Source organism: Parasphingomonas frigoris, assembly GCF_036663815.1.
In the GTDB taxonomy this organism is placed as follows: domain Bacteria; phylum Pseudomonadota; class Alphaproteobacteria; order Sphingomonadales; family Sphingomonadaceae; genus Sphingomonas.
Map to the genome: position 1 here is coordinate 455509 of NZ_JAXOJQ010000001.1, position 230686 is coordinate 686194.

Annotated in this window: 207 protein-coding genes, 3 tRNA genes and 1 pseudogene (2 of these 211 running past the window's edge); 111 read left to right on the plus strand and 100 right to left on the minus strand. The window is 67.5% G+C overall.

Annotated features, from left to right (window positions below; translation table 11 throughout):
* From gspJ to U1872_RS02175, 8 genes are all read left to right on the plus strand, one after another.
* Positions 1–606, plus strand: partial view of a type II secretion system minor pseudopilin GspJ gene (gspJ, locus tag U1872_RS02140; RefSeq protein ID WP_332791219.1) — the 3' portion only. Its footprint begins 15 nt before the window's first position; the window shows 606 of its 621 coding nt (coding positions 16–621); its start codon lies off the left edge, out of view; it ends in the stop codon at positions 604–606.
* A complete protein-coding gene (gene gspK, locus U1872_RS02145; RefSeq protein ID WP_332791220.1) occupies positions 596–1585 on the plus strand; it encodes a type II secretion system minor pseudopilin GspK in 990 nt (329 codons plus the stop codon). Before gspJ ends, gspK begins: the two co-directional genes overlap by 11 nt.
* Positions 1582–2679, plus strand: a complete 1098-nt coding sequence (gene gspL / locus U1872_RS02150; protein ID WP_332791221.1) for a type II secretion system protein GspL — start codon at positions 1582–1584, stop codon at positions 2677–2679. Before gspK ends, gspL begins: the two co-directional genes overlap by 4 nt.
* Complete coding sequence (gene gspM / locus U1872_RS02155; RefSeq protein WP_332791222.1) at positions 2676–3152, plus strand: type II secretion system protein GspM; 477 nt, start codon at positions 2676–2678, stop codon at positions 3150–3152. Before gspL ends, gspM begins: the two co-directional genes overlap by 4 nt.
* Positions 3149–3871, plus strand: a complete 723-nt coding sequence (locus U1872_RS02160) for a type II secretion system protein N (protein ID WP_332791223.1) — start codon at positions 3149–3151, stop codon at positions 3869–3871. Before gspM ends, U1872_RS02160 begins: the two co-directional genes overlap by 4 nt.
* Positions 3872–3925: 54 nt before the next feature.
* A tRNA-His gene (locus tag U1872_RS02165) sits at positions 3926–4002 on the plus strand.
* A gap of 27 nt (positions 4003–4029) precedes the next feature.
* Positions 4030–5082 carry a Glu/Leu/Phe/Val family dehydrogenase gene (locus tag U1872_RS02170; protein WP_332791224.1) on the plus strand — a complete coding sequence of 351 codons (1053 nt, stop codon included), beginning with the start codon at positions 4030–4032 and terminating at the stop codon, positions 5080–5082.
* Between the two features lie 76 nt (positions 5083–5158).
* Entirely contained in the window at positions 5159–5782 is a 624-nt protein-coding gene (locus U1872_RS02175) for a tetratricopeptide repeat protein (protein WP_332791225.1), read from the plus strand.
* A gap of 75 nt (positions 5783–5857) precedes the next feature.
* Here U1872_RS02175 and U1872_RS02180 read toward each other — a convergent pair whose 3' ends face one another.
* The 4 genes from U1872_RS02180 to U1872_RS02195 form a co-directional block, all read right to left on the minus strand.
* Positions 5858–6127 carry a hypothetical protein gene (locus U1872_RS02180; protein WP_332791226.1) on the minus strand — a complete coding sequence of 90 codons (270 nt, stop codon included), beginning with the start codon at positions 6125–6127 and terminating at the stop codon, positions 5858–5860.
* 157 nt (positions 6128–6284) lie between these two features.
* Complete coding sequence (locus U1872_RS02185) at positions 6285–7688, minus strand: M20/M25/M40 family metallo-hydrolase (protein WP_332791227.1); 1404 nt, start codon at positions 7686–7688, stop codon at positions 6285–6287.
* Complete coding sequence (locus U1872_RS02190; protein ID WP_332791228.1) at positions 7685–8128, minus strand: type II toxin-antitoxin system VapC family toxin; 444 nt, start codon at positions 8126–8128, stop codon at positions 7685–7687. The genes U1872_RS02185 and U1872_RS02190 overlap by 4 nt, the downstream gene beginning before the upstream one ends.
* Positions 8125–8385 (minus strand): hypothetical protein, encoded by a 261-nt coding sequence (locus tag U1872_RS02195; protein ID WP_332791229.1) that lies wholly within the window; start codon positions 8383–8385, stop codon positions 8125–8127. Before U1872_RS02195 ends, U1872_RS02190 begins: the two co-directional genes overlap by 4 nt.
* A gap of 101 nt (positions 8386–8486) precedes the next feature.
* On the opposite strand from U1872_RS02195, the gene ettA reads away from it, so the two are divergent.
* On the plus strand, positions 8487–10166 hold the full coding sequence (gene ettA / locus U1872_RS02200) for an energy-dependent translational throttle protein EttA (RefSeq protein ID WP_332791230.1): 1680 nt from the start codon (positions 8487–8489) through the stop codon (positions 10164–10166).
* Positions 10167–10196: 30 nt separating this feature from the next.
* On the opposite strand, the gene U1872_RS02205 is transcribed toward ettA, so the two are convergent.
* From U1872_RS02205 to U1872_RS02225, 5 genes are all read right to left on the minus strand, one after another.
* Positions 10197–10769: a Uma2 family endonuclease gene (locus U1872_RS02205; RefSeq protein ID WP_332791231.1), complete on the minus strand. Its 573-nt coding sequence runs from the start codon at positions 10767–10769 to the stop codon at positions 10197–10199.
* A 67-nt stretch (positions 10770–10836) separates the two neighbouring features.
* On the minus strand, positions 10837–11112 hold the full coding sequence (locus U1872_RS02210; protein WP_332791232.1) for an acylphosphatase: 276 nt from the start codon (positions 11110–11112) through the stop codon (positions 10837–10839).
* 128 nt (positions 11113–11240) lie between these two features.
* Positions 11241–11621 carry a DoxX family protein gene (locus U1872_RS02215; protein ID WP_332791233.1) on the minus strand — a complete coding sequence of 127 codons (381 nt, stop codon included), beginning with the start codon at positions 11619–11621 and terminating at the stop codon, positions 11241–11243.
* Between the two features lie 57 nt (positions 11622–11678).
* Positions 11679–12197 carry a GreA/GreB family elongation factor gene (locus U1872_RS02220; RefSeq protein WP_332791234.1) on the minus strand — a complete coding sequence of 173 codons (519 nt, stop codon included), beginning with the start codon at positions 12195–12197 and terminating at the stop codon, positions 11679–11681.
* Positions 12198–12225: 28 nt separating this feature from the next.
* Positions 12226–14232: a lytic transglycosylase domain-containing protein gene (locus U1872_RS02225; RefSeq protein WP_332791235.1), complete on the minus strand. Its 2007-nt coding sequence runs from the start codon at positions 14230–14232 to the stop codon at positions 12226–12228.
* Between the two features lie 87 nt (positions 14233–14319).
* Between U1872_RS02225 and dapA the strand changes: the two genes are divergently transcribed.
* Both dapA and U1872_RS02235 read left to right on the plus strand, forming a co-directional pair.
* Complete coding sequence (dapA, locus tag U1872_RS02230) at positions 14320–15201, plus strand: 4-hydroxy-tetrahydrodipicolinate synthase (protein WP_332791805.1); 882 nt, start codon at positions 14320–14322, stop codon at positions 15199–15201.
* A gap of 70 nt (positions 15202–15271) precedes the next feature.
* A complete protein-coding gene (locus U1872_RS02235; RefSeq protein WP_332791236.1) occupies positions 15272–15586 on the plus strand; it encodes a GIY-YIG nuclease family protein in 315 nt (104 codons plus the stop codon).
* 87 nt (positions 15587–15673) lie between these two features.
* Here U1872_RS02235 and U1872_RS02240 read toward each other — a convergent pair whose 3' ends face one another.
* Positions 15674–16090: an acyl-CoA thioesterase gene (locus U1872_RS02240; protein ID WP_332791237.1), complete on the minus strand. Its 417-nt coding sequence runs from the start codon at positions 16088–16090 to the stop codon at positions 15674–15676.
* A gap of 162 nt (positions 16091–16252) precedes the next feature.
* Between U1872_RS02240 and smpB the strand changes: the two genes are divergently transcribed.
* The 8 genes from smpB (at position 16253) to U1872_RS02280 (ending at position 25615) form a co-directional block, all read left to right on the plus strand.
* Positions 16253–16735 (plus strand): SsrA-binding protein SmpB, encoded by a 483-nt coding sequence (gene smpB, locus U1872_RS02245; RefSeq protein WP_332791238.1) that lies wholly within the window; start codon positions 16253–16255, stop codon positions 16733–16735.
* A gap of 46 nt (positions 16736–16781) precedes the next feature.
* Positions 16782–17324, plus strand: a complete 543-nt coding sequence (locus tag U1872_RS02250) for a DUF2062 domain-containing protein (protein ID WP_332791239.1) — start codon at positions 16782–16784, stop codon at positions 17322–17324.
* A 58-nt stretch (positions 17325–17382) separates the two neighbouring features.
* On the plus strand, positions 17383–19437 hold the full coding sequence (locus tag U1872_RS02255) for a M13 family metallopeptidase (protein WP_332791240.1): 2055 nt from the start codon (positions 17383–17385) through the stop codon (positions 19435–19437).
* A 154-nt stretch (positions 19438–19591) separates the two neighbouring features.
* Positions 19592–21997 carry a hybrid sensor histidine kinase/response regulator gene (locus U1872_RS02260; protein ID WP_332791241.1) on the plus strand — a complete coding sequence of 802 codons (2406 nt, stop codon included), beginning with the start codon at positions 19592–19594 and terminating at the stop codon, positions 21995–21997.
* Positions 21998–22034: 37 nt separating this feature from the next.
* The gene (locus U1872_RS02265) at positions 22035–22400 is read left to right on the plus strand and encodes a response regulator (protein WP_332791242.1); all 366 of its coding nucleotides are present in this window, start codon (positions 22035–22037) and stop codon (positions 22398–22400) included.
* 94 nt (positions 22401–22494) lie between these two features.
* Positions 22495–23505 (plus strand): SDR family oxidoreductase, encoded by a 1011-nt coding sequence (locus U1872_RS02270; protein ID WP_332791243.1) that lies wholly within the window; start codon positions 22495–22497, stop codon positions 23503–23505.
* 120 nt (positions 23506–23625) lie between these two features.
* A complete protein-coding gene (gene recA, locus U1872_RS02275) occupies positions 23626–24735 on the plus strand; it encodes a recombinase RecA (RefSeq protein WP_029625358.1) in 1110 nt (369 codons plus the stop codon).
* A 247-nt stretch (positions 24736–24982) separates the two neighbouring features.
* The gene (locus tag U1872_RS02280; protein ID WP_332791244.1) at positions 24983–25615 is read left to right on the plus strand and encodes a glutathione S-transferase family protein; all 633 of its coding nucleotides are present in this window, start codon (positions 24983–24985) and stop codon (positions 25613–25615) included.
* Positions 25616–25675: 60 nt separating this feature from the next.
* Here U1872_RS02280 and U1872_RS02285 read toward each other — a convergent pair whose 3' ends face one another.
* Positions 25676–26986: a dicarboxylate/amino acid:cation symporter gene (locus U1872_RS02285; RefSeq protein ID WP_332791245.1), complete on the minus strand. Its 1311-nt coding sequence runs from the start codon at positions 26984–26986 to the stop codon at positions 25676–25678.
* 174 nt (positions 26987–27160) lie between these two features.
* On the opposite strand from U1872_RS02285, the gene U1872_RS02290 reads away from it, so the two are divergent.
* The 3 genes from U1872_RS02290 to alaS all read left to right on the plus strand — a co-directional run bounded on the left by U1872_RS02290 (position 27161) and on the right by alaS (position 31889).
* Positions 27161–28405 (plus strand): M24 family metallopeptidase, encoded by a 1245-nt coding sequence (locus tag U1872_RS02290; RefSeq protein ID WP_443025328.1) that lies wholly within the window; start codon positions 27161–27163, stop codon positions 28403–28405.
* A 316-nt stretch (positions 28406–28721) separates the two neighbouring features.
* Positions 28722–29132 carry a cupin domain-containing protein gene (locus U1872_RS02295; protein ID WP_332791247.1) on the plus strand — a complete coding sequence of 137 codons (411 nt, stop codon included), beginning with the start codon at positions 28722–28724 and terminating at the stop codon, positions 29130–29132.
* Between the two features lie 75 nt (positions 29133–29207).
* Complete coding sequence (gene alaS, locus U1872_RS02300; protein ID WP_332791248.1) at positions 29208–31889, plus strand: alanine--tRNA ligase; 2682 nt, start codon at positions 29208–29210, stop codon at positions 31887–31889.
* A 27-nt stretch (positions 31890–31916) separates the two neighbouring features.
* Here alaS and U1872_RS02305 read toward each other — a convergent pair whose 3' ends face one another.
* The 4 genes from U1872_RS02305 to U1872_RS02320 all read right to left on the minus strand — a co-directional run bounded on the left by U1872_RS02305 (position 31917) and on the right by U1872_RS02320 (position 36843).
* Positions 31917–32189 (minus strand): hypothetical protein, encoded by a 273-nt coding sequence (locus U1872_RS02305; RefSeq protein ID WP_332791249.1) that lies wholly within the window; start codon positions 32187–32189, stop codon positions 31917–31919.
* A 40-nt stretch (positions 32190–32229) separates the two neighbouring features.
* Positions 32230–33276 (minus strand): M4 family metallopeptidase, encoded by a 1047-nt coding sequence (locus U1872_RS02310; RefSeq protein WP_332791250.1) that lies wholly within the window; start codon positions 33274–33276, stop codon positions 32230–32232.
* Positions 33277–33561: 285 nt separating this feature from the next.
* On the minus strand, positions 33562–35352 hold the full coding sequence (locus U1872_RS02315) for a cation:proton antiporter domain-containing protein (RefSeq protein ID WP_332791251.1): 1791 nt from the start codon (positions 35350–35352) through the stop codon (positions 33562–33564).
* A 267-nt stretch (positions 35353–35619) separates the two neighbouring features.
* Complete coding sequence (locus U1872_RS02320) at positions 35620–36843, minus strand: NADP-dependent isocitrate dehydrogenase (protein WP_133188514.1); 1224 nt, start codon at positions 36841–36843, stop codon at positions 35620–35622.
* A 162-nt stretch (positions 36844–37005) separates the two neighbouring features.
* On the opposite strand from U1872_RS02320, the gene U1872_RS02325 reads away from it, so the two are divergent.
* The 18 genes from U1872_RS02325 to U1872_RS02410 all read left to right on the plus strand — a co-directional run bounded on the left by U1872_RS02325 (position 37006) and on the right by U1872_RS02410 (position 53950).
* Entirely contained in the window at positions 37006–37734 is a 729-nt protein-coding gene (locus U1872_RS02325) for a phosphatidylserine decarboxylase (RefSeq protein ID WP_332791252.1), read from the plus strand.
* A 136-nt stretch (positions 37735–37870) separates the two neighbouring features.
* Entirely contained in the window at positions 37871–38686 is an 816-nt protein-coding gene (locus tag U1872_RS02330; RefSeq protein ID WP_332791253.1) for a CDP-alcohol phosphatidyltransferase family protein, read from the plus strand.
* Between the two features lie 417 nt (positions 38687–39103).
* Positions 39104–39952, plus strand: coding sequence for a 30S ribosomal protein S2 (gene rpsB, locus U1872_RS02335; RefSeq protein WP_332791254.1), 849 nt, complete (start codon positions 39104–39106; stop codon positions 39950–39952).
* A 164-nt stretch (positions 39953–40116) separates the two neighbouring features.
* Positions 40117–41055, plus strand: a complete 939-nt coding sequence (gene tsf / locus U1872_RS02340) for a translation elongation factor Ts (protein WP_332791255.1) — start codon at positions 40117–40119, stop codon at positions 41053–41055.
* Positions 41056–41369: 314 nt separating this feature from the next.
* A complete protein-coding gene (gene pyrH / locus U1872_RS02345) occupies positions 41370–42044 on the plus strand; it encodes a UMP kinase (RefSeq protein ID WP_332791806.1) in 675 nt (224 codons plus the stop codon).
* 3 nt (positions 42045–42047) lie between these two features.
* The gene (gene frr, locus U1872_RS02350) at positions 42048–42605 is read left to right on the plus strand and encodes a ribosome recycling factor (protein ID WP_133188501.1); all 558 of its coding nucleotides are present in this window, start codon (positions 42048–42050) and stop codon (positions 42603–42605) included.
* 32 nt (positions 42606–42637) lie between these two features.
* Positions 42638–43351, plus strand: coding sequence for an isoprenyl transferase (locus U1872_RS02355; protein WP_332791807.1), 714 nt, complete (start codon positions 42638–42640; stop codon positions 43349–43351).
* A complete protein-coding gene (locus U1872_RS02360) occupies positions 43348–44148 on the plus strand; it encodes a phosphatidate cytidylyltransferase (protein ID WP_332791256.1) in 801 nt (266 codons plus the stop codon). The genes U1872_RS02355 and U1872_RS02360 overlap by 4 nt, the downstream gene beginning before the upstream one ends.
* Complete coding sequence (locus U1872_RS02365) at positions 44145–45338, plus strand: 1-deoxy-D-xylulose-5-phosphate reductoisomerase (protein WP_332791257.1); 1194 nt, start codon at positions 44145–44147, stop codon at positions 45336–45338. The genes U1872_RS02360 and U1872_RS02365 overlap by 4 nt, the downstream gene beginning before the upstream one ends.
* On the plus strand, positions 45335–46468 hold the full coding sequence (locus tag U1872_RS02370; protein WP_332791258.1) for a M50 family metallopeptidase: 1134 nt from the start codon (positions 45335–45337) through the stop codon (positions 46466–46468). The genes U1872_RS02365 and U1872_RS02370 overlap by 4 nt, the downstream gene beginning before the upstream one ends.
* A gap of 68 nt (positions 46469–46536) precedes the next feature.
* Positions 46537–49323 (plus strand): outer membrane protein assembly factor BamA, encoded by a 2787-nt coding sequence (bamA, locus tag U1872_RS02375; protein WP_443025302.1) that lies wholly within the window; start codon positions 46537–46539, stop codon positions 49321–49323.
* On the plus strand, positions 49323–50051 hold the full coding sequence (locus U1872_RS02380) for an OmpH/Skp family outer membrane protein (RefSeq protein WP_332791259.1): 729 nt from the start codon (positions 49323–49325) through the stop codon (positions 50049–50051). The genes bamA and U1872_RS02380 overlap by 1 nt, the downstream gene beginning before the upstream one ends.
* A gap of 11 nt (positions 50052–50062) precedes the next feature.
* A complete protein-coding gene (gene fabZ, locus U1872_RS02385) occupies positions 50063–50539 on the plus strand; it encodes a 3-hydroxyacyl-ACP dehydratase FabZ (RefSeq protein ID WP_332791260.1) in 477 nt (158 codons plus the stop codon).
* Positions 50540–50697: 158 nt separating this feature from the next.
* Entirely contained in the window at positions 50698–50931 is a 234-nt protein-coding gene (rpmE, locus tag U1872_RS02390; protein ID WP_332791261.1) for a 50S ribosomal protein L31, read from the plus strand.
* Between the two features lie 171 nt (positions 50932–51102).
* Positions 51103–51429 carry a PilZ domain-containing protein gene (locus tag U1872_RS02395; protein ID WP_332791262.1) on the plus strand — a complete coding sequence of 109 codons (327 nt, stop codon included), beginning with the start codon at positions 51103–51105 and terminating at the stop codon, positions 51427–51429.
* Positions 51430–51558: 129 nt separating this feature from the next.
* On the plus strand, positions 51559–52419 hold the full coding sequence (locus U1872_RS02400; RefSeq protein ID WP_332791263.1) for an SMP-30/gluconolactonase/LRE family protein: 861 nt from the start codon (positions 51559–51561) through the stop codon (positions 52417–52419).
* Positions 52416–53318, plus strand: coding sequence for a 2-dehydro-3-deoxygalactonokinase (locus U1872_RS02405; RefSeq protein ID WP_332791264.1), 903 nt, complete (start codon positions 52416–52418; stop codon positions 53316–53318). Before U1872_RS02400 ends, U1872_RS02405 begins: the two co-directional genes overlap by 4 nt.
* On the plus strand, positions 53315–53950 hold the full coding sequence (locus tag U1872_RS02410; RefSeq protein WP_332791265.1) for a 2-dehydro-3-deoxy-6-phosphogalactonate aldolase: 636 nt from the start codon (positions 53315–53317) through the stop codon (positions 53948–53950). Before U1872_RS02405 ends, U1872_RS02410 begins: the two co-directional genes overlap by 4 nt.
* An 18-nt stretch (positions 53951–53968) precedes the next feature.
* On the opposite strand, the gene U1872_RS02415 is transcribed toward U1872_RS02410, so the two are convergent.
* On the minus strand, positions 53969–54403 hold the full coding sequence (locus U1872_RS02415; RefSeq protein ID WP_332791266.1) for a MerR family transcriptional regulator: 435 nt from the start codon (positions 54401–54403) through the stop codon (positions 53969–53971).
* Positions 54404–54793: 390 nt separating this feature from the next.
* On the opposite strand from U1872_RS02415, the gene U1872_RS02420 reads away from it, so the two are divergent.
* The 5 genes from U1872_RS02420 to U1872_RS02440 all read left to right on the plus strand — a co-directional run bounded on the left by U1872_RS02420 (position 54794) and on the right by U1872_RS02440 (position 58325).
* Positions 54794–55204 carry a DUF2147 domain-containing protein gene (locus tag U1872_RS02420; protein WP_332791267.1) on the plus strand — a complete coding sequence of 137 codons (411 nt, stop codon included), beginning with the start codon at positions 54794–54796 and terminating at the stop codon, positions 55202–55204.
* A gap of 43 nt (positions 55205–55247) precedes the next feature.
* Positions 55248–56552, plus strand: a complete 1305-nt coding sequence (locus tag U1872_RS02425; RefSeq protein ID WP_332791268.1) for an OmpP1/FadL family transporter — start codon at positions 55248–55250, stop codon at positions 56550–56552.
* Between the two features lie 288 nt (positions 56553–56840).
* Positions 56841–57419: an alpha-ketoglutarate-dependent dioxygenase AlkB gene (locus tag U1872_RS02430; protein WP_332791269.1), complete on the plus strand. Its 579-nt coding sequence runs from the start codon at positions 56841–56843 to the stop codon at positions 57417–57419.
* Between the two features lie 64 nt (positions 57420–57483).
* Positions 57484–57747, plus strand: coding sequence for an exonuclease domain-containing protein (locus tag U1872_RS02435; protein WP_332791270.1), 264 nt, complete (start codon positions 57484–57486; stop codon positions 57745–57747).
* On the plus strand, positions 57720–58325 hold the full coding sequence (locus U1872_RS02440) for a transposase (RefSeq protein WP_332791271.1): 606 nt from the start codon (positions 57720–57722) through the stop codon (positions 58323–58325). The genes U1872_RS02435 and U1872_RS02440 overlap by 28 nt, the downstream gene beginning before the upstream one ends.
* Positions 58326–58329: 4 nt before the next feature.
* On the opposite strand, the gene U1872_RS02445 is transcribed toward U1872_RS02440, so the two are convergent.
* The 12 genes from U1872_RS02445 to U1872_RS02500 all read right to left on the minus strand — a co-directional run bounded on the left by U1872_RS02445 (position 58330) and on the right by U1872_RS02500 (position 73791).
* Positions 58330–59160, minus strand: a complete 831-nt coding sequence (locus tag U1872_RS02445) for an aldo/keto reductase (protein WP_332791272.1) — start codon at positions 59158–59160, stop codon at positions 58330–58332.
* 17 nt (positions 59161–59177) lie between these two features.
* A complete protein-coding gene (locus tag U1872_RS02450; protein WP_332791273.1) occupies positions 59178–60581 on the minus strand; it encodes an efflux transporter outer membrane subunit in 1404 nt (467 codons plus the stop codon).
* Complete coding sequence (locus U1872_RS02455) at positions 60578–61462, minus strand: efflux RND transporter periplasmic adaptor subunit (RefSeq protein ID WP_332791274.1); 885 nt, start codon at positions 61460–61462, stop codon at positions 60578–60580. The genes U1872_RS02450 and U1872_RS02455 overlap by 4 nt, the downstream gene beginning before the upstream one ends.
* Positions 61459–61665, minus strand: coding sequence for a DUF1656 domain-containing protein (locus U1872_RS02460; protein WP_332791275.1), 207 nt, complete (start codon positions 61663–61665; stop codon positions 61459–61461). The genes U1872_RS02455 and U1872_RS02460 overlap by 4 nt, the downstream gene beginning before the upstream one ends.
* Complete coding sequence (locus U1872_RS02465) at positions 61662–63710, minus strand: FUSC family protein (protein WP_332791276.1); 2049 nt, start codon at positions 63708–63710, stop codon at positions 61662–61664. Before U1872_RS02465 ends, U1872_RS02460 begins: the two co-directional genes overlap by 4 nt.
* On the minus strand, positions 63707–64159 hold the full coding sequence (locus U1872_RS02470; protein WP_332791277.1) for a MarR family winged helix-turn-helix transcriptional regulator: 453 nt from the start codon (positions 64157–64159) through the stop codon (positions 63707–63709). The genes U1872_RS02465 and U1872_RS02470 overlap by 4 nt, the downstream gene beginning before the upstream one ends.
* Before the next feature lie 111 nt (positions 64160–64270).
* Positions 64271–65674, minus strand: a complete 1404-nt coding sequence (locus U1872_RS02475; protein WP_332791278.1) for an efflux transporter outer membrane subunit — start codon at positions 65672–65674, stop codon at positions 64271–64273.
* Between the two features lie 8 nt (positions 65675–65682).
* The gene (locus U1872_RS02480) at positions 65683–68880 is read right to left on the minus strand and encodes an efflux RND transporter permease subunit (RefSeq protein ID WP_332791279.1); all 3198 of its coding nucleotides are present in this window, start codon (positions 68878–68880) and stop codon (positions 65683–65685) included.
* Between the two features lie 135 nt (positions 68881–69015).
* Entirely contained in the window at positions 69016–70302 is a 1287-nt protein-coding gene (locus U1872_RS02485; RefSeq protein ID WP_332791280.1) for an efflux RND transporter periplasmic adaptor subunit, read from the minus strand.
* Positions 70299–70694: a hypothetical protein gene (locus U1872_RS02490; protein WP_332791281.1), complete on the minus strand. Its 396-nt coding sequence runs from the start codon at positions 70692–70694 to the stop codon at positions 70299–70301. The genes U1872_RS02485 and U1872_RS02490 overlap by 4 nt, the downstream gene beginning before the upstream one ends.
* 330 nt (positions 70695–71024) lie before the next feature.
* Complete coding sequence (locus U1872_RS02495) at positions 71025–71639, minus strand: TetR/AcrR family transcriptional regulator (RefSeq protein WP_332791282.1); 615 nt, start codon at positions 71637–71639, stop codon at positions 71025–71027.
* A 73-nt stretch (positions 71640–71712) separates the two neighbouring features.
* Positions 71713–73791 (minus strand): hybrid sensor histidine kinase/response regulator, encoded by a 2079-nt coding sequence (locus tag U1872_RS02500; protein ID WP_332791283.1) that lies wholly within the window; start codon positions 73789–73791, stop codon positions 71713–71715.
* 402 nt (positions 73792–74193) lie between these two features.
* Here U1872_RS02500 and U1872_RS02505 point away from each other — a divergent pair, with 402 nt between their 5' ends.
* Positions 74194–76839, plus strand: a complete 2646-nt coding sequence (locus tag U1872_RS02505) for a PAS domain-containing sensor histidine kinase (protein ID WP_332791284.1) — start codon at positions 74194–74196, stop codon at positions 76837–76839.
* Between the two features lie 16 nt (positions 76840–76855).
* Positions 76856–77476 (plus strand): response regulator transcription factor, encoded by a 621-nt coding sequence (locus U1872_RS02510; RefSeq protein WP_332791285.1) that lies wholly within the window; start codon positions 76856–76858, stop codon positions 77474–77476.
* Positions 77477–77478: 2 nt separating this feature from the next.
* Here U1872_RS02510 and U1872_RS02515 read toward each other — a convergent pair whose 3' ends face one another.
* Positions 77479–77844, minus strand: a complete 366-nt coding sequence (locus U1872_RS02515) for a hypothetical protein (protein ID WP_332791286.1) — start codon at positions 77842–77844, stop codon at positions 77479–77481.
* Between the two features lie 500 nt (positions 77845–78344).
* Between U1872_RS02515 and U1872_RS02520 the strand changes: the two genes are divergently transcribed.
* The 3 genes from U1872_RS02520 to U1872_RS02530 are packed head-to-tail and all read left to right on the plus strand — an operon-like array spanning position 78345 to position 81527.
* Positions 78345–79883, plus strand: coding sequence for a methyl-accepting chemotaxis protein (locus U1872_RS02520; protein WP_332791287.1), 1539 nt, complete (start codon positions 78345–78347; stop codon positions 79881–79883).
* A 58-nt stretch (positions 79884–79941) separates the two neighbouring features.
* The gene (locus tag U1872_RS02525; protein WP_332791288.1) at positions 79942–80247 is read left to right on the plus strand and encodes a hypothetical protein; all 306 of its coding nucleotides are present in this window, start codon (positions 79942–79944) and stop codon (positions 80245–80247) included.
* Positions 80217–81527, plus strand: a complete 1311-nt coding sequence (locus U1872_RS02530) for a methyl-accepting chemotaxis protein (RefSeq protein ID WP_332791289.1) — start codon at positions 80217–80219, stop codon at positions 81525–81527. The genes U1872_RS02525 and U1872_RS02530 overlap by 31 nt, the downstream gene beginning before the upstream one ends.
* A gap of 27 nt (positions 81528–81554) precedes the next feature.
* Here U1872_RS02530 and U1872_RS02535 read toward each other — a convergent pair whose 3' ends face one another.
* Positions 81555–81914 carry a flagellar biosynthesis regulator FlaF gene (locus U1872_RS02535; protein WP_332791290.1) on the minus strand — a complete coding sequence of 120 codons (360 nt, stop codon included), beginning with the start codon at positions 81912–81914 and terminating at the stop codon, positions 81555–81557.
* A 129-nt stretch (positions 81915–82043) separates the two neighbouring features.
* Here U1872_RS02535 and U1872_RS02540 point away from each other — a divergent pair, with 129 nt between their 5' ends.
* The 4 genes and pseudogenes from U1872_RS02540 (at position 82044) to U1872_RS02555 (ending at position 88022) form a co-directional block, all read left to right on the plus strand.
* Positions 82044–84497, plus strand: a complete 2454-nt coding sequence (locus U1872_RS02540) for an HAD family hydrolase (RefSeq protein WP_332791291.1) — start codon at positions 82044–82046, stop codon at positions 84495–84497.
* Complete coding sequence (locus U1872_RS02545) at positions 84494–85330, plus strand: class I SAM-dependent methyltransferase (RefSeq protein ID WP_332791292.1); 837 nt, start codon at positions 84494–84496, stop codon at positions 85328–85330. The genes U1872_RS02540 and U1872_RS02545 overlap by 4 nt, the downstream gene beginning before the upstream one ends.
* 78 nt (positions 85331–85408) lie before the next feature.
* Positions 85409–86443: pseudogene (locus U1872_RS02550) on the plus strand (motility-associated protein); the annotation flags it as partial.
* Positions 86444–86789: 346 nt separating this feature from the next.
* Entirely contained in the window at positions 86790–88022 is a 1233-nt protein-coding gene (locus U1872_RS02555; RefSeq protein WP_332791293.1) for a helix-turn-helix domain-containing protein, read from the plus strand.
* Positions 88023–88027: 5 nt separating this feature from the next.
* On the opposite strand, the gene U1872_RS02560 is transcribed toward U1872_RS02555, so the two are convergent.
* The 3 genes from U1872_RS02560 to U1872_RS02570 all read right to left on the minus strand — a co-directional run bounded on the left by U1872_RS02560 (position 88028) and on the right by U1872_RS02570 (position 90442).
* A complete protein-coding gene (locus tag U1872_RS02560) occupies positions 88028–88714 on the minus strand; it encodes a prolyl hydroxylase family protein (RefSeq protein WP_332791294.1) in 687 nt (228 codons plus the stop codon).
* Between the two features lie 80 nt (positions 88715–88794).
* Positions 88795–89790, minus strand: coding sequence for an RcnB family protein (locus U1872_RS02565; RefSeq protein ID WP_332791295.1), 996 nt, complete (start codon positions 89788–89790; stop codon positions 88795–88797).
* Positions 89791–89902: 112 nt separating this feature from the next.
* Positions 89903–90442 carry a (2Fe-2S)-binding protein gene (locus tag U1872_RS02570; RefSeq protein WP_332791296.1) on the minus strand — a complete coding sequence of 180 codons (540 nt, stop codon included), beginning with the start codon at positions 90440–90442 and terminating at the stop codon, positions 89903–89905.
* Positions 90443–90605: 163 nt separating this feature from the next.
* Here U1872_RS02570 and U1872_RS02575 point away from each other — a divergent pair, with 163 nt between their 5' ends.
* Positions 90606–91403 (plus strand): DODA-type extradiol aromatic ring-opening family dioxygenase, encoded by a 798-nt coding sequence (locus tag U1872_RS02575; RefSeq protein ID WP_332791297.1) that lies wholly within the window; start codon positions 90606–90608, stop codon positions 91401–91403.
* Positions 91404–91437: 34 nt separating this feature from the next.
* On the opposite strand, the gene U1872_RS02580 is transcribed toward U1872_RS02575, so the two are convergent.
* The gene (locus U1872_RS02580; protein WP_332791298.1) at positions 91438–91620 is read right to left on the minus strand and encodes a hypothetical protein; all 183 of its coding nucleotides are present in this window, start codon (positions 91618–91620) and stop codon (positions 91438–91440) included.
* A 122-nt stretch (positions 91621–91742) separates the two neighbouring features.
* Positions 91743–92504, minus strand: a complete 762-nt coding sequence (locus U1872_RS02585; protein WP_332791299.1) for a class II aldolase/adducin family protein — start codon at positions 92502–92504, stop codon at positions 91743–91745.
* Between the two features lie 96 nt (positions 92505–92600).
* Here U1872_RS02585 and U1872_RS02590 point away from each other — a divergent pair, with 96 nt between their 5' ends.
* A complete protein-coding gene (locus U1872_RS02590) occupies positions 92601–94022 on the plus strand; it encodes a sugar MFS transporter (RefSeq protein ID WP_332791300.1) in 1422 nt (473 codons plus the stop codon).
* A 2-nt stretch (positions 94023–94024) separates the two neighbouring features.
* Here the strand turns inward: U1872_RS02590 and U1872_RS02595 are convergent, their stop codons facing one another.
* The 3 genes from U1872_RS02595 to U1872_RS02605 all read right to left on the minus strand — a co-directional run bounded on the left by U1872_RS02595 (position 94025) and on the right by U1872_RS02605 (position 97752).
* Entirely contained in the window at positions 94025–95143 is a 1119-nt protein-coding gene (locus U1872_RS02595) for a CaiB/BaiF CoA transferase family protein (protein WP_332791301.1), read from the minus strand.
* 62 nt (positions 95144–95205) lie between these two features.
* Positions 95206–96390 carry an acyl-CoA dehydrogenase gene (locus U1872_RS02600; RefSeq protein WP_332791302.1) on the minus strand — a complete coding sequence of 395 codons (1185 nt, stop codon included), beginning with the start codon at positions 96388–96390 and terminating at the stop codon, positions 95206–95208.
* 105 nt (positions 96391–96495) lie between these two features.
* Positions 96496–97752 carry a TetR/AcrR family transcriptional regulator gene (locus U1872_RS02605; protein ID WP_332791303.1) on the minus strand — a complete coding sequence of 419 codons (1257 nt, stop codon included), beginning with the start codon at positions 97750–97752 and terminating at the stop codon, positions 96496–96498.
* Positions 97753–97896: 144 nt separating this feature from the next.
* Here U1872_RS02605 and U1872_RS02610 point away from each other — a divergent pair, with 144 nt between their 5' ends.
* The 5 genes from U1872_RS02610 (at position 97897) to U1872_RS02630 (ending at position 103099) form a co-directional block, all read left to right on the plus strand.
* Positions 97897–99174, plus strand: a complete 1278-nt coding sequence (locus tag U1872_RS02610; protein WP_332791304.1) for an acyl-CoA dehydrogenase family protein — start codon at positions 97897–97899, stop codon at positions 99172–99174.
* Between the two features lie 100 nt (positions 99175–99274).
* Positions 99275–100360 (plus strand): Zn-dependent alcohol dehydrogenase, encoded by a 1086-nt coding sequence (locus U1872_RS02615; protein WP_332791305.1) that lies wholly within the window; start codon positions 99275–99277, stop codon positions 100358–100360.
* Positions 100360–101415: a phosphotransferase family protein gene (locus U1872_RS02620; protein ID WP_332791306.1), complete on the plus strand. Its 1056-nt coding sequence runs from the start codon at positions 100360–100362 to the stop codon at positions 101413–101415. The genes U1872_RS02615 and U1872_RS02620 overlap by 1 nt, the downstream gene beginning before the upstream one ends.
* A gap of 107 nt (positions 101416–101522) precedes the next feature.
* Positions 101523–102287 (plus strand): SDR family NAD(P)-dependent oxidoreductase, encoded by a 765-nt coding sequence (locus U1872_RS02625; protein WP_332791307.1) that lies wholly within the window; start codon positions 101523–101525, stop codon positions 102285–102287.
* Positions 102288–102298: 11 nt separating this feature from the next.
* Positions 102299–103099, plus strand: coding sequence for an SDR family NAD(P)-dependent oxidoreductase (locus U1872_RS02630; RefSeq protein WP_332791308.1), 801 nt, complete (start codon positions 102299–102301; stop codon positions 103097–103099).
* On the opposite strand, the gene U1872_RS02635 is transcribed toward U1872_RS02630, so the two are convergent.
* The 7 genes from U1872_RS02635 to U1872_RS02665 all read right to left on the minus strand — a co-directional run bounded on the left by U1872_RS02635 (position 103100) and on the right by U1872_RS02665 (position 112550).
* Positions 103100–104200, minus strand: coding sequence for a catalase family protein (locus tag U1872_RS02635; RefSeq protein WP_332791309.1), 1101 nt, complete (start codon positions 104198–104200; stop codon positions 103100–103102).
* Positions 104201–104261: 61 nt separating this feature from the next.
* Positions 104262–105143 carry an acyl-CoA thioesterase gene (locus U1872_RS02640; RefSeq protein ID WP_332791310.1) on the minus strand — a complete coding sequence of 294 codons (882 nt, stop codon included), beginning with the start codon at positions 105141–105143 and terminating at the stop codon, positions 104262–104264.
* Between the two features lie 140 nt (positions 105144–105283).
* The gene (locus tag U1872_RS02645) at positions 105284–106411 is read right to left on the minus strand and encodes an acyl-CoA dehydrogenase family protein (RefSeq protein ID WP_332791311.1); all 1128 of its coding nucleotides are present in this window, start codon (positions 106409–106411) and stop codon (positions 105284–105286) included.
* Positions 106412–106580: 169 nt separating this feature from the next.
* Positions 106581–107762, minus strand: coding sequence for an acyl-CoA dehydrogenase family protein (locus U1872_RS02650; protein WP_332791312.1), 1182 nt, complete (start codon positions 107760–107762; stop codon positions 106581–106583).
* Positions 107763–109172, minus strand: a complete 1410-nt coding sequence (locus tag U1872_RS02655; RefSeq protein WP_443025303.1) for an amidase family protein — start codon at positions 109170–109172, stop codon at positions 107763–107765.
* Positions 109165–111198, minus strand: coding sequence for a 3-hydroxyacyl-CoA dehydrogenase NAD-binding domain-containing protein (locus U1872_RS02660; RefSeq protein WP_332791313.1), 2034 nt, complete (start codon positions 111196–111198; stop codon positions 109165–109167). Before U1872_RS02660 ends, U1872_RS02655 begins: the two co-directional genes overlap by 8 nt.
* Before the next feature lie 128 nt (positions 111199–111326).
* Positions 111327–112550, minus strand: a complete 1224-nt coding sequence (locus tag U1872_RS02665) for a serine hydrolase domain-containing protein (protein ID WP_332791314.1) — start codon at positions 112548–112550, stop codon at positions 111327–111329.
* Between the two features lie 194 nt (positions 112551–112744).
* Between U1872_RS02665 and U1872_RS02670 the strand changes: the two genes are divergently transcribed.
* Both U1872_RS02670 and U1872_RS02675 read left to right on the plus strand, forming a co-directional pair.
* Positions 112745–114451: a class I adenylate-forming enzyme family protein gene (locus U1872_RS02670; RefSeq protein WP_332791810.1), complete on the plus strand. Its 1707-nt coding sequence runs from the start codon at positions 112745–112747 to the stop codon at positions 114449–114451.
* A gap of 158 nt (positions 114452–114609) precedes the next feature.
* A complete protein-coding gene (locus U1872_RS02675) occupies positions 114610–115929 on the plus strand; it encodes a glycosyltransferase family 39 protein (protein ID WP_332791315.1) in 1320 nt (439 codons plus the stop codon).
* A gap of 17 nt (positions 115930–115946) precedes the next feature.
* On the opposite strand, the gene U1872_RS02680 is transcribed toward U1872_RS02675, so the two are convergent.
* Positions 115947–116906, minus strand: coding sequence for a CPBP family intramembrane glutamic endopeptidase (locus tag U1872_RS02680; RefSeq protein ID WP_332791316.1), 960 nt, complete (start codon positions 116904–116906; stop codon positions 115947–115949).
* Positions 116907–116955: 49 nt separating this feature from the next.
* Complete coding sequence (locus U1872_RS02685) at positions 116956–118422, minus strand: FGGY family carbohydrate kinase (RefSeq protein ID WP_332791317.1); 1467 nt, start codon at positions 118420–118422, stop codon at positions 116956–116958.
* 54 nt (positions 118423–118476) lie between these two features.
* On the opposite strand from U1872_RS02685, the gene U1872_RS02690 reads away from it, so the two are divergent.
* Together U1872_RS02690 and U1872_RS02695 are read left to right on the plus strand one after the other, a co-directional pair.
* Entirely contained in the window at positions 118477–119691 is a 1215-nt protein-coding gene (locus U1872_RS02690) for an AI-2E family transporter (RefSeq protein ID WP_332791318.1), read from the plus strand.
* A 44-nt stretch (positions 119692–119735) separates the two neighbouring features.
* Positions 119736–119812, plus strand: a tRNA-Asp gene (locus tag U1872_RS02695).
* A gap of 78 nt (positions 119813–119890) precedes the next feature.
* On the opposite strand, the gene U1872_RS02700 is transcribed toward U1872_RS02695, so the two are convergent.
* From U1872_RS02700 to cysD, 3 genes are read right to left on the minus strand one after another with little or no spacing between them, the layout of a single operon-like run.
* Positions 119891–120667 (minus strand): 3'(2'),5'-bisphosphate nucleotidase CysQ, encoded by a 777-nt coding sequence (locus U1872_RS02700; protein ID WP_332791319.1) that lies wholly within the window; start codon positions 120665–120667, stop codon positions 119891–119893.
* Positions 120664–122586: a sulfate adenylyltransferase subunit CysN gene (gene cysN / locus U1872_RS02705; protein WP_332791320.1), complete on the minus strand. Its 1923-nt coding sequence runs from the start codon at positions 122584–122586 to the stop codon at positions 120664–120666. The genes U1872_RS02700 and cysN overlap by 4 nt, the downstream gene beginning before the upstream one ends.
* Positions 122586–123491 (minus strand): sulfate adenylyltransferase subunit CysD, encoded by a 906-nt coding sequence (gene cysD, locus U1872_RS02710; RefSeq protein ID WP_332791321.1) that lies wholly within the window; start codon positions 123489–123491, stop codon positions 122586–122588. The genes cysN and cysD overlap by 1 nt, the downstream gene beginning before the upstream one ends.
* Before the next feature lie 188 nt (positions 123492–123679).
* Between cysD and U1872_RS02715 the strand changes: the two genes are divergently transcribed.
* From U1872_RS02715 to U1872_RS02740, 6 genes are read left to right on the plus strand one after another with little or no spacing between them, the layout of a single operon-like run.
* Positions 123680–124564: an HpcH/HpaI aldolase/citrate lyase family protein gene (locus tag U1872_RS02715; RefSeq protein WP_332791322.1), complete on the plus strand. Its 885-nt coding sequence runs from the start codon at positions 123680–123682 to the stop codon at positions 124562–124564.
* A gap of 43 nt (positions 124565–124607) precedes the next feature.
* Positions 124608–125753, plus strand: coding sequence for an alpha/beta fold hydrolase (locus U1872_RS02720; RefSeq protein WP_332791323.1), 1146 nt, complete (start codon positions 124608–124610; stop codon positions 125751–125753).
* Complete coding sequence (locus U1872_RS02725) at positions 125753–129343, plus strand: hydantoinase B/oxoprolinase family protein (protein WP_332791811.1); 3591 nt, start codon at positions 125753–125755, stop codon at positions 129341–129343. The genes U1872_RS02720 and U1872_RS02725 overlap by 1 nt, the downstream gene beginning before the upstream one ends.
* A complete protein-coding gene (locus U1872_RS02730) occupies positions 129343–129990 on the plus strand; it encodes a DUF969 domain-containing protein (RefSeq protein WP_332791324.1) in 648 nt (215 codons plus the stop codon). Before U1872_RS02725 ends, U1872_RS02730 begins: the two co-directional genes overlap by 1 nt.
* Positions 129987–130892 (plus strand): DUF979 domain-containing protein, encoded by a 906-nt coding sequence (locus U1872_RS02735; RefSeq protein ID WP_332791325.1) that lies wholly within the window; start codon positions 129987–129989, stop codon positions 130890–130892. The genes U1872_RS02730 and U1872_RS02735 overlap by 4 nt, the downstream gene beginning before the upstream one ends.
* Positions 130889–131881, plus strand: a complete 993-nt coding sequence (locus U1872_RS02740) for a DUF2891 domain-containing protein (protein WP_332791326.1) — start codon at positions 130889–130891, stop codon at positions 131879–131881. The genes U1872_RS02735 and U1872_RS02740 overlap by 4 nt, the downstream gene beginning before the upstream one ends.
* A gap of 13 nt (positions 131882–131894) precedes the next feature.
* On the opposite strand, the gene U1872_RS02745 is transcribed toward U1872_RS02740, so the two are convergent.
* The 8 genes from U1872_RS02745 to U1872_RS02780 all read right to left on the minus strand — a co-directional run bounded on the left by U1872_RS02745 (position 131895) and on the right by U1872_RS02780 (position 146981).
* Positions 131895–133556 carry a M28 family metallopeptidase gene (locus U1872_RS02745; RefSeq protein WP_332791327.1) on the minus strand — a complete coding sequence of 554 codons (1662 nt, stop codon included), beginning with the start codon at positions 133554–133556 and terminating at the stop codon, positions 131895–131897.
* A gap of 49 nt (positions 133557–133605) precedes the next feature.
* On the minus strand, positions 133606–134895 hold the full coding sequence (locus tag U1872_RS02750; RefSeq protein WP_332791328.1) for an MFS transporter: 1290 nt from the start codon (positions 134893–134895) through the stop codon (positions 133606–133608).
* Positions 134896–134961: 66 nt separating this feature from the next.
* The gene (locus U1872_RS02755; protein WP_332791329.1) at positions 134962–137460 is read right to left on the minus strand and encodes a glycoside hydrolase family 31 protein; all 2499 of its coding nucleotides are present in this window, start codon (positions 137458–137460) and stop codon (positions 134962–134964) included.
* An 18-nt stretch (positions 137461–137478) separates the two neighbouring features.
* Positions 137479–138999 carry a tryptophan halogenase family protein gene (locus U1872_RS02760; protein WP_332791330.1) on the minus strand — a complete coding sequence of 507 codons (1521 nt, stop codon included), beginning with the start codon at positions 138997–138999 and terminating at the stop codon, positions 137479–137481.
* A complete protein-coding gene (locus tag U1872_RS02765) occupies positions 138996–140615 on the minus strand; it encodes an alpha-amylase family glycosyl hydrolase (RefSeq protein WP_332791331.1) in 1620 nt (539 codons plus the stop codon). The genes U1872_RS02760 and U1872_RS02765 overlap by 4 nt, the downstream gene beginning before the upstream one ends.
* A gap of 5 nt (positions 140616–140620) precedes the next feature.
* Positions 140621–142435 carry an alpha-amylase family glycosyl hydrolase gene (locus tag U1872_RS02770; protein WP_332791332.1) on the minus strand — a complete coding sequence of 605 codons (1815 nt, stop codon included), beginning with the start codon at positions 142433–142435 and terminating at the stop codon, positions 140621–140623.
* Entirely contained in the window at positions 142432–143961 is a 1530-nt protein-coding gene (locus U1872_RS02775) for a tryptophan halogenase family protein (RefSeq protein ID WP_332791333.1), read from the minus strand. Before U1872_RS02775 ends, U1872_RS02770 begins: the two co-directional genes overlap by 4 nt.
* An 80-nt stretch (positions 143962–144041) precedes the next feature.
* A complete protein-coding gene (locus U1872_RS02780) occupies positions 144042–146981 on the minus strand; it encodes a TonB-dependent receptor (RefSeq protein ID WP_443025304.1) in 2940 nt (979 codons plus the stop codon).
* A 234-nt stretch (positions 146982–147215) separates the two neighbouring features.
* On the opposite strand from U1872_RS02780, the gene U1872_RS02785 reads away from it, so the two are divergent.
* Positions 147216–148238 (plus strand): substrate-binding domain-containing protein, encoded by a 1023-nt coding sequence (locus U1872_RS02785; RefSeq protein ID WP_332791334.1) that lies wholly within the window; start codon positions 147216–147218, stop codon positions 148236–148238.
* A 16-nt stretch (positions 148239–148254) separates the two neighbouring features.
* On the opposite strand, the gene U1872_RS02790 is transcribed toward U1872_RS02785, so the two are convergent.
* Complete coding sequence (locus U1872_RS02790) at positions 148255–148926, minus strand: DUF6445 family protein (RefSeq protein ID WP_332791335.1); 672 nt, start codon at positions 148924–148926, stop codon at positions 148255–148257.
* A gap of 167 nt (positions 148927–149093) precedes the next feature.
* On the opposite strand from U1872_RS02790, the gene U1872_RS02795 reads away from it, so the two are divergent.
* From U1872_RS02795 to trxC, 3 genes are all read left to right on the plus strand, one after another.
* Complete coding sequence (locus tag U1872_RS02795; RefSeq protein WP_332791336.1) at positions 149094–150587, plus strand: MFS transporter; 1494 nt, start codon at positions 149094–149096, stop codon at positions 150585–150587.
* Between the two features lie 69 nt (positions 150588–150656).
* Positions 150657–151034 carry a response regulator gene (locus U1872_RS02800; RefSeq protein WP_332791337.1) on the plus strand — a complete coding sequence of 126 codons (378 nt, stop codon included), beginning with the start codon at positions 150657–150659 and terminating at the stop codon, positions 151032–151034.
* 33 nt (positions 151035–151067) lie between these two features.
* The gene (trxC, locus tag U1872_RS02805) at positions 151068–151508 is read left to right on the plus strand and encodes a thioredoxin TrxC (RefSeq protein ID WP_332791338.1); all 441 of its coding nucleotides are present in this window, start codon (positions 151068–151070) and stop codon (positions 151506–151508) included.
* 51 nt (positions 151509–151559) lie between these two features.
* Here the strand turns inward: trxC and paoC are convergent, their stop codons facing one another.
* From paoC to U1872_RS02825, 4 genes are all read right to left on the minus strand, one after another.
* Entirely contained in the window at positions 151560–153767 is a 2208-nt protein-coding gene (paoC, locus tag U1872_RS02810; RefSeq protein ID WP_332791339.1) for an aldehyde oxidoreductase molybdenum-binding subunit PaoC, read from the minus strand.
* On the minus strand, positions 153764–154732 hold the full coding sequence (locus U1872_RS02815) for an FAD binding domain-containing protein (RefSeq protein WP_332791340.1): 969 nt from the start codon (positions 154730–154732) through the stop codon (positions 153764–153766). The genes paoC and U1872_RS02815 overlap by 4 nt, the downstream gene beginning before the upstream one ends.
* Positions 154729–155364 (minus strand): aldehyde dehydrogenase iron-sulfur subunit PaoA, encoded by a 636-nt coding sequence (gene paoA, locus U1872_RS02820; protein WP_332791341.1) that lies wholly within the window; start codon positions 155362–155364, stop codon positions 154729–154731. Before paoA ends, U1872_RS02815 begins: the two co-directional genes overlap by 4 nt.
* Positions 155365–155621: 257 nt before the next feature.
* Complete coding sequence (locus U1872_RS02825; protein ID WP_332791342.1) at positions 155622–156266, minus strand: YoaK family protein; 645 nt, start codon at positions 156264–156266, stop codon at positions 155622–155624.
* 180 nt (positions 156267–156446) lie between these two features.
* Here U1872_RS02825 and U1872_RS02830 point away from each other — a divergent pair, with 180 nt between their 5' ends.
* The 7 genes from U1872_RS02830 to U1872_RS02860 all read left to right on the plus strand — a co-directional run bounded on the left by U1872_RS02830 (position 156447) and on the right by U1872_RS02860 (position 164335).
* A complete protein-coding gene (locus tag U1872_RS02830) occupies positions 156447–156845 on the plus strand; it encodes a DUF2946 family protein (protein WP_332791343.1) in 399 nt (132 codons plus the stop codon).
* A gap of 119 nt (positions 156846–156964) precedes the next feature.
* Positions 156965–159331, plus strand: coding sequence for a TonB-dependent receptor family protein (locus tag U1872_RS02835; RefSeq protein ID WP_332791344.1), 2367 nt, complete (start codon positions 156965–156967; stop codon positions 159329–159331).
* A gap of 14 nt (positions 159332–159345) precedes the next feature.
* The gene (locus tag U1872_RS02840; RefSeq protein WP_332791345.1) at positions 159346–160689 is read left to right on the plus strand and encodes a PepSY-associated TM helix domain-containing protein; all 1344 of its coding nucleotides are present in this window, start codon (positions 159346–159348) and stop codon (positions 160687–160689) included.
* Between the two features lie 72 nt (positions 160690–160761).
* A complete protein-coding gene (locus U1872_RS02845; protein ID WP_332791346.1) occupies positions 160762–161112 on the plus strand; it encodes a thiol-disulfide oxidoreductase DCC family protein in 351 nt (116 codons plus the stop codon).
* Positions 161109–161603: a DUF427 domain-containing protein gene (locus tag U1872_RS02850; protein WP_332791347.1), complete on the plus strand. Its 495-nt coding sequence runs from the start codon at positions 161109–161111 to the stop codon at positions 161601–161603. Before U1872_RS02845 ends, U1872_RS02850 begins: the two co-directional genes overlap by 4 nt.
* 4 nt (positions 161604–161607) lie before the next feature.
* On the plus strand, positions 161608–162951 hold the full coding sequence (locus tag U1872_RS02855; RefSeq protein WP_332791348.1) for an ABC1 kinase family protein: 1344 nt from the start codon (positions 161608–161610) through the stop codon (positions 162949–162951).
* Positions 162952–163048: 97 nt separating this feature from the next.
* Complete coding sequence (locus U1872_RS02860; RefSeq protein ID WP_332791349.1) at positions 163049–164335, plus strand: glycosyltransferase; 1287 nt, start codon at positions 163049–163051, stop codon at positions 164333–164335.
* Positions 164336–164400: 65 nt separating this feature from the next.
* On the opposite strand, the gene U1872_RS02865 is transcribed toward U1872_RS02860, so the two are convergent.
* A complete protein-coding gene (locus U1872_RS02865; RefSeq protein ID WP_332791350.1) occupies positions 164401–164928 on the minus strand; it encodes a phosphoribosyltransferase in 528 nt (175 codons plus the stop codon).
* Between the two features lie 382 nt (positions 164929–165310).
* On the opposite strand from U1872_RS02865, the gene U1872_RS02870 reads away from it, so the two are divergent.
* Complete coding sequence (locus tag U1872_RS02870) at positions 165311–165835, plus strand: class I SAM-dependent methyltransferase (RefSeq protein ID WP_332791351.1); 525 nt, start codon at positions 165311–165313, stop codon at positions 165833–165835.
* Complete coding sequence (locus U1872_RS02875; RefSeq protein ID WP_332791352.1) at positions 165832–166092, plus strand: hypothetical protein; 261 nt, start codon at positions 165832–165834, stop codon at positions 166090–166092. Before U1872_RS02870 ends, U1872_RS02875 begins: the two co-directional genes overlap by 4 nt.
* Positions 166093–166106: 14 nt before the next feature.
* Here the strand turns inward: U1872_RS02875 and U1872_RS02880 are convergent, their stop codons facing one another.
* The 3 genes from U1872_RS02880 to U1872_RS02890 are packed head-to-tail and all read right to left on the minus strand — an operon-like array spanning position 166107 to position 169176.
* Positions 166107–167213 carry an NADH:flavin oxidoreductase/NADH oxidase gene (locus U1872_RS02880; RefSeq protein WP_332791353.1) on the minus strand — a complete coding sequence of 369 codons (1107 nt, stop codon included), beginning with the start codon at positions 167211–167213 and terminating at the stop codon, positions 166107–166109.
* Positions 167214–167233: 20 nt separating this feature from the next.
* The gene (locus U1872_RS02885) at positions 167234–167536 is read right to left on the minus strand and encodes a UBP-type zinc finger domain-containing protein (protein WP_332791354.1); all 303 of its coding nucleotides are present in this window, start codon (positions 167534–167536) and stop codon (positions 167234–167236) included.
* Positions 167533–169176, minus strand: a complete 1644-nt coding sequence (locus U1872_RS02890) for an FAD-dependent oxidoreductase (protein WP_332791355.1) — start codon at positions 169174–169176, stop codon at positions 167533–167535. The genes U1872_RS02885 and U1872_RS02890 overlap by 4 nt, the downstream gene beginning before the upstream one ends.
* Positions 169177–169558: 382 nt before the next feature.
* Here U1872_RS02890 and U1872_RS02895 point away from each other — a divergent pair, with 382 nt between their 5' ends.
* The 6 genes from U1872_RS02895 (at position 169559) to U1872_RS02920 (ending at position 178250) form a co-directional block, all read left to right on the plus strand.
* Entirely contained in the window at positions 169559–172444 is a 2886-nt protein-coding gene (locus tag U1872_RS02895) for a TonB-dependent receptor domain-containing protein (RefSeq protein WP_332791356.1), read from the plus strand.
* Between the two features lie 153 nt (positions 172445–172597).
* Positions 172598–173449 (plus strand): hypothetical protein, encoded by an 852-nt coding sequence (locus U1872_RS02900; RefSeq protein WP_332791357.1) that lies wholly within the window; start codon positions 172598–172600, stop codon positions 173447–173449.
* On the plus strand, positions 173442–174425 hold the full coding sequence (locus U1872_RS02905; RefSeq protein WP_332791358.1) for a hypothetical protein: 984 nt from the start codon (positions 173442–173444) through the stop codon (positions 174423–174425). The genes U1872_RS02900 and U1872_RS02905 overlap by 8 nt, the downstream gene beginning before the upstream one ends.
* The gene (locus U1872_RS02910; RefSeq protein ID WP_332791359.1) at positions 174422–176101 is read left to right on the plus strand and encodes a Dyp-type peroxidase; all 1680 of its coding nucleotides are present in this window, start codon (positions 174422–174424) and stop codon (positions 176099–176101) included. The genes U1872_RS02905 and U1872_RS02910 overlap by 4 nt, the downstream gene beginning before the upstream one ends.
* Before the next feature lie 11 nt (positions 176102–176112).
* Entirely contained in the window at positions 176113–177483 is a 1371-nt protein-coding gene (locus U1872_RS02915) for a cytochrome P450 (RefSeq protein ID WP_332791360.1), read from the plus strand.
* Complete coding sequence (locus U1872_RS02920; protein ID WP_332791361.1) at positions 177480–178250, plus strand: glutathione S-transferase C-terminal domain-containing protein; 771 nt, start codon at positions 177480–177482, stop codon at positions 178248–178250. The genes U1872_RS02915 and U1872_RS02920 overlap by 4 nt, the downstream gene beginning before the upstream one ends.
* Here U1872_RS02920 and U1872_RS02925 read toward each other — a convergent pair.
* Genes U1872_RS02925 through cyoA form a run of 7 tightly spaced genes read right to left on the minus strand, consistent with a single transcriptional unit; the run spans position 178243 to position 184928 of the window.
* Positions 178243–178785 carry a response regulator transcription factor gene (locus U1872_RS02925; RefSeq protein WP_332791362.1) on the minus strand — a complete coding sequence of 181 codons (543 nt, stop codon included), beginning with the start codon at positions 178783–178785 and terminating at the stop codon, positions 178243–178245. The genes U1872_RS02920 and U1872_RS02925 overlap by 8 nt on opposite strands.
* Entirely contained in the window at positions 178782–180068 is a 1287-nt protein-coding gene (locus U1872_RS02930) for an ATP-binding protein (protein ID WP_332791363.1), read from the minus strand. Before U1872_RS02930 ends, U1872_RS02925 begins: the two co-directional genes overlap by 4 nt.
* Complete coding sequence (locus U1872_RS02935) at positions 180065–180757, minus strand: SURF1 family protein (RefSeq protein WP_332791364.1); 693 nt, start codon at positions 180755–180757, stop codon at positions 180065–180067. Before U1872_RS02935 ends, U1872_RS02930 begins: the two co-directional genes overlap by 4 nt.
* On the minus strand, positions 180754–181152 hold the full coding sequence (gene cyoD / locus U1872_RS02940; protein ID WP_332791365.1) for a cytochrome o ubiquinol oxidase subunit IV: 399 nt from the start codon (positions 181150–181152) through the stop codon (positions 180754–180756). Before cyoD ends, U1872_RS02935 begins: the two co-directional genes overlap by 4 nt.
* Positions 181149–181787, minus strand: a complete 639-nt coding sequence (gene cyoC / locus U1872_RS02945) for a cytochrome o ubiquinol oxidase subunit III (protein ID WP_332791366.1) — start codon at positions 181785–181787, stop codon at positions 181149–181151. Before cyoC ends, cyoD begins: the two co-directional genes overlap by 4 nt.
* Positions 181784–183802, minus strand: coding sequence for a cytochrome o ubiquinol oxidase subunit I (gene cyoB / locus U1872_RS02950; RefSeq protein WP_332791367.1), 2019 nt, complete (start codon positions 183800–183802; stop codon positions 181784–181786). The genes cyoC and cyoB overlap by 4 nt, the downstream gene beginning before the upstream one ends.
* Before the next feature lie 13 nt (positions 183803–183815).
* Positions 183816–184928: a ubiquinol oxidase subunit II gene (cyoA, locus tag U1872_RS02955; RefSeq protein WP_332791368.1), complete on the minus strand. Its 1113-nt coding sequence runs from the start codon at positions 184926–184928 to the stop codon at positions 183816–183818.
* 120 nt (positions 184929–185048) lie between these two features.
* Here cyoA and U1872_RS02960 point away from each other — a divergent pair, with 120 nt between their 5' ends.
* Entirely contained in the window at positions 185049–186368 is a 1320-nt protein-coding gene (locus U1872_RS02960; RefSeq protein ID WP_332791369.1) for an MFS transporter, read from the plus strand.
* 126 nt (positions 186369–186494) lie between these two features.
* On the opposite strand, the gene U1872_RS02965 is transcribed toward U1872_RS02960, so the two are convergent.
* From U1872_RS02965 to U1872_RS02985, 5 genes are all read right to left on the minus strand, one after another.
* Entirely contained in the window at positions 186495–186767 is a 273-nt protein-coding gene (locus U1872_RS02965; protein ID WP_332791370.1) for a DUF1488 family protein, read from the minus strand.
* Between the two features lie 82 nt (positions 186768–186849).
* Entirely contained in the window at positions 186850–187893 is a 1044-nt protein-coding gene (locus U1872_RS02970) for a rod shape-determining protein (protein WP_332791371.1), read from the minus strand.
* Positions 187894–188080: 187 nt separating this feature from the next.
* Positions 188081–189349, minus strand: coding sequence for an MFS transporter (locus tag U1872_RS02975; RefSeq protein ID WP_332791372.1), 1269 nt, complete (start codon positions 189347–189349; stop codon positions 188081–188083).
* 43 nt (positions 189350–189392) lie between these two features.
* Positions 189393–190205, minus strand: coding sequence for an exodeoxyribonuclease III (gene xth / locus U1872_RS02980; protein ID WP_332791373.1), 813 nt, complete (start codon positions 190203–190205; stop codon positions 189393–189395).
* A 76-nt stretch (positions 190206–190281) separates the two neighbouring features.
* Positions 190282–190371: transfer RNA gene (locus U1872_RS02985), tRNA-Ser, on the minus strand.
* Positions 190372–190475: 104 nt separating this feature from the next.
* On the opposite strand from U1872_RS02985, the gene U1872_RS02990 reads away from it, so the two are divergent.
* From U1872_RS02990 to U1872_RS03035, 10 genes are all read left to right on the plus strand, one after another.
* Positions 190476–191531: a lytic murein transglycosylase gene (locus U1872_RS02990; RefSeq protein WP_332791374.1), complete on the plus strand. Its 1056-nt coding sequence runs from the start codon at positions 190476–190478 to the stop codon at positions 191529–191531.
* A gap of 2 nt (positions 191532–191533) precedes the next feature.
* A complete protein-coding gene (locus U1872_RS02995; protein WP_332791375.1) occupies positions 191534–192391 on the plus strand; it encodes an SPOR domain-containing protein in 858 nt (285 codons plus the stop codon).
* 17 nt (positions 192392–192408) lie between these two features.
* Positions 192409–193578 (plus strand): D-alanyl-D-alanine carboxypeptidase family protein, encoded by a 1170-nt coding sequence (locus U1872_RS03000; RefSeq protein ID WP_332791376.1) that lies wholly within the window; start codon positions 192409–192411, stop codon positions 193576–193578.
* An 88-nt stretch (positions 193579–193666) separates the two neighbouring features.
* Entirely contained in the window at positions 193667–194644 is a 978-nt protein-coding gene (locus U1872_RS03005) for a DNA polymerase III delta subunit-related protein (RefSeq protein WP_332791377.1), read from the plus strand.
* A gap of 50 nt (positions 194645–194694) precedes the next feature.
* Positions 194695–196233, plus strand: a complete 1539-nt coding sequence (gene metG, locus U1872_RS03010; protein WP_332791378.1) for a methionine--tRNA ligase — start codon at positions 194695–194697, stop codon at positions 196231–196233.
* On the plus strand, positions 196233–197009 hold the full coding sequence (locus U1872_RS03015) for a TatD family hydrolase (RefSeq protein ID WP_332791379.1): 777 nt from the start codon (positions 196233–196235) through the stop codon (positions 197007–197009). Before metG ends, U1872_RS03015 begins: the two co-directional genes overlap by 1 nt.
* Complete coding sequence (locus U1872_RS03020; RefSeq protein ID WP_332791380.1) at positions 197006–197770, plus strand: MBL fold metallo-hydrolase; 765 nt, start codon at positions 197006–197008, stop codon at positions 197768–197770. The genes U1872_RS03015 and U1872_RS03020 overlap by 4 nt, the downstream gene beginning before the upstream one ends.
* 11 nt (positions 197771–197781) lie before the next feature.
* Entirely contained in the window at positions 197782–197973 is a 192-nt protein-coding gene (locus tag U1872_RS03025) for a hypothetical protein (protein ID WP_332791381.1), read from the plus strand.
* Positions 197974–198049: 76 nt separating this feature from the next.
* Positions 198050–198793: a nucleoside triphosphate pyrophosphohydrolase gene (gene mazG / locus U1872_RS03030; RefSeq protein ID WP_332791382.1), complete on the plus strand. Its 744-nt coding sequence runs from the start codon at positions 198050–198052 to the stop codon at positions 198791–198793.
* Positions 198760–199146, plus strand: coding sequence for a low molecular weight protein tyrosine phosphatase family protein (locus tag U1872_RS03035; protein ID WP_332791383.1), 387 nt, complete (start codon positions 198760–198762; stop codon positions 199144–199146). The genes mazG and U1872_RS03035 overlap by 34 nt, the downstream gene beginning before the upstream one ends.
* On the opposite strand, the gene hflX is transcribed toward U1872_RS03035, so the two are convergent.
* From hflX to dusB, 7 genes are all read right to left on the minus strand, one after another.
* On the minus strand, positions 199127–200419 hold the full coding sequence (gene hflX / locus U1872_RS03040; protein WP_332791384.1) for a GTPase HflX: 1293 nt from the start codon (positions 200417–200419) through the stop codon (positions 199127–199129). The two genes, U1872_RS03035 and hflX, sit on opposite strands and share 20 nt — an antisense overlap.
* Entirely contained in the window at positions 200416–200907 is a 492-nt protein-coding gene (hfq, locus tag U1872_RS03045; RefSeq protein WP_010186442.1) for an RNA chaperone Hfq, read from the minus strand. The genes hflX and hfq overlap by 4 nt, the downstream gene beginning before the upstream one ends.
* A 486-nt stretch (positions 200908–201393) precedes the next feature.
* The gene (gene ntrX, locus U1872_RS03050) at positions 201394–202767 is read right to left on the minus strand and encodes a nitrogen assimilation response regulator NtrX (RefSeq protein ID WP_332791385.1); all 1374 of its coding nucleotides are present in this window, start codon (positions 202765–202767) and stop codon (positions 201394–201396) included.
* A 3-nt stretch (positions 202768–202770) separates the two neighbouring features.
* Positions 202771–204999, minus strand: coding sequence for a sensor histidine kinase NtrY-like (locus U1872_RS03055; protein ID WP_332791386.1), 2229 nt, complete (start codon positions 204997–204999; stop codon positions 202771–202773).
* 94 nt (positions 205000–205093) lie between these two features.
* Positions 205094–206512, minus strand: a complete 1419-nt coding sequence (ntrC, locus tag U1872_RS03060; protein ID WP_332791387.1) for a nitrogen regulation protein NR(I) — start codon at positions 206510–206512, stop codon at positions 205094–205096.
* A complete protein-coding gene (locus tag U1872_RS03065) occupies positions 206509–207603 on the minus strand; it encodes a two-component system sensor histidine kinase NtrB (RefSeq protein ID WP_332791813.1) in 1095 nt (364 codons plus the stop codon). The genes ntrC and U1872_RS03065 overlap by 4 nt, the downstream gene beginning before the upstream one ends.
* Positions 207579–208580 (minus strand): tRNA dihydrouridine synthase DusB, encoded by a 1002-nt coding sequence (gene dusB / locus U1872_RS03070; protein ID WP_332791388.1) that lies wholly within the window; start codon positions 208578–208580, stop codon positions 207579–207581. Before dusB ends, U1872_RS03065 begins: the two co-directional genes overlap by 25 nt.
* A 111-nt stretch (positions 208581–208691) precedes the next feature.
* On the opposite strand from dusB, the gene ispF reads away from it, so the two are divergent.
* Genes ispF through U1872_RS03085 form a run of 3 tightly spaced genes read left to right on the plus strand, consistent with a single transcriptional unit; the run spans position 208692 to position 210962 of the window.
* Positions 208692–209927 carry a 2-C-methyl-D-erythritol 2,4-cyclodiphosphate synthase gene (gene ispF, locus U1872_RS03075; protein WP_332791389.1) on the plus strand — a complete coding sequence of 412 codons (1236 nt, stop codon included), beginning with the start codon at positions 208692–208694 and terminating at the stop codon, positions 209925–209927.
* Entirely contained in the window at positions 209924–210445 is a 522-nt protein-coding gene (locus U1872_RS03080; protein WP_332791390.1) for a hypothetical protein, read from the plus strand. Before ispF ends, U1872_RS03080 begins: the two co-directional genes overlap by 4 nt.
* Positions 210438–210962, plus strand: coding sequence for a CinA family protein (locus tag U1872_RS03085; protein ID WP_332791391.1), 525 nt, complete (start codon positions 210438–210440; stop codon positions 210960–210962). Before U1872_RS03080 ends, U1872_RS03085 begins: the two co-directional genes overlap by 8 nt.
* Here U1872_RS03085 and U1872_RS03090 read toward each other — a convergent pair.
* Both U1872_RS03090 and lipA read right to left on the minus strand, forming a co-directional pair.
* Positions 210908–211381, minus strand: a complete 474-nt coding sequence (locus tag U1872_RS03090; RefSeq protein WP_332791392.1) for a type II toxin-antitoxin system RatA family toxin — start codon at positions 211379–211381, stop codon at positions 210908–210910. The genes U1872_RS03085 and U1872_RS03090 overlap by 55 nt on opposite strands.
* Positions 211381–212301, minus strand: coding sequence for a lipoyl synthase (lipA, locus tag U1872_RS03095; protein WP_332791814.1), 921 nt, complete (start codon positions 212299–212301; stop codon positions 211381–211383). Before lipA ends, U1872_RS03090 begins: the two co-directional genes overlap by 1 nt.
* 65 nt (positions 212302–212366) lie before the next feature.
* Here lipA and U1872_RS03100 point away from each other — a divergent pair, with 65 nt between their 5' ends.
* Both U1872_RS03100 and U1872_RS03105 read left to right on the plus strand, forming a co-directional pair.
* On the plus strand, positions 212367–212996 hold the full coding sequence (locus tag U1872_RS03100) for a carbonic anhydrase (RefSeq protein ID WP_332791393.1): 630 nt from the start codon (positions 212367–212369) through the stop codon (positions 212994–212996).
* A gap of 43 nt (positions 212997–213039) precedes the next feature.
* A complete protein-coding gene (locus tag U1872_RS03105; protein WP_332791394.1) occupies positions 213040–213486 on the plus strand; it encodes a hypothetical protein in 447 nt (148 codons plus the stop codon).
* An 18-nt stretch (positions 213487–213504) separates the two neighbouring features.
* On the opposite strand, the gene U1872_RS03110 is transcribed toward U1872_RS03105, so the two are convergent.
* Both U1872_RS03110 and aspS read right to left on the minus strand, forming a co-directional pair.
* Positions 213505–214278, minus strand: a complete 774-nt coding sequence (locus U1872_RS03110; RefSeq protein ID WP_332791395.1) for a polyphosphate kinase 2 family protein — start codon at positions 214276–214278, stop codon at positions 213505–213507.
* 141 nt (positions 214279–214419) lie between these two features.
* On the minus strand, positions 214420–216216 hold the full coding sequence (aspS, locus tag U1872_RS03115; protein ID WP_332791396.1) for an aspartate--tRNA ligase: 1797 nt from the start codon (positions 216214–216216) through the stop codon (positions 214420–214422).
* Positions 216217–216389: 173 nt separating this feature from the next.
* Here aspS and rnd point away from each other — a divergent pair, with 173 nt between their 5' ends.
* Positions 216390–217568 (plus strand): ribonuclease D, encoded by a 1179-nt coding sequence (gene rnd / locus U1872_RS03120; RefSeq protein WP_332791397.1) that lies wholly within the window; start codon positions 216390–216392, stop codon positions 217566–217568.
* Here rnd and U1872_RS03125 read toward each other — a convergent pair.
* The 6 genes from U1872_RS03125 to U1872_RS03150 all read right to left on the minus strand — a co-directional run bounded on the left by U1872_RS03125 (position 217565) and on the right by U1872_RS03150 (position 225161).
* Entirely contained in the window at positions 217565–218917 is a 1353-nt protein-coding gene (locus U1872_RS03125) for a DUF3443 family protein (RefSeq protein WP_332791398.1), read from the minus strand. The genes rnd and U1872_RS03125 overlap by 4 nt on opposite strands.
* Entirely contained in the window at positions 218914–219402 is a 489-nt protein-coding gene (locus tag U1872_RS03130) for a DUF2844 domain-containing protein (RefSeq protein WP_332791399.1), read from the minus strand. The genes U1872_RS03125 and U1872_RS03130 overlap by 4 nt, the downstream gene beginning before the upstream one ends.
* Positions 219403–219529: 127 nt before the next feature.
* Positions 219530–221056, minus strand: a complete 1527-nt coding sequence (locus tag U1872_RS03135; RefSeq protein ID WP_332791400.1) for a Ppx/GppA phosphatase family protein — start codon at positions 221054–221056, stop codon at positions 219530–219532.
* A gap of 4 nt (positions 221057–221060) precedes the next feature.
* Positions 221061–223238: an RNA degradosome polyphosphate kinase gene (locus U1872_RS03140; RefSeq protein ID WP_332791401.1), complete on the minus strand. Its 2178-nt coding sequence runs from the start codon at positions 223236–223238 to the stop codon at positions 221061–221063.
* The gene (locus U1872_RS03145; RefSeq protein WP_332791402.1) at positions 223235–223870 is read right to left on the minus strand and encodes an HdaA/DnaA family protein; all 636 of its coding nucleotides are present in this window, start codon (positions 223868–223870) and stop codon (positions 223235–223237) included. The genes U1872_RS03140 and U1872_RS03145 overlap by 4 nt, the downstream gene beginning before the upstream one ends.
* 19 nt (positions 223871–223889) lie before the next feature.
* Positions 223890–225161 carry a heavy-metal-associated domain-containing protein gene (locus U1872_RS03150; protein ID WP_332791403.1) on the minus strand — a complete coding sequence of 424 codons (1272 nt, stop codon included), beginning with the start codon at positions 225159–225161 and terminating at the stop codon, positions 223890–223892.
* A 62-nt stretch (positions 225162–225223) separates the two neighbouring features.
* On the opposite strand from U1872_RS03150, the gene purM reads away from it, so the two are divergent.
* The 4 genes from purM to U1872_RS03170 all read left to right on the plus strand — a co-directional run bounded on the left by purM (position 225224) and on the right by U1872_RS03170 (position 228035).
* Complete coding sequence (gene purM / locus U1872_RS03155; RefSeq protein ID WP_332791404.1) at positions 225224–226333, plus strand: phosphoribosylformylglycinamidine cyclo-ligase; 1110 nt, start codon at positions 225224–225226, stop codon at positions 226331–226333.
* Positions 226334–226501: 168 nt separating this feature from the next.
* Positions 226502–227011 carry a phosphoribosylglycinamide formyltransferase gene (gene purN, locus U1872_RS03160; RefSeq protein ID WP_332791815.1) on the plus strand — a complete coding sequence of 170 codons (510 nt, stop codon included), beginning with the start codon at positions 226502–226504 and terminating at the stop codon, positions 227009–227011.
* Positions 227008–227385, plus strand: coding sequence for an MmcQ/YjbR family DNA-binding protein (locus U1872_RS03165; RefSeq protein WP_332791405.1), 378 nt, complete (start codon positions 227008–227010; stop codon positions 227383–227385). Before purN ends, U1872_RS03165 begins: the two co-directional genes overlap by 4 nt.
* Positions 227382–228035 (plus strand): hypothetical protein, encoded by a 654-nt coding sequence (locus U1872_RS03170; protein ID WP_332791406.1) that lies wholly within the window; start codon positions 227382–227384, stop codon positions 228033–228035. Before U1872_RS03165 ends, U1872_RS03170 begins: the two co-directional genes overlap by 4 nt.
* Positions 228036–228214: 179 nt before the next feature.
* Here the strand turns inward: U1872_RS03170 and U1872_RS03175 are convergent, their stop codons facing one another.
* The 4 genes from U1872_RS03175 to U1872_RS03190 form a co-directional block, all read right to left on the minus strand.
* Entirely contained in the window at positions 228215–228736 is a 522-nt protein-coding gene (locus U1872_RS03175) for a GNAT family N-acetyltransferase (protein WP_332791407.1), read from the minus strand.
* A complete protein-coding gene (gene ndk, locus U1872_RS03180) occupies positions 228736–229158 on the minus strand; it encodes a nucleoside-diphosphate kinase (protein WP_332791408.1) in 423 nt (140 codons plus the stop codon). Before ndk ends, U1872_RS03175 begins: the two co-directional genes overlap by 1 nt.
* 92 nt (positions 229159–229250) lie before the next feature.
* Positions 229251–229691, minus strand: a complete 441-nt coding sequence (locus U1872_RS03185; RefSeq protein WP_332791409.1) for a DNA polymerase III subunit chi — start codon at positions 229689–229691, stop codon at positions 229251–229253.
* Between the two features lie 150 nt (positions 229692–229841).
* Positions 229842–230686: the 3' portion of a leucyl aminopeptidase gene (locus U1872_RS03190; protein WP_332791410.1), read on the minus strand. Its footprint extends 631 nt past the window's final position; the window shows 845 of its 1476 coding nt (coding positions 632–1476); its start codon lies beyond the right edge, outside the window — the gene reads right to left on this strand; the stop codon is at positions 229842–229844.

Here is a 230686-nt window from a genome sequence, read left to right on the forward strand (position 1 = left end):
GGCGAGGCGGGTTTCACGCTGGTCGAGGTGATGATCTCGCTGCTGATCTTCGGGCTGCTCGCCGCCGCCGGGGTCGCCTTGCTGTCCTTCTCGGTCCGCGCGCAGACGCTGACGGCGGCCAAGCTCGACGACGTCTCGGCGATGAATCGCGTCATCGCGATCCTCACCGCCGATCTCGCGCAGGCCGACAATCGCACCACGCGCGGTGAGGGCGGCGAGACGCTGCCCGCCTTCACCGGCGAGGCCGATGCGCGCGGGCTGGCGCCGCTGCGCTTCGTGCGGGGTGGCTGGAGCAATCTCGACGGGGCGCCGCGCGCGGCCGCGCAGAAGGTCGAATATGGCATGGTCGACGGCGCCTTCGCGCGGACCGCTTATCCGATGCTCGACGGTGCGCAGCCGCTGCCGCCGACCGCTTTGCTGATCAAGGTCCGCCAGATCACCTTCCGCTATCGCACCAAGGGCGCGTGGAGCGACCGCTGGACCGGCACGCCGCAGGCCCCGCTGCCCGACGCGCTCGAGCTGCGGCTGGTGCGCGACTCAGGGGTCGAGACCCGCGCGCTGTTCCTCGTCGGCACCGGCTATGGCAAGCGCCCCGATGGCAGTTGAGCGCAAGCCCTCCGAACGCGGCGCGGCGTTGCTGACGGTGCTGCTGCTCGTCGCGCTGATCGCGGTGCTCGCCGGTACCGCGCTCGAGAAATTGCGCCTCGCGACGCGGCTCGGCGGCAACGCCGTCGCGCTCGACCAGGCGCGCGGCTATGCGCTCGCCGCCGAGACGCTTGGCGTGGTCAAGATCACCGATCTGCTGCGCAAGAGCCCGACCAAGGTCACACTGCAGGGCGATTGGAGCAATACGCCGTTCGCGCTGCCGATCCCCAATGGCACCGCGACCGCGCGCGTCGTCGATGGCGGCAATTGCTTCAACCTCAACAGCCTGGTGACCGAGACGGCGAATGGCAGCGGGATCTACGCGGCCTTCACCCCGGCGCGGCTGCAATTCGCGCGGCTGATCCGGCTGGTCGATCCCGCCGCGCGCTCGCCCGACGCGATTGCAGCGGCGGCGTCGGACTGGATCGACAGCGACGGCGATCCGCTCGCGGGCGGCGCCGAGGACAGCGCCTATCGCGGCGGCCAGCAACCGTTTCGCACCGCCAACACGCTGATGACCGATCCGAGCGAGCTGCGCGCGGTCGCGGGCGTCACCCGTGCCGACTATGACAAGCTGCGTCCGTGGCTGTGCACGCTGCCCAAAGCCGAGATCTCGAGGATCAACGTCAACACGCTGCTGCCCGAACAGGCGCCGCTTATCGCGATGCTGCGCCCCAGCCTCTCGCCCGAGGCGGTACGGCAGGTGCTGCTGCGGCGCCCGCCGCTCGGCTTTGCCGATACCGCTGCGTTCTGGTCGCAATCGGCGCTTAGCGGCGGCTCGGGCGACGACGCGACCGGGCAGACGAGCATCACGACGATGTGGTTCACGCTGCGCGTCGATGTGACGCTCGGCGGCGCGAGCTTGCAACAAAGCGGGCTGGTCGATGCAACGGCTCTTCCCGCGCGGCTCGTATCGCGGCAATGGGGCGAGGCATCATGACCGACACGCTCGTCCTCTTCCTTCCGACGCACGCCGTGCCGTGGCGCTGGCTGCGCATCGTCGGCGACGCCGTGTCGGCGCGGGGCGAGGGCTTTCCCGAGATTGGGGTCGAGGAGCAGGGCGCACAGGTCGCGGTCGTGCCGGCCGACGCGGTCTCGCTGCACTGGGCCGAGCTGCCCGATCGCTCGCTCGCGCAATCGGTGACGGCGGCGCGGCTGCTCGCCGCCGATGCCAGCGCGACGCCGATCGCCGATCTCCACGTCGCGGTCGGGCGCGAAGGCGCCAATGTCGAGCGACCGATCGGCGTCGTCGCGGCGGCGCAGATGCAGGCGTGGCTCGACCTCCTGGCAGGGCAGGGGATCGACCCCGACATGCTGCTTCCGGCGCCGATGCTGCTGCCACGCCCCGAGACGGGGTATATGCGCGCCGATCTCGGCGGCGACGGCGTGGTGCGCGGGCCGACCAGCGGTTTTGCCGACGAGGCGCGGCTGACCGAGCTGGTGACCGGCGGGGTCGCCCCCGCGGTGATGGGCCGCGACGACGTCGAACACGCGATCATCGCGGCGGTCGCCGCGCCGGCGCTCGACCTGCGGCAGGGGCCGTTCGCGCGGCGCACGCGGATCGGGATCGACTGGGCGCTGGTCCGGCGGCTCGGCTGGCTGAGCGCGGCGATCGTGGCGGTGACGCTGCTGATCACGATCGTCCAGCTGTTCAAATATTCGATCGCGGCGGATGATCTCGAGCGGCGCACGGATCTGCTTGCGCGCAGCGGGTTGGCGCGCGGCGAGGCGGTGAGCGATGCCGATCGCCAGCTTAGCGCACGGCTCGACCGGCTGCGCGGCGGCGGGCTCGGCTTCAGCCGCACCGCCGCGGCGCTCTTCGCAGCGCTCCAGGCGACGCCGGGCAGCGAAGTGCAGATGCTTTCCTTCGACCCCAACGGCACGCTGCGCGCGACGATCGCGGTGCAGAACGAAGGCCAGATCCTCGATCTCCAGCGCCGCCTCGAGGCGAGCGGCGTGGTCGCGACGCCGGCCGGGCAGTTCGTGGCGGCGAACGGACGCTTGACGGGGGATTTGCTGGTGAAACCGCGATGACCGACCGCCTGCTCCCCTGGTTCCGCACGCGCACCCGGCGCGAGCAATATCTGCTGCTCACCGGAGCGGGGATGACCCTGCTTGCGCTCTGTTTCTTCCTGGTCGTCCCGCTCGGCGACGCGCTCGATTCGGCCAGGGCGCGCCATGCCGACGCGGTGATTGCGCTCGGCGAGACGCAGGCGCGGGTCGATGCGGTCAAGGCCGCGCAGGCGGCTCGCGTGGCGCCGCTCGATGCGCCGCTCGAATCGGTGATCCGTGCGCGCGCCAACGATGCCGGCTTCGCGCTCGCGTCGGTCGTGCCCGAGGGCAGCGATCGCGTGCAACTGTCGATCGCCTCGGCCCGGCCCGGCGCGCTGGTCGGCTGGATCGCCGAGCTCGAGGCTGCGGGGATTCTGGTCGATCGGCTCGCCACGACCGACAATGGCGACCGCACCGTGACGGTCCAGCTCACGCTGAAGGCGCGCGGGCAATGACGCGGTTTCGGCTCAGGACCGGTCCGGTCGCCTTGTTCGGCGCGATTTTCGTCGTGGCCTTGCTGGTGCTCCTGCCGCTGCGACTCGTGCTCGGCTGGTTCGATCTAGAACGGACCAAGCTCGCGGCGCGCGAGGTTACCGGCAGCGTGTGGTTCGGCGGCGTGCGCGAGGCGCAGGTCGGCGGCATCGCGCTCGGCGACCTCGCGGCGCACCTCTCGCCCTGGCCGCTGCTCGTCGGCCGCGCGCGAATCGAACTCGATACGCCGACCGACGCGAATCGCGCGCTCCACGGCGCGATCAGCGCGTCGCGCCACAGCGTCGGGCTCGACGACATGACTGCGCGGCTGCCGACCGGCGACGTGTTCGCGCCGCTGCCGGTCAGCGGGCTCGACCTCGACGCGGTCAGCGTGCGCTTCGACGACGGCAATTGCACCAAGGCGGAGGGCCGCGTGAAGGCGACGCTCAGCGGCGATATTGGCGGAATCACGCTGGGGCAGGGGCTTTCGGGCGCCGCGCGCTGCGATGCCGGCGCGCTGCTGCTGCCGCTCGCCAGCCAGGCGGGAACCGAGCAGGTTGCGCTGCGGCTGTGGAATACGGGCCGCTTCCGCGCGGACCTGACGATCAAGCCGACCGACCCGGCCGCGGCGCAAAAACTCGAGCTGAGCGGTTTCCAGCCGACCCCGTCGGGCCATCGTCTGTCGATTGATGGCAGATTCTGACCGATCCATTCTTGACGCTGGCCCCTTGGTCCCGCTAGGGGCGCTTCCTCTGCGGCGATCGTAGTTCAATTGGTTAGAGCGTCGGCTTGTGATGCCGGATGTTGCGGGTTCAAGTCCCGTCGGTCGCCCCACTCCTTTCTGCATCCAGGAATTCATCCGTGACCATCGGCTGGGGCTTCCCCGATTTCGACGATCATGAGGGCGTGCACCTCTTCACCGACCCCGCCTCCGGGCTGCGCGCGGTTATCGCGATCCACTCGACCAAGCTCGGCCCGGCGGCCGGCGGCGTGCGCTTCTGGCACTATGCCGACAGCAATGGCGCGATCAAGGATGCGCTGCGCCTGTCGCGCGGGATGAGCTTCAAGAATGCGATGGCGGGCCTGCCGATGGGCGGCGGCAAGGGCGTCGTGCTCGCGGCCAAGCCCGGCGACACGATCACGCCGGCACAGCTCGAGGCGTTCGGCCGCGCGGTCGAATCGCTCGGCGGGCGCTATGTGACGGCCGAAGACGTCGGCATGTCCGAAGCGAGCATGAAGACGATCGCGACGATGACCAAGCACGTCTCGGGCCTCCCCGTCGCGGCCGGCAGCGCCGGCGGCGATCCGGGGCCGTCGACCGCGATGGGAGTCTATCTCGGCGTCAAGGCCGCCGCCAAGCGGGGCCTGGGTGCATCTGACATGAAGGGCGTCCATGTGGCGATCCAGGGCGTCGGCAGCGTCGGCGGCGGGCTCGCCCGCTTGCTCGCCAAGGACGGCGCGCGGCTCACGCTGGCCGACGTCAACGCCGATCGCGCTGCGGCGCTCGCCGCGGAGCTCGGTGGCCAGACCGCGACTGCCGACGCTATTCTCGGTATCGAGGCCGACATTGTCAGCCCGAACGCGCTCGGCGCGATCCTGACGCCGGCATCGATTGCCGCGCTGCGCACCACGGTGATCGCGGGTGGCGCGAACAACCAGCTCGAGACGCAGGCCGAAGGCGCTGCGCTCCAGGCGCGCGGGATCCTCTACGCCCCGGATTACGTCATCAACGCCGGCGGCATCATCAACGTCGGGCTCGAATATCTCGGCCAGGGCGATCGCGCCGAAGTCGATGCGCGGATCGCGCGCATTCCCGACCGGCTGATCGAAGTGTGGGACGAGAGCGACCGCACCGGCGCACCGGCGTCGGACGTCGCCGATGCGATCGCCCGCCGCCTGATCGGGCGCGGCTGACCCGCAAGGCCGCGGTTGCGCTTCGCGATCGCGGCAAAACCCCGTAGGGCGGGAGCATGATAGGAATGCTCTCGCAATGAACGGCTGGATCGCGCTGGCGCTGATCGGCGGGCTCGCCACCTTCGCACTGTGGGTCAGCGGCGTTTCGCGCACGCTGTGGAGCCTCGTCGGCGCGGTGCTGATGCTCGGCGCGACCGGCTATGCGCTCCAGCAGCATGCCGGCCTGGGCGAACGGCGCGCCAGTTCGGGCACCAATGCCATTCCGGTCGCCGCGGAAATCACCGATCTGCGCGGGGCGATGCTCGGCCGCTTCACCGGTGACGGCGCCTATCTCATTGCCTCGGACGCATTGATGCGCGCCGGCAGCGTCCGCAGCGGCGCCAATGTCGTCCTGCTCGGCCTCAACCACTATCCGCGCAGCCTGACGCTGTGGACCGGCCTGGGGACCGCGCTCGCGCAGCATGACGGCACCGTGTCGCCCGCCGCCAAGCTGGCGTTCGACCAGGCGACGCGGCTTGCGCCCGAGCATCCGGCGCCGCCCTTCTTCGAAGGTCTCGCTTACGTCCAGGCGGGTCAGTACCGCGTCGCACGCCGCTTTTGGGCGCGTGCGCTGGCGCTGGCGCCGCGCGGGACGGCGTATCGCGGCGCCATCGCGCTACGGCTCGCCGCGCTCGATACGGTCCTCGCCCAGCTCCACTGAGCGGACACGAAAAAGGGCGCCGTCCGCAGGGGAGGCGCCCTCTTTTGGTCAGAGCCGGGCCGAAGCCCGAACATCTTACTTGGTGACGTTGTCAGCCTTGGCTTCGCCCGCGTCGCGGACGTTGTCGGCGGCGTCATGCAGTTCGTCGGCCTTGTTCGACAGCACGTCCGAAGCGACTGCGTTCGAGGTGTTCGAAGCCATGTCGTCGATCATCGAGGCATTGTTGTCGATGCCGTCAGCGATGACGTCGGCGTTGTTCTCGATTGCGGCAGCTTCAGGGTTCTTGTTGCAAGCGGCGAGCGAAACCAGGCCGGCGGCGACGAGAACAAGGGCGATCTTCTTCATGCAATTGCTCCCAAGCAAATTAGCGCTTCGCAACCGGCCCTATGCCGCCGCGAAGACCGGAGGCATAGCGCCCCGCTGCGGTGCGTCAATCGCAAATTAGCCTTATATCGGCGGCCTTGCCACGTTTCAGCCATATTTGCGACGAGCCGAGCCCCGCTCATTTCTTGGGCGTGACCGGGCCCATGGCTTCGGGCGCATCGGCGACGATCGCCAGAACGCTCGTCCAAGCCGCCACATTCTGGCGCAATTGTTGCGGATCGATCCGCTCGAGCGTGTCCTCGGGCGTGTGGTGGAAATCGAAATAGCGGGTGCCGTCCTGGTTGAGATCGACCGCCGGCACCCCGGTGGCGAGCGTCGGCCCGACATCGGTGCCGTCCCCCGCGATCCCGCTGCCATGCACGATGCCGAGTGGCGCCAAAGCGGCGGCGAGGCGATCCGCGACGGGCTTTGCCGTGTCGGGGAAATTGGTCTCGAAGCGCCACACCCGGTCCGCGCCGAAATCGGATTCGGCCGCCATCGCGTGCGATTCGCCAGCATGCGCCTTCGCATAGGCCGCGCCGCCGAAGCCGCCCGTCTCTTCGTCGCCGAACCACACGACGCGGATCGTGCGACGGTGCCGACCGGCATCCATCATCCGCTTGGCGGCGGCGGTGGTGATCGCGATCCCCGAGGCGTCGTCGATCGCTCCGGTGCCGAGATCCCAGCTGTCGAGATGCCCGCCGATCAGGATGGTGCCGGCCTTGGGGTCGGTGCCGGGCACTTCGGCGACGACGTTGCCTGACATACGGCTCGGCACGAAGGTCGGCGTCAGCGTCAGGTGGAGCGTGACGGTCTTGCCGCGCTTGATCATCCGCTCGAGATTGGCGGCGTCCGCCACCGACAGCGCGGCCGCCGGGATCGGGGCCACGCCCGCCTCGAAATTGGTCACGCCGGCGTGTGGCCCACGGCCGTGATCGCTGCCGATCGAGCGGATCACGATCGCGCTCGCGCCCTTCTGCGCGGCGATATTGGGGCCGACCCGCCGCGCCTGGCCTTCGGGGCCATAAGCCGACCCGTCCTGATTAGCCTGCATCGCGTTCGAGACGAAGGCGATCTTGCCGGTGAGGCTCCCCGCCGGCGCCTGGCGCAGATCGGCGAGCGAGGCGAAAAACACGACCGGCAGCGTCAGCCCCGCGGCCGGCGTAGCGCCCGAATTGCCGAGTGCGGTCAGCCGCAGCGGCTGCTCGAACGGCGCGACGACTTCGGCGGTCTCGGCGCCGCGGATCCAGACGTCCTTGAGTTCATACGGTTCGATCCGCACGTTCTTGAAGCCGAGGTTCTTCAGCTTGGCGACCGCCCACTGCCGCGCGCGCTCTTCCTTCGGCGAGCCGTCGGGGCGCGGCCCGACTTCGGTGGTGAGCCCCTCGACGATATCAAAGGCGATGTCGTCGCCCAGCGCCTTGTCGCGCAGCGCCGCGACCGAAGGATCGACCAGCGGGGCAGGGCGCTGGGCGAGCGCTGGCCCCGCGAGCAGGGTCGAGGCGAGCAGCAGCGAAGGGGCGAGGGCGCGAAGCTTGGTCAAGAAGGAGTCCCGTCTATGTGCAAGGGGTTGATGGCGGCGACACCGAGCGAGACGGCGGCGCGGACTTGGCGGATGTCGGTCGAAACGAGTGTAAGCCCGAGGCGTTCGGCGGTGGCAATATGAATCGCGTCGGGAAAGCGCAGTCCGAGTTCGAAGTTCAGCATATAGTCCGTGGCAACGGCAATATCCGATGGCTCTATCGTGCTGCGGGCCCAACCGGGAAGACGCGTGGGGAAATCGCGCAGCAGCGTTTGCGCTGTGCTGGCATCCAGTTGCTGCATCCGGACCCGCCGACCGACCGCCGAGGCAAGCTCCCCAACGCCGAAGTCACTATAGGCAAGGCTTGGCTCAGTCGTCTCAATCCAGCGACGCACGTCGATCCAGTCGGTATCGCGAAACACCAGCGTGCCAATCACGCTGGCATCGCAATAGTGGCTCAATGATCGTCCTCGTCACGCATCTCGCTGACCAGATCGCCCCAACTCTGTTCGAAGTGCGGCATCGGGTATTCCGAGTGCAAACGCTCAAGCGCCGCTATGTCGAAGGTCCTGGGTGCGACAGCGGCCGGTGCAGGCTCTGGCGCCGCAACGGTCGCCACCACCACGCCATCGCGTAATATCTCCACCGCGTCGCCGCGCTCGACCGCTTCGACCAAGTCCGCCACGCGGCGTCCGTCCGAGATGTCGATCCGTTCCATTCCAGGAAGCTACCGCAGACCGCCCACGTTGCCAACGCCCCCGCGCATCGCTATCTGCCACGCCAACAATCCACCCATCTCTACCCCGGAGTCCGCAGCCGATGGCCGTGCAGTACAGCTATGTGATGAAGGGCCTGACCAAGACCTTCCCCGGTGCCCCCAAGCCGGTGCTCAACAACATCTCGCTCCAGTTCCTGCCCGACGCGAAGATCGCGATCATCGGGCCGAACGGTTCGGGCAAGTCGACGCTGATGAAGATCATGGGCGGGATCGACCCCGAATTCACCGGCGAGGCGTGGGCCGCCGAGGGCATCAAGGTCGGCTATCTGCCGCAGGAGCCCAAGCTCGACGAGACCAAGGACGTGATCGGCAACGTCCGCGCCGGCGCCGGCCCGATCGGCGGGATGGTCGATCGCTACAACGAGATCGTCGCGATCATGGGCGATCCGCCCGAGGATTGCGATTTCGACGCGCTGCTCGCCGAAATGGGTGACCTGCAGGAGAAGATCGACGCGGTCGATGGCTGGAGCCTCGACAACCAGCTCGAGATCGCGATGGAGGCTCTGCGCTGCCCCCCCGGCGACAGCCCCGTCACCAATCTCTCGGGTGGTGAGAAGCGTCGCGTCGCTCTGTGCAAGCTGCTGCTCGAAAAGCCCAACATCCTGCTGCTCGACGAGCCGACCAACCACCTCGACGCCGAGAGCGTCGCCTGGCTCGAGAATTACCTGCGCGACTATGTCGGTAACGTCATCCTTGTCACCCACGATCGCTACTTCCTCGATAACGTGGTGAACTGGGTGCTCGAGCTCGATCGCGGGCGCTATTACACCTATGAGTCCAACTATTCGGGCTACCTCGAAAAGAAGGTCAAGCGGCTTGAGCAGGAGGATCGCGAGGAGCAGGGCAAGGCCAAGGCGATCTCCGACGAGCTCGCCTGGATGCGCCAGACCCCGAAGGCGCGCCAGACCAAGTCCAAGGCGCGTATCCGCGCGTTCGACGAGCTGATGGAGAAGCAGGAGAACCGCTCGGTCGGCAAGGCGCAGATCCTGATCCAGCTGCCCGAGCGTCTCGGCGGCAAGGTGATCGAGGCCAAGGGCCTGACCAAGGCTTACGGCGACAAGCTGTTGTTCGACAATCTCGACTTCGTGCTGCCGCCGGGCGGGATCGTCGGCGTGATCGGGCCGAACGGCGCGGGCAAGTCGACCCTGTTCAAGCTGATCACCGGCCAGGAGCAACCCGACGGCGGCTCGATCGACGTCGGCCAGACCGTCAAGCTCGGCTATGTCGACCAGTCGCGCGATGACCTGACGCCGTCGAACACGGTGTGGGAAGAAGTGTCGGACAAGCTCGAAGTGTTCCGCTTCGGCAAGCAGGAGCTCGGCACGCGCGCCTATGTCGGCGCGTTCAACTTCAAGGGCCAGGACCAGCAGAAGAAGGTCGGTCAGCTGTCGGGCGGCGAGCGCAACCGCGTTCATCTCGCCAAGATGCTCAAGGAGGGTGGCAACGTCCTCCTGCTCGACGAGCCGACCAACGATCTCGACGTCGAGACGCTGCGCGCTCTTGAGGAAGCGCTCGAGAGCTTTGCAGGCTGCGCGGTGGTGATCAGCCACGATCGCTTCTTCCTCGATCGCCTCGCCACGCACATCCTCGCGTTTGAGGGTGACAGCCACGTCGAATGGTTCGAGGGCAATTTCGAATCGTATGAGGAAGACAAGCGCCGTCGCCTCGGCGATGCGGCGGATCGTCCGACGCGTCTGGCCTACAAGAAGCTGACGCGCTGAGCCGCATGCGCTGACGGCGCGCGGCGAACCTCAGAGGTTCGTCGTGTCGACCGTCAGCGCGGCGACCGTCTTCGCAGCGATCGGATCGCCGAACGGCGTGGTATGGCGCTCGCCATAGCCATCGCCCGACGGCGCCCACATCTGGTGGATCGCGCGGGCCTTGACGTCGACCACCCAATATTCGGGCATCCCAGCGCGCCCATAGCTGACGACCTTGCGCCGGATATCGCTGCGCACCGTCGAGTCGGATACCTCGATCACGAGATGCACCGAATGGAGCGGGACCAGTCCTTCGCCGCGCGGCTCGCTGGTCAGTACGATGTCGGGCTCGGGCGCGTCGTGCTGCGACAGCGCGATGCTCGCCTCGACCATCGGCCGCAGCGAGGACCCGATCGAGCGCAGCGCATCGCGGATCGCGTCATACAGTTCGATCTTGGCAAGCGCATGCGGTCGATGCTGTGCGTTCACGAAATACACCCCCCCGTCGATCAACTCGGTGCGGTTGTAGGCCGTGAACGCTCCTGCAGCGTGAAGCCGCAGATAATCCTCGATCCGCAACCTGACGGGAAGCGGCGTGGTGTTGAGGGGCGGCGTGTCCGTCATGACGCCAGAATAACACTGCTGCAGGTTAAGCGCAGGGGTGAAATTGGCATCGCCGGCCGCGGCGCGGCTAGGCCGTAAAACGCTTGGTGAAGCCCTTTGGCGCGCGCTCGTCCGCGGCGAGCGCCTCGACATGGTCGACGCGCGCATGGTCGGGGCCGTGTCGGCAGGCGTCGGTCATCTCGGCAACCGCGCGATCGTCGCCGACGACGAGCAGCTCGACGCGCCCGTCGTTCAGATTGCGCACCCAGCCGGTCACGCCGAGGTCGTGCGCCTTGCGCACCGCCCAGTCGCGATACCCCGTCCGCTGCACCTTGCCACTCACGAACACGCGCTGCATCGTCATTGCCCTGATTTGCTCCCGACCCGGCGTGCCGGAATGGCGCACGCCGCGGGCGCTATAGCGGCGTCGGCCACGCAACGCACGGGAGATTGACCGCGCGCCAGGCAGAATTCATCGCACCGCGGGTGGAATCAGGCCGCCGAGCGGCGCGCATCGACGCTGATCGGACCGGCACCCGCGGCCGCGAGGAACAGGAACACGAAGCAATAGAGCATCGCCGCCTCGCCGCCATTCTCCGCCGGGAAGACGCTCTTGGGGAAATGCGCGATGAAATAAGCGACGGCCGACATGCCCGACAGCACGAACGCGACGGGGCGGGTGAACAGGCCGATCAGGACGAGCGCGCCGCCGCCGAGCTCGAGCACGCCAGCGACGGTCAGCAACGGGTTGAGCGGCATCGGAAAGGGCGGGATGCCGAAGAATTTCGAGCAACCATGCTGGAGAAAGCCGAGCCCGACGATGATCCGGAGCAGGCTGAGCAGGCGCGGCGACCAGGAAGCGGGGATCGGCATCGGGCAGGGGTCCTTTTGGTGGTCGGTACCCGCGCCCTACCGGTGCAGCGCGCGGCGTCAACCGTTGGGCGTGAAACGCTCGGTTGCCGGGTACGCGATCGCGACGACCTCATATTCGCGCTCGCCCGCCGGCAGTACCACGCGCCGCACGTCGCCGACCGCAGCACCGCGCAGCGCGCGCGCGATCGGCGCATGCCAGCCGATCTTGCCTGCCGCCGCATCGGTCTCGTCGTCGCCGACCAGCGTCAGCACGCGCTCGACGTCATCCCCAAGGTCATTGGCGTCGGCGATCGTCACCGTCGCACCGAACCAGACGCGCGCGCGGTCGGGCTGCTGGGCCGGGTCGATCACCTTGGCGGCCTTCATCCGTCGCGCGAGGAAGCCCAGCCGGCGGTCGATCTCGCGCAGCCGCTTGCGGCCATAGATATAGTCGCCATTTTCCGAACGATCGCCATTGCCCGCCGCCCAAGAGATGACGTCGACCAGCTTGGGCCGCTCCTCGCCGAGCAGCTGACGATATTCGGCGCTGAGCACGGCGTAGCCGGCGGGCGTGATGTAATTGGGGCGGTCTTCCATCGAACTCTCGTCATCGCGGCGATGCGCGTCAGCCGGGCGTGCGCTTGCCGAGATACCAGCTGATCCGGTTCGTCCCCGACGAGCGCGACCGCGCCGGGTTCATCAGATCGTAGACCACCGCATTTTCGAGCACGCGCTGCACGTAGTTCTTGGTCTCGTAGATCGGGATCGCCTCGATCCAGTCGACGATGTCGACGCCCGGGGTGCGCGGATCGCCATTCGCGCGCAGCCACTTGTTCACGTTGCCGGGGCCGGCATTGTAAGCGGCGACGGCGAGCGGATAGCTGCCATACTGCCCATAGATCCGCCGGAAATAGGCCGATCCGACCATGATGTTGTAATCGGTATCGGTGGTCAGCGCGGCGGGATTGTAGGACAGGCCGATCTTGGTCGACTGTTCGCGCGCGGTGCCGGGCATCAGCTGCATCAGCCCGCGCGCGCCGGCATGGCTGACCGCGGCGCGGTCGAACTGGCTCTCCTGGCGCGCGATCGCGTGGATCATCGTCCAGTCGGCTTCGCTGCCAACCGGCACCCGCACGTTGGGGAAGCCGACGGTCGAATAATCGCTCAAGCCGTTCTGCAACGCGCTGCGGCCGACCATCACGCCGAGATCGGGGCGACCGAGCGAGCGCGACAATTCGCTCGACAGCACATGGTCGCTGTCGCTCTTGGCGTCGATCGCGATCTGCCGGACGAAGGCGGTCTGGTCCTCCCACGCGCCGACCGTGCCGAGATACTGCGCCGCGCGCACCGTCTCGCGGGCATAGAAGGCGCTGCGCGTCGCCGGGTCGACCGGGCGCATAACCGGCTCGCCCGGGGCGACGAGCGGCTGTCCGATCCGCTCGGCGGCGAGCTGGCCGTAGAAAAGATCGCGGAAGCCCGCGGCGCGGGCGTAATAGCCGTTCGCCTCGTCGCGGCGCCCGGCGGCCTCGGCCGCGCGTCCCGCCCAGTACAGCCCCTTGGACTGCGTCGTCGGCGTCTTGGATGCGGCGGCATAGCGCAGGAACAGCGGCACCGCGTCGGCCGGACGCAGCAATTGCTTCATCGCGGTCTGCCCGGCTAGCCAGGCGAGGCTCGTATAATCGTCGCGCTCGCCATACGGGCGCGTGCTGACGTCGGTGCCGACCGGATAGGCATCGCCGATCTGCCGCGCGATGTCATAGGCGATCGAATTCTGGCCATCATTGGCCGCGCCCTTGGCATTGGTCAGCAGCACTTCGAACCATTGCTCCGCGCTGCCCGGCACGACCGCGAGCGCGGGGCGCTGCGCCAGCGTGCTGCGCGCGCTGGCGGTCGCGCCGGTCGCGCGATACCAGGTCGCGCGATCGGCCAGCCAGCCGGGATCGCTGGTGCCATACGCCTGCGTCGCGATCAGCCGGTCGCCCGCGTCGGGGGCGTTGGTGCGGAAGGCGAGACGCGCGGCGAACACCGCCTGGCGCGCTGGGCTGGTCAAGGCGAGCTGGCGTTGCGCCGCGGCGGTCGCGCCCTGCCACAACAGCATGTCCATCCGCGCGTCGTGATCGGCCGGGGACAGGGCGCCGGGGAAGGCGGTGAGCAGCTTGCTCTCGTCGAGGCTCGACAGCGTGCCCGACACCCAGGCGGTGCGTGCGGCGGCGGTGGCCTCGCCTTGCAGGCCAGTTGCGGCGAGCGCCTCGGCGAAGCGCGTCTTGCCCGCGCCGGTCAGCGCGGGGAAACGGCGGAAGAACGCGACGACGGTTGATGGCGACCCAGCGCCGCCATCGAGCGCCCGCTCCGCCATCCGCCGCATCGCGGTCTCGCCCGGCCAGCCGGGATGCGCGAGCAGGAAGCGGGCATAGCTGTCGAAGCTGTAGCTCGAACTCTGCTGGAGCGATTTCCATTCGGCGATCGATGCCGCCAGCGCGCTGTTGGCGGGGGTCGACCCCGTCAGCACCTGCGTCGCGCGACCCCAGCCAAGCTGGTCCTGCGCATCTCCCGACGTTACGGCGCCCGACGTTACGGCGAGGGTCGAAACCCCGGCCAGCAGCAACCCTGTTTTGAACACCCAAGCAATCATGTGGACAGACTATGCCTCCCGTCCGTATTTGTCCCCCGGAATAATCCACAAATGCGACGGAATTCCGTCTGCAGGAGTACATTGACTATGTTTTCGGGATCGATCCCGGCGTTGGTGACGCCGTTTGCCGCTGACGGCAGCTTCGACGAGGCGGCGTATCGCGATCTGATCGAGTGGCAGATCGCCGAAGGATCTGCCGGACTGGTGCCATGCGGCACCACCGGCGAGGCCGCGACGCTGAGCGCGGACGAGCATTTCGCGATCGTCGCGGTGTGCGTCGACCAGACGCGCGGGCGCGTTCCGGTGCTGGCCGGCGCCGGATCGAACGACACGCGCGTCGCGATCCACAACATCGCGGCCGCCAAGGCGGCGGGCGCCGATGCCGCGCTGATGGTCCCGCCGTATTACAATCGCCCCAACCAGGAAGGCATCTTCCGCCACTTCGAGGCGGTCGCGCAGTCGTGCGACCTGCCGATCGTGCTCTACAACGTCCCCGGTCGCACGGTGACCGACATCGCGGTCGAGACGGTCGGGCGGATCGCGCACGCCTTCCCGAGCGTGATCGGCATCAAGGATGCGACCGGTGTGATCCAGCGCGTCTCGGCGCAGCGGGCGGCATGCCCGCCGGGGTTCGTGCAATTGTCGGGTAATGACGATCTGGCGCTGGCGTTCAACGCGACCGGCGGGATCGGCTGCATCTCGGTGACCGCGAACGTCGCACCGCGGCTGTGCGCAGAGTTCCAGGCGGCATGCGCGGCGGGGGATTATGTCCAGGCGCTGGCGCTCCACGATCGGCTGTTCGCGCTGCACGTCGCGCTCTTCACCGACGCTTCGCCGGGGCCGGTGAAGTATGCGCTCAACAAGCTGCGCCCGGCGTTCCCGAAGGCGCTGCGCCTGCCGATGACCTGGCCGGGCGAGGCGAGCCAGCGTGCCGTCGATGCCGGTCTGGCGGCGGCGGGGCTGCTGTAAGGCGCGCGCAACACCCGCAATCGTCACCCCGGCCTTGTGCCGGGGTCCACCGTGCGGCAAGTATTGCGGCATGACGATCGAGCGGATCCCGTGCGTCTATATTCTGGCGGCCCGGTATAACGGGTCGGTCTATGTTGGCGTGACGTCTAATTTGATTGGACGAACTCTGCAGCATCGCGCGGGTATGTTCGACGGGTACACCAAGAAGTATCGAATCCACCGGCTCGTTTACTTCGAGGTGGCCGATAGTATGGAAGCCGCGATCGCGCGCGAGAAGCAGCTGAAACGCTATCGGCGAGACTGGAAGCGGAACTTGATCGAAGCGGATAACCCGGCCTGGAACGATCTCGCCGTTGGCCTCGGGCTGGACCCACTGCCGTCATGACGGCTTTCGAGGTGGACCCCGGCACGAGGCCGGGGTGACGGCGGGGCCTGCTCAGTCGCAAGGCAGGCTCGCCTCTTCCCGAAGCCCTCAATCCTTCGCGAAGAACCGGTCGATAACGCCCTGCGCCAGGCGCGCCGGACGCATCGTCTCGACATTCAGGCAGCACCAGCTCGACTTGACCTCGGCCAGCACGTCCTCGCCGCGCTTGATCACCGTCTCGTAGAACGCCCGCGCGCCCTGGACCTTTTCGAGCAGCACGGTGGCGATCACCTCGTCGTCGAGGAAGGTCGGCTTGCGATAGGTGATCTCGTGCTTGAGCGCGACCCAGGCGTGAGTCGCGAGCGCCTCGCTCGGCGCGAAGCGCTGCCAGTGGCTGACCACCGCATCCTGTACCCATTTGAGATAGGAGGCGTTGTTGACGTGCCCCATGAAATCGATGTCGGCGGCATCGATCGCGATCGCAAAACTGTGGCTCGCATATTTGGGGGCAGCGCAATCGGACATGGAGCAACTCTACAATGAAACGGGCGTCGGCGCGAGGGGACAATGCGCCTATGATATAGATAGGAAGCTTCGGCGCGGTTTGCGCGGGCGCGCGGCAGACAATCGGCTAATTTCCCGCGATGGCTTTCGTTTCGTCGCGGCAACGCCTACATCGCGCGTCCCATGGCACGTCCCAAGCCCCCGCTCTTCGAAAAGACCAAGATCGTCGCCGAGAACCGGCGCGCGCGGTACGATTATTACATCGAGACCGTCTATGAGGCCGGCATCGCGCTGACCGGCACCGAGGTGAAGTCCTTGCGCTCGGGCACCGGGTCGATCGCCGAAAGCTATGCCGAGGTGAAGGATGGCGAGGTCTGGCTGATCAACTCGAACGTTCCCGAGTTCAGCCACGGCAATCGCTACAATCACGAGCCCAAGCGCCCGCGCAAACTGCTCCTGAAGGAGCGCGAGATCAACAAGATGCACGGCGCGGTCAATCGCGACGGCATGACGCTCGTGCCGCTGATGGTCTATTTCAACTCGAAGGGCCGGGCGAAGGTCGAGCTCGCGCTGGCCAAGGGCAAGAAGGACCATGACAAGCGCGATTCGATCAAGGAGCGCGACTGGAAGCGCGAGCAGGGCCGGATCATGCGCGACCGTGGATGACGTGATCGCGCCCCGACGTGGCTTCGCGCGGGGCGTCGCGCGTTCCGTGCACTGGGTCCGCGGGCACGTGCCGACGCGCGACCGGATCGAGGCCAATCGCTATCTGCGCCCCGTCGCACATCGTATCCTCGCGCCGTCACTGTGGCGCTTCACCCGCCGCTCGGTGCCGCGCGGCGTCGCACTCGGGCTGTTCACCGGCGTTCTGTTCCCGTTCGCGCACATGCCGCTCGCCGCGGTGACGGCGCTGCCGTTCCGCGCCAACGTGCCCGTCGCGGTCGCCACCACCTTGCTGCACAATCCGCTGACCACGGTGCCGTTGTTCTGGAGCGCCTACGAGCTCGGCCACTGGATGCTGCGCTTCGATCGCGCCGTGCCGGGCACGCCGATCCGCTCGAATGTCGAGGCGCATGCCGGGGTGCTGCACTGGCTGGTGTCGCAGGGCGGCCCGTCGATGATCGTCGGCCTGGTGATGATCGCGATCGTGCTGTCGGGCGTCGGCTATTTTGCGGCAGCGCTCGTCTGGCGGCTGCGGATGGCGCGCAAGTGGCGCAACCGCGCGCATCGCCTGGGATCGACACGAACCGATTGACGCGACGTGTCTTAGGGTTACACCACGCGACAGTTTGTTGTCGGTTAGGATTTTTTTGATGCGTCGTTCGCTGATCGCCCTTTCGCTGCTGGCATCCGCCGCGATGGTCGGGACCACTTATGCCCAGACCGCTTCGCCCAGCCCCAAGCCGGCAAAGGCCAGCACTCCGACCGGCGCCGAGATTGGCAGCTTCGGGCTCGATCTTGCGGGCATGGACCCGGCGGTGAAGCCGGGCGACGATTTCGGCAAATATGCCGGCGGCACGTGGGAGGCGAAGACCGAGATCCCCGCCGACAAGTCGACCTACGGCATGTTCAACATCCTCGCCGACCGCTCGCTCGAGCAGACGCGCACGATCCTCGACCAGGCGACCAAGTCGCCGGGCAACAAGGCGGGCGATTTCTACGCCAGCTTCATGGACGAGGCCGCGGTCGATGCGAAGGGCATCGCGCCCGTTCAGCCGTGGATCGCGCAGATCAAGGCGGCAGCGACCAAGCCGGCGCTGGCGGTCGAGATCGCCAAGCTCCAGCAGGCGGGCGTCGCCGGTCTGTTCGGCCTCTATGTCGGCCAGGACGACAAGGCGCCTGAAAATTACATCGTCGCGCTCAGCCAGGGCGGGCTGGGGCTCCCGGATCGTGATTACTATCTGAAGGACGACCCCAAGCTCGCCGACACGCGCGCGAAATATCAGGCCTATCAGGCGCAGATGCTCGGCCTCGCGGGAGTCGACAATGCCGCTGCCCGCGCCGCCGCAGTGTTCGCCTTCGAGAAGACGCTCGCCGAGGCGCATTGGGACCGGGTCAAGTCGCGCGATGCCGATGCGACCTACAACAAATATAGCGCTGCCGATTTCGACGCCAAGGCGCCGGGCTTCCCGTGGGCGGCGTACATGCAGGCGAACGGCACCGCCGGCCAGCCGAGCTATCTCGTCGGCATGCCGAGCGCGCTCGCCGGTGAAGCCAAGGCGTTTGCCGACGCGCCGGTGCAGGTCGTGCAGGATTTCATGATCCTCAAGGTGCTGCGCTCCTACGCCGGTTATCTCGCCAAGCCGATCAACGACGCCAACTTCGCCTTCTACGGCACCGTGCTGAGCGGCGCGCCGCAGCAGCCGCTGCGCTGGAAGCGCGCGGTCGGAACCGTGTCGGGTGCGCTCGGCGAGGATGTCGGCCAGCAATATGTCGCGCAATATTTCCCGCCCGCGTCGAAGGCGGCGGCCGACCAGCTTGTCCAGAACATCATCGCGGCGATGGGCTCGCGGCTCGACAAGCTGACCTGGATGGCGCCGCAGACCAAGGTCAAGGCGCACGCCAAGCTCGCCGCCTTCACCCCCAAGATCGGCTATCCGACCAAGTGGCGCGATTATAGTGCGCTGACGATCAAGCGCGACGATCTCGTCGGCAACGTCGCCGCCGCCAACCGCTTCGAGTTCCAGCGCGACCTCCACAAGCTCGGCCAGCCGATCGACCGGACGGAGTGGGGCATGACGCCGATGACGGTGAACGCCTATGCCAACCCGCCGATGAACGAGATCGTCTTCCCGGCGGCGATCCTCCAGCCGCCGTTCTTCGATGCGAAGGCCGATCCGGCGGTCAATTACGGCGGCATCGGCGTGGTGATCGGGCACGAGCTCAGCCATCATTTCGACGACCAGGGCCGCAAATATGATCCGACCGGCAAGCTCGCCGACTGGTGGACCGCCGAGGACGTCAAGCGCTTCACCGCGATGACCGACCAATTGGTCAAGCAGTATGACGCCTATGAGCCGCTGCCCGGCCTGCACATCAAGGGCGGCCTGACGCTCGGCGAAAACATGGCCGATCTCGCCGGTCTCGCGCTCGCCTACGACGCCTATCATCGTTCGCTCGGCGGCAAGCCGGCGCCGGTGATCGACGGGCTGACCGGCGACCAGCGCTTCTACCTCGGCTACGCACAGGTCTGGCGGATCAAGTTCCGCGAGCCGGCGCTGCGCTCGCAGGTGATTTCGAACGAGCATTCGCCAGGGCCGTTCCGCACGATGGAAGTGCGCAACGTCGATCAGTGGTACAAGGCGTTCGACGTGAAGCCGGGCGACAAGATGTATCTTGCGCCGACGCAGCGCGTGAAGGTCTGGTAAGGCCCGCGCCGGTCGCCCCCGCGTGCGCGGCACGTCGGGGCGACCGGCACGCTTGCGCCGCGGGCGGTACGACTTGCCGCGAACCACGCCCGGTCCGCGCCGCCCCGCCGCTTAGGTCTTGACGTCGGCGCAACAGCGCCCACAGCATGACGTGATGGCAACGCTCCCCGCGCCCCCCCAAATCCCAGCCACGCGCGGTGCCGCGCTGATCGCGATCGGCTGCGGCGTCGCGGCGGCACTGCTGATCCTGGCTGTGGTCGGCAACCTGTCGGTTGCGGCCGCCTTCCTTGCCGCCGCGCTGGTGATCGTCGGCGCGCTGGCCGCGTTCCGCCGGCTGTTCCCGCCGAGCTCGGCGATCGCGCCGGAGCCCGACTGGAGCGTCGCGCACACGATTGCCGAGGCCAGTTCCGATGCGATCGCGGTGACCGATCGCGCCGGACGCCTGGTCTGCGCCAATTCGCGCTACGAGGCGCTGTGCGACGGTTTTCCGACCCCGCCGGGCCTGCCGTTCGGCGCGGCCGGGGTCGAGCGGCTCGGCAATGCCGGGCGCGCGGCGTGGCGCGACGGCAGCGCCACGGTCGACCGGCTGTCGATCAAGGGCGCCGGGCTGTCGGCGCACGTGTCGCGCGCGGGCGAAGACGACAATCTGCTCGTCTGGCGCCTCTATGCCGCGCAGGGACTCGATCTTGCGCAGACGATGGAAAATCTGATCGCGGGGGCGACCGGAGACCGGCTCGGCAGCGCCGGCATCATGGCCGCGCTGATCAACCCCGACGGCCGTATCCGCGCCGCCAACCGCGTACTGCGCGCGCGCGCGATGGGGCATGACGAAGGCGCGATCGTCGGGCGCGATTTCGCGCGCTTCCTGATCACCGACGCGCAGGGCATGGCGCGCTTCGAGCGCGAGGGGCTGACGCAGAACCCGCTGCGCGTGCTGCAGATCCCGTTCCTCGACGGTGAGGATGCGCCGATGCTGGTCGCGCTGATCGACGAGGAAGAGGGCCATGCCGCAATCGGCGAGAGCGCCAGCGCGCACATCAAGAGCCTGGTCGCGCTGATGCCGTTCGGCGTCGCGCTGATCGGTGCCGACGGTCGCTTCCTGCAGATGAACGACGCCTTTGCGCGCGCCGCGGCGGTCGATCCGACGAGCCCGCCTATCTATCCGGGCGATCTGCTGGTGCGCGAGGACAAGGGCGTGGTGGCCGACGCGATCCGCCGTTTCGCCGGCGGCGCGACGCATTCGACCGATCTCGCGGTGCGCTTGAAGGACCATCCCGACGAACCGGTCGCTTTGTCGATCGCGGGCGCGCGGGGCCTCGGCGATTCGGCTGTGCTGCTTAGTCTCAAGGACAATAGCGAGGAAACGCGGCTCAAGCGCGAGGTGGCGCAGGCGACCAAGATGCAGGCGGTCGGCCAGCTCGCCGGCGGCGTCGCGCATGATTTCAACAACATCCTGACCGCGATCATCGGGCATTGCGACCTGATGCTGATGCGCCATTCGCCCGGCGACAGCGACTATGACGACATCCAGCAGATCCGCGCCAATTCGAACCGCGCCGCCAGCCTGACGCGGCAGTTGCTCGCTTTCTCGCGCCAGCAGACGCTGCGCCCGCAGGTGCTGCAGCTCCCCGACGTCATTTCCGAAGTGTCGAACCTGCTCAAGCGGTTGCTTGGCGAGACCGTTACGCTGACCGTCAAGCACGGCCGCAACCTGTCGCCGGTGCGCGCCGATCCGGGGCAGCTCGAACAGGTCGTCGTCAACCTCGCGGTCAATGCGCGCGACGCGATGATCGCCAAGGATCCGCGCGGGGTCGGCACGCTGACGATCCAGACCTATGCCGTCACCGCGGCACAGGTGCGCAAGCTCGGGTCGGACATCCTGCCCGCGGCCGATTATGTCGTGCTCGAGGTTTCCGACACCGGCGGCGGCATCCCGCCCGACATCCTGCCCAAGATCTTCGAGCCCTTCTTCACCACCAAGGAAGTCGGCAAGGGCACCGGGCTCGGCCTGTCGACCGTCTATGGCATCGTCAAGCAGTCGGGTGGCTGGATCTTCGCCGATACGGTGAAGGCCGGCCCGCACGGCGGGGCAGGGGCGGTGTTCACGATCTACCTCCCGGTCCACACCGCCGGCGCGCTGGTCGAACCGACCCCGGCACGCGTGCTGCCGCGCGAAAAGTCGGCGGACCTGTGGGGTACCGGCACGATCCTGCTGGTCGAGGATGAGGACATGGTCCGCGCGGTCGCCGAGCGCGCGCTCACCCGGCAGGGTTACACCGTGCTCACCGCCGAGCATGGCGAGGCCGCGCTCGAGCTGCTCGCGTCGAGTGCCAAGCCCGACCTGCTGATCTCCGACGTCATGATGCCGCTGATGGACGGCCCGACGATGGTCCGCCGCGCGCGCGCGCGCTATCCTGACCTGCCGATCCTGTTCATGTCGGGCTATGCCGAAGAGACGCTGCGCAATTCGATCGATCTCGACAATGTTGCGTTTCTTGCCAAGCCCTTCTCGGTGCAGCAGCTCGCCGAAGCGGCGCGCGCGGTGCTCGGCGCGAAATGACTTGGCGGATGGCCGCGCGCAGCGCTAAAGGCGCACAATGAGCGTGCAGACTATTCTGGTCGTCGAAGACGAGCCCCTGATTGCAATGATGATCGAGGACTTTCTCGAGATACTCGGCAAGGCGTTGGCTGGCACGGCCGATACGGTAGAGGCCGCCCTCGCGATCATCGCGCGGGGCGGTGTCGACGCTGCGATCCTCGACGTCAACCTGCGCGGCGGCGAGAAGAGCTTCGCGATCGCCGACGCGTTGGCAGCAGCGGGGATTCCCTTTGTGTTCGCGACCGGCGGGTCGCAGGATATGGTCGACGAACGCTATCGCGACCGCCCGACCTTGCCCAAGCCGTTCACGATGGACGGGATCGCCAAGGCGCTCGACGCACTGGGCGCAGCAAGCCCGGCTTGATTGAGATCAGCCGAATAAACCCGGCTGGCCCGTGAACCGCGTGCAGAAGCCGTGAGTTACCCGCTCGACCTTTGATAGCGAGCGAGATCGAGCCATGAGCACCCACGACGAATCTTCCGTTTCCCGCCGCGCCGTCGTCGGCGGGGCCGCACTCGGCGTGGCGACCGCCGCGACCGGCTCGGCCTTTGCCAAGGCGCCGGAGGCGGCCGCCGGTGTCGCGCCCGCCGCCGGGCTCAAGGATCCGCGCGTAGGACCCAAGCCGCCGTTCGAGAAGCAGTCGCAGCCATGGCCCGGCCTGTCGTCGAAGATGAACCCCCGGCCCGACAATGGCGAGCAGAGCTATCGCGGCTCGGGTCGGCTGCTGGGCCGCAAGGCGCTGATCACCGGCGGCGATTCGGGCATGGGGGCCGCCGCGGCGATCGCCTATGCGCGCGAAGGCGCCGATGTCGCGATCAACTATCTGCCCGCCGAGGAAGAGGATGCGCGCGCGATCGTCGCGTTGATCCGCCAGGCCGGTCGCAAGGCGGTCGCCATCCCTGGCGACCTGCGCAGCGAAGCCTTCTGCCAGAAGCTGGTCGAGACCGCGGTCAAGGAACTCGGCGGACTCGACATCCTCGTCAGCAACGCCGCGCGCCAGCAGACGCGCGCCTCGATCCTCGACGTGTCGAGCGAGGATTTCGACGCGACGATGAAGACCAACATCTATGCGCCGTTCTGGATCATCAAGGCCGCGCTGCCGCATCTCCAGCCCGGCTCGGCGATCATCGGCACCACCTCCGAGCAGGCGACCGATCCGTCGAAGGATCTCTACGACTATGCGATGACCAAGGCCGCGACGACCAACTACGTCCGCAGCCTCGCCAAGCAGCTCGCTCCGCGCGGCATCCGCGTCAACGGCGTCGCGCCGGGGCCGATCTGGACGCCGTTGCAGGTGTCGGGTGGCGCGACGATGGAGAAGCTCGAATCGTTTGGCAGCATGACGCCGCTCGGTCGGCCAGGGCAGCCCGGCGAACTGGCCGGCATCTATGTCCTGCTCGCGGAAAATGGCGCGAGCTACACCACGGGTCACGTCTATGGCGCGGCGGGCGGCGGCGGGATGCCGTAATCGTTTCGCATCTTTTGCGAAAATCGTGCGTTCCACACTTGTTCCAGGAGAACAAACGCGATACATGCTGCCTCACGCATTGAACGTGACGGGCGTTCCGTCTAGCGGTGGAGGCTACCAATGGCGGTATCTTTGAAGGTCATCGACAGCAAAATGGCAGCATCCACGGACAAGGCCGCCGAAAAGGCCAAGGACGAACGCGCGAAGGCGCTCGAGGCAGCGCTCGCGCAGATCGATCGCGCGTTCGGCAAGGGCTCGGCGATGAAGCTCGGGTCGAAGCAGACGATGCAGGTCGAGGTGATCTCGACCGGCTCGCTCGGCCTCGACATCGCGCTCGGCGTCGGCGGCTTGCCGCGCGGTCGCGTGATCGAGATTTACGGTCCTGAATCGTCGGGCAAGACGACGCTGGCACTCCATGTCATCGCCGAGGCGCAAAAGACCGGCGGCACGGCGGCGTTCGTCGACGCCGAGCATGCGCTCGACCCGGTCTATGCCAAGAAGCTTGGCGTCAACATCGACGAGCTGATCGTCTCGCAGCCCGACACCGGCGAGCAGGCGCTCGAGATCGTCGACACGCTCGTTCGCTCGAACGCGATCGACGTGCTTGTGGTCGATTCGGTCGCTGCACTCGTGCCGCGTGCTGAAATCGAGGGCGAGATGGGCGACAGCCATGTCGGCCTGCAGGCGCGTCTTATGTCGCAGTCGCTTCGGAAACTGACCGGCTCGATCAGCCGCTCGCGCTGCATGGTGATCTTCATCAACCAGCTGCGCATGAAGATCGGCGTGATGTACGGCAATCCCGAGACGACGACCGGCGGCAACGCGCTGAAATTCTACGCTTCGGTCCGCCTCGACATCCGCCGCACCGGGCAGATCAAGGATCGCGACGAGATCATCGGCAACACGACCCGGGTGAAGGTCGTCAAGAACAAGGTCGCGCCGCCGTTCAAGCAGGTGGAGTTCGACATCATGTACGGGCAGGGCGTGTCGAAGATCGGCGAGATCCTCGATCTCGGCGTCAAGGCCGGCCTGGTCGAGAAGTCGGGCGCGTGGTTCTCCTACGACAGCGTCCGCATCGGCCAGGGCCGCGAGAATTCGAAGACGTTCCTCAAGGAGCATCCCGAAATGTCCGACCGGCTCGAAGCCTCGATCCGCGCGCGTACCGACAAGGTCGCCGAGGAAATGATGGTCGGCGGCGAGCCCGACGACGGTGACGAACCCGAAATGTGAGGTTCGCCTGCGGGCCCTGGCGGGTCGTGCAGGCACGGAGCGGGCAGGGCTCGGCCACGCTCTCGATACAGGCGGCACGATCACGCCGTCGCAAAACCGGGAAGGCCCGCCAGCAATGGCGGGCCTTTCATATGGGGATCGCGGGATGATTTGGGTCGCGATGGTGCGACTTTAGTGTGACTTTCCGCGTTGGTGGCTAAGAAAACTCGATGCTCGAGTCCGACTCGATCGAACGCGGAGTGCGCCTGTGACCCTCATCGTCCACCATCTCAACAACTCGCGCTCGCAGCGCATCCTGTGGATGCTCGAGGAACTCGCGCTCCCCTATGACATCAAGCGCTACGAGCGTGACGCCAAGACGATGCTCGCCCCGCCCGAATTGAAGCGCGTCCATCCGCTCGGCAAGTCGCCGATCCTGCAGGATACGGCAGCCGGCCACACCCTGGTCGAGACCGGCGCGATCATCGACTATCTCGTCGAATATGCCGACGGCAAGCTCGGGCCCCCCGCGCACCGCGACGACGTGCTGCGCTATCGCCAGTTCCTGCATTATGCCGAAGGGTCGATGATGCCGCCGCTGTTGCTGCTGCTCGTGCTCAACCGCATCCCGGTGATCGGCGCATCGGCGGCGAAGCGCGTCCAGCCGATGATCGACGTCCATCTCGATTATGTCGAATCAGAGCTGGCAAAACGCCCGTGGTTCGCCGGTGACGCGCTGACCGGCGCCGACATCATGATGAGCTTCCCGCTCGAGGCCGCGCGCAGCCGCGCCGGGCTCGACGCCTCGCGTCCGGCGACGATCGCCTGGCTCGACAAGATCCATGCGCGCCCGGCCTATCAGGCGGCGCTGGCGAAGGGCGGACCCTACGCCTACGCCTGACCCGATGCGGCCTGCCGCTTCCCCGGCGCACGCCGGGGACGTTGCAACAGGCTGAAAAGCTCAGCCCGCCGCATGTGGCGCGTGCGGCGGCTCGATCTCCGCCGGCATCGGCTCACCGAGCGTACCCTCCCACTTCGCCACAACCGTCGTCGCCACCGCATTGCCGACGACGTTGGTCGCCGATCGCCCCATGTCGAGGAACTGGTCGACCGGCAGGATCAGCAGCAGCCCCGCCTCGGGAATGCCGAACTGCCCCATCACCGCCGCGATCACGACCAGCGAGGCGCGCGGCACGCCGGCAATCCCCTTCGACGTGATCATCAGCACCAGCAGCATGACGATCTGCGTACCGAGCGGCAGGTCGATGCCGTAGACCCGCGCGATGAACAGCGTCGCGAAGGTCATGTACATCATCGAGCCGTCGAGGTTGAACGAGTAGCCGAGCGGCAGCACGAAGCTCGAGATCCGCCGCGGCACGCCGAAGCGGTCGAGCGCCTCGAGCGTGCGCGGATACGCCGCTTCCGACGAGGCGGTCGAGAAAGCGAGCAGGATCGGCTCGCGAATATAGCGCGCAAGGCCAAAGGCGCGCGGGCCGATGAAGAGGAATGCCGCGCCGAACAGCAGCAGCCACAGCGTCGCCAGCCCGAGATAGAAACCCCCGACGAACAGCCCGAGCGACCACAGGATGCCAAGGCCATTCACCGTGATCGTCGCGGTGATCGCCGCGAACACCGCGAGCGGCGCCACCCGCATCACGTAATCGGTGATCTGCAGCATCATCGCCGCCAGCGCCTCGGCGCCGCGCACGATCGGCGCGCCTTTCTCGCCGATCGCGGTCAGCGCGACGCCGGCGAAGACCGAGAACAAGACGATCTGGATGATCTCGTTGGTCGCCATCGCCTCGACGACCGACGACGGCACGATGTGCGTGATGAAGTTGGTGAGGTTGAACGCCTTCTCGTCGAGTCCGACCGCCGCATCGGGCGGGGGCAGCTTGAAGCCGAAGCCGGTGCCCGGCGCGACCAGGTCGATCACCGCCTCGATCCCGTGGAACAGCAACAGCCCGAGCGCGAGCGAGACGAGCGAGGCGGTGACGAACCACGCCATCGTCCGGCCGCCGACGCGGCCGAGCGCGGTGATGTCGCCCATATGCGCGATCCCGACGACGAGCGTCGAGAAGACCAACGGCGCGATGATCATCTTGATCAGCCGCAGGAAGATCGTCGTGACGATCGAGAAGCCTGCGCCGATCTCCTTCAGCCGCGCGGTCGCCTCGGGCGTGCCGTCGGCGATCTGGAAGTTGATCGCCCATCCGACGATCAGGCCGAGCACGAGCCCGATCAGGATATAGCTAGTCAGCCGTTTCGCCACGTGTCGCCCCAATTGCGTCTTTGGGGTCATCAAGGGGAGATTGCGCGCCCGGTCAAGCGCGCACCGCCGGTCGGGGCGTTGCGGGCCGCGCGCGGGACTGGCAGAGACGGGGCCGAATTGGGGAGTGCGCGCATGGCCGATCAGAACCGAACCGCGTCGACGTCAGGCCGCATGATGACGCGCCGCACGCTCGTCGGGGCGGCCGCCGCGATCCCGCTGCTGTCGGCGGCCGTCGTTCGCGCCGCCACGCCGGACCTTTCGGCCCTGCGCCCGCTGACGACCGCCACCACGCCGATCGGCCCGGCGGAGCGCCGCGCCCGGATCGAGCGCGCGCAAGCGCTGATGCGCGCTACCGGCATCGGCGCGGTGCTGATCGAATCGGGCTCGAGCCTGGTCTATTTCACCGGCGTCACCTGGCACCGCAGCGAACGCCTCACCGCGGCGATCCTGCCGGTCGAGGGCGAGCCGTGCATCGTCACGCCGTTTTTCGAGGAGCCCTCGGTCCGCCAGACGCTCGGCATCCCCGCCGAGGTCCGCGTCTGGCAGGAGGATGAGGATCCGGCCAAGCTCGTCGCGGGCTTCCTGCGCGACCGCAAGCTCGCCGGACGCCCGATCGGGATCGAGGAGACGGTGCGCTATTTCGCGGTCGACGGCCTCGCGCATGCGCTGCCGGGCACGACGATCGTCAGCGCCAATCCGGTCGTGCGCGGCGTGCGGATGCGCAAGACCGCGGCCGAGATCGCGCTGATGCAGGCCGCCACCGACGTGACGATCGCGGCGTATCGCTGGACCTGGCCGCGCGTCGAAAAGGGCATGAAGCCCGCCGACATCGCCGCTTTGATGAACGCCGCGACGGTGCAGCTCGGCGGCGACCCCGAATTCGCGCTCGTCCTGATCGGCCCCGCCGCCGCCTTCCCGCATGGCAGCCGCGATCCGCAGATCGTCGCCGACGGGCAGGTCGTGCTGATGGATTGCGGCTGCACCGTGCAAGGCTATCAATCCGACGTCTCGCGCACCTTCGTCTACGGCGCGGCGAGCAAGGAACAGCGCACGGTGTGGGACCAGGTCCGCACCGGCCAGGCGAAAGGCTTCGCCGCGGCGCAGCTCGGCACGCCGGCGGGCGCAGTCGACGATGCGGTCCGCGCCTATTACACCTCGCTCGGCTACGGCCCGCGCTATGCGCTCCCCGGTCTGTCGCACCGCACTGGCCACGGCATCGGGCTCGACGGTCACGAGCCGGTCAACCTCGTCCACGGCGAGACGACCAGGCTCGCCGAGGGGATGTGCTTCTCCGACGAACCCGGCCTCTATCTGCCGGGCAAGTTCGGCGTCCGGCTCGAGGATTGCTTCCATATGACCGCGGCCGGCCCAAAATGGTTCAGCGTCCCGCCGACCTCGCTCGAAGCGCCGCTCGGGTGACGCGGCGCCTTTTCTCACCCGCGACCTCCACTCTTCCCGGCACCGGCTAAACTTGACACGCAGGCTGCTTGGCTGTTTCTTGCTGCGATCGAGGCAGAGCTGAGTTTCCACTGAACGCCAACATGTTGGGGGATGTATGGACCGTCGATCGCTCTTGGCTTTCCCCGTCGCAACCCTGGTCGGCGCTGTCGCGGCCAGAGCGGCGCCCGGCCAAACCTCTGTGCCGCCGCCGTCCGGACCGGGCGCGCGTCCCGGGCTCCCCGTCGCTGCCGTTGAGGCCGGCGGCGATCGCGAAGGGCGTCGGCGCCAGATCGGCGTGAGCGCGACGACCTACAAGGTCATGACCAGCGACACGAAGGGCGACCTCTTCGTGATCGAGCAAGCCAATCAGCGCCGCGGCGGGCCGCCGCTCCATGTGCATCACGGCGAGGACGAGCTTTTCTACGTACTCGAGGGCGAATATCTCGTTCAGGTCGGCGACAAGCGCGTAACGCTCAAGACGGGCGATTGCATTCTGGGCCCACGCGGCATCCCGCACGCTTGGGCGTTCGTCGGCGCGACCACCGGGCGTATGCTGCTGAGCTATGCGCCCGCGGGAAAGATGGAGGCGTTTTTCAACGCGTGGGAGCAACTCGGCTTCAGCCCCGGCGGCTATTCCAAGGAAAAGGACGCGGCCTTGCTGCGCTCTTATGGAATGGATCGGATCGGGCCGCCGCTTCAGCTTTGAACCCGAGCGACGCCGCAGGATCGCCGCCGATGCGCGCGCTTGAGCTAAGCCGCGCGCTCGCCTAAGCCACCGCGCATGACCCAGCCTTCGCCCTCGACGCCCGTCTCGACCAACGACATCCGTCGCAGCTTCCTCGACTATTTCGCTGCCCACGGCCACGCCAAGGTCGCCTCAGCGCCGCTGGTGCCGCAGAACGATCCGACGCTGATGTTCGTCAATGCCGGGATGGTTCCGTTCAAGAACGTCTTCACCGGGCTCGAATCGCGCGCTTATGTCACCGCCACCTCGTCGCAGAAGTGCGTGCGCGCCGGCGGCAAGCATAACGATCTCGACAATGTCGGCTACACCGCCCGCCACCATACCTTCTTCGAGATGCTCGGCAATTTCTCGTTCGGCGATTATTTCAAGGAGCGCGCGATCACGCTCGCCTGGAATTTGCTGACCAAGGAATGGGGGATCGACCCCAACCGGCTGACCGTCACCGTCTATCACACCGACGACGAGGCGTTCGACCTGTGGCGCAAGATCGCCGGGCTCCCCGAAGAGCGCATCATCCGCATCGCGACCAACGACAATTTCTGGTCGATGGGCGATACCGGGCCATGCGGTCCGTGCTCGGAGATCTTCTTTGACCATGGCGATCACATCCCCGGCGGCCCTCCGGGCAGCCCCGACGAGGATGGCGACCGCTTCGTCGAGATCTGGAACCTCGTCTTCATGCAGTTCGAGCAATCGGCCGACGGCACGCGCACCGCGCTGCCCAAGCCGTCGATCGACACCGGCATGGGGCTCGAGCGCGTCGCGGCGGTGCTGCAGGGCGTTCACGACAATTATGACACCGACACCTTCAAGGCGCTGATCGGCGCGTCGGTCGCGCAGTCCGGCGCGGCGTTGACGCCCGATACGCAAGCGAGCCACCGCGTCATCGCCGATCACCTGCGCTCGTCGGGCTTCCTCGTCGCCGATGGCGTGCTGCCGTCGAACGAGGGCCGCGGCTATGTGCTGCGCCGGATCATGCGGCGCGCGATGCGCCATGCGCATCTGCTCGGCGCGAAGGAGCCGTTGATGCACCGGCTCGTGCCCGCGCTCGTCGCGGAGATGGGCGCGGCCTATCCCGAGCTCGTCCGCGCGCAGGCGTCGATCGAATCGACGCTGCTGCAGGAAGAAACGCAGTTCCGCCGCACGCTCGTCAACGGCCTGCGCCTGCTCGACGAAGCGACCGCGAGCATGGCGCCGGGCGCGACGCTGCCCGGCGAGACCGCGTTCAAGCTCTACGACACGTTCGGCTTCCCCTACGATCTGACCGAGGACGCTCTCCGCGCCCAGGGCTTCGGCATCGATCGTGCCGGCTTCGACACCGCGATGGCCGAGCAGAAGCGCGCCGCGCGGGCCGCCTGGAAAGGCTCGGGCCAGCGCGCCTCCGACGACGTCTGGTTCGACATCGCCGAGGCGACCGGCAGCACCGAATTCATCGGCTACACCGCCGAGGAAGGCGAGGGGCAGGTCGTCGCGATCGTCAAGGACGGCGCGCGCGTCGAGCGCGCCGGTGCGGGCGAAAGCGTCGAGATCCTGTTCAACCAGACGCCGTTCTACGCCGAGAGCGGTGGGCAGGTCGGCGACACCGGCACGCTCACCGCGCCGGGTGTGCTCGGCCAGGTCGAGGATACGCGGAAATATCTCGGCCGCCTGTTCGCGCACGCCACCACGATCGCCGAGGGCGAGATCGCGGTCGGCGACGCGCTCCACCTGACCATTGACCGCGCGCGCCGCGACCGCATCCGCGCCAACCACAGCGCAACGCATCTGTTGCACGAGGCACTGCGCCAGCGGCTCGGCCTCCACGTCGCGCAGAAGGGCAGCCTCGTCGCGCCCGAACGGCTGCGCTTCGATTTCTCGCAGCCCAGCGCGATCGATCCGGCGGCGCTCGCCTTGGTCGAGGCAGACGTGAACCATCACATCCGCGGCAACTCGCCCGTCGCGACGCGGCTGATGACGCCCGACGAAGCGATCGAGGAAGGCGCGATGGCGCTGTTCGGCGAAAAGTATGGCGATGAAGTGCGCGTCGTCTCGATGGGGACCGCCAAGGAAGACGGGGTCGACAAAACCTATTCGCTCGAGCTGTGCGGCGGCACGCACGTCCGCGCGCTCGGCGATATCGGCCTGTTCGCGGTGATCGGCGAGGGTGCGGTGTCCTCGGGCATTCGCCGTGTCGAGGCGCTCACCGGCGAAGCGGCGCGCGCCTATTTCACCGGCCGCGACGAGAAACTCCGCGAAGCCGCGACCGCGCTGAAATCCTCGCCCGACGAAGTGCCGGCGCGTGTCGCCGCACTGGTCGAAGACCGTCGTCGCCTCGAGCGCGAACTCGCCGAAGCCAAGAAGGCGCTCGCGCTCGGCGGCGGGGCAGGGGCGGCGCCTGCTGGTCCCGAGACGATCGGCAACGTCGCCTTCCTCGGCCAGGTGGTCGAGGGGCTCGACCCCAAGGGCCTGCGCGGCACGGTCGATGAAATGAAGCAGCGGCTCGGTTCGGGCATCGCGATGATCGTCGCGGTCAACGACGGCCGCGCCTCGGTAGCGGTCGGCGTCACCGCCGATCTGGTCGCCACACGCAGCGCGGTCGATCTGCTCAAGATCGCGGTCGCCACGCTCGGCGGGCAGGGCGGCGGCGGTCGCCCCGACATGGCGCAGGGCGGCGGGCCCGACGGTGCCAAGGGCGGCGAAGCGGTCGACGCGGTCAAGGCAGCGCTGGCGGCGGCGTAACGCCGGCCGCCAACCGCCCGCCGCGGGTCAGTCGAGCGTGGTCTGCACGCTCGCCAGCAACGCTGCGGGGACCTGGTCGGCCCGCGCATCGACCGTCTCGGTCCCGTTCGGCCCGTTCCGCGCGAGCCGGTAATAGAGATTGGCATCGACCGCGACCCGCGCGGCGAACAGCTGGTCGAGCGCGGCCTGGTCGGCACTGGACAAGGCCGACCAGGCCAGACGGCCCCGCTGATGCACATGGCTGCCCGGTCCGCCCGGGCCGACCACGCCGCCAAATGCTTCGATGCTAATCTCGCTCATCGCGACCGCCTTGGTTGGCAAGGCCACCGACTGCCCGGAACTACAGGCCGACAGCAGTCCAAGCGTTGTGAACAGCAGTATGGACCGAAGGATCATTGGGGAACAAGCTCGTCGAGAGGGTGCGGGTACGCTGGGCGAACTGCGCCATCGTCATCTTGGGGACGGGCGGCGCCTTGGTCAGTGCCTTGTACCAGACCTTGCCGGCCTTCTCCCACGATTTCCCGCCGATCGCCATCGCCGCCTTGTAGAAAGCGAGGTTGGGCGGTCCGCTCGAATAATGCGGATCGAGATTGCCGAGTCCGGGATAATAATGGTCGGGCTGCGGTGCCATCGCGTGCGCATTCTTGGGCGCGGCCATGTCACGTAGGCAGGTATAGCCTTTCTGCTTGGACAGCGGCCCCATGATATCGGCGCCGATCTTCCAGTCGGCCTGGGTCACGTCCTGCTGCTTTTCCCACTGGCGGAACATCGAGCCGAACACATCCGACATGCTCTCGTTGAGCCCGCCCGATTCGCCCGAATAGCTGAGCCCCAGGCTATGCTCGGTCACGCCATGGGTCAGTTCGTGCGCGATCACGTCGTCGCCGAGCGTGAAGTCGAGAAAGACCTGCCCGTCGCCGTCGCCATAGGTCATCTGCGCGCCGTTCCAGAAGGCGTTGTTATATTTCACGCCGTAATGGACCGACGAGACCAGGCTCATGTGGTGGTTGTCGATCGAGTCGCGCTTGAACGCCTCCCAATAGAATTTGGCGACGCCTTCGGATTCGACATAGGCGCGCTTGACCGATCCATCGGGCGAACTGCCGGGCATGGCGATCTGGACGCCGGGCAGCGTGGTCGTGTGATGGCAATCGAACACATAGCCAGCGGGCAGGGCGTGCCGCGGCGGACGCGGGTTCGGGCTTGGGGCCAGTGGCAGCTGGAGCGCGGTCAGCGTGAGCGCGGCATTCTGCGTCCGCAGCGCGCGGAGCTGCGCGCTGATCGCGGCGCTATGGTGCAATGCCTGGCGTGTTTCGTCCGGGATTTCGGGATCGGCCGCAAAGCGCAGCAAGACGTCGTCCGGAATGATGGTGCAGCCGCATGTCATGGTCTTCTCCCCTGTGCGATGAAGTGCGCGACGCGCTTACTCGCGCAGGGGAGCCGGCCGGAGACTGAGCCCGCTGCGGTCCGGCACTGGCGGCTAGCCCACGCTAGCGGCTGGACGGGGTGCGGGCGTGTCGGCACTGGCACCGGTGGCGCCGCGCTTCATCGCATTGCGGACCATCGCCGTCAAAGCAAATCGTTACGAAGCCGGTCCAATTCGACGCGAAGATGGCGGCATTTCGGAGCATCGCGCGCAACGGCGCTTCTGCCGTCGGTGCCGCCCCGCCGGTCAGGCCTGGCTGGCCTCGGCTCGGCCAACGCCGCGCACGCGCTTGAGGCGCGGCAGCACTTCCATGTCGGCAGCGGCCTTGATCTCCTGGCGCAGTTCGTCGCGCTTCTGGTGGATCGAGGCGATCACCGGGCCGACCGCGACGCCGAGATCGGTCAGCACCGCCTCGGCCAGTTGCAGCGAGCTTTCGAGCGTCTCGGGCACCGCGTCGCTCGCCCCGGCCTTGTAGAGCAAGGCGGCATGCGCGGTGTCGCGTGCGCGCGCGATGATCGTCAGATCGGGGACCCAGCCGCGCACCCGCCGCGTCATCGAGACGCTGAGCACGGGATCGTTCATCGTCAGGATCAGCGCGCGCGCACGTCCGAGATTGAGCCGGTCGACCAGTTCGGGGCGCACCACGTCGCCGAAGATCACCGGATAGCCTTCCGCCCGGCCCAGCGTCACCGCATCGATGTCGGCCTCGACAGCGACATAGGGCTGGTTGTGCACCGCCAGCATGTCGCAGACCATGCGGCCGACGCGGCCGAAGCCGATCACCACGGTCCCCGGGCCCTCGGCCGAAATCTCCGCCTCGGGCAGTGCCGCGCCTTGCCGCTCGATCCGCTTGGCGGCGCGCCTGCCGAGCATCGCCAGCAGCGGCGTGATCGTCAGCCCGATCGCGGTCACCGTCTGCCAGAAGCTGGCGAGGCCGGGCGCCAGCAGCTGCGCCTGGCCGGCGGCGCCGAGCACGATCAGCGTCGTCTCGGACGGGCTGCCCATCAGCACGCTGGTCTCGGCGGCGACCCCGCCCCGAATCCCGGCGAGCCGGAGCAAGCCGAACGTGACGACGACCTTGATCGCCACCACCGCCGCAATCCCGAGCAGATAGCTGCCCCAATCGGCCAGGATCGCGCCGAGATCCACGCTCATCCCGACGGTGATCAGGAACACGCCGAGCGCAAGCCCCTTGAACGGCGCGGTCATCACCTCGACTTCGCTGTGATAGTCGGTCTCGGCGATCAGCAGCCCGGCGATCAGCGCCCCGACGATCGGCGACAGCCCCGCCGCGGTGGTGGCCAGACTCGCAGCGATGACGACGAGCAACGAGGCGGCGAGGAACAGCTCGGGGCTCTTGGTCCGCGCCGCCTGCGCGAACAGCCTGGGCAGCAGCAAGCGCCCGCCGACGAACAGGATCGCGATCGTCATCACCGCCAGCCCGCCGACCTTGGCAAAGCCGAGCCAGCCGGCCGCCGCCGCCATCGGCCCGAGCGCGCCGAGCACGAAGATGATCGGCACCAAAGCGAGATCCTCGAACAGCAGCATCGCGAACGCCGTCCGCCCGACCGGGCTCGCGGTCCCGGCGATCGGCAGCACCAGCGCGGTGGAGGACAAAGCGAGTGCGATGCCGAGCGCCATCGACCCGGTCCACGCCAGCCCCATCAGCAGATGCAGCCCGGTGCCGAGGATCAGCCCGGAGACGATCAGCTGCGCGGCGCCCGTGCCGAACACCAATTGCCGCATCGACCAGAGCCGCTTGAACGACAGCTCGAGCCCGATCGAGAAGAGCAACAGCACGATGCCGAAGTCGGCAAACGGCTCGATCGCGTGCGGATCCGAGATCGTGATGTGGTACAGCCAGGGGACATCCTTGACGAGCGCGCCAAGCCCGGACGGCCCGACCAGCAGTCCGACCAGGATGAAACCGATCACAGGGCTTATCTTGGCGCGCGCAAATGCCGGAATGACCAACCCCGCGGCGCCGAGGATAACGAGCGCGTCGCTGAAACCGGAAGAGAGAAGGGGAGCTGCCATGCACCCGTTAGACCAGCTTGCGGCCGGTTTGTCAGCTTATGCCTGACACAGATGTGCTGATTGTCGGGGGTGAACCGGCCGATGGCATCATCCGGCTGTTGGTTACGGGCCGCTGAGTGCGGCCGGTTGTGTTCTGAAGGCAGCGCGATTTACTGCGCGATCGTCTTCGTCGGGCCGTCCAATATCCAACGACCGTGCGGAGCAAGAGCTCGGAGTTGCAAGCAGGACGCTTGCAACCCCGGGCTCCTGATCTCGTAGAAAGCCGGATCAGCCGGTGATCTCGCCCATCTTGGCTTCGAGGTTGACGCGGACCTGCTCGAAGAACTGCTCGGTCGTCATCCACGGCTGCTCCGGGCCGATCAGCAGCGCGAGATCCTTGGTCATGTGACCGTCCTCGACCGTCTGGATGCAGACCTGCTCGAGCGTCTCGGCGAACTTGGTCACCTCGGGCGTACCGTCGAACTTGCCGCGATACTTGAGGCCACCGGTCCACGCGAAGATCGACGCGATCGGGTTGGTCGACGTCGCCTTGCCCTGCTCGTGCTGGCGGAAGTGGCGCGTGACGGTGCCGTGTGCGGCCTCCGCCTCGACCGTCTTGCCGTCGGGCGTGAGCAGCACCGAGGTCATCAGGCCGAGCGAGCCGAAGCCCTGTGCGACCTGGTCCGACTGCACGTCGCCGTCATAGTTCTTGCACGCCCAGACGAACTCGCCGTGCCACTTGAGCGCGGATGCGACCATGTCGTCGATCAGGCGGTGCTCGTAGGAGATGCCCGCTTCCTTGAACTTGTCCTTGAACTCGGTCTCGAAGACCTCGGCGAACAGGTCCTTGAAGCGGCCGTCGTAATATTTGAGGATCGTGTTCTTGGTCGAGAGGTAAACCGGCCACTTCAGGTTGAGGCCGTAATGCATCGAGGCGCGTGCGAAGTCGCGGATCGAGTCATCGAGGTTGTACATCGCCTGCGCCACGCCCGACGACGGGAATTGGAACACTTCGCGGTCGATGACCTTGCCGTCGTCGCCCTCGAACACGAGCCGCAGCTTGCCGGGGCCGGGGACGAGGAAATCGGTCGCGCGATACTGGTCGCCGAACGCGTGACGGCCGACGACGATCGGGTGCGTCCAGCCCGGGATCAGGCGGGGGACGTTCTTGATCACGATCGGCTCGCGGAAGATCGTGCCGCCGAGGATGTTGCGGATCGTGCCGTTGGGCGACTTCCACATCTTCTTGAGGCCGAATTCCTCGACGCGCTGCTCGTCGGGGGTGATGGTCGCGCACTTCACGCCGACGCCGTACTTCTGGATCGCCTTGGCGCTGTCGACGGTGATCTTGTCGTCGGTATTGTCGCGGCTCATCATGCCGAGGTCGTAATATTCGAGATCGATGTCGAGATAGGGGAGGATCAGGCGTTCGCGGATCCACTGCCAGATGATCCGCGTCATCTCGTCGCCATCGATTTCCACGACGGGCGTCTTTACCTTGATCTTGGCCATTTCCGCTCTTTCCTGAAGGGAGGTTTGGGGAGCGTCTAGGAGCAAGCCGCGCGGTGATCAACCCGGTTGGCCGCTGCGGCCCGCGCGCGCCACCCCGCCCGATGGTGCGTCGGGACGGGTTGCCGATTGTCGCAGCGCGAGGGCTGGGGTAGGGATTGGCGCATGATCCCAACCGACAAGCCCGCCGTCCCCGCCGAAGCCGTCAAATGGCGCGTTCCCGATCTGCATCCCGAAGGCCGCAAATATGTCGCGATCGCCGCGGCGATCGTCCTGCTGGCCTGGGTGTTCGTGCCGATCCTGACCTGGCCGCTGATCGGGGTGACCTTGTGGGTCGCCTTGTTCTTCCGCGATCCGGTCCGCGTCACGCCGGTTGGCGAAGGGCTGGTCATTTCCCCCGCCGACGGTCTCGTCTCGATGATCCAGCGCGTTCCCGTCCCCCGTGAGCTGGCCGGGCCGAACGGGCTGGGCGACGCGCCGCTGATCCGCGTGTCGGTGTTCATGTCGGTGTTCGATGTCCACATCAACCGCACGCCGATCGCCGGCACGGTCAAGCAGGTCGTCTATATTTCGGGCAAGTTCGTGAATGCCGAGCTCGACAAGGCGAGCGAGGATAATGAGCGCCAGCATCTCGTGGTCGAGGGGCGCGACGGACGCCGGATCGGCTTCACGCAGATCGCCGGCTTGCTCGCGCGGCGCATCGTGCCGTTCGTCAAGCCGGGCGACATGGTCGCCGCCGGGCAGCGGATCGGGCTGATTCGCTTCGGCAGCCGGCTCGACGTGTTCCTGCCCGACGATTGCGCCTGCCAGGTCGTCCTCGGCCAGCGCAGCGTCGCCGGCGAGACGATTCTCGGGCGCGTCGGTGGCACCGTGACGAGCGGGATCGCGCAGTGATTGCGCGTGTGTATGTGCCCGTTATCGCGCGCTGCCGACCGTCCGTACGCGCTGGGCTTCGACAGGCTCAGCCCGAACGGGCTGGGGATTCGTTCGCCAGCGTCGGGACCATTTCGGCCCGGGCGAGCATCGCCGCATGAGGCCAGCGTCGCGGCGGATGCCGACCCGTGGATTGCCGCTGCGCGCGGTCGCGCCCAACGCCGTCACGGCGCTCGCGCTGTGTTCGGGGCTGACCGGGATCCGCTTCGCGATCTCGGGCCAGTGGGAAACCGCGGTACTGATGGTGATGATCGCCAGCGTGCTCGACGGGATCGACGGCCGGATCGCGCGGATGGTGCGCGGCGAGAGCCGTTTCGGCGCCGAACTCGATTCGCTGTCGGATGCGATCTCGTTCGGCGTGTCGCCGGCATTGATCCTATATCTCTGGTCGCTCAAGGATGTGCCGCGCTTCGGCTGGCTCGTCGCCCTGGTGTTCGCGGTGTTCTGTGCGCTGCGCCTCGCGCGCTTCAACGCCGGGATCGACGTGGCCGAGCAGCCGCATAAATCGGCGGGCTTCCTCACCGGTGCGCCGTCGCCGGTCGGGGCCGGGCTGGCGATGCTGCCGCTCTATCTGTCCTTCTGGACCGGACTCGACATCTGGCGTTCGCCGATGATCGTCGGCCCGTGGGTCGCGCTGATGGCGGTGCTGATGGTCTCGAGCGTCGCGACCTTCAGCTGGTCGTCGCTCAAGCTGCGCAACAACATTCGCTTCGAGGCGATCGCGGTGGTCGTCCTGCTCGGCGCCGCGCTAATCTCCGCGCCATGGCACACGCTGACCTTCCTGTGCGTGGCCTATCTGGCATCGGTGCCGTTCAGCATCATCGCCTATGCCCGGGTCAAGCGGCTGCGCGCAGCTTCGGCCGGGCCACTGCCGACACCGTCCGCACCCGCGCCCGAAGACGCGGTTCGCTGACCGTCCATGCGGCACGCGCCGTGCTCGGATCGACACCAGTGCGCAACAGCGCGACGATCCGCGGCATGGCCGGCGCCAGCGTGAGCCAAAATACCGCGATGCTTGCCGCAAACGCGCTAGCGAAAACCAGGAACCCGACAACAGCCATTGTTCAACTCCGTCCCTCACGTTGGAGAGTCACAATGGTGCAACTTCTCCGCGGCGCCCCGGTTCCCCGTTCCGCTCACGAGCATGGTATGTTCCGTTTCCGTTCCACCTGTCAAGCGCTGTTCCGGCTTGATTGTTGGGGCGGGCTCGGCTAACGGGGCCGCGTTCACACCGCATGGGAAGCACATATTGCCGGTGTCCGTCCGGGGTTTCACCCTGGATCAACGGATTACTCGCTTCCCAGAGGCACAACCGGAAAGGAACTATCTTATGGCGGCACCAGTCGTCTCCATGCAGCAATTGCTCGAAACGGGCGCGCACTTCGGCCACCAGACGCATCGCTGGAACCCGAAGATGAAGCCCTACATCTTTGGCGACCGCAACGGCGTCCACATCCTCGATCTGTCGCAGACCGTTCCGCTCTTCGCGCGTGCGCTCGAGTTCGTCTCGGCGTCGACCGCCGCTGGCGGCAAGGTCCTGTTCGTCGGCACCAAGCGCCAGGCGCAGGAGCCCGTCGCGGACGCAGCACGTCGCTCGGGCCAGCATTTCGTCAACCATCGCTGGTTGGGCGGCATGCTCACCAACTGGAAGACCATCTCGGGTTCGATCAAGCGCCTCAAGACGCTCGAAGAGCAGCTCTCGGGCGACACGCACGGCCTCACCAAGAAGGAAGTCCTTCAGCTGACGCGCGAGCGCGACAAGCTCGAGCTCAGCCTCGGCGGCATCCGCGACATGGGCGGCATTCCCGACGTGATGTTCGTGATCGACGCGAACAAGGAAGAGCTGGCGATCAAGGAAGCCAACACGCTCGGCATCCCCGTCGTCGCGATCCTCGATTCGAACGTCTCGCCCGACGGCATCGCGTTCCCGGTTCCGGCGAACGATGACGCCAGCCGTGCGATCCGCCTGTATTGCGAAGCGATCGCGATCGCCGCGACGCGCGGTGGCAACGAGCAGATGGCCCGCAAGCAGGACATCGGTTCGATGGAAGCGCCGCCCGCTGAGGAAGCGCTGACCGTGGCACCGGAGGCAGCACCTGCCGCCGAGATCACCCCGGCATCGGACGCTGCGCTGCAGGCCGAAATGGTTGCGGAAGCCGAGCGCCAGATCGACGCGTAAGCGTTAGCTTCGACTCGCCCTTTCACCGTTCGTGCTGAGCCTGTCGAAGCACTGTCTTTCTCCTGTCACGGAAGAAGGGCAGCCCTTCGACAAGCTCAGGGCGAACGGTTTGTTTTTGACTGGCGCCCGCGCGACACGCGGGCCACACATTAGAGGATTTTCACATGGCCGAGATCACTGCAGCAGCGGTTAAGGACCTGCGCGAAAAGAGCGGCGCGGGCATGATGGACTGCAAGAAGGCGCTGACCGAAGCGGCTGGCGACATGACCGCGGCGATGGATTGGCTGCGCGCCAAGGGCCTCGCAGCAGCCGCCAAGAAGTCGAGCCGCACCGCGGCGGAAGGCCTGATCGGCGTCGAAGTCAACGGCACCACGGGTGCTGCGGTCGAAGTCAATTCCGAGACCGATTTCGTCGCGAAGAACGACCAGTTCCAGACCTTCGTGCGTGACGTCACCGCGGTCGCGCTCGCGCTCGGCGACGATATCGAGACGATCAAGAAGGCTTCGATCGGCGAGAAGACCGTCGAAGAGACGCTGACCAGCAACATCGCGACGATCGGCGAGAACCAGAACCTGCGGCGCGCCAAGCGCCTCGAAGTGACCTCGGGCGCAGTCGTGCCGTACATCCACAACGCAGCGGCCCCCGGCCTCGGCAAGATCGGCGTGCTCGTCGCGCTCGAGAGCGAAGCTGGCGAGGACGTGCTCCTCCCGCTCGGCAAGCAGATCGCGATGCACATCGCGGCAGCCTTCCCGCTGGCGCTCAACGAGGACGGCCTCGACCCCGAGATCGTCGCGCGCGAGCGTGCGATCGCGACTGAGAAGGCGTCCGAGAGCGGCAAGCCCGCCGACATCGTCGCCAAGATGGTCGACGGCGCGATCGCGAAGTACTGCAAGGAAAACGCGCTCGTCAGCCAGCTGCTGGTGATGGACGGCAAGACCAAGATCTCGGACGTCGTCGCCAACGCTGCCAAGGCAGCCGGCAAGCCGATCGAGCTCAAGGACTATGTCCGCTTCCAGCTCGGCGAAGGCATCGAGAAGGAGTCGAGCGACTTCGCAGCCGAAGTCGCTGCCGCTTCGGGCGTTCCGCAGCAGCCGGCCGCTTAAGCGATTCGCTTTCGCCTCCGGGCGGGACAATAAAGGGCAGGGGCCGCGCCGCTGGTGCGGCCCTTGCTGTGTCGGGAAGCGGTAGATCGTGGGCAAGCCCCTCCCCTTCAGGGGAGGGGCGACCTTGTTGCTTCAGCCCACCCACATCCGCGCCCACCCGTGCGCCCTGCACGGTTTCCGCGCTTCCAATCGCCGGGCGTCGCCGATAAGGTCCGCGCCGCACCGCCTGGCGGTCCACTCCGTCTTTTACAGTCTGGATATTCGTGACAGTCGCCCACAAACGTATCTTGCTCAAATTGTCGGGCGAAGTCCTGATGGGTTCGGGTGGCCTGTCGATCGATCCCGACGTGATCGCCCGTGTCGCGGCTGAAATCGCCGATGTGAAGCACCAGGGCTATGAACTTTGCGTCGTCGTCGGCGGCGGCAACATCTTCCGCGGCATTTCGGGTGCGGCACGCGGCATGGACCGGGCGACCGGCGATTACATGGGGATGCTCGCGACCGTGATGAACGCGCTCGCCGTCCAGAACGCGCTCGAGCAGATCGGCGTCGAGACGCGCGTCCAGTCCGCCATCCCGATGTCGTCGGTGTGCGAGCCGTTCATCCGCCGCCGCGCCGAGCGCCACCTCGAAAAGGGGCGGATCGTGATCTTCGCAGCCGGCGTCGGCAGCCCGTTCTTCACCACCGACAGCGGTGCCGCACTCCGCGCTGCCGAGATGAAGTGCGACGCGCTGTTCAAGGGCACTTCGGTCGACGGCGTCTATGATGCCGACCCGAAGCTCGTGCCGACCGCCAAGCGCTACGACACGGTCAGCTACGGCACCGTGCTCGCGCAGGACCTCAAGGTGATGGACGCCAGCGCGATCGCCTTGTGCCGCGACAACAACATCCCGATCGTCGTCTTCAACATCCGTCAGTCGGGCAATCTTGCTGCCGTCCTGCGCGGCGAGGGCATCTCGACGATCGTCCAGCACACACAAGGAGACTGAGTCATGGCCGCTTACGACAAGGCCGATCTGGAACGCCGCATGGCGGGTAGCGTCGAATCGCTGAAGGGCGATCTCAGCGGCCTGCGCACTGGCCGCGCCTCGACGTCACTGCTCGATCCGGTGACGGTCGAAGTCTACGGCGCGCAGATGCCGCTCAACCAGGTCGCGACCGTCTCGGTGCCCGAGCCGCGGATGATCTCGGTGCAGGTGTGGGATAAGATGAACGTCGGCCCGTGCGACAAGGCGATCCGCTCGGCCGGGCTCGGGCTCAACCCGATTGTCGACGGCACCACGCTGCGCCTGCCGATCCCCGACCTGACCGAGGAACGCCGCAAGGAGCTCGCCAAGCTCGCCGGCAAATATGCCGAGGACGCGCGCATCGCCGCGCGCAACGTGCGCCGCGACGGGATGGACTCGCTCAAGGTCGACGAGAAGAAGGGCCTGTTCGGCGAGGATGATCGCAAGAAGCTCGAGACCGAGGTCCAGAAGCTGACCGACAAGACGATCGCCGACATCGACGCCGCGGCCTCCGCCAAGGAAAAGGAAATCCTGGGCAAGTGAGGCCGTTCGCTGCCCGGGCGGCCGATCCGGCAATGGTCGCGGGGGAGGGGACCCTCCCGCGCCATGTCGCGATCATCATGGACGGCAATGGTCGCTGGGCCAAGAACCGCCATCTGCCGCGGATCGCCGGGCATCGCCAGGGTGTCGAGGCGGTGCGCCGCGTCGCGCGTGCCGCGCGCGCGATGGGCATCGAGGCGCTGACGCTCTACGCTTTCTCGAGCGAGAATTGGCGCCGCCCGGAGGAGGAGGTCAGCGACCTGATGGGGCTGCTGCGCGTCTTCATCCGCAGCGATCTCGACGAGATGGTGCGCGACAACGTGCGCCTCCGGATCATCGGCGACTATCGCCGCTTCACGCCAGACCTGGTCGAGCTGATCGACAATGCGATCGCGCGCACCTCGGTCAACACCGGTCCGTTGCTGGTGATCGCGCTCAATTACGGCGCGCAGGCCGAGATCGTCGAAGTCGCGCGCCGCATGGCCGAGCGCGCCCGGGACGGCACGCTCGACCCCGCGTCGATCGACGCCGACATGTTCGAAGACGAGCTCGAGACGCGCGACCTGCCGCCGCTCGACCTGCTGATCCGCACCTCGGGCGAAGTTCGGCTTTCCAATTTCCTGCTGTGGCAGGCGGCCTATGCCGAGCTGCTGTTCGTCGACACGCTGTGGCCCGAATTCAACGGCGAGACTCTGGCCGCGGCGGTCGCCACCTTCGGGCAGCGGCAACGTCGGTTCGGGGGCCTGTGACGTCCGATACGGCTAAGACCGGCCCGTCCAATCTCACGCTGCGGATCATCGTCGGCGCGGCGCTGATCGTCGTCGCGCTGGGTGGCGTGCTGGCGGGCGGTATCCCGTTCTGGCTGCTGTGCGTCGTGCTCGGCCTGTTCATGATGGCCGAATGGTCGGATCTGCAGGGCGTGCCCGTGCAGACCAAGCGGCTCGCGCAATATGCGCTGTCGGTGCCGCTGGCGATCATGATGCCGGGGATCGGCGCGGGTGCCGGTTTCCTCGCGCTCGGGTTGCTGATCGGCGCGGCGTTCTTCGTCGTGATCGTGACGCGCCTGCCGGGCCTCGCGCGCGGGATTTTCTACGTCGGCCTGCCGATCATGGCGCTCCAGCTGATCCGCCGCCAGGACGAAGGCATCGTCTTCGCGCTCTGGGCGCTGGCGCTGGTGTGGGCGTGCGACATCGGCGCCTATGCGGCCGGCCGCATGATCGGCGGCCCTCGGCTCGCGCCGACGATCAGCCCGAACAAGACCTGGGCTGGGCTTGGCGGCGGTGTGCTGGCCGCCAGCCTGTTCGCCGCACTCCTCCACGCCCGCTACGGCCTGCCGCTGCGGCTCACGCTTGCCACGCCACTGCTCGCGGTGCTCGCACAGGCGGGCGATCTCTATGAAAGCTGGCTCAAGCGGCAAGCTGGCGTCAAGGACAGCGGCACGTTGCTGCCCGGCCATGGCGGCGTGCTCGATCGGCTCGACGGCCTCGTTCCGGTGGCGCCGGTCGCCGCGCTGCTGATCCTGTTACCGAAAGTCTATTGGTGGTGAAGACGATTACGATTCTCGGCGCAACCGGCTCGATCGGGACGTCGACGCTCGATCTGGTCGAGCGCGAGCCCGAGCGGTTCGAGGTGCTGGCGCTGACCGCCAATTGCGATGTCGCGCGCCTTGCGGCCGCCGCGATCCGGACGAACGCAAAGCTCGCCGTGGTGGCCGACGAAAGCTGCCTGCCCGAATTGCGCGCGGCGCTGGCGGGCACGAACATCGGCTGTGCCGGCGGGCGGGCGGCCGTCATCGAAGCGGCCGGCATGGGCGCCGACGTGACGATGGGTGCGATCGTCGGTTGCACCGGGCTCGAGCCGGTTATGGCGGCGATCGCCGGTGGCAAGACCGTGATCCTCGCCAACAAGGAGCCGCTCGTCTCGGCCGGCGAGGTCGTGCTCGCCGCCGCCGCCAAGCATGGCGCCACGCTGCTTCCCGCCGATTCCGAGCATAATGCCATCTTCCAATGCTTCGACGCGGCGCGCCCCGAGCGCGTTCGGCGGATCATCCTGACGTGCAGCGGCGGCCCGTTCCGCAGCTGGACGACCGAGCAGATGCGCAGCGTCACGCCCGAACAGGCGGTCGCGCACCCCAATTGGTCGATGGGCGCGAAGATCTCGGTCGATTCGGCCACCTTGTTCAACAAGGGCCTCGAGCTGATTGAGGCGGCGCGGCTGTTCCCGGTGCCGCACGACGCGATCGAGATCGTGATCCATCCGCAGTCGGTGATCCATTCGCTGGTCGATTATGTCGACGGGTCGGTGCTCGCGCAGATGGGCCCGCCCGACATGCGCGTGCCGATCGCGTCGTGCCTCGCCTGGCCCGACCGGATGCCGACGCCGATGGCGCCGCTCGATCTGGTCGCGATCGGCCGGCTCGATTTCGAGGCGCCCGATCCGGTGCGGTTCCCCGCGCTGCGGCTGACGCGAGAGGCGCTCGACGCGGGCGGGGCGCGCCCGGCGATCCTCAACGCCGCCAACGAGATCGCGGTCGCGGCTTTTCTTGCACGCGAGATCGGATTCCTCGAAATTGCCGCAATCGTCGCCGATACGCTGGCGGGTTATGATCCGGCCGCGCCGACATCGCTCGACGATGTGCTCGCGGTCGATGCCGAAGCGCGCATGATGGCACGCCGGCAGATCGCGGCACGGGGCGGTGCGACAAGAGGGGCGAATGTGAAGGATACGCTGGTTTGAGCCAATCCCCGGGCCTGTTGCTGACCATCCTCGCGTTCGCGCTCGTGATCGGGCCGCTCGTTTTCCTGCACGAACTTGGCCATTATCTCGCCGGACGGCTGTTCGGGGTGAAGATCGACGCCTTCTCGATCGGCTTCGGTCCCGAGCTGTTCGGCTGGACCGACCGGCTGAGCACACGCTGGAAGGTCAGCGCGTTGCCGCTCGGCGGCTATGTGAAGTTCGCCGGCGACCTCAATGCGGCGAGCGAACCCGATCCGGCGTGGCTCGAACTGCCCGCCGAGGAACGGGCGAAGACGTTGCAGGCGCGGCCCGTGTGGCAGCGCGCGATCGTCGTCGCGGCGGGACCGGTGACCAATTTCGTCATCGCGATCCTCATCCTTGCCGGCTTCGCGATGACCTATGGCGTCGATCGCACGCCCTCGGTCGTCGGCATCGTCAGCCCGGGCAGCGCGGCCGCGTCGATCGGCCTTCAGCCGGGCGACCGCATCACCGCGCTCGGCGGGCGGTCGATCACGACCTTCAACGACGTGTTCCAATATGCCGTGCTGCGGCCGGGCGAGCGCGTCGGCGTCGTCTTCACGCACAATGGCGCCGCGATCGAGCGGACCGCCACGCTCGGCACCGCCACGCAGCGCGATCGCTTCGGCAACGAATATAAGAAGGGCCTGCTCGGCATCGGCCCGATCGCGCCGGTTGCCGTGCCCGTCGGACTGCTTGAAGCGCCGGTGGTCGGGGTTCAGATGACCGGCAAGATCCTGCGCACGACGCTCGATGGGCTCGGCCAGATCATCAGCGGGCGGCGCTCGGTCGACGAACTGGGCGGGCCGCTGCGCATCGCCAAGGTGTCGGGCGAACAGCTGTCGCTCGGCTGGGCCGATCTGATCTTCCTGATCGCGGGCGTGTCGATTAATCTGGGATTCATCAACTTGTTGCCAGTCCCGTTGCTCGACGGCGGGCATCTGTTCTTTTATGCGATCGAGGCGATCCGGCGCAGGCCGGTAACCCCGGCGATCCAGGAATGGGCGTTCCGCGGCGGATTGGTGGCGATTTTGGCGCTGATGCTGATGGTCACGTTCAACGACCTCGGCGCTTTCGGCCTGTGGAAGTCGCTGACCGGCTTGATCGGTTGACGCAGGTAAGGCAGGGCGGGCCGACAGTTTTTCGGCCACGCGGAATTTTCTCCGATTTGGGGTGGGATGTGACAGCGATCAAGGTTTCCAATTTCGGCGCACGGGCCACCACCGTGTTGCTCGCCGGCACGATGCTGACCGGCCTGCCGGCGGTGGCATCGGCGCAGCAGACCGGCGCGGGCAAGCCGGCCGTCGCACCGCTTCAGGCGGCGCCCGTCGCCGCGCCGGCGCCAGTGGTGACTCGCACCATCAAGGGGATTCGCGTCGAAGGCGCGCAGCGGCTCGAGCCCGAGACGGTGCTGTCCTACACCAAGCTGCGCGTCGGGCAGGCGTTCACCAACGAGACGCTCGATCAGGCGATCAAGGATCTCTACGCAAGCGAACTGTTCGCCGACGTGATCATCGCCGGCGCCGACACCGGCGATCTGGTGCTGCGCGTGCGCGAGAATCCGGTGATCAACCGCGTCATCTTCGAGGGCAACAAGCGCTTGAAGGAAGACAAGATCAAGAAGGAGGTGAAACTCGCCCCCCGCCAGATCTTCACGCGCACCGCGGTCCGCCAGGATGTCGCACGGATCGTCGAGCTGTATCGCCGCCAGGGTCGCTTCGCCGCGGTCGTCGAGCCCAAGATGGTGTCGCTCGACCAGAACCGCGTCGACGTGATTTTCGAAGTGTCCGAGGGGCCGAAGTCGAAGGTCCGCCAGATCAACATCCTCGGCAACGAGGTCTATTCGGATTCGAAGCTGCGCGAGCAGATGGCGACCAAGCAGGCGCGCCTGACGACGCTGCTCAGCTCGAACACCAGCTACGACCAGGATCGCCTCGCCTACGACCAGCAGAAGCTGCGGCAATTCTACCTGACCGAGGGCTATGCCGACTTCCGCGTGACCTCGGCGGTGGCCGAGCTGACGCCGGACAAGAAGGACTTCATCATCACCTACGTGGTGGAGGAGGGCAAGCGCTACAAGTTCGGCGACATCACCGTCGACAGCGACATCCGCGACTTCGACAACAAGAAGCTCGCTGCCAACCTCGGGATCAACAAGGGCGATTGGTACAACGCGAAGAAGGTCGAGACTGCGATCGATTCGCTGAGCGAGGCGGCCGGCCTGTTCGGCTATGCCTTCACCGAAGTGAACCCCGACTACGCGCGTGACAAGGACACGCTGACGATGGGGCTCAACTTCCACATCGCCGAGGCGAAGCGGTCGTACGTCGAGCGGATCGACATCAACGGCAACACGCAGACGCAGGACAAGGTGATCCGCCGCGAGATCCGCCTGTCGGAAGGCGACGCGTTCAACAGCTTCCAGGTCAAGCGTTCGCAGGACCGCATCAACTCGCTGGGTTATTTCCAGGACAAGTTCGAGATCAAGCAGACGCAGGGCTCCTCGCCCGACCGCGTCGTGCTGACCGCGAATCTCGAGGAGAAGTCGACCGGCGAGCTGTCGCTGTCGGCGGGCTATTCGAGCCTCGAGCGCTTCATCATCCAGGCCTCGATCCGCCAGCGCAACTTCCGCGGCAAGGGCCAGGAGCTGCGCGCCAGCGTCAACTATTCGACCTATTCCAAGTCGGTCGAGCTGGGCTTCACCGAGCCGTATCTGTTCAACAAGAACATCGCGATCGGCGGCGACATCTTCCGGCGCGATTACAATGCGTTCAACTATGTCGGCGACCAGCGGCAGACGACCTACACGCAGGTGTCGACCGGCTTCCAGATCCGCTCGGGCGTGCCGCTGACCGAATATTGGCAGCTCGCCGCCCGCTACGGCCTGTCCTACGATCAGGTCGGGCTCGACAAGGCGACCTATTACAACGATTCGAACACCGACGGCATTCGCGGCAACTCGCCCAACGACGTTTGCGATCCGCTCCAGGCGGGCCGCTATCTGTGCGACGCGATCGGCAATCGCTGGACCTCGTCGGTCGGCTATTCGCTGATCTACGACAGCCTCAACAGCCGCCTGCGCCCGACCGCGGGGCATCGCTTCATCTTCAGCCAGGATTTCGCCGGGCTGGGCGGTGACGTGAAATATATCCGCACCAAGTTCGAAGGATCGAAATTCTTCAACATCGGCAGCGGCTTCATCGCGTCAGCAAACCTCGAGGGCGGCTATATCAAGTCGCTGGAGAAGAGCCGTGGCGCCGGGATCGACAATGTCCGCATCACCGACCGCTTCTATCTCGGCGAACCGGATTTCCGCGGCTTCCAGATCCGCGGTGTCGGCCCGCGCGTGCAGCGTCAGAGCTACACGACCGATGCATCGGGCAACCAGACGCTGGTCACCGACCGGACGCAGCTGCTCGCCGACGACGCGCTCGGTGGCCGCGCGTATTATCTCGGCAAGCTCGAGCTCGAGATTCCGCTCGGCGCGGGTGCGCGTGAACTCGGTCTGCGGCCGTCGATCTACGTCCAGGCGGGTGCGCTGTTCGGCATCACCTCGCCGGTGATCAACGCGACGACCTTCCCGACGACGATCGATCCGGTCACCGGTCGCGTCACCGTCCAGCCGCTCATCTCGAGCGTGTTCGCGACCAATGGCCAGCCGTATTACACCGTGCCGACCAGCGACGCAGTGTCCCCGGGCAGCCTGACGACCTGTCAGGTCGGCTACTCCGCGACGATCGGCGGTCCGTGCGTCGGCACGTCGGTCAATACCGCCTACACGACCAGCACTGCGCCATACAAAGAAGTGTTCGGCGGCGATTCGCCGCGGCCGCGCATCTCGGTCGGCGCCGGCGTCAACTGGAACTCGCCATTCGGCCCGCTCCGTATCGATCTCGCCTATGCCCTGCTCAAGGACAAGGCCGATGACACCAAACTTGTTACTTTCAACGTAGGGACTCAGTTCTGATGAAGACGTACCAGAAGCTCATGTTCGGCTGTGCAGCCGTTCTTCCCGCCTTTGTGCTGGCGGGTTCGGCGCAGGCGCAGGTCGGCGGCGTGGCGATCTCGGATCCCGAGACGGTCATCCTGACCGCCAAGGCGCTCGATGCCGCGAACCAGTCGATCAGCACGACCTACAAGGCGCAGCTCGACCAGGCGAGCGCCCGCCAGGCCGCGCTGCAGACCGAGATGGCGACGCTCGGCGCGCCGCTCGACACCAACAAGGACAAGCGCATTTCCGACGAGGAAATCGCCGCAGCGCAGGCTGCCCGCAACCCGATCCTCGCCAAGATGGAAGCCGCGCAGAAGACCGCGCAGGCCGATTCGGCTCGCCTCAGCCAGCCCGCGACGCGCGCGCAGGCCTATGCGATCGAGCAGATCTCGCAGAAATATTCGGCTGCGGTGAAGTCGGTGGTCGATGCCAAGAAGATCGGCCTGCTGCTCTCGGCCGGCTCGGTCCAGTACAGCACGCCTGCCGTCGACGTGACCGACGACATCAAGGCCGCGCTCGACGCCGCTGCGCCGACCGTGCCGATCACGCCGCCCGCCAACTGGCAGCCGAGCCAGCAGACGGTGCAGCTGCAGCAGCAGTTCCAGCAGCTCGTCTACATGTCGGCGATTCGCCGTGCACAGGCGCAGGGTGGCGCTGCTCCGGCCGCTCCGGCAGCCGGCGCCAAGTCGCCGTCGGGCCGCTGAGCCGCGACGCGATGAGCGACGGGGAAAGTCGCGGCGCGCTGGGCCCGCTCGATATCGGGCGGGTCATGGCGGCGCTGCCGCATCGCTATCCGATGCTGCTGGTCGACCGTGTCGAGGAGCTGATCCTCGACCGGTCGATCACGGCGATCAAGGCGGTGACGATCAACGAGCAGTTCTTCCAGGGGCATTTCCCCGGGCGTCCGATCATGCCCGGCGTGCTTATCGTCGAGGCGATGGCGCAGGCGGCGGGGATTCTCGCGGTCGAATCGCTCGGCCTCGCCGGCTCGGGCAAGCTCGTCTATTTCATGGCGATCGACGGGGCGAAGTTCCGTAAACCCGTCGAGCCGGGCGTGCTGCTCAAGCTCGACGTCGAGTTCGTCCAGAAGCGCTCGAGCGTCTGCAAGTTCGCAGGCCGCGCGACGATCGACGGGCAACTCGCCGCGGAGGCCAATTTCACCGCGATGATCGCCGATCCGCCCAAGGCCTGAGGGACAGGCTGACCGGGTTCGGCGTGGTCGAGGCGATCTGATCGCTGCGCCGCTGCGTCGGATTACGGCAGACACAGGTTTGCAACCGCTGGCATGTGCTGCTATGGGCGGCGGCTTCGCTGCTGGTCGGTAACCAGCGGCCTTTCGGAGATTTAGACGTGAAGCAAGGCATTCATCCCGATTATCACACCATCACGGTGCAGATGACCGACGGCACGCAGTTCCAGACCCGCTCGACCTGGGGCAAGGAAGGCGATCTCATGACGCTCGACATCGATCCGCTGGCGCATCCGGCATGGACCGGCGGCCGTGGCACGATGCTCGACGCAGGCGGCCAGGTCGCCCGCTTCAACAAGCGTTTCGGCGCGATGTCGTCGATCGGCAAGAAGTAAGCCGCTGGGGGCGCATCGCTCCCCCGCATGCTACGTCAACGGTCCGTTCCCCCACGGGGAGCGGGCCGTTTGCGTGTCGGACGCAGACGGCGCGGCGGCAGCGTTAACCCGGCCTTTACGATACAAGGATAGGTTTTTCGTCTCGCGAGGACGCGGGGAGGATGACCGCCGATGATCGCCGCCGAATTCGAACCCGCGCTCAAATCGGAACGCCGCCGCAGCCCGCGCGCGCCGATCTCGCTCGATGCCAAGCTCGGGCGCGGTGGTCTCGATCGCGCCTTGTGCAAGGTGACCGACCTGTCGCTGCACGGTGCCAAGCTTCACACCTATTCGCCGATGAACAAGGGCGCGATGATCTGGCTGACGCTGCCGCGCCTCGGCCAAGTCATCGCGACGATCGTCTGGGCCGACGACTATGAAGCCGGCTGCCAGTTTGCCGATCCGCTCGATGATATCGCGTTCGCGGCGCTGATGCAGAGCCAGCTCAGCCGCGCCTGATCGGGTCGGATCCTCCTGCCGCCGCCGATCGCGGCGGACACGCCGATCGCCAATTGCTTGACAGCATTCGCCTTCTTATAGGCTTGCCCTCGTGATGCAGCGTGCACAGCGCCCGCTGCGGGGAGGACGATGTTGAAAAGTCGATTGATCTGGCCGGTCGCAGCGACGCTCGGCGAGGGGCCTGCCTGGATTGCGGACGTCCTGTGGTTCGTCGACATCAAGGGCGGCGCGCTGCACCGCTATGATCCCGCGACCGACATGCGCCAGAGTTTCGAGGTCGGCGGTGCGCCGAGCTTCATCGTGCCGACCAGCGATGGCGGCCTGCTCGTCGGCAATCGCGGCACGCTGCACCTGGTCGAGGAGGAGACGCTCGGCGCGCCGATCGCGACGATCGCGATGCCGGCGCACAATCGCACCAACGACGCGACCGTCGATTCCGCCGGGCGCTTGTGGTTCGGCACGATGGACGACGAGGAATCCAGTCCGAGCGGCGCAGTGCATCTGTTCGATGGCGAAACGGTGCGCGTCGTCGGCGGCGAATGCACGATCACCAACGGTCCGGCGATCAGCCCAGACGGGCGCCACCTCTATCATGTCGATACGCTTGCCGGGACGATCGTGCGCTTCGACATCGCGACCGACGAGACACTGTCCGATGCCGTGTCGTTTGCGACGATCGCGCCCGAGGACGGCAATCCCGATGGCGTGACGGTCGATTCCGAAGGGTGCGTATGGGTCGGCCTGTGGGGCGGCTGGGAAGCGCGCCGCTATGCGCCCGACGGGACGCTGCTGGCACGCGTCGCGCTGCCATGCGCCAATGTCACCAAGGTGGCGTTCGGCGGTCCGGACCTGCGCACCGGCTACGTCACCACCGCGCGCGCCGGCCTGTCGGAGGCCGATCTGGCCGAGCAGCCGCACGCCGGCGGCCTGTTCGCCTTCGACGCGCCTGCACCGGGGCTGCCGCTGCACGCCGTCAGGCTGCAACGATGAGCTATCGCATCGTCGGCGACTGGGGGACCAGCCGGTTGCGCCTGTTCCGGATCGAGGACGACCGGATCGTGGCGCGCGGCGACGGCCCCGGCATCGGCACGCTCGACGGCACGCCGGAGGCCGCGCTGCGGGCTGCCGTCGCGCCGTGGCGTGCTGCCGGCGACCCGCAGTCGATCGCGCTGTGCGGCATGGTCGGCTCGCGTAACGGCTGGGCCGAGGTACCCTATGTGGCGTGCCCGGCGGACGCGGCGACGTGGCTGGCGGGGGCGACCCAGCTTTCGCTCGATGCCGTGCCCGTCACGATCATGGCGGGGCTCGTCTGCACCGCGCCGTCGGGCGGGCCCGACGTGATGCGCGGCGAGGAGACGCAGCTGTTCGGTGCGATCGCGCTCGACCCTGTGCTCGCGCGCGGGCGGCACCGCATCGGCTTGCCCGGTACGCACAGCAAATGGGCAACGATCGAGGACGGCCGGATCGTCGCGTTCCAGACGTTCTTCACCGGCGAACTGTTCGCGCTGCTGCGCGATGGCTCGACCCTGCTGCGCGCTGCTGCCAGCGGTGCGATCGACGACGCGGACGAAGCCGCCGGGTTCGCGCATGGCCTCGCGCGGGCGAGCGAGGGTGAGCGGCTGATCGGCGCTTTGTTCGAGGCGCGCAGTGCGCAGTTGATCGACGCACGCTCGCCGAGCTGGGCGACGGGCTACCTTTCGGGGTTGCTGATCGGTCGCGAGATCGCCGAACTGGCACCGGCCCCCGGCGAGACCGTCTCGCTGATCGGCGATCCGCGGCTTGCCGCACGCTATGATCGCGCGCTGGCGGCGCGGGGCATTGCCGCCACCTTGCTCGACGGCGATGCGTGCGCGCTCGCCGGCCTTGCGCTCCTGGAGACTGTTGCATGACGATCGACCAACTGCTCGCCGCCGGCGCCCCGCCGGTCGTCGCGATCCTGCGTGGGATCCGCCCAGACGAGGCGTTGCCCGTCGCCGAGGCGCTGGTCGAGGCCGGCATCCGCATCATCGAGGTGCCGCTCAACTCGCCCGACCCGTTTACCAGCATCGCCGCGATCCAGGCGCGCTTCGGCGATGTCGCTGCGATCGGCGCGGGCACGGTGCTCGATCTCGAGGGGGTCGCGGCGTTGGCGGCGACCGGCGCGACCGTGATGGTCACGCCCAACACCGATCCGGCGGTGATCGCGCGCGCGGTCGAGCTCGGGCTCGAGCCGATGCCGGGCTTCGTCGCGCCGAGCGAGGCGTTCCGCGCAATCGCCGCGGGCGCGCGCCGCATCAAGCTGTTCCCGGCGGTGGCGCTCGGCCCGAACTATCTCAAGGCGATCCGCGAAGTCCTGCCGCGCGACGTCGCGGTGTGGGGCGTCGGCGGAACGGGCGCCGACAATTTCGCCGAATGGCTCGCGGCGGGTGCCGAGGGGATTGGCGTTGGCGGCGCGCTTTACCGTCCGGGCGACGATGCCGCCGGGGTTGGCGCAAAGGCGCGCGCGCTGGTCGCGGCCTGGCAGGCGGCACGGCAGAAATAAGCGCGGGCGGACCCGTGGTCAGGCGACCGCGGGCGATGCCGGGCGCGGCGGTGTTCGCGGTTTGCGCCGCGTCGCCAGCACGCGGTCGAGCGCCTGGCGTTCGATCTTCTCGAGCTCCGCGAGCGTTTCGGCGATCGCTTCCTGCTGTGCGGCGAGGCTGACGATCCGCTGGCGACAGCGTTCGGCGAGCGCGCGCATCTGTTCGACATGCTGCGGATCGGCGTCATACAGGTCGAGAAATTCGACGATGTCGCGCAGCGAGAAGCCAAGCCGCTTGCCGCGCAGGATCAGCCGCATGCGGGCGATCTCGCGCTTGGTATAGACGCGGATCGCGCCGACCCGGCACGGCGTGATCAGCCCCTTGTCCTCGTAGAAACGCAAGGTGCGGGGCGTGATGTCGAGCATCCGCGCCACGTCGTTGATTCCCGTCAGGTCCGCCTGCGATACGTTCAAACCAAATCCCCACCCGCACGCTCGGACCCTTGCCGATGTTCGGCAAACCTTGAGCAAAGCTCCTTTGCGGAATCGATGCCGGCCGAGACGGTGGAGGGACTGTCGCGGATTTTCCGAGCGGGGGGAAGGACGATCTTCGCCGCTGCGCCCGCGCTGGTGCGGCGGCGGCGCAGAGGGAGGCGGCGGCCTCGGATCGTCGCACATCCGCGCCCGGCGCGGCGAGAGCGCTTGACTTGTGCCGCGACGAATCTACTGCGAGCGCATTGCCGCATACGTCAACGGGCTCGCGATTAGGGCCGAAATGGTGCGACCCAGAACAGATCGTGCAGGAGCCATCCCAGCACGGCACCATCGGTTTCCGCTCGTCCGCGGAACAAGGAGAGGAAGATCATGTCGCTGTTGCTCATCGCCGCCCTGTTGGCCGGAACCCCCGCCACCGAGGACACCGTGATCGGTCGCTGGAAGACCGAGACACTCAACGCGATCGTCGAGATCAGCCGGTGCGGCCCGTCGATCTGCGGCAAGATCGTCACCTCCGACGCGTTGCGTGCCAACCCCGCGCTCAAGGACAGCAACAATTCCAGCGCGGCGCTGCGCACGCGGCCGGTGCAGGGCATGCTCATGCTGAGCGGCTTTGCGGCCGACAAGGACGGCGTCTGGTCGAACGGCCAGGTCTACAATGCGCAGGACGGCAAGACCTACAGCGGCCGGATCACCCCGCTCGGCGCCAACCAGCTGAAGTTGCGCGGCTGCGTGTTCTTCCCGCTCTGCAAGACGCAGACCTGGACGCGCGTCCGCTAACCCCTTCTTTCTCCCCTCCAATAGTATAGTTCAGGATTACATCATGGTTCTTCGTTTCAAGGCCCCGTTGTTGGCCGCCTCGGCGCTCGTCTCGACCGTCGGCTTCTCCGGCGTCGCGCATGCCGATGCCTTCTACCTCCAGTCGCAGACCACGGTCGGCGCCGGCCGCTCCTTCTCGGGCGAAGTCGCCGACACCGGCCCGTCGTCGCTGTGGTGGAACCCGGCCGCGATCGCCGGGCTGAGCGACACCGAAGTGCAGATCAGCGCGACCGCGATCCTCCCCAAGGGCGACGTCGTCGACAACGGCACCTTGATCTCGCGTCCGGGCCAGCCGTTCGCGCCGATCGGCGGAACGACGCGCTCGCGCGACCCGATCAACAACGGCGTGCTGCCGAGCGGCTCGGTCGCCTTCCCGATCAACGACCGCGTCACGGTCGGCCTCGCGGTAACCTCGCCGTTCAGCTTCACCACCGATTATGATGCGAACAGCTGGACGCGCTACAGCGCCGACAAGACGCGCCTGCGCACGATCGACATCCAGCCGTCGATCGGCGTGGTGCTGACCGACTGGCTGCGCGTCGGTGGTGCGCTCAACGTCGAATATACCGACGCCTATCTCAGCAACGCGCTGCCCAACGTCGTGGCAGCGCTGCCCGACGGCAGCCAGACGCTCAAGGGCGACGGCTGGGACTTCGGCTGGACCGCAGGCGTGCAGCTTCACAACAAGCTCGTCACCGTCGGCATCAGCTACAAGTCGAGCATCAAGCACACGCTCAAGGGCGATCTCACCGTCGCCGGGCTGGTCGGCCCGCTCGCCGCGCAGAACCGCGCGCTGTCGAACGTGACCGCGCAGTTCAACACGCCGGGCCAGGTGATCGTCGGTGGTCGCCTGCGCGCGACCGAGGCGCTGACGCTCAACGCGCAGGTCGTCGCGTACAACTGGAGCAAGTTCGACGCGATCCGCCTCGGCGCGCCGCTCAACGTCGCGCTGCCCGAGAATTATCGCGACAGCTGGAGCCTCGCTGGCGGGTTCGACTATGCGGTCAGCCCCAAGGCGACGGTCCGTGCCGGCGTGCAGCGCGCGGTGACGCCGACGCAGGATGGCCTGCGTGATGCGCGCGTGCCCGACTCGAACCGCTGGACCTACTCGGCGGGTGGCAGCTATCGCCTGACTCCGCGCATGACGCTCGACGCCGCGGCAAGCTATGTCGACTTCAAGGACACCACGATCGACCGCGCGACTGCCGCCTATGCCGGCACGGCTGCGCAGACGGTGATCCTGACCAAGGGCCTGCTGCAGAACGCGCATGCCGTCGTCCTGTCGCTGGGCGGTCGCTTCAGCTTCTGAGGTTGGGGAGAGCGCCCTGAACCGGCACAACTCGGCCCGTCGTATCCACGCGATACGGCGGGCCTTGTTGTGTCCAAGCATCTTGCAATCGTGAGACCCGACCCCATCTTCCGGCTATCGTTCAACAATTGAAAGGAGGTGGTCGAATGTCTCATTGTCTCATGCCGCAGTCGGCACAGGTTTCGAGCATGACCTTCCTCGTGAAGGGCGCGCGCGCCTGAAATTTGCCGGCCCAGGCCGACAATGGAAAGGCCGTCCCGCAAGGGGCGGCCTTTTGTCTGTGGATCGATGATGCTGGATCTTTTCGATACCCCGATCCTGCCCGGGCTGCGCGCGGTCGAGGATTTCGTGACCGCCGCCGAGGCGCGCGCGCTGGTCGCGGCGATCGACGCGGCCGAGCTGACGCCGTTCCGCTTCCAGGGCTGGACCGGCAAGCGGCTGACGCACAGCTTCGGCTGGCATTATGATTTCGATGATGGGCGCTTTGCGCAGGCAGCGCCGATCCCGGAGTGGCTCGAGCCCTTGCGCGGACGCGCGGAGGCGATGGCCGGGCTGGATGCCGGCGTGCTCGTCCAGGCGCTGGTGATCCGCTACGATGTCGGGGCAGGGATCGGCTGGCACCGCGATCGCCCGCATTTCGAGCATGTCGTCGGGATCTCGCTCGGCGCGCCCGCGACGATGCGCTTCCGGCGCCGGGTCGGCGAGCGCTTCGAGCGCGCAACCGCGCCGCTGACGCCGCGCGGCGCCTATCATCTCAGCGGCGAGGCGCGGTATCTGTGGGAGCACAGCATCAGCGAGATGGACGCGCCGCGCTGGTCGATCACCTTCCGCAGCCTGTCGGACAAGGGGCGGGCGCTGGTGCGATGACCGCTCTCCCGCCGCGCGCGAAAACCTGGACAGAAACTCCCCGACATCTGCTATGCGCGACCGCGTGACGTTCCCGTTCTCCCCCGCATCGCCGCCGCCCGATTTCGTCGTGATCGACGTCGAGACGGCGTGTTCGCGCGTGAGCAGCATCTGCCAGATCGGCATCGTCGGCTTTCGCGACGGGCGCGAGATCTTCGACTATGAGACGCTGCTCGACCCGCGCGACGAGTTCAACCCGTTCAACACGCGGATCCACGGCATCGCCGCGCACCACGTCGTCGGCCAGCCGTGCTTCGGCACGTGCACGCCACGGTCGACGGCCATCTGACCGGCCGCACGACGGTGGCGCATTCCTATTTCGACAAGGGCGCGCTCGCCGCGGCATGCCGGGTGCACGCGCGACCGATGATCCAGACCGTCTGGCTCGACAGCGTCCGCGTCGCCAAACGCGCCTGGCCCGATCTCGAGAGCCACAAGCTCGGCGGCCTCGCGCGCTATCTCGGTATCGCGCACAAGCATCACGATGCGCTGAGCGATGCGCGTGCGGCAGGCTGGGTGATCGTCAAGGCGATCGACCATACCGGCCTTTCACTCGAGGAATGGCTCGCTCCGCCGCGCAAGGCCGGGCCTGCGCCCGCGCCAACCGAGGACGGCCCGCTGCTCGGCCAGCGGATTGCGATCCTCGGCGAACCGCGCGACGGGCGCCTGGCGCAGCGGATGGCGCGGCATGGCGGCAAGGTGATGAGCGCGGTCGGCCCGACCACCGCGCTGCTCGTCGTCGCCGGCGGCGACCCGATCGGGCGTGCGTTCCGGACGAGTGCCACCTTCCTCAAGGCGCAGCGGATGCGCAAGCACGGGGCCACGATCCGCATCGTCTCGGAGGACGCGCTGTTCGCCGGCCTCTAGCCGCTCAGAGCATTTCGAGCGGCCGCCGCGCTTTCGGTGGCGGAAACACCGCATCGATCCGCGCCAGCACGGCAGGGTCGAGCGTCAGATCGGCAGCGGCGCGATTGTCGCGGACGTGGGCGACGCTGCCGGCCTTGGGAATGGCGATCACCCCATCGCGCCGCATCGTCCAGGCGAGCGCCAGTTGCGCGGGCGTCGCGCCGATCTCTGCCGCCAGCGATGCCAGCTTCGCGTTGCCGATCAGGCGCCCCTGTTCGACCGGGCTATAGGCCATCGCCGGCATGCGGTGCTCGGCCAGCCACGGCAGCAGGTCATGCTCGGGCCCGCGCCGCGTGAGGTTGTAGAGGATTTGGTCGGTCGCGCAGCCGGCTCCGCCCGCAGCGACGAGTTCGTCCATGTCGGCGGTGTCGAGATTGCTCACGCCCCACCGCACGATCAGCCCGGCGTCACGCAGCGCTTCCATCGCCGCGACCGTCTCGGCGAACGGCACCGAGCCGCGCCAATGCAGCAAATACAGGTCGAGCCGATCGGTGCCGAGCCGCGCCAGGCTCGCCTCGCACGCTGCACGCAGCCGCGCGCGCGAAGCATTCTGCGGATAGGCCTTGCTGACGAGGAACACGTCGTCGCGCATCCCGGCGATCGCCGCGCCGACCACTTCCTCGGAAGCGCCATCGCCATACATTTCGGCGGTGTCGATCAGCGTCATCCCGAGCGCGATCCCTTCGCGCAGTGCGGCGATCTCGTCGTCGCGCCGCGCGGCGTCTTCGCCCATCATCCAGGTGCCCTGGCCGAGCGCGGGAACGGTGGTGCCGTCAGGGAAGGGGATGTGCTTCATGTCGTCGTCGCCTGCGTTCAGGATTGCCAGCCGCCGCCGAGTGCCTTGAACACATCGACCTGGCGATCGACCAACAACGCGTTCGACGCCGCAAGGTTCGCCTGCGCCGTCGTCAGCGCCGCCTGCGCGCTGAGCAGCGAGAGGAAGTCGGTGCGGCCGAAGCGATAAAGCGTGCCGGCCTGCTGCGCCGCACGAGACGCGCTCGACTGCGCGCGGGCGAGCGCGGCGTTGCGATCCGCCTCGCGCGCATAAGCCGAAAGCGCGGTCTCGGTCTGGCGCAGCGCCTCGAGCGTGGTCGAGTCGAACTGCGCGAGCGCGCTGTCGGCGGCGGCGCCGGCCTGCGCGATCTGCGCGCGCACGATCGGGCGGTTGGGGAAGCTCCAGCTGATCAGCGGCCCCAGCCCGATATGGAAGGCATTGCCCGAGCCGAACGCCGAGACCGGCCCGGTCAGTCCGACCGATCCGCCGAGGCTGACCTGCGGATAGAGGTTGGCGGTCGCCACGCCGATCCGCGCAGTGGCGGCGGCGAGCGTGCGCTCGGCGGCGCGGATGTCGGGGCGGCGCGCGATCAGCGCCGCACCGTCCCCGATCGGCAGCGGCTTGCGCATCGCCGGCGGGGTTGCGCAGGTCGCGACGTCGCGGGGATAGTCGGCGGGCGTGCGCCCCATCAGCGTGGCGAGCCGATAGAGCGCGGCGGTGCGCGTCGCGATGACGGTCGGGACGAGCGCCGCGCTCTGGTCGACCGCGCTCTGCGCGCGCGTGACGTCGAAGGCGGTGCCGCGCCCGCCACGCTGGAGCCGCTGCGTCACGTCGAGCGTCTGACGCTGGAGGGCGAGCACGCGATTGTTGGCGGCGAGCACCATGTTGGCGGTGCAGGCGGCGGCATAGCTGCGCGCGATCTCGGCCGCGACCGTCACGCGAACGTTGTCGCGCGCCGCGGCGACCGCCTCGGCATCGCCGCGCGAGGCTTCGATCGCGCGGGTGATCTTGCCGGACAGGTCGAGCGGATACGCGAGCGACAGCCCGACGTCGTAGCCGACCGTACCGGGGAGTGCGCCGCCGGTGCCGTACGGCCGCGATAGCGTCGCCCCGCCGCCGAGCGTGGTCGAGAGCGTCCGGCCGGCCTCGACCTCGGCGACCACGGCATCGGCGCGGCGCAGATTGGCGTCGGCGACGCGCAGGTCGGTATTCGCCGCGAGCCCCTCCGCGACGAAGCCGTCGAGCCGCGTGTCGCCGTAAAGCTGCCACCAATGATCGGGCAGCGGGGTGTCGGCGAACGCCTTCTCGCGACCGCTGTCGAACGTCCCAAGCGCGCTCGGCCGGTTGACGACCGCCTGTTCGGGCCGGGCATAATTGGGGCCGACCGTGGTGCAGCCCGCCAGCGCGAGCGCCGACGCCGCGATCGCAAAGCGCCGGATCATGTGCGCACCTGCGGCGCCTGCGGCACGACCGTCACGGTCGCGCTGCGCCCGACGATCAGCGAGACGCCCTGCGGCACCTGCAACAGCTTGACGCGCACCGGGATCCGCTGTGCGAGGCGGACCCAGGTGAAGGTCGGGTTGACCGTCGGCAGCTGGTTGCTGCTGGTGGTCCGCTCGGTATCGTTGATCCCGGCGGCGATGCTGTCGACGCGGCCCTTCAGCGCTCGCGGCTCGCCCATCAGGTGGACCGTCACGGGGTCACCGAGGTGGATGCTGCCGAGCTTGGTTTCCTCGAAATAGCCCTCGACGCGGATCGAGTCGGTGTCGACCAGCGCCATCGCCTGCGTGCCGGCGGCGATATAGTCGCCGGGATGCAGGTCGAGGTTGGTCACGGTGCCGTTGACGCTCGCGCGCACGGTGGTGCGCGCCAGGTTGAGCGCGGCGGTCGAGCGCGCGCTCTGTGCCTGCGCCAGCGCCGCGGTGGCGGTCGCGACGCGCGCGACATTCTGCTCGTGCGTTTCCTTGGCGACGAGATCGCCCAGCGCGAGGTCGCGCTGGGCCTCGCGCCGCGCCTGCAGCAGCGTCGCGCGCGCGCTCTGGATCGCGGCATCGGACTGGGCGAGCGTCAGCTCGAAGCGCGGGCGATCGACCACGAACAATATGTCGCCGGCCTTCACACGCTGATTGTCGCGCACCGCGACTTGCGTGATCAGCCCACCGACATCGGGGGTGATCCGCACGATATCGGCGCGCACCCGGCCGTCGCGCGTCCACGGATCGGTTTCGTACCGGCGCCACAGCCACAAAGCGACGACGATCGCGAGGATGACGATGACGATGGTCACGGCGGAGCGACCGAGCGGGGCGAGGAGGGCTTTCATAGCGAGGATCCGGTCAGCAGGGACAACAGCCCCAGGATGAGGAAGAAGAGCGCGAGATCGACGAGCGGGCGATACGCCACCAGCCGGTAGAAGCCGACGAGCGCGAGCAGGCGCGTCGCGATGCCGGTCAGCACCAGCGCCGCGACCGCCAGCAGGAGGATCGTCGGGAGGTAGACGCCGGCGATCGAGACTTCACCGATCATGCCGCTTCTCCATACGCCGGCGCGCCGGGGAACAGGTTGCGCCGCAAAGACGTCAGCGCGAGCACCCCGGCGCGGCGCTTGGCGGGCGGATCGGCCTCGGCCAGTTGGTTCATCGCGCTGTCGAGGTCGGCGAGCAGGTGCGGTTCGGGCGGCGCCGGGCGGTCGGGGCGCAGCGCACGATAATGCGCGCCGACGCCGGAGAGCACAGGGGTGATCACCGAGGCATCGGCGGGCGTGCCGTCGAGCCGCAACTGGCGCAATTCGGCGATCGACACACCGACGCGCAGATCGGTCAGCGCATCGAGCAACGGCTTGCCGGGGTCCGCGCCCTGCAGCGCGAGGCGCGGCGCGAGCAGGCCGATCCGGTCGAGCATCCGCGCGATCCAGCCGGCGGCATCGGGCGGGCCGGACGCGTTGCTGCGCCAGGCGAGCTCGCGCCAGCCGGCGCGGATCAGGCGGCGCGCTGCCGTCTCGGCGCCGATCGTCTGGAACAACCCGACCGTGACGACTGCGAAGATCGTCCCGATCAGCTGCGACACGCCGCCATTGACGAACGCGTCGAAGCTGCCGCCGTAGCGGTCGTTGAGGCCGACGGTGTTGATCCCGCCGAGCAGCGCGCCGAGCGTGACGAGCATCGTCTTGGGGCGGGCGAGGAAGACCCCGCCGATCAGCATGGCGGGGGCGAGCACCGCGATCAGCGTCACGAAATCGGTGACGCGGGGCAGGATCACGAAGGCATAGATCGCCGACACGACGAGGCCGAGGATCGTCCCGTAGAAGAACGCCATGATCGATGGCGCGGGATCGTCGCTATTGCCGAACAGCGCGCAACACACTCCGGCGATCAGCACCGCGCCCGCCCCGTCGGACCAGCCGGTCGCGATCCAGAAGGTGCAGCCGAGCAGTATCGTCGCGACCGTGCCGGCGGCGGCGCGCAGCGCGATGCCACGGTCGCGGTGGAGCGGGCGCCGCGCGCTGCGCGCGAGCAGCCGGGCGACGCCGGGGTTGAGCGGCGCGCGCGACGGCGATTTCATCTGGTCGAGCAGGTCGCGCGCGTTGCGATGCGCGTCGATCAGCTCGGCGAGCCGGGCGAGCAGGCTGAGGCGCAGCGCGTCGCGCCACAGCAGCGGCTCGGCCACCGGCGGCTCGAGCGCGCGGGCGCGGGCAATGAGCGCGTCCGCGGCCTCGTTGCGCTCGGCCACCGGGAGCCCGGCGGCAAGCCACGCGCGCACATCCTCGATCAGCGTCACCGCTTCTGGTCGCGGCGCCTCCGCTCCGCGCAGCAGCTCGCGGATCCGGTCGTCGACCGCGCTGGCGAGCGGAAGCAGCATCGACAGCTCGGCCTGCAGCGCGCGCAGCGTCCGCACGCGCGGCAGCAGGCGGGCAGTGTCGAAGGGAAGGTGAATCGACAGCTGGTGCAGTTCATTGATGTCGAGCGCGAGCCGCCGCCGGTCGCGATCGAGCGCAGCGTCCGCCAGCCCGGCAAGCGAATCGCGCGACCAGCGTTCGGCATCGGCGAGGATCGCGTTGACGCGCGAGAGTAGCGTCGCGGTCACCGTCTGCGGAAAGACGAAGCCGTGCACCAGCGCACCGCACAGGATGCCGATCGTGATCTCCTGCACGCGCAGCACCGACGTCGTGAACACCGCATCGGGTGCCGCGACCGAGGGAAAGCCGATGATGCTCGCGGTATAGCCGGCAAGCAGGAAGACATAGGCGCGCGGCGTCCGGTCGAGCAAAGAGATGTAGAGGCAGACGCCGAGCCACAAGGCCAGCGCGAGCGACAGCAGTTCGGGCGCATTGACGAGGTTGGGCACCAGCACCACCGCCGCGGTCGCGCCGAGCACCGTCCCGGCGACGCGGAACACCGCCTTCGACAGCGCTGCGCCGGCCAGCGGCTGGGCGACGATGTACGAGGTGGTCACCGCCCAATAGGGACGCGTCAGGCCGATCCGCAGCGCGATATAATAGGCCAGGATCGCGGCGATCAGGCATTTGACCGAGAAGAGCGCTTCCTTCCAGCCGAAGCGGTCGCGCGGTGTCATCGCGGCCGCCGGCGCGAAAAGCGGCTTTCGAGCTGCTCGGCGACGCGCAGCGCGGTGGCGAGATCGTCGTCGGCGATGTCGGCGAGCGTCTCGTGCCGCAACGCCTCGAAGGCGGCCTCGATCTTCTCGACCAGCGCGTGCCCGCGCTCGGTCAGCCGGACGCGGCTGACGCGGGCATCGACCTCGTCGCGCTGCCGATCGACGAGCTGTGCTGCGACCAACTGGTCGACCACGCGAACCAGCGACGCGGCCGAGACGTCGAGCTCGGCGGCGAGGTCGGTCTGGCGGACATCGTCGCCGAGCCGCCCGACCTGCACGAGCGCCCAGCCGCCCGACGCGGACAAGCCGAACTCGCTCAGCGCGCGGTCGGCAACGTGTCGCCACATGCGCGCCAGCGGCAACAGCGTGCGCGCATAGGCCGACTCGGCTTGGGATCGTTCGGACGTCATTAGCGTGCTAAGTAATGTCGCATCGGGCGAACGCAACCTCCAAGTCGGGGACGTGGCGGAAACGGACCAATTCCGTTTTGTCTCCGCCCGCCGTCACCCGGTTTGGCGATCTCAGCTCCGCGCGGTCTGCCAGCCTCCCCCCAGCGCGCGGAACAGGTCGATCTGCGCATCGGCGATCCGCGCATCGGCGGCAGCCAGATCGGCGTCGCTGTCGGCGAAGGTGCGTTCGGCATCGAGCACTTCGAGAAAGTCGATCGTGCCTTCGCGCTGCCGCGCGCGGGTGATCCGCGCGGCGGTCGCGGCATTGTCGCGCGCCGACAGGAGCTGGGTGCGGCGGTCGAGTTCGCGGGCATAGGTCGACAGCGCGGTCTCGGTCTCTTCGAGCGCGGTCAGCACGCTGCCGTCGAAGGTCGCAAGCGCGCCGCGCGTCTCGGCCTTGGCGCCGGCGATCCTCGCCCGCGCCGCTGACTGGTTGAGCGACCAGTTGAGCAGCGGGCCGAGCAGCCAGCGGACGGGGCCGCCGGTGAACAGATCGCCGACAGTGGTCGCGGTCGAGCCGATCGAGGCGCCGAGCGAGATCTGCGGATAGAGCTGCGAGGTCTGCACCCCGATCCGCGCGGTGGCCGCTGCAAGCCGCCGTTCCGCGGCGCGAACGTCCGGGCGTCGGGCGAGCAAAGCCGCCCCGTCGCCGATCGGGATCGGCTGGTCGAGCCGCGGCGTGGTGCTGCGCGCGCCGGCGCTGGCGGGGAGATCGCGCGGCGTACGGCCGGTGAGCGTCGCCAGGCGGAACAGCGCGGCCTGCCGCTCGCTCTCGATCTGCGGGACGAGCGCGGCGCGCTGATCGCGGAGCGCGGCGATGCGGACCTGGTCGAGCTTGGTCGCGCGCCCGGCATCGACGCGCTTGCCAGTCAGCGTCGTCGACTTTTCGAGCAGGTCGACGATCCGCCGCGCGACTGCGAGCCGCTCGGCCGACGAGGCGGCATCGACATAGGCGCGCGTCGTGGCGGCGACGATCGAGACGCGCACCGCATCGGCATCGGCCTGCGCCGCGCCGACATCGCCGCGCGCCGCCTCGACGTTGCGACGCACGCGACCCGAGAGGTCGAGTTCGTAGCTGACGTCGAGCCCGACATCGTAGGTGGCACGCTCGCGCGCGAAGCCGGGCAGGCTCTGCAATTGCGAGGCTCGCGCGTAGTTGCCGCTCGCGCCGGCATTCACCTGCGGCTCGCGGTCGGTCTTGGCGCCGCGCAGCGAAGCGCGGGCGGTGTCGAGCCGCGCGACCGCGACGCGCAGATCGGTGTTCGCCGCGAGCGCATCGGCGACGAGCCCGTCGAGTACGGGGTCACGGTACATCCGCCACCAGTTGAGGTCGGCATCGCTGGCGACCGTCGCGGCATTGGTCGTGACGAACGGTGCCGCGGCGGTCGGCGGGGGCAGGGGGGCGACATAATTAGGCCCGGCGGCGCAGGCTGAGAGGGCGAGCGCGGAGAGGCTGGTGAGCAGGACGGCTTTCATGATCGTTCCTATTCGGCTGGCTGCAGCGCGGGCGCGGCAGCGGGGCCATGGGTCGCGTGCTGGGCAGGGCGGCGGCGTTCGAGCCGCTTCGCCAGCGCGCGCGCCACGACGTAGAAGGTAGGGGTGAAGAGCAGGCCGAAGCCGGTCACGCCGATCATCCCGAAGAACACCGCGGTGCCGAGCGCCTGGCGCAATTCGGCGCCAGCCCCTTCGGCGATCACCAGCGGCACCGCGCCGAGGATGAAGGCGAAGCTCGTCATCAGGATCGGCCGCAACCGGTCCTTGGCGGCACGGACCGCCGCCTCGATCGGCGACAGGCCGTCCTCTTCCTCGGCCTGCTTGGCGAACTCGACCACCAAGATCGCGTTCTTGGCGGCCAGCGCGATCAGCACGACCAGCCCGATCTGCGTCAGGACATTGTTGTCCATCCCGCGCAGATTCACCCCGGTCATGGCGGCCAACAGGCACATCGGCACGATCAGGATGATCGCGAGCGGCAGTGTCAGGCTCTCATATTGCGCGGCGAGCACGAGGAAGACGAACAGCACCGCCATGCCGAAGACGAGCCCCGCGGTGCTGCCAGCCGATTTCTGCTGGAAGGCGATGCCGGTCCATTCGTGCGCATAGCCGGTCGGCAGCGCGGTATCGGCGAGCTTCTCCATCGCGACGAGCGACTGGCCCGACGACGACCCCTTCGCGGTGTCGCCATCGACCTCGACCGCCGGGAACAGATTGTAGCGCACGACGCGATACGGCCCGGTCTTGTCGCGGAAGGTCGAGACCGATCCGATCGGCACCATCTGCCCGCTGTTCGACCGCGTCTTCAGGTTGGCGATATCGGCGGTGGTGTTGCGGAACGGCGCATCGGCCTGTGCGGTGACGCGGTAGGTGCGGCCGAGCAGGTTGAAGTCGTTGACGAACGCCGACCCGAGATAGACCTGCAACGCCTCGAACACGCGCTCCGGCGGGACACCCAGCATGTTCGCCTTGGTGCGATCGACATCGGCGAAGATGCGCGGCGTGGCGGTGTCGAAGAAGGTGTAGACCTGCGCCAACCCCTTGGTCTGGTTCGCCTGGCCGATCAGGCCGTAGGCGGTCTTGCCCATCTCCTGATAGCCGTGGCCCTGCAGGTCCTGCACCATCAGGCGATAGCCGCCGGCCGAGCCGATCCCTTGGATCAGCGGGGGCGGGACGATCAGAAGGCGAGCCTCATTGATGTCGGCGGTCGCCTTCTGCGCCTCCCCCATGATCGAGGCTAGGCTGACGCCGAGCTTGCGACGCTCCTCGAAGCTCTTGAGCGGGATGTAGGCCGCCGCGCTGTTCGGCGCGAGCGTCTGCGACGGTCCGTCGAACCCGGCGAGCATCACCGCGCCCTTGACCCCGGCGAGCGGCAGGATGCGCTTGGCGACCTTCTGCATCACCGCATCGGTGCGATCGACCGCAGAGCCGGGCGGCAGCTGGATGATCGTCAGGAAGTAGCCCTGATCCTGCGCTGGCACGAAGCCCGACGGCGTGACCGTGAAGACGACGGCGGTCAGCGCGATCAGCGCGCCGTACGCCAGCATCATCTTGCGCGGCGCGCTGACGAGCCGCAGCGTCATGCGGCCATAGGCCTCGCTCATCCGCTCGAACCCGCGGTTGAAGGCGTCGCCCGCGCGGCGGACGAGGCGCGTCAGGCGCCCGCCCGAATCCGCGGGGGTATGCGGCTTGAGCAGCATGGCAGCGAGCGCCGGCGACAGCGTCAGCGAGAGCAGCAGCGAGATGATCGTCGCGGTCGAGATCGTCACCGCGAACTGGCGGTAGAACGCGCCCGACAACCCGGTGAGGAAGACGGTCGGGATGAACACCGCGCACAGCACGAGCACGATCGCGACGAGCGCGCCCGACACTTCGTCCATCGACTTGCGCGCCGCCTCGAGCGGAGACAGCCCATGCTCGAGGTTGCGTTCGACATTCTCGACCACGACGATCGCGTCGTCGACAACGATGCCGATCGCGAGCACCAGTCCGAACAGCGAGAGGTTGTTGAGCGAGTAGCCGACCGCCGCCAGCACCGCGAAGGTGCCGATCAGCGAGACCGGGATCGCGACGATCGGGATGATCGCCGCACGCCATTTCTGCAGGAAGACGAGGATGACGAGCACGACGAGGATCATCGCCTCGATCAGCGTATGCTTCACCGCGTCGATCGACTGGGCGATGAACTCGGTCGGGTTGTAGATGACGCGATAAGCGAGTCCCTTGGGGAACTTCTTCGACATCGTTTCCATCTCGGCGGACACCGCCTGCGCGGCGGCAAGCGCGTTCGAGCCGGGGCGCTGGAAGACCGCGGCGATGACCGTCGGCTTGCCGCTGAGATAGGTGTTCGCGCCATAATCCTGCGCGCCGAGCTCGACGCGGGCGACGTCGGAGACCTTGACCTGGCGGCCATCCTTGTCGGTGCGGATCACCACGTCGGCGAACTGCTTGGGGTCGGTCAGGCGGCCCTGCGTCTCGACGTTAAGCTGGAAGGCGTTCCCGGTGGCGTAAGGCGGCTGACCGAGCGTGCCCGCGGCGACCTGGACGTTCTGTGCGCGGAGTGCCGCGACGATTTCGCCCGCGGTCAGATCGAGCGCGGCGGCGCGGCCGGGGTCGATCCACACGCGCATCGAATAGTCGCGCGCGCCGAACAGCTGCACGTCGCCGACGCCGTCGATGCGGCTGAGGCGATCGCGCACCTGAGTCAGTGCGTAATTGGAAATGTAGCCGCGATCGAGCGAATTGTCGGGCGAGATCAGATTGACGACCATCAGGAAGTCGGGGCTGGTTTTCCGCGTGACGACGCCAAGACGCTGCACGTCCTCGGGCAGCCGCGGGACGGCGACCGCGACGCGGTTCTGTACCAACACCTGCGCGGCATCGAGGTTGGTGCCGATCTTGAACGTGACGGTGATCGTCACCTTGCCGTCGCCGGTCGATTGCGACGACTGGTACAGCATGTTGTCGACGCCGTTGATTTCCTGCTCGATCGGGGCGGCGACGGTCTCCGCGACCGTCTCGGCCGAGGCGCCCGGATAGACCGCGCTGACCGTCACGGTCGGCGGGACGATGTCGGGATATTGCGACACCGGCAGGCTGAAATAGGCGATCAGCCCGACGATGGTGATGACCACCGCGATGACCCCGGCGAAGATCGGCCGGGTGATGAAAAAGCGCGAGAAGCGCATGGATTTTTGTCCTTGGACGGCGCCCACGACTGGTCGTTCCCCGGCGAAAGGCCGGGGCCCAGGAGTGGAACGGCAGTTTTTAGAGCGGAGAGTTCATCTCTACTGGGCCCCGGCCTTCGCCGGGGAAGAAGGCGCTTATTTCGACAGAGTCGCTTCGCCCGCGATCGGCTGCGCGGTCGGTGCCGTGGCATCGGCCGACACCGCAATCTTGCCGAGCGTCGGCGCGACCTTGGCGCCGGGCATCGCCATCTGCGTGCCCTTGATGATGATGCGGTCCTGCGGGCCCACGCCCGATCGGATCACGCGCATCCCATCGACCACCGCGCCGACGACGACCGGCTTGGCGGTCACGACATTGTTGCCATCGACCGTCAGCAGGACCTTGCGCGCCTGGTCGGTCTGCACCGCATCGTCGGGGACGAGCAAAGCGGGCTTGGTCCCGGCGCTGGCGAGCCGCATGTTGCCGAACATCCCCGGCGTCAGGAACAGCCCCGGATTGGCGAGCACCGCACGACCGCGGATCGTGCCCGAATGCGTGTCGAGCCCGTTGTCGGTGAAGTCGAGCTTGCCCTTCCAGCGATGGCTCGTCTCGTCTTGCAGCTGGATCTCGACCGCAGGCGCCGCGGCGCCCGGCTGGCGGTTGCGCTGCGTCTTGAGGAACAGCGCCTCGGAGCCGTCGAAGGTGAAGTAGATCGGGTCGAGCGCGTTGATCGTCGTCAGCACCGTCCCGCCGGTCCCTTCGCCGCCGGCGACCTGGTTGCCGGCATCGACCCGGCGATCCGAAATCCGCCCGGTGATCGGCGCGCGGATCTGCGTGAACGACACGTCGAGCGCACGCGCGCGGACGCGGGCTTGCGCCGCCGCAAGCCCGGCCTGCGCCGCCTGCAATTTCCCGCGCAGCGCGTCGACTTCGCCGGCCGAAACTGCATCATCCGCGATCAGCCGTGTCGCGCGGCCAAGATCGGTCCGCGCCAGGACGAGCGCGCTCTGCGCACTCGCTTCGTTGGCGCGCGCCTCGGCCAGCGCGGCGGCAAACGGGCGGGCGTCGATCGTGAACAGCAGCTGCCCGGCCTTGACGACGTCACCATCGTGGAAGTGCACGCCGGTCACTTCGCCCGCAACGCGGGGGCGAACCTCGACCGAGCGGCTCGGCGCGAACCGGCCGACATAATCGTCCCACTCGCTGATCTGGCGCACCAGTGGCGTGGCGATCGTGACGGCGGCGGGTGGCGGGAGCGCGGCAACGGCGTCGGAATGATCGAACACCTTCACGCCGACAACGCCGGCGATCGCGATCGGTACGAGGACGGCAGCGCGCTTCTGCCAGCGCGTCCAGCGGCGGGGCGCAGGGCGGGGCGGGGGTGGCGGCGGGGCGGCCGCATCGACTGCGGTCGTCGTTTCGATCGGGCTGATCATGTTCATGCCGAAATCCTCGCGTTGGCGCGGCCGACGCGCATCCCGGTGACGCTGGTGATGAGGGTTTCCATCTGCGCCTCGCTGAAGCCGACGGACTCGAAGTGGGCGATCTCCGTGGCCGGCAAGGCGAAGCCGCGATATCGGGCATGCACCGCCGCGCGGCGCAGCGCCTCGAGCTTGGGATCGGCAAGGCGCGACGAGGTGCCGCGGCCGAACAGCCCGCCGAGCGCGCGCGACAGGCGGCCCGGTGTATTGAGGCTGCCCAGCGTATCGCGCTGCGCCAGCGCGATAACGCTCCATTCGAGCGCCGAAAAACCGGCATCGGCAGTGGTCGCGCCGGTCTGGCTGCGGCTCGTGACGGGCGCGGCGAACATGTTGTCGAGGTCCAGATAGGCCATGGGAAATCCCCCTGTTTTGGGTCTTTGGCGGAAGGACGAGCGGCACCCCTCGCGCACGCCGCTGCGTCCACGATTGCCGCCCGTCGGGCGTGACGAACCAGCACCGGAAGCGCACGCCTCCGGCCGGTCGATGATCGGAAATGGCGAGGGGCCCGACCGGATCGCCGATCGGGCGGGGTGGGTCAGGTGGTCGCTTCGGTCATGGGTGGGGACCCTTCGTCGCTGCCGGCTCCGCGATAGGATCCAGCTTCAATACCAGTCGGTATATAAAGCGCTTGTGCAGTGCGTCAACTGCATTCTGTACCGGTCGGAATATTTAGCGGCAAGTTTTTATTTGGTCGGCCAAACCGCCATGCTCGTCTCGACGAGCTGCGACAGTTGGGCGCAGGTCGCGCCCGATCCGCCTTGCAGCGCGAGGCCCTGCAGGATAGCGAAGAGGAAGCGGGCCAGGGCCTCGGGCGTCATGCCCTCGGGCAGTTCGCCGGCGGCCTGCGCCTCGCCAAAGCGCTTGATCAGCGCTGCCTCGGACGATGCGCGCCGCTTGACCACCTCGGACTTGATCGGTTCGGCCTCGGCGCCGCAGGTCGCCGCGCTGATCACCCCGAGGCACCCCTTGGGATCGCACGTGCTCATCTGCATCTCGAGCGATCCGCGCAGCAGCCGCTCGGCGACCAGCCGCGCGGTCGGCGCTTCGAGTGCCGAGCGCATATAGGCGAGCTTCTCGCGCTCGTAGAGGTCGAGCGCCTTGTGGAACAGCTGCTCCTTGTTGCCGAATGCGGCGTAGAGACTGGGCTTGGTGATCCCCATCGCGGTGGTCAGTTCGGTCATCGACGCGGCTTCGTAGCCGTTGCGCCAGAAGACGAGCAACGCCTGCGCCAGCGCATCGTCGATGTCGAACTCGCGCGGCCTGCCTTTCGGCGCCGAGATGGAGCAACTGCTATTCATACCGTTCGGTATATAGGCGCTGTACGGCAAACGTCCAGACATGGCCGACGGGCACTGCGGCGATCGCCGCGGTTCAGGCCCGCTCCACCATCTCGCGGACCCGCGCAGCAAAGGCGTCGACCGCGAACGGCTTGGTGATCACCGCCATGCCCGGCTCGAGCAGGCCGTTGCCGACTGCGGCATTTTCGGCATAGCCGGTGATGAACAGGACCTTGAGGTCCGGGCGTTTGCGGCGCGCGGCGTCGGCCATTTGCCGACCGTTCATGCCACCGGGCAGGCCGACGTCGCTGATCAGCAGATCGACGCGCATGCCCGATTCGAGGATGCTGAGACCGGCGACGCTGTCGGCCGCCTCGATCACGCGGTAGCCCAGCTCCTGCAGGACGTCGGCGACGAGCATCCGCACGGTCGGCTCGTCGTCGACCACCAGGATCGTCTGGTCCTGGTCGGTGCGCGACAGGCTGCCGGCCTCGCCGCGCGCCTCGTCCAGGTGAACGGCGCCGTGGTGGCGCGGCAGATAGATGCAGACGGTGGTGCCTTCGCCGAGTTCGGTATCGATCCGCACCTGCCCGCCCGATTGCCGCGCGAAGCCGTAGATCATCGACAGTCCAAGCCCGGTGCCGGCGCCGAGCGGCTTGGTCGTGAAGAAGGGTTCGAACACCTTGTCGCGAATATCGGGCGCGATGCCGGTGCCGGTGTCGGTCACGCACAGCGACAGATATTCCCCCGCGGGCAGGTCGCGTGTCCGCGCAGCGTCCGCGTCGAGGCTGGAGTTGGCGGTCTCGATCGTGATCCGCCCGCCGTCGGGCATCGCGTCGCGCGCGTTGATGCACAGGTTGAGCAGCGCGTTCTCGAGCTGCGGCGCGTCGACCAGCGCCGGCCACAGGCCGACCGCGTCGACCACCTTGAGCTCGACCGAAGGCCCGACGGTGCGCCGGATCAATTCCGCCATCCCGCCGATCAGCCGGGTCACGTCGGTCGGCTTGGGATCGAGCGTCTGGCGGCGCGAGAAGGCCAGCAACCGGTGCGTCAGCGCGGCGGCGCGCTTGGTCGCGCCCTGGGCGGCGGCCATGTAGCGCTCGACGTCTCCGGTGCGCCCCTGCGCGAGCCGGATCGCCATCAGTTCGAGACTGCCCGATATCCCCGCGAGCAGATTGTTGAAGTCATGCGCGATGCCACCCGTCAGCTGGCCGACCGCTTCCATCTTCTGCGCCTGGCGCAGCGCCTCTTCCGCCTTCGTCAGCTCCGCGGTCCGCTCCGACACGCGCTGTTCGAGCTGGTCGTTCAGCGCGCGCAACGCGGTGATCGCGCGGTCGCGCTCGGCCTCGACCGCGCGGCGCTCCTCGACGTCGATCAGCACGCCGGGAAAGCGCAGCGGCGTGCCGTCCGCGCCATGATCGACGCGGCCGTTCGCCTCGATCCAATAATAGCGCCCGTCGCCGCGCTGGACGCGATATTGGTGGGCGTAGGCACCGCCGCGCGCGATCGCCTGGTCGATCGCCGCGACCAGCCCGGCGCTATCGTCGGGATGGACCGTCCGAATGATCTGCTCGAGCGGGATTCCGGTGCGCCCGAGCGCCGGATCGAGCCCGAAGCTCTGCGCGAAGGCCGCATCGACCGCGAAGGCGTCGTTCGGCAGATCCCAGAACCACGTCCCGATGATCGCCCCGGCGCCGAGCGCGAGCGCGACGCGCTCGGCATTGATGCGATCGCTCTCCTGCGCGGCGATCATGGCGGTCGTCTCGTAGGTGACGTTGAGGAAACCGGCCGGGGCATCGCAGTCGCGCACCGGGCTGTAGGAGAAAGTCCAATAGGTATCGACCGGCCGCCCGTTGCGGAGCATCACCAGGTGCAGGTTTTCGAGATTGACCGTCTCGCCCGCCATCGCCCGATCGACGAGCGGTGCGATGTCGGGCCAGACATCGGCCCAGACCCGAGCCATCGGCTGGCCGAGCGCGGCGGGATGGCGATCGCCGAGGAAGGGAGCGTAGGCGCGATTGTACAGGAACGTTCGCTCGGGCCCCCAGCTCGCCGACATCGCGAACCCGCTCGCAAGCAGGATGTCATAGGTAGTGCGCAACGCGGGCGACCACGTCTCCCACGGCCCAAGCGGTGTCTGGCCCCAGTCGACCTCGTCCCATTCGCTCGACACGCCGCTCCCCCATTGCCGCGCCGAGGCCGCACCTCGGCAGATCAATCTAACGCGCCCGCCCGCGCGCGACCAGCCCGGAGCTTTACAGCGATCAGCCGCGCGCCGCGAACAGGCAGGTACCGTATCGCGCGTCGATCCGGACACGAGCGGGTCGCCGTCCGATGAAGACCCCGGGATCGCGCCGATGCGACGACAGGTGTTCGCGGTGCTGATATTTGTGCCGTACGATCACCAATATCGATCTTTTGGCGATACGGAATTGCAAATATTTCGGAACTGTGATGAAGTGTTAATGTAAAGTAGTATTCAGTATCTTTTCCAGGGCCTAAAATCATCGAGATTTTTCCCAAATTGCGTATAATGCATACTTTCACGGGCGAACCCGCTGAAAAAATCCTCAAAATGCTCTTGCTGGTTACCTGGCTCTGCGCAGTCCTGTCGGTGCTCGGGGCACTTCTCGATGCACCGCTGCTGGCGGGGTTCGGCAATCGCCGTGCGCCGATCCAGCCGGTCGCCGCGCTGGCCTATTGTGCGATCGCAGCCGCGCTCTACGCCGCAAGGCAGTCCCGTCTGTGGCTGAGCGACCTTTTGCTCGCCATTCCTGTCGCAGTCGTCGTGCTCACCTTGGTGCAGACGGCGACCGGGCTTCCGCTGATCGACGGGAATTGGTGGCAGGCCCACGGGATCCTTCCTGCACTGGGTAGCCTGATCGGGCGCCCCGCCGCCCAGACGACCATCAACCTGACGCTGCTCGCGCTCGCAGCCGCGATGACCGCGCGCTCACCGCGCGGCGTTCCCGTCACCGCGGCCGCGCTGGCGCTGGTGACCCTGGGCATTTCGGCGATGTCGGGCGCGGTGGTGTTGCTCGGCATGACCCACGTCGATGCCCAGTCCTCGAATTTCCTTCCGTCCCTGCCCGCGACGATCCAGGCGATCGCGCTCTCGGTCGCGATCCTCATCTGGGGCGGCTGGCCCAAATGGGGCGAGCTGCCCGGCAAGGGCACGCAGGAAGGCAAGGTCCTGCGCCGGGCGTTTCCGATCATCATGGGGGTGCCCGCCGTCAACGCGCTGATCGAGGTGACGATCGATCAGGTCGGATCGGTTTCGCCGCTGGTCGTCGACGTGGTCGTCGCGGGCGTGAACATCGCGGTCTTCGGCTCGTTGATCCTCTGGGCGATCGCGCGGATTTCGGCCGAACACGCCGCGTTGTGGGAGACGACCAACGCGATGGATTCGGCGCCGATCGTGCTGACCTCGACCGACGGAATCATCCGGCATTGGTCGCGCGGGTGTGAGGAGCTCTACGGCTGGACCGCCAAGGAGGCGGTTGGGCGTTCCAAATACGAATTCCTGCACGCACGCGACGCGCAGCCGCCATTCTCGCCGGTCCTGGAGAATGTCGAGACGGACCGAGAGCGCGAACTGATCGAGCGACGCCGCGACGGCAGCCTGACGCATGTGCTCGAGCAGGTGCGGCTCGTCCAGGCCGACGGGCGCCCGCCGGTGCTGGTCCACAAGATGACCGATGTCACCGAGCGCGTGCGGATGGAAGCAGCGCTCGAGGAAAGCGATGCCAATCTGGCGCTCGCGCTCAACGCGGCGCAGATCGGCACCAACGAATGGGACATCGCAACCGGCAGGGTCGTCGCATCGAGCGGTCTCGAGCAGCGTTTCGGGCTGCAGCCCGGGGACCTGGGGCAGCTGTCCGATTGGGTCGACCGGATCGACCCGAACGACATGGCCGCGGTGTTCGCAACGATCGATGCGGCGGTGAGCCGCAACGAGGAGCGCTGCGACTTCAAATATCGCATGACCGTGCCGAACGGCGGGGTGCGCGCCCTCGAGGGTTCGGCCCGACTGGTGTATGACGAACAGGGCGCGTTGGCCAAGGTGGTCGGCGTCCATGTCGACGTGACCGATCGCAACGAGCGTGAAAGTGCGTTGCTGGCGCAGCAGGAGCAGTTTCGGCTGGTGTTGAAAACCGTGCCTTCGGCTATGGTGATCTGCGATGCCCATGGGGTGATCAAGGCGTTCAGCGCATCGGCCGAACAGTTGTACGGCTATTCGGCGGAACAGGCGATCGGCGCGAACGTCGCGATGCTCACGGCGCAACCAGACGAGGAGCATATGCGCGCTTTGCTCGACAGCTATCTGGCGAAAGGGTCGAACCGAATGACCGCCCGGACGCCGATGACCCATGCGCGCCGCAGCGACGGCAGCCTCGTGCCGATCGAAATGTGGGCGGGCGACATGCAGATCGGCGAGCATCAGCTGTTCGCCGGCTTTGCGCGCGATCTGACCGAGCGTCTGGCGGCCGAGGAGCGGCTTGCCGAGATGCGCGACGAATTGCTGCACGTCTCGCGGCTCAGCGTGATCGGGGAAATGGCAGCAAGCCTCGCGCACGAACTCAATCAGCCGTTGGCAGCGACCGTCTATTTTCTTGGCGCGGCCGATCGCGTGCTGGCGGAGCCGGCCAATCGCGAGCAAGGGCGTTCGCTGCTGCGGATGGGCAGCGACCAGGCGTTGCGCGCCGGCGAGATTATCCGAAGCATGCGCAGCTTTGCGACCAAGGACCAGATCGACAAGCAAGTGGTGCCGATCCGCGGCATTATCGAGGATGCGGTGTCGCTCGCGTTTCTGGGGGGCTCGCGATACGAAATCGAGCTGCTCTACGATTTCGGCGAGACGGCGCTCTCGGTCTTCGCCGACCGCGTCCAGATCGGCCAGGTGCTTGTCAACCTCCTTCGCAATGCGACCGACGAATTGCGCAAGATGCCGCGCGCCGCGCGCCGCATCACGATCGGAACCCGACCGGTCGACGACGACACGATCGAGGTGAGCGTCGCCGACAGCGGCCCTGGGCTGGACGACCAGATGCTCGCGCAGCTGTATATGCCGTTCGTGTCGACCAAGCATGAAGACGGCATGGGTTTGGGCTTGTCGATCTGCCGCCGCATCATCGAAGCGCATGGCGGTACGCTCGAGGGGGCGAATTGCGCCAATGGCGGCGCGCTATTCCGTTTCACTCTCACCAACGTGCCGGCTTGATCGAAGGAAATACGCCATGGCGACTCGCAGTATCTATATTGTCGACGACGACCAGTCGGTGCGCACTGCCTTGCAGAGCCTGTTGTCGACGCGGCCCAATCTGATGGTGTTCGGCTATCGCTCGGGCGACGATTTCGTCGCGCAGCTCGACGGGCTCGAGCCGGGCTGCATTCTGCTCGACTATGACATGCCCGGGCTGAACGGCCTCGACGTGTTGCGCGTCCTCGCCAAGACGCCGCGGCGGTTCGGCGCGATCATCCTGACCGGGCAGGGCGCGACGACGGTGGCGGTGCAGGCATGGAAGCTTGGCGCCCTCGATTTCCTCGAGAAGCCGTGCGATCCCGGGGTGTTGCTGGATGTCGTGGAGACGGCGTTTGCCACGATCGAACAGCAGCATCACGCAGAGTCGGCGGTCGAACGCGCGCGTACCGCGATCGACAGCCTTTCGGCGCGGGAGCGCGACGTGCTGATGGGGCTGATCGAGGGGCAGGCCAACAAGGTCATCGCGCATGAGCTCTCGATCAGCCCGCGGACGGTCGAGATCTATCGCGCCAACATGATGGACAAGCTCAACGTCCGCAGCCTTTCCGAGGCATTGCGGATCGCTTTTGCGGCGGGGTTGGTGCCCGTCGTGTGAGGTCAGGTCGCCGTGCGCGCGCGCCAACGCGCGACGATCGGGAGCATCGCCACCGCGACGTTCCACCGATCGACTGCGACGACATCGCTATCGACAGATACTGCGCTGGCGGACTCTTCGGTGATGATGATCATGTCACCCAGCCAGCATTGGTTGCGCAGCGTTTCGATCCATTCGCCTGGAGCTGCGTCGATCAGCCTGTCTTCGATGATGAGCATCGAGGAACCGCGAAGCTCCTCGCCGAGGGTCGGATCGAGATGGTCGGCGGTCGTGATCGGCAGCTCGCCCGCCATGCCGAGCAACGCCGCCAGGACGCTGCGCAGCCCGGCATCCGCCACGGCTAGAACCAACTGACCGCGAAGTTCCATCGTGCTGCACGTGTCCAAGAGGGTGACCAACGCTCACCAGACATACTGTGGTCGCGTATGCGCGAGACATCCCTTAAGGGGTTTCCCGTAGTGCGGCCGGCGGACGAGATCCCTGCGTGCCGGCCCCGTCATGAAGGCAGGGACTCGGCGCACGGGGGCACGTTACCAACATTATAGAACAGCATTCGGCGGCATTTTGCGCCTAGGTAGTCGTCCTGGTGGGCGCCGGCGCTGCCGCGTGCGCAGAATTTCGCCGCTCGGACCGCCGCCTGGATCAATCCTATCCTATAACGCTACCGGATCGCCCCGCAGGCGCGATCGTCGGCTGGCTCGGTTGCCGCGCGGGACGATCCCGTGGCGTGGCACACCGCTCGACGACGGTACGGAGGGGGGCGCGTTGCGGGCAGCGGCGCCCGCTCGGTTGATCCGCCGCAAGCAGGTTTCGGCGGCCCAGGAGCGATGCCGCTGTTTTGGCGATCCGATACAGGAGCACATGTCCGATGTCGAACTTACCCGTGCAGTCTCGCCTCGATTTCATGGCGATCGACCAGGCGCAGCGCGTAACGTTGGCGGCGATCAAGCCGAAGATCGGGGGGTTGCTCGGGCCGGCGCTCGACCGCTTTTACGCCAGCGCGCGCGCCACGCCGGAAGTCGCGAAATTCTTTCGCGACGACGCGCATATGCAACGTGCGAAGTCGGCCCAGGAGGCCCATTGGCGGCGCATCTCCAGCGGCGCTTTCGACGACGAATTCTATTCGAGCGTTCGCCGGATCGGCGCGATCCACGCAAAGATCGGCCTCGAACCGCGCTGGTATGTCGGCGCCTACGCGTTAGTGCTCGAAAACCTCATTCGCGGGATCGCCAAACAGTATTCGCCGTGGCGGCGCCTGTGGACGCTGTTTCGCGCCCCGACTGCCGCTTCCGCCAGCATCGCGGTCGTCAAGGCGGCCTTGCTCGATCTCGAACTGTCGATCTCGATCTATTTCGAGCAGAACGATATGGAGCGCAATGCGGCGATCGCCAAGCTGGCGACGGCGTTGCAGGCGCTGGCGGATGGCGATCTCGGGTCGGAACTGGCCGGCCTGCCGGCGACCTTCGCGGCGCTCGAGGGCAGTTTTAATCAGACGCTCGCCGCGATGCGCAGCATGATCGGCGCGGTAAGCGACAGTACCGCCGGGATCCGCACCGGATCGAGCGAGATCGCGCTCGCATCGGAAGATCTCGCGCGGCGGACCGAGGGCGCTGCCGCCACGCTCGAGGAGACGTCGGCGTCGCTCGTCCAGATGGACACTCGCCTGCGCGCCAGTGCTGCATCGACCACGCGCACGGTGGCGCGCGCCGACCAGGCGATCGCGACGGTCGGGGGCGGGCGGGCCACCGCCGACCAGGCCGTCCAGGCGATGGGCCGCGTCAGCGACAGCGCCAAGGGTATCGACAGCGTGATCGAGGGGCTCGACAAGATCGCTTTCCAGACGCGCGTGCTCGCCATGAACGCCGCGGTCGAGGCGGGGCGGGCGGGCGATGCCGGCCGCGGCTTCGCGGTCGTCGCCGATCTCGTCTCGGCGCTCGCGATGCGCGCCGAGGAGGAGGCCAAGCGCGCGCGCGATCAGTTGACGCTGACGCAGACCGACATCGTCACCGCGGTGGACGCGGTGCAGAAGGTCGACGGTGCGCTTGCCAACATCTCCAGCGACGTCGGCGAAGTGCACACATTGCTCGGCACGATCGCCGACGATGCGGTCGCGCAATCGGCGACGATTACGCAGATCACCGCTGCGATCAGCGCGATAGACCAATCGACGCAGCAGAATGCGGCGATGGTCGAGGAGACCTCGGCGGCGGCGCGCAATCTCACCACCGAAGTCAACGCGCTGGCCGCCCACGCCGCGCAGTTCAGGAGCGCCGATGCCGCGCCGGCCGATCGCGCCCCGCCGAAAGCGCTCGCCCCCAAAGCCGCGCCGTACACGCCGCCGGTCAAGGTCCAGGCGGCGTTCGCCGTCTCGAGCGGTGCGGACCATGACGATTGGAATGCCTTCTGACGACAGTTGGCCGGATCGACCGGCCCGCGATCGATGGGACGGGGGATGAGGAGATTGCATGACGCCGCTTGATCTCGCGCCGTTTCGTCTGCTCGGCATGCGCCTGCTCGCCGTCCTCGGGGTGGGCGTGGCCGGGCTGATCACGCTCGAAGCGCTGCTGCGGCCCACCCCCGGCAAAGGCATCGCCGCCACGCTTGCCATCACACTTGCCATCATACTGCTAAAGCTCCCCCCCACCCCCTCGCACGGTCGCTGGCGGGCGTGCTTGCCGCTCCGCTCCCGGCTCTCCTATTGCTCTTTGCGGCGGGCCGGACCGAGCCGGGAGACCTCGTCATGGGCACCGCCGTGCTACTCGCGTTGCTAACACCGCTGTGCGACTGGCGCGCGATCGCCATCGCGGCGGCAAGCCTTTTGCTGCTGCACCTTGGCCTCGCGCTCTACGCGCCGGAGTGGGGATTGGCGGGCGTTTCGCTCGATCGCATCGCTATCCAAGCGGCACTGCTGATCGTCGAGACGGCGACGCTGCTCTGGTTCACCCGACAGATCGACGCGCTCGCGGCCACGAGCGCGCGGGAAGCGGCCGAGCGGGAAAGCCGCCAGGCCGAGCGCGCCGACGCGCATTCGCTGCAGAGCGAGGCGGTCGCGATGGTCGCCGCGTCGCTCGGCCACGCGCTCGAGGCACTGTCCGAGGGCGACCTGACGACGCGAATCACCGTGGATTACCCTGGCGGTTACGGCGCGCTGAAAAGCGATTTCAACGTAGCGCTGGGGGCCTTGCGCAGGCTGATCGGGTCAGTCGGCGAAGGTGCCAGCGGGATGCGCGGGACATCGGTCGAGATCGCTCGCGCGTCGGAGGCGTTGGCGCGTCGCACGCATGATGGCGCCGCGCGGCTGCGCAGCGTTTCGGCGACGCTCGCGGGCGTCGACGCGTGCCTTCGCGCAAATAGCGCTGCAACCGCCGCGACGGTGACGCGCGCCGACCAAGCGAAAGCGGCGGTCGTCGCGGGACGTGGCATGATCGATGCCGCGGTACGCGCCATCGCGCGAGTGACCGCCAGCGCCGAGCGGACCGATCGCGTGATTGCGGCGCTCGACAAGATGGCGGTGCAGACACGGCTGCTGGCGATGAACGCCGCGGTGGAAGCCGGTCGAGCGGGGGAGGCCGGGCGCAGCTTTGCGGCCGTCGCCAATCTCATCGCCGATCTGTCGGTGCGCGTCGAGGCCGAGGTCCGGCGCGCGCGTGATCCGTCGCGCGCGACGCAGGTCGATATCGCTGCAGCGGTCGAGGCGGTGCGCGCGCTCGATCAGCGCGTTGCGGTCGCCGCGCTCAAGATCGAGGACGTTCGCACCGCGCTCAGCGCGGTCGCTAGCGACAGCAAGACGCAATCGCGGATAGTAACCGATCTCAGCGCGCTTCTGACGATGATGGATGAGGCTACACAGCGTAACGCTGCGATGGTAGCGGAAACCTCGGCCGCCGCGCGCAGCTTGACGAGTGAAGTCAGCGCGCTGGCGAACGAGGCGAAACTGTTCCGGGTTGGGGGGGGGGCGCCGAAGCAGCCCGTGCATTTCCGGCCCTCGCCCGAAACCGTCGCAGCGAGGGCCATGAAGAGCAAGAAGCGCCGCCCGCCGGCGTCGAGCTGAACCGGCTGAAGACGAGCCGTGAGCCGGTCACTCGGCCATCCCAGTACCCGACAGGCCGTCGATCATGTCGCGATTGACCGCAATGAGATCGTCGATCGATTCGCGTCCGGCGACCACGTCGCTGGTGAACTGATCGACCCATAGCGCGAGCGAGATAATCCCGGCGCGTACGCCTGGCGGCAGCTGGTTGCCGGCGGTCCCGCATACCGCCGAAAAGGTGTTCCACAATTCGCGATTCCGATGCAGCGACGGCATCAGCGCGCCGCGCGAATGGCCGGCGTCGCGGGCGTGGATCATGTCCCCGGTGATCTCGCACATCAGCCGGCGTTCGGCTTGGCGTGGCGACTCGATGATCGTGCGGGTGCGGTGATAGGCGGCTAGCGACATGCGGCTTCCTCTTTCTGACTTTCCTATTTTAGACGGTTTGGCGTCCGGAGAGCGGCAACCGCACGCCGCAGTTCTCCTATAATGAAGAGCAGGTCCGGATTTGCCCGGATTTCTTGCGGGAGGGTCCGGATGGACGATATGATTTTCTCCGGCGATCTGCCGACGGCGCTCGAAGGTCGGCGCGATCTGGCGGTTCTGTCGCTCGATTGCTTCGACACCCTGCTGTGGCGCCAGACGCACGCCCCGAGCGACGTCTTCCGGACGCTACGAGGCCCGAGTGCGCAGCAGCGAGTCTGGGCGGAGCAGCGCGCTCGGTCGCGCGCCGCCGTGCGGCATCGCCGTAACGAGGTGGCGATCGCCGACATCTATGCGCAACTGCTGCCAAACGCAGCCGCAGATGTGCGGGCGGCCGGTGTCACGGCCGAACTCGCCGCCGAGGCTGCGTTGTGCTTCGGCTTCGCGCCGACGATCGCGCTCATGGTTGAGGCGCGGCGGGTTGGGTTGCGTGTTATAATTACGAGTGACACGTATCTCGACCGGGCGCAGCTCGGTGAGCTCATCGCGCGCGCGGCGGGCGATGACGTGCGGGCGCTGATCGACTCGATCCATTGTTCGTCCGACTATGGCCTGTCGAAAGGCGAGGGGCTGATCCGCGAGGTGATCCGGGCGCTCGGCGTACGGCCCGAGTCGATCCTCCATGTCGGCGACAATCGCAATGCCGACTTCGTCGCGGGGCAAGCCGCGGGCGTGCAGGCGCTGCACCTCAAGCAGTTCAGCCCGACGACCGAGCAGCGTCTGCGGCTCGAGGCGGCGACCAGCGCGATGCTGCATGTCGGCGACGATCGCGCCAACCCGAACCGCCAGCCGCATCGCGCGGCGATCGCAATCGCCGAACCGCGCCTCACCGATCCGGCCGAGCGGCTCGGCTACACCGTTCTCGGGCCCGTGCTGTACGGCTTTGCCAAATGGATCGCCGACGAGGCCACGGCGCTGCGGGCGACCAGCGGAGGAAAGGTCCATCTCGTCTTCCTGATGCGCGACGGCTATTTGCCGCAGCTGGTGTTCGATGCGATCGCCCCCGCGACGCCGACGCATGCCACCGAGATCAGCCGCTTCACCGCGACCGCCGCGTCGTTTGCGAACGAGGCCGAGGTGCTGCGCTATCTCGAGGCGGAAGAGGGCACCCCGGCACACGCCATCCTGAAGCAATTGCTGTTCGAGCCGAACGAGATTTCCGTGATGCTGCGCGCGCTTCCGGCGACGGATACGCATGCTGCGCTCACGCGCGCGGTGCGCGCAGGTCCCAAGATGCGGCGCGTGCTGGCACGGTCGCAGCGCTTTGCCGAGCGGCTCGTCGGCTATCTCAGGGCAACGATCGCACCGGCTGCGGGCGACACGCTGATGCTGGTCGACCTCGGCTATAACGGATCGGTCCAGAACCAGGTCGATCCGCTGCTGCGCCGGCTGATGGGGGTTCAGGTCGCCGGGCGCTACCTGCTGTTGCGCGAGCAGCTGATGTCGGGGTTCGACAAGGCCGGTTTCATCGCCAGCGCCGGATATGACGCCAACACGCTCGAGGCGCTGTGCGGCAACGTCGCGGTGCTCGAGCAGCTGTGCACCGCAGCGCAGGGGTCGGTGATCGATTACACGCCGCAAGGCCTGCCGGTGCGCGCCGCCAATGCGATCAAGGGCAGGCAGAGCGAGACGCGCGACGCCGTCCAGCGCGGCGTGCTCGCCTTCGCGCGCGAGGCGGGCGCCGCAATGGTCCGTCCAGTCGCTGCCAACTCGCTCGACGAGTCCGCCGCTACGTGGCCCGCCGCCGCCGCCGCCGCCGTGCTCGCGCGGCTGATGTACCTGCCGATGCCCGACGAACTCGCGGTGCTCGAACAGTTCCAGCATGACGTCAATCTCGGCGTCGGCGATACCGTGCCGCTGTTCGATCCGACGATCGCGCGGCGCGGGCTGCGACAGCGCGGGCTGTTCTACATGCGCGGCGCCGAGCGGATGTATCTGCCGGCCGAACTTCATGGCGAGGGGCTCGCGGTGCGGCTGACGCTGCTCGCGCACAAGCGCTTCGGGCTCGCGCTCAAATATGCCGATTTCGTCGACAAGACGATCACGCTGCCGGTGCTGATCGCCGACGGTCGCAAGGTCGATACCGCGACGATCACCGCTACGCCGACGCATGACGGCTATTTCATCGCGCCGATCCCGATCGACGATTGTCGCTTCGCGATCGGGCTGCAGTTCGGCCGACTCTACGAATGGCTGCAGGTCGAGAGTGCGACGTTCATGCCGGTCGATCGCTTCCTGAGCGAGAAGCAGCGGAGCGGTGCCGAGGAGATTGAGGCCGTGCCGACGCTCGAGGGAATGGAGCGGACCGCGCCGCACCTGTTCCGCTGCGAGGACGATGCCGCCTTCATGATGATCCCACCGCCGCCGCGCCGCGACGCGCGTAAAATGATGCTGGCAGTGGTGTTCCGCCCGATCGTGATCCGCGACGCCGCCACGGCGGCCGGACCCTCGAGCGCCGCGACGGCGCACGCGCGGATTGGCGAAGAAACCGGGGAAACGACGCGATGAGCAACCTGCTGATCCATTCGATGGCAGAATTTGCCGATCTGATCTTTGCCGCGCTCGAGCGCGCCGGCGCGCGTCATGTCGTCGAGATCGGGGCCGAATTCGGCGGCATGTCGCATCTGTTGGCCGATTATGTGATGGCAACCGACGGACATCTGACCAGCATTGATCCCACGCCCTCGCCGAACTTTGCGGCGTGGGCGGCACAGGCGCCGGTGGTGACGCATATCGCCCAGCCGAGCCTCGCGGTGATCGATACGCTCGCCGAGGTCGACGCCTGGATCATCGACGGCGACCACAATTATTACACCGTGCTCCACGAATTGCAGGCGGCCGATCGCGTCAGCCGGCGCGATGGCCGGCCGTTGCTCGTCTTCCTGCATGACGTCAGCTGGCCGACCGGGCGGCGCGATATGTATTATGCGCCCGAGCGGATTCCGCCCGCCTTCCGGCAGGCCTACACCTATGGCGCCGGTGCGATGCTCGACCGTGTCGAGCTTGTCCCCGGGCAGGGGTTTCGGGGCGAAACGAACTGGGCGATGGCCGATCGCTCGGGTGGTCCGCGCAACGGCGTGCTGACCGCGGTCGAGGATTTCATCGCCGAGGCCGGGCGCGACGGGCGGATGCTCGCCTTTGCGAACATCCCCGCGGTGTTCGGGCTGGGCGTGGTGTTCGACGTCGATGCGGAATGGAGCCCGGACCTCGCCGTCCTGCTCGCGCCGTTCCACGACAACCGCCTGCTCGCCAGCGTCGAGCTCAATCGCCTGCGCAACTATCTCAAGGTGATCGAGTGGCAGGACAGCTCGGCGCGGACCGCCGCGATGACCTCGGAATAGATTTGCCAATTCCGCGGTCGGGATGGTGATTCATCCTATAATAAAACAGGTTTACACGTCGGGGAAGCAGAATAAGTCATGCTAAACGGGATTGGTTTTCTGCTCATCCTGGGATGCGTGTTCGGCAGCTTTCTGATGTCGGGCGGCAAGATGGAGGTCATTCTCCACGCGCTTCCGCACGAAATGATGGCGATCGGGGGCGCCGCGATCGGCGCGTTCATCGTCGGCAATTCGCTCGGCACGGTCAAGCTGGCGGGCAAGGGGCTGGTGCGGTCGTTCAAGGGACCGCGCTGGAAGGAAAGCGACTATCGCGACCTCCTCACGCTGCTGTTCCGCCTGCTCTCGACCTTCAAGAAGGGTGGCGCAACGGGGATCGAACCGCATCTCGACGAACCTGCGTCGAGCAAGCTGTTCGCGCCCTATCCACGCCTGCTCGCCGACCATCAACTGATCGATTTCATCTGCGATTATGATCCCGAGAAGGCGCAGTTCACCACCTTCGTCAATTGGCAGATCCGCGGCGAATTGCAGAGCCTGCGCTTCCGCGTGATGACCGACCAGCGCCCATCGGCGAAGAAGGTCGATGCCGTCACCGTCTCGTTGCACGCGACGACGAGCAACAGCGATGGCGAAGAGGCCTCGCTCGAGGCGGTGCTCGAAGATGAAGGCGCGCTGGCGCGGACCGAGGCGGGCGCTGCCGACTATCTCGCGCTCGCGGCGACGTCGTCGCTGATCGAGGAATATATCGATCAGCAGCGCGCCGCCGGGATCGACCAGCTTCGCCGCCGTCCGCGGCCGAAGCGCATGCCGCGCGCCGACGGCGATACGGCACCGCGCTTGCGCGGGATCTGCCCGATCGAGGCCGAGAAGCTCGAGCAGAAGCTCGCGCGCGACCGGGAGATCATCGAGCGGCGTGTGTTCGACGTGAGCACGCTCGATGCGCTCGGCACCGACACCGGCGTGACCAAGGAACGCGTCCGCCAGATCACCAAGCGCGCGTCGCGCACGATCGGCGAGCTTGCCGCGACGCATCCGCGCTTCGCGATGATGGCCGATTATCGCCGGGCCAAACCGAGCGCCGCGCGCGCACGCTCGGTCGCCAGCCCGACACCGACGACTGCGCCAATTCTTCCGCCGATCGGACAGCCGCACAACATGCTGTCGCGCGTCGTGGCGATCGCGCCGACCGCGACTGCGCCGATCCGGGCGGCCTTTGGCGGCGAGCTGGGGACCGACGAACAGCATGACGCCGTGCTCATCGGCCCGAGCCTCACGCAGGGGAACGCGCCGGGCAGCCGCGCCCACCATTGAGCCGACCCAATTGCGCGATGTGACGCCGGGTAAGCCCCCGGTCGATCACATCGCGACGGCTCGTTAACCAATAATTGAAACGGCAACGGTCATCCTATAGACAGAGACGCTCGAACACGGCGCGTTGATCATGTCGACAAAGGATAGCATGGCTCGTTCCCGATCATTGCAGGCCGCCGCCAAGCGCGGTGCAGCACCATCGCGCACGGTACAGGGGACGGCGATTCAAACCGAGCCGCCGCGCGATGCGGCGACGCCGCGTCCGGTCGTGCTCGATCCGTATCGCGGCTTCGTCTTTCCCAATCGCATACGCGAACAGCGGCGGCGGCAAGGCCTGCAGAAGCTGATGGCGTTGAGCGAGAGCCTGCCCGACATCCCCTATATCCGGCTGTCGAAGATCGAACGCGGCGAAGTCGTCGCACGCGCCGACGAACTCGTGCGGATTGCGCATGCGCTCGATGTCGCGCCGACCGATCTGCTGATCGCGCTCGACGACGCAGCGTTCGACATCGCGACCTGGGCGTTGCCGTTTCAGGACGGACGTCGCGCCTCGGACGCCGAAGAGCGCTTCGCCATCCTTCTCGCCGCCGCGCTGCGCGTGCTGCGCAACGGCGATGCCGCGCTGACGATCGCCGCGCTCGACAAGGAGCATGGGCTTCCAGCCGTCATCCTGTCCCGGCTCGAAAACGCGCAGAAGACCTTCGAGCGCTGGAACGTGACAACGCAGGCGGCGGTGTGCCGGCTGTTCGGGGTCGCCGACGAGGCCGCGCTACGCGCGCTGGTGCTCGCCCGCTATCGCGAGGGCCTGCTCGATCCCTTCGTCGAAACGATCGCGGATCCCGAGGTGCGGCGCCTGCGCACGCGCGACAAGATCGCCGCCTTGTGGGCGGAATTGGCGACGAAGGCGGCGAAACCCAAGCGTGCGCAACGACACTCCGAAACCCCGCCGCCGCCGCCGCCTCCGCCCGTGCCGCCGTCTGTGCCGCGCGCCGAGCCACTCGCGGCCCCGGCCGAATCGCCGCGCCTGCTGCCGGTCCATGGCAGCGCATTGGTCGGCGGGCTGATCGCCTTCACGCCGAGCGAGGCGACGATCGAGGCGCCGCGCCGCGCCGGCCCGCGGGCCTTTGCGCTCCGCGTCTGTCGCGCCACGCTCGGCGCCGGATTGCCGGCGAGTGCGGTCGTCGTCGCCGATCCCGACCATGCGGCGGTCGCTGGCGGTCTCGCCGCGATCCGCAGCGACGAGGGGTATCGGCTCGTCACCGTCACGGTCGATCGCACGGGCGCCGCCAAGGGGTATAGCGTGTCACCCGATCTCGAGGTCGATCTCGATGCGCTCGATCCCGCCGATATCGTCGGGATCATCGCGGCGGTGTTCGCTTAGGGGGCTCAGCGCGCGGGCTTGATCCAATGGCCCTCGCGGAACCATTTGGTGACGATATATTTGGTGCCGGCGACGACCGGCATCCCCTCGTGCAGCGTGTCGGTGTTGCGGCTGCCGTCGGGGTTCATGTTGTTCCAGGCGAGCAGCAGGCCTTTCTTGGGGGCGAAACGCATCCCGATCTGCGGGAACCACGTCGCGCCGCCGGCGGCGACATCGTTGAGGTAGATCATCGCGGTCCACGTCCGCTGGCCGCCGGTCTCGATCATTTGCGGCCAATAGGCCTGCTTTTCGTTGAAATAGTCGAAATGCGCGCGGAAATGCTGGCCGACCGCGTAGCGCTGGCCCTGCATCGTCTCGCCGTGGACGGGATCGATGCCGAGCAGGGCGGCGATCGCCTCGTCGGTTGGGCGGACCTCGGGCGACCAACGATCCATGTCGCAGCTTTCGCTGGTGCGGAAGTCCTGGATCTTCTCTTCCGCCAGCACGGTCGAGCGGCGCTTGTTGGCGTCGATTAGCGCGACGAGCTGGTCGCAGGTGGCGGCATCGAGGAACGCGGGATGCTGGTAGATTTGGACGCTGTCGACCTTCGCGCGCGTCACCGCGGGGTTCGCGTCGAGCCGTTCGGCGACGCTTTCGCCGAACTTGCGGCGGATCGGCGAGGTGCCGTTCGGTTTCCGAGCAAAGAGAGCCATCGCCGGCGACTTTGCCGCTGGCGCCCGAAAAGACAAGGGGCCCGCTTTCGCGGACCCCTCGCTTCGTCAGGGCAAACCGATCACCAAAAGATGTCGTACACCGTGTCGACAACCGAGCCGGTGCGGATATCGACCAGCAGCGCATCGTTATAATAGCGCACCCAGCGATACGGCCCATATGCCGGTGGAAGCCGATAATAATCGGCATCCTCGATCCAGTAATTCTGGTCGAACAGCACCGAGCTCAGCGAGAAGCCGATCGAAAAACGCCGATATCCGCCATTCCAGCCATACGGCGCATAGTAGCGCGGGAGATGATAGAGGTTGCGGTTCTGGTTGCGGTAGCCAGAATAATTGTAGCGATTGTCCCGCCGCCAGTCACGGCTCCAGCCTCGATTGTCCCGGCTGCGATTGTCCCAGTTGCGATTAGCGGAGTCGTTGCGGTTGCCGTAACCGCCATAATAACCGTGCGCGCCGTCGCGGCCGGCGTTGCCGCGATACGCATTGTCGCGCCCGTCGCCGAAGCGGTTGCCACCGTTGAAGCGCGGGTCGTCGCCGCGATTTCCCCGGTTGAAGTCGGGACGACCATCGCGCTGGCCCGGCACACCGTCGGGACGCGCGCCACGCGGGCCGCCGTTGAAATCCGGGCGGCCGTCCGGACGGCCATCGCCGCGGACCTGCTGCGGCGGCGGGACACCCGGCACCTGGCCGGGCTGGACCTGACCGGGCTGGACCTGACCGGGCTGGACTTGGCCGCGATAATCGCCGCGACCGCCAAAGTCGCGTCCGCCGCCACCCCGGCGGTCGGGTCGACCGCCGTCGTAGCGCTGCTGCTGCTGCTGCTGGACCTGCACCGGCGCTTGCGCCGGCGGCTGTTGTTGCGGCTGTGCTTGCGGGCGCTGCCACTGGGTGCGGCCCTCGGCGCCCGGCATCGGCCCGCGTTGCTGGCGGCCCTCCTGCTGGCCACGGCCCTGGCCATCACCGCGATGCGGCCGTTCGTTCGTGTCCTGCGCCATCGCCGCAGCGGGAATCAACGCAGAGGCCGCCATGATCGCGGCGAGCAAAGACTTGCGCATCGATACTTCCTTCAGTCTCGTTCGAACAGCATGCCCGACCGTTAGGGCAGCTATGGACGGGTGGCGATGAGCCGTGCCTGAATTCAGGTGACAGCTTCCCGAAAGCTTTTGCTCATTTCGGCGCGGTGAGCGCCGGGACTTCGCGGGCGGCGTCGGCCGACGTGACGCCCGGCGGGGGTGGCGCCTCGACCGTCTCTTCGCCGCGCTGGATCTTCGCCGCAAGCAGCACCGCCTCGATCAGCCGCGGATAGATGCCGCAGCGGCACAGGTTGGTCAGCGTCGCGCGCACCTCGTCCTCGCCGGGATTGCGATTCTTCTTGAGCAACACTGCGGTCGCCATGATCATGCCGGGGATACAAAAGCCGCATTGCGTGACCGAATTGGCGAGGAACGCCATCTGGACGGGATGCGTACGATCGCGCGACAGCCCCTCGATCGTCGTGACGTAGCTGCCTTCGATCGCGCCGATCGTGCGCTGGCATGATCGCACCGCCTCGCCATCGATATCGACGGTGCAGGCGCCGCAATCGCCGGTTCCGCAGCCATATTTGGTGCCGGTCAGGTTCGAGGCGTCGCGCAGCGCCCAGAGCAGGGGCGTCTGCGGATCCAATTTATACTGGACGGGCTGGTTGTTGACGGTGAAGCGCGTCACGCGTGTCGCTCGCGCGGAACCGCAGGGCAGGGGGCAGGCGTCTGGACCATGCGGCGACCATGCCCGTGCCCGACCCTGCCCGCAAGCGAGCACGCCGCCGCGAAACGCGCTGTTTCGCGCTGGGCGATTGTCGGGCCGCCGAACGGGGCCGATATGCACAGGCATGACGCTTCCCACACTGTTCATCCCGCACGGCGGCGGCCCCTGCTTCTTCATGGACCCGGCAGGGGGGCCGCCCGACCCGATGTGGCGCACGATGCAGGCCTATCTCGCCGGGCTGATCGATTCGCTGCCCGAGCGGCCGCGGGCGATCCTGCTGGTCTCGGGCCATTGGGAAACCCCCGAGCTTGCGATCAACACCGGCGACGGGCATCCGCTCGACTTCGATTATTTCGGCTTCCCGCCGCATACCTATCAACTCGACTGGCCGTCGCGCGGCAGTCCTGCAGTGGCGCAGCGGGCGAGTGCGCTGCTCGCTGCCGCGGGGATCGCGCATCATGGAGCGGACCGTGGCTGGGATCACGGGGTGTTCATCCCGATGATGGTCGCGGTGCCGGATGCCGACATCCCGCTCGTCCAGCTCTCGCTGCGCGCCGATCTCGACCCGGTCGCGCATATGGCGATCGGCGCCGCGCTTGCACCATTGCGCGACGAGGGCGTGCTGATCGTCGGGTCCGGCATGAGCTTCCACAATTTGCGCACGCGGGGGCCGCAGGCGACGCCGGTGGCGGACGAATGGGATGTCGCGCTGACCGAGGCGGTGACCGATCCCGACCCGATCGCGCGCGCCGCGCGGATTGCGGCGTGGCAGACGCTGCCGCACGCGCGCTTCGCGCATCCCGAGGCCGAACATCTGCTCCCGTTGATGGTCGCGCTCGGCGCTGGCGGGGCGGACACAGCGGTGTGCGATTACCGGGACGTCGTGCTGGGCTGGGTCGTCTCGGGCTATCGTTTCGGGTGAAAGGCGGGGGCGGCTCGGCGCCGCCCCATCACGTTCAGGCCGGCTTGGCGCCCGGCGTGCTGCACTTGGCGAACTTGCCATTGAGGCGGCACTTGGTCGCGGTCGGCTTCGCAGGCGGACACTTCATGAAGCGGCCTTTTGCGTCCTTGCACGGTGCTGCCAGGGCGGGGGTCGCGACGATCGACAGCGTCGCGGCGGCAAGCAGGATCTTCAACATCGGGATACTCCACGCGGTTACTACCTAACCTAGGTTAGAGCGGTAACGCGAGGACGCAAGCAGCACGGTCTAGGGCACTGACAAGCCCGGAGTTTCGACGGTGGGAAAGCGCTGCGACGCGCTCAGGCGCGCCAGCCGGTGTCGATCTTGTCGACCAGCCGCACCATCGCCGCGAAATCCGCCGCGCCCGCACCACCGGGAACCTGCGCCATGTGCAGATCGCGCTGATGGACCGCGACGACTTCGGGCGAGACTTCGAGCGGCGTGCCCATCGACAGCGTCGCGAGCTGGATCTCGCAGGCGCGCTGCAGCGACCAATGCTTGATGAACGCCTCGGGCAGCGTCTTGCCCATTACCAGGATGCCGTGGTTCTTGAGCAGCATGATGCGCTTGTTACCGAGATGTTCGAGCAGCCGCTCGCCTTCCTCGTCGCGCACCGTGACGCCCTCGAAATCATGATAGGCGATCTGCCCGGCGAAATTGCAGGCGTAGAAGTTGATCGGCCGCAGCCCGCCTTCGAGCGAACTGACCGCCATGCCCGCGGTGGTGTGCGTGTGCATGATGCAATGCGCGTCGGGCAGATGGCGATGGAACAGCGCATGCTGGACGAAGCCGGCGCGGTTGACCGGATAGGGATTGTCGTCGAGCTTGTTGCCGTCGATGTCGATCTTGACCAGGCTCGAGGCGGTAACCTCGCTGAAATGCAGCCCGAACGGGTTGATCAGGAAGGCGCCCTCTTCGCCGGGGATCTTCAGCGTGATGTGGTTGTAGATCATCTCCGACCAGCCGAGCATCGCGAACACGCGGTAGCAGGCGGCGAGCGTCTGGCGGGCCTCCCATTCGGCTTCGGACATCTGCGCGTGCTCGACGGCGGCGGTGGCCATGACGGACTCTCCTTAAGCGGCTCTTTTTTGTGACAGAGCTATCGCATGAGATTCGACGGATTGCCAGACCGGGCCGGGGCGGGGCATGGGTGCGCCATGCAAAGTCCCATCCCCACTTCGCCGCAATCCCGTGACGCCGCTGTCAAGGGCGTCCAAGCGCCAGGGCTGCAGGTATTCGTGTTCGCGCTATTCTTCATCTTCGGCGGCATCACCAGCCTGAACGACGTGATCATCCCCAAGCTGAAAGAGCTGTTCACGCTAACCTACACGCAGGCGATGCTCGTGCAGTTCTGCTTCTTCACTGCCTATCTTGTGATCGGAATTCCGGGGGCAGCGCTGGTCAAGCGGATTGGTTACATGCGCGGCGCGGTCGCGGGGCTTGTGACGATGTTGGTTGGCTGCCTGCTGTTCATTCCGGCGTCGAGCACAGCGACGTATGCGCTTTTCCTGTTCGCCCTGTTCATTCTGGCGTCGGGCGTGGTGCTGGTCCAGATCGTGGCCAATCCGCTGATCAGCCTGCTTGGCAAAGCCGAAACCGCATCCAGCCGGCTGACCTTCGCCCAGGCATTCAACTCGCTCGGCACGACGATCTTCCCGTATGCCGGCGCGATCATCATTTTGGGCAGTCTTTCTACGATTTCGGCGTCGGACTTATCCGGTGCGGCACTGGACGCATATCGGACGGCGGAGAGCGGCGCGATCGTTCGGGGGTATCTCGGTCTCGCGGTAGCGCTGGCTGTCGTCGCGGCTGCAGTCTGGCTGTTCCGCAAGCGGCTGCCGCATGACGCCAACGCTGCGAAAGACAAGCCCGTCGTCGCTACGCCGCGCTACGTCGCGGGTCTGGCTCTCGTCGCGCTCGGTGGGGTCGTCGCCGTGGAGGTACAGGCGTGGATCGGATTGGTCCTTATCCTGCTGGCGCCTGTAATCTGGTTGTACGGTAACGACCTGATGCAACGACCACGCTTTGCGCTCGGCGCGCTCTGCATCTTCCTCTATGTCGGCGCGGAAGTGTCGATCGGTTCGCTGATCGTGAACTATCTCAAGCTGCCTGGCGTGATGAACCTCGACACCACCAGCGCGGGTAAGATGATACCGCTCTACTGGGGCGGGGCGATGATCGGACGGTTTGTCGGGTCTGCGGTTTTGCGGGTCGTCAGCCCGGGCAAGGTCCTGGCGGGCGTCGCCGTCGGTGCGATCGCGCTCATCTTGATCTCGAGCTACACGACGGGGGCGGTCGCAGGTTACAGCCTGCTGACGGTCGGGTTGATGAACGCCATCATGTTCCCGACGATCTTCAGTCTTGCCTGTGAAGGTCTCGGCGCACGTGCGGCGGACGGATCGGGGATCATCAACGTCGCGATCTTCGGCGGTGCGGTGCTGCCCCTTGCCACCGGAACGCTGGCCGATGCGAGCGGAAGCCTGACGCTCGCGTTGCTTATTCCGGTGGCGTGCTATGTGGTGATCTGCGCGTTCGGCATCTACGCGGCGCGGCCGGCGCCCCAATACGCCGACGCCTGATTTCAGAAGCCCAGTGCTGCGGTCTCGGTTGAGGTGAAACCCGCCTCGGCCAAGATCGCGGCGCCATCGGAATCGCCCGCCATGCGCGGTGCGACGGTGGCACTGACCGAATAGCGCGGAGCGGGTGCAGGCTGCGTCACGCCGCCTGCGGTGACGAAGCTGGCGCGCGCGACGTTGTGCGGGTGCGCCACCGCTTCGTCAAAGTCGAGCACCGGCGCGATGCACGCCTCGTGCCCGACGAACGCGGCGACCCATTCGTCGCGACTGCGCCGCTTGAAACGCTGCGACAGTTCGCGCTTGAGCGACGGCCAGACGGGCGGCAGGAACTGCGCGTTCCATTCCGCGCCCTCCAACTCCATCACCGTCCGCAACGTGGCGTAGAATTGCGGTTCGATCGCACCGACGGCGATCCATTTGCCGTCGGCGGTCTCGTACGTGTCGTAAAAGGGCGCGCCGCCGTCGAGCAGGTTGGTGCCGCGCGCGTCGCTCCACTGGCCCATTGCGCGGAAGCCCCACATCATGCTGGCGAGCACGGCCGAACCTTCGGTCATCGCGCAATCGACGACCTGCCCGGTGCCGCTGACCTGCGCCTGGAGAATCGCGGCGAGCATGCCGAAAGCGAGCATCATCCCGCCGCCGCCGAAATCGGCGGCGAGGTTGATCGGAGCGGAGGGTTTGCGGTTCGCTTCGCCGAGCATGTGCAGCGTGCCCGAGATGGCGAGATAATCGATGTCGTGCCCGGCGGCCTGCGCGAGCGGGCCGGTCTGCCCCCAACCGGTCATCCGGCCGTAGACGAGCCGGGGATTGTCTTCGAGCAGCAGCCCGGGGCCGAGCCCGAGCCGCTCCATCACGCCCGGGCGATAGCCCTCGATCAGGCCGTCGCACGTTGCCGCCAGCCGCCGCACCGCCGCGACCGCGTGCGGTTGCTTGAGGTCAAGTGCGATCGTGCGGCGCGAGCGGAGGAGCGGGTCGCGCGTCGCATCGGTCAGGCCGGGCGGGCCGGGGCGTTCGACGCGGATCACCTCGGCCCCGTGATCGGCCAGCATCATCGCGCAGAACGGACCGGGACCGATCCCCGCCATTTCGAGGATGCGCAGGCCGGCGAGGGGCGGTGGTGCCATTCAAGCTCTCCCGATAAGAACCTCCCCCGGTCTGCGCCGGGGTGAGGGGAAACCTCCGATCGCTAGAACGCCGCAATCCCCGTGATCGCGCGCCCGAGGATCAGCGCGTGGACGTCGTGCGCGCCCTCATAGGTGTTGACCGTCTCGAGGTTCATCATGTGACGCATCACCTGATATTCGCCCGAAATGCCGTTGCCGCCATGCATGTCGCGGCTCATCCGCGCGATATCGAGCGCCTTGCCGACATTGTTGCGCTTGACGATCGAGATCATCTCGGGCGCGAACTTGCCGGCGTCCATCAGGCGACCGACACGGAGCGACGCCTGAAGCCCGAGCGCAATCTCGGTCTCCATGTCGGCGAGCTTCTTCTGGTAGAGCTGGCGACCGGCGAGCGGGGTGCCGAACTGGTTGCGGTCGAGCCCGTACTGGCGTGCGGCATGGAAGCAGAATTCGGCGGCGCCGAGCGCGCCCCAGCTGATCCCGTAGCGGGCGCGGTTGAGACAGCCGAACGGACCCTTCAGGCCCTGCACGTCGGGAAGCAAAGCGTCCTCGGACAGTTCGATCTCGTCCATCAGGATCATGCCGGTGATCGAGGCGCGCAAGCTGAGCTTGCCCTCGATCTTTGGGGTGGCGAGGCCCTTGGCACCCTTCTCGACGATAAAGCCGCGAATGCCATCGCCATGCGCTTCGGACTTCGCCCAAATGACGAACACATCGGCGATCGGGGAATTGGAGATCCAGGTCTTGGCGCCCGACAGCAGATAGCCGCCGTCGATCTTCTTCGCGCGCGTCGTCATGCTGCCGGGGTCGGAGCCGGCGTCGGGTTCGGTCAGGCCGAAGCAGCCGATCCATTCGCCGCTCGCGAGTTTGGGGAGATACTTCCGCTTCTGCGCTTCCGAGCCATAGGCGAAGATCGGGTACATGACGAGGCTCGACTGGACCGACATCATCGAGCGATAGCCCGAATCGACCCGCTCGACTTCGCGCGCGACGAGGCCGTAAGCGACGTACGACGCGCCGACGCCGCCATATTCCTCGGGTACGGTCGGGCCGAGCAGGCCTTGCGCGCCCATCTCTCGGAAAATCTCGGGATCGGTGGTTTCGTTCTGGAACGCGTCGATGATGCGCGGGGCGAGCTTGTCCTGCGCGTACGCGCGCGCAGAGTCGCGGATCATCCGCTCGTCATCTTCGAGCTGGTCGTCGAGGAAGAAGGGGTCAGCCCAATCGAAACGCGCCATGTCGGCCATTGTAGTTTCCTTCTGCACGTCGCCCCGGCGAAGGCCGGGGCCGCTGGAGTTTCGCGAACGCGGTGCCCCCAAACGCAGCGGCCCCGGCCTGCGCCGAGGCGACGGTTATTGATCCAAAATCCGGTCGTCGAACAAGCCGAACGCCAGTGTCGAGGCATAATATCCGATCGCGCGCTCGCGTGTCATCGTGTGCGCCCATTTGCGCATGTCGAACGCCGCATTCTGCATCGCCATCAGCGCCTGCGCCGCGATCAGCGGATCGACCGGGCGGATCGAACCTTCGGCGATGCCGTCGCTCATCGTGCCCGCGAAGCGGCGCGCGATACGGTTCGAACGGTCGACCATCTGCGTGCGCGATTCGCTCGGCAGGCCCGACAGCGCCGTCGTGCGCAGCAGGGGGCCGCGCTCGGAAAACTGGACGTCGAGCAAGGTCGCGATCGTCCCCGACAGCCGCTCCCAATGGCTCCCGCCGCGCTCATCGGCGAGCCGCTGCGCGTCGGCAACGGTATCGAGGCTGCGCTTGTAGCACGCGAGCACCAGATCGTCCTTGGCATCGAGATGATGGTAGAAGCTGCCCTTGGTGACGTTGAGCTCGGACGCGATCTTCTGCACCGAAGCCCCACGATAGCCGAGCTGGTTGATCAGCCGCGTCGCCGCCAGCAGAAATGCCTCGCGCCCGGGCTCGGGCTCGTCATGCGCGAGGTCGATCAGTTCGGGATCCCACGTCGCTTTCGGCCCGGCGATGCCGTGCGCGAACACGTCCATCAGCCGCTCCTCGACGCGGTCGTATTGGTCGGGATCGTAGCGTGTCAGCCAGATCGGCAGCCAGAAGGTGTTTTCGAGCAGCACATGCGCGCGCCCGCCATGGAGATCGGTCTGCGCGCGGTTGGCGGCGGGGCCCCACAGGCTGCGCGTCTTGCGGAACACCTCGCGCCAGCCTGCCATCAATTTGCCGAGCACCGGCTCTTCCATCGCGCGCAGATCGGACAGGATCGCGAAGGCGGTTTCCTCGCCGCGCTGGATGCGGGCAAGGCGCACCATGTTGAGCGACAGATATTTCGCGACGCGCGCTTGCGGCGTCGGCTCGAGCAGCGATTCGTCGAGCATCGCCAGCAGCTTTTCGAGCGTATACTCGAAGCAGGCGGCGGCGAGGTCTTCCTTGCGCTTGAAATAGTACGTGACGCTCGTCGTATTGAGCCCGACACGGCGCGCGACATCGGCGAAGGTCATGCCTTTCGCGCTCTGTTCGTTGATCGCTTCGGCCGCTGCGGCAAGGATCGCGTCGCGCTTGGCGCGGAAGCGCTTGGTGCTGGTGTCTGACTCCAGGCTGTCTTGGCTCGGAATGGTGTCGTTGGCCTCCATGCGGCAATCTGTAACATCATCTTTTAGAAGAAACAGTCCCTTTCGTGCGCGTGGGCAATGCGTGGCTTTTCCGCGCCAAAGACGCTTTACCGAAAACGCGGTACGGTATACCCAGCCTCCCAACGACCCGATTGGAGAGAGCAGATGGACTTCAGCTTCAGCGACCGCGAGATCTATTTCAGGGATCGCGTGAAGGGGTTCATCGACCAGCAGATTCGCCCGCGCCAGGCCGAATTTGACGAGCAGCACCACAGCGGCGAGCGCTGGAAGGTCATTCCGGTGATCGAGGAGATGAAGGAAAAGACCAAGGCCGCCGGCCTGTGGAATTTCTTCATGCCGCCGCATTCGGGGCAATCCCATGTCGACGATTCGTTCGTCTTCGAAGGCACCCAGCTGACCAACCTCGAATATGCGTTATGCGCCGAGGAGATGGGCAAGGTCGGCTGGGCGAGCGAATGCTTCAATTGTTCGGCACCCGATACCGGCAATATGGAGGTGCTTCACCGCTACGGCACGCTGGAACAGAAGGAGCGCTGGCTGCGCCCGCTGATGAACGGCGAGATCCGCTCGGCCTTCCTGATGACCGAGCCGGCGGTCGCTTCGTCCGACGCCACCAATATCGAAACCTCGATCGTGCGCGACGGCGACGACTATGTCATCAACGGGACGAAATGGTGGTCTTCGGGCGTCGGTGACCCGCGCTGCAAGATCGCCATCACGATGGGCAAAACCAACCCCGACGCCTCGCGCCACAGCCAGCAGAGCCAGATCCTCGTGCCGATGGATGCGCCCGGCGTGACGATCAAGCGGATGCTGTCGGTCTATGGCTACGACCATGCGCCGCACGGGCACGGGGAAGTCGTGCTCGAAAATGTCCGAGTTCCCGCCGAAAACATCCTGCTCGGCGAGGGCCGCGGGTTCGAGATCGCGCAAGGGCGCCTCGGGCCGGGCCGTATCCATCACTGCATGCGCACGATCGGCGTCGCCGAGACGGGCATCGAGGCGATGGCCAAGCGGCTGCTGACGCGCGTCGCGTTCGGCAAGCGGATCGCCGACCAGTCGGTGTGGGAGGAGCGGATCGCGCGTGCGCGGATCGACATCGAAATGACGCGGCTGCTCTGCCTCAAGGCCGCCGACATGATGGACAAGGCGGGCAACAAGTCGGCGCAGCAGGAGATCGCGATGATCAAGGTGCAGGCGCCCAACATGGCGCTCAAGATCCTTGACGATGCGATCCAGGCGCACGGCGGCGGCGGTGTGTCGGGCGATTTCGCGCTGGCGCATGATTGGGCCGCGATGCGGACGCTGCGCTTCGCCGATGGGCCCGACGAAGTGCACAACCGGGCGATCGCGCGAAACGAGTTCGGCAAGTACGCCGATCTGCCGGCGGCGGTTGCGGCGAAGGATGCCGTGCGGCGGTAACCTCGTCGCCCCGGCGCAGGCCGGGGCCGCTGGGTTATCGTGCCGACCAAGTGCCACAGAGCGCAACGGCCCCGGCCTTCGCCGGGGCGACGGAGTTGAGATGAAAGCAGCCATCCTCTACGCCCCCAACACCGAGTTGGCGATCGACGATGTCGCGATCTCCGATTTGGGCCCGCGGGAAGTGCTGATCCGCACCATGGCGTGCGGGGTGTGCCGCAGCGACCTGCACTTCGTCGACGGCGCCTTCCCGCATCCGATGCCGACCGTGCCGGGGCACGAGGCGGCGGGGATCGTCGAGGCGGTCGGCTCGGATGTAGCGCATCTCAAGGTCGGCGATCACGTCATCACCTTTTTCACCGTGTTCTGCGGCGCGTGCGAGATGTGCGTCACCGGGCGTCCGTCTCTGTGCGTCGATCCTTCGACGCGGCGGCCCAAAGGCGCTCCGCCGCGGTTGGCGCTGAACGACGGCACGCCGCTCGCGCCGTTCCTCAACCTGTCGGCGTTCGCCGAGATGATGCTGGTGCACGAAAACGCCTGCGTCGCGATCAGCAAGGAGATGCCGCTCGACCGCGCCGCACTGCTCGGCTGCGCCGTCATCACCGGCGCGGGGTCGATCTTCAACGACAGCCAGTTGCGCCCCGGCGAAAGCGTCGCGGTGATCGGTTGCGGCGGGATCGGGCTCGCCGCGATCAACGCCGCGAAGATTGCCGGCGCTGGGCAGATCATCGCGATCGACCCGGTCGCCGACAAGCGCGCGCTCGCCGAGAAGCTTGGCGCGACGCACATGCTCGATTCGAACGATGCCGATCTCGCCAAGAAGGTGTTCGGGCTGACCGGCGGCGGGGTGCATTATGCGATCGAGGCGGTCGGGCGGCCCAATACCGCTGAGCTCGCCTGGACGATCCTGAGGCGCGGCGGCACCGCGACGATCCTCGGCATGATCGCGCCGGGCAACGACGTGAAGATTCCGGGGCCGACCTTCCTGACGGGCAAGAAGCTGCAGGGCTCGCTGCTGGGCTCGACGCGCTTCCCTATCGATTTGCCGCGGCTGGTGCAGATGTATCTCGACGGCAAGCTCGACCTCGACACGATGGTCGCCGAGCGGATCAAGCTCGAGGACGTCAACCATGCGCTCGCAAACTTGCGCACCGGCGACACCGTGCGCTCCGTGATCGAGTTCTCGTGATGGACGATTTCGCGCCCCAGACGATCGCCGTTCCCGAGAAGGACCGGCTCGACGAAACCGCGCTGACGGCGTGGATGGTCGCCAATGTCGAGGGCTTCGTGGGGCCGCTAACCTACGCGAAGTTCGCCGGCGGGCAGTCGAACCCGACCTTCAAGATCGAGTCCCCCTCGGGCACCTATGTGCTGCGGCGCAAGCCGATGGGGGTGCTGCTGCCCTCGGCGCACGCGGTCGACCGGGAATATCGGGTGATTGCCGGGCTCTATCCGACGGGTTTTCCGGTCGCGCGGCCTTATGGGCTGTGCACCGATCCCGCGGTGATCGGTACCGATTTCTACGTGATGGGGTTCGCCGATGGGCGCAATCTGTGGGACGGTACCTTGCCCGACTACACGCCCGACCAACGTACCGGCGTCTACAACGCGATGTGCGACACGCTCGCGGCGTTGCACAATACGGACCATGTCGCGGCGGGGCTCGGGGAATACGGCCGGCCTGGCAATTATTTCGAGCGCCAGGTCGCGCGCTGGACCAAGCAGTATCGCGCGTCCGAGACCGAGCCTATGCCGCAAGTCGAACGGCTGATCGACTATCTCGGCCGCACCGTGCCCGAGCAGACCCGCACCTCGGTGGTGCATGGCGATTACCGCATCGACAACATGATCTTTCACAAGACCGAGCCGCGTGTGATCGCATTGCTCGACTGGGAATTGTCGACGCTCGGCGATCCGCTCGCGGATTTCTCCTATTTCCTGATGAGCTGGGTGACTGCGCCAGAGGGCCGGTCGGGCGTTCTTGGGCATACTGGGCCGGAAACTGGCATCCCGACGATCGAGGCAATGGTCGAGCGCTACTGCGCGGCGACGGGGCGTGACGGCGTGCCCGACCTCAACTGGTATTTCTCGTATAACCTCTTCCGGCTGACCGGGATCGTCCAGGGGATCAAGAAACGGATCGTCGAGGGGACTGCGTCGAGCGCGCAGGCGGAGAAATCGGCAGCGGGCGTGTACCGGCTGGCCGACGCGGCGTGGGATTTCGCGGTGAAGGCGGGGGCGTAGTTTCTTATTCCCCTCCCGCTTGCGGGAGGGGTTAGGGGAGGGAACTGGCGGAGCGCCTGCGGACAGGCCCTCCCCCAGCCCCTCCCGCAAGCGGGAGGGGAGCAAGAATGTCGCAATTCGATCTCACGGGCAAAGTCGCCATCGTTACCGGGTCCTCGCGCGGGATCGGCAAGGCGAGCGCGATCGAACTTGCCGAGCATGGCGCCAAGGTCGTCATCTCGAGCCGCAAGCAGGACGCGTGCGACGTGGTTGCAGCCGAACTCAACGCGCGCTTCGGCGACGGCACGGCGATCGCGGTTGCCGCCAACATCTCCGACAAAGCGGGGCTCCAGCACCTCGTCGACGCGACCCGCGCCGCGTTCGGGCAGATCGACGTGCTCGTCTGCAACGCAGCCTCGAACCCCTATTACGGCCCACAGGCGGGGATCGCCGACGAGCAGTTCCGCAAGATCCTCGACAACAATATCGTCTCGAACCACTGGCTGATTTCGATGGTAGCGCCCGAGATGCGCGAGCGGCGATCGGGCAGCATCATCATCGTCTCGTCGATCGGGGGCTTACGCGGATCGACCATGATCGGCGCCTATTGTATCTCGAAGGCTGCCGACATGCAGCTCGCGCGCAACCTCGCGCATGAATTCGGGCCCGACAATGTCCGCGTCAACTGCATCGCGCCCGGGCTGATCAAGACCGATTTCGCGCGCGCCTTGTGGGAGGATCCCGAGCGGATCGAGGCGGCGAACAAGACCGTGCCCTTGCGCCGGATCGGCGAGCCCGAGGAGATCGCTGGTGCAGTCGTGTTCCTCGCCAGCGCGGCGAGCAGCTTCATGACCGGGCAGACGATCGTGCTCGACGGCGGCGTGACGATTTAGGAGAAAACGACATGGCACGGTTCAGCGGAAAATCGATCATCGTCACCGGCGCGGGCTCGGGAATCGGGCGCGCGACAGCGTTGCTGTTCGCCAAGGACGGCGGCAGTGTGATCGTCGCCGACCAGAGCGACACGGTCCACGAAACTGCAGCGATGATCGACCGGACGGGCGGCGCGGCGCACGCCATCCAGATTGATGCGGGCAACGAGGACGACGTGATCCGCGCGGTCAACGTCGCGTGCGAATATTATGGCGGGCTCGACATCATGTTCGCCAATGCCGGCATCTCGGGCGGGATGGCGAACCTGTTCGATACCGATGTCGCACTGATCACCGAGGTGCTGCGCGTCAACCTGATCGGCCCGTTCCTCGCGATCAAGCACGCCGCGCCGAAGATCGCAGAACGCGGCGGCGGGGCGATCGTGCTCACCGCGAGCGTGGCGGGGATCCGCTCGGGTGCGGGTTCGCCGGCTTACTCGGCGTCGAAGGCGGGGGTGATCAATCTGGCGATGGTGTCCGCACAACAGCTGTCGGGATCGAACGTCCGCGTCAATGCGATCTGCCCCGGGCTGACCGAGACGGGGATGACCAAGCCGACCTTCGATTATGCGCGCGAGGCGGGCAAGACCGACCGGATCGGCCGGCTCAACCCGCTGCGCCGCGGTGCCCAGCCCGAGGAACTGGCCGAAGTCGCGGCCTTCCTTGCCTCGGACGCCGCGAGCTACGTCAACGGCCAGGCGATCGCGGTCGACGGGGGGCTGTCGAGCAGCCACCCCGTCACCAAGCAGGAGTATGGCCGAACCGCGGTCTGATCAGTCGAGCGATGCCAACGCCTTGGGTTCGTGGATCGGGCAGCCGTTGAACTTCGCGCGGAAGTCCGACGACATCTGGTAGGCGGACTGGCGCACGCGGTTGATCTGGCCGAGCGGCTGGTGCGCGGCGAGGCCAGTCCACACGCTGAAGCGCATCCCGTCGTCGATGGCCTTGGCGCGATCCCACGTCCAGCTCGACTGCGACGGCACGCGCAGCGTCGCGACGGTTACGTAGGGGCTCGCTGCCTCGTCCCATACCGCATCGGCCTTCTCGATCGGCATCGTCTCGAGATCGCGGCACAGCTGCACGCGCAGCTCCCACTCGGCGTCGCCGGTCGTCATCACCGCGGCAATCTCCTCGCGCAGCGCGTCGGGGCGATCCTTGGTGTCGACCTTCTGCTTGGTCACCGCGGTCAGGTTGGGCGAGACGGGGGCGAGCGAGAACTTGGCGATATAGTCGCCGAAGCGGAACGGCGTGGCGCTGTAATAGGTCTCGCCGAGCGGGTGGATGTTCGGTGCGCCGCCGAGCGTCTGGAGCGCGGGGCTCGGCAGACCGATCGCCTCGAGCGCAGCCTCGGTCCCGCGCAGCACCGCGGACAGCACCTTCTTCGCGCCCTCGGCCTTGTCGGTGGTCTTGGCGAGCAGCTTCAGATTGGCGAGGAACGGCTTGGCGTTCGGCGTGGCGAAGGCCGGGCCGTTGATCATCACGAAATCCTGCGTCGTCTCGCCTTCAGATCCGGGCAGACGCTCGCCAGCGACGTCGAGCAGCTTGATCGCCAGCCCGCGCGGCACCGAAATCGCGTCGTCGAGGATGTCCCCGGGGTTGGTCGAGAAGCGCATCACCGCGGGATGCGTCCCCGGCGTGGCGAAGGCACCCTGTGCGAGTTCCGCGGGCAAGCCGTCATGCACCGTCAGTTCGCCCTCGAGGATGCCGTGGCTCTTGGCGTGGACCGAGCGGACGGCATGGCCATAGTCCTGCGACGTCGTCTCGAGAATGTCGTGCAGCGCTGCGTTCAGGCCCTGCGAGGTTTCGGTCTCGTCTTCGGTTTTCTTTTCGACCGCAGGCGAAAAACGGACGGGGGGCTTGATCGGGTCGGACATGGCACTCTCCACACTGCAGGATTGCGGGGAGAACCGACCGCGCGGCGGCCTGTTCCGTCGGCTATGCGCGCAGCCGGATCAACCCCTCCTGCGCCACGCTCGCGACGAGCCTCCCGTCGCGCGCGAAGATCTTGCCGCGATTGAAGCCGCGCGCATGGCCCGCCCACGGGCTGTCGCAGACATAGAGCAGCCACTCGTCGGCGCGGAAATCCTCGTGCAGCCAGAGCGCATGGTCGAGGCTGGCGGTCTGGAGGTTGTGCGTCATCCAGTTGACGCCGTGCGCCAGCGTCGCGGTGCCGAGCAGCGACATGTCGGACGCATAGGCCAGAATCGCGCGGTGCAGCGCGGGATCGTCACCGATCGGCGCGACGACGCGGAACCAGCTGTTCTGGCGGGGTTCCTGCTCGACCGGGTCGAGCCAGCTGCGGGGACTAACCGGGCGGATGTCGACCATGCGCGGGCGCAGGAACATCGCGCGGAATTTCTCGGGGATGCGACCGATCATCGCGAGGCGCAAGTCGCGGTCGCTCTTGAGGTCCTCGGGCGGCGGCACGTCGGGCATCGCGTCCTGATGCGCGAGGCCGCCCTCGGGGACTTGCAGCGAGCAGGCCAGGTTGAGGATCGGCACGCCGCGCTGCGTGGCGATGACGCGGCGCGTGGCGAAGCTCTTGCCGTCGAAATCCCGCACGACGCGGTAGAGGATCGGGTGGCTCTCGTCGCCCGCCCGCATGAAATAGGCATGGAGCGAATGCGCCTGCTTGGGGGCATCGGTCGATCGTTGTGCGGCCTGCAACGCCTGCGCGATGACCTGCCCGCCGAACACGCGGCCGAAGCCGTCGGTGCCGCGGATGCCGCGATAGAGATCGGTGTCGATTTCCTCGACGTCGAGCAGGTCGACGAGGTTTTGCGCGAGGTGGGCGGGAGTGGGTTGGGTGTCTGTCATCGCATCCTTCTTCTCCCTCTCCTCTCCGGGGAGAGGGTCGGGGAGAGGGGCTGTATCGCAAAATGCCGTTCGCGTAACTGCCGTCTCCCGACCTCGCTTCGCTCGGCCATCCTCTCCCCCAAGTGGGAGAGGGAGAAGGGTCAATACCCCGCAGCTTTCGCCACCTTGTCGGCATGGAAGTTCGCATCGCCGAACATCTCGGCCAGCACGCGCGCGCGCTTCATGTAGAAGCCGATGTCATATTCGTCGGTCATGCCGATGCCGCCGTGCATCTGCACGCCCTCCTGCACCGACAGCGTGGTCGCGAGCGCGGTCATCGCCTTGGCGACCGAGACCGCGGTGTCGGCGTGCGCGCTGTCGAGATCGAGCAATTGCTGCGCCTTCAGCACGGCGGCGCGGGCGACTTCCATCTCCGAGTAGAGATGCGCGGCGCGGTGCTGGAGCGCCTGGAAGCTGCCGATCAGCGTCCCGAACTGCTTGCGCTGCTTGAGATAGCCGACCGTCATGTCCATCGCGCCGCCGCCGACACCGAGCAGTTCGGCCGAGGCGCCGGTCCGCCCGGCGCGGAGCAGACGGTCGAGCGGGGTGCGGCCGCCGTCGATCTCACCGATTACGGCATCGGCATCGACCTCGACACCGTCGAACTCGAGCCGCGCGGCGAGGCTCGCGTCGGCAAGGCGCTCGGGGGTTGCCGTCAGGTTGGCGGCGTCCTTGGGAATGGCGAAGAGCGTCACACCCTCGGCATCGTCGGCGCTGCCGGCGGTGCGTGCGGCGACGATCAGCAGGTCAGCGACATGGCCGTGCGTGACGAACTGCTTCTTGCCGGTCAGCTTGAAGCCGTTGCCCGACCGCTCGGCCTTGAGGCCGATGCTGTCACGATGCTTGGCGGCTTCGTCGATCGCGAGCGCGGCGACGGTGTCGCCGGCGATGATGCCGGGGAACCAGCGCGCGGCATGCGCCGTGCCCTTGAGCGCCTCGACCGCAGCGACCGCTGTGGTGAGGAAGGGCGAGGGGGAGAGGTTGCGTCCGATCTCCTCGAGCACGACGCCTGCCTCGACATGGCCGAGCCCGAGCCCGCCTTCATCCTCGCCAATCAGGAGGCCGGTGAAGCCCATCTCGGCAAAGCTCTTCCACAGGTCGCGGCTGAAGCCGGTCGCGTCCTTGCTATCGCGAAGCCCGCGCATGTGGCTGACGGGGGCCTGCTCGGCGACGAAATCGCGGATCGTGTCCTGCAGGGCGGTTTGGTCTTCGTTGAGAAACAGGGGCATTTTTAATTCCTTCTTCTCCCTCTCCCCGACCCTCTCCCCTCCGGGGAGAGGGTCGGGGAGAGGGTCGGGGAGAGGGGCTGTCCCGAACGCTGACGTCCGCGTGACTGCCCTCTCCCGACCTTCGCTTCGCTCGGCCACCCTCTCCCGCGAATCGGGAGAGGGAGATCGGTTACGCCGGCAATTCCAGGATGCGCTTGGCGATGATGTTCAGCTGGACCTCGCTCGTCCCGCCCTCGATCGAATTGGCCTTGGTGCGCAGCCAGGCGCGCGCCTCGGCGCCGCCGCGCGAGCCTTCGCTTTCCCATTCGAGCGCGTCCGAACCGCCCGACGCCATCATCAGTTCGTGGCGGCTCTTGTTGAGCTCGGTGCCGTAATATTTCATCATCGAGGGCTGGGCAGGGTGCGCGCGGCCAGCCTTTAGCTCATCGATGAAGCGCTCCGACATCGACCCGAATGCTTTCGCTCGGACCTCGAACGTCGCGATCGCCGCGCGCAGCAGCGGATCGGCAAGCCGGCCCTCCGAATCGAGCCCGATTGTCGCGATGGCGCCGTCGAGCAACGGATTGCCGCCGCTCGACGCGAGGCCCATGCCCGAGATCATCTCGCGCTCATGCCCGAGCAGATATTTCGCGACGTCCCAGCCCTTGTTCTCGTCGTGAATGCGCTGCGATTTCGGCACCTTCACATTGTCCATGAAGGTCTCGCAGAAGGGCGAATAGCCCGAGATCAGCAGGATCGGCTTGGTCGAGACGCCTTCGCTCGCCATGTCGAACAGCACGAAGCTGATGCCGCCCTGCTTGCTGCTCTTGTCGGTGCGGACGAGGCAGAAGATCCAGTCGGCTTTGTCGGCATAGGAGGTCCATACCTTCTGGCCGTTGACGATGTAATGATCGCCCGCATCCTCGGCCGAGGTCGCGAGGCTCGCGAGATCCGAGCCGGCGTTGGGCTCGGAATAGCCCTGGCACCAGCGGATCTCGCCGCGCGCGATCTTGGTGAGATGCTCGAGCTTCTGCTCCTCGGTGCCGTACTTCAGCAACGCCGGCCCGAGCATCGAAATACCGAACGAATTGAGCGGATTGCGCGCCTTGATCGCCGCCATCTCCTCGCGCAGGATCTTGGTTTCGGCAGGCGACAGGCCACCGCCACCATAGGCCTTGGGCCAATCGGGCACGGTCCAGCCGCGCGACGCCATCGCGTCCATCCATTCCTTCTGCCCCGGCTGGAAATCGGGATTGCGGCCGCCCCAGCAGGCGTCCTTTTCGGACCGGACGGGTTGGCGCATTTCGGGCGGGCAATTGGCGTCGAGCCAGGCGCGGGTCTCGCTGCGGAAGGTGTCGAGGTCTTGGGTCATCTATCGGCTCCAGACTAGGTCGTGCGCCAGGCGCGCGACGGCGATGGCGGTATGGTCGGCATAACGGTCGGCGATCACCTGCACGCCGATCGGCAGGCCGTCGGGATCGGTCCCGACGGGCACGCTGGTGGCGGGCAGCAGCGGGAAGGTGGCGAGCCCGGGATAGGCGATCTGCGCGCCGAACGGGCTTGGTGCGCCGTCGATCCACGCCTCACGGGTTTCGATCGGCGTATCGTCATGCGCGAATGCGGTGGTGCCCCAGGCGGGCGCGATCACCGCGTCGAACGCGCGGAACAACCGCCGCCACGCGCGGCGACAGACGGCTTGACGATCGAGCAGCACGGGCATCGGCGTAGACGGCGGACCGCCCCGCGGCGGCAGGCCGCGCGCCATCGCGACCGCGAGGATCCGCATGTAGTCGGCATGCTGTTCGACCAGATCGGGGAGCAGGACACTGTCGCGCGCCACGTTCGCACCGGCGGCGGCGAATGCCGCGCCGATCGCCTCGACTGCCGTACGGACCGCGTGCGCGGCGGGGGCGAGCGGATGTTGTGGCAGGAGCAGGATGCGCCATTCGCCAGCACCGCGAGGCGCCGGCTTTGGCAGCGGCAGGTCCGCGGTCAGGTCGAGCGCGAGCGCGAGATCGTCGGGATCGCGGGCGAGCGGGCCGATCACGCTGAGATTGAGCGCGGCGCCTTGCGTGCGCGGGAAGTAATGACCGTCGGTGTCGAGCATCCCGAAGGTCGGCTTGTGCCCCCACACACCACAGAAGGCGGCGGGCACGCGGATCGAACCGCCGATGTCCGAGCCGAATTCGAGCGGCACGAAGCCCGCGGCGAGCGCTGCCGCGGAGCCGCCCGACGAGCCCCCACTGACGCGGTCGAGATCGTGCGGGTTGCGGGTGCGGCCGTAGATCGGGTTGTTCGACTGGAGGTCGGCGAGGCCGACGGGGACGTTGGTCTTGCCGAGAATGATGGCGCCTGCGGCTTTCAGGCGCTGCACGGCGACCGCGTCCTCGCTGGCGACATGGTCGGCATGTTCGGGGAAGCCCCAGCTCGTCACCAGGCCGGCCACGTCGAAGCTTTCCTTGACCGTCATCGGCACCCCGAGCAGCGCGCGGTCGTCTTTCGGGCCGGCGTCGATCGCGCGCGCGGCATCGCGCGCTCGGTCGAAATCTCGGACGACGACGGCGTTGATCTCGCCGTTGCCCGCTTCGATACGCGCGATCGAGGCGTCGCATTCGGCGAGCGCGGTGGTCTCTCCGCTACGGATTGCGGCTGCGGTCTCGATGGCAGTGCGCATCACCGTCACCCCGGCGGAGGCCGGGGTCGACCTGCTGTGGTGCGGGTCGGGCGCCTCACTCCCAGCGGCCCCGGCCTTCGCCGGGGCGACGGCGGTCTGCTCATCCATTGAACCGCCCACCACTTTCCGCCTTCGACTTGAGCAACTCGGCAACCGCGAAGCCGTGCTTCTCGAGCCCGGCGACGATCGTCTTGAGCCCCTCGGTATCGGCCCAGAACATCGGCCCGCCGCGATAGACCGGCCAGCCATAGCCGTAGATCCACACCACATCGATGTCGCTCGCGCGCTGCGCCATCTTCTCCTCGAGGATCAAAGCGCCTTCGTTGACCATCGTGTAGAGCGTCTTCTCGACGATCTCCTCATCGCTGATCTCGCGCTTCTGCATGTTCGATTTCGAGCGGAAATCCTCGATGATCTCGGCCACGCGGGGGCTGGGCGTCGGGTTCCGCTTCTCGTCATAATCGTAGAAGCCCTTGGCGGTCTTCTGCCCCCAGCGGCCTTCGGCGGCGAGCGCGTCGCGGATGTTCTCGATCCGGTTGGGGTCGCGGTGCCAGCCGATGTCGACGCCGGCAAGATCGCTCATCTGGAACGGCCCCATCGGCATGCCGAAGGCGACATGGACGCGGTCGATCTGCTCGGGCGTGGCGCCTTCCATCAACAGCTTCATCGCTTCGACCTGACGAGGTTTCAGCATCCGGTTGCCGATGAACCCGTCGCACACGCCGGCGACCACCGCGACCTTCTTGATCGTCTTGGCGAGCGCCATCACGGTTGCGAGCACATCGTCGTCGGTCTGCGCGCCACGCACCACTTCGAGCAATTTCATGACGTTGGCCGGCGAGAAGAAATGCATGCCGACCACGTCGCCCGGCCGCTTGGTGACCGAGGCGATCTCGTCGATGTCGAGATAGGAGGTGTTCGACGCGAGGATCGCGCCGGGCTTGGCGATCGCATCGAGCCGGGTGAAGATCTCCTTCTTCACGTCCATAGTCTCATACACCGCCTCGATGATGAGATCGCACTCGGCGAGCGCGTCGAAATCGAGCGTGGGGGTGAGGGCGCCCATCGCCTTTTCGACCTGTTCGGGCTTCAAGCGGCCCTTGGCGGCGGACGCCTCGTAATTCTTGCGGATCGTCCCCGCGCCGCGGTCGAGCGCCTCTTGCGCCATTTCGACGATCGTCACCGGGATGCCCGCCGACAGGAAGTTCATCGAGATGCCGCCGCCCATCGTGCCCGCGCCGATCACGCCGACGCGCTTGATATCGCGCAGCGCGATCTTGGGGTCGATGCCGTCGATCTTGGCGGCCTGGCGCTCGGCGAAGAAAATATGGCGCTGTGCGGCGGACTGGACGCCCATCATCAGCTTCATGAATTCCTGCCGCTCGAAGGCGATGCCCTCGTCGAAGCTCGATCCGTCGGCGGCTTTCTCGACGCAGGCGATGTTGGCGGCAGGCGCCTCGAAGCCGCGGAAGCGCTTGGCATTGTCCTTCTTGAACGCGGCGACCGCTTCGGGGTCGGCCTGCGCGACCTTCTCGCGGGCGCGGGGCAGGGGCTTGGTGTCGGCGACTTCGCGCGCAAAGGCGATCGCGTCGGCTTCGAGGCTGTCCTCGCCTGCCAGGCGATCGATCAGGCCGGCCGAGAGGGCGAGCTTGGCCGGGATCGGATCACCCTTGGCGGTCATTTCGAGCGCGAGCTTGACGCCGGCGATGCGCGGAATGCGCTGCGTGCCGCCGGCACCGGGGAGCAGGCCGAGCTTGACTTCGGGGGTGCCGATCTTCGCGCTCGGCACGGCGATGCGATAGTGGCAGCCAAGCGTCACCTCGCACCCGCCGCCAAGCGCGGTGCCGTGGATCGCGGCGATAACGGGCTTGTCCGATGCTTCGACCATGTCGACCACGGTGGGGAGGCCGGGCTCCTGCATCGGCTTGCCGAACTCGGTGATATCAGCGCCTGCAAAAAAGGTGCGGCCATCGCAGCGGATGACCATCGCCTTGACCTGCGGATTGGCGAGACCTTCCTTGATCCCCGCCTCTAGCCCTTGCCGCACGGCCGCGCCCAGCGCGTTGACCGGCGGGTTGTTCGAGATGATGACGAGGACGTCGTCATGAAGCTGGGTGGTGATCGGGCCGGTCATGTTTCTCTCCTGTTTGCTTCCCCGGCGAAGGCCGGGGCCCAGTCGCGCAGGTCTCTGTCGTCGTGCACAGCGCCCGCCACTTCAGGTGGCGCAGCTGGGCCCCGGCCCTCGCCGGGGATGGGAAATTCTTACGTCAAAGCACTGTAGATCAACGTCTTCAACTCGCGGCGGATCGGGTACAGGCTCGACGGCGAGACCTGCGTCATGAACACCATGTGCAGTTGCTCGACCGGGTCGATGAAGAAGGCGGTCGAGAACATCCCGCCCCAATAATATTCGCCGACCGAGCCCGGGATCATCGACCGCCCGACGTCGATGTTGACTGCAAAGCCGAGCCCGAAGCCCGTTCCCGCATTGGCCGCCTCGCTGAACAGCGACTTGGACATTTTCGAAAGGTCCGCGCCGCCGGGAAGGTGGTTCATCGTCATCAGCGCGATCGTCTTGCGCCCGAGGATGCGCGCGCCATCGAGCGTGCCGCCATTGAGGAGCATGCTGCAGAAGCGGTGATAATCGAGTGCGGTCGAGACCAGTCCGCCGCCGCCCGAAACGAGCTTGGGCGCGCGGCTCCAGGCGCTTGCGGCGCCGCGGTCGTAGAGGATGCGGCCCTTGCCGGGCACGAAAGTGTAGCAGTCGGTGAGCCGGTCGATCTTGTCCTCGGGGACGTGAAAGGCAGTGTCATTCATCCCGAGCGGCGCGAAGATCCGGTCGCGAAAGAAGGTTTCGAGCGGAATGCCCGACACGCGTTGCACGACCGCGCCGAGCACGTCGGTCGCGACCGAGTAATTCCAGGCGTCGCCCGGCGAGAATTCGAGCGGCAGCTTGGCGAGCGCGGCGACGAAGCCGTCGAGATCGTGGTTGCCGTGCCAGCTTTCGAGTCGCAGCTCGCGGTGGGCGGCGTCGACGTTGCTGCGGTTCTGGAAGCCGTAGGTCAGCCCGGCGGTATGGCGCAGCAGGTCGATCATCCGCATCGGTTCGGCGGTCGGGCGGGTCTGGAACGGCACCCCGCCGCCGCCTCCGGCATAGACGCCGATATTCTTGAACTCGGGCAGGACGTGGTGAACCGGCGTGTCGAGCGCGACGCGGCCTTCCTCGACCAGCATTATGAAGGCGACCGACGTCACCGGCTTGGTCATGCTCGCGATGCGGAACAGCGAGTGCTCGTCGATCTGCGCGGCTTCGCCTTCGCGCGCCGGGCCGAGCGAGGAGAAATGCGCGATCTCGCCACCTTGCGCGATCAGGATCTGCGCGTTCGGCAACTTGCCGCTGTCGAGATAGCGCTCCTGCAGGAAGGCATCGATCGCAGCGAGGCGCTGCCCGTCGAATCGGGCCATGATGGGCAACTGAGCAGTCATATCGGTTTCCATACCCCCGCTTCGAAAGCGCGACTACCCTATTGCCTTGAGTGGCGCACGAATCAACAGTAACCTTGCGCAAACGGGCCGTTCGGGCAAACCCGAGTTTCAACTCGTTGAGTTGGGCAGGCCGCTGAGGAGAGACTATCGTGGATACCGAACCGCTCGTCGCGCTCGATCCGAGCTGGCCCAAAATGTCGCTCGACGCCATCACGGCGGTGCTGACCGCGCCCGGTGCGACGTTCGAGATCGAGACCATCGCGATCCGCGGGGTACCGACCAAGGTCTGGAAGAATGCGCCGCCGACGCTTGCCGCGCTGATCACCGCGTCGCGCGGCCATGGCGAGGCGCTGTTCACGATCTACGAGGATGAGCGCGTCAGCTACGAGGCCAATTTCCGCGCGGTGGCGGCGCTGGCGCAGCGACTCGTCGCGATGGGAATCGGCAAGGGCGATCGCGTCGGGCTGGCGATGCGCAACCTGCCCGAATGGCCGGTAATCTTCTTCGCTGCGGCGAGCATCGGCGCGATCGTCGTGCCGCTCAATGCGTGGTGGACCGCGGGCGAGCTCGATTACGGGATCACCGATTCAGGCTGCCGCCTGCTGTTCGTCGACGACGAGCGCTATCAGCGGCTTATCGCGGACAGCGCCGCGCTGGGCGCGCTCGAGCAGGTGATCGTCGCGCGCGCGTCGGTGCCGCTCGGCGAGCGGGCGACCCGGCTCGAGGATCTCATCGGCACGCCGCACCATTATGCGAGCTTGCCCGACCAGGCCTTGCCCGAGGTGGCGCTGGCGACCGACGACGATGCCACGATCTTCTATACCAGCGGGACCACCGGGCACCCCAAGGGCGCGCTCGGGACGCATCGCAACCTTACGACCAACATCCTCACCTCGGCCTATGGCGGTGCGCGCGGCTTCCTGCGGCGCGGCGAGGCGCCGCCGGCGCCGGCGGCCAAGACCTTCCTGACGGTGATCCCGATGTTCCACGTCACGGCGTGCAGCGCGACGATGATGATGTCGGTCGCGGCGGGGAATGCGCTCGTCTTCATGCGCAAGTGGGACACCGTCCGCGCGATGGAGATCATCGAGCGCGAAAAGGTGCAGGTGACCGGCGGCGTGCCGACGATCGCGTGGCAGATTCTCGAGCATCCCGACCGCGCGCAATACGATCTCTCCTCGCTTGAGGCGATCGCCTATGGCGGCGCCCCGTCGGCGCCCGAGCTGGTGCGGCGGATCTACACCGAATTCGGCGCGCTGCCGTCGAACGGCTGGGGCATGACCGAGACGATGGCGACCGTCACCGGGCACGGCGCCGAGGACTATCTCACGCGACCGACCAGCGCGGGGCCGGCGGTGCCGGTCGCCGACCTCAAGATCATGGACGAGGACGGCCTGCGCGAACTGCCGACGGGCGAGGTCGGCGAATTGTGGGCGCGCGGGCCGATGGTGGTGAAGGGCTATTGGAACAAGCCCGAGGCGACCGCAGCGACCTTCGTCGACGGCTGGGTGCGGACGGGCGATCTCGCGCGGCTCGATGCGGAAGGATTTCTCTACATCGTCGATCGCGCCAAGGACATGATCATCCGCGGCGGCGAGAACATCTATTCGTCCGAGGTCGAAAACGTGCTCTACGCGCACCCCGCGGTAACCGATTGCGCGCTGATCGGCATCCCGCACCGCACGCTCGGCGAGGAGCCCGCCGCGGTGGTCCATCTCGCGCCCGGGCAGGCCGCGACCGAGGCGGAATTGCAGGCGTGGGTGCGCGCGCGGCTGGCGATCTTCAAGACGCCGGTCGCGATCCGCTTCGTCGACGAGACGCTGCCGCGCAACGCCAATGGCAAGATCCTCAAGAAGGATCTCAAGGCGCTGTTCGAGGACCGGACCGCGCTGGTCGCCTGATCGGCGCATGCGCGGTCCCGCGTGTGGACCTTAACCCGATCCGTTAAGACGCGATCAACGATTTTCGTCGTCGCCGCGGGCAATTCGTTGTTAATGCTGTGGCCGGGCGCGGCGCTGGCAGGCTTTGCTTGCGACAGGCGGCGGAAGGCGAAATGGCGATGACTCGATCACTCGGCGAAAGGATCGCGCTGTTCGAAACCGCGCGCTGGGTCGTGCCGGCGATCATCGCGCTGGCGCTCGTGCTGCGGCTCGCCATGCTGTTGCTGCTGCCGCAGGTCGCGAGCTCCGACGGCGAATGGTATATGGTGCGCGCGGCCGAAATGGCGCGCGGGATGGGCTATCAGGAGGCGGGGCATCCGACCGCCTTCTGGCCGGTCGGCTATCCGGCGCTGCTCGCCGTCAGCATGATGCTGTTCGGTCCGGGGCTGTTCGGGCCGCTGTTGCTCAATTTGCTGTCGGTCGCAGGGATTCTGGGGGCGCTCCTCGGGCTCGGGCGCGTGCTCGGCGCGGGGCCGTTGGCGACGCGGATCGCGCTGCTGCTCTACGCGCTCTATCCGGCGCACATCGCCTACACCGGCCAGCCTGCTTCCGAGACTGCCTCGACCGCACTGGCGATGGTCGCGCTGCTGGTGCTGATCGCCGGCCGCAAACGCAGCCGGATGCTCGTCGCAGCCGGGCTGCTGTTCGGGCTGGCGACGCTGATGCGCGCGCAGATGATGCTGTTCCCGATCGGCGTGATTATCGCTTTGCTGATCGTCTATCGCGACTTCCGCTGGCGCGATGCGCTGCGCGCGGCGGTGCTGGTCAACCTCGCGCTCGCCGCGGTCGTGCTGCCATGGTCGCTGCGCAACGTGCAGCAGATGGGGGCGTTCGTCCCCGTATCGACCAACGGCGGCGTCTCGCTCTTCTACGGCGCGAACGATCGCGCGACGGGCGACTGGTTCGCCTGGGAACGCACGCCCTATTGGGACGAGGTGGTCGGCATCCCGTACAGCGAGCGCGTCGAACAGCAGGTCGAGCTCGACCGCCGCTTCAAGGCGCGCGCGACCGAGTGGATCAAGGCGCATCCGGCGCGCTGGACGCTGCTCGGCTTCCGCAAGATGGCGCTGTTGTGGGTGAAGGATTCGGACGGGTTCTGGTCGCTCGACAAGACCTATCCCGATCACGCGACGATGTGGCGCGCGGTGCAGGGCGTTGACCAGCTCTATTACATGGCGCTGGTCGGGCTCGGGCTGGTTGCGCTAGGCGTGGCGGTGCGCGAGCGGGTGCGCGGGCGCATGGCGCAGGCGCCGCTGCTGCTGCTCGGCTGCATGCCCGCCTTCGCCACGCTGACCGCGTTCGGTTTCACCGGGCAGACGCGCTATCATTACCCCGCGATGCCGTTCCTGATCCTCGCGGCGGGCTGGACGGTCGCGCTGCTGCTGCGGCGGCTCGCTGAGCGGCGGGCCGAACCCGCGCTGCGCCCGCGCGTCGCCTGAGCCTGAGGCCCTAAGCCTCAAGCATCGAACGCGGTCGCGCGGCGCGGCAGCGTGCGGTGGATGACGACCAGCGCCAGCAGCAGCGTCGGGATGATCAGCACGCTGCCCTCGGGGCCGGTCGCACCGCCCGACAGCAGCGTCGCGCCAGCCGGATGCGTCGCCAACAGATGCCCCTCCATCATCAGCCCCGAATCGGGCACGCCGTAGAGGAACGACTGCGCCCAGTCCCACATCGCGTGGAAGCCGATCGCCCACCATAGCGACCCGGTCCGATACAGCGCGTAGGCGAAGGTCAGCCCGGCAAGCGCGACGCTGATCAGCCCCAGTACGGTCTCGCCCGCATTGCCGATGTGGCCGGCGGCGAACAGCCCGACCGACAGGATCGTCGCGGCGACCCAGAAGCCGATCGTGCGGGCATGGCGCGCGCGGGGTACGACCGCGCCGACCAGCCCGGCGATCCCGCGCGCGAGCGTGTATTGCAGGAAGCCGCGGGTGAGAAATTCCTCGAACAGCCCGACGAGACAGAAGGTCACCAACCAGCCCGCGCCATAGCCGAGCGCCTCGGCCGGGCTGAGCGCAATCCGATCGACGACCAAAGCGCCACTCACGACCATTGTGCCCACGAGCAGCGACAGCAGCGCCAGCCCCCACGCCATCCCGCGCAGTGCGTCACGCAGCGCATGCGCGCGCTGGAGCCCGTAGGCCGCGAAGCGCCGCCGTTCGATCGGCGCCAGCAGATAGGCCGCGCCGAGCGCGGCGATCGAGAACGCCGCCTCGGCAATCAACGTTGCGCGAAGCGGTTGCGGAGCGCCCGCAGGGCCGGCCTTGGGATGGACGAGCGCGGTCGCGATCATCATCAGGATCGCAAAGGCGAGCAGGTACAGCAGCAGGCTCCAGCCGGCGCGCAGGCCGTCCTTGCCGATAAAGATAGAGCGGATCGGCCGCCGCGGCGCGGTGGCGATGGTGCTGCCGGTCATGCAAATTTCCTGGTTGGTGTCGTGCGGTCGCGCGTGCGGAAGCCCGCCCTCACGGCGTCGCGATTACCCGCTGCACCGCCGCGCGCCAACCGTCGAGCCGCGCGCTGCGCGCGTCGGCGGCGATCTCGGGCTCGAACGTCTCGACCGCACCGCGCATCGCGCTCGCTTCGGTGAGGTCGGCGAACAGGCCGCAGCCGATTCCTGCGAGCATCGCCGCGCCCAGCGCGGTCGTCTCGGCGAATTTCGGCCGCTCGACGCAGAGGCCGAGCATGTCGGCCATGTCCTGCGCCATCCAATTGTTGGCGACCATTCCGCCGTCGATCCGCACGTTCTTCCAGTCGACCCCGTCGGCGGCGAAGGCGGTCTTCAGGTCGTGCGCCTGATGCGCCATCGCCTCGAGCGCCGCGCGGACGATATGCGCCTTGCCGGTCGAGAAGCTGAGCCCCGAGATCGCGCCGCGTGCATCGGGTTCCCACCATGGCGCGCCGAGGCCGGAGAGCGCCGGCACGACATAGACCCCGCCATTATGCGTGACGCTGCGCGCGAGCGCTTCGGTCTCGGCGGCGGTGCCGATCATCCCGACTTCGTCGCGCAGCCATTTGATCAGGCTGCCGGCGACGAACACCGATCCTTCGAGCGCGTAGGAGCGCCGCCCGTCGAGCTGCCACGCGATCGTCGAGAGCAAGCGGTTGCGCGAGGTCGGCGGGATCGGACCGGCCTGGCTCAGTACGAACGCGCCGGTGCCGAAGGTCGCCTTGGTCTCGCCGATCTTGAGGCAGGATTGGCCGATCGTCGCGGCCTGCTGGTCGCCCGCGATGCCGCAGATCGGGATCGGCGCGCCGAACAGCGTCGTCTCGCCGAATCGCCCGGCGCAATCGACGATCTCGGGAAGCGCGGCGCGCGGGGCGCCGAACAGTTCGATCAGCCCATCGTCCCAATTGCCGCTGCCGATCGCCATCAGCGCGGTGCGGCTGGCGTTTGTGGCATCGGTGATGTGCAGGCCGCCGGTCAGCTTCCAGATCAGCCAGCTTTCGACCGTGCCGACGGCGAGGCGGGCGCCAGCCGCCTTCACTTCGGGCCAGTTCTGCAGCGCCCAGCCGATCTTGCTCCCCGAGAAATACGGGTCGAGCAGCAGTCCGGTCTTGGCTTGGACGACCGGCTCGTCGCCCGCGTCCTTCATCGCGCGGCAGGTCGCGGCAGTGCGGCGATCCTGCCATACGATCGCGGGGGCGAGCGGCTCGCCGCTCTCGCGGTCCCAGAACACCACCGTCTCGCGCTGGTTGGTGATGCCGATCGCGGCGATCTTCTCCGCGCCGCCGGCCTCGGCGACGACCGCGCGGGTGACGGCGAGCGTCTTGTCCCAGATCTCGGCCGCATCATGCTCGACTCGCCCGGGGGCGGGATAGTGCTGCGTGAGTTCGGCGGCGCGCGTCGCGAGACACGTTCCGTCGGGCTGGAACAGCATGGCGCGAGTCGAGGTCGTGCCCTCGTCGATGACAAGAAGGAGATCGGACATGGAGTGAGGGCTAGCGCCGTTTGCGCGGCGTGGGAATGCCGCTACGGTCGCGCCATGGTAGATCGCGACAACAATACGACCGGGGCGTTTGGCCTCCCGCCTGTTCAGGCTGACGAACCCGAGGACGAATGGCGCATTGCGATGCGCCGCGACCGGCTGCTTGCGGCGCTGACGCTCATCGCTGGCGTCGGACTGGTGGTGGCGTTGCCGTTCGCGCTCAAGGCCGGGGCGGAATTCTTCCTGCCGACCACCGCCGCGCTGGTGATCGCGATCGCGCTGGTGCCGATCCTCGAATGGCTCGAGCGGCGGCGCGTGCCCTCGGCTTTGGCGGCGCTGACCTGCGTGCTGCTGTTCCTCGTCGCGGCCAACGTCGCGCTGGCGGCTATCATCGTTCCGGCGACCGAATTCTTCCGCCGCCTGCCCGAGCGGATCGACCGCATCCAGATGAACATCGCGCCGCTGATCGACCTTTACGCCAGCTTCCAGAAATATCTGAACCGCACGGTCCAGCATCTCGCCTCGACCGGGCCGATCAAGGCGCCGCCGACCACGGCGGTGACCCCGCCGAGCTCGATTCTCGAGCTCGCCGCGAGCTTCGCGCCGTCGGTGATCGTTCAGGTGTTCTTCGGCATCCTCGTCATCTTCTTCTTCCTCGCGGGCTGGACGCGGCTGCGCAAGCGCACGATCACCAGCCGGTCGAGCTTCGGCGGCGCGATGGCGACGGCGCGCGTGATCCAGAACGTCGTCGACGACACCTCGGCCTATCTCGGCACGATCACGATCATCAACCTGGCGCTCGGGCTGGCGATCGCGGGGCTGCTCTACGTCATGGGGATGCCGTTCCCGTTGATGTGGGGCGGGATCGTCGCCTTGCTCAACTACGTTCCCTATTTCGGCCCGATCACCGCCGCGCTGCTGCTCGCGCTGGGCGGGCTGATGACCTTCCACGACATCTGGGTGGCGCTGGTGCCGGCGTTCGTGATGATCGGCTGCCATGTGATCGAGGCCAATGCGATCACGCCGCTGATCGTCGGGCACCGCCTCACGATCAACCCGATCATGATTCTCGTGTCGATTTCCTTCTGGTCATGGGTGTGGGGAACCGCGGGAACGCTGCTTGCCGTGCCGCTGCTGATCATCATCCAGACCGTTCTGGGCGCCGCGGGAAAACCCGACATCGCGGGTTTTCTGTTCGAACACGGCACCTTGACCCAGCGCCGGCAGAGCAATTTCACAAATTCTGCCGAAGATCGCGAAACAGGCGGTTGACAGCGTGGAGTCACCCCCATAGAGACGCGCCTCACGCTGAATAAGCGGGTGTAGCTCAGTTGGTTAGAGCGCCGGCCTGTCACGCCGGAGGTCGCGGGTTCGAGTCCCGTCACTCGCGCCATTCCCCCTGGTGGAATGGCGCACAAGCGGGACAAATCCTCGAATTCGTGATAATGCGCGCAGGCTTCGCAGACTGGCGCTAGACCTCGCCTGCTCGGCCCTCGGCGGGCGGCAGGTCGCGAACCAGCGCCAGCACATGCTCGGCTAGCTCGGCGCGACAGATCAGCAGATCGGGCAGATACGGGTCGGCGCAATTGTAGCGCAGGACCGAACCATCGACTCGGCTGACGTGCAGCCCGGCCGCTTGCGCGACCGCGATAGGCGCGCAATTGTCCCATTCATATTGTCCGCCGGTGTGGAGGTAGATGTCGGCCTCGCCGCGCACCACCGCCATCGCCTTGGCGCCGGCCGAGCCCATCGGCACCAGCGTGGCGCCGATCGCCTCGGCGACCGCCACCGCCTCGCGTGCCGGGCGTGTGCGGCTCACCAGCATGCGCAGTGGGTCTCCGGCCGGTGCGAGCGGCTTGGGCGCGCCCGAGGTCAACGTGAAGCCAAGCGCGGGGAGGGCGACCGCGCCGACCGTCGCGACCCCGTCGATCGCCAGCGCGACGTGCACCGCCCAGTCGGCGCGCCCCTCGCCATATTCGCGCGTCCCGTCGAGCGGATCGATGATCCATGCGCGGCTGACCGCGCAGCGATCGCCGCTGTCCTTTTCCTCCTCGCACAGAATCGCATCGTCGGGGCGTGCGGCGCGCAGCAGGCGCATCAGATAGGTGTTGGCCTGCGCGTCGCCGGCGGCGCCCAGCGCCTTGCCGGTGAGGCCGCTGCTGGCCTGCAGCGCGAGCAGGATCGCGCCGGCCTCGGTGGCGAGGCGTTCGGCGAGGCGGACGTCGCTTTCGATGATCGAATCCTTCATTTGAGCGGCATGATCCGGCGGACGATGAAGTCGGCGGCCTCGGCCGGGGTCATCTCGTCCGTGTTGACGCGGATCTCTGGCTTTTCGGGCGGTTCGTACGGGCTGTCGATGCCGGTGAAGTTCTTGAGCGCGCCGGCGCGCGCCTTCTTGTAGAGCCCCTTCACGTCGCGCGCCTCGGCCACCTCGAGCGGGGTGTCGACGAAGATCTCGATGAACTCACCCTCTGGGAGCATCGCGCGAATCATGTCGCGCTCGGCGCGGAACGGCGAGATGAAGGCGGTCAGCACGATCAGCCCGGCATCGGCCATCAATTTGGCGACCTCGCCGACGCGCCGGATATTCTCGATCCGGTCGGCCTCGGTGAAGCCCAGATCCTTGTTGAGCCCGTGGCGGACATTGTCGCCGTCGAGCAGGAAGGTGTGGCGGTTCATTAGCGCCAGCGCCTTCTCGACCTCGTTGGCGATGGTCGACTTGCCCGATCCCGACAGGCCGGTGAACCACAGCACCGCGGGCTTCTGGTTTTTCAGCGCGGCATGGCTTTCGCGGCCGATGTCGGTCGCCTGCCAGTGCACGTTCTGCGCGCGGCGCAGGCTGAAGTGCAGCATGCCCGCCGCGACGGTGGCGTTGGTGATCTTGTCGATCAGGATGAAGCCACCGAGCGTGTGGCTCTCGGCATAGGATTCGAACACGATCGGACGGTCGGTGGTCAATTCGGCGACACCGATCGCATTGAGCTCGAGCGTCTTGGCGGCGAGATGCTCCATCGTGTTGACGTTGACCTGATATTTCGGCGGCTGGACCGTCGCCGAGACCATCTGCGTGCCGAGCTTGAGCCAATAGGCGCGCCCGACGATCAGCGGTTCGTCGTCCATCCACACGATGGTCGATTCGAACTGGTCGGCGGTTTCGGGCGGCGAATCGGCGGCGGCGATGACTTGCCCGCGCGAGCAATCGATCTCGTCGGTCAGGCACAATGTGACCGACTGGCCGGCGACGGCCTCGTCGAGATCGCCCGCCAGCGTCACGATCCGGCTGACGTGCGACGTCTTGCCGCCGGGCAGCACGCGGATCGCGTCGCCGGGCTTGATGACGCCGCTCGCGATCTGGCCGGAGAAGCCGCGGAAATCGAGGTTGGGCCGGTTGACCCACTGCACCGCCATCCGGAACGGCCGAGCCTGGTCGGTCGCCGCGCCAATCTCGACGGTCTCGAGATGCTCGATCAGCGTCGGGCCGTGATACCAGGGCATGTTGGTCGAGCGCAGCGAGATATTGTCGCCCTTGAAGCCCGAGATCGGCATCGGCGTGAAGGCGGTGATACCGATGCTGTCGGCAAAGCCGCGATAGTCGGCGAGGATCGCGTCGTAGCGAGCCTGGTCGTAGCCGATCAGGTCCATCTTGTTGATCGCCAGCACGACATGCTTGATGCCGATCAGATGCGCGAGATAGCTGTGCCGCTTGGTCTGCGTCAGCACGCCCTTGCGCGCATCGACCAGGATCACCGCGAGGTCGGCGGTCGAGGCGCCGGTGATCATGTTGCGGGTATATTGTTCGTGGCCGGGCGTGTCGGCGACGATGAACTTGCGCTTCTCGGTCGAGAAGAAGCGATAGGCGACGTCGATCGTGATGCCCTGTTCGCGCTCGGCGGCGAGACCGTCGACCAGCAGCGCGAAATCGATCTCCTGCCCCTGCGTGCCGACGCGCTTGCTGTCGGCCTCGAGCGCGGCGAGCTGGTCCTCGAAGATCATCTTCGAATCGTAGAGCAGCCGCCCGATCAGCGTCGACTTGCCGTCGTCGACCGAGCCGCAGGTGATGAAGCGCAGCATGGTCTTGTGCTGGTGCTGCGCGAGATAGGCGTCGATGTCCTCGGCGATCAGCGCCTCGGTCTGGTAGACGGACTCGTGCGGGGCGAGCTCGGTCATCAGAAATACCCCTCTTGCTTCTTCTTCTCCATGCCCGCGCCGCCGGCATCCTTGTCGATCGCGCGGCCCTGCCGTTCGGACGTCGTCGTCAGCAGCGTCTCCTGGATGATCTGCGACAGCGTCGAAGCCGTGCTCTCGACCGCGCCGGTCAGCGGATAGCAGCCGAGCGTGCGGAAGCGGATCGAGCGATCGACCGGGACTTCGCCGGGTTCGAGCCGGAAGCGGTCGTCGTCGACCATCAGCAGCATGCCGTCGCGCTCGACCGTCGGGCGGACGCCGGCGAAATAGAGCGGGACGATCGGGACGTCGTTGAGCTGGATATATTGCCAGACGTCGAGCTCGGTCCAGTTGCTGATCGGGAAGACGCGGATGCTCTCCTTCGCGTTCTTGCGGGCGTTGTAGAGGTTCCACAGCTCGGGGCGCTGGTTCTTCGGCGCCCAGCCGTGGCTGGCGCTGCGGAACGAGAAGATGCGTTCCTTGGCGCGGCTCTTCTCCTCGTCGCGCCGCGCACCGCCGAAGGCCGCGTCGAAGCCATATTTGTCGAGCGCCTGCTTGAGCCCCTCGGTCTTCCACATGTCGGTGTGGAGCGCGCCGTGGTCGAACGGGTTGATCCCGCGCTCGGCCGCCTCGGGGTTCTGGTAGACGAGCAGCTCCATCCCGCTCTCGGCGGCCATCCGGTCGCGCAGTTCGTACATCGCCTGGAATTTCCAGGTCGTGTCGACGTGGAGCAGCGGGAAGGGCGGGGGCGAGGGGTAGAAGGCCTTGCGCGCGAGGTGCAGCATCACCGCCGAATCCTTGCCGACGGAGTATAGCATCACCGGGCGCTCGGCCTCGGCGACAACTTCGCGCAGGATATGGATCGCCTCGGCCTCGAGCCGTTCCAGGTGGGTGAGGGTCTTGGTCATTTTCAACGGTCTCCGCGCGTCGCTTGGCCCCAAACCGAGCGCACGAGCAATCAATCCATTCTTGCCCCCTGTATCGCTTCGCTATCGCTCGGGCACCAGCCTCGGCCCGTCAAGCGATGGCGCGCGGAGTTGCCGAAGCGCGGTCGAGCGCTGTACCGAGAGGGATCGACCCGAGAAAGACGAGCCCGATGTCCGATCTGACGCCCCCGAAGACGCGCTCCTGGCTGTTTGCCCCCGGCGACAGCGCCCGCAAGATGAGCAAGGCGTGCGAGGGCCCCGCCGACATCGTCCTGCTCGATCTCGAAGATGCCGTCTCGACTGAGAACAAGCCGCAGGCCCGGCAGATGGTCCACGATTTCCTTGCCGAAAACGTCGCGCAACGCGCGCGGCTATGGGTGCGCGTCAACCCCCTCGACGGGCCGCACACGCTGCGCGACCTCGCCGCGATCATGCCGGCGCGGCCGGGCGGGATCATGCTGCCCAAGGTCAATGGCCGCCACGACGTCGATCGGCTCGACCATTATCTGTCCGCGCTCGAGGTCGCCAATGGGATCGAGGCCGGGTCGACCCCGCTGATCGTGCTGATCACCGAGACCGCCGAGGCGATGTTCCACACCGGTGCCTATAAGGACGCGCCGCGCGTCACCGCGGTGACGTGGGGCGCCGAAGATCTGGCCGATTCGATCGGCGCAAGCTCGAATCGCACCACCGACGGGCGCTACAGCTTCACCTACGAGCTCGCGCGCAGCTTCTGCCTGCTCGGCGCGGCGTCGGCCGGGGTGACCGCGATCGAGACGATCCAGGCCGATTTCCGCGATCTCGACGGTCTGCGCGACCGCGCCGAGCAGGCGCGGCGCGACGGCTATCGCGGGATGATGGCGATCCACCCCGCGCAGGTCGAGGTGATCAACGCCGCCTTCACCCCGAGCGCCGACGAGATCGCCGCGGCGCAGGCGATCGTCGACCTGTTCGCTGCCAATCCCGGCGCGGGGACGATCGGCTATCAGGGCGGGATGCTCGACCGGCCGCACCTGTCGCGCGCGCAGCAGCTGTTGCGGCAGGTGCGCGACTGATCGTGGCTTGGCAGCCGGCGAGCGAGCGGGCACACAATCGGCCATGGCCCTGATTCCGACCCTGCTGCTCGCCGCGCTCGCCGCGGCCCAACCCGCCCCGCAATCGGCAAAAACCGACGTCAAGACCGCGCCGACCGCGGCGGCATCGGTTCCCGCCAAAGCCGCGCCCGCCAAGGTCTGGCCGATCCGCGAGGCCGACTACACGATCCCCAACTTCCGCTTCAAAAGTGGCGAGACGCTCCCGGCGGTGCGGCTGCACTACACGATGCTCGGCACGCCGCATCGCGACGCGCGCGGGCAGATCGACAATGCCGTGATGGTGCTCCACGGCACCGGCGGGACGGGCAAGCAGTTCCTCAACCCGGTCTTCGCCGACCAGCTCTACGGCCCCGGCCAGCCGCTCGACATCACGCGCTACTGGATCATCCTGCCCGACAATATCGGCCATGGCCTGTCGTCCAAGCCGTCGGACGGGCTGCACATGCAGTTCCCGCGCTACGATTATGACGACATGGTCGAGGCGCAATATCGGCTGCTCCACGACGGGCTCGGCATCGCGCGGATGCGGCTGATCATGGGGACGTCGATGGGCTGCATGCATGGCTTCGTGTGGGGCGAGACGCATCCCGACTATCTGCGCGCGCTGATGCCGCTGGCGTGCGAGCCGGTCGAGCTCGCCGGGCTCAACCGGATGTGGCGGCAGTTGCTGATTGACGGGATCAAGGCCGACCCCGCCTGGGCCGGCGGCGAGTATCGCACGCAGCCGCAACTGGGCTTGCGCACCGCGGAATCGCTGCTGTTCATCGCCGGCTCGGCCCCGATCAACTTCCAGAAGCTCTATCCGACGCGCGACGACGCCGGTGCCTTCGCCAGCGAGCGCGTGACCAAGGCGATCGCGCAGCTCGACGCCAACGACCTTATCTACCAGGTCGATTCGTCGCGCACCTACAATCCCTGGCCGAAGCTCGAGGCGATCACCGTGCCGACGATGTGGATCAACTCGGCCGACGATTTCATCAATCCGCGCAATTTGCCGTACCCCGAGCAGGCAGTGAAGCGGATGCCGAACGCGCGCTTCCGGCTGATCGCCGAGACGCCCGACACGCACGGGCACGGCACGCACACCTGGGCGGTGAACTGGACCGCCGACCTCGTCGATCTGCTCGCGCGGACGGAAGCCCGCCCATGATGGGCGCGCCATGGCGCTTCGCAATCGACCGGGGCGGCACCTTCACCGACGTCGTGGCGCAGCGGCCTGACGGGACGATCGCGACGCTCAAGCTGCTGTCGGTCGATCCCGCGCGCTACGACGATGCCGCGATCGCGGCGATCCGGCGCCTGACCGAAGTGGGCGAGGGCGCCTTGCCGCCGCTCGAGATCCGCATCGGCACGACGCTTGCGACCAACGCGCTGCTCGAGCGGACCGGCGAGGCGACCGTGCTGGCGATCACCCGTGGCTTCGGCGATGCGCTGACGATCGGCTATCAGGACCGCCCCGACATCTTCGCGCGCGCGATCGTGCGGCCCGCGCCGCTCGCCGCACGCGTGATCGAGATTGACGAGCGCGTCACGACCGAGGGCGAGGTGCTGCGCCCGCTCGACCAAGACGCCGCCGAGACGGCGCTGCAGGCGGCGTTCGACGCCGGTTTCCGCAGCATAGCGATCGTCCTGCTGCACGGCTGGGACCATACGGCCCACGAGGCCGCGCTGCTCGCGATTGCGCGGCGGATCGGCTTCACGCAGATCTCGGCGAGCCACCTGACTGCGCCGGTCATCCGGCTGATCGCCCGCGGCGACAGCACCGTCGCCGATGCCTATCTGTCGCCGACGCTGCGGCGGTATGTCGACACGCTGACGACGGCGCTCGGGCTGGCGAATGCACCGCTGTTCATGCAGTCGTCGGGCGGGCTCGTCGCGGGCGATGCGTTCCACGGCAAGGACGCTTTGCTGTCCGGGCCGGCCGGCGGGATCGTCGCGATGGCGGCGACCGCGCGCAGCGCCGGGTTCGAACGGGTGATCGGCTTCGACATGGGCGGGACCTCGACCGACGTCTCGCTCTATGCCGGCGCGTTCGAGCGGCGCGACGAGGCGCTGCTCGGCGGCGTGCGCGTCGCCGCGCCGATGCTGCGGATCGATACCGTCGCGGCGGGCGGCGGGTCGATCTGCAGCTTCGATGGCGGGCGCTTTGTCGTCGGGCCGGAATCGGCGGGCGCGGTGCCGGGGCCAGCCTGCTATCGCCGCGGCGGACCGCTGACCGTGACCGACTGCAACGTCGTGCTCGGCAAGATCCGTCCCGACAGTTTTCCCGCGGTGTTCGGAGAGGGCGGCGATGCGCCGCTCGACCGCGACGTGGCAGTCGCGCGGCTCGACGACCTGCTCGACGCGGTCGAGGCGGCGACAGGGCGGCTGCCGGGGCGCGAGGAGACCGCCGAAGGGCTGATCACTATCGCAGTCGCCAACATGGCGCAGGCGATCAAGGCGGTCAGCGTCGCGCGCGGCGAGGATCCCGCGGGCTTCGCGCTCGCCTGCTTCGGCGGGGCCGGGGGGCAGCATGCCTGCCGCGTCGCCGATGCGCTCGGGATCGAGCGCGTGCTGCTCCATCCGCTCGCTGGAGTGCTTTCGGCGTACGGCATCGCGCTGGCTGATCGGCGGACGGTGCGCAGTGCTACGCTCGGTGTGGGCCTGGAGGACGAGACGGCACTCGGCGCGGCGGTTGCGCGGATAGGCGCGGACGCGCGTGCCGACCTGATCGCGCAAGGGGTGGCAGAGGCCGGCGTCACGCTCGCGACGACGGTCCTCGTGCGCTACGCACGCACCAATCAGGGGCTCGAAGTCGCGCTCGACACACCGCCTGCGATGCGCGCGGCGTTCGAGGCGGCGCATCGCGAGCGCTTCGGCTTTATCGTCGACGATGCGCTGATCGCCGATCGGATCAGTGTCGAGGCGATCGCGGCGAATGCCGATGTCCTCACGCTTGCTGCCCCGATTGCTGCGGGCACAGACGCACCGAGCACCATCACACTGTTCATGGATGGTGCTCCCCGCACCGCGCTGCTACACGCCCGCAGCGACCTAGCGGTCGGCGCGACGATCCTTGGCCCCGCGCTGATCATCGAGGACAATTCGACGATCGCGCTCGAGCCCGGCTGGCGCGCGATCGTGTTGCCCGACGGCACGCTGCTGCTCGAACGCGCCGTCGCGCGCGAACGCCATCAGAGCGACGCGTCGGTCGATCCGGTGCGGCTCGCCATTTTCGGCGGGCTGTTCATGGGCATCGCCGAGGAAATGGGCGCCGCGCTCCAGCGCAGCGCCGCTTCGGTCAATATCCGCGAGCGGCTCGATTACTCGTGCGCGTTGTTCGATGCGGGCGGCAATCTCATCGCCAATGCGCCGCATATCCCGGTCCATCTCGGATCGATGGGCGACAGCGTCCGTGCGATCATCGCGGCGCGGCAAGGCGACGGTCGCGGGCTGCGGCCGGGCGACGTCTATGCGATCAACGATCCGTATCGCGGCGGAACGCATCTGCCCGACATCACCGTGATCCAGCCGGTCTTCGCCGGTGGCACCGCGCCGGCCTTCTTCGTCGCGGCGCGCGGGCATCATGCTGATGTCGGCGGGATCGCACCGGGATCGATGCCCGCCGACAGCGTCTCGATCGAGCAGGAGGGTGTCGTGTTCAGCAACGCCTTGCTCGTCGCCGAGGGGGTGTTGCGCGATAGCGACATCCGCGCGCAGTTCGCCGCGGGGACGTGGCCGGCGCGGGCAATCGACCAGAACATGGCCGATCTCGCGGCGCAGATCGCGGCGTGCGCCCGCGGGGCGGCGGGGCTCAACCGGCTGGTCGCCGAGCATGGCGCCGACGTCGTCACCGCCTACATGGCGCACGTCCAGGCGCATGCCGAGCAGGTCGCGCGGCGGCTGATCGCCAACCTCGCCGACGGTACGTTTGCCTATGAGACCGACGACGGCGCGGTGGTCAGTGTCGCGGTGCGGGTCGATCGTGATGGAGGCGGGCTGACGGTGGATTTCAGCGGGACCAGCGACCAGCGCCCCGGCAATACCAACGCGCCGCTCGCGGTGGTGCGCGCGGCGGTGCTGTATGTGTTGCGCACGCTGGTCGAGGATGACGTGCCGCTCAACGACGGTTTCCTGCGGCCGGTGACGCTGGTCGTGCCGATCGGCTCGATGCTCAACCCGGTCTATCCGGCCGCGGTGGTCGCCGGGAATGTCGAGACGAGCCAGGTCGTCACCGACGCGCTGTTCGGCGCGCTCGGCGCGCTCGCGGCGTCGCAGGGGACGATGAACAACCTGACCTTCGGCGACGATGCCGTGCAATATTACGAGACGATCGCCGGGGGCGCCGGCGCGGGCGACGGCTTCGGCGGGGCTTCGGCGGTGCAGACGCACATGACCAACAGCCGGCTGACCGACCCGGAAGTGCTCGAAGCGCGCTTCCCGGTGTTGCTCGAAGGTTTCGCGATCCGTCACGGATCGGGCGGGGCGGGGCGCTGGGCGGGGGGCGACGGTGCGGTGCGAAGGATCCGCTTCCGCCGGGCGATGCGCGCCAACATCCTGTCGAACCACCGGCGGATCGCGCCGTTCGGGCTGGCCGGCGGCGGCGATGGCGCGACCGGGGTGAATGTGATCGAGCGGGCAAATGGCCGGATCGAGCGGCTCGGGGCGACCGCCTCGGTCGAGATGCAGCCGGGCGACGTCTTCGTCATCGAGACGCCGGGCGGCGGCGGTTACGGCCTGCCCGACGGAGCCGACGCCTGATGCTGGTGCTGTCGGGCATCGCCGTCATCGCGCTCGGGTTCCTGCTGCGCTTCAATCCGCTGATCGTGATCGTCGTCGCGGCTTTGGTCACCGGGCTGGCTGCCGGGCTCGATCCGATCGCGGTTCTGCGCGCGTTCGGCCACGCCTTCAACGAGACGCGCTACGTCAGCGCGGTCTATCTGATCCTGCCGGTGATCGGGCTGCTCGAACGCCACGGCCTGCAGGCGCGCGCGCGCGGGCTGGTCGCGGGCTTGCGCGGGCTGACGACCGGGCGGTTGCTGATCGGCTATCTGCTGTTTCGCCAGATCACCGCCGCGCTCGGGCTGATCTCGATCGCGGGGCCGGCGCAGACCGTACGCCCGCTGGTCGCGCCGATGGCCGAGGCGGCGGCTGGCGAAGGCGGCGATCCCGAGAAGATCCGCGCGATGGCGGCGGCGACCGACAATGTCGGGGTGATCTTCGGCGAGGACATCTTCATCGCGATCGGGTCGATCCTGCTGATGAAAGGCACGCTCGCCGGGATGGGGATCACGCTCGAACCGTTCCAGCTGTCGGTGTGGGCGATCCCGGCTGCGATCGCGGCGTTCGTCATCCACGGCGCGCGGCTATTGCTGTTCGATCGCCGAATCGCGCGGCGCGGCGCATGATCGGGCTCAACCTCGTCTATCCTGTCGCGGGGCTCGTTTTCGGGCTGTTCGCTGTGCTCGGGCTGCGCGACCGCCGCTGGGCGAACGCCGCGTTCCACGGCCTCATTGCAGTCTCCTTCTTCGCCGGCGACCTGCTCGGCGATCTCGGCAATGGCGTGCTCGTGCTCGCCTTGGTCGCGATCGCCGCGTCGGGGCGGATGCGCCGCGCGGAGCCGTCGCTGGCGCCCGAGGAGCGGCCGGCGCTGCGGCTGTTCGTTCCCGCGCTGATCGTTCCGGTCGTGGCACTGGTCGGAACGATCGGCTTCAAGGCGGTGCCCGGCGTCGTCGATCCCAAGCAGGCGACGCTGGTCGCGCTGACGCTCGGCGTCATCCTCGCGCTGATCGTCGCCTGCGTCTGGCTACGCGCGCGGCCGCAGGTCGCCTTCGAGGCGGGCCGGGGGCTGAGCGACCAGATCGGCTGGGCGATGATCCTGCCGCAGATGCTCGCGAGCCTCGGCGCGGTGTTCGCGCTCAGCGGCGTCGGCGCGGTGGTCGGCGGCCTGGTCGGGCAGGCGATCCCCGAGGGCAGCATCGTCGGCGCGGTGCTCGCCTATGGCCTCGGCATGGCGCTGTTCACGATGGTGATGGGCAATGCTTTTGCCGCCTTTCCGGTGATGGCGGCGGGGATCGGCGTGCCGGTGCTGATCCGACACTATGGCGCCGACCCCGCGCCGGTCGCGGCGATCGGGATGCTGATGGGGTTTAGCGGGACGTTGCTCACCCCGATGGCGGCCAATTTCAATCTCGTGCCCTCGGCCTTGCTCGAACTCAAGGATCGCTACGGCGTGATCCGCGCACAGGCGACGACCGCGGTGTCGCTGCTGCTGTTCAATATTCTGCTCTTGTGGTGGGTGATGCGATGACGATGTTCGATGCCGATCACGGCGCGCGGTTCGCGCGATTGACGCTCGGCCATGTCGGCCAGCCCTATCCGTACAAGGCCGACCACGTCTTTACCGGGCCCGAGGATCTGATCCTGCCCGAGAAGTTGCACCCGATATTCCACGGCAGCTTCGATTGGCACAGCTGCGTCCATGGCTGGTGGCAGCTGCTGACGATCGCGCGGCTGTTCCCCGATCTGCCCGAGGCCGCCGAGAGCCGCGCGCGCGCCGGTGCGATGCTCGTGCCGGCGAAGGTTGCCGGCGAATGCGCCTATCTCGAGCGACCGGCGAGCGGCGGGTTCGAGCGGCCCTATGGCTGGGCGTGGGCGCTGGCGTTGCACGGCGAGGCGGTGCGGCATGATGCCGGATGGGGCGCCGCGCTCGAACCGTTGGCGCGGGCGTTCGCCGCGCGCTTCGCGGGCTATCTGCCCAAGCTGACCTATCCGATCCGCACCGGTACGCACGGCAACACCGCCTTCGCCTGCATCCTAGCGTTGCGCTGGGCGCGCGTGCATGACGCCCCGCTCGCGACGCTGATCGAGGCGAGGGCGCACGACTGGTTCGGGACGGATCGCGGGTGCCAGGCGTGGGAGCCGTCGGGCGATGAATTCCTCTCGCCAGCGCTGATCGAGGCCCTGCTGCTGCGTGAAGTCCTGCCTCCCGCCAACTTCGCCAAGTGGTTCGACGCATTCCTGCCCGATCTCGCGGACGGCGCGCCGGCGACGCTGTTCCTCCCCGCCACCGTCTCGGATCGCAGCGACGGCAAGATCGCGCATCTCGACGGGCTCAATCTCAGCCGCGCGTGGTGCTGGCGCCGGATCGCCGCTGCGCTCCCGGCATCGCATGCGGCGCACGACCGGATCGAAGCGACAGTGCGCGATCACCTCGACGCCAGCTTGCCGCACCTTGCCGACGATTATATGGGCACGCACTGGCTCGCGAGCTTCGCGCTGCTCGCCTTACTCGGCTAGCGCACGCCTCCGCTTACTTGCGGACGGCGGCGCTCTTGGCGCGGATCGCGGCGAATTCGGATCCCGCCTTCCACTGCGGCCATACCTGCGAGCGCGCGAGCTGGTCGCCGATCGTGCCGATCAGGTCGATGTCCTGCACCGCGCCCGCCAGGTTCCAGTCGGGGGTCCAGCGGTCGCACGCCTGGTGATAGCAATTGCCGGTATAGGCATCGATCCACGCCTGCCCGGCCGCGACGCCGCCTTGCTCGAGATTGGCCGCGCCTGCGATCCCCATCAGCAGCAGCACCGGCACGCCGCGCTTGGCGAGCGAGAAGTGATCGGCACGGTAGAACAGCCCGCGCTCGGGCAGCCCTTCCGGCGTGACGGTGCGCCCCTGCGTCGCGGCGACGCGCTTCATGTCGTCCTCAAGCGTGTCCTGCCCCGCGCCGACCAGCACGACGTCCTTGGCGGCGCCGGCGGTCTGCAGGATGTCGATCGCCAGCGTGGCCACGGTCTTCTCGGCCGGGAAGACCGGGTTTGTGGCATAATATTCGGAACCGAGCAGCCCGCGTTCCTCGGCGGTCCACGCGGCGAAGACGACGCTGCGATCGGGCGCCGGGGCCGCCTTCATCGCGCGCGCGATCTCGAGGATCCCGGCGATGCCGAGCGCATCGTCGTTCGCGCCGGCGCGGAAGACATGCCCCTGCACATCGGGCTTGCCGCGGCCATAGGCATCCCAATGCGCGCCGAACATGACGACCTCATCGGGCCGCGCCTTGCCCGGGATCTTGGCGAGGACGTTGTGGCTCTCGACCGTCTCGTGGCTGACCGGCACGTCGGCATCGAAGGTGACGCCGGTGAGCGGAACGGGCTTGAACTTCGGATCGCGCGCGGCGACCGACAGCTTCGCGAGGTCGAGCCCGGCCGAGGCGAACAGCCGCGTCGCCGCATCGCCCGAGATCCAGCCCTGCAGCGCGAGGCTGGTCAGGTCGGCGGGCTTGCGCGCGATGTCGTAATTCTCGCCACCCGGGCTGACCACGACGTTCCAGCCATAGCCGGCCGCCCCGGTCTCGTGGACGATCAGCGCGCCGATCGCACCCTGCCGCGCGGCTTCTTCAAACTTGTAGGTCCAGCGGCCGTAATAGGTCATCGTCCGCCCGCCGAAGCGGCCCGCCGCGGGCTCACCGGCGGCGGCGGCATAATCGGGATCGTTGACCAGGAAGACGACGACCTTGCCCTTGAGGTCCATGCCCTTGAAATCGTCCCACTGCCGCTCGGGCGCCTTGACGCCGTAGCCGACGAACACGACCGGCGCGCCGGCGATCCGTGCGGCATCGTCGGGGCGGATGGTCGAGAGATAGACGTCCTTGGCCTGCTCGACCGGCATCGCCTGGCCCTTTGCGGCAAAGGCGAGCTTGGCGGGCGTGCCGAGCCGGGTGTGGAGCAGCGGCACGGTCTGGAGCCATTGCCCGCCGGGCCCGGCCGGTTGCAGCCCGAGCGCCTTGAAGCGCGCGACGAGATAGTCGACCGTCTTTTGTTCCCCCGCAGTGCCCGGCGCGCGGCCTTCGAAATCGTCCGAGGCGAGCGTCTTGACGGTCTCGGTCAGGCGGTTTGGGTCGACGGCGACCTGGGCGTTGGCGGATTGGACGGAGAGGCCGAGGCAGGCCGTGGCGATTGCGATTTTACGAAGCGTCATGCCCGCCACTCTAGCCGGCACGGGGCGCGGGGCAATCCCGAACAGGCCGTTACACCGCGGTCTTGCCGCGCGTCTCGCCCATCCGCAGGTAGACGATCAGCGACAGCGCGATCATCCCGGCGATGTACCAGTAGAAGCCGCTCTCGAACCCGTAGCGCTTGAACGACAAAGCGACATATTCGGCGGTTCCGCCGAACACCGCGTTGGCGATCGCATAGGGCAAAGCGACCCCCAAGGCGCGGATGTGCGCCGGGAACAGTTCGGCCTTCACCACCGCGTTGATCGAGGTGTAGCCGGTGACGATCGCCAGCGCACCGAGCACGAGCAGGAACGCCTCGAGCGCGGTCGGCCCGCTTTCAAGCGCGGTGAAGATCGGCACGGTCAGCAGCATCCCCGCGACGCCGAAGCCGATCAGCAGCGGCTTGCGGCCGATCCGGTCGGACAGCCAGCCGGCGAGCGGTTGGAGCAGCATGAAGACGAACAGTGCCGCCGCCATGATCGCGGTCGCCGTCTCGCGCCCGAAGCCGGCGCTGTTGACGAGGAATTTCTGCATGTAGGTCGAGGAAGCGTAGAAGGCGAGCGTACCGCCAGCGGTCAGCCCGATCACCACGCCGACCGCCCGCGGATGGTGGCGGAACAGCGCGAAGCCGCTCGACGCGCGGCGGGTCTGGCTGGCTTTCTCCTGTTCGAAATCGGGCGTCTCGTGCAGCCCGCGGCGCAGGAAGAACACGCTGACCGCGAGCACCCCGCCGATCGCGAACGGGATCCGCCAGCCCCAGCTTTCGAGCGCCTCCACCGACAGCACCGACTGGAGCACGAGCAGCACGCAGAGCGCGAGCAATTGCCCTGCGATCAGCGTGACATATTGGAAGCTCGAGAAGAAACCGCGCCGATTGCTCTGCGCCATCTCCGACAGATAGGTCGCGCTCGCGCCATATTCGCCGCCGACCGAGAGCCCCTGCATCAGGCGTGCAAGCAGCAGCAAGGCGGGCGCCCATGCGCCGATGCTCGCATAGCCAGGGATGATCGCGACGAGGAGCGACCCGCCGCCCATCAGCGCGACCGACACCGTCAGCCCGGCCTTGCGCCCGTGGCGATCGGCATAGATCCCCATGATCCACGCGCCGAGTGGCCGCATCAGGAAGCCGACCGCGAAGATCGCTGCGGCATTGAGCAATTGCGCGGTGCTGTCGCTCGACGGGAAGAAGACCGGCGCGAAATAGAGCGTGAACGCCGAATAGACGTACCAGTCATACCATTCGACCAGATTGCCGAGCGATCCGCCGAGGATGGAGTGCAGCCGGCTGGCCTGGCCGAGATCGACGGTGGCGACGGACATGCAGGCTTCCTCTCTGGCGGAACGATCCGCGGGGACAGGTCTGCTACCATCCCCGCGGCGTTCGTCCTACCCCGCAGCCCGCGTCACGACGACCTGCGTGGGCTTGAGCGGTGCGGCGATCGTGAAGCCGACCGTCTGGGCCGAGACATCGCTCTGCGCGGGCTCCCGCTTGCCGTTGAGCGTCACGTCGCCTGGGGTGGCCCAGCCGTGCACCGTGACCGCGATCTGCGACCACCATGGCTTGAACGTCCCCTCGCGCGCTTCGAAGCCAATCGACAGCCCGGTCGGCGTCATGGTGCAGCGCACGGTCTGACGCAGGTAGCCGCGGCGCTGATAGGCGAGCGTCGTGCCGTCATCCTCGTAGAGCGTGCCGACACAGTCCTCGCCCGGATAGACATCGAGCATCAGCGGCCCCGACGGCGTCTGCGCGCTGCTCTGGACGAGCGGCTGGCGTGGCAGGATCGTGCCCGCGCGGACGAAGACGGGCAGGCGGTCGAGCCGCGGCGTCTCGTTCACGCGGTCGCCCTTGGCATGTTCGGTCGGCACGGCCTGCGTTGCCGACTGGATCGGGCCGGCGGTGGTCGGCTCGGGCGTCCCGGCGCGCTGGCCGGTCCAGTAATCGTACCAGCCGCCCGCGGGCAGGCAGACGTCGTAGCGCTGCGGCGATTCGGGGCTCGGCGGCGGCGCGATCAGCAGCGCCTTGCCGAGCGTGAACGCCATCGACTGGTCGCAGCCCATGCTCGCGGCGCTCGGATAATCGTAGAAGACCGGCCGCATGATCGGATCGCCAAGCCGGCTGTTCTGGTCGGCCAGCGCGTAGAAATAGGGCAGCAGGCGGTAGCGCTCCTCGACGAAGCGACGGCGGATCGCGAGATGGTCGGGCCCGTCGACCCACGGCTCGACGCGCGGCGTGCCGGTGGCGGAGTGATCGCGGAACACCGGCGTGAAAGCGCCGATCTCGAACCAGCGCGTCAGCAGATCGGCGCTCGGCCCGCCGGCAAAGCCGCTGACGTCGGCGGCGCTATAGGCGAAGCCCGACAGGCCGAGGTTGATGATCTGGTGGACCGAGAGCTTCAGATGATCCCAGGTCGCGCTGTTGTCGCCGGTCCAGGTGACCGCATAGCGCTGCCCGCCGGCATAGCTCGCACGGGTCATCACGAACGGGCGCTCGTTCGGGCGCAGCGCGAGCAGGCCGTCATAGGTCGCGCGCGTGTTCTGCATGCCGTAGACGTTGTGGATCTCGCGATGGTCGCCGGTGCGGCCTGCGAAATCGTCGCTGGCGATGCGGTGCTGCGTGTCGAGCGGCATCGTCTTGGTCGCGGTGTTGAAAATCGCGGGCTCGTTCATGTCGTTCCAGAAGCCGGCGATGCCGTCATCGAGGAAGCCCTTGTAGAGCGTGCCCCACCACGCGCGCGACTTGGCCTGGGTGAAATCGGGGAAGACCGACGGGCCGGGCCAGACCGGCGCGACATAGTCGCTGCCGTCGGGGTTCTTGACGAATTCGTCGCCGCGCTTGCCGCTGGTGTAGGGGGCATAGCCCTGATCGACCTTGGCGATGTGCAGGTCGGTGATCGCAACCAGCTTGATCCCTTGCGCCTTCATGTCGGCGACGAGCTTCGCCATGTCGGGGAAGGTCTTGGGGTTGGTGGTGAAGGGGCGGTTGCGGTCCTGATAGTCGATGTCGAGCCAGATCACGTCGGTCGGCACGCGGTCGGCGCGCAGGTGGCGCGCGATCTCGCGGACCTCGTCGGCCGACATGTAGCTGTAGCGCGACTGCTGGTAGCCGAGCGCCCATTTCGGCGCGAGCGGCGCGCGGCCAGTCAGCCCGGCGTAGCGGCGCGTGACGTCGGCGAGGGTCGGGCCGGCGATGAAATAATAGTCGATCGGGCCGTCGGGGCCGCCGAACGCCAGCGTCTCGGCATCCTTGTGGCCGAAATCGAACCAGGTGCGATAGGTGTTGTCGAGCAGCACGCCGTAGCTGCCGCCGGCGCCGCCGGTCGCGGCGAAGAACGGGATCGACTTGTAGATCGGATCGTCCGAACTCGAGAAGCCGAACGCATCGGTGTTCCAGTCGACGAACGCCTTGCCGCGCCGGTCGAGCCCGCCGGTCTTGTCACCGAGGCCATAGAAATGCTCGGTGATCGGCAGCGTCTTGGTGAGCGTGAAGGCCTTGCCGTCGACACTCGCGGGCGCGGCATCGGCCGAGATGATCTTGCCGTCGAGCGTCTCGAAGGTCACGGCACCACCCGCACTGATGCGGACGCGGAGCTTGGCGGTCGTGAAGCCGTCGGCGGTCGGCGTGACCGTCTTGCGGGTCTTGCGCTGTGCGGGGAGGACCGCCCAACTGGCATCCTCGGGATAGGCGCCGCCGCGCGCGATACGGACGCGGACGACGTCGTCGCCGAGCGCGATCAGCTTCATCTTCAGCGCGCCGGCGGTAACCTCGACGCCGTCCTTCGCCGCGGTGAGGGTCGGGGCGGGGGCACCGCTCTGGGCCTGCGCGGCGACGGGGGCGAGCGGTAGCGGGACGGTGGCGAGCAGCAGCGCGAGGGGGAGGCGTTTCATGTCAGGTCTCTCAACAGCTTACCGGGGGAGGTGCGGGGTATGGGGGCGGAAATTGAGCGCGCAGCGGCGCAGGAAGTCGTCTATCCCGGCCATGTCGATCCGGTCGATATCGGGGCCTGCGGGCACGAGCCGCACATCCTCGGGAAAGGTGCCGTAGCCGGCGAGCAGGCAATGCCAGCTGATCGCGTTGTAATAGCGCGCAATGTCGAGTTGCTCGATTGTCGCGGCGAGGTCGGCGCCGGTGAACCACGCTGACATCACGCGCTTGAGCGTGTCGGACGGCTCGACCGCGCGTGCTGCCGCCCAATAGCCGTGCGGATCTGCATGGCGCTGGTTCAACCGGTAATGTGCGACGATGTAGTCGCGGACGCCGTCGTAGCGCGCGGCGATGCGCGCGTTGAAGGGCCCGCGCGCTTTCTCGGTAAAGCCGTCGACGTCGACCGCGTCGAGGAACGCCTCGACCGTGGCGATGACAATGTGCAGCGCGGTCGCCTCGAGCGGTTCGAGGAACCCCTGCGCGAGCCCGACCGCAAGCGCATTGTGCGACCAGCTTTCCGACACGCGCCCGACGCGCATCGGCAGATGTCGCGCGGTGCCTTCGTCGCCGACCTTCAGATGCGCGCGCAGCTCGGCCTCGGCCCGGTCGCGGCTGAGGTATTGGCTCGAATAGACGTAGCCGTTGCCGGTCCGGCTGGTCAGTGGGATCTCCCATACCCAGCCCGCCGACAGCGCGGTGGCGCGCGTCTGACTGGGGAGCGGCGCGGCGTCGTCGCGCGGAGTCGGCATGACCACCGCGGAATCGTTGAACAATGTGTCGCCGTAGCGGACGAACGGCACAACGAGCGTGCCCTCGAACAACAAGCTGCGAAAGCCGCTGCTGTCGAGGAAGAGATCGCCCGCGATCCGCTCCCCTCCATCGCACAGTAATGCCGCGATGCCGCCGTCGGCGCGCCGCTCGACGCTTTCGACGCGGCGCTGGAGGTGGGTGACGCCAAGCTTGGTCACCGCATGAAGGCTCAGGAACGCGCCGACCTTATAGGCGTCGAAATGATAGCCGTAGCTCACCTCGAACGGAAAGCGCTCGTCGGGCTGCGGCGCGCATCCCGCCGCGGCCAGCCGCGCCGGGAGCAGGAACTGGTCGGGATGTGCCGCGACGTCGCGCCCGGTTCGCCGCGCCCGCGTATTGTAGAAGAAGGTGCCCGCGGTGTGGCTGTCGAGCGCGGTCGGGAAGGGGTGGAAATAGCGCTCGAACCCCGGCCGATCGGACCATCCCGCAAAGCCGATGCCGAGCTTGTAGGTCGCATCGCACGCCGGCATCCACTCGGCTTCGACGATGCCGAGCCGGTCGAAAAAGCCTTTGAGTTGCGGGGTCGAGCCTTCGCCGACGCCGACGATGCCGATCTCGGGGCTTTCGACCAGCGTCACCCGCGCCTGCGGCCAGCGATGCGCGAGGAGGCACGCCGCGATCCAGCCTGCGGTTCCGCCGCCAAGGATCACGATCGCGCCGTCGCGGGCGAGGTCCTTGGCGGAATCGCTCACACGCGGAGCACCAGCCCGGCAAAAGCGGGGAGCGTGCTCGCCGCGATCTCGCTCGTCGCGAGCAGGGGCGCGCCGGTCTGCGCGATGCCCGCCGGCCATGCACGCGCCGAATCGCTCATGTTGAACAGGCACAGCAGCCGCTCGCCAGCTTCCTCGCGCTCGAACGCCAGCACCGCCTCGTCGCAATAGCGCATACGCAAATCGCCCGACCGCAGCGCCGGATGGGCATTGCGCGCGGCGATAACGCGTCGCGTCCAGTTGAGCTGCGACTCCGCGTCGGCATCCTGCACATCGACCGCCAGCGCGGCATGGTCGCCGCCGAACGGCAGCCACGGCGTCACGCTGCCGAACCCGAGATCGGGCGCGGCCCCCGTCCACGGCATCGGCGTGCGCGCGCCGTCGCGCGACAGCGTCATCGGCCAGTTGGCGATCGCCTCGGGATCGAGCAGATCCTCGAACGCGATATCGACCTGCGTCAGCCCGAGCTCCTCGCCCTGATACAGGAAGATGTTTCCGCGCAGGCAGGCGAGCAGCAGCAGCTTCATCCGCGCGAACGCCTGCGCATCGTCGGGCGTGGTCCAGCGCGACACCGCGCGCGGCGCGTCGTGATTCTCGAACGCCCAGCTCGGCCAGCCGATCGTCGGATCGTTCGGCCAGCGCGCGAGCGAGTCCGCGACGAGGTCTGGCGTGAGTGCGTCGGCGTACAGGAAATCGAAGCTGTAAGCGCTGTCGAGCCGCTTGCCGCCCGCGGTGAACAGCTTCATTTCGCGGTCGCTATCCTCGCCGCCAATCTCGGCGACGGTGAAGCCCGCGCCATATTCGTCGAGCAACGCCCGGATCCGCTCGAGGAACGGCGGAATGTCCGAATGGCCTTGGTTGTGCAGCTTCAACTGGAAGTCGAACGGCCGCGTCCGCGCGCGATTGGTCGCAGGGGCAGGCGGGTTATCGGTCAGCGCCGGATCGTGCATCGCGAAGTTGATCGCGTCGAGCCGGAAGCCGTCGACGCCGCGATCGAGCCAGAAGCGCGCGGTATCGAGCAGTTCCTGCTGCACCGCCGGATTGTGCCCGTTGAGCTGCGGCTGCTCCTTGAGGAAGTTGTGAAGATAATATTGCTGGCGCCGCGCGTCCCATGTCCACGCCGGGCCGCCGAACACCGATTGCCAGTTCGACGGCGGGCTGCCGTCGGGCTTGGCGTCGGCCCAGACGTACCAGTTGGCCTTGTCGCCCGAGCGGCTCGCCCGGCTCGCCTCGAACCACGGGTGCTCGTTCGACGTGTGCGAATAGACCTGGTCGATGATGATACGCAGCCCAAGCGCATGCGCGCGCGCGATCAGCGCGTCGAAATCGGCGAGCGTGCCGAAGATCGGGTCGACATCGCGGTAGTTCGCAACGTCATAGCCGAAATCCTTCATCGGCGACGTGAAGAACGGCGACAGCCAGACTGCGTCCATCCCGAGCGAGGCGACATGGTCGAGATGCGCGGTGATGCCGGCAAGGTCACCGATCCCGTCGCCGTTCGCATCGGCGAAGCTGCGCGGATAGATCTGATAGATGGCTGCGCCCTTCCACCAGGGGGCGGGGACGGCGGGATCGGGCTGGACGGCAGGGGCGGGCATAGGACTCATTCGCTGGGGAGGCGGGCAGAAGTGGCGGCGCAGATTGCGTAGCCGAGCGGCGGGAGCGTGATTGCTGCCGAACCGGGCGCGGTGACCGCGGCGGGGCAGGTGCCAGCGAGCGTCGTGAAGCGGCGCGACTGCGCGCCGACCTCGACATTGGCGGCGAGAAGCTGGTTCGAGGTGTTGAGCACGACGAGGATCTCGCGCCCGTCATCGTCGCCGCGCGTGAAGGCGAGCAGACCGGGCTTGTCCGACGCGAAGCGGACGACGGTGCGGCCGTGGCGCAGTTGCGCGTGACTGCGGCGTATCTGCGAAAGGCGCGCGATCGTCTGGAAGATCGGATTGTCGGTGCCGAAATGCGCGGTTGCGGTCGTGGTCGTCGTGCCGATCAGGCGGTTGTCGTTGTAGCTCGCGACCTGGCTCGCGAACAGGTCCTCGCGCGCGTCCTGGTCGCCGCCATGGCCGGTGAAGCCCTGCTCGTCGCCGGAGTAGATCGTCGGCACGCCGCGCGCGGAAAGCAGCAGTACGTGCGCGAGCTCGAGCCGGGCGAGGCGCTCGGCGTCGGTCGCCTTGGGCCAGGCCAGATCGAGCATGTGCCCCATCCGCCCCATGTCGTGATTGCCGAGGAAGGTCGGCAACCGCAGCGCGGTCGCGTCGCCGCCCTGGTAGAGCACGTCGCCGTCGATCAGCTTGGCAAACACGTCGGTCCCCGCCTTGCCGCTCAGCATCGCGCGCGCCGCCGCCTGGAACGAGAAGTCGAGCACTTCGGGATAGCCGTCGCGGCGTGTGAACTGCGCGGTGTAGCCGGGGTCGACGGCCTCCGAATAGACTTCGCCGAAAATCGGGAAGTTGCGGATCCCGCGCGCGGCGGCGCGTGCTTGCATCGCCGGGATGAACGCCTGCCAGAATTCGGGGTTCACATGCCGCGCGGTGTCGATGCGGAAGCCGTCGACGCCGAAGCGATCGATCCAGCCGCCATAGATGGCGATGAACCCGTCGATCACGCGCGGATCCTCGGTCATCAGATCGTCGAGCCCGCTGAAATCGCCGTAGCGCGCGGATTCTCCGGCGAAGGTCGAGTCACCGCGATTGTGATAGTAGCGCGGGTCGTTGAGCCACGCCGGAACCTTTACCTTCGCTTCCGCTGCCGGAACGAACGGCGTGTAGGCATAGGCCGGGTCGGTCAGCTTGGCGAAGTTCTCCGGCGTCTGCACCGCATCGCCTGCAAAACCGGCGTTGATCGGTTGGCCCGTGACGCCAAGGCGGCGCTGGTACGGATAATCCGCCTTGCTGCGATACGCGCAACTCTTGCCGATGCACTCGTGATACTGGATCACGTCGGCGGTGTGGTTGGCGATGATGTCCATATAGACCTTCATCCCCCGCGCATGCGCCGCGTCGACGAACGCGGCGAACTCGGCGTCGGTGCCGAAATGCGGGTCGACCTTGGTGAAGTCGGTGATCCAATAGCCGTGATAGCCCGCGCTCTCATGCCCCGCCGCGCCCTGCACCGGCTTGTTCTTGAACACCGGCGCGACCCAGATCGCGGTGACGCCAAGCGCCTGGATATAGTCGAGCCGCTGCGTCAGGCCCTTTATGTCGCCGCCATGATAGAAGCCTTTGGCGGTCGGGTCGTAGCCCGTCGTCAGCCGGTCGCCGGTCAGCCCACCTTTGTCGTTGGCCGTGTCGCCATTGTCGAAGCGGTCGGGCAGGACGAAATAGATCACCTCATCCTCGGGCGCGCGGTCGCGGACCTGCTCGATCGGCACCGCGGCCGCCGGACCGGCGAGCGCGAGCAGCAAGGCGGCGGTCAGGCTCATGCCGACACCGGCGTCGGCGCGGCGCAGTGGCGCGCGATGAAGTCGGCATGGCTCGGCATCTGGGCAACCTCGCGGGCGTTGAGCTGGTCGATCGTATAGAGGAATTCGGCGAGGTCGGCGGCGGGGATCGCATCGGCGAGCGGGTGATGCCCCGCGGGCATCACGCCCTGGCCGGCGAAGACCTGGAGCCAGCCGACCTCGGTGAACAGTTCCTCATGCTCGCGCGTGATGTGGCCGTTGCCGCGCCACAGCGCGATCTTGGCGGCGAGCGTCTCGGGCAGCGCCATGTCGCGGCAGTGCTGCCAGAACGGCTCGGCCCGATCGTTCGCATGGTAATGCAGGATGATGAAATCGCGGATGCGCTCATATTCGAAGTCGCTCTGGCGATTGAACTCGTCGCGGTCGGCTCGCGCAATGGTTCGGCCGGGAAGCAGCTTCATCAGCCGCGCGATGGCGGACTGGATGAGGTGGATGCTGGTCGATTCGAGCGGCTCGAGGAAGCCGCCCGACAGCCCGATCGCGACGACGTTGCGGTTCCACAGCTTGCGCCGCTTGCCGGTGCGGAAGTGGATCGGGCGCGGCTCGGCCAGCGCTTCCCCGTCGAGGCCGGCGAGCAGCGTCGCGGTCGCTTCATCGTCGCTCAGATGCGCCGAAGAATAGACGATGCCATTGCCGGTGCGATGCTGCAGCGGGATGCGCCACTGCCAGCCCGCAGTCTTGGCGGTCGAGCGGGTATAGGGCGTGAACGCCGCGCTCCGCGCCGACGGCACCGCGAGCGCTCGATCGGCGGGCAGCCAGTGCGTCCAGTCGTCATAACCGGTCTTCAGCGTCTGCTCGATCAGCAGCCCGCGAAAGCCGGTGCAGTCGATATAGAGATCGGCGCTCAGTGCGGTGCCGTCCTCGAGCACGATCGCCGACACGTCGCCGGTCGCATCCTGCTCGACGCGGACGATCTTGCCCTCGATTCGGTTGATCCCGCGCGTCTCGCTGTAGCGCCGCAGATAGCGTGCGTAGAGGCCGGCATCGAAATGGAAGGCCGAGGGCATGTCGGGCAGCACGCGCGCAGTCCGCGCCGGCCCGCGCTGCATCCGCTCCGCCAGCGCCGCCTGGTTGTTGAGCGAATAAGCAGCGAGATCGCGCGCCGTGCCGAGTTGCCTAGCGCGCAACCAATAGTGGTGGAACGGCAGCAGGCCGACGTCGCGGCCGATGTCGCCGAACGCATGCATGTAGCGATGCCCCGGCTTCCACCAGTCGACGAACTCGATGCCGAGTTTGTAGGTCCCCTGCGTCGCGCGCAGGAAGGCGTCTTCGTCGAGCCCGAGCGCATCGTTGAACAGCCGGATCTGCGGGATCGTCGCCTCGCCGACGCCGACCGTGCCGATCTCCTCGGATTCGATCAGGTCGATCTCGAAGCCGACTTCGAGGAAGCGCGCGAAGGTCGCCGCCGTCATCCAGCCGGCGGTGCCGCCGCCGGCGATGACGATCCGGATCGGTCGCGGGCTGTTCTGCTCGGAATGGTTCGCCATCGTCCGCGTCCCCGCTTCGGCTGTATCAGGCACCGGAACGGCGAGCAGCGGGTCGATCCGCCGCTCGCCGATGGGCAGGTTCAGAACTTGTACGTGATACCCAGATAGTAATCACGGCCATAGCGCTGATAGTCGATCACCTGCCGCGGATCGTCATTCTGGTAGGTGACGAACGGACGGTCGGTGAGGTTCTTCGCCTGTGCGAGGATCGCGAAGCCCTTGAGGAAGCCCTCCTGGAATTCGTAGCCGATCTGCGCATCCAGAATGCCTTCCGACCGCGCGGTGCGATAGGTCGGCGCGGCCGACAGGCCGGCAACTTCCGCCAGGAAGGAGGAGCGATAGCGATAGTTCACGCGCGCCTGGAAGCCGTACTTCTCGTAATAGACCGTGCCGCTGCCGGTCCACTTCGACAGGCCGGGCAGGGTGATCGCCTGGATCGGGTTGTTGGCGAACTTGATCTCGGACTCGGTGTAGTTGCCCGAAACGAACATACCGAACCCGTCGAGCGCCTTGGTCAGCGACTTGAACGGCAGCGACACCGTCGCCTCCAGGCCGATCACGCTGCCGCGACCGGTGTTGGCGGGGGCGCTGACATTGCCGATCGTCAGGCGGTTGGCGGTGACGATCGCCTGCTGCGCCGGCGTCAGCGCGCCGAGCAGCGCGGTGAAGTCATAGGCATAGCTGTTGTTCGGATCGACGAAGTCGGTGAGGTGCTTGTAGTAACCCGACAGCGCGACATAGCCGCCGCCGTGGAAATACTGCTCGAACGACACGTCGATGTTGGTCGACTGATAGGGTTTCAACGCGACGTTGCCGCCCGACGAGGTGAACACCGGGTTTAGCCCGGGGTTGAGGTTGTTCGGCTGGATGTTGGCGATGTTGATCGCCACGTCCTGCGTCACGCGCTCCTGGTCGAGGCGCGGGCGCACCATCGTCTGCGAGGCGCCGAGCTTGACGTAGCCCAGCGGGACCAGCTCGACCGCCATCGTCGCCGACGGCAGGACGTTGGTATAGCTGACCTTCTGCGTCGCCGGTGCGATCGTCACGACGCCGTTGACGACGCTCGCGATCTGGCCGTCCGAACTCTGCTCGCTGTGGATGACCTGCGTGCCGATCGAGCCCTTGAGCGCCTTGCCGCCGACATCGCCGTCGATCGTGATCTTGGCGTAGCCGGTGTAGACGTTCTCGGTCACGACGTTGTCGCGCACCAACGACGACGGGCGGTTGTCGTAGAAGGTGTTGTAGCTGTTATTGTAGAGATACAGCGGATCGAGCGCGAGGACTGCGGGGACGCCGAGATAGTCGAGCGGGATCTTGCCGAGGATTGCCTGGGTCGGGATCGGCGCCGAGGTCGGCGTGCCGCTGGCGACGGTGCAGTTGCTGCCGGTGCCCTTGGGGCACAGGAAGAACGACTGGTAGGCGCTGGTCTTCTCGCGACGGCTGTAGTTGGCGCCGGCTTCCCAGCCCTTGACGATGCTGTTGTCGAACTCGCCGTTGAGGCTCGCACGGAGCGACTTGAGGTCGTCCTTGAAGCTCGGGCGGTTGAGGAAGCCCGACTGCACGACGGCCTGCGTGCCGTTGTAGCCCCAGCCCTGCGGATCGGTCAGCTTGAACACGCTGGTATTGGTGTAATCGAGCGTCGGGACGATCTTGTACGTGCCGTTGCCCTGCTGGGTGACCTTGACGGTGTCGTCGGGGCCGGTGCCGCCATAGCCGACGCCGGTATAGGTCTCGAGCAAGAAGTCGGTGCGCGTGGCATGGCTCCAGCTCGCGTCGACGTTGAGGTGGATCTTGTCGCTGAGCTTGAGGTCGTTGTTCCAGCCGAGCGAGAAATTCTCGGCCTTGCGCTGGTTATAGTCGTTGCGCTGGATCGCGTGGACACCCGAGAAGGTCGTCGTCGTGGCAAAGCCGTCGGCGACGGTCACGCCGCTCTGCGTCGGGCTTGAGAAGCCGAGCGGGAACTCGATCCCGCGCAGGTGCTGGGTTTCCTCGAAGTGCGAATAGAGCGCGTCGAAGGTCGAGTGGAACACGTCCGAGGGACGCCATTCGATCGTCGCGACGCCGCCGTAGCGCTTGAGTTCGTTCGACTGGACATACGGCTTGGCGCCGCCGAGCACGAACGGGCTCGCCGCGGTGCCGGCACCGGCATAGCCCCACGCATTATAGCGCTCGTCCTGCGACGGGGTGAGCGTCGCCGAGGCGCCGAGCGCGATGCCGAGCGTGTCGTTCGCGAACTTGTCGACATAGGTCGCCGACGCGCGATAGCCGTAGCGCGAGCTGTCGGGGTTGAGATTGTCGATCCCGTTCATCTGGCCGCGGGCGCTGACCGCGAAGACGCGCTTGGCCTGCTCGAGCGGGCGCAGCATGCGCAGATCGACCGTGCCCGAGATGCCGGCGGCGACGAGCGAGGCGTCGGCCGACTTGTAGACGTTGACCGTCTTGAAGAATTCGGACGGATACTGATCATATTCGACGCCGCGATTGTCCCCGACGGTGACCTGCTCGCGGCCGTTGAGCAAGGTGGTCGAGAAATCGGGGCCGAGGCCACGGATCGACAGGCGCTGGTCGCGCCCTTCGAGACGCTGCGCGGTGACGCCGGGAAGACGGGCGAGCGAGTCGGCGATCGACACGTCGGGCAGCTTGCCCACGTCCTCGGCCGAGACCGAGTCGACGATCAGCACCGATTGGCGCTTGATCTTGGCGGAGGATTCGAGGCCGGCGCGGATGCCGGTGACGACGATCGCCTCGTCGGCGGCGGTGGTCGTCTCGGCGGGCGAGGGGGCAGCAGGAGCCGCCGGCTGCGGCGTCGGATCGGCCTGGCTGGTGGTCGCCTCGACCTGCGCCTTGGCGGTCGGGTTGGCGTTGGGCGTGGTCGTCGCATCCTGCGCGAACGCGGTCGCCGGCATGGCAAGCGCTGCGGCAAGCGCGACGCTGCTGACGCGCAGGCCAAAGCGCGCCTGGCTCGGCGTACGGCACGGCGCGTCGATCCCGCTGACGCGGATCGTCGTGAATTCGGTCATCTCTATTCCCCTTCAGGCGGGACGAACCCGCACATCCTCCAACGCCATTCAAACGGCTCGACGTCGTCACACAGCGTCGATTGGCCCGACCCGGGCTATATTCCGGGCTCTGGCGTTGCAAAAGGATCGGGCATACGTATTCACGGCTGGCATACGTATTCCCAAACGCGGCATCGCCAGCGCATGTCGTGAGGCCTTAACGCGGAGCGCACACGGGAAGGATCACGAACACCGATGGCAAGACGACCGACCTCGCTCGACATCGCGCATCTGGCTGGCGTTTCGCAGCCGACGGTGTCGCGGGCATTGCGGGGCGTGAAATCGGTGAACCCGCAGACGCGCGCGCGAATCGAGGCGATCGCGCGCAGCCTGCATTATGCGGTCGACAAGAATGCCTCGAGCCTGCGCACCCAGTCGGCCAACACGCTCGCTCTGCTGTTCTTCGAGGAAGCCGCCGACGACGATGCGGTGATCAACCCCTTCTTCCTGTCGATGCTCGGCTCGATCACGCGGGCCTGCGCCAAGGCCGGCTATGACCTGCTCATCTCGTTCCAGCAGCTGTCGGGCGACTGGCACGTCGATTATCAGGACAGCCACAAGGCCGACGGCATCATCCTGCTCGGCTATGGCGATTACGAGACGTATCGCGTGCGGCTCGACCATCTCGCCGAACAGGGAACGCATGTCGTGCGATGGGGCGCGGTCGGGACAGGTCCCGGCGGCATCACCGTCGGATCGGACAATCGCGGCGGCGGCGCGCAGGCGACGGCGCATCTGATCGCGCAAGGCCGCCGCCGGATCGGCTTCCTCGGCGCCGCCGACAGCCGCTATCCCGAAATCGAGGATCGCTATCGCGGTTATCTCGACGCGCTCGCCGCCGCGGGGCTCGATGCCGATCCGGCGTTGCGGATCGACGCAATCACCACCGAGGAATCGGGCCAGGCGGCCGCCGAGCGGTTACTCTCGGAAGGCGCGGACTTCGACGCGATCTTTGCGGCGAGCGACGGCATTGCGATCGGCGCGATGCGCGCGTTGGCGGCGGCCGGGCGATCGGTGCCGGGCGACGTCGCGATCGTCGGGTTCGACGACATCCAGTCCGCCTCGCTGACCAGCCCACCGCTGTCGACCGTGGCGCAGGATGCGCGGCGCGCTGGCGAGGTGCTGGTCGAAACGCTGCTCGGCCAGTTGCGCGGCGATCCCGTGGCCGCCGGGCCATTGCCGACGCGGCTGGTGGTGCGCGCCAGCAGCGGGGCGTAGCGGATCGCGCGCGGGCTCAGTCGTCGAACAGGAACAGGTTGAGCGTCAGCCGCCCGGCGAGCGGATCGCTGCTCAGCGTGACCTCGGGCGGCAGGTCGGCGCAATGCAGCGTATTGCCGGCATAGACGAGCGCGCGGTTGAACGCCCCCGGCTGCACGGCGATCCGTTCGTAGATTGGGGTGTCGCCCGAAATGTAGGCGGGGTCGGGTAGCCCGTGCGCCTTGACGTCATTGTCGAGCGCCGCCCGGAACTGGGGCAACCGAGCGGCATCGACGCTCTCGAAGCCGGTCGCGCGCTGGCGGTAGAAAGCCGTGCCGCCTTGGGCGCCGTGACTGAGGAACAGCAGGAGCGCGATCCGGCGCGCCTCCACCCCGTCGAAGTGCGGCAATCGCTGGATCGGCGCGAGTGCGGCCGGCGGCGTGGTGACGAGCGAGTAATAGGCTTCCGACACCGCTGGTGCGGGATCGAGCGCGAAATGCTCGGCGAGCAGGGGCGCGATGCGGCGGCGCATCGTCTCGGCCAGCCGCGGCGGGACGGGCGCGCGGACGCCGGGATAATGCGGGCCGATCTGCCCCATCCTGAGCGCCGCCGCATCCTCGCGCAGCATCTCGGGGTCGGACCAGAAATCGTCGAGCACCAGCAACGGAAGCTGTTCGGTGCCCAGACGGTGGAGAGTTGGCGCTTGCATCGGCCCTTCATGCGACCGTCGCACCGCCGCGCGCAAGGACTGCGCGCAGGGCGCTGGGCTGCATTCGTATGCAGCGCTCCGACGCTTGTGCGCACTGCTCCGAGCCGCCAGTGTCGCCGCCAACGGACCGCGGCCGGACGGCAGGAGCAGCGGCGGGGAGGACCTAAGTGAGCGAAAAACCGGTGCAGCGTTTCAGCGGGCTGTGGAACATCAGCTTCGGCTTTTTCGGGATCCAGATCGGCTTCGCGCTGCAGAATGCCAATATGAGCCGGATCTTCCAGACGCTGGGCGGATCGCTCGACGACCTGTCCTATCTGTGGGTCGCGGCACCGCTGACCGGTCTGCTCGTCCAGCCGATCATCGGCCATTATAGCGACCGCACCTGGAACCGCTTCGGCCGGCGGCGGCCCTATTTCTTCGCCGGCGCGGTGCTGGCGATGCTCGCCTTGTTCGTCATGCCCGAAACCAAGGTGCTGTGGCTCGCCGCGCTGATGCTGTGGGTGCTCGACGCGTCGATCAACGTCTCGATGGAGCCGTTCCGCGCCTTCGTCGGCGACATGCTGCGCAAGGACCAGCACACCGCGGGCTATGCGCTGCAGACCGCGTTCATCGGCGCCGGCGCGGTGGTCGGCTCGATCTTCCCGTTCGCGCTCGCGCATCTTGGCGTCCACGATGTGGCGACCGGCGGGGTGCCGGCGACGGTGCGCTACAGCTTCTGGTTCGGCGGTGCGGCGTTGCTGCTGGCGGTGCTGTGGACCGTCGGCACGACGCGCGAATACAGCCCTGCGGAAATGGCGGCATTCGGCGAGCGTGGCCTCGCGGACGGCGATGACGGCGTGATGCGCGCGCTCGCCGCACGCGGATTGGGGAGCAGCATCGCCTGGATCGTCGGCGGGGTGGCGATCCTGGTGGCGGTGCAGGCGCTGGCGCTGCAGAAGGAAGTCTATGTGCTCGGCGGCTTGCTGATCGCCTACGGCGTCGCGAGCATCGTCGCGATCCGGCGTGCGCGCGGCGGCGATACCACGAGTGCGCTGAGCATGATCGTCGGGGATTTCTCCGGCATGCCGACGGTGATGAAGCGGCTGGCGGTGGTCCAGTTCTTCAGCTGGTCGGCGCTGTTCATCATGTGGATCTTCACCACGCCGATCGTCGCACAATATATGTACGGATCGAGCGACCCGGCCAGCGCGGCCTACAATGCCGGCGGCGACTGGGTCGGGGTGTTGTTCGCGGTCTACAACGGCGTGGCGACGGTTGCGGCGCTGCTGATCCTGCCGCGGCTGTCGGCACGGATCGGCAAGGTGCGGACGCATATCCTGTGCCTGCTGTGCGGCGCGGCGGGCTTTGCGAGCTTCCTGGTGATCCGCGATCCGATGCTGCTGATCGTCAGCGAGATCGGCGTCGGGATCGCCTGGGCGTCGATCCTGGCCATGCCCTATGCGATCCTCGCGTCGAGCCTGCCGCAGGCCAAGCTCGGCATCTATATGGGGCTGTTCAACGTGTTCATCGTCATCCCGCAACTGCTCGTCGCGACGGTGATGGGGTCGGTGCTCAAGGCGTTCTTTCCGGGGCAGCCGATCTGGACGATGGCGTTTGCCGCGGTCGTGCTGGCGATTGCGGCGGTGGCGATGCTGCGCGTCAATGAGGCGGCGGAGGCCTGAGCGCGGTTGCGTCGCGCGCCTATTGCGATTGCGAAGGAACCCTCGCGGGTCGCGCAGGGTTGGGGGGGAATGGAAAACGAACCGCTCCCCACCGTCTTGCTCGTCGAGGATGAAGTGCTGATCCGGATCGTGGCGGCCGATATGCTGACCGACTCGGGCTTTACCGTCCTCGAGGCAGGCGACGCCGCCGAAGCCCTCGAAATGCTCGCCACGCACAAAGACATCGGCGTCCTGTTCACCGACGTGAACATGCCGGGACAGATGGACGGAATCGAGCTTGCCGCGCAGGTCGTCCGCTTGCATCCCGAGATCAAGGTGATCGTGACGTCGGGGCGGCAATGGCTCGAGGATGACTCCTTGCCCGACCATGGCCGCTTCCTCAAGAAGCCGTACGGCCAGCGCGAGCTGACCGAAATGGTGCGCGAGCAGGTTTCCGCGCCGTCCTGATCCCGGGGCGGGGTGCTCGTCTGGAGATGAGAGATGTCTGAGGACCCCGCCAAGATCGTCATCTGCCCGTCCTGCGTGACGGCCAACCGCGTGCCCGTTGATCGCCTGGGCGCGGGAGGCACGTGCGGACGGTGTGGGGTGGCGCTGTTTGCCGGCATGCCGGTGGTGCTGACCGCCGCCAATTTCGACGCGCATGCGGGGAAGGGCGATCTGCCGCTGCTCGTAGATTTCTGGGCGCAATGGTGCGGGCCATGCGTGCAGATGGCGCCGGCCTTCGCTCTGGCCGCGCAGCAGCTCGAGCCGGCGATGCGGCTCGGCAAGCTCGATACCGAAAGCGAGCAGGCGCTTGCCGCACGCTTCGCGATCCGGTCGATCCCGACCCTCATCCTGTTTTCAAAGGGCCGCGAGATTGCGCGGCAGCCAGGCGCGATGCCGGCTGCGGCGATCGTGCAATGGGCGCGCCGCTTTTCCTGATCAAAAGCAAGCCCGCCTCCCTTCCGACAGAAGGGAGGCGGGCCCGTTAGCTCAGACCAGTGCCGGCAACCGATCGAGATGCTTGTCGAGCGTGAGCGGATATTCGCGGATCCGCACGCCGGTCGCATTGTAGACCGCATTGGCGATCGCCGCGCCGACGCCGCACAGGCCGAGCTCGCCGACACCCTTCGCCTTCATCGGCGACGACAGCGGGTCGGTCTCGTCGAGGAAGATCACTTCCTGGTGCGGAATGTCGGCATGGACCGGCACTTCGTAGGTCGCCAGATCGTGATTGACGAAGAAGCCGAAGCGCTTGTCGACCGCAAGCTCCTCCATCAATGCCGCGCCCGCACCCATCGTCATCGCGCCGATCACCTGGCTACGCGCCGACTTGGGGTTGAGGATGCGTCCGGCGGCGCACACCGCCAGCATGCGCCGGATCCGCGTCTCGCCGGTGTAGACGTTGACGCCCACCTCGACGAAATGCCCGGCGAAGGTCGATTGCTGATACTTCTTGTCGAGATCGCCATATTCGATCGCGTCCTCGGCCGAGAGACCGGCATCGCCCGCCGCCTCGGCGAGGCTGACGCTGCGATTGCCCGAGCGCACCTTGCCATCGGCGAAGGTGACGTCGGCCGAGTTGAAGCCGAGCTTCTGTGCAACCGAATCGCGCAGCTTCATGCACGCGGCGTAGACGCCCGACGTGGCGTTGTTCGCGCCCCATTGCCCGCCCGAACCGGCCGAGGTCGGGAAGCTCGAATCGCCGAGCAGCACGATCACCTTGTCAATGTCGACACCCATCATCTCGGCCGCGGTCTGCGCGATGATCGTGTAGCTGCCGGTGCCGATGTCGGTCATGTCGGTCGCGACCGTCACGACGCCCTTGCGATCGATGCCGACACGCGCCGCCGACTTCATCAGCATGCTGTTGCGGAAGCCCGCCGCGACGCCCATCCCGACGAGCCAGTCGCCGTCACGGACCTGCGCCGGCTTGGGATTGCGCTTGTTCCAGCCGAAATGGGCGGCGCCATCATGCAGGCACTTGATCAGTTGGCGCTGCGAGAAGGGGCGTTCGGGCTTCTCGGGATCGACCTGCGTATCGTTGAGCACGCGGAATTCGATCGGATCCATTCCGAGCCGCTCGGCGACCTCGTCCATCGCGATTTCTAGCGCCATCAGGCCCGGGGCCTCGCCCGGTGCGCGCATCGCATTGCCTTCGGGCAAGTCGAGCACCGCGAGGCGCAACGCCGTCATCCGGTTCGCGCCGGCATAAAGCAGCCTTGTCTGCGACACCGCGGTCTCGGGCTGGCCGTTGGGCAGATCGCCCGATGCGCTCTCATGCGCGATCGCGATGATCTTGCCGTCCTTGGTCGTGCCGATGCGGATTCGCTGCATCGTCGCGGGACGGTGGGTCGAGTTGTTGATCATCATCGGCCGCGCCAGCGTGACCTTGACCGGGCGCCCTGCCGCCTTGGCGCCGAGCGCGGCTAGCGGCGCATCGACGCGCAGGAACAGCTTGCCGCCGAAGCCGCCGCCGATGAACGGCGAGATCATCCGGACATTGTCCTTCGGCAGGCTCAGCGTCTTGGCGAGCGAGGTCTTGCCCCAGTTGATCATCTGGTTCGAGGTCCAGACGGTCAGCTTGTCGCCGTCCCACGCGGCGGTCGAAGCGAACGGCTCCATCATCGCATGGCTGTGGTCCGGCGTCGTATATTTCGCGTCATGCTTGATCGTCGCCTTGGCGAACGCGGCGTCAAAATCGCCGACCCGATCGATCTCGGGCTGGCCCTTTTCGGCGGGCTTGAACGGCGCGGTCGGGCCGACTGCGGCGAGATCATATTGGCCCTTGGTGCGTGCATATTCGACGCGGATCAGGTTCGCGGCGGCACGCGCCTGCTCAAAGGTCTCGGCGACGACGAGCGCGATCGCCTGATGGTAGTGCGCGACGAGCGAACCGCCGAACAGATGCGCGGTATTGAAGTTGCTCAGCGGGAGCGCGGGCATGTCGAGCGTCGAGATGACCGCGATGACGCCTGGCGCGGCCTTGGCATCGGCGACGTTCATCGCGGTGATCGACCCCTTGGCAATGCCAGCGTGGAGGATGTAGCCATAGGCGGCGTTGGGTGCGACGTCGTGGCGCTCATAGGCGTAAGGCGCGGTGCCCGTCGTCTTCAGCTTCCCGTCGACGCGGTCGTGCGGCTTGCCGACGACCTTGAGCTGGTCGATCGGGTTCTGGCCGGCTGGTGTATCGAACTTCATGCTGCCACCCCTGTCTTGTTGTGGGCCTGGGCCAGGACTGCGCCGAGCGTTCGCTCGACCAGCGGCACCTTATAGGCGTTGTCGTGCGTCGGCCGGGCACCGGCGAGCAGCGGCTGCGCCACCGCCTTCGCGCCGTTCGCCATCTGCGCGTCGGCACCCTCGACGCGCCACGGCCGCGGCGCGATGCCGCCGATCGCGGCGCGCCCGCTGCCATCCTTCTGGATTACCGCGGCGACCGAGATCAAAGCGAAGGCGTAAGACGCACGATCGCGCACCTTCTGGTAGAAATGCATCCCGCCGATCGGCTTGGGCAGCGTGACCGCGGTGATCAGCTCGCCCTGCGCCAAGGCCGTCTCGACATGCGGGGTGTTGCCCGGCAGCCGGTGGAAGTCGGCGATCGGGATGGTGCGCGCCTGGCCCGCGGCGTTGACCGTCTCGATGGTCGCGTCGAGCACGCGCATCGCAACCGCCATGTCGCCGGGATAGGTCGCGATGCAGGCATCGCTGGTGCCGATGATGCCGAGCTGGCGGCTATAGCCACCGATCGCGGCGCAGCCCGAGCCCGGCTTGCGCTTGTTGCACGCCTGGTTGGTGTCGTAGAAATAGGGGCAGCGCGTCCGCTGGAGCAGATTGCCCGCGGTGGTCGCCTTGTTGCGCAGCTGGCCGCTCGCGCCCGCGACGATCGCGCGGCTGAGCACGCCGTAATCGCGGCGGACGCGTGCGTCGCTCGCCAGATCGGTGTTGCGCACCAGCGCGCCGATCCGCAGGCCACCCTCGGGCGTCGCCTCGATCTTGTCGAAACCCATGCCGTTGACATCGACGAGATGCTGCGGCGCCTCAATCTCGAGCTTCATCAGATCGAGCAGATTGGTGCCGCCGGCGATGAACTTGGCGTTGGGGGTGCGGCCGATCGCTGCCGCGGCTGCGGCGGGCGAGGTCGCGCGTTCGTAACTGAAGGGCTTCATGCGCGCTTCTCCGCGATTTCGGTCATGGCTTCGAGAATGTTCGAATAAGCGCCGCAGCGACAGATGTTGCCGCTCATCCGCTCGCGCATTTCGTCGTTGCTGGCGGTCGGCGTCTTGGTGAGGTCGTCGGTGACGTGGCTGGGGACGCCCGCCTTGATCTCGCCGAGGACGGCGACGGCCGAGCAGATCTGGCCCGGCGTGCAGTAGCCGCACTGATAGCCGTCATGCTTGATGAAGGCGGCCTGCATCGGGTGCAGGTCGGTCGGGGTGCCGAGACCCTCGATCGTCGTGATCTTGTCGCCTTCGTGCATCACCGCGAGCGACAGGCAAGAATTGATGCGCTTGCCGTCGACCATCACGGTGCACGCGCCGCACTGGCCGTGATCGCAGCCCTTCTTGGTGCCGGTCAGGTGGAGATGCTCGCGCAGCGCGTCGAGCAAGGTGGTGCGGGTGTCGACCTCGAGCGTGCGCTTGCGGCCGTTGACCTCGAGCGCGACCTTCATCGCGGTCGGCGTGGCGGTGCCCGGTGCGGCCTGCGCTGCGCTCGGCGCGATGACGGTGGCGGCCGCGGTTGCCGCGGCCCCGCCGAGGACACCGCGACGCGAGATTTCCAATTGGTTTGGCTGGTCCATGGCGGTCGATGATCCCTTTTTCACAATAATGCGTGCCGCAGACGATACGCGCGGCAGAGGCGATTTTCCGGAGCCGTGGCTTGCAGGATATGGAAGCCGCCGACCGAAGATGTCTTAACTGAAAGTTTCGGAACATAACGCGTCTTACCCGACTTGGGTCCGCGCAAATTTTCGGATTTGGTACGAAGCATACCCGAATTGCTAAAGTCGGCGCGCGGGGCCAAGCGTCGGTCGCGACTTCGGTCGAAACGATCGCGCTAGCGGGAGGTGGGGCGCGGCGTGCGGCCGGCAACGGCGGCGAGCAGGGCGGCGGCGAGCGCGGCCACCCACAGGCCGTCCATCCCGATCACGCCGTAACACAGCGCGCCAAGCACGCCACCGCTGACCAAGCCGATCCACAACGACAGATAGGGAAGCCAGCCCCAGCGATCGCCGCCAAGGAAGGCCGCGCCGATCCGCTGGCCGGTCTTGACCAGCGCGCCGGTCATATAGGTGACGCCAACGCTGACCTCGCCGTCGCGCTGGAACACGGTGTTGGCGCAGCCCATCGCACAAGCGATCACGGGCAACGCGGCGTGATCCAGCCCGAGCTGGCTCAGCGTCGCAGCGAGCGCCAGCAGCGCGGCGACGCTCGCGAGCACCGCCGCCTTGCGATGGTTCGGCAGCCACGCCGACAGCAACGATCCACCGACCACACCGCCGACGAAAGCCGCGATCAGGCTGGCAGCGACCAGTGCAGCGTCCGAGCGCGTCGCAAGGCCGATCGCAAGACGAGTCGAATTTCCGCTCATGAACGACACGAACATCCCGCCGAGACGGAGAAAGCCGATCGCGTCGACGAACCCGGCGAGGATGGCCAGCAGCACGGCGATCGTGCGTAGCGTTCGGTCGTAATGAATCATCGCCTTCGCCCCCTGTACGGTCTTCTCGATAGACCGCGCTTGGCCGGATGGCGACGGGTTCGGTGCGTCCCCGCCTCCAGCGGTCGCGCGGTCGGCAGCGGGAGGAGCGAGGTTCGCGAGGATTGGGGGCGGACCGGAAATTCTAGTGACTTGGCTGCAGCCGGCACCTAGAGCGGCGCGGTGACGGGGTTTCGACACTTCTTGCTCGACCACCGGCTGCTCGCGGCCGGGATCCTGGCGCTTGCCTTGATGCTCAAGATGCTCGTGCCGGCGGGTTTCATGGTCGGTAGCGATCATGGTGTCGTGACGATCGAGATCTGCTCGGGCTTCGGCCCGATGAAGACGATGGCGATGCCCGGCATGCCGCACCATCCTGACAAGACCGAGCAGCAAGGCAAGGAAATGCCCTGCGCCTTTTCCGGGCTCGCCGCGGCGGCGCTGGCCGCGATCGATCCACTGCTGCTTGCGGTCGCGATCGCGTTCATCATCGCGACGGTCTTCCGCGTCACGATTTCCCGTCCGGCGCCGGCGCGGCCGTATCTGCGCCCACCCTTGCGTGGACCGCCGCTGCACGGCTGACCGCGGCGAAGGTTGATCCGTGCGTAACGCGCGGCGGCTTCGCCTGTGTCGTCGGCGCCGCGATCGCGCGCAGGATGACCTCGCTAGGGGATGGTCGGCCTGCCGAACAGGGATTTTCCATGAAACGGATACTCATGGGCGCGGCGATGTCGTCGTTCGCCTTTGCCGCGGCGGCGTCCGCCCAATCTGCCCCGATTGCCACCGACGCACGACGCGCCGACCTGCTGCGGCAGCGCGCGGCGATCGACGCGGCGCTTGCCGCGCTCGATCGCCCGGCACCGGCTCCGTCGGCTGCGGGTGCACCGACACCGGAGGAGCGCGCCGACGACATCGTCGTCACCGGGCACGCGCTGTCGTTGACGACGCGGGTGCTGGGCCAGACCGTGACGACCGTCACCGATCGCGCCTTCCGCAACACGCCGGCGACGACGATCGCCGACATCGTCGGGCTGTCGCCGGGTGTTGCGGTGATCCAGGGCAACGGGCCGCGCGACGTCGGCGTGTCGATCCGCGGCTCGAACGCGCGCAACAGCTTCGGCGCACGCAACATCCAGGTGTTCGAGGATGATTTTCCCGTCACCCAGCCAGATGGCCTGGCGCGCTTCGACCTGACCGATCCGCATGCCTATGGCGCAGTCGACATCGTCCGCGGGCCATCCTCGGCGCGCTACGGCAATTACGCGATCGGCGGCGCGGTCAATTTCCGCACGCGGCGCGGACGCGACGTGGATGGCGCAGAATTCGGGCTCGACGGCGGCGGCAACGGCTACCTCAACGCCTATGCCACGCTCGGCAAGGCAGGCGCGAACTACGATTACGCCCTGTTCGGCAGCTTCGTGCGCGCCGATGGTGCAACGGGGCATAGCGGCTACGATACCGGGACGATCAACGCGCTGGCGACCTTCGCGCTGTCCGACCGCGACCGCGTGACCGGCAAACTGATCTACAACGAAAGCGAATTGCAGCTCTCGACCCGGCTGTCGTTCGACCAGTACCTAGCAAACCCCTACCAGCAGGGATGCGCCGCCGCGGTGACCGCTGCTGCCGGGTGCGGGACGATCTCGGTGCTGGTCAACGGCGTCAACGGCGCGCGGATTGCGCAGACCGCGACCGAGGGCGACCTAGCGCGCAATGATCGCCGCACGATCGTCGGCACCCGCTACGAGCATGATTTCGATCCCGTCACGACCTGGCGCACGCAGGCGACCTTCGACAGCCGTGTCGTCAACCAGCCGACCAGCGCGACGCCGTTCAAGGGCACGCTCGACAGCTACAACATCACCTCCGACCTGACCCACAAGGGGCGCCTGCTCGGGATGGACGCGACCAGCTTCGTCGGGATCTTCTACACGTATCTCGATAATCAGAGCTACAGCTTCAACAAGACGCCCGCCGGGCGCAACGGCTTCGGCGCGCTGACGCAAACGGTGTTCGGCGATGTGCGCAACCTCGGCGTGCGGGCGCGCGAGGAACTCGCTCTGAGCGGAGACGTGCAGCTCGTTCTTGGGATCGGCTACGAACGCTCGACGCTCGACGTCCGGCAAACTGCCTATACCTATCCGATCGCGGCGAGCCCGGTGCTGACGCTGATCCCGGCGGTGCGGCATTTCTCGAACGTGGCGCCCGAGGCGGCGCTGGTGTGGCAGGCGGACCGGGCGGTGCGGCTGCACGCGCGTGTCGGCACCGGTTACGGCATCCCGCAGGCGGGCAATCTGTTCGTCACGCCCGACGGCGTTGCGGGGAACAATACGCAGCTCAAGACGCAGAAGACCGTCGGGGTCGATCTCGGCGCGGAGGTCGCGATCAGCGACGTGCTCCATGCCGAGCTCACCGGCTATTACGAGTGGTTCAGCAACGAGCAGATCAGCCAGTCGGCCGGCGTCAATTTGCTGTCCTACACGACCAATGCACCGCGCTCGGTCCATCGCGGGATCGAGCTTGGGCTGAACTGGAAGCCGCTGCGCACGGTCCTGCCGGGCATGCGTATCGATACGACCTACAGTTTCAACGACCAACGCTATGCGCGCTTTGTCGAGCGGCTGACGTCGGGGGTGACTTCGGCCGCGTTCGACCGGGCCGGCAACCGCATCCCCGGTGTCATCCCGGTCTTCGCCAACGGCCGGGTCGGCTACGATCAGCCGGGCGGTCCACTCGCCGGGGTGGGCAGCTTCGTCGAAGTCAGCCGGCGCGCGCGCTACATCATCGACAATGCCAATCTGCTCGAGATACCGGGCTACACGCTCGTCAACCTCAACCTTCATTACGATCCGCCCAACGGTCCGGGGTTGTGGTCGCGGATCAGCCTGTTCGCGTCGGTCCAGAACCTGTTCGACACGACCTATATCGGCTCGGCCTCGATCATCGCCGACGGCGTCAACCGGACGACGGGGCTGCAACACCCGGCGTCGACGCTGATGGCGACCACCGGCTCGATCTACGTGGGCACGCCGCGCACGGTCTATGCCGGCATAAAGACGCGCTTGTGATGCGGAGCCCCAGCATGTCCGATCCGCGTCCGCTCCGCCGCAAGGCCTTCTACAACGCGATGTGGCGCTGGCATTTCTATGCCGGTCTGTTCTGCATCCCCTTGGTCATCTGGCTGTCGCTGACCGGCGGCGTCTATCTGTGGCGCCCGCAGGTCGAGGCATGGCTCGACCGCCCCTATGATCAACTGGCGAGCGACGGGCCGGTCGCCTCGCCCGATGCGCAGGTTGCGGCCGCCCTGCGCGCCGTGCCGGGGGGGGCGCTGCGCAAATATGTCGTGCCCGAGGCGCCGGGACGCGCCGTGCGCGTGCTCGTCTCGCGCGGCGAGACGGTGTCGCGGGTTTATGTCGACCCGCGTTCGCTCGCCGTCCTGCGCGTCGCGGACGAGGAATGGCGGCCGTTCCGCGTGATCTTCCATCTCCACGGCGAGCTGCTGGCCGGCGCGGTGGGCAGCTATCTCGTCGAGATCGCAGCCTGCTGGGCGATCGTGATGCTGGCGAGCGGGCTGTATCTGTGGTGGCCGAGCGGGCGGAGCGGGTTGGCCGGAGTGGTCTATCCGCGGCTGCGCGGCGGGCGGCGGCTGTTCTGGCGCGACCTCCACGCCACCACCGGGATCTGGGTGTCGCTGTTCGCGCTCGCGCTGATCGTCACTGGATTGCCGTGGGCGAAGGGGTGGGGGGGCTATCTCGGCGAGATCCGCACGCTGACGGGGACGACGGGCCGCAGGCCGGTCGACTGGACGATCGGTGGCAAGGCGCCAAGGGCCGATGCGATGCTCGGTGAGCATGCCGGGCATGCCGGCATGGCGATGCCGGCCCCGCCGATCCGCGCGGGCGAGCTCGCCCGCGTCATCGCCACAGTGCGCCCGCTGGCGATCGCGCCGCCGGTGCTGCTGCTGCCGCCCAAGACGCCCGGCGCGCCGTGGTCGGTCGCCTCGGATGCGGCGGACCGGCCGCTGCGCAGCGATCTCCAGGTCGATGGCGCGAGCGGGCGGCTTGTCTCGCGGATCGATTTCGCAGAGCGCCACTGGATCGACCGCGTGATCGGCTACGGCGTGGCGGGGCATGAGGGCGCGCTGTTCGGGCTCGCCAACCAGATCCTCGGGACGATCACCGCGCTGTTTCTCGTGATCCTCGCCAGTTCGGGCGCGGTGCTGTGGTGGCGGCGACGTCCGGTCGGCCTGCTCGGCGCGCCGATCCGGCTGTCGCGACCGCCGGTCGGCGGGGCGCTGGTCGTCGCGATCGTCGCGCTCGGGCTGTATCTGCCGTTGTTCGGGGCGACGCTGCTGGCGGTCCTGCTGTTCGACCGCTTCGCGCTGCGGCATCTTCCGGCCACGCGGCGATGGCTCGGGCTGACCTAGCCCGAGCCTGCGGCGGAGCAAATTTTCGGGCAGGCGGGTGCGGAGCCGATCGCGAACCCCTACATGCACCCCATGACCGAGTTGATCGTCTGGCATGATGGTGCCTGCCCGCTGTGCGCCCGCGAAATCGCGGCGATGCGGCGGCTCGACCGCGCCGGCGCAATCCAGTTCGTCGACGCCACGCGCGCGGATGCTGCGTGCCCGATCGACCGCGCCGAGTTGCTCGCGCGGTTCCATGCCCGTGAGGACGGCGTGCTGCTCAGCGGCGCGGCGGCGTTCGCGGCGATGTGGCGCGCCATCCCGTTGCTGCGTCCGCTCGGGCTGGCAGCGCGCAACCGCTGGGTGCTGGCGGTGCTCGAGCGGGGCTATCGCCAATTTCTTCGCGTCCGGCCGCGGCTTCAACGTTTGGCGACGCGGGCATGAGGCCGCGTCCCGATCCGGTCCGCGTGGGGCAGGAGAGTGTCTGGTCTTATCCGCGCCCGGCGATCGCCGAGCCGACCAGCGCGCATCTGGTGATCGAGCATCGCGGCGTGATCGTCGCCGATACGCGGGCGAGCATCCGCACGCTCGAGACGAGCCATCCGCCGAGCTATTACATCCCGCCCGCCGACATCGCGCCTGGCCTGCTCCGCCGCGGGTCTGGGAGTTCGTTCTGCGAGTGGAAAGGCGCCGCGACCTATTGGGACGTCGTGATCGGCGACACCGTGCTGGCGGGAGTCGGCTGGAGCTACGCCAACCCCACGCGCGGCTTCGCGATGCTGCGCGACCATGTCGCTTTCTACGCCGGACCGTTCGATCGCTGCAGCGTCGATGGCGAGACGGTCGTGCCGCAGCCGGGCAATTTCTATGGCGGCTGGATTACCAGCGCGCAGGCCGGCCCGTTCAAGGGCGTGGCCGGAAGCTGGGGCTGGTAACCGCATGACCGACGACACGCGCGACGAGCGCTTCGATCCCAAGGCGATGGCAGTCCCGAGCGGTCGCCTGTCGCGCTTCGGCCATTTCGGGCGGCTCGCCGGCGGGGTCGCCGGCGGGATGATCGCGGAGGGCGCGCGACGACTGGCCGACGGCGAGCGGCCGAAGATGCGCGACATGCTGCTGACCCCTGGCAATGTCGGGCGGATCGCCGACCGGCTGTCGCATCTGCGCGGCGCGGCGATGAAACTCGGGCAGATGATCTCGATGGATGCCGGCGACATGCTCCCGCCCGAGCTTGCCGAGATCATGGCGCGGCTGCGCCAGAATGCGCACCGCATGCCGCCGCAGCAGCTCCAGCAGGTGCTGGCGGGCGAATGGGGCAAGGATTGGCGGACGCGCTTCGTCCGCTTCGACGTCACGCCGATCGCCTCGGCCTCGATCGGTCAGGTTCACCGCGCACAGACGCGCGACGGCCGCGATCTTGCGATCAAGGTGCAATATCCCGGCGTGCGCGAGAGCATCGACGCCGATGTCGACAATGTCGCCACGCTGCTGCGCGTATCGGGCCTGCTGCCGCGCGAACTCGACATCGCGCCGTTGCTCGCGGTCGCCAAGGACCAGTTGCGCGAGGAAGCGGACTACATTCGCGAGGGCGAACAGATGACGCTGTTCGGCGACCTGCTCGCCGATTCCGACGGGTACGTCGTGCCGCGGCTCGACCGGGAGTTCACTACGCAGCAGGTGCTGGCGATGGATTTCGTCGAGGGCCGCGCGATCGAGAGCCTGGTCGACGCGCCACAGGATGAGCGCGACACGGTGATGCGCGCCTTCATCGGCCTGGTGCTGCGCGAACTGTTCGAATTCGGCGGGATGCAGACCGACCCCAATTTCGCCAACTATCGCTATCAGCCCGCGACCGGGCGACTCGTACTGCTCGACTTCGGCGCCGCGCGCGCCGTGCCCGCGGCGATTGCGGAGGGCTATCGCGCGCTGTTGCAGGCGGGCGTTGCGGGCGATCGCGACGCGGCGCGCGAGGCGGCGGTGGCGGCGGGGTTCGTCGGCGATGGCGCGATCGTCCATCACCGCGCGGCGATCGACCGGATGATCGACGTGGTGATCGGCGAGATGTCGCGCGCCGGGCCGTTCGATTTCGGCGACCGCGGCTTCGTCGAGGTGCTGCGCACGCAGGGGATGGACGTCGCCGCCGATCGCGCCGCCTGGCACATCCCGCCCGCCGACATGCTGTTCGTCCAGCGCAAGATCAGCGGCACCGCGCTGCTCGCCGCGCGGCTCAAGGTGCGGATCGACGTGCGCGCGATGATCGCGCCCTATCTCGACGCGGCCTAAGCGCGGGAAGTCGCTTCGAATATACGATCGTGTGCGCTAGGGGCGGTGGGGGCTTGGCCGGTACTCACACGACGTTCGGGACGGAATGCGAAAAATAGTGCTGACGACGGTCGGGACGCTCGGCGACCTGCACCCATTCATCGCCATCGGTGTCGCGCTGCGTGCGCGCGGCTTCGCGCCGCTGCTGGCCGTCCCGGCCGATCAGGTCGACAAATGCCGCCATGCCGGTCTCGACGCGGTCGCGGTGCGCGCCGGCTTTGCCGAGATCGCTGCGCATATGGGGCTGAGCCATGACGATGCGGTCCGCCGGGTCATGGCGAACCAGCGGCTGATGCTCGAGGCGGTGCTGATGCCGGGGCTCGCCGAGTCGATCGCTGCGCTCGATGCCGTTGCCGTCGACGCCGAGGCGATCATCGCGTCGATCTTCGTCTTTGCGGCCCCGATCGTCGCCGAGAAGCGCGCTATTCCGCTGGTCTCGGTCATCCTCCAGCCGATGGCGATGCTGTCGGCCTACGATCCGCCGCGCACGCTCGATTTCTGGATGATGATCGGCCGGCCGGTCGGTCGTCTCGGCGCGGCGTGGAATCGATTGGCATACAGGACGCTGCGCTGGGTGATGGACCGGCTGTACGGTCGGACGATCGATCGGATCCGGCGCGGCTACGGTTTGCCGGCCGCCGGCGCGAAGACCCTGCTCGACCCGCCAGAGACTGCGTTGCTGCGGCTGGGATGTTATTCGCCCCAACTCGGCGCGCTGCCGCCCGATGCGGCGCCGTCGACGCGGATCGTGGGCTTTCCGATGTTCGACAGTGCGAGCGGCGAGTGCGATGTGCTCGATCCGGCGATCGCGGCGTTCCTCGCGGCCGGACCGCCGCCGTTGGTGTTCACCCTCGGCAGCTTCGCGGTCGATGGCGCCGGGCCGTTTTACGACAAGGCGAGCGTGGTCGCACGGCGGCTGGGGATGCGCGCGATCCTGCTGGTCGGCGGCACCGCGGCGCCCAGCGTCGAGGGCGATATCCTGCGGTGCGGCTATGCGCAGCATTCGCTGCTGTTCCCGCACGTTGCGGCGATCGTCCATCATGGCGGCGTGGGGACGACCGGCCAGGCATTGCGCGCCGGCAAGCCGCAGCTGGTGGTGCCGCATATGGGCGACCAGAACGACCACGCCTTTCGTATCGCCGCGATGGGCGTCGGGCTGCGGTTGCGACCGCGGCGCTTTTCGGTCGGGCGCGCGACGCGGGCGATTGCCGCGCTGCTCGGTGAGCCGCGCTATCGCGAGACCGCCAGCCGCGTTGCCCATGCGATGGCGAAAGAGCACGGCGCGGACGCTGCTGCGCAGGCGATCATCGCGGCGCTCGATCGGAACGTTGCGCTAGTGGCCTAGGCGTTTGCGAGTGCGCCATGCCCGCTGAGAACCATCTGGTGCCGAGAAGGTCCGCGCGCGCTGGCTTAGGCGAGCCGCTCGGGCACCGAGAGCGCCTCGTCGACGATCGCGGCGTTGGAGCCGACCGCCTCCCATGGGAAGACGAACCAGCGCTTGTCCTCGTGCCGATCGATCGTCTGCGACCAATACTCGACCGAGACTTTCGAATGCGTGTTGGTCAGCAGCACGGCGAAGCGCAGATTGTCGCCATCGCAGGCGTTGGCGATCAGCAGGGTGCGGATATAGTCGATCGTCCCGCCGCTATCGTTGATGTCATCGACGAACAGCAAGCGCGCGCCGGTGGCGCTCTTGGCCGCCAGTTTGGCGAGCAGTTCGTCGGCGAAGCCCGGCACGCGCGCCGAATGGTCGATCGACAGCATCGGCAGCGCGAGCAGATGCGAGAGGTAGACCGCCGGCACCAGGCCGCCACGGCCGATCCCCACCACGAAATCGGGTTGCCAGTCGGCGTTCGCGACCTGTTGCGCGACGGTGCGAACGTCGGCCAGGAAGGTGGCGTCGCTGATGTAATGGAGAATAGGCTCGGCGGTGCTCATGGCGCTGGTCTCCGACTCGTCGCGAAAGCGCGTCGCGTAGAAGCTGTGCGCGACCGGGGCAACAGCTGGCGCGACACAGGGCGCTCCGCGCGATGGCGGGTGGAACCGCCTATCCGGGTGCGCGGGGCGTTTTGGAGCGAGGAGCGGGTCCCTCGCCTCGTCTCCATTCGCGCTGCTGTGGTCGGAGGGTCCCCCGGCGCGCAGCGAAGCGCGGCCCGCAGCCCGCCTTTGGCATGCTCCGCGCCCGCGCAAGTGCAGCGGCGGCGGGCCGCCCGATTTTACGCGCGCTATATGGCGCGGGCGGGCAATCGCCATCGTGCCGTAACGGGGCGCGCTTCTATTACCGTCGGCGTGGATATCCCCCGTCCCGAGAGCTTTGACCATGACGCACGTCGCTGAACATCCCATCTTCGGAATACCGCCGGTTCGTCCACCACAGCCCCGGCGCGCGGCGCGTGTTGCGTCCGCACCGCAGTGCCGTGACGACCGCTGGCCCGCGGTCGCGGCGCGGCTCGCCGCCTTGCGGGCCGACCGGCGCCGCAGCGTTCGCATCGTCGACGTCGATTGCGGGAGCGGGCGGCTCCTGCTGTGCGCGGTGCGGCTGGCGCGTGCGCTCGGCTTCACCGCGATCGAAGCGCGGGGTGTCGACCCGGCCTCCGCGTTGATCGAGCGCGCGACAAAAGCCGCTGCCGCGCTCCGCGACCCGGCGATCGGCATCACCTTCGAAACGGGCGATTATGTCGATGCCTTGCGCGACGAGGCGCGCTTCCCCGCCGATATCGTCGTCTGGCATGGCTGCCACGCCGGCTGCGATGCCGCGGGCCGGCGCGCGGTGGAGGGGGCGGCCGCGCGCGCTGGCACGGCGACCATCACCGACGGTCCGGTGCAAGCGGACGACGCACGATGACGCATCGCGATCTTGCTTGGCGCGGGCTCGGCACCGGGTTGATCGTCGTCGCGGCGATCGTACGAATCCTCGACGCGTCGGGCGCGCACGCCGGGCTAGGCCTGCTGGCATTCCTGCTGGTCGTGGCCGGGCTGGTGCTGATCTTCCAGGGAAAGCGCGTTCCGGCTGCGCTGCGAATAGAGCGCAGCCGGCACCGCTTGTTGGCGCAAGCGATCCACGATCGACGGCGCACACATTCGGTCGATCGCGAGCGCTGATCCGGGCGGCGCGATCAGCGCGGCCGCAGGAGCTCGCGATACTGGCGCGGCTGCGAGCGCAGATACTGGTTCGGCGCGACGACCTGCGCGCCGAGCGCGGCGGCGGCGTGCCACGGCCAATGCGGGTCGTAGAGAATGCCGCGGGCGAGCGCGATCATGTCGGCGTCGCCGGTGCCGACGATCGCCTCGGCCTGGTCGGGCTCGGTGATCAGGCCGACCGCGACGACGGGCATCGTGGTCGCTTGCTTGACCGCGCGCGCCAGCGGCACCTGGTAGCTCGGACCGACCGGGATCGCCTGGCGCGGATCGAGCCCGCCGCTCGAGACGTGGATCGCCGCACAGCCGCGCGGTTCGAGCGCCTGCGCGAAGGCGACCGTCTGGTCGATCGTCCAGCCACCCTCGACCCAATCGGTGCCCGACACGCGCATCGTCACCGGCTTGTCGGCCGGGAAGGCGGCGCGCACCGCGTCGAACACCTCGAGCGGGAAGCGCATGCGGTTGTCGAGGCTGCCGCCATAGCGATCGTCGCGCTGGTTCGACAGCGGCGACAGGAATTGATGCAGCAGATAGCCGTGCGCGGCGTGGATCTGGACCGCGTCGATGCCGAGCCGCGCGGCGCGGGCGGCTGCCGCGGCGAAGGCCTCGACCAGAGCGGCGAGGTCGTCGCTGTCGAGTGCGCGCGGGGCGGCGTCGGTCGCGGCGAAGCCGAGCGCCGACGGGGCGACCGTCGGCCAGCCATTGGGCGCGGTCGGCGCGATCTGCTGGCCGCCCAACCATGGCACTTCGGTCGAGGCCTTGCGCCCGGCGTGGCTGAGCTGGATCGCGATCGGCATGTCCGAATGGCGCCGGATACTCTCGATCACACGCGCCATCGCCGCTTCGCTCGCATCGTCGTACAGACCGACATCGCCATAGGTGATGCGCCCCTCGGGCGTGACCGCGCTCGCCTCGATCGTCAGCAGCGCCGCGCCCGACAGAGCGAGCCCGCCGAGATGGATGAGGTGCCAATCGGTCATGCAGCCATCGACCGCCGAATATTGGCACATCGGCGCGATCACGATGCGGTTGGCAAGCGGAAGGCCGCCGACGGTGATCGGCTGGAACAGCATGGGTCCGGTCATGGGGGAATCCTGTGGAGAGCTCAGTAGAAGCGGGGGATCGGGCCGACCTGCCGCGTCTGGTCGGGCAAGTCGACCTCTTCCTGGTCGATATAGCACCACCCCCATCCCTCGGGCGGGTCATAACCCTCGATGATCGGGTGCTGCGTCGCGTGGAAATGCGCGGTGGCGTGGCGATGCGGCGAATCGTCGCAGCAGCCGACATGGCCGCACGTCCGGCACAGGCGCAGATGCAGCCAGGCGCTGCCGATCCGCAGGCATTCCTCGCAGCCGGCCGCGCTCGGAGTGACCGTGACGATCGTTTCGCTGTGGCGGCAGCGCGTCATCGTGCCGCTTCCGCCGAGCGGTCGGCGAGCAACGCGTGGATCTGCGCGACGACCGCGGCACCCTCGCCGACGGCGGCGGCGACGCGTTTGGTCGAGCCGGCGCGGACGTCGCCGATCGCGAAGACGCCCGCGCTGCTCGTCTCGAGCGCGCGCGGGCGTGTGCCGGTGACGATGAAGCCCTTGGCATCGGTATCGACGCAGCCGTCGAGCCAGCCGGTGTTGGGATCGGCGCCGATGAACAAAAAGAGATGGCGCAGCGCCTGGCGATAGGTTGTGCCATCGGCGCGGTTGCGGAAGGTGACGGCGCTCAACCCGCTGGCATGGTCGCCCTCGAGCCCGACGATCTCGCTGCCGACGTGCAGCTCGACATTGGGCAGCGCGGCGATCCGCTCGATCAGATATTGCGACATCGTCTCCGACAGATCGCGCCGCACGACCAGATGCAGCCGCTTTACGTGCGCGGCCAGGAACGCCACCGCCTGGCCCGCTGAATTGCCCCCGCCGACCAGGGCGACCTCCTCGCCGGCGCACAGCCGCGCTTCGATCGGCGAGGCCCAGTACGAGACGCCATTGCCCTCGAACGTCGCCAGATTGTCGATCGCCGGGCGGCGATAGCGCGCGCCCGAGGCGATGACGACCGCCTCGGCCTGGATCTGGTTGCCGCCGGTCAGGTACAGCACGGGGCGGGTGCCGTCGCAGGCGAGCCGATCGACCTGCAGCGGGATCGCCACCTCGGCGCCGAACTTGATCGCCTGATTGAACGCCCGCCCGGCGAGCGCCTGGCCCGAAATGCCGGTCGGGAAGCCCAGATAATTCTCGATCCGCGCCGACGCACCCGCCTGGCCGCCGGTGGCGCGTTCGTCGAGCACGATCACCGACAGCCCCTCGGACGCGGCATAGACCGCGGCGGCGAGCCCGGCCGGGCCGGCACCGACGATCGCGGCGTCGTAGACCGTTGCAGGATCGAGCGTCGGAGTCATGCCGAGGCAGGTCGCAACTTCGAGATCGGTCGGGTTGCGCAGCAAATGGCCATCGGGACAGACCACCAGCGGCAGATCCTCCGCGAGCACGCCGAGCCGCTCGACCAAGGCGCGCCCTTCTTCATCGCTGGTCGCGTCGAGCGTGAGGTTGGGATAGCCGCTGCGCGTCAGGAAGCCCTGCAACCGGGTGATCGCGCTACTGCCGGGCAGCCCGATCAGGATCGTGCCGGCGCCGCCCTGCGCGATCAGTCCAACGCGGCGCAGGATCAGCGCGCGCATCACGATCTCGCCGACATCGGCCGAGCCGACCATCAGTGCGCGCAGGTGCGCCGAGTCGAACGGCACCGCGCTGCAGCCCGCGGCGCCGGCGCGCCCGGCGGCGATCGAGGCGCGATCGGCGAGCTGGTTGACCTCGCCGGTGAACTGGCCGGCGCCGTGCGTGGTGACCGGCGCCTCGTGCGAGAGGCCGTCGCGGCGGACGACGTCGATCGTGCCGTCGAGCACCAGCCACGCGGGGGCGCCGCGCTCGCCGATCGCGTAGATCGTCTCGCCCGGTGCGAAACGGTGCTCGGGTCCGCTGGCGAAGCGCCGTGCGGTGGCGATCTGTGCCGGATCGAGCACGGGAAACATCTGATGTTCGCGCGACGCGACTGTGCTCATGGATGGGTCCGATCGGTGGGGATACGACAAGCCATCGGCGACGCCTTACGGGCTCGCCGTGGCGGAACGCCCCGCCGCCAGAACGTTTCCGCCCGGATCAATTGCGAGCAACCATGGTTTGCTCATCGCGACGCGCGGGGTCAACCGCGCTTACCCGATCGCCGACGGGCGAAGCGCGCAAAAGAGGCGGATTGCATAGGAGCGCCCCGGCGACAGACCCTGCAGGCGATAGCCGCGACTGCTGACCCGGCCCGCCTTTGTGACGAAAGTGCAACAGTCTTTCGCATTCGCAACAAAACGTCGATTTGGGACCATGTCGGCCATTGCCATCCCGATCGAGCTCGATCAGCCTTGCGATACGGGAACAGGGGTGGGCTCAATCATGAAGACATATTTGCGGTACGGTGTCGCGACGGCAGCGCTTTTGGTGTGCGATCTTACGGCGGCGCGGGCGCAGTCCTTGGCGCCCGAGCCAGCCGCCCAGGCGAGCACGGCCGCGCCGGAAGCGGCGGGCGACATCATCGTGACGGGGTCGCGCATTCGCCGCGATCCGCTCGACCAGGATACGCCGGTCGTCACCGTCGACCAGGCCTCGCTCGCGCGCACCGGCCTGTCGTCGCTCGCCGACGTGCTGCAGCGGTTGCCGAGCGCGAGCGGGGGGCTCAACAGCAAGGTCAACAATAGCGGCAATATCGGCAATCCGCCCGACGGTGGCGGCGTCGGGGCCGGGTCGGCGGAAATCGATCTGCGCTATCTGACCGCCAAGCGCACGCTGGTGCTGGTCGACGGCCTGCGCTTCGTCAACGGCGCTTCGGCGAGCGGCATTCCCTCGACGGTCGATCTCAACACGATCGCGCTGAGCTCGATCGACCGGATCGAAGTGCTCCAGTCGGGCCAGTCGCCGCTCTACGGTTCGGACGCGCTGGCGGGCGTCGTCAACGTCATCACCAAGGTCAAGCAAAAGGGGCTGCAGGCCTCCGCCCAGTTCGGCACCTTCCGCCAGGGCGACGGCCATACGCAGGATTATAATGCCAGCTACGGCATCCAGGGGCCGACGTCGAGCATCGTGTTCGGCGGCAGCTATGTGAAGCAGGAAGCGGTGCGCACCGGCGACCGCGCGCTGTCGCGCTTCCCCAATCCCGGCCAGACGAGCTGCACCGATCCGATCGGCGGGTGCAGCAGCGCGACGCTCAACGGCTTTTATTCGGTGCTGGGCCTGCCCAACCTGACGGTGAAGTCCGTCGTCACGGGCCGCCCGCGCTTCTCGCTGGCCGACCCGACCGGGCCGAACAGCGACTATCGCCTGCTGACCACGGCTGATCGCTTCAACTTCGCGCCGTTCAACTATTTCCTGACGCCGTCGGAGCGCTACGGCCTGTTCCTCAGTGCCAAGCAGGAGCTCAGCTCGACCGTCAACCTGCGCGTCAAGATGAACTATATGCGCCGCAATTCGCAGAACCAGGCGGCGTTCCTGCCGCTGTTCGTCGGGCCCGACGCAGGCAACGGCAACCTGCTCGACACGATCTCGATCGACGCGACCAACCCGTTCAATCCGTTCGGCGTCACGCTGTCGGCGGGCGGCGCGGGCAACCCACCGGCCAACTACTCGACCGTCCGCCGTCGCTTGGTCGAGGCCGGGCAGCGCACCTATACCCAGCACGTCAATACGCTGTCGCTGACCGGCACGCTCGACGGGTCGTTCCTGATCGGCAGCCGCAAGTTCTACTGGGACGTCAACGCCGTGTTTGGCTTCAACGACGCCCGGCAGACCTTCACCGGCAACATCAACGCCGCCAACCTCACGCGAGCGCTCGGCCCGGTGGCGAACTGCACCGGGGCGTGCGTGCCGTTCAACATCTTCGGCGGGGCGGGGTCGGTCACGCCCGCGATGCTCGCTTATGTCGGTTTCACCGAACTCGACCGCAGCTCGCAGAGCGTCAACGACTATACCGCGAACCTGAGCGGCAGCCTGTTCGACCTGCCGGCCGGACCGGTCGGAGTCGCGGTCGGCTACGAGCATCGCTACCAGGTCGGCGATTTCACCCCCGATCCGATCATCGCCGCCGGGCTCGGCGCCGACATTCCCGCCCAGCCGGCGCATGGCAGCTACAATTCGGACGAAGTCTATGCCGAGGTGCGCGTGCCCCTGATCCACGACACGCCGTTCATTCAGTCGCTCGAATTCGACGGCGCTGTCCGCCATTCCGATTATTCGACCAGCGGCGGCAACACGACCTTCACGGCGAGCGGCCTGTGGAAGCTGGTCACCGACCTGCTGCTGCGCGGCTCCTACGCGCAAGGCTTCCGCGCGCCGAGCATCGGCGAGCTGTTCGGGGCCGAATCGCGCTCCGATGCGGCGATCAACGATCCGTGCACCAACGTCGCGGGCTCGCCCTATCAGTCGTCGGCGACGGTACGCGCGAACTGCGCCGCCAACGGCGTGCCGACGAACGGCAGCTATCAGGAACCGACCGGCGGCCAGCTCGGCGTGCTGACCGGCGGCAACAAGGCGCTGCGGCCGGAAACATCGCGCACATGGCTGTTCGGCGGCGTCTATTCGCCGGCCTGGGCGCGCCAGAGCGGCTTTGCCAGCGCGCTCAGCCTCGAGGTCAATTATTATGACATCAAGGTCGAGAATGCGATCGCCGCGGTCGACGCGCAACTGACGCTCAGCCGCTGCGCACTGTCGGCGGATCCGCTGAGCTGCGCCTCGATCACGCGCACGCCGAGCGGCCTGATCTCGCGGATCAACGCACAGCTGCAGAATATCGGCGGCATCCGCACCCGCGGGATCGACGTCACCGCCATCTATCGCACGCCCCAGAGCAAGATCGGGTCGTTCGGCCTGTCGCTCAGCGGCAACATCCTGCTGAAATATACCGAGACCTTCCCGGCGGCGGTCGGGACGACGACGACCAGCTATCTCGGCACGACGCGCGGCTTCCCCGATCAATCCTACCCGCGCTTCAAGGGGACCGGCGTGCTCGACTGGCAGAATCGCGACTTTGCGGCCTCGTTCACCGGGCGCTACATCGACGGCGTGGTCGAGGGCAGCGGCACGCCGCTCGCCAGCCGCTTCTACGGTGACATCCAGCTTTCGGTGACGCCGCCGATCTTCGGCAACCGTGTCGGCCTGACCGTCGGCGTCAACAACGTGTTCAACCAGGATCCGCCGCCGTGCACGAGCTGCACTGGCCCCAATTACGACCCGACGACCTACGATGTGCCGGGGCAGTTCGGCTACATCAAGCTGACCTACAAGATGTGACCGGGCGGGGGATCGGTGGCCGGGCGACGGCCGCCGATCTTCCGTCCATTTTGTCGAAGACCAAAAAAAGACTCGTAAATACAGCGTCGTACTGCTTAACTGTCCGTAGGTCTGTTGCGTATCGCCGAACGGGAAATCCGTTGGGGGGAAGCGATGAGCAACGTTGCCGGCAAGGCCTATGCAATGAATGTCATCACGCCGATGCGACCGGCGCTGACATGGATCAACCGATCCGCCTTCATGGTGTCGCGCGCCTTTCCCGCGACGCTGCAGGGCCTGCTCGGCCTCGGGCTGATCCACTTCGCCCGCTGGGTGATCATCAAGCGCGACCAATGGCCGCAACGTGGGCAGCCCAAGCAGACATTGGTCAACGACTACATGCTGTTCGGCAGCAATTTCAACGGCACGTGGGACCAGTATATCGACGCCTTCGCCGACGGCCTGCCGAGCGGGCTCGACCTGCTGTGGTATGCCAGCACCAAATATCCGCATTCGATCCCGATCACGCCGTTCAAGAACTACATCCGGGTCAACCAGATCGACACGGGCTATTATTACAACGCCACGCCCGGCAGCGCGCAGCGTGACATCAAGGCGGCGCTGGTGCTGGTCGCCGGGTTGCGCGCGATCGATGCGGGCAGTCTCGAGGATGATGAGCTCGGCGCGGCCTACGATGCGCTGTTGCTGACGGTGCAGGGGGGGCTCGGCGCGCCGGGCTATGCCCCGGTCGCGAGTTGCGACACCAGCGTTGCCGACCGCCACCGCGCGATCGCGGTGCGCGAGCGGTGGGGGCCGCACGGCACCGGTGCACCGCCCGCCACGCGCCTGCTCGCCGCGGTTGCGCCTGCGGTCGTGCGCGGCGCCGCGGGCGACGAGGACGAGAAGCAGGCGGTTCGCGCGGCGGTCGGCGCGGTCGTCGCGAGCGCGTCGCGGATCGGCGAGGCGCCATCGCTCGACGCGCCGGCCCCGACGCCCGCCACTGCGGGGGAGACGCCCGATGCCTAATCTCGATGCTGGGCACTATTTCTTCACCGCCTTGGTGCCGGTCTGCAATGAGGGGATCGTCGCGCACGAGCCCGTCGCGGGATCGGCGCACACGATGAAAAGCTCGCCGATCCACCTCGTGCGCGAGACGCTCGAGACGCTGCCGACCGCGCTGCAATCGCACGCGACCGAGGCGATCGGGATCCAGAGCCCGTTCGCGCGCAGCCTGCGCACGCATTTCGCGCGCTTTCTCGTGCTCGATCGCCCGCATTACAACGGGCGCGACCCCGAGAATGCGATCCTCGAATCGCTCGCCAACACCGACTTACTCGCGCCGCAGCCGCAGGATTCGCTGAGCTGCCCGTACATCGTCGTGATGATCGATTTCGATCCGGTCGTGCCCGACGGTGCGGGCGAACCACGCGCTTATGTCGAGGAGCTGTGGGGCCTGATGTCGGTCGAGCTGAGCGCGGTGTTCCGCTATTGCTACGGCTTCGGCGCGGTACACGACGCCAAGAGCTTCGCCGATTTCCTGCTGCCCTGCCAGATCGAGACGGTGATGCCGTTCAACGATTATTGGACGGGCCCGCCGCCGCTCAAATCGCTGTCGATCATCGCGCTGGCGGTGCCGCCAGTGGCGGGGCTGGTGCTGCCCTTGATCGCGCATTTCGCGTTCGGCTGGTCGAGCCTGTGGGGCAGCGTGCTGGTCGCGCTGGCGCTGCTGATCGTCGGGGTGCTGCTCTCCTACGCCTTCGTGATGTGGAAGGGGCGGCAGCCTTTTCCGGGCAATCCCGATGCGACGCTGCCGCACGTGCTCAAGGGGCTCTATCTCCAGCAGGCCTTCACCCGTTTCGTCACGGCGCACCAGGCGGACACGCGCGAGGCACGCGGCGCGGCGTTCCGCGAGTTTCTGGTGCGACACCGCCCGGCCGACCTGGTCGCACCGACGCAGCCGCCGGGCGTGATCCGCAGTCCTTTCGCGGAGGATGGGGCATGACCACCACGCTCGACCTCGCCGACATCCAGGGCGGCATCCTGCGCGCATATGGCCGGCAGGGTTTTCCCAAGGCGCGGTATTTCTTCCTGACGATCCGCGACGCCGCGCGCGGCCGCGCTTTCGTCGAGGCGTTGCGCCCGAAGATCTGCACCGCCGCGCGCTGGAAGAATCCGGCGCGCGGCGAGCCGCTGCAGCGCACGCGCAACCCGCGGGTGAAGGATATCGTCCGCGCCGAGGGCGTGCCCGATTATCCCGGCGAAGTGCAGCTGATGAAGCCGACCGTCGCGATCAACATCGCGTTCACCTTCTACGGGCTGGCGGCGCTCGAGGTGCCGACGCGGACGCTGCGCGCGATGCCCGATGCGTTCATCGACGGGATGGCGACGCGCGCCTCGATCCTCGGAGACGATCCGTTTCTCGAGCGGCGCGACGCGGTGTGGCGCCAGTCGCAGGGGGCGACGCGGGTCCATCTGCTCGTCTCGATGAATGCCGAAATGAAGCCCGACGGCACGCCGACCGACGATCTCGAGCGCGAGACGGCGATGCTCCAGCAGCTCTGTGCCGACTCGCACGGCGGGGTCGTGCTGCTTCCCGGGACCGGGCCCGACGAGGCGCTGTGGCAGGACATGTCGGCGGTGATGCACGACGATCCCGACGGGCCGAAGCCGAGCAACAAGGAGCATTTCGGCCTGTCCGACGGCTTTGGCGACCCGGTGTTCGAAGGGCAATTGTCGCCCGAGGCCGAGCGGCTGCGCGTGATCGGCGGGGGCAAGCTGTTGCCCGACCGCAGCTGGGCGCCGATCGCGACCGGCGAGTTCCTGCTCGGTTACCCCGACGAAGCGCAGGAAATCCCAGATGCGGCGATGCCGATCGAGTTCAGCCGCAACGGCACCTTCATGGCGTATCGCAAGCTGCACGAGGATGTCGCGGCGTTCGACGCGATGATCGCCGAGCAGGGGCGGGGCTACGCCGCGCAGTTCGGCGTGCCGCAGGACGAGGCCGAGGACACGGTGAAGGCCAAGCTCGTCGGGCGCTGGCGCGACGGCGTGCCGCTGATGGCCGCCCCGACCTATGCCGCGTGGCGCGCGTTCAATGCCGAGCTGACCGCGGCGCACCAAGCCGACGACAAGCCGCGCCTTGCCCAGCTCGCGCTGAAGTTCACCGATTTCACCTATCGGCCCGATCCTGCGGGCAGCATTTGCCCCGCGACCTCGCATCTGCGTCGCGCCAACCCGCGCGACATGCTCGACCCGCATTTCGGATCGTCGGATCCAGGCGACGGATCGGCGCTGGTCAACCGCCGCCGAATCCTGCGGCGCGGGCTGCCCTATGGCCGCTACGATCGCGCCGCGCCCGCCGATCATGGCGACCACGGCATCATCTTCCTCGCGATCTGCGCCGATCTCACGCGGCAGTTCGAATTCGTCCAGCAGCAGTGGATGCAATATGGGCTCGACTTCAACGCCGGCAGCGACACCTGCCCGATCATCGGCAACCATCCGCCGGAGCACGATCCCAAGCTGGTGATCATCGCCGACGCGAAAGCCAAGGGCGCGCGCCCGTTCGTCTGCCAGCCGCTCCCGCAGCTCGTCGAGCCGCGCGGTGGCGATTACTTCTTCATCCCCAGCATGACCGCGTTGCGGCTGATCGGCATGGGCATCGTCGACCCGACCTGAAGGAAATTCGCATGGGATGGGTGTTCAATCTGCCGGTCGCGCTGTGGCGGCGGCTCTTGCTGATCGGGCAGGGGCTCGGTGCGCTCGTGCTGCTGCTCGGGGGCGCGATCGGCGCGCTGTTCGGCGGGGAGGGGACGATCGCGAGCCGGCTCGGTGCGGTGCTCGGTTCGCCCTCCGGGCAGCGGCGGCTGTTCGCCGTCGCGCGGCTGCTCCAGCCCAATGCCGTGCTGCCGTTCAAGCTGATCACCTGCTACGAAAATGACGGCACCGCGCTCGCGACACGGCGAGCAGATGTGCTCAATATCCTGTCACGCGATGCCGATTTCGGCGTGGTCTATGGCCCGCGGATGGAGATCATCACCGGCGGCGAGAACTTCTTCCTCGGGATGCAGGATACGCCGCGCTACACGCGCGATGTCTCGAACATGCGGCTGGTGGTGCGCCGCAGCGACGTGCCCTCGATCGTCGCACCGGCGGTGGCGGCGTGCGCCAGCGCGATCGTCGGCGCCGCGCCGGGCGCGATCGATGTTCCGCAACAGCTCGCCACCCCGGTCGCCGCACATTTGCTCGACCGCTATTTCGGCACGCCGGGCCCGTCCGAGGCTGATATGGCGGAGTGGACGACCACGCTGTTCCGCTACCTGTTCCTCGATCTCAAGGGCGACGCGGCGTTCGATGCCACGGCGGAAGCGGCGGCAGCGGCGTTTCGGACCTGGATGGACGGCCATATCGCCGCGCGGAAGGCAGCGCCGGCGCAGGATGATGTGCTGGACGATGTGCTGGGCCGGTGCCTAGTGATGGATGCCGCCGGCCTGCCGGGGATGCACGACATGGACGTCCGCAACAATCTGATCGGACTGCTGATCGGCGAGTTGCCGACGCTCTCGGCCACCGCGACGCTGGCCCTCGACGAACTGCTCGACCGGCCCGAGGCGCTGGCCGGCGCGATGGCGGCGGCACGCAGCGACGACGATACCGCACTGGCCGCCTATGTATTCGAGGCGCTGCGCTTCCGCCCGCTCAACCCGGTCGTCTATCGCCGCGCGCTGCACGATACGCGGATCGCCGCGGGCCGGTTGCGCGGGCGGCGGATCAAGGCCGGGACGATGGTGCTGGCGTCCAACCTGTCGGCGATGTTCGACCCGCTCGACGTGCCGACCCCCGGCCGCTTCCGCATCGACCGGCCGTGGGAGACCTATCTGCTGTGGGGCTATGGCCTGCACAGCTGTTTCGGCGCGCACATCAACCGCGCGACGATCCCGGGGATTCTCAAGCCGCTGCTCGCCCGGCCAGGCCTGCGGCGCGCGCCGGGCGCGGCGGGGCGGATCGACACCGGCGGCACGCCTTTTCCAATCCATCTGCATGTGGTGTTCGACCAATGAAGCGGCAGCGCGCTACCTTGCTGACCTTCGCGCCGATGGTCGACAGCGAGACGATGCGGCTGCTGCTGCACTATCACGGCATCGCGTTCGACGAGGCCGACCATCTGTTCGGCTGGGTCTCGCTGTTGACGCTGCGGCATGGCGGCAACGGGCTGGTGCCGCTGGTCTACGGTCCGGCGTTTACCATCACCGGGCCGTATCCGCTGGCGGAGCGCCTCGACGCCGCGCTGGGCGAAGCGGCCCGACTGATCCCACGGACCGCGCCGCTTTCCGCGACAGTGGCGGCGGACTGGGCGAGCTTCAACGCGGGCATGGGCACCGACACCGCTGTGTTCAGCTATTATCACTTGCTTCCCGAACGCGCGCTGATGACGCCGATCTTCGCCGCCCCGGTCCCGTCGAGCGAGGCGCGGCTGACCCCCACCGTCTATCCGTTGCTCCGTCTGGTGTTTCGCTTGGCGCTCGATCTGACCGCGGCGCGCGCCGAGCAGGCGGCGAATTCGATCCGCGCGCATTTCGATGCGACCGACCGGCGGCTCGCCGACGGGCGGCGCTATCTGTGCGGCGACCGGATCACGCTCGGCGACATCGCGGTCGCTGCGGCGATCGCGCCGTTGCTGCAACCGCCGGGTTATGGTGCCAGGATGCCGCCGGTCGACGCGATGCCGGCGCCCGTCCGCGCGCTGATCGCCGAGCTGCGCGAGCATCCGACCGCCGACTATGTGGACCGGCTGTACTGCGATCGCTTCGGAGCGACGCTTATTTGACCGGCTGCTTTTCGAGTTTGCGCGCGAGCGTGCGGCGATGCATCCCCAATTGCCGGGCGGTTTCGGAGATGTTGAAATTGTTCGCCGCCAGCGTCTGGTGGATATGCTCCCATTCGAGCGTCTTGATCGAGGTCGGGCGGTTGCTCAGCGGCGTGTCGACATTGCCGGCCGGTGCGCCGCCGGTCCGGCCGAAGGCGGCCTCGATGTCGTCGGTGTTCGACGGCTTGGCGAGATAGTTGGTCGCGCCGAGCTTGATCGCCTCGACCGCGGTGGCGATGCTGGCATAGCCGGTCAGCACGACGATGCGCGTCGTCGCGGCATGGGCGTGGATCATCTGGACGCAGGCGAGCCCCGAGGTCGCGCCGAGCTTGAGATCGACCACCGCGAAATCGGGGGTGCGCTCGGCCAGCGCGGTGACGACCGACCCTTGATCGGGGGCGATCTCGACGCTGTAGCCGCGCCGCTCGAACGAGCGCCGCAGCGTCTTGGCGAAGGGAGCGTCATCCTCGACGATCAGCAGATGCGTGTCGCTCATTCGGTGGTCCATTCCAGCGCGGAGAGGGGCAGCGTCAGCGTCACCACCGCGCCGCCGCTCTGCCGGTTGCGCGCCTCGACCGTGCCGCCGAGCTTGCGCATCGCGTTGACGACGAGGAACAGGCCGAGCCCACTGCCGAGCCGCGCGCGCGTCGAGTGATAGGGCTTGCCGAGGTTGGCGAGCATTTCGGGGGTGAAGCCCGGCCCGGTATCGCTCACCGCGAACAGCAGCGACGGGCCGTCGCGCGCGACCTCGAGCGTGATCGGCTGCCCCGACGCTTCCTTGGCATTGTCGAGCAGGTTCCAGATCATCTGCTTGACCGCGGTATCGGCGACGATCGCGAGATCGCTGCCGAAGCGGTTGCGGAAGACGATCGCCTCCTCCGAATTCTGCGCGCGCCACTCGGCGACGACTTCGTCGCAGAAGCGGTGGACGCTGGTGATCGTCGGATGCTCGCCGCGCGCCTCGCCTGCCGCCATCAGGATGCCGGTGACGATCGTCTTGCAGCGCGTCAACGCGACCTGCATGTCCTCGATCTCCTCGGCGAGCCCCGGCTGCGCGAGCAAAGCCGGCGAATGCCCCCAGTCGTTGACGATCACCGAGAGCGAGGCGAGCGGGGTGCCGAGCTCGTGCGCCGCGCCGGTCGCGAGCAGCCCCATGCGGACGATATGATCCTCCTCGGCGGCCTGCTGGCGCATTGTCGCCAAGCGGGCGTCGCGCGTGCTGAGGTTGCGGTTGATCCGCGTGACGAAGCCGACGATCAACACCGCTATCAGCACGAAACAAATCAAAGTGCCGAGCACATACAGGTCGCGCCAGCCCGAGGCGTAGCGCACCGGCAGCACGAGCGGCATGTGGAGCTCGGCGAGCATCGCGAACGCCGCACTCGTCACCGCGACCAGCGCCCAGCTCGACCACGCTTCGAGCAGGATCGCGCCGAGCACGATCTGGACGAGATAGAGCGCGATGAAGGGGTTGGTCGCGCCGCCGCTCTGGTAGAGCAAGGCAGTCAGCGCACCGACGTCGAGCAGCAGGCTGGCAAACAGCTCGCCGTTCGAGATCGTCACGCGGCGCGGCAGTTGCGACAGGCTGACGACGTTGAGCAGCACGAGCCCGCCGATCACGCACAGCATTGGGACGAAGGGGAGGTCGATCCCCATGCCGAAATGCGCGACGAGAATCGTCGCGAACTGTCCGCCGACCGCGAGCCAGCGCAGGTTGATCAGTTGCCGAAGATTGTCGCGCCCGGTCGTGTCGAGCGGCAGGATCGCGTTCGGTGTCATCGGACGCGCCGGTGCTGGCCCAGCAGCATGACGGCCGCGCCGGCCACCATCGCGGCGAGCGCGAACCAGGTCAGCGCATAGACGAGATGGTTGTCCGGGAAGCGCACAACCGTCAGCCCGCCGACCGGTTCGCGGCCTGCCGGGCCGGCATCGGCATCGATGAAATAGGGCGCTACAGGCCCGATTCGGCGCGCGCGGGCGATCGCGGCGACGTCGCGCGAATACCAGCGGTCCTTGCCCGGATCGTTGCTGCGCAGGAAGCCGCCGCCGGGCTCGGACGGGCGGAGCAGTCCCGACACGCGTGCGCTGCCGCCCGGCGGGGCGCTGCGCCGGGTCACGAAGCCGCGATTGATCAACACGGTGAAGCCGCGATCGCTCGCGAGCGGGGTCACCACCCAGAAACCGGGGCCGCGCGCGGTCACCGCCTGGACGAACACTTGGGCATCGTCGCGGAAGCTACCCGAGACGACGACGTGGCGATAGCCATCGTTCTCGGCGGTCACTTGGGGCCAGCGCTCGGGACCCGGCGCCGCGACGGGCGCAGCATGGACCCGCGCCTCGACGCGGGCGATCAAGGCGTGCTTCCAGCTGCGCCGCTCAACCTGCCAGACGCCGAGCCCGATCAGCGCGGCGCACAAGACCCCCGCGACGACCAGCAGCGCGGCCATCATCGCGGGGGATCGTGTCATTGCTGGCTCATGGTCTCGGTCTGCATGTCCTGCGTCATCGGCATCATGTTGGCGTTCATGTGATACATCACCCAGATCGATCCCGACAGCGTGATGACGATGACGATCAGCGTGAACAGCAGCGCCAGGAACGACCAGCCGCCTTCGTTGCTGGTGTTCATGTGCAGGAAGTAGATCATGTGGACGAACACCTGGATCACCGCCGCGCCGAGCACCAGGACCGCGGTCCAGGTGTGATCGAGCACACCCGTCATCACCAGCGCGAACGGGATCGCCGTCAGGATCACCGAGAGCACGAAGCCGATGATGTAGTCGCGCATCGAGCCGTGCGGGGCGTCGGCACCATGGGCGTCGTGATGCGCATCATGCGCGTGCGTGTGCGTATCGGCGCTCATCCGAGCACTCCCATGAGATAGACGATGGTGAAGACGCCGATCCAGATGACGTCGAGGAAATGCCAGAACATGCTGAGGCACTGCAGGCGACGGCGGTTGGCCTGGCCGAGGCCATGCGTGCCGATCTGGATGATCAGCGTGGTCAGCCAGATCAGGCCGCAGGTGACGTGGAAGCCGTGCGTACCGACGAGCGTGAAGAAGGCCGAGAGGAAGGCGCTGCGCGACGGGCCATTGCCCTCCGCAATCAGATTGCTGAACTCGTACATCTCGACGCCGAGGAAGGTCAGGCCGAACAGGCCGGTGACGACCAGCCAGAACTGCACCTGGCGAACACTGCCCTTTTCCATCGTCAGCATGGCAAAGCCGTAGGTGAGCGACGAGAAGAGCAGCATCGCGGTGTTGAAGGCGACCAGCGGAAGCTCGAACAGCTCCTTGGGCCCCTTGCCACCGCCATAGCCGTGCCCGAGTACGCCGTAGCAGGCGAACAGCACCGCGAAGATGAGGCAATCGCTCATCAGATACATCCAGAAGCCCAGCATCGTGCTGCCGCCCTCGGGATGATCGTGCTCGTCAAGCTCGAAGAACACCGGCTTCTCGCCGTCGGCGGTCGGCTCGTAGGTCAGTTCGGCGCTCATGCCACCACCTTCTGCGCTGCGAGGACGCGCGTGCGCTCGTCCTCGGTGCGGATCACGTCCTCTACGGGGATGTGGAAATCACGCTTGTAGTTGAACGAATGCCAGATCGACACGCCGACCATCGCCAGCAGCGAGGCGATCGCCAGCCACCAGATGTACCAGATCATCGCGAAGCCGAAGCCGACGCTGATCAGGCCGATGATGACGCCGGCCGCGGCGTTCTTCGGCATATGGATCGCCTTGAAGCCGGTCGTCGGACGCTCGAAGCCGCGCGACTTCATGTCCCAGAAGGCATCGTTGTCATGCACGATCGGGGTGAAGGCGAAGTTGTAGTCTGGCGGCGGCGACGAGGTCGACCATTCGAGCGTGCGGCCATGCCACGGATCGCCGGTCACGTCGCGCAGGCGATCGGTGTTGCGGTCGCGGATGCTGACGTAGAACTGCATGAACATGCAGGCGATGCCCAGCGCGATCATTCCCGCGCCCAGTGCCGCGACGATGAAGAAGGGCTGGTAGGCGGTGTCGTCGAAGTGGCTCAGGCGCCGCGTCACGCCCATCAGGCCGAGCACGTAGAGCGGTGCGAAGGCGGTCCAGAAACCGACGACCCACAGCCAGAACGAGCGCTTGCCCCACACGCGGTCGAGCTTGAAGCCGAACGCCTTGGGCCACCAGAAGTTGATGCCCGCGAACATGCCGAACAGCGTACCGCCGATGATGACGTTGTGGAAATGTGCGACCAGGAACAGCGAGTTGTGCAGCACGAAGTCGGCTGGCGGCACCGCGAGCAGCACGCCGGTCATCCCGCCGATCGTGAAGGTCAGCATGAAGGCGACCGTCCACATCATCGGCAGCTCGTAGCGGATACGGCCGTGGTACATCGTGAACAGCCAGTTGAAGATCTTGGCCCCGGTCGGGATCGAGATGATCATCGTGGTGATCGCGAAGAACGAGTTGACGCTCGCACCCGAACCCATCGTGAAGAAGTGGTGGAGCCAGACGAGATAGGCGAGGATCGTGATGACGATCGTCGCATAGACCATCGAAGTGTAGCCGAAGAGGCGCTTCTGCGAGAAGGTCGCGACGACCTCAGAGAAGATGCCGAACGCCGGCAGGATAAGGATGTAGACCTCCGGGTGGCCCCAGATCCAGATGAGGTTGACGTACATCATCGGGTTGCCGCCGAGGCCGTTGGTGAAGAACTGCATCCCCATCAGGCGGTCGAGCGACAGGATCGCGAGCACGGCGGTGAGCACCGGGAAGGCGGCGACGATCAGCGTGTTGGTGCACAGCGCGGTCCACACGAAGATCGGCATCTTGAACAGCGTCATGCCCGGCGCGCGCATCTTGACGATGGTGGCGAGCAGGTTGACGCCCGAGAGCAAGGTCCCGAGACCCGCGATCTGCAAGCCCCAGATGTAATAGTCGACCCCGACGTCGGGGCTCGCCTCGATCCCCGACAGCGGCGGCATGGCGAGCCAGCCGGTGCGCGCATAGTTGCCGACGAACAGCGAGATCATCGTGATGATCGCGCCCGACGCGGTCAGCCAGAAGCTGAAATTGTTGAGATAGGGGAAGGACACGTCGCGCGCGCCGATCTGCAGCGGCACGACGAAGTTCATCAGCCCGACGACCAGCGGCATCGCGACGAAGAAGATCATGATCACGCCGTGCGCGGTGAAGATCTGGTTGTAATGGTCGGGCGGCAGATATCCGGCATTGTCGCCGAATGCCATCGCCTGCTGCGCGCGCATCATGAGCGCGTCGGAGAAGCCGCGCAGGAACATGATCAGCGCGAGGATGACATACATGATGCCGATCTTCTTGTGGTCCACCGAGGTGAACCAGTCGCGCCACAACCAACCCCACGCCTTGAAGTAGGTGATGATCGCGAGCAGCGCGATTCCGCCGACCGTGACGCCGCCAAAGGCGAGCAGCACGGGCAGTTCATGCAGCGGCAGCGCGTCGAGCGTCAGGCGCCCGAGGAGCGGGCTGACCACTGGGTGTACGTCTGTCATCGGGGGCATCATGTCAGAAGGTCCTCCGGTCGCCGGGCATCGGCAGACCTGCGCCGGCAAGGCGCGCTGTGCTTTGGGCGGAATTCTTGGCGGTCGAGTCGCTGACGGCTGCGGGCGCATCGGCCTTGGCCATCGGCATCGGCATTGCCGACATCTTCATCGCGTCGTCGTTTTTGGCGTGCCCTTCGGCATGCTCGGCACGATGCGGCCCGGCATCGGCGCGCATCATCGCGTCCATGCAGACCTGACCCGGGGCGACGCAATTGTTGGCGGCGGCATTGAACAGGCCGGGGGCGACGCCGGCATAGAAGGCCGGCGTATGGTTCATGCTCGGCTTGGCGAGCTTGAGGTAGGTTGCGCGGTCGAGCATCGTGCCGTTGGCGCGCACCTTGGCGACCCAGCCGTCGAAGTCGGTCTGCGAGCCGGCGAGGAAGCGGAACTTCATGTACGAGAAGCCGTCGCCGCTGAAGTTGGACGAGAAGCCGGCATAATTGCCGGGCTTGTTGGCAACCGCATGGAGCTTGGTGACCATGCTCGGCATCGCATAGATCATGCCGGCGAGATCGGGGATGTAGAAGGCGTTCATCACGTCGGACGAGGTCAGGTCGAACTCGATCGGCTGATTGATCGGCGCCGCCAGCTGGTTGACCGAGGCGATGCCGTAATCGGGGTAGATGAACAGCCATTTCCAGTCGAGCGCGACGACCTGCACGCGAATCGGCTTGGCGTCGGCGGCGATCGCGCGAGTCGCGTCGATCCGGCCGATCGGCCGATAGGGGTCGAGCAGATGCGTGCTGGTCCAGGTCACGGCGCCGAGGCAGATGATGATCAGCAGCGGGACCGCCCAGATCACCAGCTCGAGCGCCGTCGAGTGATGCCAGTCGGGCGAATAGGCCGCTTCCTTATTCGAATGGCGATACCGCCATGCAAACAAGGCGATGAGTGCCATAACGGGCACGATGATGATCAGCATCAACAGTGTCGCGATCACCACCAGATTGCCCTGTTGCGCGGCAACATCGCCGGCGGGCGCGAGCACGACGGTGTTGCACCCGCCTAGCAATGCGGGCGCGAGGAGCGCTAAGCTCGTTATCGCAGGGCGGGGCAGCGAGGGAAATCGGATCATGCCGCGCAGCTAGGCCTTGCCGGCGGGGTGTCCCATTGGACATTTTGTCCAATCCTCGCTGCACTGCAGCACGGCTAGAGGGACCACATACGGCGATCATGGCCGGGAGTTCGAAGACCGATGCAAGCCACCCACACCCCGACGTCGCGCGCGATCGAGGCCGATGCCAGCCGGATCAACCAGGAGCATGTCTCCTCGGGCGAGATTGCGATCGGCGTGGTGATCGGGCGCACCTCGGAATTCTTCGACTTCTTCGTCTACGCAATCGCCTCGGTGCTCGTCTTCCCGACGATGATCTTCCCCTATGTCGATCGGCTGACGGGCACCCTCTATTCGTTCGGTCTGTTCGCGCTGGCGTTCATCGCGCGGCCGATCGGGTCGATGATCTTCCTCGCGGTCGACCATATGTATGGCCGCGGCACCAAGCTGACGATCGCCTTGTTCCTGCTCGGCGGGTCGACCGTCGCGATCGGCTTTTTGCCGGGCTATGCCGAGATCGGCGTCTATGCCGCCATCGTGCTGGCGGTCTTGCGCATCGGGCAGGGGCTCGCGCTCGGTGGGACGTGGGACGGCCTGTCGTCGCTGCTCGCGCTCAACGCACCGGCGGACAAGCGCGGCTGGTATGCGATGATCCCGCAGCTCGGTGCGCCGCTCGGCCTGCTCGTCGCCGCCGGCCTGTTCGCCTATTTTACCGCCACGCTGTCGGCGGTCGATTTCCTCGACTGGGGCTGGCGCTATCCCTTCTTCGTTGCTTTCGCGATCAACGTCGTGGCGCTGTTCGCGCGGCTGCGCATCGTCAGCACGTCGGATTATCAGGACATGTTCGCAAGCCGTGACCTTGTGCCGGCGCCGGTGCTCGCGACGGTTCGCAAGCAGGGCCGCACGATCGCGCTCGGCGCGCTCGCCCCGCTGGCGAGCTTCGCCTTGTTCCACATGGTTACGGTGTTCCCGCTTTCGTGGGTGTTCCTCTATACCAAGAGCAATCCCGAGCGCTTTCTCGTGATCGAGCTGGTCGGCGCGGCGATCGGCCTGATCGCGATCGTCGCATCGGGCTATCTCGCCGACCGCGTCGGCCGGCGTACGCTGCTCGGCGCGTCTGCCTTGGCGATCGCCGTGTTCTCGGGCTTTGCGCCGCAGTTGCTCGGCGCCGGCGAGCTGGGCGAGGTGATCTTCATGGTGATCGGCTTCGCATTGCTCGGTGTTTCGTTCGGCCAGTCGTCGGGCGTGGTCGCCTCGGAATTTTCGGGTGAGTCGCGCTACACCGGTGCGGCCCTGACGTCGGACATCGCGTGGCTGGTCGGGGCAGGGTTCGCGCCGCTGGTCGCGCTGTATTTGTCCTCGCACTTCGGGCTTGTCGCGGGCGGCGCCTATCTTCTGTCGGGTGCACTCGCGACGTTGCTGGCGTTGTGGCTGAACAAGGAACTGGCGAGCCGGAGCTGAGGCTTCGCCCGAGCGGGCCGTTCGCGGCTCGGCGGACACAAAAAAGCCGGGCTACGCATCGCGTAGCCCGGCTTTTTTGCTGTCGACGCTCGGCGGACGCGGTCGCGCCCGCCGGACGGTCGGCGACTATTCGAGGTCGTTCTCGCTAATCACGATCAGCGCCTGGTCGCTGTTGCGCGCCAGGGCGACGAGGCCGGCCTCGGCGATCGAATCCTCGAAACGGTTGAACTGCTCGACCGCATCGTCCTCGGGTGCATCGCCGCTCAGCGCTTCGAGCACGGCATATTGGACGGCGAACTGATATTCGTCGCCGTCGACTTCCCCCATGAACTCGACCAGTCGCTCGTCCTCATTGTCGAGAATGCTCGAGTGGATGATATCCATTTTGTCGGCGGCCATGTGAAACTCCAGATCAGGTGAGGGCGCGATGTGCCCGCGCGAAGGCTCAAGCGCAAGCGAGCCCGCGATGTTCCCGAATGATTCAGCTTTCGCTGAGCACGCCGCCGAACACCGGGTCCTCGAGCGCCCGGCCGGCGCCGGTGACGACGCAGGTCAGTGCGCTGTCGGAGACGACGACGGGCAGCCCGGTGGCGTCGGCGAGGACCATGTCGAGGTCGCTCAACAGCGAGCCGCCGCCGGTCATGACGATGCCGTGATCGACGATATCGGCGGCGAGTTCGGGCTGGGTCTGCTCGAGCGCGTTCATCACCGCCTCTACGATCTGCGCGACCAACTCGCCGAGCGCCTCGGCGACCTCGGCCTGACTGACCTCGATCTCGGCGGGGATGCCGCCGACGAGGCCGCGGCCGCGCACCTGCATCGTGCGACCGTTGCCGGTCGCGGGCCGACGCGCCATGCCGATCTGCATCTTCACGCGTTCGGCGGTCGCCTCGCCGATCATCAGATTGTATTTGCGACGGATGTAGGAGGCGATCGCATCGTCCATCTTGTCGCCGCCGACGCGCACCGAGGTGCTGTAGGCGAGACCGCGCAGCGACAGGATTGCGACTTCAGTTGTACCGCCGCCAATGTCAACGACCATGCTGCCGATCGGCTCGGTGACGGGCATGCCGGCGCCGATCGCGGCGGCGAGCGGCTCTTCGATCAGCAGCACCTGCGATGCGCCGGCGTTGGTCGCGGCCTGGCGGATCGCGCGGCGCTCGACCTGGGTCGAGCTCGACGGCACGCAGATTACCACCTTGTGGCGTCGCGGCATGCGGGTCGCGCCGCCCAATGCCTTGTCCATGAAATGCTTGATCATCTGCTCGGCGACATCGATGTCGGCGATCACGCCGTCGCGCATCGGGCGGATCGTGCGGATCTGCTCGGGCGTCTTGCCCATCATCAATTTGGCTTCATTGCCGACCGCGCGCAGCCGCGAGACACCGTCGATCGTCTCGAGCGCGACGACCGAGGGTTCGTCGAGTACGATGCCCTTGTCGCGCACATAGACGAGCGTGTTCACCGTGCCGAGGTCGATAGCCATGTCGCTGGAGGCGAAAGTAAAAAGCCGGGCCGGCCACATGATAGGTCTCAATCGTTCAGCATACTGGCGGACCGGAGATATTTCCATGCACAGGCTGTGCCGCCTCCGTGCGAGTCGCATGGCGACGGGTCAAGCGCGCATGCGAGGCGGCGACGCGTCCGTGCGCCAAGTCGTGGCGTGGGTAAGGGCAGGCGCGCGGTTTCGGACGGAACCGAACCGCTTGAGCTCAGTGCGTCGGCCGTGGGTCGGGGCGCTTGAGCAGCATGAGACCTCCGAAGCTGAGCACCCCGGCGACGACCAGATACAGGCCGACCAGCGGCAATCCACCGCGTGCCGCCAGCGCCTGCGCGGCGATCGGCGCGAGCGCGCCGCCGAGGATCCCGCCGAGATTGAAGGTGATCGACACGCCGGTATAGCGCACGCCCGGCTCGAACAGCGACGGCAGCCAGCCACCGAGCGGCCCGTAGGCGAAGCCCATTGCGAACAGCGACAGCGCTAGCCAGGCGAACACGATCCACAGCGAGGCAGCGCCCAGCATCGGCGCCATCAGCAGGCCCGAGGCGATGCAGCCGACGAAACCCCAGCGCAGCATCGCGGTTGCGCCGACGCGGTCGGCCAAGGTGCTCGCGACGATTACGCCGAGCGCGAGGAACAGGATCGCGCCGATCTCGACGCCCAGAAACGCCTGCCGGCCATGGCCGAGCGTGGTGGTGCCGTAGCTCAGCGCAAAGGCGGTCGTCAGATAGAATAAGGCGAAGCAGGCGATCACGCCGATCGTGCCGGCGACGGTTGCGCGCAGATGGTGGCGGAACAGCTCGGCGATCGGCACCTTGGGCAGCGCATCATGCGCCGCGGCATCGCGGAATGCCGGGGTCTCGGTCAGCTTGAGCCGCACCCACAGGCCGAGGAAGACGAGCACCGCGCTCGCCAGGAAGGGAATGCGCCAGCCCCAGTCGCGGAACTGCGCGTCGGTCAGCGTCGACCCTAGCAGCAGGAAGAAGCCGTTTGCCGCGATAAACCCGATCGGCGCGCCGAGCGGCGGGAACATGCCCCAACGATTTTCCTGGCCCTTGGGCGCATTCTCGACCGCGAGCAGCGACGCGCCACCCCATTCGCCGCCAAGCCCGAGCCCCTGACCGAAGCGCAGGATGCACAGGATCAGCGGCGCGACCCAGCCGATCTGCGCATAGGTCGGCAGCACGCCGATCGCGACGGTCGATCCGCCCATCAGCAGCAGCGAGGCGACCAGGGTCGACTTGCGCCCCAGCCGGTCGCCGAAATGCCCGAACACCGCCGCGCCGAGCGGGCGCGCGAAGAAGGCCAGGCCGAAGCTCGCATAAGAAGCGAGCAACTGCACCGAGGCGCTTTCCGCGGGGAAGAAGAGCGGCCCGAACACCAACGCCGCTGCGGTGGCGTAGACGTAGAAATCGTAAAACTCGACCGACGTCCCGATCAGGCTGGCGAGGAGGATGCGGCGTGTCGAGGCGCTGGTCATCCCGCTCTCCTATCGTGGCCGCCTTGTTCTGTCGAAGGGGTCGTCACTCTGCTTTGCGTCGGCGCGTCTTGTGCGGTGCCGGTGCGGCGCCGAGCGTGATCCAGGTCGGCGCATGGTCGCTGCTCTTCTCCCAGCCGCGCACCGCGCGATCGACGCCGGCCTCGCTCAGCCGCGGCGCGAGAGAGGGGCTGAGCAGCAGATGATCGATCCGCAGCCCGGCATCGCGGCCATAAGCGTTCCGGAGATAGTCCCAGAAGGTATAGAGTGTCGCATCGGGGTGAAGCGTGCGCAGCGCATCGGTCCACCCCTGTGCCAGCAACGCCGCGAAGCGCTCGCGCACCGCGGGCGTGAACAGTGCGTCGTCGACCCAGCGTTCGGGCTTGTAGACGTCGCGCTCGGTCGGCATCACGTTGAAATCGCCCGCCAGTACGACGGGGGCGCCGCTCGCGAGCAGGTCGGCCGCATGGTCGACCAGCCGGTCGAACCAGGCGAGCTTATAGTCGAATTTCGGGCCGGGGCGGGGATTGCCGTTGGGCAGATAGAGGCAGGCGACGAGCAAGCCGGCGATCGCGGCCTCGAGATAGCGGCTTTGCGACGGGTCTGGATCGTCCGGCAGCCCGCGCCGCGTCTCGTGGATCTCGCCGACGCGGCTCAGCAGCGCAACGCCGTTCCAGCTCTTCTGCCCGTGCCACAGGCTGGCATAGCCGAGCGCCGCGATCTCGGCCTCGGGAAAGCGCTCCCGCGGCGCCTTGAGCTCCTGCAGGCAGACGATGTCGGGCTGCGCCTCGGCCAGCCAGCGCAGCAGCACGGGCAGGCGGCCATTGACGCCGTTCACATTGTAGGTCGCGATCTTCATCGCGTGCGCGCCGCCGGTTGCCATCGAGCGGAGACGCGTGGCCGTCGCGGTCGTTCCGCGTGCGGCAGGGCGACGGTGGCGGAAGAGGTGGGATTCGAACCCACGGTGAGCTTGCACCCACGGCGGTTTTCAAGACCGCTGCCTTAAACCACTCGGCCACTCTTCCGTCTGTCGTCGCATAGCCACCGGACGGCGAAGAGTGCAAGGTTTGTGCGCCGTCGGTGGCCTTTGGGGGTTCATGTGGGCAGGCGGCTGTGCCAAGGTTCCTTGATGCTGTTACCTCACACATTTCGGGCCCTGCGGTCGCGGTTCGCGCTCGGTCTGTCGGCGGTCGCCTTATGCCTGGCCGGCGCTGGCCCCGCGGCCGCGCAGGACGATGCCGGCTTCCAGACCTATCTGACGACTTTGCGCGCGCAGGCCGCCGCGCGCGGGGTGAGCCGCGCCACGCTCGACGCGGTGATGCCGACGCTGACGCTCAACCAGCGCGTGATCGAGCTCGACCGCGCGCAACCGGGCGCCAATCCCAATGCCGGCATTCCCGATTTCGCGCCGTATCAGGCCAAGCATCTGAGCGCCGCGATCATCGCCAACGGGCGCAGCGCCTATCTCTCGCAGCGCGGCCGCCTGCAACGGATCGAGCAGCAGACCGGCGTGCCTGAATCGATCATGGTCGCGATCTGGGGGCACGAGACGAGCTACGGCCGCGTGATGGGCGGGTTCGACCTGCCGCGCGCGCTCGCCACCTTGGCCTATGAGGGGCGGCGGCGCGACCTGTTCGCCGACGAATTCATCGCCTCGCTGCTGATGATGGACCGCGGCGTCTCGCGCTCGCAGCTAATCGGCAGCTGGGCCGGCGCGACCGGCGGGCCGCAATTCCTGCCGTCTATTTATCTGAGGCTTGCGCGCGATGGCGATGGCGACGGGCGCGCCGACATCTGGTCGAGCAGCGCCGACACGCTCGCCTCGATCGGCAATTATTTCACCAATGCCGGCTGGCGGCCGGGGCAGCCGTGGGGGCTTGCCGTATCGGTGCCCGCCACGCTCGATCGCAGCCAGATCACCAACCGCTTGCTCTCGCCGCGCTGCCTCAAGGTATTCGCGCGGCACAGCGGGTGGAAGACGATGGCCGAATGGCGCGCGCTCGGCGTGACGCCGCTGACGCGCAGCTGGCCGGGCGATTCGGTGCTGGCGACGCTGATCGAGCCCGACGGGGCCGGACGGACCGCCTACCTGCTGACCGGCAATTACCGCGTGATCCTCGATTATAATTGCTCGAACTTCTACGCCTTGTCGGTCGGCCTGCTCGCCGATGCGGTCGAGCGCTAGCCGTGGTGGCGTTGGCCGCGCTCGCGCTCGTTATGCTGTCGGCGCCCCAGGCGACCGATGCCACGCAGGGCGTGCCGCCCGAAGTCGCACAAAGCGCGGGGCCGCGCGGGACTTCGGGCGAGACGCAGGACGACAGCGTCGTTTACGCGGGCGCGCTCGCTGCGCCCGGCGAAGGGCGTTTTGCGGGCGTTGCGATCGGCGTCGCGCATCCCCGGCTCGCGCTGGGGAGCCCGGTCGAACTGACCGCGCTCGACACCGGGCGGACGATCGTGGCGATGGTCGTCGCGACCGGCGATATCGCGCTGTCGCCCGGGGCGGGGCAGGCGCTCGGGGTCGGCGCGCGCGCTGCGGTGCGGCTGCGCAGCGTCGTCGCCGCGCCACAGGATCTGCTGGCGTTGCGCTCGGGACAGGCGGCATCGCCGCGGCTCGATGCCCCGCCGACGCTGCTGGCAGCACTCCGCCGCAAGCTGCCCGCCGCGGCCGCCACATCCCGCGCAGCCGATCGCGCGCCACCCGTACGCGCAGTGCGGCCACGCGAGCCCTTGGTGCGGGCCGAACCCGAGCGTGCCGCGCCCGAGACTGCGCGCCCCGCGCCAGTCCGGCCAAAGCCTCCCGTCCAGCCCCCGGTCAAACCTGCCCCCGTCGCCCCGCGCGGTGGGCTCGTCGTCCAGGTCGCCGCTCTGTCGTCCTCCGAGCGTGCCGCTGCGCTGGCAAAGCAGCTGGGCGGGCGCGTCGTCGCGCTCGGCAAGCTGTACCGCGTCCAGCTCGGCCCGTTCGGCGATTCCGCCAGCGCACAGCGCGCACGTGACGGCGCCGCCCGGCGCGGTTATGGTGACGCCCGTATTCTTCACACCGACTAAGAACGAGACCGAACCGCATGTCCTCGCGCCAGAAACTGCTTGCCGCCGCCGTTGTCGCCATCGCCGCGACCTGCCCGGCGGTTGCCGCCCCCGAATTCCAGACGCCGGCACCGGTCGCCTATCTGCAGGACCTGTCGTCGGGGGCGATCCTGTACCAGAAGGATGCCGATCGCCGCATGCCGCCCGCGTCGATGGCGAAGATGATGACGGTCTATGTCGCGTTCGAGATGATCAAGTCGGGCGAATTGAAGCTCGACCAGAAATTCCCGGTCCGCCCCGAGACGTGGCGCGCGTGGCATTCGCAGGGTTCGACCATGTTCCTGTCGGCGGGCGAGGAAGTGAGCGTCGAGGATCTGCTCAAGGGCATCGTCACGCTGTCGGGCAATGACGCCTGCGTCGTGCTCGCCGAGGGCATTTCGGGGACTGAGAGCGCCTTCACCGAGCGGATGAACCGCGCCGCGGCCAAGCTCGGCCTGGCCAACAGCCATTTCGGCACCGCCAATGGCTGGCCCGACAATGGCGTCACCTATGTAACCGCGCGCGATCTCGCCAAGCTCGCCTCGGCGACGATCCAGCACTATCCCGATCTCTACAAGCGCTTCTATTCGTTGCGCAGCTTCACCTGGGGCAAGACGCTCGGCGGCGAGAAGCCGATCGACCAGGCCAATCGCGATCCGTTGCTAGGCCGCGTGTCGGGCGCCGACGGCTTGAAGACCGGCCACACCGACGAGGCCGGTTACGGCTTCACCGGCTCGGCGCTGCAGAATGGCCGCCGCCTCGTGCTCGTGATGGCGGGCTTCGGCAGCTCGGGCCAGCGCGCCGAGGAATCGGTCAAGTTCATGGAGTGGGGCTTCCGCGCGTGGCAGGCCAAGCCGATCCTCGCCAAGGGCAAGCAGATCGAAACCGCCGAAGTCCAGCTCGGCAGCGCCAATACGGTCGGCCTCGTCGCGGCCAACGATCTCAGCGCGACCGTTCCCGCCGGGACCGCGGGCGAGATGAAGCTCAGCGTGCAATATGACGGCCCGATCAAGGCGCCGATCAAGGCCGGCCAGCATATCGCCGACCTCGTCGTCGTCACCCCCGGCATGCCTGCCGAACGCCTGCCGCTCGTCGCCGCGAACGACGTCAGCGAGGCCGGTTTCTTCGGGCGCGCCTGGGCCGGTCTGATGGGGCTGTTCGGCGGGTGAGCAAGACGCGCACCTCGCTCCCTGGCGGGGCGGGAGCGGACATCGAGACGCCGACGCTGCGTAGCGTCGCAGCCGGGCGGCAGGGCGCATGACGCTCCCGCTCGGCAACGACGGCGCGCATCACGCATTCGCCGCCGCGATGGCGAGCGGCGCGCTGCACCATGCCTGGTTGTTTGCCGGTCCCGAGGGGATCGGCAAGGCGACCTTCGCGCGGGCGGCGGCGCTGCGCATGCTCGCGCAAGGGGCGGGGGCTGACCTGCCCCCCGGTTTCGCCGTCCCCGAGAGCGATCCGCAGCGCAAGCTGATCGCGGCGGGGTCGCACCCCGATTATCGCGAACTGACGCGCCAGCCCAAGGAAGGCGACAAAACCGGGCTCGACCTCGCCCGCAGCATCCCGATCGCGCAGGTTCGCGCGCTCGGGCCGATGTTCGCAACGCGGCCATCGATGTCCGACCGGCGCGTCGTGATCATCGATGCGGTCGACGATCTCGAGCGTCCCGGCGCCTCGAACGCCTTGCTGAAGAATCTCGAGGAGCCTCCGCAGGGCACGATCTTCCTGCTGATCAGTCATGCGCCGGGGCGCCTGTTGCCGACGATCCGGTCGCGCTGCCGCCAGTTGCGCTTCGATCCGCTCGACGATGCGACGATGACAACGGTACTCGGCCACGCCTTGCCCGGCGTCGAGCCGGCCGAGCTGTCGGCGCTGGTCGGCGTGGCGCACGGCTCGCCCGGGCGCGCGCTCGGCTTTGCCGGGCTCGACCTGGCTGCGCTCGACCAGGCGCTGTCGGTGATCGCGCGCGATGGCGATCCGGGCAATGGCCGGCGGGTCAAGCTCGCCAAGTCGCTGGCGCTCAAGGCCGCACAGAAGCGCTACGAGGCGTTTCTCGATCGCGCGCCCGCCTTCATCGCCGCCTCCGCCCCCGAGCGGCAGGGCGAGCGGCTGCGTATCGCGCTCGACAGCTACGATGCCGCGCGCACGCTGTCCGCCACCGCGCGGGCGTTGACGCTCGACGCGCAGGCGACGGTCTATGAGATGGCGGGGCTCGTCGGGCGCCTCGCGGCATAGCGCGCACCGGCAGGCTTCAATAACCCGGTGCGATGTTCTAGGACGCGCGCATGACCGACCCCTATTACATCACGACCGCGATCAGCTATCCCAACGGCCGCCCGCATATCGGCCACGCCTATGAGGCGATCGCGACCGACGCGATCGCGCGCTATCAGCGCCAGTTGGGCCGCGAAGTGCGCTTCCAGACCGGGACCGACGAGCACGGGCTCAAGATGGTCCAGGAAGCCCGCAAGCGCGACCTCACGCCGCGCGCACTCGCCGATGAAATGAGCAGCTATTTCCGCGAGATGGCGGACACGCTTGATATTTCGTATGATCGTTTCATCCGCACCAGCGACGAAGACCATTACCGCGCCAGCCAGGCGATCTGGCAGGCGATGGAAGCGGCCGGCGACCTCTATCTCGATCGCTACGAAGGCTGGTATTCGGTTCGCGACGAAGCCTTTTACGACGAGAAGGAACTGGTCGACGGGGAAGGGGGCGCCAAGCTTTCCCCGCAGGGCACCCCGGTCGAATGGACCGCCGAGGAGACGTGGTTCTTCAAACTCTCCAAATATCAGCAGCCGCTGCTCGATTTCTACGCCGCCAATCCCGACTTCATCCGCCCCGAGGCGCGCCGCAACGAGATCCTGCGCTTCGTCGAGGGCGGCCTGTCCGATCTGTCGGTGTCGCGCACCAGCTTCGATTGGGGCGTGCCGGTTCCGGGCAGCCCGGGGCATGTGATGTACGTGTGGGTCGATGCGCTGACCAATTACCTGACCGGCGTCGGCTATCCCGACGATGTGGAGCTGTACGAGACCTTCTGGCCGGCCCAGCTGCACGTCATCGGCAAGGATATCGTACGATTCCATGCGGTTTACTGGCCGGCGTTCCTGATGAGTGCGAACATTCCGTTGCCGCGCGCGGTGTTCGGCCACGGCTTCCTGCTCAACCGCGGCGAGAAGATGTCGAAGTCGGTCGGCAACGTTACCGATCCGATGGAATTGGCGACCCGCTTCGGGGTCGATGCGCTGCGCTATTTCCTGCTGCGCGAGGTCAGCTTCGGGCAGGATGGCAGCTATTCTGAAGAAGCGATCGTCACGCGCTGCAACGCCGATCTCGCGAACAATCTCGGCAATCTCGCGCAGCGTTGCCTGTCGATCATCGCCAAGGCGTGCGGCGGCGTCGTGCCGCCGATCGGTACGCGGACGGCGGTCGAGGACGCGCTGATTGCCAGCGTCGAGGCGGCGGAAGCCGGGATGCACGGCGCCATGACCGATCTCGCGCTGCATAATGCGCTCGAGGCAATCTGGTCGGCGGCGCGTGATGCCAACCAATATTTCGCCGACCAGGCACCGTGGAGCGTGCGCAAGACCGATCCGGAGCGTGCCGACACGATCCTCTATCACGCCGCCGAGGCGATCCGCCGGATCGCGATCCTCGCGCGCTGGGCGATCCCGGGCGGCGCGGACAAACTGCTCGACCTGCTCGCGCAGGCGCCCGATGCGCGCAGCTTCGGAGCGCTCGGTTACCCGCTTGCACCCGGGATCACGCTGCCCGCACCCGCCGGCGTATTCCCGCGGCTCGAAGCACCGGTGGAGGCCTGATGTTCGCCGACAGCCATTGCCACCTCAACTATAAGGGGTTGGTCGAGGGGCAGCAGGACGTGCTCGCGCGTGCGCGTGCGCGGGGCGTCCATGCGATGCTCAACATCGCGACGCGGGAGAGCGAGTGGGACGCGGTGATCGCCACCGCCGAGCGGGAGCCCGACGTCTGGGCGACGGTCGGGATCCACCCGCACGAGGCCGACCAGCATCCCGACATCGGCACCGCCAAGCTGGTCGAGCGCGCGCAGCATCTGCGCGTGGTCGGGATCGGCGAAAGCGGGCTCGATTATTTCTACGATCATAGCGACCGCGACCGCCAGCAGGCGAGCTTCCGCGCGCACATCGCCGCGGCGCGCGAGACGGGCTTGCCGCTCGTCGTCCACACGCGCGATGCCGAGGACGACACCGCCGCGATCATGCGCGACGAGATGGGGAAGGGGGCCTACCCCGCGGTCATCCACTGCTTCACCGCGAGCGGGGCGTTTGCCGACATCGCGCTCGAGCTTGGCTGCTATATCTCGATCTCCGGGATCGTGACCTTCAAGAACGCCAAGGATCTGCAGGAAACCGCGGCGCGGCTGCCGCTCGACCGGCTGCTGATCGAGACCGATGCGCCGTTCCTTGCGCCGGTCCCGAACCGCGGGAAGCCTGGCGAGCCGGCGTTCGTCGCCGACACCGCCGCGTTCCTCGCGACCCTGCGCGACGAGCCGCTCGAGACGCTGGCGGCCGCGACTGCTGAGAACTTTCACGCTTTGTTCACCAAGACTCGCCTATGAAGGTGCGGATCCTCGGTTCGGGCACCTCTTCGGGAGTGCCGCGGATCGGCAACGACTGGGGCGCGTGCGACCCGACCAATCCGCGTAATCGCCGGTTGCGCGCCGCGATCCTGGTCGAAAGCGCGACGACGCGGATCCTGGTCGACACCGGGCCTGACATGCGCGAGCAATTGCTGGCGGCCGGCGTCAGCACGCTCGACGCGGTGATCTGGACGCACGATCATGCCGACCACACCCACGGCATCGACGATCTCCGCCAGGTCTACCATGCGATGGGGCAACCGGTGCGCGGCTTGGCGCGGCCTGATCTCAAGGCGATGCTCGAGCGGCGGTTCAGCTATGTATTCCGCGGGCATGACGGCTATCCGCCGACGGTGGTACTCGAGCCGTTGCCCGATGCGATCACGATCGGCGACATCACCGTTCGCACCGTCGAGCAGCCGCACGGTCCGTTCGTGTCGGCCGGGCTGCGGTTCGACAGTGCCGCAGGATCGATCGGATATGCCACCGATTTCAATGCGATGACGCAGGATATGGCCGCGCTCTATCAGGAGCTCGACATCTGGATCGTCGATGCGCTGCGCAAGCGGCCGCATCCGTCGCATGCGCATCTTTCGAGCGTGCTCGGCTGGGTCGAGCAATTCCGGCCGGGGCGTACCGTACTGGCGCACATGGACCAGTCGATGGACTATGCCGCGCTCGTTGCCGAGCTGCCGGCGGGCGTCGAGCCAGGTTATGACGGATTGGAACTGGCCTTGTGAGCGACGGTGGGATGGATCTGGTGTTCTTAGCGCTGTGTCTGATCCTGCCGGTGAGCGCGTTGCTGGCGCGCCGTCTGCCGATTGGCGAGACGGTCAAGATGGCGCTCGGCTGGGTGGCGATCTTCGGAATCCTCTTCATCGTCATCGCGCTGTGGCAGGGTGCGGCCAACACCGGTGCTGGACTGAGCGGACTTTTTCAATGAACCAGACGCAATTTAACATAATGTATATTATCGGACTGGCGGATCGCGGGATTGCGATGTTCGTGGGGGGCATTCGATGATCGCCCGCCTCGTCGCGATCATGGCGCGGTTGCGCGATCCCGAGACCGGTTGCGAATGGGACGTCGCGCAGGATTTCGCGAGCATCGCGCCCTATACGCTCGAGGAAGCCTATGAAGTCGCCGATGCGATCGCGCGCGACGACATGGCCGATCTCAAGGACGAGCTTGGCGACCTGCTGCTCCAGGTCGTCTTCCACAGCCGGATCGCCGAGGAAGCCGGCCATTTCGCGCTGCCCGACGTCGTCGCCGCGATCAGCGACAAGATGGAGCGCCGCCATCCGCACATCTTCGGCGATGCCGTGAATGGCGGGCACCAGCGCTGGGAACAGATCAAGGCCGAGGAACGCGCCGCCAAGGGTGCCGGTGGCGCGCTCGACGGCGTCGCGGTCGGCCTGCCCGCGCTGCTGCGCGCCGAAAAGCTGCAGAAACGCGCCGCACGCACCGGTTTCGACTGGCCCGACGCCGCCGGGGCCCGCGCCAAGATCAGCGAAGAGATTGCCGAGGTCGAGGCTGCCGCGACGCAGGACGAGCGCGAGGACGAGATTGGCGACCTGCTCTTCTCGGTCGTCAATTGGGCGCGCAAGCTGGGGGTCGACCCGGAGGCTGCGCTGCGCCGCGGCAATGGGAAATTCGAGAGCCGTTTCAAGGCGATGGAGCAAGCCGACGCCGGCTTCGACGCGCTTTCGCTCGAGGCCAAAGAGGCGTTGTGGCAACGCGTGAAGCACAGCGCGGGCAGGTGAAGCACTTCCTGTTCGTCTGCAGCCAGAACAAACTCCGCAGCCCGACCGCGGAACAGATCTTCGCCGCCTATCCCGGGATCGAGACCGACTCGGCCGGTACCAACCATGATGCCGAAAACCCGCTCACCGGCGAACTGATCGCCTGGGCTGACAGCATTTTCGTTATGGAGCTGACCCATCGCACCAAGCTGCAAAGCCGCTTTCGTCGGCATCTTCGCGGCCAGCGGATCGTCTGCCTCGACATTGCCGACGACTATGCCTTTATGGACGCCGCCTTGATCGACCTGTTGCACAAACGCATGGCGCGGCACCTGCCCCCTGCGCCCGGTACGATCAGTCGTTGCGCTGACTGAACCGTTCATAGTCGCGCTCGGCCATGCGCACGTCGTAGATCGCCTGCTCGCCCTCGACCGACTGCGACAGCACGTCACCATGCGCATGCAGCCACGCAGCCCCGGCGCCGTCGCCGGCGTCGAGCAGGATCGTGTGGCGGCGGTGGCTCGCGGTGAGCAAAGCGGCGACGGTGTCGAGCAGGCCCGCCACCCCTTCCCCGCTCAGCGCCGAGATCGCCACGACATCCTCGCGCCGCGCCGCTTCACCGAGCCATTCGGCGCGTTCATCCTCGTCGAGCAAATCGAGCTTGTTCCACGCCTCGATCCGCGGGACCGACGTTTCGACGCCGATGTCGCGCAGCACCGTCTCGACATCGTCGCGCTGCACCAGCGTGTCGGGATGCGCGATGTCGCGGACGTGGATCAGCAGATCGGCCGACACGACTTCCTCGAGCGTTGCCTTGAACGCCGCGACGAGCTGGGTCGGGAGTTCGGAGACGAAGCCGACCGTGTCCGACAGGATCGCCTTGTCGATCCCCGGCAGCGCGATCTGGCGCAGCGTCGGGTCGAGCGTGGCGAACAGCAGATCCTCGGCCATGACGTCGGCGCCGGTCATGCGATTGAACAGCGTCGACTTGCCGGCATTGGTGTAGCCGACAAGCGCGATCACCGGCCACGGTGCGCGCTGGCGGCGATCGCGGTGCAGTCCGCGGGTGCGCGAGACTTGCTCGAGCTCCTTCTTCAACCGCGCCATGCGATCGCGGATCAAGCGCCTGTCGGCCTCGATCTGCGTCTCGCCCGGGCCGCCGAGGAAGCCGAAGCCGCCGCGCTGACGTTCCAAGTGGGTCCAGCTGCGCACGAGCCGGCCCGCCTGGTAATCGAGATGGGCGAGTTCGACCTGCAAGCGCCCCTCGGCAGTTGCGGCGCGCTCGCCGAAGATTTCGAGAATCAGCCCGGTGCGGTCGATCACCTTGGCCGACAGCGCCTTTTCGAGGTTGCGCTGCTGGACCGGCGTGAGGTTCGCGTCGAACACGACGAGCTCGGCCTCGCCCATCCGCACCGTCGCGGCGAGCGCCTCGAGCTGACCCTTGCCGATCAGCGTCGAGGGCTGGAGCGTTCGAACCTTGATCGCAACGCGGTCGACCACCTCGACATGGATCGCCATGGCGAGGCCGGCGGTTTCCGCCAGCCGGGCCTCAGCATCGCGCGTCGATGCGCCGGTGTCTGGGTAAACGACGACCGCCTTGGCACCGCGCGCTACGTCGTCGCGGTCACGTTCGAAACCTGTGGTCAATCTTCGTCCGAACCTGCTGTTTCATCAGCCAAATTGAGGGGGTGCGCGGGCTGAATCGTCGAGACCGCATGCTTGTAGACGAGCTGCGCCATGCCGTCGCGCTGGAGCAGCATGCAGAACAGGTCGAACGCCGCGATCTGGCCCTGCAGCATCACGCCGTTGACGAGGAACATCGTGACGTTGTCCTCCGACTTGCGCACAGCGTTGAGGAAGATTTCCTGCAGCAACGGCTGCTTGCGCTGCGCTTCGCCGACGGCGTTGACGATCGCATCGATATCGACGCTGTTCGACGGCATGATAGTCGAGATGGCGTGCTTGTAGATCAGCTGCGACTGACCGTCGCGGCGGAGCAGCACCGAGAAATTGTCGAACCAAGTGACGATGCCCTGGAGCTTGACGCCCTTGACGAGAAACATCGTGATCGGGGTCTTGGTGCGGCGAAGCGCGTTGAGGAACAGGTCTTGCAGCGAGGTGTGCTTGTCGGCCATCGGTCGATCCTATGTTTTTGGCGGGTGGTTCCCGCAGTGCGCCGGTTCCGGCGTCGAGATGCGCCTGATTGACGCTGATGGTAATTTAGGGTGCCGGGGGCGTTTCGTCCAGCGGGTGGCGTTAGAAAGGGTGCCGCGCCGCCGCGACGGGGTGGGTGCGACCGCTGGTTTGCCCCGCGTCGCGAGCGGATAGGCTGCTCGCTGGCTCGGAAAGTCACACAAAAGTCTCACCATCGACGGCGTTGTCGGTTGCTTGCCGGTTTACCTCCGCGCGGGTTTTCGGGTCGTTGGGTCGGATGATCCTTGGTCGCTCACGATCGGACAAGCGTATCAGACTGGCGGGTAGTAGGACAACGGCGGCCCATCATTGGGCCGGGGACTGCATCAATGCCAACGGGATGCAGCGTTCAGCTGTCAGAATTCCTCTCTCGAACGCCCATATTCGAGAGCGAGCTGCCGAGCGACGCTATGGCGTCGCACGCGGCTTCAATCCTCCCGCACCTCGGTAATCCCCAGCAACTTCAGCTTCCGGTGCAACGCCGAGCGCTCCATCCCGATGAAGTTCGCGGTCCGCGAGATATTCCCCGAGAAGCGCCGGATCTGCACGCGCAGATATTCGCGCTCGAACGTCTCGCGGGCCTCGCGCAAGGGCGACCCCATGATCGCCGTCCCGCCCCCGCCCAGCTCGCCGGGATCGCCGAGAATGTCGGCGGGGAGCATGTCGAGGTCGATCCGCCCGATCCGGTCGCCCGGGGCCATGATTATCGTGCGCTCGACGATGTTGCGCAGCTGGCGGACGTTGCCCGGCCATTCGTAGGATTGCAGCGCGACCATCGCGTCGGGCGCGACCTCGGGGGTCGGCACGCGGCGCTCGGCTGCATAATGCGCCATGAAATGGTCGATCAGCGCCGGGATATCCTCGCGCCGTTCGGACAGGCCCGGGATCGCGACGGGAACGACGTTGAGGCGGTAATAGAGATCCTCGCGGAAACGCCCCTCGGCGATCTCGTGCGTCAGGTCGCGCGCGGTGGCCGAGACGACGCGGACGTCGACCTTGACCACACGCTGCCCGCCGACGCGGCTGAAGCTCTGGTCGGTCAGCACGCGCAGGATCCGGCCCTGCGTCGCCAAGGGCATGTCGGCGATCTCGTCGAGGAACAGCGTGCCGCCATGGGCCTGCTCGAGCAGGCCCGAACGGACGAGTTGCCCCCCCTCCTCCGCGCCGAACAGTTCCTCCTCGACGCGCTCGGGCGTCATGCGTGCGGCGTTGACGACGACGAACGGCGCGCTCGCGCGCTGGCTCCAGCCGTGCAGCAGCCGCGCCGCGACTTCCTTGCCGACGCCCGCCGAGCCCATGATCAGCACGCGGCTGCCCGTTGCGGCGACGCGCTTGAGCGTCGCGCGCACGCCGTTGATCGCGCCCGAGCTGCCCGTCAGGTCGTTGTTCTGCCCGACCGATTCGCGCAGCGAGGCGATTTCGCGGCGCAGGCTCTCGGTCTCGGTCGCGCGTGCGACCATCAGCAGCAGGCGCTCGGCCTCGAACGGCTTCTCGATGAAATCGGCAGCACCGCGGCGGATCGCGGCGACGGCGGTGTCGAGATTGCCGTGGCCCGAGATCATCAGCACCGGGATCGAGGGATCGCGGCGCTTGATCTCGTCGAGCAGTTCGAGCCCGTCGAGTCGCGAGCCGTGCAGCCACACGTCGAGCAGCACGAGCGACGGCCGCCGCACCGAGATCGACTCGAGCGCCGAGTCGCTGTCGGCCGCGACGCGCGCGTCATAGCCTTCGTCTTCGAGCACGCCGGCTACCAGATCACGGATATCGCGTTCGTCATCGACGACAAGGATGTCGAGGGGCATGGATCAGGTCCGGTTCTGCAGGAGGGTGGGGAATGGCGTGTCGGCGGTGCCCCCGTCGCCTCCATCGCCCGAATCGAGATTGGCCAGCAGCGCGGTGTCGAAACGCACCGTGACGATCGTGCCCCCCCCGGGGCGGTCATCGAAGGCGATCGTGCCGCAATGTTCCTCGACGATCTTCTTGACGATCGCGAGCCCGAGCCCGGTGCCGCGCGCGCGGGTCGTGACATAGGGCTCGACGATGCGGTCGCGGTTGGCCGGCAGGCCGATGCCGGTATCGGCGACGGTCAGCAGGACATGCCCCGCGCCTTCGCTCAGCGTCATCGCGATCTCGGCCGATGTCGTCTCGGTGTGCGCCTCGACCGCCTCGACCGCATTCTTGACGATGTTGGTCAGCGCCTGGCTGATCTGGCGGCGATCGCACACCAGAGCCGGGCCTGGATCGTCATGCGTCAGCACGAAGGTGATGCCGGGATGCGCGACTTCGTGGAGGAACATCGTCTGGCGCGCGAGATCGACCAGCGATTCGGTGCGGAATACCGGCTTGGGCATCCGCGCGAAGGAGGAGAATTCATCGACCATGCGGCGCAGGTCGCCGACCTGCCGGATGATCGTTTCGGTCAGCCGGCCGAAGGTCGTGTCCTCGGGATCGATCTGCTTGCCGTAGCGGCGCTGAAGGCGCTCGGCGGCGAGCTGGATCGGGGTGAGCGGATTCTTGATCTCGTGCGCGATGCGGCGCGCGACGTCCGACCAGGCGGCGCGGCGCTGATCGAGCAACTGGCCGGTAATGTCGTCGAAGGTCAGGATCGGGCCCTCGGCGGCGCGCGTGACCTTGACCGCGAGCGTGCGCGCCTCGCCGCCGCCCGCGCCGAGCTCGACGATCGCCTCGCGGTCCTTGCCGTCGAGCAGGGTCGCGAGTTCGGGCGAGACATAGCTGAGCGGCTTGCCGACCGGCGAGCCGTCGGGGCTTTCGAGCAGCGTCAGCGCCGAGCTGTTGATCAGCCGGATCGTGCCGTCGGACGCGACCGAGATGACGCCGGCGGTCACCCCCGACATCACCGCCTCGATCAGCGCGCGACGGCTTTCGAGCGCGCTGGTCTGCGCCTGCAGTCGCTCGGTCATCAGGTTGAAGGCGGTCGCGAGCGTGCCGATCTCGTCGTCGGTTTCGGGCGCCGGAACGCGCGCGGTGAGATCGCCCGAGGCGACGCGCTCAGCCGCGGACACGAGCGCGCCGACCGGGCGAACGAGGCGATCGGCGACCGCGAGCGCGGCGAAGACGACGATCGCGATGATCAGCAGCGACAGCAGCAGCAAGGCGACGTTGAAGCGCAGTTCGATCGTCTGCGAGCGCTTGAGCAGCGATTCATAATCGCTGAAGACGCTCTTGGCCTGGGCGAGGCGCTGCGTCATCTCCTTCGCGTCGAGATCGCGCTCGGTATAGACAAGATAGTCGGTGCCCGGGACGCTGGTCATCGAATGCGTCCGCGAGGCGTTGGTGCCGGTCTTGCTCACGCCGTCGCCGCGCAGCAATTGCTGGATCTCGGACACGTCGATATTCTTGACCGGATCGTAATTGGGCAGGCCGAAATAGGCGTAGCGCAGCAGGCGGCCCTTGGCGTCGATCTTGAAAAGCACCGCCGCCGAGAGACTGCGCTGATAGGCGCTCTGTTCGAACAGCTGCTGGAATTCGGGATTCCCCGGGTTCCATTTCTGCCCGACCGCCATCTTGTTGACGTCGGTCGCGAGCGCGACGGTTTCCTTTTCGACGTAGCTGAGCAGCTGGCTGTACGATTCCTGCGCGAGGTCGCGCGAATTGACGAGCATGCCGCGCGCGCTGCCCGAGAACCAGAATTCGGCGCCGAACTGGAACAGCAACGAAGCGACGACCGCGAGCAGCACGGTTGGCACGCTGGCGAGGATCGAGAAGGTCGCGACCAGGCGGACGTGCAACTGCGCGCCGCCGCCCGCCCCGACGCGCACCGCGCGCCGCTTGGCGAGCCGCCGTCCCATCAGCACGATCACCGAGCCGCAGCACAACAGGTTGGCGACGAGCATCAGCGCGACCAGCGCCGGGCTCAGCATGCGCTGCGACGCCGAGGTGCCGGCGACGATATTCCAGCTGAACAGCAGCACCCCGATCGCCAGAGTCACCGCGCCGATTTCGACGGCAGGCGAAACGCTCAACCAATCGGGTCGGAGACGGCGCAGAAAGAAAGGAGGCGTCGCTTCGCTCATCGTGACATTCCTACAACGCTTGCGTTGCAAGGAAAACACACAAAACTGTCATTTGTCGTGCGGCTGGGTCGGGTTAGCTGCGTGCGCGCCGCGATCAGGGGTCGATTCCGAGCAGATCGAGTCGTTTGCGTAGCGTGTTGCGGTTGATTCCGAGCGCGCGCGCGGCGCGCAACTGGTTCTGGCCGTGGCGCGCCAGCAGGGCCGCGATCAGCGGGCGCTCGACCTCTGCGATGATCCGATCGTAGAGCGTACCGTCGTCGAGCGCGGCGGGCTCCTCGATCGCGAGCCGTTCGAGCCGGGCGCGGACCGCCGCCTCGATCCCGGCATCCCCGGTGATCGCCGGAACGGGGATCGCGCCGCCGAGCATCGCGCGGACTTCGCCGGCGTCGATCCGCTCGTCGCGGGCGAGCACCGCGACACGGCGCATCATGTTCTCGAGCTCGCGGACATTGCCGGGCCAGTCATGGGCTTCGAGCACCGCGATCGCGTCGGCATCGAGCTGCTTGCGCGGCAGGCCGTCCTCGGCGGCGCGGTCGAGGAAATGCCGCGCGAGCAAGGCGATGTCCTGTCGCCGCGCGCGCAATGCGGGCAACGTCACGGGGACGACGTTGAGGCGGTAGAACAGATCCTCGCGGAACTGCCCGCCAGCGACGAGCTGGGCGAGCTCGCGATTGGTCGCGGCGACGATGCGGACGTCGGCACGGATCGTGCGTGCGCCGCCGACGGTGGTGAATTCGCCCGATTGCAGCACGCGCAGCAGCCGGGTTTGCGCCTCCATCGGCATGTCGCCGATCTCGTCGAGGAACAGCGTGCCCCCCGCCGCCTGCTCGAAGCGCCCGGCCGAACGCGCCTGCGCGCCGGTGAAGGCGCCGCGCTCATGCCCGAACAGCTCGGCCTCGATCAGTTCGCGAGGGATCGCCGCCATGTTGAGCGCGATGAAGGGCGAGCGACGGCGTGGTCCCAGATCATGGATCGCGCGTGCGACGAGTTCCTTGCCCGTGCCCGATTCGCCCGAGACGAGCACGGTGAGGTCGTTCGACACGACGCGTGCGATGATGCGGTAGACGTCCTGCATCGCCGGCGATCGCCCGATCAGCGGCAGCGCGCGGTCCTCCGCCTCGATCGGCTCGGCGATTTCGCCCGACCCGCGCGACAGCGCGCTCTGCACGGTGCGCGACAGCGCGTCGAGATCGAACGGTTTCGGCAGGTAATCGAACGCGCCGACTTCGGTCGAGCGCACCGCGGTGGTCAGCGTGTTCTGCGCCGACAGCACGATGACGGGGAGCCCCGGGTGTGCGCGGACGACGCGGTCGACGAGGTCGAGCCCATTGCCGTCTGGCAGCTTGACGTCACTGATCAGCACGTCGGGCAAGGCGGTCGCGAGCTGCACCTCGGCCTCGGCGATCGTCGCGGCGGTCAGCACGCGGTGCCCGTCGCGTTTCAACGCCTGGCCGACGACGGTGCGGATCGCGGCGTCGTCGTCGAGGACGAGGATGCTGCCCGTGCGGGTCACGCATCGCCTCGCGGTAGCAGGATGCGAAAGACAGTCATTGGCGGGGTTCCCTCGCGCGCGAACTGGATGATCCCGCCCATGTCGCGCACCAGCTTGTCGACGAGCGCGAGGCCGAGCCCCTGCCCCTCGGGCTTGCCCGAGATGAACGGGTCGAACAGATGGTCGGCAATGTCGGCGGGTGGGCCGGGGCCATTGTCGCTCACGCAGATCTCGATCGGCAAGGGCTGGCGCGGCTTGCCCGGCGCCGGCGACACCGCCATGCCGTGGCGATAGGCGGTGGCGAGCGTGATCCGCGCGTCGGCCTGTTCGCGCGTCGCCTCGCTGGCATTCTTGAGGAGGTTGAGCACGACCTGGAGCGTCGCGTCGCGATCGATCTGGACGGTCGGGAGCGACGGATCGAAGCGTTCGTCGATCGTCACGTGGCGCGCGAAGCCGGCGAGCGCGACGCGGCGGGCGTGACCCAGCAGCGGATAGATATTCTCGGGCGCGAGCTTCAGGGGGCGCGTATCGGTGAAGTCCTGCATCCGGTCGATCAGCGCGGCGATGCGGTCGACTTCGGTGGTGATCAGCGTGGTGAGTTCCTCGGCCCCCTTCCCCTTCGACAGCAATTGCGCTGCGCCGCGGATTCCCGAGAGAGGGTTCTTGATCTCGTGCGCGAGCATCGCCGCAGCACCGATCGCGGCGCGCGCGGCCGCCGCACGGTCGGCGCTGTGGCCCATCCGGCGCGAAGTGGCGGCATGATGCAGCGTGATGGTATGCCAGCCGGGATGATCGGCGACGCGCGTCTCGATATAGTCGACGCGGATCTTGCCGCCGCGCTTGAGTGCGATCTCGGTGTCGAAGGCGGCGAGACCGTGATTGTCGCGCGCATTGGGCTGGCTCGGCGGGGTCATCACCGATGCGAGTGGATGCCCCAGCATCGCGCGTTCGGACAGGTTGAGCAGCGTCTCGCATTCGGCATTGGCGTGGACGACGCAGGACCGGTCATCGACCACCAGCACCGCGACCGGCAGCGCGGCGAACAGTTCGGCGAAATCCGGGCCCCCGCCCCCAAGCGTCGCCGGGCTCACGCGGCGGCGCGGCTGCACCAGGGGGCGTAGAATTCGGCGAGCATCGCCTGCACGACCTTGGGATCGGGAATCTGGTTGACCTTGTTACGGAATTCGGCCGAGCCATGAAGGCCGCGCGTGTACCAGCCGATATGCTTGCGCGCCATGTTGACGCCGGTCTCATTGCCATAATGGCTGAGCATCGCTTCGTAATGCTCTGAGATCACTGTATATTGCTCTTCGATCGACGGATCGGCGACGCGGCGGCCGGTGGCGAACCATTCCATCACCTGGCCGAGCAGCCACGGGCGGCCATAGGAGCCGCGGCCGATCATGATGCCGTCGGCGCCCGACTGGTCGAGCGCCGCTTCGGCATCCTCGATCGAATTGATGTCGCCATTGGCGATCACCGGGATGCTGACCGCATCCTTGACCGAGCGGATGAACGCCCAGTCGGCATTGCCCTTGTACATCTGGTTGCGCGTGCGGCCGTGGACGGTGACGAGCTTCACCCCGAGATCCTGCGCGATCTGCGCGAGTTCGGGCGCGTTGAGGCTCGAATGGTCCCAGCCCATCCGCATCTTGAGCGTGACGGGCACGCTGACCGCATCGACGACACCCTTGATGATCGCGCCCGCGGTGTCGAGATCGCGCATCAGCGCCGAGCCGGCATCGCCATTGGTGACCTTGCGCACCGGGCAGCCCATGTTGATGTCGATGATCGCGGCACCGCGATCCTCGCTCAATTTGGCCGCCTCGCCCATTTCATACGGCGTGCAGCCGACCAACTGCATCGACACGGGATTCTCGATCGGTGCCCAGGCGGCTTTTTGCAGCGACTGGCGCGTCTCGCGGATCGCGGCCTGGCTGGCCACCATCTCGGTGACGTTGAGCCCAGAGCCATAGCGCCGCACCAGCGTGCGGAACGGCATGTCGGTGACGCCCGTCATCGGCGCGAGGATCACCGGGGAGGCGATTGTCACGGGGCCAATCTGGAGCGGGGCGAGGCGCGAAGTCACGGGATAGGGTCTGCCTGAAAAACGGGCAGCCTATAGGGGAAAGGGCGGGAAGCGGCAAGCATGTGCGGCTGGGCTGGCGGGTCGCCCCGGCTTGGGCTAGGCGCTCATCGCATGACGAACCCCCGCACCGCTGCGTTGATCGTCGCCGCCGGCACCGGCGTGCGCTCGGGCAGTGCTATCCCCAAGCAATATGCGCCGCTTGGCGGCAAGGCCGTGCTGGCGCATTCTTATGCCGCGTTGTCGGCGCATCCGGCGATCGAGCGGGTGATCGTGGTGATTGGCGCCGGGCAGGAAGCGGCGTTGCGCGCGGCTGTAGGCGAGGTGGAGTATGTCATCGGCGGCGCGACGCGTCGGCTCTCGGTACTCGCCGGCCTGGAAGCGCTCGATCGTCGCCCCGGCGAAGGCCGGGGTCGCCCCGTTTCAGCGGACGGCGCGAGCCACGCAGCGGCCCCGGCCTCCGCCGGGGCGACGGATGGGGTGGCGCGCGTCCTGGTCCACGACGCCGCCCGTCCGTTCCTCAGCAACGCCGTCATCGACCGCCTGCTTGTCGCGCTCGACGAGCATGACGGCGCCGTCCCCGCCCTCCCCGTAGCCGACACGCTCGCCAAGGGTGATGCCGCGCTCGGTGAGACAGTCCCGCGCGACTCGCTGCATCGCATCCAGACGCCGCAAGCCTTCCTCTTTCAAACCGCCCTCGCCGCACATCGCGGCTGGACCGGCGACGAACCGACCGACGACGCCCAGATGGTGCGGGCCGCCGGGGGCAGCGTCGCCTTGGTCGCAGGAGACCCCATGCTCGAAAAGATCACCCACCCCGCCGATTTCGCCGCCGCCGAGGACCGTCTCGCCACCACGATGCGCACGCGCATGGCGACCGGCTTCGACGTCCACCGGCTCGAAGTCGGCGAGGAACTCTGGCTCGGCGGTGTGCGCATTCCGCACGACAAGGGCCTGTCGGGGCATAGCGACGCCGATGTCGCGCTCCACGCGATCACCGATGCGCTGCTCGGCACGATTGCGGCGGGGGACATCGGCACGCACTTCCCGCCGAGCGACCCACAATGGCGCGGGGCCGATTCGGCGCAGTTCCTGCAACATGCCGCCTCGCTCATCACCGAGCGCGGCGGGATCATCGATTTCGTCGACCTGACCTTGATGTGCGAGGAGCCCAAGATCGGCCCGCACCGCGCCGCGATGCGCGATCGGATCGCAGACCTCTTGCAGCTCGACACGGATCAGGTCAGCATCAAGGCGACGACGACCGAGCGGCTCGGCTTCACCGGGCGCGGCGAAGGCATTGCGGCGCAGGCGGCGGCGACGGTTCGGGTTCCAGGGGGCAAGAAATGAGGCGGCTGACGACACTCGCGGCACTCTGGATCGGGGCGACCGCGACGGTTGCCGCGCAGGCGGCGCCCGCCGACCTGCCATGCCTGACCGAGCAAGAGGGGCAGTCGCTCGTCGTGCTCGTGCTCCCCGACGTGCTCGACGCCGTCGGCAAGACCTGCGCGACAGCACTTCCGCCCGCGGCGACGCTGCGCGGCGGCCTGCCAGCGCTGGTCGCGCGCTACCGCGGCAATGGCGACGCCGCCTGGATCGCTGCAAAGCCTGCGATCGGCAAGCTCGGCGGCGAACAGTTCAAGGACATGAACCCCGACGTGCTGCGGCCGCTGCTGACGACGATCATGGGTCCGTTGATCGCCAAGGACATCAAGCCGCGTGATTGCCCGCGGATCGACCGCATCACCGGGCTGCTCGCCCCCCTGCCCGTCGCCAACACCGCGGCGCTGGTGGTCGAACTGTTCCAGCTCGGCACCGACCGCACCAAGACGCGCGCGCCCTTCTCGATCTGCCCGACCCATGAATAAGATCGATTCGATCCTGCCCGACGAACTGGTCGAGGCGGCGCGCAAGGTCGTCGCCGCCAATCTCGCCGCCGGGCGCCGCGTGACGCTGGCCGAGAGCTGCACCGGGGGCCTAGTCGCCGCCGCGCTCACCGAAATTCCGGGCTCGTCCGATATGTTCGAGAGCGGCTTCGTGACCTATTCGAACGACGCCAAGCTCGAAATGCTCAACGTCAGCGCCGACGTGCTCGAGACCTTCGGCGCGGTGTCGGTGGCAACGGCATGGAGCATGGCGCAGGGTGCACTCGAGGCGACCGGCGCCGACATCGCCGTGGCGATCACCGGCGTCGCGGGGCCAGGCGGCGGGACCGAGCGGAAGCCGGTCGGCACGGTCGTATTCGCACGCGCCGAGCGCGGTGCCGATCCCGGCCATGTCGTCGCCGATCGCAAGGATTTCGGCGACCTCGGTCGCGGCGGCGTGCGGCTTCAGGCGGCGCTGTGTGCGCTCGAACTGCTGCTGCCGCCTGCGGGCGACGCGTAGAGCACCGCGGCGCGTTCCTCGAACGCGCCGATCATCTTGCGCAGCGCGGTGCCGAACACCTGCCCTGCGAGCATCTCGAACACGCGGTTCTTGAAGGCGAAGTCGACGGTGAAGTCGACCGCGCAGCCGGTGCCGTCGGGGCGGAACACCCAGTCGTTGCGCAGATATTTGAGCGGCCCGTCGAGATATTCGACATGGATGCGATTGGGTCGTTCCTTGTCGACCTTCGACGTGAAGGTCTCGCGCAGGCCCTTGAAGCCGACGATCATGTCGGCGGTCAGCTCGGTCGCGCTGTTCGACCGGACGCGGATCGCCGACACCCACGGCAGGAACTCGGCATAGCGGCCGACATCGGCGACCAGATCGAACATCTGCTCGGGGCTATAGGGCAGTCGCCGCGTTTCGGAATGGCGCGGCATCAGCGGACGGTAAGCTTGGCCTCCCGCGCGGCGCGCAGGCGGGCAAAGTCGTCACCGGCATGATAGCTCGACCGCGTCAGCGGCGAGCTCGCGACGAGCAGGAAGCCTTTCGCGCGAGCGATCGCGGCATAGGCGTCGAAGGCGGCGGGGGTGACGAAATCGAGCACCTTGGCGTGCCGCGGGGTCGGCTGGAGATATTGCCCCATCGTCAGGAAATCGATTTCGGCCGAGCGCATGTCGTCCATCACCTGATGGACCTCGAGCCGCTCCTCGCCGAGCCCGAGCATCACGCCCGACTTGGTGAAGATCCGCGGGTTGTGGCGCTTGACGCTCTCGAGCAGCCGCAGCGAGGCATAGTAGCGCGCGCCGGGACGGATCGTCGTATAGAGCCGCGGGACGGTCTCGAGGTTGTGGTTGTAGACATCGGGGCCAGCCTCGATAATCGACTCAACGGCGGCCTGCGCCTTGTTGCGGAAATCCGGAGTAAGGATTTCGATCGTCGTGTGCGGCGTCGTGGCGCGCAACGCCTGGATCACCTTGACGAATTGCGAGGCCCCGCCGTCGGGCAGATCGTCGCGATCGACCGAGGTGACGACGATGTGCTGCAACCCCATCTGCGCCGCCGCATCGGCAACGTTCTGCGGCTCGAGCGTGTCGACCGCGCGTGGCATGCCCGTCTTCACGTTGCAGAAGGCGCAGGCGCGCGTGCAGGTGTCGCCAAGGATCATCACCGTCGCGTGCTTCTTGCTCCAGCATTCACCGATGTTTGGGCAAGCCGCTTCCTCGCACACCGTCGTCAGGCTTTTCGAGCGCATCAGTTCGCGGGTCGCGGCGAAGCCGGCCGAGGTGGGCGCCTTCACCCGCAGCCAGTCGGGCTTGCGTTCGCGGGGCGGGCGGGCGAGCGGGGACATCTCGTTCATGGGGTGCAGATAGCGACTGCGGTCGCGGCTTGCCACCCCCTCCTGTCCTTCGCTAAAGCGCGCTCATGACCGATTTCACCGACCTCCTTGGCGGCTATCGCCGCTTCCGCACCACCGGATACGAGCGCCAGCGCGAGCGGTGGGCCGAATTGTCGGAAGGCCAGAGCCCCAAGGTCATGGTGATCGCCTGCTCGGACAGCCGAGTCGATCCGGCGCAGGTGTTCGATACCTCGCCCGGCGAGATCTTTGTGGTGCGCAATGTCGCCAATCTGGTGCCGCCGTTCGAGCTCGACGGGTCGCGCCACGGCGTCTCGGCGGCGCTCGAATTCGCGGTCAACCAGCTCGAAGTGGATGAGATCGTGGTGATGGGCCACGGCTCGTGCGGTGGTGTCCACGCCGCGCTGACGCGCGCATTCGAGGGCAAGGCGCCGGGCGAAGGCGGCTTCATCGCGCACTGGATCGACATGCTCGATGGCGCGCGCGACCGGATTGTCGCCGAGCATGGTACCGGGCCCGCCGCGATTCGCGAGATGGAACTCGAGACGGTCCGCGTCAGCCTCGCCAACCTGCGCAGTTTCCCCAACATCCGCGACGCCGAGGCGGCGGGAACGCTGCGGTTGCGCGGCGCCTATTTCGCGATCGCCGACGGCGTGCTGCACGTGATGGACGACACGGGCGCATTCGCGCCGGCCTGACAGGTCGATTGCCCGATTCGTTGCGGTGGCCTAGCAAGGCGGCATGAGACCCAACACGCTCCGGACGCTGCGCCGCTATCATCATTATCTCGGGCTGTTCTTCGCGCCGATGATCCTGCTCTTCTCGGTCAGCGGCGCGCTGCAGACCTTCCGGCTGCAGGAGGCCCGCGGCTACGGTGGCACCCCGCCGAACTGGATCGTCTGGCTGGCGGCGGTGCACAAGGATCAGGCCCCGCCGCGGCCGCCCCGGGCGGAAAAGCCGCAGGCCGAGGGCAGCGTGACCAAGCCGCGCGCCGAGACCCGCCAGGCGGGGCCGAAGCGCCCCTCCCCGCTCCCGCTCAAGATCTTCGTCGTCCTGCTGTCGATCGCGCTGGCGCTCTCGACGATCACCGGCATGGTGATCGCGCTCTCGATCCGCACGATGCGGCGCACGTCGGTGCTGCTGCTGATTGCAGGCGCGATCGTACCGATCGTGTTGCTCTGGGTCTGACCCGCCGGGCGCTGGGCCTCAGCCGTCCAGCGCCTTGCGGGCGATCGCCTCGATCTCGGGATCGAGCGCGGGCGGCGTCATGTCGACATGCGCCTCGAGTCGCTCGGCGATCGCGGTCAACGCCGCGATCCGCCCGGCCTTCTTGTCATTGCCGTCGATCACCACCCAAGGCGCCCAGCGCGTGTCGGTGCGTTTGAACATGTCGTGCATCGCCTCGAGATATTCGGGGCGCTTGGCACGGTTGCGATAATCGTCGGCGCCGGTCTTCCAGCGCTTCCACGGATGGTCGAGCCGGTCTTCGAGCCGCTTGTCCTGCTCCTTGGTCGAGACATGGACGAACAGTTTGATGATCGTCGTGCCCGAATCGGCCTGCTGCGCCTCGAACTCGTTGATCTCGTCATAGCCGCGTTTCCACTCGGCGTCCTTGGCATAGCCTTCGACGCGTTCGACCAGCACGCGGCCGTACCAGCTGCGATCGAACACCGCGATATCGCCGCAGGCCGGCAGCTTCTGCCAGAATCGCCACAGGAAATGGCGGTCGAGCTCGTCCTGCGTCGGCGCCTTGATCGGCCACACCTCGAAATTGCGCGGATCCCAATTGGCGCACAGTCGCTGGATGATCCCGCCCTTGCCCGCCGCATCCCAGCCTTCGAGCAGGACGATCGCGCGCTTGCGGTGGACGATGTGAGCCACCTGGATCTGCGACAGGCGCTTCTGCAGCTTTTTCAGCGCCGCGTCGTAATCGCCGTCGTAGGACTTGCCCGATTCGTAGTCGGAGAGTTCGATCGTCAAATCCCCCTCCCGCTTGCGGGAGGGGTTAGGGGAGGGAATGGGGGAAAAGCTGGCATCCTCATGACATGCCCTCCCCCAGCCCCTCCCGCAAGCGGGAGGGGAGTTTTAGGGCCACCCTCGCGAGCAAGCGGGCGCTGGAGCTTATGCTAGCTTCACGGCGTCGGCGGTCGAGCGCAGGTTCAGTTCCTTCAGCTGCTTGGGCGTCGCGAAGTTGGGCGCGCCCATCATCAGATCCTCGGCCTTCTGCGTCATCGGGAAGGTGATGACCTCACGGATGTTGGGTTCGTCCGCCAGCAACATGACGATCCGGTCGACGCCCGGCGCCGAACCGCCGTGCGGCGGCGCGCCGAACTTGAAGGCGTTGATCATGCCGGCGAAGTTGGTGTCGACATCGGCCTGGGTGTAGCCGGCGATCTCGAACGCCTTGTACATGATCTCGGGGCGATGGTTGCGGATCGCGCCAGAGGACAGCTCGATGCCGTTGCAGACGATATCGTACTGGAAAGCGAGGATATCGAGCGGGTCCATCGTCTCGAGTGCTTCCATCTCGCCCTGCGGCATCGAGAAGGGGTTGTGGCTGAAATCGACCTTCTTGGCGTCCTCGTCATATTCGAACATCGGGAAATCGACGATCCAGCAGAATTCGAAGCGCTTGTCGTCGATCAGGCCGAGCTGGTCGGCAACGCGCGTGCGCGCGAGGCCGGCGAGCTTCGCCGCCTGCGCCGCCTTGCCGGCCGCGAAGAAGAGGCCGTCGTTGGGCCCCAGGTCGAGCGCTTCGGCGATAGCCTTCATCCCGTCCTGGCCGTGGTTGTTGGCGATCGGGCCGCCGAACACGCCGTCCTTCTGCGTCGCATAGCCGAGGCCCGGGAAGCCCTCGCTCTGCGCCCAGCTGTTCATCTCGTCGAAGAACTTGCGGCTCTTCTCGTGCGTGTTGGGCGCCGCGATCGCGCGGACGACGTCGCCGCCCTCGACCATCGAGGCGAAGCGGCCGAAGCCCGAGCCCTTGAAGTGCTCGGACACGTCGGTGATGATCAGCGGGTTGCGCAGGTCGGGCTTGTCGTTGCCATATTTCAGCATCGATTCGCGGTACGGGATGCGCTTGAACGGCAGCGCCGAGACGGTGCGGCCCTTGCCCTGCCAGTTGGCGAATTCCTCGAACACGCCGTGCAGCACGGGCTCGATCGCGGCGAAGACGTCGTCCTGCGTGACGTAGCTCATCTCGAAATCGAGCTGGTAGAATTCGCCCGGCGAACGATCGGCACGCGCATCCTCGTCGCGGAAGCACGGCGCGATCTGGAAATAGCGATCGAAACCGGCGACCATCAGCAGCTGCTTGAACATCTGCGGTGCCTGCGGGAGCGCGTAGAACTTGCCGGGATGAACGCGGCTCGGGACGAGATAATCGCGCGCGCCTTCTGGCGAGGAGGCGGTGAGGATCGGCGTCTGGAATTCGGTGAACCCCTGCCCGATCATCCGCTGGCGCAGCGACGAAATGACGTTCGAGCGCAGCAGGACGTTGGCGTGGAGCCGCTCGCGACGCAGATCGAGATAGCGATACTTGAGTCGGATTTCCTCAGGGTATTCGGCCTCGCCGAACACCGGCATCGGCAACTCGTGCGCGACCGACTGGACCACGACGTCGCGCGCGCGGATCTCGATCTCACCCGACGGCAGATTGGCGTTCACCGTCTCGGCCGAGCGCGCGACGACGTCGCCGGTGATCGTCACGACCGACTCGGCGCGCAGCTTGTCGAGCACGCCATGTGCCGGGCTGTCGCTGTCGGTGACGATCTGGGTAATGCCGTAATGATCGCGCAGATCGACGAACAGCAGGTTGCCGTGGTCGCGCTTGCGGTGGATCCAGCCCGAGAGCTTGACCGATGTGCCGACGTCCGAAGCGCGGAGCTGGGCGCAAGTATGGGTGCGATAAGCGTGCATAGATCTTCTCATGTTCGTCGCCCCGGCGAAGGCCGAGGCCGCTGTGTATCGGAGCGCAACGCGTGACAACGCAGCGGCCCCGGCCTCCGCCGGGGCGACGGCGAATATGGTCGATGCGCTTCCCTCCCTCACCCACCTTTGTCAAGGCGCTCTACCCTCGCTATGGGATTGGGATGCATATCCATCCGCTCATCACCGACAGTGCCACCCTCGCCAATTTGTGCGCGCGTTTGTCCCAATCCGACTTCGTCTGCGTCGACACCGAGTTCATGCGCGAGAACACCTTCTGGCCCGAACTGTGCCTGATCCAGATCGCCGACGAGCATGAGGCGGCGGCGATCGACCCGCTGGCGCAGGGGCTCGACATGAGCCCGCTGCTCCAGCTGATGGTCAACAATGAGGACGTGCTGAAGGTCTTCCACGCCGGCGGGCAGGATCTCGAGATCGTCTACAACCTGACCGGCACGACGCCGCACCCGCTGTTCGACACGCAGGTCGCAGCGATGGCGCTCGGCCAGGGCGAGCAGATCGGTTACTCCAACCTTGTCGACGCCTATCTCGGCATCACCGTCGACAAGGGCGCGCGCTTCACCGACTGGAGCCGCCGCCCGCTCGACGCGCGTCAGATCGAATATGCGATCGGCGATGTGACGCATCTCGCCAAGATCTTCCCCAAGATGCTCGAACGGCTGCGCAAGACCGGGCGTGGTGCGTGGCTCGACCAGGAGATGGAGCGGCTCGGCGACCCCAAGAATTACGCCAACGACCCCGAGGAAGCCTGGCGCCGGATCAAGGTGCCGAGCCGCAAGCCCGAGGTGCTCGGTCGCCTCAAGGCGCTGGCGCGCTGGCGCGAGATCGAGGCACGGGGCAAGGATCTGCCGCGCGGGCGGATCGTCAAGGACGAGACGATCGCCGATCTTGCGGGGCATGCGCCCAAGCGGCAGGCCGATCTCGCCAAGGTGCGCGGGCTGTCGGCCACCTGGGCGCAGAACGACATCGGCGCGCGGTTGATGGCGGCGCTCGAGCATGCCGTGCCGATGTCGGCCGACGAGCTGCCGTCGCGCGACGATCGCAAGCCCGGGATGGGCAAGGACGGCGCGCTCGTCGCCGATCTGCTCAAGCTGCTGCTCAAGATCCGCTCAAAGGAAATCGACGTCGCGGCGCGGCTGCTGGCGCGGGGCGACGACATCGACGCGCTCGCCGGTGGGCAACGCGAGGGGCTCTCGATCCTCGAGGGCTGGCGCTACGATCAGTTCGGGCGCGATGCGCTCGACCTGGTCGAGGGGCGGCTTGCCTTCGCCGTCGTCAACGGCAAGCTCAAGATGACGCGGACCGAGGACGCCGCGGTCTAGAAGGCGACGAAAGGCCCCGGCCGACCACCCGCCGTCCGCCCCTCGATCGCGGTGTAGACGCTGCGCCCGAAGTAGAAGGGCGCGCCGAAATCGAAGCTGTTCGACGACGCGAGCGGCGGCGTGACGAGGGTCGGGTTGACCCCGAGCCCCGGCGCCGCGCTCGACGAACCCGCGACGTCGAGCGGGCTGTAGAGTGTGAAGGCGGCACTCGCGCTCGCGCCGCTGGTCCCGGTCACCGTTGGCGACAGGAGGAGCGGCGAAGCGGGACAATAAAAAGCGGTGAAGTTGGTGCGCGTGCAGGCGGTGATCGCCGCATCGAGGAAGAAATAGTGCGTACTGCCACTGTCGATGAAGCTCTGCGGTAGCGTTTTGCCATTGTAGGTCGCGGTGAGCAGGCCCGGCCCGAGCCGGCTGGTCGAGGTCGTCAACGGAACGATCGACGTGGCAGAAAGCAAATTGTTCGTTTGCGTCCCGATCCCGAAAGTGACCGTGCCGGTAAGCGTGGCGACGCCGCGTTGCGGCACCGCTGGCAAGGTGATGATCGTCCCATTATTGTTGGTGGCGAAGGCGGCGACCGGATTGGGCAATTGTTCGAACGGGGCGGTCTCGTTCGGCGCACGCGCGATAATGCTGCCGCATCCGCCAACTGGACAATCGTAATAGATCGCCGCTGCCGATCCACCCGCGCCGGCGCAGAAGGTGCCGCAATCGGTCGCCGTGCTGCCGATGCCGATGACGCCGTTGGCGCCGAAATCCTGCACCGTCACGACACCCGAGCCGCCGCCCGACGAGCAGCCCGACGGAACCGTGGCGAAGCGGCCGGTATCGCCGATCACCTGGAACGGCATGGCGGCAACGCGCTCGCCCGCGATCGCGAAATCGGCGCTGCGGACCGATCCGAAGACGTAGGAATTGACGTATTGATAGCATTCGCCGACCGGATTGCCCGTGCTCGCGGTTGCCGTCGGCAGGGCGGCGAGTAGGCTCGGCGTGAGCGCCGATTGGATTACCCGCAGGCCGACCGACCCGGTATCGAGGATGATATGATCGATTGTCTGGCAGTTGCTCGCTGATCCCGGCGCGCAGAGCGTCACGGTCACGAAGGGCTGGTTGAAGGCGGTGTAGCCCTTGCTGCCGACGGCGAGCGCCGCCGGCCCGGCGTCGAACGTGACCGCCGCGACATTGGTGAGCACCGCGGGCGCAGGCGTGGACGTGGCGGTCGCGGTCGGGGACCCCGTCGTGCCGGACGGGACCGCCACGACGGCCGGCGCGCTGCTGGAGCCGCCACCGCTGCAACCGGCGAGGGTGGCCGCGGCGAGCAGGCCGATCAGCGCGGCGATACGCCTCACGGTTGAACCGTAAGCGTCGTGCGGTCGAAACCGCTGGGGGCGAGCGACGGGATCAGCGCGGCGCCGTAGAACCAGCCCATATGGCCGCCGGTCTGGATTTGCAGGTCGGGCTCGGCGACGATCGCCGGGCGGCGCAGGCCGAGGATCCGATGACCGACGGCAGCGGTGGGCCCCGTGCTCCCCTGGAGTGCGGCGAAATGCCGCCCGAGCAGCGCGCGCAGATCGGGCTTGCCCGGACCGGACCAGCTGACCGCGAAGACCTGACCGCGGGCGTTGGTGAACTCGCGTACCGTTCCGCCAGTATCGCGCGTCAGATCGTGGCGGGCGTAGGCGCCCCTGTCGACCGATGCGAGGCGGGCCCGCATCCGTACGCTATCGGCGCGTACTGCGGCGACGTCGCCGCCGAGATCGGCCTGCGCGGGAAACGGGGCCAGCCCGCCGACCAGCAGACAGGCTGCGATCCGGAACCCTGCACGTTGCACCATTCGACACCCCACCGCGCACGTCGCCTTCGGACCGAGACTGCGGAGCGCCACCCGGCGAACCGTCGTAATACCAAGAGTATGGCCAAGCGGCGGAGTGTCAAGCCGGGGGAGGACCGCTGCGCGCCGACTATCCGACGATTGCAGCCTTGCGACCGAGCGCGGTTGCCAAGGCGGCATGGCGACGCTCGACCGTCTCGCTGTAGAGCGCATGATCGGCCGCTGCGACGCTGAGCGTGAGGATCGCGCCGTCGTCGGCGAGCGCGGAGCGTTGCAACGGGCCGGCGAGGCCGCCGCTCATCCGCTGCCCGAGCCGCATCGCCAGCCCCCACTGCACCGCACGCTTGAGGTCGACCGCGCTGGCGAGCACCGCGAGCGGCGCGGGCGTGTTCGTGCCTCCGCCAAGGCTGGTGTGCAACGCCTGCGCGATCAGGGCGCGACCGCGCGCGTCGATCGCCACCCAATTGCCGTGCAGCGCTACCTCGACGCCGCGTTCGGCACGAAACTCTGGGTTGGCGCGCCAGCCGACATCGGCGAGCAGACACGCCGCGAGCCGCAGCCGCACCATGTCGGGCGCGTCGCGCGCGAACAGTGGCGCGATCCAGCGGTCGAGCAGGTCACCATGTTCGGCGAAGCGGCCATGACGGCGGCCCTCGTCGCGCGCGGCGACGATCAGCGGATCCTGTGCGCGCACGCTCGGGGCGAGCGCGCCGTAGAGCAGACCCTCGCGCAGGCCGAAAGCGGACACGACGGTGGTTTCGCTGTGGAGATGCTTGAGCAGCACGACGAGCAGAGCGGTGGCGTCGCCGAGCGTCGCGGCGCGGCCGGCAGAGAGGCCGGGGATCGCGCGCAGCCAGCCCTTGTTGACGTGCGCGATGGTGCGGCCCATCCGCGCGATCGCATCGACCGACATCGCATATTCGTGGATCACCGGCAGCGGATAGCTGTTGAGGTGCATGTCGAGCCGCGCCAGCGCGCGCCACGATCCGCCGACGAGATAAAGCGGCAGGCCGGCGCCCTTGCCGGTCCAGCCCGCGGCTTCGAGCGCCCGCGCGACCTCGCGCTGGAGCGCGCCGACGCCGCGATCGCGGATCGCGCCGATCCGCAAGACACCGAGCGGGAAGGAGACGCGCTCGCCGACCGTCCCGTTCCGGATGCGGATCAGTTCGAGGCTGCCGCCGCCGAGATCGCCGACGATGCCGTCGGCAAGCGGGATCGCCGAAAGCACGCCGTAGCCGGCGCCGGTCGCTTCCTGCTCGCCGGTGAGCAGTTCGACGTCGAGCCCGAGCGCGCGGGCGGTGTCGAGCAGCACAGCGCCGTTCGAAGCATCGCGTACCGCGGCGGTGGCGACGGTGCGCAGCTGCGTCACCTCCATTTCGCGCGCGACGGCGGCGAAGCGTGCGAGCGCGTCGCTCGCGACAGTGAGCCCCGATTCGGCGATTGCCCCCGTCTCGGCGAGGCCGCGGCCAAGGCCCGCCATGACCTTTTCGTTGAACAGCGTCGCGGGCAGCCGCTCCGGCCCCTGATAGACGACCAGGCGGATCGAATTGGAGCCGATGTCGATGATCGCAGTGCGCGGCGCGTCAGGCGTTCCGGGGCGGCTGGACACACCGCCGCCGCTGATCGCGGCGGACGGGCGGGACTCGAGCGTGGCCATCGGTTCAGCGTCGCTTGCGCAGCGAGAGCTTGGGCACCGCACCGCTCACCGCGAGCGAGGCGCCGCGGCCGGACAGCGAGGGATTTGTCATGAAATAGCGATGCAGGTTGAACGGCCGGTCGCCCGGCACTTCGCGGATGTACGAGCCGTCGGGCTGCAGATCCCAGCTCTGCTCATTGTCGATCAGATTGGCGACCATCACCTGGTCGAGGATCTGCTGGTGGACGGTCTTGTTCTCGATCGGCAGCATATATTCGATCCGCCGATCGAAATTGCGCTGCATCCAGTCGGCCGACGAGATGAACACCCCCGCGCCGTTGTTGGGCAAGGCGGCGCCGTTGCCGAAGCACCAGATGCGGCTGTGTTCGAGAAAGCGGCCGATCACCGACTTCACGCGGATGTTTTCCGAAAGGCCCGGAACGCCGGGCTTGAGGCAGCAGATGCCGCGGATGATGAGGTCGATCTCGACCCCTGCCCCGCTGGCTTCGTACAGTTTCTCGATCACGGCGGGATCGACCACCGAATTCATCTTGGCCCAGATCGATCCGGGCTTGCCCGCGCGGGCATTGGCGATCTCGGCATCGATCAGCCGCATCAGCCGCGGCCGCAGGTCGCGAGGGCTGAGGCTGATCAGCGCCATATTCTCGGGTTCGACGTAGCCGGTGATGTAGTTGAACATCTGCGCGGCATCGAGCCCGAGCCGCGGGTCGGCGGTGAAGAAGCTGAGGTCGGTATACACCTTGGCGGTGATCGGGTGATAATTGCCCGTGCCGAAGTGGCAGTAGGTGCGATATTGCCCATTCTCGCGGCGGACAACCATCGAGACCTTGGCGTGGGTCTTCCAGTCGATGAAGCCGTAGACGACCTGCACGCCGGCGCGTTCGAGCGCCGAGGCCCAGAGCAGATTCTGCTCCTCGTCGAAGCGCGCCTTCAGTTCGACCACCGCGGTGACCGACTTGCCGGCTTCGGCGGCGGCGATCAGCGCGTTGATGACGGCGGGCTGCTTGCCCGCGCGGTACAGCGTCTGCTTGATCGCGACGACGTCGGGGTCGGCGGCGGCCTGCTTGAGGAAGGCGAGCACCACGTCGAACGTCTCGTACGGGTGGTGGACGACGATGTCCTTCGCGCGGATCGCGGCGAAGCAGTCGCCGCCATATTCGCGGACGCGCTCGGGAAAGCGCGGCGAGAAGGGCGGGAACTTGAGATCGGGGCGATCCTCGTCGACGATCGCGTCGAGGTCGCCGACGCCGAGGAAGGCGCCGCTCTCGGTGACGAAGCAGTCCGAGCCGCCGAGCTCGTCGCGCAGCACAGAACCGAGCCGCTTGGGCATCCCGCTTTCGAGCTCGAGCCGGATGACGCGGCCGCGCCGACGGCGCTTGATCGCATTGGCGAAGTAGCGAACGAGATCCTCGGCCTCTTCCTCGATTTCGAGATCGCTGTCGCGCAGCACGCGGAACTCGGCGCCGCCGATCACCCGGTAACCCGGGAAGACGAGCGGGGCGAAACGCTTCACCAGCGATTCGACCGCGATGTAGCGCGCTTTCTCGCCCGGCAGCCGCAGGAAACGCGGCATCGGCGCGGGGATCATGACCAGCTCGCGGATCGGCTGGTCGTCCGAGATCCGGACCAGGTCGAACATCACCGCCAGCCCCTTGTTGGGGATGAACGGGAAGGGATGCGCCGGGTCGAGCGCCTGTGGCGTCAGGATCGGGAAGAGCTGCTCGCGAAACTGCGTTTCGAGCCAGGCGAGGTCCTCCGACGACAGCGCCTCGTCGATCGTGCGCGAGCTGAGCACCGCGATGCCGGTCTCGGCGAGTTGGCGGCGAAGGTCGCGCCACACGTCGCGCTGGCTGGTCACGAGCGCATCGGCCTCGGCGACGATCGCGGCGAGCTGCTGGCCCGAGGTCAGCCCGTCGTTCGACAGCCGCGCGACGTCCTGCAGCTGCTGGCCCTTGAGTCCGGCCACGCGGACCATGAAGAATTCGTCGAGGTTCGATCCCGAGATCGACAGAAAGCGGACGCGTTCGAGCAAGGGATGCGCGGTGTTGCACGCTTCCTCGAGCACGCGGCGGTTGAACGCCAGCCACGACAGTTCGCGGTTGAAATAGCGGTCGCTTCCCTCGGTGCCCGCGAACGGGTCGTCGTCATGGTCGAGACTGGCGAGATGCGCGGGGCGGGTCATCGGGTTTCCGTCGGTTCGGGGAACAGGTCGGGTGCCGCGCCGGGGATCATCCCGGCTTCGATCAGGGTGACGCGCGCGAGCGGGATCGACAGGCGCTTGTGCCGCGCGAGTAATGCCTGGTCGAGCAGGTCGACCGTGCGCAGCAACGCGATGTGCGTCCGTTCAACGCGCAGCACGAGCCATTGGATCACTTCGGGCCGGGCGTCGATCCCGCGGCGCAGGAATTGCCGCTCGAAGATCGCGCGCATCAGGTCCTCGTCGGGGTCGCCGAGCCGCACCGTCGGACTCGCGGCGAGGCGCGAGCGCAGGTCGGGCAGCTTGATCGCCCATTCCGGCGGCGCGGCATCGGCGACGATCACCACCGGGCGGCGATCCTCCTGCGCGCGGTTCCAGGCGTGGAAGATGCTCGTCTCGTTCTGGCGCTCGGCATCGTCGATCAGCCCGCCGCCGGTCTTGGCAGCGAAGATTCGCGCGAGCAGGCTGCGGCCCGACTTGCGCGGGCCGCTGACGACGACCGCCATCACCGGCCAGGTGCTCCAATGTTCGAGCTGCTGGACCGCGCGCGCGTTCGAGCTGCCGATCAGGAATTCGTCGTCGCGCGGATCGGCGGGCCAATCGAGCGGAAGTGCCATTTGTGCCGGAAGCATCGAATCACCCGGTCGGCGTCGCGGCGGGCGATCCCTGCCCGCTTGAGCCGGGTGCGGCAGAGCGACGGATGCGCAGCGTCGAGCCGCTCGCGCCGACCGACCAGCCACGCGCCTCGAGCGCGGCGCGCAGCAGCGCCGGATCGCCGTCGAAAGTCACGCGGAGGACCGAAACGCCGCCGATCGCCAGGCTGGTGGTGATGGCCGAGCGCACCCCCGGTACCGCCTGCAGCGCGCTTTCGGTCGCAGTCACCGAGCCCGCGTTCGGCGTATCGGCCTGAACGGAGAGCGTCGTGCTGGCCTTGGCGCCGGTGGGGCCGGGCAGTCCGTCGAGGCCGAGATCGATCGGAACGACCTCGGTCGGCGTCGCTGTCGGCGTCGGCGTGGCGACCGGGGCGACATAGGCCAGCCCGGAATCGCCGCGCAGACCGCCGTTTCGCAGCGCGTTCTGGAACGCCTCGTCGATCCGCTTGACGCCGGCATCGAGCAGGACGGGGAGCGCATCGGCGCGATCGACGCGCAGGGTGAATTGCGTGACGAGCAGATTGTCGGGACCGTGGCGCGCTTCGAACGCGCCGATGATCGGGCCGCCGGGCCATTCGCGGCGCAGCGTCACCTTGGGCACGAGCACGTCGGTCGCGCCATATTGATCGAGCACCACGCGCCACCAGCCGCGCCCTGCCCGCTCGGTCTGGCCGAGATTGAGCAGCAGCGCGTCGCTGCCGGTGCCGGTCGGGCGGACGTAGTCGATCATGCTGTTCCCGGTGCGATAGCGGCTCCACGCCTCCTGCCACGCGGTCTTCTGCTCGAAGCCGGTCGCGACGCCGCCGCTGACCTCGATCGGGATCGTCAGCATCGGCGACGAGCGCGCCGCCTCGGCGGCGATGCCAAGGATCGACCCGGCGCGCGCGCGGCTGAACAGCACGCCGAGCGTCGCGACGTAGCGATTGGGGCCGATCTGCTCATTCTCGACGACGATCCCCGACACCATCGCGTCGAGCGTTCCGTCGGCGAGTGTGCCGCCGCCCTTGCCCATCCGGCGCGACAGCATGTCCCAGCCCTTGCGCTGGGCGATCCGCCAGCCGGCATAGCGCGCAGCCTCGGCGCTCTTGCCGGTGACGTCGACCTGGACGCCGCTCACCTCATAGCTGCCCGAGCTGTCGGCTGGGGCGACGCCCTGGTCGGGATCGTCGACTTGCGCGAGCACGAGCCCGCCCGTCGCAGCAAGGGCGAGCGCCGCGGCGAACTTCAGGGGCGTGGAAAGGCGGCGGATCGTCATGTCGGCGCCCTTTTGGCGAAGGAGGCGTGGAAATCCAAGCAAGATATGGCTAGGCGGGCACGATGAGCGAAACGAACCCGGACGCCGAGTCCTACACCTATGCCCAAGCGGGCGTCTCGATTGCCGCTGGCAATGCGCTGGTGCGCGCGATCGCACCGCTCGCCAAGGCGACGCGGCGGCCCGGCGCCGATGCCGAACTCGGCGGCTTTGGCGGGCTGTTCGATCTCAAGGCGGCGGGGTTCGTCGATCCCTTGCTCGTCGCGGCGAATGACGGTGTCGGGACCAAGCTCAAGCTCGCGATCGAGCACAATGCGCATGACGGGGTCGGCATCGATCTGGTCGCGATGTGTGCCAACGACCTGATCGTCCAGGGCGCCGAGCCGCTCTTCTTCCTTGATTATTATGCAACTGCCAAGATCGATTCCGCCGTCGCCGAGCGCGTGATCGCCTCGATCGCGGAGGGGTGTCGCCAGGCCGGCTGCGCGCTGATCGGTGGCGAGACCGCCGAGATGCCCGGCATGTACGCGGCCGACGATTACGATCTTGCTGGCTTCTGCGTTGGCGCGGTCGAGCGCGACCGGGTGCTGACCGGGGCGGCGATCGCGCCGGGCGACGTCGTGTTGGGGCTTGCCTCCGCGGGCGTGCACTCGAACGGCTTTTCGCTGGTGCGCCGGCTCGCTGCGGACAAGGGCTGGAAGCTCGACCGGCCGGCTTTGTTCGATGCCGACGTGCTGCTGATCGACGCGCTGATGGCGCCGACGCGGATCTACGTGAAGGCGTTGCTGCCGTTGCTCGCGGAAAAGCGAATCAAGGGGCTGGCGCACATCACCGGCGGCGGCTTGCTCGAGAACATTCCGCGCGTCCTGCCCGATGGCACGCACGCGAAGATCGATGCCGATACCTGGGCGCAGCCGCGGCTGATGGCGTTCCTGCAGGCACAGGGCAATATCGAGCCCGAGGAAATGGCGCGGACCTTCAATTGCGGGATCGGCATGGTCGCGGTGGTCGCGGCGGACGAGGTCGCGGCGGTGACCGCCGGGCTTGAAGCTGCGGGCGAGACGGTATTCGCGATCGGGACTATCGAGGCTGGTGTTCGCGGGTGCACGGTGGCGGGGTCGGTCGAGACGTGGGGCGGCCGCGCCGATTGGACCGCGACCCATAACCATGGGTGAGCTTCTGTTTCTTCCCCCCTCCCGCAAGCGGGAGGGGCTGGGGGAGGGCCTGTCCTCCTCCGCGACCTTCGGTACTCGCAGCACGCCCCTCCCCCAACCCCTCCCGCAGGCGGGAGGGGAGTTTTGAGCGTCAAGGTCGGCATTCTGCTCTCGGGTCGCGGCTCGAACATGATGGCGCTGGTCGAGGCGGCTCAAGGCTACGATGTCGCGCTCGTCGCATCGGACAAGCCCGACGCCGCCGGCGTCGCCTGGGCGCGCGAGCGTGGTCTCGCCACCTTCACCCAGTCGCCCAAGGGCATCCCGAAGGCCGACTATGAAGCCGCAATCGACGCCGCGCTCGTAAACACGGGCGTCGAGATAATCGCGCTGGCCGGGTACATGCGGTTACTCTCCGACGCGTTCGTCGCGCGCTGGGCCGGTCGGATCATCAACATCCACCCCTCGCTCCTGCCGAAATACAAAGGCCTCGATACCCACGCCCGGGCGATCGAAGCAGGTGACGCGGTTGCCGGTTGCTCGGTCCATATCGTCACCGAGGAGCTCGACGGCGGCGCGGTGCTCGGCCAGGCCGAAGTGCCGATCGTTCTCGGCGACACCCCCGACAGCCTCGCCGCGCGCGTCCTCGCAGCCGAGCATCGGCTCTATCCCCAGGTCTTGGCGGAGTTTGTAAAACGATGAGTCCAGATCCCGAATCCGTCCTCGCCCGAGTCCGCGCACTCGCGCTGGCGCTGCCCGAGACCAGCGAACGCCCGTCGCACGGCGCGCCCGGCTTCCTGATCGCGGACGGCAAGTTCTTCGCCTATTTCTGGCACGACCATCACGGCGACGGCGAGACCGTGGTGATCGTCAAGACGACCGGCAGCGACGAGCAGGCGATGCTGATCGAGGCCGACCCCGATTGCTATTTCAGCCCGGCCTATCTCGGCGCATCGGGCTGGGTCGCGATGCGGCTCGATCGCGACGATGTCGATTGGGACCGCGTCGGTGACCGGATCGCGATCAGCTGGGAATTGGCCGCGCCGCGGCGCCTGCTCGAGGCGGGGGGACGATGAGCGAGCAACCGACCCCGCCGCGCGATCCCGAACTTCAGGTCGCCGCGACCGAGGCGGTCGCCAAGGCCGAAGCCGCGGCAACGCGCCGGCGCTGGATCAATCTCGGCGAATTCATTGCGGTCGCTGGGCTGATCATCGCGGGGGGCAGCCTCTATCTCAACTGGTCCGATCATCGTGCCGAAGAGGCCGACAAGCAGGTCGCCGCGGTGAAGGCCGAACGCGCGCAAGCGCGCTTCGACATCCGCGCGGCGCCGGCCTCGAACGGCAGCGCGCTGCTGCTCGCGCATGACGATCGCCATGCGATCCGCGACGCGACGGTCACGTTTCCGACCGCACTCGGCGTCGGCACCAAGGATACCGTTGCCGACACGATCGATCGCGGCTGGTTCGACCATGCCTTGCTCAAGGCGACCGATGGCGGGCCCGACAAGAAGGCCGGACGCCTGCCGGTGCTGATCGTGCTGACCTATTGGGATGGCGACACGCCGCGCACGACGCGCGGGATCTACGATATCGGGTGGAAAACCGAGGGCGGGTTTCCGTTCGGGCGGTCGGTTAAGCTCGAGAGCCTGCGGCTGCATGAACTTGGCGGGACGCAGAAGCGGCTCGATGCGATCTGGGCGGGGCAGCAGCCGAAGCCGAAGGACTGAGCGGCCGCCGAGCTTGGCTCTCAGCTGATCTAGGTTCCGCAACGCGCCCCACGTCCGTTCGTGCTGAGCTTGTCGAAGCACTGCCCTTCTTTGCCACGGTGGAAAGAAAGACAGCCCTTCGACAAGCTCAGGGCGAACGGAGGTGGGAGAGACCGGCCTGCCGGAACGTTAGACGAGGCTCAAAGGCCGCGCGCGTAGACCGGGTCGACATGCACCTCGCCGCCGACGACGAAATCGCGGCTGCCGATGACGGTGAAACCATTGCGTTCGTAGAAGGCACGGGCGCGGGCATTCTGGTCCCACACGCCGAGCAACAACCGCGTTCCGCCAAGCAGCACCGCGTCGGCCATCGCCTGCGCCATCAGCGCGGCGCCGATGCCGCTGCCATAGGCCTGGCGCAGCGTATAGATCCGGCGCAGCTCGACATCGCCGGGCTGCAGGTCGATCGGAAAGTCGGGCGCGGTCAGCACGGCATAGCCAATCGGAGCGAGCCCGGGCTCGATCTCCGCGACGGTTACGACCGTCGCGGGATCGGCGAGCCATTTGGCGAACACCGCCGCGCTATTGTTCTTGAGGCAATGGGCGACAAGATCGGCGCCGGCGAGCGACGGCGCGTAGGTATCGAGGAAGGCCGCATTGGCGACGAGCGACAGCAGGTCGGCATCCGCCGGCCCTGCCCGTCGCACGCGCCATTGCAGCATCAGCCGACGATTTCTTCGGGCTTGAAGAAGTAGGCGATCTCGATCTCGGCATTCTCGTCCGAATCCGAACCGTGCACGGTGTTGGCTTCGATCGACTCGGCGAGCTCCTTGCGGATCGTGCCGGCATCGGCATTCGCCGGGTTGGTCGCGCCCATGATGTCGCGGTTGCGCTGCATCGCGTTCTCGCCCTCGAGCACCTGCACGACGACCGGGCCCGAGATCATGAAGCTGACGAGCTCGCCGAAGAACGGACGCTCCTTGTGGACCGCGTAGAAGCCCTCGGCCTGCTCGCGGGTCATCTGGATGCGCTTCGAGGCGACGACGCGCAGGCCGGCTTCCTCGAGCATCTTGGTGACGGCACCGGTGATGTTGCGACGCGTCGCGTCGGGCTTGATGATCGAAAACGTGCGGTTCGCGGCCATGACCGTGAATCTCCTGTGGTGTTTGAAAGGCGTTTGGGAAGTCGCGATCCCCTAGTCGGGAGCCCGGTTGGATGCAAGCCTTGGGGTGGGCCTCAGGCGGCTTGCTCCCACCGCCCGCTGTCATTCTGTTTCCAGTAGCGGCGCTCGATCCCGGCGCGATCGGCAAGCGCTTTCCATGCCGCGCGGGCCTGGGTGATGCGGTCTTCGTCGAAGAAGTGGAACGCGCGGTCGAAGCCGAGCGCTTCTTCGCGCCACATGCCGTCGGCGAGCGCAATGTTGCGCGCGGCGTTGGCGGCGGCGGGACGCTCGCCAATCAGGATCGGCTGGGCGGCGTCGCCCTCGCCGTCGGCCTGCGCGTGCGGGAGGAAGCTGTCGGGGGCGTAGGTCCAGAGCAAACGGTCGAGTGCGCCGCGTTGATCGGCGCTCTCGGCGACGATCAGCAGGCGCCCGCCGGTCTCGACGACGCGCTCGGCGATGCGCGGGAGCACGCGCTCGAGCGGTTGCGCGGTGAGATGGTAGAAATCGACTTGCATGTTTGCTTCTACTCCCCCCCTTCTCTCACGCTTCTTCTTACCCCCCTCCCGCTTGCGGGAGGGGTTGGGGGAGGGGCGTACCTCAGGCGGAGCGCAGGCGTTCCAGGTCGTTCCCTCCCCTAGCCCCTCCCGCAGGCGGGAGGGGGAGAATTACCCCTCGAAGTTGTCCGCGACGAACCGGTCGAGCAGCCGCACGCCATAGCCGGTCGCGCCCTTGTCGTAGTTCGGGCCGGGCTTGTCGGCCCAAACCATCCCGGCGATATCGAGATGCGCCCACTTCACGCCCGGATCGACGAAGCGCTGGATGAACTGCGCCGCGGTGATCGAGCCGGCGCCGCGCGGGCCGACGTTCTTCATGTCGGCGATCGGGCTGTCGATCAGCTTGTTGTACGCGTCCGACAGCGGGAAGCGCCACAGCAGGTCCCCCGACGCCTTGCCGGCAGCGAGCAGTTGGTCGGCAAGCGGATCGTCATTGGCGAAGATCCCGCCGTGCTCGGTGCCGAGGCTGACGATCATCGCGCCGGTCAGCGTGGCGAGATCGACGATCGTCTTGGGGCGATGCGTGCGCTGCACCCAGGTGACCGCGTCGCACAGCACGAGACGCCCCTCGGCGTCGGTGTTGAGGATCTCGATCGTCTGCCCCGACATCGAGGTGAGCACGTCACCCGGCCGAATCGCGTCGCCATCGGGCATGTTCTCGACCAGGCCGCAGACGCCGATCACGTTCGCCTTGGCCTTGCGTCCGGCGATCGCCTTCATCGCACCGACGACCGCGCCAGCACCACCCATGTCCCACTTCATGTCTTCCATGCCGGGCCCGGGCTTCAGAGAAATGCCGCCGGTGTCGAAGGTTACGCCCTTGCCGACCAGTGCCAGCTCGGGATCACCTTCCCCTGCCCCGCTCCATTTCAGCGCGAGCAGTCGCGCATCCTTGGCCGAGCCCTGCGACACGCCGAGCAGCGCGCCCATGCCGAGCTCGCGCATCTCGTCCTCAC

Bases quoted from the DNA above. Each gene is read 5' to 3' on its own strand.
- gspK (WP_332791220.1), top strand. From the start codon at position 596: ATGGCAGTTGAGCGCAAGCCCTCCGAACGCGGCGCGGCGTTGCTGACG.
- gspL (WP_332791221.1), top strand. From the start codon at position 1,582: ATGACCGACACGCTCGTCCTCTTCCTTCCGACGCACGCCGTGCCGTGG.
- gspM (WP_332791222.1), top strand. From the start codon at position 2,676: ATGACCGACCGCCTGCTCCCCTGGTTCCGCACGCGCACCCGGCGCGAG.
- U1872_RS02160 (WP_332791223.1), top strand. From the start codon at position 3,149: ATGACGCGGTTTCGGCTCAGGACCGGTCCGGTCGCCTTGTTCGGCGCG.
- U1872_RS02175 (WP_332791225.1), top strand. From the start codon at position 5,159: ATGAACGGCTGGATCGCGCTGGCGCTGATCGGCGGGCTCGCCACCTTC.
- U1872_RS02180 (WP_332791226.1), bottom strand. From the start codon at position 6,127: ATGAAGAAGATCGCCCTTGTTCTCGTCGCCGCCGGCCTGGTTTCGCTC.
- U1872_RS02195 (WP_332791229.1), bottom strand. From the start codon at position 8,385: ATGGAACGGATCGACATCTCGGACGGACGCCGCGTGGCGGACTTGGTC.
- ettA (WP_332791230.1), top strand. From the start codon at position 8,487: ATGGCCGTGCAGTACAGCTATGTGATGAAGGGCCTGACCAAGACCTTC.
- U1872_RS02205 (WP_332791231.1), bottom strand. From the start codon at position 10,769: ATGACGGACACGCCGCCCCTCAACACCACGCCGCTTCCCGTCAGGTTG.
- U1872_RS02210 (WP_332791232.1), bottom strand. From the start codon at position 11,112: ATGACGATGCAGCGCGTGTTCGTGAGTGGCAAGGTGCAGCGGACGGGG.
- U1872_RS02215 (WP_332791233.1), bottom strand. From the start codon at position 11,621: ATGCCGATCCCCGCTTCCTGGTCGCCGCGCCTGCTCAGCCTGCTCCGG.
- U1872_RS02220 (WP_332791234.1), bottom strand. From the start codon at position 12,197: ATGGAAGACCGCCCCAATTACATCACGCCCGCCGGCTACGCCGTGCTC.
- U1872_RS02225 (WP_332791235.1), bottom strand. From the start codon at position 14,232: ATGATTGCTTGGGTGTTCAAAACAGGGTTGCTGCTGGCCGGGGTTTCG.
- dapA (WP_332791805.1), top strand. From the start codon at position 14,320: ATGTTTTCGGGATCGATCCCGGCGTTGGTGACGCCGTTTGCCGCTGAC.
- U1872_RS02235 (WP_332791236.1), top strand. From the start codon at position 15,272: ATGACGATCGAGCGGATCCCGTGCGTCTATATTCTGGCGGCCCGGTAT.
- U1872_RS02240 (WP_332791237.1), bottom strand. From the start codon at position 16,090: ATGTCCGATTGCGCTGCCCCCAAATATGCGAGCCACAGTTTTGCGATC.
- smpB (WP_332791238.1), top strand. From the start codon at position 16,253: ATGGCACGTCCCAAGCCCCCGCTCTTCGAAAAGACCAAGATCGTCGCC.
- U1872_RS02255 (WP_332791240.1), top strand. From the start codon at position 17,383: ATGCGTCGTTCGCTGATCGCCCTTTCGCTGCTGGCATCCGCCGCGATG.
- U1872_RS02260 (WP_332791241.1), top strand. From the start codon at position 19,592: ATGGCAACGCTCCCCGCGCCCCCCCAAATCCCAGCCACGCGCGGTGCC.
- U1872_RS02265 (WP_332791242.1), top strand. From the start codon at position 22,035: ATGAGCGTGCAGACTATTCTGGTCGTCGAAGACGAGCCCCTGATTGCA.
- U1872_RS02270 (WP_332791243.1), top strand. From the start codon at position 22,495: ATGAGCACCCACGACGAATCTTCCGTTTCCCGCCGCGCCGTCGTCGGC.
- recA (WP_029625358.1), top strand. From the start codon at position 23,626: ATGGCGGTATCTTTGAAGGTCATCGACAGCAAAATGGCAGCATCCACG.
- U1872_RS02290 (WP_443025328.1), top strand. From the start codon at position 27,161: ATGACGCGCCGCACGCTCGTCGGGGCGGCCGCCGCGATCCCGCTGCTG.
- alaS (WP_332791248.1), top strand. From the start codon at position 29,208: ATGACCCAGCCTTCGCCCTCGACGCCCGTCTCGACCAACGACATCCGT.
- U1872_RS02305 (WP_332791249.1), bottom strand. From the start codon at position 32,189: ATGAGCGAGATTAGCATCGAAGCATTTGGCGGCGTGGTCGGCCCGGGC.
- U1872_RS02310 (WP_332791250.1), bottom strand. From the start codon at position 33,276: ATGACATGCGGCTGCACCATCATTCCGGACGACGTCTTGCTGCGCTTT.
- U1872_RS02315 (WP_332791251.1), bottom strand. From the start codon at position 35,352: ATGGCAGCTCCCCTTCTCTCTTCCGGTTTCAGCGACGCGCTCGTTATC.
- U1872_RS02320 (WP_133188514.1), bottom strand. From the start codon at position 36,843: ATGGCCAAGATCAAGGTAAAGACGCCCGTCGTGGAAATCGATGGCGAC.
- U1872_RS02325 (WP_332791252.1), top strand. From the start codon at position 37,006: ATGATCCCAACCGACAAGCCCGCCGTCCCCGCCGAAGCCGTCAAATGG.
- U1872_RS02330 (WP_332791253.1), top strand. From the start codon at position 37,871: ATGAGGCCAGCGTCGCGGCGGATGCCGACCCGTGGATTGCCGCTGCGC.
- rpsB (WP_332791254.1), top strand. From the start codon at position 39,104: ATGGCGGCACCAGTCGTCTCCATGCAGCAATTGCTCGAAACGGGCGCG.
- tsf (WP_332791255.1), top strand. From the start codon at position 40,117: ATGGCCGAGATCACTGCAGCAGCGGTTAAGGACCTGCGCGAAAAGAGC.
- pyrH (WP_332791806.1), top strand. From the start codon at position 41,370: ATGGGTTCGGGTGGCCTGTCGATCGATCCCGACGTGATCGCCCGTGTC.
- frr (WP_133188501.1), top strand. From the start codon at position 42,048: ATGGCCGCTTACGACAAGGCCGATCTGGAACGCCGCATGGCGGGTAGC.
- U1872_RS02355 (WP_332791807.1), top strand. From the start codon at position 42,638: ATGGTCGCGGGGGAGGGGACCCTCCCGCGCCATGTCGCGATCATCATG.
- U1872_RS02380 (WP_332791259.1), top strand. From the start codon at position 49,323: ATGAAGACGTACCAGAAGCTCATGTTCGGCTGTGCAGCCGTTCTTCCC.
- fabZ (WP_332791260.1), top strand. From the start codon at position 50,063: ATGAGCGACGGGGAAAGTCGCGGCGCGCTGGGCCCGCTCGATATCGGG.
- U1872_RS02395 (WP_332791262.1), top strand. From the start codon at position 51,103: ATGATCGCCGCCGAATTCGAACCCGCGCTCAAATCGGAACGCCGCCGC.
- U1872_RS02400 (WP_332791263.1), top strand. From the start codon at position 51,559: ATGTTGAAAAGTCGATTGATCTGGCCGGTCGCAGCGACGCTCGGCGAG.
- U1872_RS02405 (WP_332791264.1), top strand. From the start codon at position 52,416: ATGAGCTATCGCATCGTCGGCGACTGGGGGACCAGCCGGTTGCGCCTG.
- U1872_RS02410 (WP_332791265.1), top strand. From the start codon at position 53,315: ATGACGATCGACCAACTGCTCGCCGCCGGCGCCCCGCCGGTCGTCGCG.
- U1872_RS02420 (WP_332791267.1), top strand. From the start codon at position 54,794: ATGTCGCTGTTGCTCATCGCCGCCCTGTTGGCCGGAACCCCCGCCACC.
- U1872_RS02425 (WP_332791268.1), top strand. From the start codon at position 55,248: ATGGTTCTTCGTTTCAAGGCCCCGTTGTTGGCCGCCTCGGCGCTCGTC.
- U1872_RS02430 (WP_332791269.1), top strand. From the start codon at position 56,841: ATGATGCTGGATCTTTTCGATACCCCGATCCTGCCCGGGCTGCGCGCG.
- U1872_RS02445 (WP_332791272.1), bottom strand. From the start codon at position 59,160: ATGAAGCACATCCCCTTCCCTGACGGCACCACCGTTCCCGCGCTCGGC.
- U1872_RS02450 (WP_332791273.1), bottom strand. From the start codon at position 60,581: ATGATCCGGCGCTTTGCGATCGCGGCGTCGGCGCTCGCGCTGGCGGGC.
- U1872_RS02455 (WP_332791274.1), bottom strand. From the start codon at position 61,462: ATGAAAGCCCTCCTCGCCCCGCTCGGTCGCTCCGCCGTGACCATCGTC.
- U1872_RS02460 (WP_332791275.1), bottom strand. From the start codon at position 61,665: ATGATCGGTGAAGTCTCGATCGCCGGCGTCTACCTCCCGACGATCCTC.
- U1872_RS02465 (WP_332791276.1), bottom strand. From the start codon at position 63,710: ATGACACCGCGCGACCGCTTCGGCTGGAAGGAAGCGCTCTTCTCGGTC.
- U1872_RS02470 (WP_332791277.1), bottom strand. From the start codon at position 64,159: ATGACGTCCGAACGATCCCAAGCCGAGTCGGCCTATGCGCGCACGCTG.
- U1872_RS02475 (WP_332791278.1), bottom strand. From the start codon at position 65,674: ATGAAAGCCGTCCTGCTCACCAGCCTCTCCGCGCTCGCCCTCTCAGCC.
- U1872_RS02480 (WP_332791279.1), bottom strand. From the start codon at position 68,880: ATGCGCTTCTCGCGCTTTTTCATCACCCGGCCGATCTTCGCCGGGGTC.
- U1872_RS02485 (WP_332791280.1), bottom strand. From the start codon at position 70,302: ATGAACATGATCAGCCCGATCGAAACGACGACCGCAGTCGATGCGGCC.
- U1872_RS02490 (WP_332791281.1), bottom strand. From the start codon at position 70,694: ATGGCCTATCTGGACCTCGACAACATGTTCGCCGCGCCCGTCACGAGC.
- U1872_RS02495 (WP_332791282.1), bottom strand. From the start codon at position 71,639: ATGAATAGCAGTTGCTCCATCTCGGCGCCGAAAGGCAGGCCGCGCGAG.
- U1872_RS02505 (WP_332791284.1), top strand. From the start codon at position 74,194: ATGCTCTTGCTGGTTACCTGGCTCTGCGCAGTCCTGTCGGTGCTCGGG.
- U1872_RS02510 (WP_332791285.1), top strand. From the start codon at position 76,856: ATGGCGACTCGCAGTATCTATATTGTCGACGACGACCAGTCGGTGCGC.
- U1872_RS02515 (WP_332791286.1), bottom strand. From the start codon at position 77,844: ATGGAACTTCGCGGTCAGTTGGTTCTAGCCGTGGCGGATGCCGGGCTG.
- U1872_RS02520 (WP_332791287.1), top strand. From the start codon at position 78,345: ATGTCGAACTTACCCGTGCAGTCTCGCCTCGATTTCATGGCGATCGAC.
- U1872_RS02525 (WP_332791288.1), top strand. From the start codon at position 79,942: ATGACGCCGCTTGATCTCGCGCCGTTTCGTCTGCTCGGCATGCGCCTG.
- U1872_RS02530 (WP_332791289.1), top strand. From the start codon at position 80,217: ATGGGCACCGCCGTGCTACTCGCGTTGCTAACACCGCTGTGCGACTGG.
- U1872_RS02535 (WP_332791290.1), bottom strand. From the start codon at position 81,914: ATGTCGCTAGCCGCCTATCACCGCACCCGCACGATCATCGAGTCGCCA.
- U1872_RS02540 (WP_332791291.1), top strand. From the start codon at position 82,044: ATGGACGATATGATTTTCTCCGGCGATCTGCCGACGGCGCTCGAAGGT.
- U1872_RS02545 (WP_332791292.1), top strand. From the start codon at position 84,494: ATGAGCAACCTGCTGATCCATTCGATGGCAGAATTTGCCGATCTGATC.
- U1872_RS02555 (WP_332791293.1), top strand. From the start codon at position 86,790: ATGGCTCGTTCCCGATCATTGCAGGCCGCCGCCAAGCGCGGTGCAGCA.
- U1872_RS02560 (WP_332791294.1), bottom strand. From the start codon at position 88,714: ATGGCTCTCTTTGCTCGGAAACCGAACGGCACCTCGCCGATCCGCCGC.
- U1872_RS02565 (WP_332791295.1), bottom strand. From the start codon at position 89,790: ATGCGCAAGTCTTTGCTCGCCGCGATCATGGCGGCCTCTGCGTTGATT.
- U1872_RS02575 (WP_332791297.1), top strand. From the start codon at position 90,606: ATGACGCTTCCCACACTGTTCATCCCGCACGGCGGCGGCCCCTGCTTC.
- U1872_RS02580 (WP_332791298.1), bottom strand. From the start codon at position 91,620: ATGTTGAAGATCCTGCTTGCCGCCGCGACGCTGTCGATCGTCGCGACC.
- U1872_RS02585 (WP_332791299.1), bottom strand. From the start codon at position 92,504: ATGGCCACCGCCGCCGTCGAGCACGCGCAGATGTCCGAAGCCGAATGG.
- U1872_RS02590 (WP_332791300.1), top strand. From the start codon at position 92,601: ATGCAAAGTCCCATCCCCACTTCGCCGCAATCCCGTGACGCCGCTGTC.
- U1872_RS02595 (WP_332791301.1), bottom strand. From the start codon at position 95,143: ATGGCACCACCGCCCCTCGCCGGCCTGCGCATCCTCGAAATGGCGGGG.
- U1872_RS02600 (WP_332791302.1), bottom strand. From the start codon at position 96,390: ATGGCCGACATGGCGCGTTTCGATTGGGCTGACCCCTTCTTCCTCGAC.
- U1872_RS02605 (WP_332791303.1), bottom strand. From the start codon at position 97,752: ATGGAGGCCAACGACACCATTCCGAGCCAAGACAGCCTGGAGTCAGAC.
- U1872_RS02610 (WP_332791304.1), top strand. From the start codon at position 97,897: ATGGACTTCAGCTTCAGCGACCGCGAGATCTATTTCAGGGATCGCGTG.
- U1872_RS02615 (WP_332791305.1), top strand. From the start codon at position 99,275: ATGAAAGCAGCCATCCTCTACGCCCCCAACACCGAGTTGGCGATCGAC.
- U1872_RS02620 (WP_332791306.1), top strand. From the start codon at position 100,360: ATGGACGATTTCGCGCCCCAGACGATCGCCGTTCCCGAGAAGGACCGG.
- U1872_RS02625 (WP_332791307.1), top strand. From the start codon at position 101,523: ATGTCGCAATTCGATCTCACGGGCAAAGTCGCCATCGTTACCGGGTCC.
- U1872_RS02630 (WP_332791308.1), top strand. From the start codon at position 102,299: ATGGCACGGTTCAGCGGAAAATCGATCATCGTCACCGGCGCGGGCTCG.
- U1872_RS02635 (WP_332791309.1), bottom strand. From the start codon at position 104,200: ATGTCCGACCCGATCAAGCCCCCCGTCCGTTTTTCGCCTGCGGTCGAA.
- U1872_RS02640 (WP_332791310.1), bottom strand. From the start codon at position 105,143: ATGACAGACACCCAACCCACTCCCGCCCACCTCGCGCAAAACCTCGTC.
- U1872_RS02645 (WP_332791311.1), bottom strand. From the start codon at position 106,411: ATGCCCCTGTTTCTCAACGAAGACCAAACCGCCCTGCAGGACACGATC.
- U1872_RS02650 (WP_332791312.1), bottom strand. From the start codon at position 107,762: ATGACCCAAGACCTCGACACCTTCCGCAGCGAGACCCGCGCCTGGCTC.
- U1872_RS02655 (WP_443025303.1), bottom strand. From the start codon at position 109,172: ATGGATGAGCAGACCGCCGTCGCCCCGGCGAAGGCCGGGGCCGCTGGG.
- U1872_RS02660 (WP_332791313.1), bottom strand. From the start codon at position 111,198: ATGACCGGCCCGATCACCACCCAGCTTCATGACGACGTCCTCGTCATC.
- U1872_RS02665 (WP_332791314.1), bottom strand. From the start codon at position 112,550: ATGACTGCTCAGTTGCCCATCATGGCCCGATTCGACGGGCAGCGCCTC.
- U1872_RS02670 (WP_332791810.1), top strand. From the start codon at position 112,745: ATGTCGCTCGACGCCATCACGGCGGTGCTGACCGCGCCCGGTGCGACG.
- U1872_RS02675 (WP_332791315.1), top strand. From the start codon at position 114,610: ATGACTCGATCACTCGGCGAAAGGATCGCGCTGTTCGAAACCGCGCGC.
- U1872_RS02680 (WP_332791316.1), bottom strand. From the start codon at position 116,906: ATGACCGGCAGCACCATCGCCACCGCGCCGCGGCGGCCGATCCGCTCT.
- U1872_RS02685 (WP_332791317.1), bottom strand. From the start codon at position 118,422: ATGTCCGATCTCCTTCTTGTCATCGACGAGGGCACGACCTCGACTCGC.
- U1872_RS02690 (WP_332791318.1), top strand. From the start codon at position 118,477: ATGGTAGATCGCGACAACAATACGACCGGGGCGTTTGGCCTCCCGCCT.
- U1872_RS02700 (WP_332791319.1), bottom strand. From the start codon at position 120,667: ATGAAGGATTCGATCATCGAAAGCGACGTCCGCCTCGCCGAACGCCTC.
- cysN (WP_332791320.1), bottom strand. From the start codon at position 122,586: ATGACCGAGCTCGCCCCGCACGAGTCCGTCTACCAGACCGAGGCGCTG.
- cysD (WP_332791321.1), bottom strand. From the start codon at position 123,491: ATGACCAAGACCCTCACCCACCTGGAACGGCTCGAGGCCGAGGCGATC.
- U1872_RS02715 (WP_332791322.1), top strand. From the start codon at position 123,680: ATGTCCGATCTGACGCCCCCGAAGACGCGCTCCTGGCTGTTTGCCCCC.
- U1872_RS02720 (WP_332791323.1), top strand. From the start codon at position 124,608: ATGGCCCTGATTCCGACCCTGCTGCTCGCCGCGCTCGCCGCGGCCCAA.
- U1872_RS02725 (WP_332791811.1), top strand. From the start codon at position 125,753: ATGGGCGCGCCATGGCGCTTCGCAATCGACCGGGGCGGCACCTTCACC.
- U1872_RS02730 (WP_332791324.1), top strand. From the start codon at position 129,343: ATGCTGGTGCTGTCGGGCATCGCCGTCATCGCGCTCGGGTTCCTGCTG.
- U1872_RS02735 (WP_332791325.1), top strand. From the start codon at position 129,987: ATGATCGGGCTCAACCTCGTCTATCCTGTCGCGGGGCTCGTTTTCGGG.
- U1872_RS02740 (WP_332791326.1), top strand. From the start codon at position 130,889: ATGACGATGTTCGATGCCGATCACGGCGCGCGGTTCGCGCGATTGACG.
- U1872_RS02745 (WP_332791327.1), bottom strand. From the start codon at position 133,556: ATGACGCTTCGTAAAATCGCAATCGCCACGGCCTGCCTCGGCCTCTCC.
- U1872_RS02750 (WP_332791328.1), bottom strand. From the start codon at position 134,895: ATGTCCGTCGCCACCGTCGATCTCGGCCAGGCCAGCCGGCTGCACTCC.
- U1872_RS02755 (WP_332791329.1), bottom strand. From the start codon at position 137,460: ATGAAACGCCTCCCCCTCGCGCTGCTGCTCGCCACCGTCCCGCTACCG.
- U1872_RS02765 (WP_332791331.1), bottom strand. From the start codon at position 140,615: ATGCCCGCCCCTGCCGTCCAGCCCGATCCCGCCGTCCCCGCCCCCTGG.
- U1872_RS02770 (WP_332791332.1), bottom strand. From the start codon at position 142,435: ATGAGCCTGACCGCCGCCTTGCTGCTCGCGCTCGCCGGTCCGGCGGCC.
- U1872_RS02775 (WP_332791333.1), bottom strand. From the start codon at position 143,961: ATGGCGAACCATTCCGAGCAGAACAGCCCGCGACCGATCCGGATCGTC.
- U1872_RS02780 (WP_443025304.1), bottom strand. From the start codon at position 146,981: ATGACCGAATTCACGACGATCCGCGTCAGCGGGATCGACGCGCCGTGC.
- U1872_RS02785 (WP_332791334.1), top strand. From the start codon at position 147,216: ATGGCAAGACGACCGACCTCGCTCGACATCGCGCATCTGGCTGGCGTT.
- U1872_RS02790 (WP_332791335.1), bottom strand. From the start codon at position 148,926: ATGCAAGCGCCAACTCTCCACCGTCTGGGCACCGAACAGCTTCCGTTG.
- U1872_RS02800 (WP_332791337.1), top strand. From the start codon at position 150,657: ATGGAAAACGAACCGCTCCCCACCGTCTTGCTCGTCGAGGATGAAGTG.
- trxC (WP_332791338.1), top strand. From the start codon at position 151,068: ATGTCTGAGGACCCCGCCAAGATCGTCATCTGCCCGTCCTGCGTGACG.
- paoC (WP_332791339.1), bottom strand. From the start codon at position 153,767: ATGAAGTTCGATACACCAGCCGGCCAGAACCCGATCGACCAGCTCAAG.
- U1872_RS02815 (WP_332791340.1), bottom strand. From the start codon at position 154,732: ATGAAGCCCTTCAGTTACGAACGCGCGACCTCGCCCGCCGCAGCCGCG.
- paoA (WP_332791341.1), bottom strand. From the start codon at position 155,364: ATGGACCAGCCAAACCAATTGGAAATCTCGCGTCGCGGTGTCCTCGGC.
- U1872_RS02825 (WP_332791342.1), bottom strand. From the start codon at position 156,266: ATGATTCATTACGACCGAACGCTACGCACGATCGCCGTGCTGCTGGCC.
- U1872_RS02835 (WP_332791344.1), top strand. From the start codon at position 156,965: ATGAAACGGATACTCATGGGCGCGGCGATGTCGTCGTTCGCCTTTGCC.
- U1872_RS02840 (WP_332791345.1), top strand. From the start codon at position 159,346: ATGTCCGATCCGCGTCCGCTCCGCCGCAAGGCCTTCTACAACGCGATG.
- U1872_RS02845 (WP_332791346.1), top strand. From the start codon at position 160,762: ATGACCGAGTTGATCGTCTGGCATGATGGTGCCTGCCCGCTGTGCGCC.
- U1872_RS02850 (WP_332791347.1), top strand. From the start codon at position 161,109: ATGAGGCCGCGTCCCGATCCGGTCCGCGTGGGGCAGGAGAGTGTCTGG.
- U1872_RS02855 (WP_332791348.1), top strand. From the start codon at position 161,608: ATGACCGACGACACGCGCGACGAGCGCTTCGATCCCAAGGCGATGGCA.
- U1872_RS02865 (WP_332791350.1), bottom strand. From the start codon at position 164,928: ATGAGCACCGCCGAGCCTATTCTCCATTACATCAGCGACGCCACCTTC.
- U1872_RS02870 (WP_332791351.1), top strand. From the start codon at position 165,311: ATGACGCACGTCGCTGAACATCCCATCTTCGGAATACCGCCGGTTCGT.
- U1872_RS02875 (WP_332791352.1), top strand. From the start codon at position 165,832: ATGACGCATCGCGATCTTGCTTGGCGCGGGCTCGGCACCGGGTTGATC.
- U1872_RS02880 (WP_332791353.1), bottom strand. From the start codon at position 167,213: ATGACCGGACCCATGCTGTTCCAGCCGATCACCGTCGGCGGCCTTCCG.
- U1872_RS02885 (WP_332791354.1), bottom strand. From the start codon at position 167,536: ATGACGCGCTGCCGCCACAGCGAAACGATCGTCACGGTCACTCCGAGC.
- U1872_RS02890 (WP_332791355.1), bottom strand. From the start codon at position 169,176: ATGAGCACAGTCGCGTCGCGCGAACATCAGATGTTTCCCGTGCTCGAT.
- U1872_RS02895 (WP_332791356.1), top strand. From the start codon at position 169,559: ATGAAGACATATTTGCGGTACGGTGTCGCGACGGCAGCGCTTTTGGTG.
- U1872_RS02900 (WP_332791357.1), top strand. From the start codon at position 172,598: ATGAGCAACGTTGCCGGCAAGGCCTATGCAATGAATGTCATCACGCCG.
- U1872_RS02905 (WP_332791358.1), top strand. From the start codon at position 173,442: ATGCCTAATCTCGATGCTGGGCACTATTTCTTCACCGCCTTGGTGCCG.
- U1872_RS02910 (WP_332791359.1), top strand. From the start codon at position 174,422: ATGACCACCACGCTCGACCTCGCCGACATCCAGGGCGGCATCCTGCGC.
- U1872_RS02915 (WP_332791360.1), top strand. From the start codon at position 176,113: ATGGGATGGGTGTTCAATCTGCCGGTCGCGCTGTGGCGGCGGCTCTTG.
- U1872_RS02920 (WP_332791361.1), top strand. From the start codon at position 177,480: ATGAAGCGGCAGCGCGCTACCTTGCTGACCTTCGCGCCGATGGTCGAC.
- U1872_RS02925 (WP_332791362.1), bottom strand. From the start codon at position 178,785: ATGAGCGACACGCATCTGCTGATCGTCGAGGATGACGCTCCCTTCGCC.
- U1872_RS02930 (WP_332791363.1), bottom strand. From the start codon at position 180,068: ATGACACCGAACGCGATCCTGCCGCTCGACACGACCGGGCGCGACAAT.
- U1872_RS02935 (WP_332791364.1), bottom strand. From the start codon at position 180,757: ATGACACGATCCCCCGCGATGATGGCCGCGCTGCTGGTCGTCGCGGGG.
- cyoD (WP_332791365.1), bottom strand. From the start codon at position 181,152: ATGAGCGCCGATACGCACACGCACGCGCATGATGCGCATCACGACGCC.
- cyoC (WP_332791366.1), bottom strand. From the start codon at position 181,787: ATGAGCGCCGAACTGACCTACGAGCCGACCGCCGACGGCGAGAAGCCG.
- cyoB (WP_332791367.1), bottom strand. From the start codon at position 183,802: ATGACAGACGTACACCCAGTGGTCAGCCCGCTCCTCGGGCGCCTGACG.
- cyoA (WP_332791368.1), bottom strand. From the start codon at position 184,928: ATGATCCGATTTCCCTCGCTGCCCCGCCCTGCGATAACGAGCTTAGCG.
- U1872_RS02960 (WP_332791369.1), top strand. From the start codon at position 185,049: ATGCAAGCCACCCACACCCCGACGTCGCGCGCGATCGAGGCCGATGCC.
- U1872_RS02965 (WP_332791370.1), bottom strand. From the start codon at position 186,767: ATGGCCGCCGACAAAATGGATATCATCCACTCGAGCATTCTCGACAAT.
- U1872_RS02970 (WP_332791371.1), bottom strand. From the start codon at position 187,893: ATGTGGCCGGCCCGGCTTTTTACTTTCGCCTCCAGCGACATGGCTATC.
- U1872_RS02975 (WP_332791372.1), bottom strand. From the start codon at position 189,349: ATGACCAGCGCCTCGACACGCCGCATCCTCCTCGCCAGCCTGATCGGG.
- xth (WP_332791373.1), bottom strand. From the start codon at position 190,205: ATGAAGATCGCGACCTACAATGTGAACGGCGTCAATGGCCGCCTGCCC.
- U1872_RS02990 (WP_332791374.1), top strand. From the start codon at position 190,476: ATGCTGTTACCTCACACATTTCGGGCCCTGCGGTCGCGGTTCGCGCTC.
- U1872_RS03000 (WP_332791376.1), top strand. From the start codon at position 192,409: ATGTCCTCGCGCCAGAAACTGCTTGCCGCCGCCGTTGTCGCCATCGCC.
- U1872_RS03005 (WP_332791377.1), top strand. From the start codon at position 193,667: ATGACGCTCCCGCTCGGCAACGACGGCGCGCATCACGCATTCGCCGCC.
- metG (WP_332791378.1), top strand. From the start codon at position 194,695: ATGACCGACCCCTATTACATCACGACCGCGATCAGCTATCCCAACGGC.
- U1872_RS03015 (WP_332791379.1), top strand. From the start codon at position 196,233: ATGTTCGCCGACAGCCATTGCCACCTCAACTATAAGGGGTTGGTCGAG.
- U1872_RS03020 (WP_332791380.1), top strand. From the start codon at position 197,006: ATGAAGGTGCGGATCCTCGGTTCGGGCACCTCTTCGGGAGTGCCGCGG.
- U1872_RS03025 (WP_332791381.1), top strand. From the start codon at position 197,782: ATGGATCTGGTGTTCTTAGCGCTGTGTCTGATCCTGCCGGTGAGCGCG.
- mazG (WP_332791382.1), top strand. From the start codon at position 198,050: ATGATCGCCCGCCTCGTCGCGATCATGGCGCGGTTGCGCGATCCCGAG.
- hfq (WP_010186442.1), bottom strand. From the start codon at position 200,907: ATGGCCGACAAGCACACCTCGCTGCAAGACCTGTTCCTCAACGCGCTT.
- ntrX (WP_332791385.1), bottom strand. From the start codon at position 202,767: ATGCCCCTCGACATCCTTGTCGTCGATGACGAACGCGATATCCGTGAT.
- U1872_RS03055 (WP_332791386.1), bottom strand. From the start codon at position 204,999: ATGAGCGAAGCGACGCCTCCTTTCTTTCTGCGCCGTCTCCGACCCGAT.
- ispF (WP_332791389.1), top strand. From the start codon at position 208,692: ATGACGAACCCCCGCACCGCTGCGTTGATCGTCGCCGCCGGCACCGGC.
- U1872_RS03080 (WP_332791390.1), top strand. From the start codon at position 209,924: ATGAGGCGGCTGACGACACTCGCGGCACTCTGGATCGGGGCGACCGCG.
- U1872_RS03085 (WP_332791391.1), top strand. From the start codon at position 210,438: ATGAATAAGATCGATTCGATCCTGCCCGACGAACTGGTCGAGGCGGCG.
- U1872_RS03090 (WP_332791392.1), bottom strand. From the start codon at position 211,381: ATGCCGCGCCATTCCGAAACGCGGCGACTGCCCTATAGCCCCGAGCAG.
- lipA (WP_332791814.1), bottom strand. From the start codon at position 212,301: ATGAACGAGATGTCCCCGCTCGCCCGCCCGCCCCGCGAACGCAAGCCC.
- U1872_RS03100 (WP_332791393.1), top strand. From the start codon at position 212,367: ATGACCGATTTCACCGACCTCCTTGGCGGCTATCGCCGCTTCCGCACC.
- U1872_RS03105 (WP_332791394.1), top strand. From the start codon at position 213,040: ATGAGACCCAACACGCTCCGGACGCTGCGCCGCTATCATCATTATCTC.
- aspS (WP_332791396.1), bottom strand. From the start codon at position 216,216: ATGCACGCTTATCGCACCCATACTTGCGCCCAGCTCCGCGCTTCGGAC.
- rnd (WP_332791397.1), top strand. From the start codon at position 216,390: ATGCATATCCATCCGCTCATCACCGACAGTGCCACCCTCGCCAATTTG.
- U1872_RS03130 (WP_332791399.1), bottom strand. From the start codon at position 219,402: ATGGTGCAACGTGCAGGGTTCCGGATCGCAGCCTGTCTGCTGGTCGGC.
- U1872_RS03135 (WP_332791400.1), bottom strand. From the start codon at position 221,056: ATGGCCACGCTCGAGTCCCGCCCGTCCGCCGCGATCAGCGGCGGCGGT.
- U1872_RS03140 (WP_332791401.1), bottom strand. From the start codon at position 223,238: ATGACCCGCCCCGCGCATCTCGCCAGTCTCGACCATGACGACGACCCG.
- U1872_RS03145 (WP_332791402.1), bottom strand. From the start codon at position 223,870: ATGGCACTTCCGCTCGATTGGCCCGCCGATCCGCGCGACGACGAATTC.
- U1872_RS03150 (WP_332791403.1), bottom strand. From the start codon at position 225,161: ATGACGATCCGCCGCCTTTCCACGCCCCTGAAGTTCGCCGCGGCGCTC.
- purM (WP_332791404.1), top strand. From the start codon at position 225,224: ATGAGCGAAACGAACCCGGACGCCGAGTCCTACACCTATGCCCAAGCG.
- purN (WP_332791815.1), top strand. From the start codon at position 226,502: ATGATGGCGCTGGTCGAGGCGGCTCAAGGCTACGATGTCGCGCTCGTC.
- U1872_RS03165 (WP_332791405.1), top strand. From the start codon at position 227,008: ATGAGTCCAGATCCCGAATCCGTCCTCGCCCGAGTCCGCGCACTCGCG.
- U1872_RS03170 (WP_332791406.1), top strand. From the start codon at position 227,382: ATGAGCGAGCAACCGACCCCGCCGCGCGATCCCGAACTTCAGGTCGCC.
- U1872_RS03175 (WP_332791407.1), bottom strand. From the start codon at position 228,736: ATGCTGCAATGGCGCGTGCGACGGGCAGGGCCGGCGGATGCCGACCTG.
- ndk (WP_332791408.1), bottom strand. From the start codon at position 229,158: ATGGCCGCGAACCGCACGTTTTCGATCATCAAGCCCGACGCGACGCGT.
- U1872_RS03185 (WP_332791409.1), bottom strand. From the start codon at position 229,691: ATGCAAGTCGATTTCTACCATCTCACCGCGCAACCGCTCGAGCGCGTG.